This is a genomic window from Nonomuraea sp. NPDC050022 (genome assembly GCF_044460705.1).
Classification (GTDB): Bacteria; Actinomycetota; Actinomycetes; order Streptosporangiales; family Streptosporangiaceae; genus Nonomuraea.
In genome coordinates, this window is the sequence record NZ_JBITKE010000007.1 from 403,747 (window position 1) to 628,454 (window position 224,708).

Annotated in this window: 212 protein-coding genes, 1 pseudogene and 1 riboswitch (2 of these 214 only partly in view); of the genes and pseudogenes, 97 read left to right on the forward strand and 116 right to left on the reverse strand. The window is 70.8% G+C overall.

The annotated features are described in order from the left end of the window. The 3 genes from ACIBO2_RS30910 to ACIBO2_RS30920 form a co-directional block, all read right to left on the reverse strand. Window positions 1-491: the 5' portion of an ABC transporter substrate-binding protein gene (locus ACIBO2_RS30910; protein WP_358542890.1), read on the reverse strand. The gene continues 655 nt to the left of window position 1, outside the view; only the first 491 of its 1,146 coding nucleotides appear in the window; the start codon lies at window positions 489-491; its stop codon lies beyond the left edge, outside the window. A gap of 106 nt (window positions 492-597) precedes the next feature. Then, on the reverse strand, window positions 598-2,331 hold the full coding sequence (locus ACIBO2_RS30915; protein WP_397301363.1) for a thiamine pyrophosphate-binding protein: 1,734 nt from the start codon (window positions 2,329-2,331) through the stop codon (window positions 598-600). Further along, complete coding sequence (locus ACIBO2_RS30920; protein ID WP_358542895.1) at window positions 2,328-3,776, reverse strand: aldehyde dehydrogenase family protein; 1,449 nt, start codon at window positions 3,774-3,776, stop codon at window positions 2,328-2,330. Before ACIBO2_RS30920 ends, ACIBO2_RS30915 begins: the two co-directional genes overlap by 4 nt. A gap of 185 nt (window positions 3,777-3,961) precedes the next feature. Between ACIBO2_RS30920 and ACIBO2_RS30925 the strand changes: the two genes are divergently transcribed. The 3 genes from ACIBO2_RS30925 to ACIBO2_RS30935 are packed head-to-tail and all read left to right on the forward strand — an operon-like array spanning window position 3,962 to window position 6,732. Beyond that, window positions 3,962-4,735 carry an IclR family transcriptional regulator gene (locus ACIBO2_RS30925; protein ID WP_358542897.1) on the forward strand — a complete coding sequence of 258 codons (774 nt, stop codon included), beginning with the start codon at window positions 3,962-3,964 and terminating at the stop codon, window positions 4,733-4,735. Between the two features lie 31 nt (window positions 4,736-4,766). Next, window positions 4,767-5,921 carry a CaiB/BaiF CoA transferase family protein gene (locus ACIBO2_RS30930; RefSeq protein ID WP_397301367.1) on the forward strand — a complete coding sequence of 385 codons (1,155 nt, stop codon included), beginning with the start codon at window positions 4,767-4,769 and terminating at the stop codon, window positions 5,919-5,921. Beyond that, window positions 5,914-6,732, forward strand: coding sequence for a citryl-CoA lyase (locus ACIBO2_RS30935; protein ID WP_397301369.1), 819 nt, complete (start codon window positions 5,914-5,916; stop codon window positions 6,730-6,732). The genes ACIBO2_RS30930 and ACIBO2_RS30935 overlap by 8 nt, the downstream gene beginning before the upstream one ends. 9 nt (window positions 6,733-6,741) lie before the next feature. Here the strand turns inward: ACIBO2_RS30935 and ACIBO2_RS30940 are convergent, their stop codons facing one another. Beyond that, window positions 6,742-8,877, reverse strand: a complete 2,136-nt coding sequence (locus ACIBO2_RS30940; protein ID WP_397301372.1) for a PQQ-binding-like beta-propeller repeat protein — start codon at window positions 8,875-8,877, stop codon at window positions 6,742-6,744. Between the two features lie 172 nt (window positions 8,878-9,049). Here ACIBO2_RS30940 and ACIBO2_RS30945 point away from each other — a divergent pair, with 172 nt between their 5' ends. Continuing rightward, window positions 9,050-9,928, forward strand: coding sequence for a ThuA domain-containing protein (locus tag ACIBO2_RS30945; RefSeq protein ID WP_358542905.1), 879 nt, complete (start codon window positions 9,050-9,052; stop codon window positions 9,926-9,928). Window positions 9,929-9,961: 33 nt separating this feature from the next. Here ACIBO2_RS30945 and aroQ read toward each other — a convergent pair whose 3' ends face one another. From aroQ to ACIBO2_RS30975, 6 genes are all read right to left on the reverse strand, one after another. Beyond that, a complete protein-coding gene (aroQ, locus tag ACIBO2_RS30950) occupies window positions 9,962-10,414 on the reverse strand; it encodes a type II 3-dehydroquinate dehydratase (RefSeq protein ID WP_358542907.1) in 453 nt (150 codons plus the stop codon). A gap of 27 nt (window positions 10,415-10,441) precedes the next feature. Next, window positions 10,442-11,746, reverse strand: a complete 1,305-nt coding sequence (locus ACIBO2_RS30955) for an AAA family ATPase (protein ID WP_357953108.1) — start codon at window positions 11,744-11,746, stop codon at window positions 10,442-10,444. Continuing rightward, window positions 11,743-13,170 carry a hypothetical protein gene (locus ACIBO2_RS30960; protein ID WP_358542909.1) on the reverse strand — a complete coding sequence of 476 codons (1,428 nt, stop codon included), beginning with the start codon at window positions 13,168-13,170 and terminating at the stop codon, window positions 11,743-11,745. The genes ACIBO2_RS30955 and ACIBO2_RS30960 overlap by 4 nt, the downstream gene beginning before the upstream one ends. Continuing rightward, entirely contained in the window at window positions 13,167-14,267 is a 1,101-nt protein-coding gene (locus ACIBO2_RS30965) for a hypothetical protein (RefSeq protein ID WP_358542911.1), read from the reverse strand. The genes ACIBO2_RS30960 and ACIBO2_RS30965 overlap by 4 nt, the downstream gene beginning before the upstream one ends. Before the next feature lie 31 nt (window positions 14,268-14,298). After that, window positions 14,299-15,099 (reverse strand): hypothetical protein, encoded by an 801-nt coding sequence (locus ACIBO2_RS30970; protein WP_358542914.1) that lies wholly within the window; start codon window positions 15,097-15,099, stop codon window positions 14,299-14,301. Window positions 15,100-15,214: 115 nt separating this feature from the next. After that, complete coding sequence (locus ACIBO2_RS30975; RefSeq protein WP_358542916.1) at window positions 15,215-15,643, reverse strand: hypothetical protein; 429 nt, start codon at window positions 15,641-15,643, stop codon at window positions 15,215-15,217. Between the two features lie 137 nt (window positions 15,644-15,780). Here ACIBO2_RS30975 and ACIBO2_RS30980 point away from each other — a divergent pair, with 137 nt between their 5' ends. Continuing rightward, window positions 15,781-16,935 carry an RNA-guided endonuclease InsQ/TnpB family protein gene (locus ACIBO2_RS30980; RefSeq protein ID WP_397301379.1) on the forward strand — a complete coding sequence of 385 codons (1,155 nt, stop codon included), beginning with the start codon at window positions 15,781-15,783 and terminating at the stop codon, window positions 16,933-16,935. A 523-nt stretch (window positions 16,936-17,458) separates the two neighbouring features. On the opposite strand, the gene fmdA is transcribed toward ACIBO2_RS30980, so the two are convergent. The 4 genes from fmdA to ACIBO2_RS31000 all read right to left on the reverse strand — a co-directional run bounded on the left by fmdA (window position 17,459) and on the right by ACIBO2_RS31000 (window position 20,935). Continuing rightward, complete coding sequence (fmdA, locus tag ACIBO2_RS30985) at window positions 17,459-18,706, reverse strand: formamidase (protein ID WP_358542921.1); 1,248 nt, start codon at window positions 18,704-18,706, stop codon at window positions 17,459-17,461. 82 nt (window positions 18,707-18,788) lie between these two features. Further along, on the reverse strand, window positions 18,789-19,445 hold the full coding sequence (locus ACIBO2_RS30990) for an AmiS/UreI family transporter (protein WP_358542924.1): 657 nt from the start codon (window positions 19,443-19,445) through the stop codon (window positions 18,789-18,791). Between the two features lie 163 nt (window positions 19,446-19,608). Further along, window positions 19,609-19,944: an FmdB family zinc ribbon protein gene (locus ACIBO2_RS30995; protein WP_397301382.1), complete on the reverse strand. Its 336-nt coding sequence runs from the start codon at window positions 19,942-19,944 to the stop codon at window positions 19,609-19,611. Window positions 19,945-20,245: 301 nt separating this feature from the next. Then, window positions 20,246-20,935, reverse strand: a complete 690-nt coding sequence (locus ACIBO2_RS31000; RefSeq protein ID WP_358542928.1) for a class I SAM-dependent methyltransferase — start codon at window positions 20,933-20,935, stop codon at window positions 20,246-20,248. Window positions 20,936-20,998: 63 nt separating this feature from the next. Between ACIBO2_RS31000 and ACIBO2_RS31005 the strand changes: the two genes are divergently transcribed. Further along, window positions 20,999-21,451, forward strand: a complete 453-nt coding sequence (locus ACIBO2_RS31005) for a hypothetical protein (protein ID WP_358542930.1) — start codon at window positions 20,999-21,001, stop codon at window positions 21,449-21,451. After that, the gene (locus ACIBO2_RS31010; protein ID WP_358542932.1) at window positions 21,448-22,155 is read left to right on the forward strand and encodes a TetR/AcrR family transcriptional regulator; all 708 of its coding nucleotides are present in this window, start codon (window positions 21,448-21,450) and stop codon (window positions 22,153-22,155) included. The genes ACIBO2_RS31005 and ACIBO2_RS31010 overlap by 4 nt, the downstream gene beginning before the upstream one ends. Here ACIBO2_RS31010 and ACIBO2_RS31015 read toward each other — a convergent pair. From ACIBO2_RS31015 to ACIBO2_RS31030, 4 genes are read right to left on the reverse strand one after another with little or no spacing between them, the layout of a single operon-like run. Next, window positions 22,109-22,945, reverse strand: a complete 837-nt coding sequence (locus ACIBO2_RS31015) for an ABC transporter permease (RefSeq protein ID WP_397301385.1) — start codon at window positions 22,943-22,945, stop codon at window positions 22,109-22,111. The two genes, ACIBO2_RS31010 and ACIBO2_RS31015, sit on opposite strands and share 47 nt — an antisense overlap. Continuing rightward, window positions 22,942-23,661, reverse strand: a complete 720-nt coding sequence (locus ACIBO2_RS31020; RefSeq protein ID WP_358542936.1) for an ABC transporter ATP-binding protein — start codon at window positions 23,659-23,661, stop codon at window positions 22,942-22,944. The genes ACIBO2_RS31015 and ACIBO2_RS31020 overlap by 4 nt, the downstream gene beginning before the upstream one ends. Window positions 23,662-23,720: 59 nt before the next feature. After that, on the reverse strand, window positions 23,721-24,683 hold the full coding sequence (locus ACIBO2_RS31025; protein WP_358542939.1) for a phosphotransferase family protein: 963 nt from the start codon (window positions 24,681-24,683) through the stop codon (window positions 23,721-23,723). Beyond that, window positions 24,680-25,870, reverse strand: coding sequence for an acyl-CoA dehydrogenase family protein (locus tag ACIBO2_RS31030; protein ID WP_358542941.1), 1,191 nt, complete (start codon window positions 25,868-25,870; stop codon window positions 24,680-24,682). Before ACIBO2_RS31030 ends, ACIBO2_RS31025 begins: the two co-directional genes overlap by 4 nt. A gap of 52 nt (window positions 25,871-25,922) precedes the next feature. Here ACIBO2_RS31030 and ACIBO2_RS31035 point away from each other — a divergent pair, with 52 nt between their 5' ends. Further along, window positions 25,923-26,264: a DUF6285 domain-containing protein gene (locus ACIBO2_RS31035; protein ID WP_358542943.1), complete on the forward strand. Its 342-nt coding sequence runs from the start codon at window positions 25,923-25,925 to the stop codon at window positions 26,262-26,264. A gap of 66 nt (window positions 26,265-26,330) precedes the next feature. On the opposite strand, the gene mctP (ACIBO2_RS31040) is transcribed toward ACIBO2_RS31035, so the two are convergent. The 5 genes from mctP (ACIBO2_RS31040) to ACIBO2_RS31060 form a co-directional block, all read right to left on the reverse strand. Beyond that, the gene (gene mctP / locus ACIBO2_RS31040; protein WP_358542945.1) at window positions 26,331-27,941 is read right to left on the reverse strand and encodes a monocarboxylate uptake permease MctP; all 1,611 of its coding nucleotides are present in this window, start codon (window positions 27,939-27,941) and stop codon (window positions 26,331-26,333) included. Next, window positions 27,938-28,147 (reverse strand): DUF3311 domain-containing protein, encoded by a 210-nt coding sequence (locus ACIBO2_RS31045; protein ID WP_397301391.1) that lies wholly within the window; start codon window positions 28,145-28,147, stop codon window positions 27,938-27,940. The genes mctP (ACIBO2_RS31040) and ACIBO2_RS31045 overlap by 4 nt, the downstream gene beginning before the upstream one ends. Before the next feature lie 133 nt (window positions 28,148-28,280). Beyond that, window positions 28,281-29,891: a monocarboxylate uptake permease MctP gene (gene mctP, locus ACIBO2_RS31050; RefSeq protein ID WP_358542949.1), complete on the reverse strand. Its 1,611-nt coding sequence runs from the start codon at window positions 29,889-29,891 to the stop codon at window positions 28,281-28,283. Then, complete coding sequence (locus ACIBO2_RS31055; RefSeq protein ID WP_358542951.1) at window positions 29,888-30,094, reverse strand: DUF3311 domain-containing protein; 207 nt, start codon at window positions 30,092-30,094, stop codon at window positions 29,888-29,890. Before ACIBO2_RS31055 ends, mctP (ACIBO2_RS31050) begins: the two co-directional genes overlap by 4 nt. Before the next feature lie 131 nt (window positions 30,095-30,225). Next, on the reverse strand, window positions 30,226-30,774 hold the full coding sequence (locus ACIBO2_RS31060; protein ID WP_358542953.1) for a VOC family protein: 549 nt from the start codon (window positions 30,772-30,774) through the stop codon (window positions 30,226-30,228). Window positions 30,775-30,851: 77 nt separating this feature from the next. Between ACIBO2_RS31060 and ACIBO2_RS31065 the strand changes: the two genes are divergently transcribed. Continuing rightward, complete coding sequence (locus ACIBO2_RS31065) at window positions 30,852-31,742, forward strand: SDR family oxidoreductase (RefSeq protein WP_358542955.1); 891 nt, start codon at window positions 30,852-30,854, stop codon at window positions 31,740-31,742. Window positions 31,743-31,809: 67 nt separating this feature from the next. On the opposite strand, the gene ACIBO2_RS31070 is transcribed toward ACIBO2_RS31065, so the two are convergent. From ACIBO2_RS31070 to ACIBO2_RS31080, 3 genes are all read right to left on the reverse strand, one after another. After that, a complete protein-coding gene (locus ACIBO2_RS31070; RefSeq protein ID WP_358542957.1) occupies window positions 31,810-32,751 on the reverse strand; it encodes a WYL domain-containing protein in 942 nt (313 codons plus the stop codon). Next, entirely contained in the window at window positions 32,733-34,277 is a 1,545-nt protein-coding gene (locus ACIBO2_RS31075; protein ID WP_358542959.1) for a CocE/NonD family hydrolase, read from the reverse strand. Before ACIBO2_RS31075 ends, ACIBO2_RS31070 begins: the two co-directional genes overlap by 19 nt. 102 nt (window positions 34,278-34,379) lie before the next feature. Next, the gene (locus ACIBO2_RS31080) at window positions 34,380-35,828 is read right to left on the reverse strand and encodes a glycosyltransferase family 39 protein (protein ID WP_397301395.1); all 1,449 of its coding nucleotides are present in this window, start codon (window positions 35,826-35,828) and stop codon (window positions 34,380-34,382) included. 294 nt (window positions 35,829-36,122) lie between these two features. Between ACIBO2_RS31080 and ACIBO2_RS31085 the strand changes: the two genes are divergently transcribed. From ACIBO2_RS31085 to ACIBO2_RS31100, 4 genes are all read left to right on the forward strand, one after another. Then, window positions 36,123-38,252 carry an anthranilate synthase component I gene (locus ACIBO2_RS31085; protein WP_397301398.1) on the forward strand — a complete coding sequence of 710 codons (2,130 nt, stop codon included), beginning with the start codon at window positions 36,123-36,125 and terminating at the stop codon, window positions 38,250-38,252. Window positions 38,253-38,421: 169 nt separating this feature from the next. After that, window positions 38,422-39,570, forward strand: a complete 1,149-nt coding sequence (locus ACIBO2_RS31090) for an amidohydrolase family protein (protein ID WP_397301401.1) — start codon at window positions 38,422-38,424, stop codon at window positions 39,568-39,570. A 56-nt stretch (window positions 39,571-39,626) separates the two neighbouring features. Further along, on the forward strand, window positions 39,627-40,520 hold the full coding sequence (locus ACIBO2_RS31095; RefSeq protein ID WP_358542969.1) for an ATP-binding cassette domain-containing protein: 894 nt from the start codon (window positions 39,627-39,629) through the stop codon (window positions 40,518-40,520). After that, complete coding sequence (locus ACIBO2_RS31100) at window positions 40,520-41,299, forward strand: ABC transporter permease (RefSeq protein WP_358542972.1); 780 nt, start codon at window positions 40,520-40,522, stop codon at window positions 41,297-41,299. The genes ACIBO2_RS31095 and ACIBO2_RS31100 overlap by 1 nt, the downstream gene beginning before the upstream one ends. Here the strand turns inward: ACIBO2_RS31100 and ACIBO2_RS31105 are convergent. Beyond that, a complete protein-coding gene (locus ACIBO2_RS31105; protein ID WP_358542974.1) occupies window positions 41,296-41,784 on the reverse strand; it encodes a MarR family transcriptional regulator in 489 nt (162 codons plus the stop codon). The genes ACIBO2_RS31100 and ACIBO2_RS31105 overlap by 4 nt on opposite strands. 13 nt (window positions 41,785-41,797) lie before the next feature. After that, window positions 41,798-42,148 (reverse strand): DoxX family protein, encoded by a 351-nt coding sequence (locus ACIBO2_RS31110; protein WP_358542976.1) that lies wholly within the window; start codon window positions 42,146-42,148, stop codon window positions 41,798-41,800. 153 nt (window positions 42,149-42,301) lie between these two features. On the opposite strand from ACIBO2_RS31110, the gene thyX reads away from it, so the two are divergent. Beyond that, a complete protein-coding gene (gene thyX, locus ACIBO2_RS31115) occupies window positions 42,302-43,084 on the forward strand; it encodes an FAD-dependent thymidylate synthase (RefSeq protein ID WP_358542978.1) in 783 nt (260 codons plus the stop codon). Between the two features lie 50 nt (window positions 43,085-43,134). Here the strand turns inward: thyX and ACIBO2_RS31120 are convergent, their stop codons facing one another. Together ACIBO2_RS31120 and ACIBO2_RS31125 are read right to left on the reverse strand one after the other, a co-directional pair. Continuing rightward, on the reverse strand, window positions 43,135-43,443 hold the full coding sequence (locus ACIBO2_RS31120; protein WP_225292858.1) for a hypothetical protein: 309 nt from the start codon (window positions 43,441-43,443) through the stop codon (window positions 43,135-43,137). A 3-nt stretch (window positions 43,444-43,446) separates the two neighbouring features. Further along, entirely contained in the window at window positions 43,447-44,526 is a 1,080-nt protein-coding gene (locus ACIBO2_RS31125) for an exo-alpha-sialidase (protein WP_358542981.1), read from the reverse strand. A gap of 140 nt (window positions 44,527-44,666) precedes the next feature. Here ACIBO2_RS31125 and ACIBO2_RS31130 point away from each other — a divergent pair, with 140 nt between their 5' ends. Next, complete coding sequence (locus ACIBO2_RS31130) at window positions 44,667-45,485, forward strand: helix-turn-helix transcriptional regulator (RefSeq protein WP_358542983.1); 819 nt, start codon at window positions 44,667-44,669, stop codon at window positions 45,483-45,485. 273 nt (window positions 45,486-45,758) lie between these two features. On the opposite strand, the gene ACIBO2_RS31135 is transcribed toward ACIBO2_RS31130, so the two are convergent. Then, the gene (locus tag ACIBO2_RS31135) at window positions 45,759-46,877 is read right to left on the reverse strand and encodes a globin domain-containing protein (RefSeq protein WP_358542985.1); all 1,119 of its coding nucleotides are present in this window, start codon (window positions 46,875-46,877) and stop codon (window positions 45,759-45,761) included. Window positions 46,878-47,197: 320 nt separating this feature from the next. After that, window positions 47,198-47,692, reverse strand: a complete 495-nt coding sequence (locus tag ACIBO2_RS31140; RefSeq protein WP_358542988.1) for a CAP domain-containing protein — start codon at window positions 47,690-47,692, stop codon at window positions 47,198-47,200. Window positions 47,693-48,296: 604 nt separating this feature from the next. Here ACIBO2_RS31140 and ACIBO2_RS31145 point away from each other — a divergent pair. The 9 genes from ACIBO2_RS31145 (at window position 48,297) to ACIBO2_RS31185 (ending at window position 56,131) form a co-directional block, all read left to right on the forward strand. Then, window positions 48,297-49,841, forward strand: coding sequence for an ATP-binding protein (locus ACIBO2_RS31145; protein WP_358542991.1), 1,545 nt, complete (start codon window positions 48,297-48,299; stop codon window positions 49,839-49,841). A gap of 13 nt (window positions 49,842-49,854) precedes the next feature. Next, complete coding sequence (locus ACIBO2_RS31150; RefSeq protein WP_358542995.1) at window positions 49,855-50,271, forward strand: roadblock/LC7 domain-containing protein; 417 nt, start codon at window positions 49,855-49,857, stop codon at window positions 50,269-50,271. Next, window positions 50,268-50,624 carry a DUF742 domain-containing protein gene (locus ACIBO2_RS31155; protein WP_357953033.1) on the forward strand — a complete coding sequence of 119 codons (357 nt, stop codon included), beginning with the start codon at window positions 50,268-50,270 and terminating at the stop codon, window positions 50,622-50,624. Before ACIBO2_RS31150 ends, ACIBO2_RS31155 begins: the two co-directional genes overlap by 4 nt. Continuing rightward, entirely contained in the window at window positions 50,602-51,198 is a 597-nt protein-coding gene (locus ACIBO2_RS31160) for an ATP/GTP-binding protein (RefSeq protein ID WP_358542997.1), read from the forward strand. The genes ACIBO2_RS31155 and ACIBO2_RS31160 overlap by 23 nt, the downstream gene beginning before the upstream one ends. Further along, complete coding sequence (locus ACIBO2_RS31165; protein ID WP_358543000.1) at window positions 51,195-52,391, forward strand: cytochrome P450; 1,197 nt, start codon at window positions 51,195-51,197, stop codon at window positions 52,389-52,391. The genes ACIBO2_RS31160 and ACIBO2_RS31165 overlap by 4 nt, the downstream gene beginning before the upstream one ends. After that, complete coding sequence (locus ACIBO2_RS31170) at window positions 52,388-53,611, forward strand: cytochrome P450 (RefSeq protein ID WP_358543003.1); 1,224 nt, start codon at window positions 52,388-52,390, stop codon at window positions 53,609-53,611. The genes ACIBO2_RS31165 and ACIBO2_RS31170 overlap by 4 nt, the downstream gene beginning before the upstream one ends. Window positions 53,612-53,738: 127 nt before the next feature. Beyond that, the gene (locus ACIBO2_RS31175; protein WP_358543005.1) at window positions 53,739-54,425 is read left to right on the forward strand and encodes a gamma-glutamyl-gamma-aminobutyrate hydrolase family protein; all 687 of its coding nucleotides are present in this window, start codon (window positions 53,739-53,741) and stop codon (window positions 54,423-54,425) included. Between the two features lie 9 nt (window positions 54,426-54,434). Further along, the gene (locus ACIBO2_RS31180; protein ID WP_397301414.1) at window positions 54,435-55,343 is read left to right on the forward strand and encodes an alpha/beta hydrolase; all 909 of its coding nucleotides are present in this window, start codon (window positions 54,435-54,437) and stop codon (window positions 55,341-55,343) included. Next, window positions 55,340-56,131: an enoyl-CoA hydratase/isomerase family protein gene (locus ACIBO2_RS31185; protein WP_397301417.1), complete on the forward strand. Its 792-nt coding sequence runs from the start codon at window positions 55,340-55,342 to the stop codon at window positions 56,129-56,131. Before ACIBO2_RS31180 ends, ACIBO2_RS31185 begins: the two co-directional genes overlap by 4 nt. A gap of 190 nt (window positions 56,132-56,321) precedes the next feature. Here the strand turns inward: ACIBO2_RS31185 and ACIBO2_RS31190 are convergent, their stop codons facing one another. Together ACIBO2_RS31190 and ACIBO2_RS31195 are read right to left on the reverse strand one after the other, a co-directional pair. After that, window positions 56,322-57,503: an acyl-CoA dehydrogenase family protein gene (locus ACIBO2_RS31190; RefSeq protein ID WP_397301419.1), complete on the reverse strand. Its 1,182-nt coding sequence runs from the start codon at window positions 57,501-57,503 to the stop codon at window positions 56,322-56,324. 26 nt (window positions 57,504-57,529) lie between these two features. Beyond that, on the reverse strand, window positions 57,530-58,120 hold the full coding sequence (locus ACIBO2_RS31195; RefSeq protein ID WP_358543015.1) for a methyltransferase domain-containing protein: 591 nt from the start codon (window positions 58,118-58,120) through the stop codon (window positions 57,530-57,532). Between the two features lie 141 nt (window positions 58,121-58,261). On the opposite strand from ACIBO2_RS31195, the gene ACIBO2_RS31200 reads away from it, so the two are divergent. The 4 genes from ACIBO2_RS31200 (at window position 58,262) to ACIBO2_RS31215 (ending at window position 62,163) form a co-directional block, all read left to right on the forward strand. Further along, window positions 58,262-59,944 carry a histidine kinase gene (locus tag ACIBO2_RS31200; RefSeq protein WP_358543018.1) on the forward strand — a complete coding sequence of 561 codons (1,683 nt, stop codon included), beginning with the start codon at window positions 58,262-58,264 and terminating at the stop codon, window positions 59,942-59,944. Beyond that, window positions 59,941-60,663, forward strand: coding sequence for a response regulator transcription factor (locus ACIBO2_RS31205; protein ID WP_358543021.1), 723 nt, complete (start codon window positions 59,941-59,943; stop codon window positions 60,661-60,663). Before ACIBO2_RS31200 ends, ACIBO2_RS31205 begins: the two co-directional genes overlap by 4 nt. Before the next feature lie 133 nt (window positions 60,664-60,796). Beyond that, a complete protein-coding gene (locus ACIBO2_RS31210; protein ID WP_397301423.1) occupies window positions 60,797-61,384 on the forward strand; it encodes a phosphoribosylanthranilate isomerase in 588 nt (195 codons plus the stop codon). Next, complete coding sequence (locus ACIBO2_RS31215) at window positions 61,381-62,163, forward strand: GNAT family N-acetyltransferase (protein WP_397301425.1); 783 nt, start codon at window positions 61,381-61,383, stop codon at window positions 62,161-62,163. The genes ACIBO2_RS31210 and ACIBO2_RS31215 overlap by 4 nt, the downstream gene beginning before the upstream one ends. 101 nt (window positions 62,164-62,264) lie before the next feature. Here ACIBO2_RS31215 and ACIBO2_RS31220 read toward each other — a convergent pair whose 3' ends face one another. Beyond that, window positions 62,265-63,614 (reverse strand): MFS transporter, encoded by a 1,350-nt coding sequence (locus ACIBO2_RS31220; RefSeq protein ID WP_358543028.1) that lies wholly within the window; start codon window positions 63,612-63,614, stop codon window positions 62,265-62,267. Window positions 63,615-63,845: 231 nt separating this feature from the next. Here ACIBO2_RS31220 and ACIBO2_RS31225 point away from each other — a divergent pair, with 231 nt between their 5' ends. From ACIBO2_RS31225 to ACIBO2_RS31260, 8 genes are all read left to right on the forward strand, one after another. Continuing rightward, a complete protein-coding gene (locus tag ACIBO2_RS31225) occupies window positions 63,846-64,427 on the forward strand; it encodes a CDP-alcohol phosphatidyltransferase family protein (RefSeq protein ID WP_357953009.1) in 582 nt (193 codons plus the stop codon). A 4-nt stretch (window positions 64,428-64,431) separates the two neighbouring features. Further along, on the forward strand, window positions 64,432-66,936 hold the full coding sequence (locus ACIBO2_RS31230) for a mannose-1-phosphate guanyltransferase (protein WP_358543030.1): 2,505 nt from the start codon (window positions 64,432-64,434) through the stop codon (window positions 66,934-66,936). 293 nt (window positions 66,937-67,229) lie between these two features. Then, window positions 67,230-67,742 carry an FHA domain-containing protein gene (locus tag ACIBO2_RS31235; RefSeq protein ID WP_358543032.1) on the forward strand — a complete coding sequence of 171 codons (513 nt, stop codon included), beginning with the start codon at window positions 67,230-67,232 and terminating at the stop codon, window positions 67,740-67,742. A 58-nt stretch (window positions 67,743-67,800) separates the two neighbouring features. Continuing rightward, complete coding sequence (locus tag ACIBO2_RS31240; RefSeq protein WP_358543035.1) at window positions 67,801-68,463, forward strand: MerR family transcriptional regulator; 663 nt, start codon at window positions 67,801-67,803, stop codon at window positions 68,461-68,463. Between the two features lie 109 nt (window positions 68,464-68,572). After that, complete coding sequence (locus ACIBO2_RS31245; RefSeq protein WP_214634355.1) at window positions 68,573-69,043, forward strand: bifunctional nuclease family protein; 471 nt, start codon at window positions 68,573-68,575, stop codon at window positions 69,041-69,043. Between the two features lie 148 nt (window positions 69,044-69,191). Continuing rightward, window positions 69,192-69,812: a MerR family transcriptional regulator gene (locus ACIBO2_RS31250; protein WP_358543038.1), complete on the forward strand. Its 621-nt coding sequence runs from the start codon at window positions 69,192-69,194 to the stop codon at window positions 69,810-69,812. A 33-nt stretch (window positions 69,813-69,845) separates the two neighbouring features. After that, window positions 69,846-69,938: riboswitch (glycine riboswitch) on the forward strand. 156 nt (window positions 69,939-70,094) lie between these two features. Next, window positions 70,095-72,932 carry an aminomethyl-transferring glycine dehydrogenase gene (gene gcvP, locus ACIBO2_RS31255; RefSeq protein WP_397301431.1) on the forward strand — a complete coding sequence of 946 codons (2,838 nt, stop codon included), beginning with the start codon at window positions 70,095-70,097 and terminating at the stop codon, window positions 72,930-72,932. Window positions 72,933-73,226: 294 nt separating this feature from the next. Beyond that, window positions 73,227-74,027: a tetratricopeptide repeat protein gene (locus ACIBO2_RS31260; protein ID WP_358543044.1), complete on the forward strand. Its 801-nt coding sequence runs from the start codon at window positions 73,227-73,229 to the stop codon at window positions 74,025-74,027. Between the two features lie 163 nt (window positions 74,028-74,190). On the opposite strand, the gene ACIBO2_RS31265 is transcribed toward ACIBO2_RS31260, so the two are convergent. From ACIBO2_RS31265 to ACIBO2_RS31275, 3 genes are all read right to left on the reverse strand, one after another. Continuing rightward, on the reverse strand, window positions 74,191-75,081 hold the full coding sequence (locus ACIBO2_RS31265) for a helix-turn-helix transcriptional regulator (protein WP_397301434.1): 891 nt from the start codon (window positions 75,079-75,081) through the stop codon (window positions 74,191-74,193). Then, a complete protein-coding gene (locus ACIBO2_RS31270; RefSeq protein WP_397301437.1) occupies window positions 75,068-76,465 on the reverse strand; it encodes an IS200/IS605 family accessory protein TnpB-related protein in 1,398 nt (465 codons plus the stop codon). The genes ACIBO2_RS31265 and ACIBO2_RS31270 overlap by 14 nt, the downstream gene beginning before the upstream one ends. Window positions 76,466-77,038: 573 nt before the next feature. Then, the gene (locus ACIBO2_RS31275; protein ID WP_358549319.1) at window positions 77,039-77,392 is read right to left on the reverse strand and encodes a hypothetical protein; all 354 of its coding nucleotides are present in this window, start codon (window positions 77,390-77,392) and stop codon (window positions 77,039-77,041) included. Window positions 77,393-77,474: 82 nt separating this feature from the next. Between ACIBO2_RS31275 and ACIBO2_RS31280 the strand changes: the two genes are divergently transcribed. Continuing rightward, window positions 77,475-78,080 (forward strand): alpha/beta family hydrolase, encoded by a 606-nt coding sequence (locus ACIBO2_RS31280; protein ID WP_397301440.1) that lies wholly within the window; start codon window positions 77,475-77,477, stop codon window positions 78,078-78,080. Window positions 78,081-78,084: 4 nt separating this feature from the next. Here ACIBO2_RS31280 and ACIBO2_RS31285 read toward each other — a convergent pair whose 3' ends face one another. Both ACIBO2_RS31285 and ACIBO2_RS31290 read right to left on the reverse strand, forming a co-directional pair. Beyond that, complete coding sequence (locus tag ACIBO2_RS31285; RefSeq protein WP_214634349.1) at window positions 78,085-78,282, reverse strand: DUF5999 family protein; 198 nt, start codon at window positions 78,280-78,282, stop codon at window positions 78,085-78,087. A gap of 203 nt (window positions 78,283-78,485) precedes the next feature. Next, entirely contained in the window at window positions 78,486-79,046 is a 561-nt protein-coding gene (locus ACIBO2_RS31290; protein ID WP_357645222.1) for a TetR family transcriptional regulator, read from the reverse strand. Window positions 79,047-79,160: 114 nt separating this feature from the next. Here ACIBO2_RS31290 and ACIBO2_RS31295 point away from each other — a divergent pair, with 114 nt between their 5' ends. Next, entirely contained in the window at window positions 79,161-79,559 is a 399-nt protein-coding gene (locus ACIBO2_RS31295; RefSeq protein WP_357645221.1) for a hypothetical protein, read from the forward strand. Window positions 79,560-79,779: 220 nt separating this feature from the next. Here ACIBO2_RS31295 and ACIBO2_RS31300 read toward each other — a convergent pair whose 3' ends face one another. The 3 genes from ACIBO2_RS31300 to ACIBO2_RS31310 all read right to left on the reverse strand — a co-directional run bounded on the left by ACIBO2_RS31300 (window position 79,780) and on the right by ACIBO2_RS31310 (window position 82,797). Continuing rightward, entirely contained in the window at window positions 79,780-81,093 is a 1,314-nt protein-coding gene (locus ACIBO2_RS31300; protein WP_358549324.1) for an RNA polymerase sigma factor, read from the reverse strand. A 173-nt stretch (window positions 81,094-81,266) separates the two neighbouring features. Continuing rightward, on the reverse strand, window positions 81,267-81,614 hold the full coding sequence (locus ACIBO2_RS31305) for a hypothetical protein (RefSeq protein ID WP_358549327.1): 348 nt from the start codon (window positions 81,612-81,614) through the stop codon (window positions 81,267-81,269). Between the two features lie 46 nt (window positions 81,615-81,660). Next, on the reverse strand, window positions 81,661-82,797 hold the full coding sequence (locus ACIBO2_RS31310) for an AMP-binding protein (protein WP_358549330.1): 1,137 nt from the start codon (window positions 82,795-82,797) through the stop codon (window positions 81,661-81,663). Between the two features lie 99 nt (window positions 82,798-82,896). Here ACIBO2_RS31310 and ACIBO2_RS31315 point away from each other — a divergent pair, with 99 nt between their 5' ends. From ACIBO2_RS31315 to ACIBO2_RS31325, 3 genes are read left to right on the forward strand one after another with little or no spacing between them, the layout of a single operon-like run. Continuing rightward, the gene (locus tag ACIBO2_RS31315) at window positions 82,897-83,790 is read left to right on the forward strand and encodes an o-succinylbenzoate synthase (RefSeq protein WP_397301706.1); all 894 of its coding nucleotides are present in this window, start codon (window positions 82,897-82,899) and stop codon (window positions 83,788-83,790) included. Beyond that, window positions 83,787-85,445 carry a 2-succinyl-5-enolpyruvyl-6-hydroxy-3-cyclohexene-1-carboxylic-acid synthase gene (menD, locus tag ACIBO2_RS31320; RefSeq protein WP_358549335.1) on the forward strand — a complete coding sequence of 553 codons (1,659 nt, stop codon included), beginning with the start codon at window positions 83,787-83,789 and terminating at the stop codon, window positions 85,443-85,445. Before ACIBO2_RS31315 ends, menD begins: the two co-directional genes overlap by 4 nt. Window positions 85,446-85,500: 55 nt before the next feature. Next, the gene (locus ACIBO2_RS31325) at window positions 85,501-85,932 is read left to right on the forward strand and encodes an ANTAR domain-containing protein (RefSeq protein WP_397301447.1); all 432 of its coding nucleotides are present in this window, start codon (window positions 85,501-85,503) and stop codon (window positions 85,930-85,932) included. A 2-nt stretch (window positions 85,933-85,934) separates the two neighbouring features. Here ACIBO2_RS31325 and ACIBO2_RS31330 read toward each other — a convergent pair whose 3' ends face one another. From ACIBO2_RS31330 to ACIBO2_RS31355, 6 genes are all read right to left on the reverse strand, one after another. Next, on the reverse strand, window positions 85,935-86,270 hold the full coding sequence (locus ACIBO2_RS31330) for an STAS domain-containing protein (RefSeq protein WP_358549339.1): 336 nt from the start codon (window positions 86,268-86,270) through the stop codon (window positions 85,935-85,937). 689 nt (window positions 86,271-86,959) lie between these two features. Further along, window positions 86,960-87,760 carry an alpha/beta hydrolase gene (locus tag ACIBO2_RS31335; RefSeq protein WP_358549342.1) on the reverse strand — a complete coding sequence of 267 codons (801 nt, stop codon included), beginning with the start codon at window positions 87,758-87,760 and terminating at the stop codon, window positions 86,960-86,962. Window positions 87,761-87,785: 25 nt separating this feature from the next. Further along, window positions 87,786-88,550, reverse strand: a complete 765-nt coding sequence (locus ACIBO2_RS31340) for an alpha/beta fold hydrolase (protein WP_397301451.1) — start codon at window positions 88,548-88,550, stop codon at window positions 87,786-87,788. A gap of 103 nt (window positions 88,551-88,653) precedes the next feature. Continuing rightward, window positions 88,654-91,401: an AAA family ATPase gene (locus ACIBO2_RS31345; RefSeq protein WP_358549348.1), complete on the reverse strand. Its 2,748-nt coding sequence runs from the start codon at window positions 91,399-91,401 to the stop codon at window positions 88,654-88,656. A gap of 381 nt (window positions 91,402-91,782) precedes the next feature. Continuing rightward, entirely contained in the window at window positions 91,783-92,301 is a 519-nt protein-coding gene (locus ACIBO2_RS31350) for an alpha/beta fold hydrolase (RefSeq protein ID WP_397301454.1), read from the reverse strand. Between the two features lie 115 nt (window positions 92,302-92,416). Then, a complete protein-coding gene (locus tag ACIBO2_RS31355; protein ID WP_397301457.1) occupies window positions 92,417-94,714 on the reverse strand; it encodes a helix-turn-helix domain-containing protein in 2,298 nt (765 codons plus the stop codon). Window positions 94,715-95,049: 335 nt separating this feature from the next. On the opposite strand from ACIBO2_RS31355, the gene ACIBO2_RS31360 reads away from it, so the two are divergent. From ACIBO2_RS31360 to ACIBO2_RS31400, 9 genes are all read left to right on the forward strand, one after another. After that, complete coding sequence (locus ACIBO2_RS31360) at window positions 95,050-96,084, forward strand: alpha/beta hydrolase (RefSeq protein ID WP_358549357.1); 1,035 nt, start codon at window positions 95,050-95,052, stop codon at window positions 96,082-96,084. Window positions 96,085-96,098: 14 nt separating this feature from the next. Then, complete coding sequence (locus tag ACIBO2_RS31365) at window positions 96,099-96,572, forward strand: cupin domain-containing protein (protein ID WP_358549360.1); 474 nt, start codon at window positions 96,099-96,101, stop codon at window positions 96,570-96,572. Window positions 96,573-96,698: 126 nt separating this feature from the next. Then, window positions 96,699-97,559, forward strand: a complete 861-nt coding sequence (locus ACIBO2_RS31370) for an alpha/beta hydrolase (protein WP_358549363.1) — start codon at window positions 96,699-96,701, stop codon at window positions 97,557-97,559. A 94-nt stretch (window positions 97,560-97,653) separates the two neighbouring features. Beyond that, on the forward strand, window positions 97,654-98,721 hold the full coding sequence (locus tag ACIBO2_RS31375; RefSeq protein WP_397301461.1) for an MBL fold metallo-hydrolase: 1,068 nt from the start codon (window positions 97,654-97,656) through the stop codon (window positions 98,719-98,721). Window positions 98,722-98,867: 146 nt separating this feature from the next. After that, window positions 98,868-99,638, forward strand: coding sequence for an IclR family transcriptional regulator (locus tag ACIBO2_RS31380; RefSeq protein WP_358549368.1), 771 nt, complete (start codon window positions 98,868-98,870; stop codon window positions 99,636-99,638). 40 nt (window positions 99,639-99,678) lie between these two features. Then, on the forward strand, window positions 99,679-100,539 hold the full coding sequence (locus ACIBO2_RS31385; RefSeq protein ID WP_358549371.1) for a fumarylacetoacetate hydrolase family protein: 861 nt from the start codon (window positions 99,679-99,681) through the stop codon (window positions 100,537-100,539). Further along, window positions 100,539-101,546, forward strand: a complete 1,008-nt coding sequence (locus ACIBO2_RS31390; RefSeq protein WP_397301464.1) for a zinc-binding dehydrogenase — start codon at window positions 100,539-100,541, stop codon at window positions 101,544-101,546. Before ACIBO2_RS31385 ends, ACIBO2_RS31390 begins: the two co-directional genes overlap by 1 nt. Window positions 101,547-101,557: 11 nt before the next feature. Next, window positions 101,558-104,362, forward strand: coding sequence for an FAD-binding and (Fe-S)-binding domain-containing protein (locus ACIBO2_RS31395; RefSeq protein WP_358549376.1), 2,805 nt, complete (start codon window positions 101,558-101,560; stop codon window positions 104,360-104,362). A 45-nt stretch (window positions 104,363-104,407) separates the two neighbouring features. Continuing rightward, window positions 104,408-105,055 carry a DedA family protein gene (locus tag ACIBO2_RS31400; RefSeq protein WP_358549379.1) on the forward strand — a complete coding sequence of 216 codons (648 nt, stop codon included), beginning with the start codon at window positions 104,408-104,410 and terminating at the stop codon, window positions 105,053-105,055. On the opposite strand, the gene ACIBO2_RS31405 is transcribed toward ACIBO2_RS31400, so the two are convergent. Further along, window positions 104,999-105,739 carry a GntR family transcriptional regulator gene (locus ACIBO2_RS31405; RefSeq protein ID WP_357952934.1) on the reverse strand — a complete coding sequence of 247 codons (741 nt, stop codon included), beginning with the start codon at window positions 105,737-105,739 and terminating at the stop codon, window positions 104,999-105,001. The two genes, ACIBO2_RS31400 and ACIBO2_RS31405, sit on opposite strands and share 57 nt — an antisense overlap. A gap of 158 nt (window positions 105,740-105,897) precedes the next feature. Between ACIBO2_RS31405 and ACIBO2_RS31410 the strand changes: the two genes are divergently transcribed. Beyond that, entirely contained in the window at window positions 105,898-106,668 is a 771-nt protein-coding gene (locus ACIBO2_RS31410) for an inositol monophosphatase family protein (RefSeq protein WP_397301469.1), read from the forward strand. A 105-nt stretch (window positions 106,669-106,773) separates the two neighbouring features. Then, a complete protein-coding gene (locus ACIBO2_RS31415; RefSeq protein WP_358549385.1) occupies window positions 106,774-107,763 on the forward strand; it encodes a hypothetical protein in 990 nt (329 codons plus the stop codon). Here the strand turns inward: ACIBO2_RS31415 and ACIBO2_RS31420 are convergent. Next, window positions 107,756-108,487, reverse strand: coding sequence for a WYL domain-containing protein (locus tag ACIBO2_RS31420; RefSeq protein WP_358549388.1), 732 nt, complete (start codon window positions 108,485-108,487; stop codon window positions 107,756-107,758). The two genes, ACIBO2_RS31415 and ACIBO2_RS31420, sit on opposite strands and share 8 nt — an antisense overlap. 62 nt (window positions 108,488-108,549) lie before the next feature. Here ACIBO2_RS31420 and ACIBO2_RS31425 point away from each other — a divergent pair, with 62 nt between their 5' ends. Beyond that, window positions 108,550-109,446 carry an NAD(P)H-binding protein gene (locus ACIBO2_RS31425; RefSeq protein ID WP_397301472.1) on the forward strand — a complete coding sequence of 299 codons (897 nt, stop codon included), beginning with the start codon at window positions 108,550-108,552 and terminating at the stop codon, window positions 109,444-109,446. Window positions 109,447-109,545: 99 nt separating this feature from the next. Here the strand turns inward: ACIBO2_RS31425 and ACIBO2_RS31430 are convergent, their stop codons facing one another. After that, entirely contained in the window at window positions 109,546-110,199 is a 654-nt protein-coding gene (locus tag ACIBO2_RS31430; RefSeq protein WP_397301475.1) for a GntR family transcriptional regulator, read from the reverse strand. Window positions 110,200-110,267: 68 nt separating this feature from the next. Here ACIBO2_RS31430 and ACIBO2_RS31435 point away from each other — a divergent pair, with 68 nt between their 5' ends. The 4 genes from ACIBO2_RS31435 (at window position 110,268) to ACIBO2_RS31450 (ending at window position 114,034) form a co-directional block, all read left to right on the forward strand. Further along, window positions 110,268-111,455, forward strand: coding sequence for a CoA transferase (locus ACIBO2_RS31435; protein ID WP_358549397.1), 1,188 nt, complete (start codon window positions 110,268-110,270; stop codon window positions 111,453-111,455). Beyond that, window positions 111,452-112,279, forward strand: coding sequence for a CoA ester lyase (locus ACIBO2_RS31440; protein WP_358549399.1), 828 nt, complete (start codon window positions 111,452-111,454; stop codon window positions 112,277-112,279). Before ACIBO2_RS31435 ends, ACIBO2_RS31440 begins: the two co-directional genes overlap by 4 nt. 154 nt (window positions 112,280-112,433) lie before the next feature. Next, window positions 112,434-113,771, forward strand: coding sequence for a TRAP transporter large permease subunit (locus ACIBO2_RS31445; protein WP_358549402.1), 1,338 nt, complete (start codon window positions 112,434-112,436; stop codon window positions 113,769-113,771). A gap of 26 nt (window positions 113,772-113,797) precedes the next feature. Next, on the forward strand, window positions 113,798-114,034 hold the full coding sequence (locus ACIBO2_RS31450; protein WP_358549405.1) for a hypothetical protein: 237 nt from the start codon (window positions 113,798-113,800) through the stop codon (window positions 114,032-114,034). Between the two features lie 35 nt (window positions 114,035-114,069). Here ACIBO2_RS31450 and ACIBO2_RS31455 read toward each other — a convergent pair whose 3' ends face one another. After that, window positions 114,070-114,714 carry a TetR/AcrR family transcriptional regulator gene (locus tag ACIBO2_RS31455; RefSeq protein ID WP_358549407.1) on the reverse strand — a complete coding sequence of 215 codons (645 nt, stop codon included), beginning with the start codon at window positions 114,712-114,714 and terminating at the stop codon, window positions 114,070-114,072. 239 nt (window positions 114,715-114,953) lie between these two features. Here ACIBO2_RS31455 and ACIBO2_RS31460 point away from each other — a divergent pair, with 239 nt between their 5' ends. The 4 genes from ACIBO2_RS31460 (at window position 114,954) to ACIBO2_RS31475 (ending at window position 118,336) form a co-directional block, all read left to right on the forward strand. Beyond that, entirely contained in the window at window positions 114,954-115,937 is a 984-nt protein-coding gene (locus tag ACIBO2_RS31460; RefSeq protein ID WP_358549410.1) for a sugar ABC transporter substrate-binding protein, read from the forward strand. Next, window positions 115,934-116,968: an ABC transporter permease gene (locus tag ACIBO2_RS31465; RefSeq protein WP_358549412.1), complete on the forward strand. Its 1,035-nt coding sequence runs from the start codon at window positions 115,934-115,936 to the stop codon at window positions 116,966-116,968. The genes ACIBO2_RS31460 and ACIBO2_RS31465 overlap by 4 nt, the downstream gene beginning before the upstream one ends. Then, window positions 116,965-117,732, forward strand: a complete 768-nt coding sequence (locus tag ACIBO2_RS31470) for an ATP-binding cassette domain-containing protein (protein ID WP_358549415.1) — start codon at window positions 116,965-116,967, stop codon at window positions 117,730-117,732. Before ACIBO2_RS31465 ends, ACIBO2_RS31470 begins: the two co-directional genes overlap by 4 nt. A 133-nt stretch (window positions 117,733-117,865) precedes the next feature. Further along, complete coding sequence (locus ACIBO2_RS31475; protein WP_358549418.1) at window positions 117,866-118,336, forward strand: pyridoxamine 5'-phosphate oxidase family protein; 471 nt, start codon at window positions 117,866-117,868, stop codon at window positions 118,334-118,336. Window positions 118,337-118,363: 27 nt separating this feature from the next. Here the strand turns inward: ACIBO2_RS31475 and ACIBO2_RS31480 are convergent, their stop codons facing one another. The 3 genes from ACIBO2_RS31480 to ACIBO2_RS31490 all read right to left on the reverse strand — a co-directional run bounded on the left by ACIBO2_RS31480 (window position 118,364) and on the right by ACIBO2_RS31490 (window position 121,949). Next, complete coding sequence (locus tag ACIBO2_RS31480) at window positions 118,364-119,041, reverse strand: SDR family NAD(P)-dependent oxidoreductase (RefSeq protein WP_397301482.1); 678 nt, start codon at window positions 119,039-119,041, stop codon at window positions 118,364-118,366. Window positions 119,042-119,586: 545 nt separating this feature from the next. After that, window positions 119,587-120,792, reverse strand: coding sequence for an NAD(P)/FAD-dependent oxidoreductase (locus ACIBO2_RS31485; RefSeq protein WP_358549422.1), 1,206 nt, complete (start codon window positions 120,790-120,792; stop codon window positions 119,587-119,589). 161 nt (window positions 120,793-120,953) lie between these two features. Further along, on the reverse strand, window positions 120,954-121,949 hold the full coding sequence (locus ACIBO2_RS31490; RefSeq protein WP_397301485.1) for an Lrp/AsnC family transcriptional regulator: 996 nt from the start codon (window positions 121,947-121,949) through the stop codon (window positions 120,954-120,956). Window positions 121,950-122,439: 490 nt separating this feature from the next. Between ACIBO2_RS31490 and ACIBO2_RS31495 the strand changes: the two genes are divergently transcribed. The 5 genes from ACIBO2_RS31495 to ACIBO2_RS31515 all read left to right on the forward strand — a co-directional run bounded on the left by ACIBO2_RS31495 (window position 122,440) and on the right by ACIBO2_RS31515 (window position 127,598). Continuing rightward, on the forward strand, window positions 122,440-123,072 hold the full coding sequence (locus ACIBO2_RS31495) for a hypothetical protein (protein ID WP_397301488.1): 633 nt from the start codon (window positions 122,440-122,442) through the stop codon (window positions 123,070-123,072). A gap of 210 nt (window positions 123,073-123,282) precedes the next feature. Further along, window positions 123,283-124,806: an ABC transporter transmembrane domain-containing protein gene (locus ACIBO2_RS31500; protein ID WP_397301490.1), complete on the forward strand. Its 1,524-nt coding sequence runs from the start codon at window positions 123,283-123,285 to the stop codon at window positions 124,804-124,806. Continuing rightward, on the forward strand, window positions 124,803-126,530 hold the full coding sequence (locus ACIBO2_RS31505) for an ABC transporter ATP-binding protein (RefSeq protein WP_397301493.1): 1,728 nt from the start codon (window positions 124,803-124,805) through the stop codon (window positions 126,528-126,530). Before ACIBO2_RS31500 ends, ACIBO2_RS31505 begins: the two co-directional genes overlap by 4 nt. An 83-nt stretch (window positions 126,531-126,613) precedes the next feature. Beyond that, window positions 126,614-127,183, forward strand: a complete 570-nt coding sequence (locus tag ACIBO2_RS31510) for a TetR/AcrR family transcriptional regulator (RefSeq protein ID WP_358549435.1) — start codon at window positions 126,614-126,616, stop codon at window positions 127,181-127,183. Further along, a complete protein-coding gene (locus ACIBO2_RS31515) occupies window positions 127,176-127,598 on the forward strand; it encodes a thioesterase family protein (protein WP_358549437.1) in 423 nt (140 codons plus the stop codon). Before ACIBO2_RS31510 ends, ACIBO2_RS31515 begins: the two co-directional genes overlap by 8 nt. 23 nt (window positions 127,599-127,621) lie before the next feature. Here ACIBO2_RS31515 and ACIBO2_RS31520 read toward each other — a convergent pair whose 3' ends face one another. Further along, a complete protein-coding gene (locus tag ACIBO2_RS31520; RefSeq protein WP_397301496.1) occupies window positions 127,622-129,238 on the reverse strand; it encodes a GMC family oxidoreductase in 1,617 nt (538 codons plus the stop codon). A gap of 68 nt (window positions 129,239-129,306) precedes the next feature. Here ACIBO2_RS31520 and ACIBO2_RS31525 point away from each other — a divergent pair, with 68 nt between their 5' ends. Beyond that, window positions 129,307-129,972 carry a DJ-1/PfpI family protein gene (locus ACIBO2_RS31525; protein ID WP_397301498.1) on the forward strand — a complete coding sequence of 222 codons (666 nt, stop codon included), beginning with the start codon at window positions 129,307-129,309 and terminating at the stop codon, window positions 129,970-129,972. 91 nt (window positions 129,973-130,063) lie between these two features. On the opposite strand, the gene ACIBO2_RS31530 is transcribed toward ACIBO2_RS31525, so the two are convergent. The 19 genes from ACIBO2_RS31530 to ACIBO2_RS31620 form a co-directional block, all read right to left on the reverse strand. Further along, window positions 130,064-131,110, reverse strand: a complete 1,047-nt coding sequence (locus ACIBO2_RS31530) for an oligopeptide/dipeptide ABC transporter ATP-binding protein (protein ID WP_397301501.1) — start codon at window positions 131,108-131,110, stop codon at window positions 130,064-130,066. Further along, complete coding sequence (locus ACIBO2_RS31535; protein ID WP_397301503.1) at window positions 131,107-132,258, reverse strand: ABC transporter ATP-binding protein; 1,152 nt, start codon at window positions 132,256-132,258, stop codon at window positions 131,107-131,109. Before ACIBO2_RS31535 ends, ACIBO2_RS31530 begins: the two co-directional genes overlap by 4 nt. Then, window positions 132,162-133,013: an ABC transporter permease gene (locus ACIBO2_RS31540; RefSeq protein WP_358549450.1), complete on the reverse strand. Its 852-nt coding sequence runs from the start codon at window positions 133,011-133,013 to the stop codon at window positions 132,162-132,164. The genes ACIBO2_RS31535 and ACIBO2_RS31540 overlap by 97 nt, the downstream gene beginning before the upstream one ends. Continuing rightward, window positions 133,010-133,957, reverse strand: coding sequence for an ABC transporter permease (locus tag ACIBO2_RS31545; RefSeq protein ID WP_358549785.1), 948 nt, complete (start codon window positions 133,955-133,957; stop codon window positions 133,010-133,012). The genes ACIBO2_RS31540 and ACIBO2_RS31545 overlap by 4 nt, the downstream gene beginning before the upstream one ends. A 2-nt stretch (window positions 133,958-133,959) precedes the next feature. Then, complete coding sequence (locus ACIBO2_RS31550) at window positions 133,960-135,495, reverse strand: ABC transporter substrate-binding protein (protein ID WP_397301506.1); 1,536 nt, start codon at window positions 135,493-135,495, stop codon at window positions 133,960-133,962. A gap of 75 nt (window positions 135,496-135,570) precedes the next feature. Next, a complete protein-coding gene (locus ACIBO2_RS31555) occupies window positions 135,571-136,995 on the reverse strand; it encodes a gamma-aminobutyraldehyde dehydrogenase (protein ID WP_397301508.1) in 1,425 nt (474 codons plus the stop codon). Next, complete coding sequence (locus tag ACIBO2_RS31560) at window positions 136,992-138,536, reverse strand: class I adenylate-forming enzyme family protein (protein WP_358549458.1); 1,545 nt, start codon at window positions 138,534-138,536, stop codon at window positions 136,992-136,994. The genes ACIBO2_RS31555 and ACIBO2_RS31560 overlap by 4 nt, the downstream gene beginning before the upstream one ends. After that, window positions 138,533-139,423, reverse strand: coding sequence for an amidohydrolase family protein (locus tag ACIBO2_RS31565; protein ID WP_358549461.1), 891 nt, complete (start codon window positions 139,421-139,423; stop codon window positions 138,533-138,535). The genes ACIBO2_RS31560 and ACIBO2_RS31565 overlap by 4 nt, the downstream gene beginning before the upstream one ends. A gap of 34 nt (window positions 139,424-139,457) precedes the next feature. Continuing rightward, window positions 139,458-140,912, reverse strand: coding sequence for an amidase (locus ACIBO2_RS31570; protein WP_358549463.1), 1,455 nt, complete (start codon window positions 140,910-140,912; stop codon window positions 139,458-139,460). Continuing rightward, window positions 140,909-141,718 (reverse strand): ATP-binding cassette domain-containing protein, encoded by an 810-nt coding sequence (locus tag ACIBO2_RS31575; RefSeq protein WP_358549466.1) that lies wholly within the window; start codon window positions 141,716-141,718, stop codon window positions 140,909-140,911. Before ACIBO2_RS31575 ends, ACIBO2_RS31570 begins: the two co-directional genes overlap by 4 nt. Next, window positions 141,711-142,721 carry an ABC transporter ATP-binding protein gene (locus tag ACIBO2_RS31580; RefSeq protein ID WP_358549469.1) on the reverse strand — a complete coding sequence of 337 codons (1,011 nt, stop codon included), beginning with the start codon at window positions 142,719-142,721 and terminating at the stop codon, window positions 141,711-141,713. Before ACIBO2_RS31580 ends, ACIBO2_RS31575 begins: the two co-directional genes overlap by 8 nt. Continuing rightward, entirely contained in the window at window positions 142,718-143,608 is an 891-nt protein-coding gene (locus ACIBO2_RS31585) for an ABC transporter permease (protein ID WP_397301514.1), read from the reverse strand. The genes ACIBO2_RS31580 and ACIBO2_RS31585 overlap by 4 nt, the downstream gene beginning before the upstream one ends. Next, window positions 143,605-144,549 carry an ABC transporter permease gene (locus ACIBO2_RS31590; protein WP_397301516.1) on the reverse strand — a complete coding sequence of 315 codons (945 nt, stop codon included), beginning with the start codon at window positions 144,547-144,549 and terminating at the stop codon, window positions 143,605-143,607. Before ACIBO2_RS31590 ends, ACIBO2_RS31585 begins: the two co-directional genes overlap by 4 nt. 4 nt (window positions 144,550-144,553) lie before the next feature. Further along, entirely contained in the window at window positions 144,554-146,197 is a 1,644-nt protein-coding gene (locus tag ACIBO2_RS31595) for an ABC transporter substrate-binding protein (protein ID WP_397301519.1), read from the reverse strand. 82 nt (window positions 146,198-146,279) lie between these two features. Then, complete coding sequence (locus tag ACIBO2_RS31600; protein ID WP_397301522.1) at window positions 146,280-149,285, reverse strand: aminotransferase class III-fold pyridoxal phosphate-dependent enzyme; 3,006 nt, start codon at window positions 149,283-149,285, stop codon at window positions 146,280-146,282. A 99-nt stretch (window positions 149,286-149,384) separates the two neighbouring features. Further along, on the reverse strand, window positions 149,385-150,152 hold the full coding sequence (locus ACIBO2_RS31605) for a TetR/AcrR family transcriptional regulator (protein WP_358549484.1): 768 nt from the start codon (window positions 150,150-150,152) through the stop codon (window positions 149,385-149,387). A gap of 8 nt (window positions 150,153-150,160) precedes the next feature. Beyond that, window positions 150,161-151,270 (reverse strand): hypothetical protein, encoded by a 1,110-nt coding sequence (locus ACIBO2_RS31610; RefSeq protein WP_358549487.1) that lies wholly within the window; start codon window positions 151,268-151,270, stop codon window positions 150,161-150,163. A 158-nt stretch (window positions 151,271-151,428) separates the two neighbouring features. Then, a complete protein-coding gene (locus ACIBO2_RS31615) occupies window positions 151,429-152,982 on the reverse strand; it encodes an aldehyde dehydrogenase family protein (RefSeq protein ID WP_397301526.1) in 1,554 nt (517 codons plus the stop codon). A 39-nt stretch (window positions 152,983-153,021) separates the two neighbouring features. Beyond that, window positions 153,022-154,389 (reverse strand): 2-oxoadipate dioxygenase/decarboxylase family protein, encoded by a 1,368-nt coding sequence (locus tag ACIBO2_RS31620; protein ID WP_397301529.1) that lies wholly within the window; start codon window positions 154,387-154,389, stop codon window positions 153,022-153,024. A 139-nt stretch (window positions 154,390-154,528) separates the two neighbouring features. Here ACIBO2_RS31620 and ACIBO2_RS31625 point away from each other — a divergent pair, with 139 nt between their 5' ends. Continuing rightward, window positions 154,529-155,425, forward strand: coding sequence for a LysR family transcriptional regulator (locus ACIBO2_RS31625; RefSeq protein ID WP_397301532.1), 897 nt, complete (start codon window positions 154,529-154,531; stop codon window positions 155,423-155,425). Between the two features lie 266 nt (window positions 155,426-155,691). After that, on the forward strand, window positions 155,692-157,983 hold the full coding sequence (locus ACIBO2_RS31630; protein ID WP_397301535.1) for a HelD family protein: 2,292 nt from the start codon (window positions 155,692-155,694) through the stop codon (window positions 157,981-157,983). Window positions 157,984-158,061: 78 nt separating this feature from the next. On the opposite strand, the gene ACIBO2_RS31635 is transcribed toward ACIBO2_RS31630, so the two are convergent. Beyond that, entirely contained in the window at window positions 158,062-158,511 is a 450-nt protein-coding gene (locus ACIBO2_RS31635; protein WP_358549501.1) for a MarR family transcriptional regulator, read from the reverse strand. 97 nt (window positions 158,512-158,608) lie between these two features. On the opposite strand from ACIBO2_RS31635, the gene ACIBO2_RS31640 reads away from it, so the two are divergent. The 3 genes from ACIBO2_RS31640 (at window position 158,609) to ACIBO2_RS31650 (ending at window position 163,688) form a co-directional block, all read left to right on the forward strand. Further along, the gene (locus ACIBO2_RS31640) at window positions 158,609-161,845 is read left to right on the forward strand and encodes an efflux RND transporter permease subunit (RefSeq protein WP_358549504.1); all 3,237 of its coding nucleotides are present in this window, start codon (window positions 158,609-158,611) and stop codon (window positions 161,843-161,845) included. A 71-nt stretch (window positions 161,846-161,916) separates the two neighbouring features. Then, window positions 161,917-163,347, forward strand: coding sequence for an adenylosuccinate lyase (purB, locus tag ACIBO2_RS31645; protein WP_397301539.1), 1,431 nt, complete (start codon window positions 161,917-161,919; stop codon window positions 163,345-163,347). Continuing rightward, window positions 163,344-163,688 (forward strand): hypothetical protein, encoded by a 345-nt coding sequence (locus ACIBO2_RS31650; protein ID WP_358549510.1) that lies wholly within the window; start codon window positions 163,344-163,346, stop codon window positions 163,686-163,688. Before purB ends, ACIBO2_RS31650 begins: the two co-directional genes overlap by 4 nt. A 516-nt stretch (window positions 163,689-164,204) precedes the next feature. Here ACIBO2_RS31650 and ACIBO2_RS31655 read toward each other — a convergent pair. Both ACIBO2_RS31655 and ACIBO2_RS31660 read right to left on the reverse strand, forming a co-directional pair. Next, window positions 164,205-164,471: a protealysin inhibitor emfourin gene (locus ACIBO2_RS31655; protein WP_358549513.1), complete on the reverse strand. Its 267-nt coding sequence runs from the start codon at window positions 164,469-164,471 to the stop codon at window positions 164,205-164,207. A 116-nt stretch (window positions 164,472-164,587) separates the two neighbouring features. Then, window positions 164,588-165,661, reverse strand: a complete 1,074-nt coding sequence (locus ACIBO2_RS31660; protein WP_358549516.1) for a M4 family metallopeptidase — start codon at window positions 165,659-165,661, stop codon at window positions 164,588-164,590. 201 nt (window positions 165,662-165,862) lie between these two features. Here ACIBO2_RS31660 and ACIBO2_RS31665 point away from each other — a divergent pair, with 201 nt between their 5' ends. After that, the gene (locus ACIBO2_RS31665; RefSeq protein ID WP_397301543.1) at window positions 165,863-166,870 is read left to right on the forward strand and encodes a DUF4037 domain-containing protein; all 1,008 of its coding nucleotides are present in this window, start codon (window positions 165,863-165,865) and stop codon (window positions 166,868-166,870) included. Between the two features lie 15 nt (window positions 166,871-166,885). On the opposite strand, the gene ACIBO2_RS31670 is transcribed toward ACIBO2_RS31665, so the two are convergent. Together ACIBO2_RS31670 and ACIBO2_RS31675 are read right to left on the reverse strand one after the other, a co-directional pair. Further along, window positions 166,886-167,638 carry an ABC transporter permease gene (locus ACIBO2_RS31670; RefSeq protein WP_358549522.1) on the reverse strand — a complete coding sequence of 251 codons (753 nt, stop codon included), beginning with the start codon at window positions 167,636-167,638 and terminating at the stop codon, window positions 166,886-166,888. Window positions 167,639-167,677: 39 nt separating this feature from the next. Continuing rightward, window positions 167,678-168,457, reverse strand: a complete 780-nt coding sequence (locus tag ACIBO2_RS31675; RefSeq protein ID WP_358549525.1) for an ATP-binding cassette domain-containing protein — start codon at window positions 168,455-168,457, stop codon at window positions 167,678-167,680. Window positions 168,458-168,531: 74 nt separating this feature from the next. On the opposite strand from ACIBO2_RS31675, the gene ACIBO2_RS31680 reads away from it, so the two are divergent. From ACIBO2_RS31680 to ACIBO2_RS31705, 6 genes are all read left to right on the forward strand, one after another. Continuing rightward, the gene (locus tag ACIBO2_RS31680; RefSeq protein ID WP_358549528.1) at window positions 168,532-169,170 is read left to right on the forward strand and encodes a TetR/AcrR family transcriptional regulator; all 639 of its coding nucleotides are present in this window, start codon (window positions 168,532-168,534) and stop codon (window positions 169,168-169,170) included. 3 nt (window positions 169,171-169,173) lie between these two features. Beyond that, window positions 169,174-169,482: a DUF6204 family protein gene (locus ACIBO2_RS31685; protein ID WP_358549530.1), complete on the forward strand. Its 309-nt coding sequence runs from the start codon at window positions 169,174-169,176 to the stop codon at window positions 169,480-169,482. Between the two features lie 158 nt (window positions 169,483-169,640). Next, a complete protein-coding gene (locus ACIBO2_RS31690) occupies window positions 169,641-170,705 on the forward strand; it encodes a MerR family transcriptional regulator (protein ID WP_397301547.1) in 1,065 nt (354 codons plus the stop codon). Beyond that, window positions 170,702-171,214, forward strand: coding sequence for a GyrI-like domain-containing protein (locus tag ACIBO2_RS31695; RefSeq protein ID WP_358549535.1), 513 nt, complete (start codon window positions 170,702-170,704; stop codon window positions 171,212-171,214). The genes ACIBO2_RS31690 and ACIBO2_RS31695 overlap by 4 nt, the downstream gene beginning before the upstream one ends. Before the next feature lie 189 nt (window positions 171,215-171,403). Continuing rightward, window positions 171,404-172,276 (forward strand): 5'/3'-nucleotidase SurE, encoded by an 873-nt coding sequence (gene surE / locus ACIBO2_RS31700; protein WP_358549538.1) that lies wholly within the window; start codon window positions 171,404-171,406, stop codon window positions 172,274-172,276. A gap of 170 nt (window positions 172,277-172,446) precedes the next feature. Next, the gene (locus ACIBO2_RS31705; RefSeq protein WP_358549541.1) at window positions 172,447-172,575 is read left to right on the forward strand and encodes a hypothetical protein; all 129 of its coding nucleotides are present in this window, start codon (window positions 172,447-172,449) and stop codon (window positions 172,573-172,575) included. 10 nt (window positions 172,576-172,585) lie between these two features. Here the strand turns inward: ACIBO2_RS31705 and map are convergent, their stop codons facing one another. Continuing rightward, window positions 172,586-173,353, reverse strand: a complete 768-nt coding sequence (gene map, locus ACIBO2_RS31710) for a type I methionyl aminopeptidase (protein ID WP_358549544.1) — start codon at window positions 173,351-173,353, stop codon at window positions 172,586-172,588. Between the two features lie 64 nt (window positions 173,354-173,417). Between map and ACIBO2_RS31715 the strand changes: the two genes are divergently transcribed. After that, window positions 173,418-173,672 carry a helix-turn-helix transcriptional regulator gene (locus tag ACIBO2_RS31715; protein ID WP_357645069.1) on the forward strand — a complete coding sequence of 85 codons (255 nt, stop codon included), beginning with the start codon at window positions 173,418-173,420 and terminating at the stop codon, window positions 173,670-173,672. Window positions 173,673-173,747: 75 nt separating this feature from the next. Here the strand turns inward: ACIBO2_RS31715 and ACIBO2_RS31720 are convergent, their stop codons facing one another. The 6 genes from ACIBO2_RS31720 to ACIBO2_RS31745 form a co-directional block, all read right to left on the reverse strand. Further along, on the reverse strand, window positions 173,748-174,761 hold the full coding sequence (locus tag ACIBO2_RS31720) for a tyrosine-type recombinase/integrase (protein ID WP_358549546.1): 1,014 nt from the start codon (window positions 174,759-174,761) through the stop codon (window positions 173,748-173,750). 71 nt (window positions 174,762-174,832) lie between these two features. After that, window positions 174,833-176,362 (reverse strand): UDP-N-acetylglucosamine 1-carboxyvinyltransferase, encoded by a 1,530-nt coding sequence (locus ACIBO2_RS31725; protein WP_358549549.1) that lies wholly within the window; start codon window positions 176,360-176,362, stop codon window positions 174,833-174,835. A gap of 16 nt (window positions 176,363-176,378) precedes the next feature. Continuing rightward, the gene (locus ACIBO2_RS31730; RefSeq protein ID WP_397301554.1) at window positions 176,379-178,082 is read right to left on the reverse strand and encodes an enoyl-CoA hydratase-related protein; all 1,704 of its coding nucleotides are present in this window, start codon (window positions 178,080-178,082) and stop codon (window positions 176,379-176,381) included. A 510-nt stretch (window positions 178,083-178,592) separates the two neighbouring features. Beyond that, a complete protein-coding gene (locus tag ACIBO2_RS31735) occupies window positions 178,593-180,098 on the reverse strand; it encodes an FtsX-like permease family protein (RefSeq protein WP_397301556.1) in 1,506 nt (501 codons plus the stop codon). Between the two features lie 189 nt (window positions 180,099-180,287). Next, complete coding sequence (locus tag ACIBO2_RS31740) at window positions 180,288-180,542, reverse strand: hypothetical protein (RefSeq protein WP_358549557.1); 255 nt, start codon at window positions 180,540-180,542, stop codon at window positions 180,288-180,290. Window positions 180,543-181,396: 854 nt separating this feature from the next. Further along, the gene (locus tag ACIBO2_RS31745; RefSeq protein ID WP_358549560.1) at window positions 181,397-181,771 is read right to left on the reverse strand and encodes a nuclear transport factor 2 family protein; all 375 of its coding nucleotides are present in this window, start codon (window positions 181,769-181,771) and stop codon (window positions 181,397-181,399) included. 65 nt (window positions 181,772-181,836) lie between these two features. On the opposite strand from ACIBO2_RS31745, the gene ACIBO2_RS31750 reads away from it, so the two are divergent. The 5 genes and pseudogenes from ACIBO2_RS31750 to ACIBO2_RS31770 all read left to right on the forward strand — a co-directional run. Beyond that, window positions 181,837-182,769: an ATP-binding cassette domain-containing protein gene (locus tag ACIBO2_RS31750; protein ID WP_358549563.1), complete on the forward strand. Its 933-nt coding sequence runs from the start codon at window positions 181,837-181,839 to the stop codon at window positions 182,767-182,769. After that, on the forward strand, window positions 182,769-183,527 hold the full coding sequence (locus ACIBO2_RS31755) for an ABC transporter permease (RefSeq protein WP_397301561.1): 759 nt from the start codon (window positions 182,769-182,771) through the stop codon (window positions 183,525-183,527). Before ACIBO2_RS31750 ends, ACIBO2_RS31755 begins: the two co-directional genes overlap by 1 nt. Then, the gene (locus tag ACIBO2_RS31760) at window positions 183,527-184,363 is read left to right on the forward strand and encodes an ABC transporter permease (protein WP_397301564.1); all 837 of its coding nucleotides are present in this window, start codon (window positions 183,527-183,529) and stop codon (window positions 184,361-184,363) included. Before ACIBO2_RS31755 ends, ACIBO2_RS31760 begins: the two co-directional genes overlap by 1 nt. 789 nt (window positions 184,364-185,152) lie before the next feature. After that, on the forward strand, window positions 185,153-185,353 hold the full coding sequence (locus ACIBO2_RS31765; RefSeq protein ID WP_397301567.1) for a hypothetical protein: 201 nt from the start codon (window positions 185,153-185,155) through the stop codon (window positions 185,351-185,353). Between the two features lie 184 nt (window positions 185,354-185,537). Continuing rightward, a pseudogene (locus ACIBO2_RS31770) lies at window positions 185,538-186,074 on the forward strand (recombinase family protein); the annotation flags it as partial. Between the two features lie 238 nt (window positions 186,075-186,312). Here ACIBO2_RS31770 and ACIBO2_RS31775 read toward each other — a convergent pair. Together ACIBO2_RS31775 and ACIBO2_RS31780 are read right to left on the reverse strand one after the other, a co-directional pair. Continuing rightward, window positions 186,313-187,197: an NmrA/HSCARG family protein gene (locus ACIBO2_RS31775; RefSeq protein ID WP_397301570.1), complete on the reverse strand. Its 885-nt coding sequence runs from the start codon at window positions 187,195-187,197 to the stop codon at window positions 186,313-186,315. 65 nt (window positions 187,198-187,262) lie between these two features. After that, the gene (locus ACIBO2_RS31780) at window positions 187,263-188,009 is read right to left on the reverse strand and encodes an enoyl-CoA hydratase/isomerase family protein (protein ID WP_358549577.1); all 747 of its coding nucleotides are present in this window, start codon (window positions 188,007-188,009) and stop codon (window positions 187,263-187,265) included. A gap of 87 nt (window positions 188,010-188,096) precedes the next feature. On the opposite strand from ACIBO2_RS31780, the gene ACIBO2_RS31785 reads away from it, so the two are divergent. Then, entirely contained in the window at window positions 188,097-188,639 is a 543-nt protein-coding gene (locus tag ACIBO2_RS31785; protein WP_358549580.1) for a TetR/AcrR family transcriptional regulator, read from the forward strand. 147 nt (window positions 188,640-188,786) lie between these two features. Then, window positions 188,787-189,110 carry a hypothetical protein gene (locus tag ACIBO2_RS31790; protein ID WP_397301574.1) on the forward strand — a complete coding sequence of 108 codons (324 nt, stop codon included), beginning with the start codon at window positions 188,787-188,789 and terminating at the stop codon, window positions 189,108-189,110. A gap of 164 nt (window positions 189,111-189,274) precedes the next feature. Here ACIBO2_RS31790 and ACIBO2_RS31795 read toward each other — a convergent pair whose 3' ends face one another. The 3 genes from ACIBO2_RS31795 to ACIBO2_RS31805 form a co-directional block, all read right to left on the reverse strand. Further along, on the reverse strand, window positions 189,275-189,577 hold the full coding sequence (locus ACIBO2_RS31795; protein WP_358549586.1) for a DUF952 domain-containing protein: 303 nt from the start codon (window positions 189,575-189,577) through the stop codon (window positions 189,275-189,277). Then, window positions 189,565-190,119, reverse strand: coding sequence for a GNAT family protein (locus ACIBO2_RS31800; RefSeq protein WP_358549589.1), 555 nt, complete (start codon window positions 190,117-190,119; stop codon window positions 189,565-189,567). The genes ACIBO2_RS31795 and ACIBO2_RS31800 overlap by 13 nt, the downstream gene beginning before the upstream one ends. Before the next feature lie 119 nt (window positions 190,120-190,238). Then, complete coding sequence (locus ACIBO2_RS31805) at window positions 190,239-190,562, reverse strand: SMR family transporter (RefSeq protein WP_358549592.1); 324 nt, start codon at window positions 190,560-190,562, stop codon at window positions 190,239-190,241. A gap of 246 nt (window positions 190,563-190,808) precedes the next feature. Here ACIBO2_RS31805 and ACIBO2_RS31810 point away from each other — a divergent pair, with 246 nt between their 5' ends. Continuing rightward, window positions 190,809-191,714 carry a radical SAM protein gene (locus tag ACIBO2_RS31810; protein ID WP_397301583.1) on the forward strand — a complete coding sequence of 302 codons (906 nt, stop codon included), beginning with the start codon at window positions 190,809-190,811 and terminating at the stop codon, window positions 191,712-191,714. Window positions 191,715-191,784: 70 nt separating this feature from the next. Further along, window positions 191,785-192,996, forward strand: a complete 1,212-nt coding sequence (locus tag ACIBO2_RS31815; protein WP_397301586.1) for a cytochrome P450 — start codon at window positions 191,785-191,787, stop codon at window positions 192,994-192,996. Between the two features lie 21 nt (window positions 192,997-193,017). Here the strand turns inward: ACIBO2_RS31815 and ACIBO2_RS31820 are convergent, their stop codons facing one another. Further along, window positions 193,018-193,941, reverse strand: coding sequence for a TauD/TfdA family dioxygenase (locus tag ACIBO2_RS31820; RefSeq protein WP_397301589.1), 924 nt, complete (start codon window positions 193,939-193,941; stop codon window positions 193,018-193,020). A 250-nt stretch (window positions 193,942-194,191) separates the two neighbouring features. Here ACIBO2_RS31820 and ACIBO2_RS31825 point away from each other — a divergent pair, with 250 nt between their 5' ends. After that, window positions 194,192-194,800 carry a hypothetical protein gene (locus ACIBO2_RS31825; RefSeq protein ID WP_397301592.1) on the forward strand — a complete coding sequence of 203 codons (609 nt, stop codon included), beginning with the start codon at window positions 194,192-194,194 and terminating at the stop codon, window positions 194,798-194,800. A gap of 184 nt (window positions 194,801-194,984) precedes the next feature. Here ACIBO2_RS31825 and ACIBO2_RS31830 read toward each other — a convergent pair whose 3' ends face one another. From ACIBO2_RS31830 to ACIBO2_RS31850, 5 genes are all read right to left on the reverse strand, one after another. Next, window positions 194,985-196,166: an Ig-like domain-containing protein gene (locus ACIBO2_RS31830; RefSeq protein WP_358549607.1), complete on the reverse strand. Its 1,182-nt coding sequence runs from the start codon at window positions 196,164-196,166 to the stop codon at window positions 194,985-194,987. A gap of 165 nt (window positions 196,167-196,331) precedes the next feature. After that, window positions 196,332-198,512 (reverse strand): ATP-dependent RecD-like DNA helicase, encoded by a 2,181-nt coding sequence (locus ACIBO2_RS31835; protein WP_358549610.1) that lies wholly within the window; start codon window positions 198,510-198,512, stop codon window positions 196,332-196,334. A gap of 164 nt (window positions 198,513-198,676) precedes the next feature. Then, on the reverse strand, window positions 198,677-199,045 hold the full coding sequence (locus ACIBO2_RS31840) for a hypothetical protein (RefSeq protein ID WP_397301595.1): 369 nt from the start codon (window positions 199,043-199,045) through the stop codon (window positions 198,677-198,679). A 525-nt stretch (window positions 199,046-199,570) separates the two neighbouring features. Then, entirely contained in the window at window positions 199,571-200,002 is a 432-nt protein-coding gene (locus ACIBO2_RS31845) for a hypothetical protein (RefSeq protein WP_397301598.1), read from the reverse strand. 258 nt (window positions 200,003-200,260) lie between these two features. Continuing rightward, a complete protein-coding gene (locus ACIBO2_RS31850; protein ID WP_358549617.1) occupies window positions 200,261-200,467 on the reverse strand; it encodes a hypothetical protein in 207 nt (68 codons plus the stop codon). 247 nt (window positions 200,468-200,714) lie between these two features. On the opposite strand from ACIBO2_RS31850, the gene ACIBO2_RS31855 reads away from it, so the two are divergent. The 3 genes from ACIBO2_RS31855 (at window position 200,715) to ACIBO2_RS31865 (ending at window position 204,194) form a co-directional block, all read left to right on the forward strand. Then, window positions 200,715-201,077 carry a hypothetical protein gene (locus ACIBO2_RS31855; RefSeq protein WP_358549620.1) on the forward strand — a complete coding sequence of 121 codons (363 nt, stop codon included), beginning with the start codon at window positions 200,715-200,717 and terminating at the stop codon, window positions 201,075-201,077. A 150-nt stretch (window positions 201,078-201,227) separates the two neighbouring features. Continuing rightward, the gene (locus ACIBO2_RS31860) at window positions 201,228-202,775 is read left to right on the forward strand and encodes a hypothetical protein (RefSeq protein WP_397301601.1); all 1,548 of its coding nucleotides are present in this window, start codon (window positions 201,228-201,230) and stop codon (window positions 202,773-202,775) included. 18 nt (window positions 202,776-202,793) lie between these two features. Continuing rightward, window positions 202,794-204,194, forward strand: a complete 1,401-nt coding sequence (locus ACIBO2_RS31865) for a serine hydrolase domain-containing protein (RefSeq protein WP_397301604.1) — start codon at window positions 202,794-202,796, stop codon at window positions 204,192-204,194. 56 nt (window positions 204,195-204,250) lie between these two features. Here ACIBO2_RS31865 and ACIBO2_RS31870 read toward each other — a convergent pair whose 3' ends face one another. The 3 genes from ACIBO2_RS31870 to ACIBO2_RS31880 are packed head-to-tail and all read right to left on the reverse strand — an operon-like array spanning window position 204,251 to window position 205,067. Continuing rightward, on the reverse strand, window positions 204,251-204,391 hold the full coding sequence (locus tag ACIBO2_RS31870; RefSeq protein WP_358549791.1) for a hypothetical protein: 141 nt from the start codon (window positions 204,389-204,391) through the stop codon (window positions 204,251-204,253). Continuing rightward, entirely contained in the window at window positions 204,391-204,909 is a 519-nt protein-coding gene (locus tag ACIBO2_RS31875; protein ID WP_397301607.1) for a hypothetical protein, read from the reverse strand. The genes ACIBO2_RS31870 and ACIBO2_RS31875 overlap by 1 nt, the downstream gene beginning before the upstream one ends. Beyond that, window positions 204,906-205,067 carry a hypothetical protein gene (locus ACIBO2_RS31880; protein ID WP_397301610.1) on the reverse strand — a complete coding sequence of 54 codons (162 nt, stop codon included), beginning with the start codon at window positions 205,065-205,067 and terminating at the stop codon, window positions 204,906-204,908. Before ACIBO2_RS31880 ends, ACIBO2_RS31875 begins: the two co-directional genes overlap by 4 nt. A gap of 466 nt (window positions 205,068-205,533) precedes the next feature. Here ACIBO2_RS31880 and ACIBO2_RS31885 point away from each other — a divergent pair, with 466 nt between their 5' ends. Further along, window positions 205,534-206,022 (forward strand): tetratricopeptide repeat protein, encoded by a 489-nt coding sequence (locus ACIBO2_RS31885; protein WP_397301613.1) that lies wholly within the window; start codon window positions 205,534-205,536, stop codon window positions 206,020-206,022. 113 nt (window positions 206,023-206,135) lie between these two features. Here ACIBO2_RS31885 and ACIBO2_RS31890 read toward each other — a convergent pair whose 3' ends face one another. The 5 genes from ACIBO2_RS31890 to ACIBO2_RS31910 form a co-directional block, all read right to left on the reverse strand. Further along, window positions 206,136-206,945, reverse strand: a complete 810-nt coding sequence (locus ACIBO2_RS31890) for an ABC transporter permease (protein WP_358549635.1) — start codon at window positions 206,943-206,945, stop codon at window positions 206,136-206,138. Then, window positions 206,942-207,889 (reverse strand): ATP-binding cassette domain-containing protein, encoded by a 948-nt coding sequence (locus tag ACIBO2_RS31895; RefSeq protein WP_358549638.1) that lies wholly within the window; start codon window positions 207,887-207,889, stop codon window positions 206,942-206,944. The genes ACIBO2_RS31890 and ACIBO2_RS31895 overlap by 4 nt, the downstream gene beginning before the upstream one ends. Before the next feature lie 152 nt (window positions 207,890-208,041). Next, window positions 208,042-209,256, reverse strand: a complete 1,215-nt coding sequence (locus tag ACIBO2_RS31900) for a hypothetical protein (RefSeq protein ID WP_397301617.1) — start codon at window positions 209,254-209,256, stop codon at window positions 208,042-208,044. A 37-nt stretch (window positions 209,257-209,293) separates the two neighbouring features. Then, the gene (gene pstS, locus ACIBO2_RS31905) at window positions 209,294-210,364 is read right to left on the reverse strand and encodes a phosphate ABC transporter substrate-binding protein PstS (RefSeq protein WP_358549644.1); all 1,071 of its coding nucleotides are present in this window, start codon (window positions 210,362-210,364) and stop codon (window positions 209,294-209,296) included. Window positions 210,365-210,485: 121 nt separating this feature from the next. After that, on the reverse strand, window positions 210,486-211,685 hold the full coding sequence (locus tag ACIBO2_RS31910; RefSeq protein ID WP_358549648.1) for a cytochrome P450: 1,200 nt from the start codon (window positions 211,683-211,685) through the stop codon (window positions 210,486-210,488). Between the two features lie 165 nt (window positions 211,686-211,850). Here ACIBO2_RS31910 and ACIBO2_RS31915 point away from each other — a divergent pair, with 165 nt between their 5' ends. Continuing rightward, on the forward strand, window positions 211,851-212,795 hold the full coding sequence (locus ACIBO2_RS31915; RefSeq protein WP_358549651.1) for an ATP-binding cassette domain-containing protein: 945 nt from the start codon (window positions 211,851-211,853) through the stop codon (window positions 212,793-212,795). A gap of 34 nt (window positions 212,796-212,829) precedes the next feature. Here the strand turns inward: ACIBO2_RS31915 and ACIBO2_RS31920 are convergent, their stop codons facing one another. The 6 genes from ACIBO2_RS31920 to ACIBO2_RS31945 all read right to left on the reverse strand — a co-directional run bounded on the left by ACIBO2_RS31920 (window position 212,830) and on the right by ACIBO2_RS31945 (window position 220,991). Continuing rightward, on the reverse strand, window positions 212,830-215,979 hold the full coding sequence (locus ACIBO2_RS31920; protein WP_358549654.1) for a BTAD domain-containing putative transcriptional regulator: 3,150 nt from the start codon (window positions 215,977-215,979) through the stop codon (window positions 212,830-212,832). A 103-nt stretch (window positions 215,980-216,082) separates the two neighbouring features. Continuing rightward, window positions 216,083-217,276 carry a sensor histidine kinase gene (locus ACIBO2_RS31925; protein ID WP_358549657.1) on the reverse strand — a complete coding sequence of 398 codons (1,194 nt, stop codon included), beginning with the start codon at window positions 217,274-217,276 and terminating at the stop codon, window positions 216,083-216,085. Between the two features lie 64 nt (window positions 217,277-217,340). After that, the gene (locus ACIBO2_RS31930; RefSeq protein WP_358549660.1) at window positions 217,341-218,264 is read right to left on the reverse strand and encodes a sigma-70 family RNA polymerase sigma factor; all 924 of its coding nucleotides are present in this window, start codon (window positions 218,262-218,264) and stop codon (window positions 217,341-217,343) included. A 76-nt stretch (window positions 218,265-218,340) separates the two neighbouring features. Further along, complete coding sequence (locus ACIBO2_RS31935; RefSeq protein ID WP_397301624.1) at window positions 218,341-218,940, reverse strand: hypothetical protein; 600 nt, start codon at window positions 218,938-218,940, stop codon at window positions 218,341-218,343. Beyond that, a complete protein-coding gene (locus ACIBO2_RS31940) occupies window positions 218,937-220,328 on the reverse strand; it encodes a selenium-binding protein SBP56-related protein (RefSeq protein WP_358549663.1) in 1,392 nt (463 codons plus the stop codon). The genes ACIBO2_RS31935 and ACIBO2_RS31940 overlap by 4 nt, the downstream gene beginning before the upstream one ends. Window positions 220,329-220,412: 84 nt before the next feature. Continuing rightward, window positions 220,413-220,991, reverse strand: a complete 579-nt coding sequence (locus ACIBO2_RS31945; RefSeq protein WP_358549666.1) for a helix-turn-helix domain-containing protein — start codon at window positions 220,989-220,991, stop codon at window positions 220,413-220,415. Between the two features lie 69 nt (window positions 220,992-221,060). On the opposite strand from ACIBO2_RS31945, the gene ACIBO2_RS31950 reads away from it, so the two are divergent. Next, complete coding sequence (locus ACIBO2_RS31950) at window positions 221,061-221,888, forward strand: cupin domain-containing protein (protein ID WP_358549668.1); 828 nt, start codon at window positions 221,061-221,063, stop codon at window positions 221,886-221,888. Here ACIBO2_RS31950 and ACIBO2_RS31955 read toward each other — a convergent pair. The 3 genes from ACIBO2_RS31955 to ACIBO2_RS31965 form a co-directional block, all read right to left on the reverse strand. Further along, window positions 221,873-222,382, reverse strand: coding sequence for a hypothetical protein (locus tag ACIBO2_RS31955; RefSeq protein WP_397301629.1), 510 nt, complete (start codon window positions 222,380-222,382; stop codon window positions 221,873-221,875). The two genes, ACIBO2_RS31950 and ACIBO2_RS31955, sit on opposite strands and share 16 nt — an antisense overlap. Before the next feature lie 129 nt (window positions 222,383-222,511). Continuing rightward, entirely contained in the window at window positions 222,512-223,648 is a 1,137-nt protein-coding gene (locus ACIBO2_RS31960) for a hypothetical protein (RefSeq protein ID WP_397301632.1), read from the reverse strand. A 52-nt stretch (window positions 223,649-223,700) separates the two neighbouring features. Further along, window positions 223,701-224,369 carry an alpha/beta fold hydrolase gene (locus ACIBO2_RS31965; protein ID WP_358549674.1) on the reverse strand — a complete coding sequence of 223 codons (669 nt, stop codon included), beginning with the start codon at window positions 224,367-224,369 and terminating at the stop codon, window positions 223,701-223,703. A gap of 79 nt (window positions 224,370-224,448) precedes the next feature. On the opposite strand from ACIBO2_RS31965, the gene ACIBO2_RS31970 reads away from it, so the two are divergent. Next, window positions 224,449-224,708 carry the start of a TetR/AcrR family transcriptional regulator gene (locus ACIBO2_RS31970; protein ID WP_358549676.1) on the forward strand. The gene runs 355 nt beyond the window's last position, so only the first 260 of its 615 coding nucleotides appear in the window; the start codon lies at window positions 224,449-224,451; its stop codon lies beyond the right edge, outside the window.

The following is a 224,708-nucleotide window of genomic DNA, read 5'->3' on the forward strand; positions in this document are numbered from 1 at the left end:
TACTTCGCCAAGGTCTCGTCGTAGGTCACGCTGGTCGGCGCGTTGAGGAACAGGAACGGGCTCTTGAGCGCGGCGAGCTTGGGCGACTGTCCCGAGGTGATGTTGGGGATCCCGGCGTCCTTGAGGATGGGCGCCATGGCCAGGGTGACGGCGCTCTCGGCGGTGCCCAGCATGGCGACGTAGCCCTCACCGGCGATCTTCCTGGCCAGGTTCGTGCCGACCGTGGGGTCGCCCTGGTCGTCGAACAGGTCGAGCTGGATCTGCCGCCCGTTGACGCCGCCGGCCTTGTTGGCCTCGTCGACGGCCAGCTTGACGCCCTTGTTCTCCCATTTGCCGAGCGAGCTGAGCTGGCCGCTCTGGGCGTTGATGTTGGCGACCTTGATGGGTCCGGTGGCGTCGGCCTGCTTGCCGGACTGCTGTCCGGGGGCGGAGCAGGCGGTCAGGGTGACGATGAGCGATACGGCGGCGATGGGGAATCTCGCGGGAAACACGGTTCACCTCGTTTGGGGGAGTTCGACATGGCCGTGTAATGCACGAACTAGTACGTTAGTTATACGGCCGGGTGTGACCAGAGGAAATATCGAACGCGCAACGGTTTCAGGCGGGGAAGACGCCCTGGTAGATGTCCTTGATGTTCCAGTGGCCGGGGGCCGGGACCGGCTCGTTGACCATGGGCACGTCGATCACTGCGGGCCGCCGGTCCGCCACCGCCTTGCGCAGTGCCGTACGGAGATCGCCGGGCGCGGCGACCGTGTGCCCATCGGCGCCGCAGGCCCGCGCCAGGGCGGCGAAGTCCGGGCTGTAGGGCCGTCCGGCGGGATCGGTGAAGTCGCAGCCGTGGCTGCGGCCGAAGTGGGCGGACTGCAGGTCGGAGATCGTGCCGTGCGACCGGTTGTTCATCACCACGAAGATCACCGGTGCGCCCAGCTCGACGGCCAGTGGCACGGCGGGGAGCTGGGCGCCCATGCCGCCGTCGCCGATCAGCGCGACGACGGTTCTGTCCGGCTCGGCGAGCTGTGCGCCGACGACGGCGGCGGGGCCGAAGCCCATGGTGGACGCGCCGCCGGGGGTGATGAACCGGCCCTCGGGCGGCAGTTCGTAGCACTGCGCCACGCCGTTCTTGTTCCAGCCGACGTCGGTGACCAGGATCGTGTCCGGCGGGACCGAGTCGCGCAGGTCGGCCAGGATGCGCTCGGGCCGCAGGGGGAAGTCGTCGCTGCTCCCGCGTTCCCTGCTCGCGCCGAACAGCTCCGACCTGGCCGCGCGGATCCGCTCCCGCAGCGCGGGACGGCTTACCCCCGGGTGTGCCACGGCCGCCGCGGCGATGGCCCTGATCGCCAGAGCGGCATCGGCGACCGCGCCGATCTCCGCCGGGTAGTTGCGGCCGATCTCGGCCGGGTCGAGGTCGATCTGGAGCAGCCTGCCCTTGTCACCGAGCGTCCAGGTGAAGCGCGGGTCCCAGGAGCTCGAGTCGGTCTCGGCGAAGCGGGTGCCCAGCGCCAGCACCACGTCGGCCTCCCGGGCGTAGTCGTTGGTGAGCTCCAGCCCCCAGAACCCGGTCATGCCGAGGACCAGGGGGTGCGCGTCGGGCGCGGTCCCCTTGGCCATCAGCGAGTGGGCGATGGGGATGTCGAACTGCTCGGCCAGGCGGAGCAGCGCGTCGGCGGCCTCGCGCAGGCCGCCGCCCGCGTAGATCAACGGCCGCTCGGCCCCGGCGAGCGCGGCCGCGATCCGCTCGGCGACGTCCGCCGGCAGACCGGGCGGCTCGGCGCCGCTGATGGCCGGGTACGGTTCGGCGGGCCTGGAGAAGACGTCCATGGGCACGTTGACCAGCACCGCGCCCGGCCGGCCCGTCGTCGCCGTCCAGAAGGCGCGCTCCACGGCCCGGCCGAGGTCCTGGGCGCGGTGCACGTTCCACGCCCGCTTGACGAACGGCCTGAAGACGGCCGCCTGGTCGGCGTCGGCGTGCAGGTTGATCTCCTGGTGCGGGTGCCGCCCGTGGTAGTAGGAGGGGACGTCGCCGGAGATCACCACCATCGGCACCGAGTCGAGCGCCGCGGTCAGCACGCCGGTGGTGGCGTTGGTCAGGCCGGGGCCGACGTGGACGAGCAGCACGCCGGGTTTGCCCGACACGCGGGCGTAGCCGTCGGCGGCGTGCGCGGCGGCCTGCTCGTGCCGGGCGATGACGAACCGGATCCGGCTGTCGGCGAGCGCGTCCAGCACGGCGATGTTGGTGTGGCCGCAGGTGCCGAAGACGTGCGTGACGCCGAGGTCCTCCAACTGCCTGACAAGCGCGTGCGCGGAGGTGGCGGTCTCAGGGCGGGTGGTCACTGTTCTCCCCAGATGCTCAGGCCCCGCAGCAGGAGGGTCTTGGTCACGGTGAAGTCCTCGATCATCCAGCGCGGCGACTCGCGGCCGATGCCGGAGTCCTTGACGCCGCCGAAGGGGACGTGGTCGAGGCGGAAGTTCGACGACCCGTTGACCACCAGCCCGCCGACCTCCAGCTCCCGCCAGGCTTGGACGATCCGCCGCACGTCATGCGTGAACAGACCGGCCTGTAAGCCGTACCGGCTGCTGTTGCACGCCTCGATGACCTCGTCGAAGCCGTTGTAGGGCAGCACGGCGACGAGCGCGCCGAACACCTCCTCGCGCACCAGCCGGGCATCGGCGGGCGGCGCGGCGACCACGGTCGGCTCCATGACCGCCCCCGACCGGGCGCCGCCGGTCGTGATCGCGGCGCCCTGGCCGGCCGCCTCGCCGGCCCAGCGGACCACCCGCTCGGCGGCGTCCTCGTCCACCATCGAGCCGACGTCGGTCGCCGGGTCCAGCGGGTCGCCCACGACCAGGGACTTCACCTCGGCGGTCAGCGCGGCCACGAACTCCTCGAACCTGCCGCGCTGGACGTATACCCGCTGCACCGAGATGCAGCTCTGGCCCGAGTTGCTGTAGCCGGTGCGCGCGCAGACCCGCGCCGCCTCGGCCACGTCGGCGTCCTCGCACACGATCGTGGCGGCGTTGCCGCCGAGCTCCAGCAGCACCCGCTTGGGCCCGGCGGCGCGCGCGACGGCGGCGCCGGCGCTCACGCCGCCGGTGAAGCTGACCACGGCGATCTCGGGCGCGGCGCACAGCCGCGCGCCCACGTCGGCTCCGCCGTGCAGCACCTGTACGGCCTCGACCGGCATCCCGGCGTCGAGCAGGATCCGCACCAGCTCCGTCGAGACCGCGGGCGCCTGCGGCGGCGGTTTGACGATCGTGGTGTTGCCCGCGGCGAAGGAGGCCCCGAGCTTGTGCGCCAGCAGGTTCGCCGGGGCGTTGAACGGGGTGATCGCCAGCACGGGACCGGCGGGGGCGCGGCAGGTCAGCGCGGTGTTGCCCACGCCGCGCGCCCAGCCGGCCACCGGCAGCACCTCCCCGCCCAGCGCCCTGGCCTCGGCCGCCGAGACCGACAGCGTGTCGGCCACCCGCAGCACCTCGCCGCGCCCGTCCTTGACCGGCTTGCCGAGCTCGACGGCCAGCAGCCGGGCCAGCTCCTCGCCGCGGGCCGTGACCTCGGCCGCGGCGCGCTCCAGGATCGCGGCCCTGGTCGCCGGGGCCAGCCGCGCCACCGCCCCGGCGGCCGGCCCGGCGTAGGCCAGGGCCCGCGTGATGTCGTCGGGGGTCGCCGTACGGGCCCGGCTGACCGGCCGGCGCAGATAGGGGCCGGTCCGCTCGGCAGCCGGGCCGTCGGTCAGCCACGTCCCGGCGACCAGGCAGCCCGCTTGGTAGATCGCATCCATCTCTACTCCACTAGGTGGTGCATCAGAACCGCACTGTGGACTTGCTCAAAGTATGAGCACATCCCAGTCCGCGCAAGAGGAACCGCGTAGTGGAACGTCTGGACCGTATAATGGACCGAGTGTTAGCGTACGGACCGCATGAGAGGGTGAGCAGGAGTTCACCTTCGACCGACAAGTGAGGACCCGTGCCCGCGAACTTCCCGGCAGAATCCGGCGAGGCCGGTGGCGTGCGCAGCGTTCAGCGAGCGTTCGACATCCTGTCCCTGCTCGGCGAGGATCGGCGGATCCTGACGATCCGCGAGGTCGTCGACGAGACCGGCCTGGCGAAGACGACGGCGCTGCGCCTGCTGCAGACTCTTGAGCACATGGGCCTGCTGTGGGCCGCGCCCAAGGGCTACACCGCAGGGCCCGCCCTGTGGCGGTGGGCGCACCTGGCCCGTAGCGCGTGGGAGCTGCCGCCGGAGACCGTCAAGCTCATGCGCGACCTGGCGGCCCGGCAGCGGGAGACCGTCAACCTCTACGTCGCCAGGGACGTTCACCGGATCTGCATCGCCCAGCAGGAGAGCCCGCAGCCGCTGCGCCACGTGGTGCGGGTCGGCGACGAGCTGCCCATGTGGGCGGGCGCCTCCTCGAAGGTCCTGCTCAGGGACGCGCCGGCGCGCCTCCTGTCGCGGATCGCCCGCTCCTCCCCGTACGGCGAGGCGCACCTGGAGACGCTGCGGCAGTGGATCGACCAGGCGGCCGGCGACGGCCACGCGGTCAGCCACGGCGAGCGTGAACCCGGCCTGTCGGCCGTCGCCGTGCCCGTCACCGGCGCCACGAAAGCGATCGTGGCGGCGCTCACCCTCAGCGGACCGACCGTGCGCTTCACGGACGAGCGCGTGGCGGAGTTCGTCGCGGACCTGAGCGAGGTGGCGGGGCGGATGTCGGAGCGCGGGTTCGACCACCCACTGACTTGACATGGGGAGCCTCAGCGATGGGAGAGCGTGAATGCAGCAGTTGCCACTGGACGGGGTCAAGGTCGTCGATCTGACCAGCGTGCTCGCCGGACCCTATTGCAGCTACCAGCTGATGCTGTTCGGCGCCGAGGTCGTCAAGGTCGAGCTGCCCGGCAGCGGCGACCTGGCCAGGCGCCTCGGCCCTGACGACGAGCTCAACCGGGACCGGATCGGCGCCTCCTTCCTGGCCCAGAACGCGGGCAAGAAGTCGGTGGAGCTCGACCTGAAGAGCCCGGCGGGGCGGGTGGCCTTCGAGGCGATGGTCACCGGCGCCGACGTCCTGCTGGAGAACTTCCGGGCCGGGGTGCTGGCCAGGCTCGGCTACGACCGCGACCGGCTGCGTGAGCTCAACCCGCGGCTGATCTACTGCGCGATCTCCGGCTTCGGCCAGAGCGGCCCGATGAGCGGGGCCCCCGCCTACGACCAGATCATCCAGGGCCTGTCGGGCATGATGAGCGTCACCGGCACCCCCGACACCGTGCCGATGCGCGTCGGCTTCCCGGTCTGCGACACGATCGGCGGGCTGATGGCCGCCATGGCGATCTGCGCCGCGCTCGCCGGACGGCACCGCACCGGCCGCGGTAGCTTCCTCGACCTGTCCATGCTGGAGGCGTCGATCTCGGCAATGGGCTGGACTGTGTCCAACTACCTGGTCAGCGGCGTCGAGCCGGAGCCGATGGGTGACCAGAACGCCACCGCCGCGCCGTCCGGCACATTCGAGACGGCCGACGGGCCGCTCAACATCGCGGCCAACCAGCAGACGCAGTTCGAGACGCTCTGCCGCCTGATCGGCCGCCCCGAGCTGCCGGCCGACCCGCGCTTCGCCCTCCCCGAGGGGCGCAAGGCCCACCGGAAGGCACTGAACGCCGAGCTCAACGCCGCGCTGCGGGCCAGGACAGCGCTGGAGTGGGAGGAGCTGCTGTCCGGCAATGGCGTGCCCGCGGCCCGCATCCTCACCGTCCCGCAGGCGCTGGCACTCGACCAGCTGCGCCATCGCGGCTTCCTCACCGAGCTGAGCTTCCCCGACGGGACCGACCGCCGCCTGACCGTGACCGGCAACGGCGTGCTCGTGGACGACGAACCGCTGCGCCCCCCGGCCTCCCCACCGCGGCTCGGCGCGCACAACGAGGAGTACGCCCATGAGTGAGGCGGCCGACTGGTGGGGCACCGCAGTCTCCAGGATCGAACCGGACGTCATCGAGCTACGCGGCAGGCCGGTCCAGGAGCTGATCGGCCGGGTGGGGTTCGCGGAGATGGTCTGGCTCATGCTCCGCGGCGACCTGCCCGACCCGCGGCGGGCGGCGCTGCTGGAGGCCGCGCTCGTCTCCTCGGTCGACCACGGCCCGCACGCGCCGTCCATCGCCGTCGCGCGGATGGCGATCACCTGCGGCGTCGGGCTGAACAACGCCGTCGCCACCGGCGTCAACCTGCTGGGCGACGTCCACGGCGGGGCGGGGGAGCAGTGCGTGGAGCTGCTGGAGGAGGCGCTGGCCTGCGGCGACACCGCGGCCACGGTCGCCCGCTGGCGGGCCCGTGACAAATACCTGCCCGGATTCGGGCACCGCTTCCACTCCCGCGACCCGCGCCGTGACCCGCTGCTCGGCCTGGTGGAGCGGGCCGTGGCGGACGGGGTCGTGCCGGGCGGCCACCTGCGGGTGGCCAAGGAGGTCGAGGCGCTGATCAGCCCGGTCCCGATGAACATCGACGGCGCGACCGCCGTCGTCTACGCCGAGCTCGGCTTCCCCGCGCCGCTGGCCAGGGGGCTGTTCGTGCTCGGCCGCAGCGTCGGCATCCTGGCGCACGCCTGGGAGGAGTCGGGGCAGGGGCGGCGCAACAAGGGCCCCCTGCCCCCCTCGATCCGGCCGACGTATCTCAGTCCGCAGACTCCGGGTCCGCAGACTCCGGGTCCGCAGACTCCGGGTCCGCAGACTCCGGGTCCGCAGACTCCGGGTCGGTAGGCGAACAGGTCAGTAGACGACGATCTTCCCGGTGTTCTGCGGGAAGATCGCGTCGTTGTAGAAGTACTCGCCGGGCGTGGCGAACGTGTGCGTGAACGACTGCCCCGGCATCAGCACACCACTGTCGAACTCGTACTCGAAGAACGACACGGCGGCGTGCGCGAAGGCGTTGTCCGCCGGATTGACGAACGTGACGGTCGTCCCCTTGGGCACCCGCAGGTGCTGCGGCGACATGGCGTTCTGGGCGACGGTGTTCTCGGCCGGGCCCGGGCGCTGGTTCGCCGCGTCCCAGACGCGGCCCAGCGTGACCGTCGTGCCGGCGGCGACGGCGGCGGCCCTGATGTCGTTGCGCTTCTTGGGCGGGGCCGGGGCCGGAGCGGGTGCCACTTTGCCGCCGAGCTTGAACGCCCACAGGTGGTCACCACGCGGGATGTCCGGGTACGGCAGCCCGTTTCCGCCCGCCAGGACCGCGATGTACTGCTCGCCGTCGATCTCGTAGCTGATCGGGCTGGTGTGCACCCCGGCGCCGCACTGGAAGCTCCACAGGATCTTCCCGTCGGTGTCGTCCATCGCGTGCAGCACCCCGTCGGGGCCGCCCTGGAACATGACCCGCCCCGCCGTGGTGAGGATGCCGTTGCCGTGCGCGAGAGACCACTCCCTGTCGAGGGTCCACACCGGCTTGTTGGTACGGGGATCGACGGCCGCGATGCCCCCGGCGAAGTACTCGCCCAGCGGGCGCGAGGTGTTGACCCGGCCCTCCCTGCTGTTGGAGAAGCCGGAGTTGATCAGCCCATAGCCGACGTAGATCCAGCCCGTGTGGGGGTTGAACGACAGGTGCGCCCAGTCGGCGCCGCCGCCCGCGCCGGGGAAGATGATCGTCGCCCGGTCCCAGTGCGGCGTGTAGAGGCCGCCCCAGGCGTAGAACGGCACCGGCCTGGTCGCCTTGCCGAACTCCGGCGCCTGGGTGATGAACGGCGCGCCGCCGGGGAACGGCTGCGTCGGCGCGGTCTTCTGGCGTAAGTCCTGGGGCACGGGCCGCTCCGTGACTCCATGGACCGGCTCACCGGTGGCCCGGTCAAGGAAGTAGAACATCCCGGCCTTGCTGCCGTAGACGACGACCTTGCGCACGCCGCGGCCGACCCGTACGTCCACCAGCACCGGCGCCATGACGTTGTCCAGGTCCCAGATGTCGTGGTGCACCGACTGGAAGTGCCACTCGCGCTTGCCCGTCTTGGCGTCGATGGCCACGATCGAGTTGGCGAACAGGTTGTCGCCGCCCCTGCCCGAACCGTCCAGCCGGGGGTAGGAGCCGCCGAACGTCCAGTAGACCAGCCCGAGATCAGGGTCGATCGCGGGGTGGATCCACGGCACCGCGCCGCCGGTCTTCCAGGACTCGCCCTCCCAGGTGTCGTTGCCGAACTGGCCCTCGCCGGGGCACGCCCAGAACGTCCACGCCACCTCGCCGGTGGCCGCCTTCAGGGCGTAGGCGCGGCCACGGGCACCGCCGGTGCTGCCCTGCATGCCGACGTAGATCAGGCCGTCCCAGTAGACGACCGCGCCGGCCAGGGTGCCGGTCAGGCCGCCGCACTGCCCGTTCTGGGGGTCGCAGCCGCCGGTGTCGCCGCCGCCCTCGTCCTCGGTGATGAGCTGCCGCTGCCACACCACCTGGCCGGTGTCCTTGGCCAGGGCGTACACGATGTTGGCGCCGGAGGTGGAGAAGACCAGGCCCTCGCCGAGCGCGACCCCGCGCATGTTGGTCTGCTTGGTGCCGAGGTTCGTCTTCCACTTCAGCGCCCCCGTCCTGCCGTCCACGGCGAAGACGTTCTGCTGGGTCGTCTGGACGTACAGGATGCCGTTCTCCGCGACGCAGGTGCTCTGCTGGGGCGCGGCGATGCTGCCGCCTTCCAGGTTCAGGTGCCAGGCGCCGCCGAGGCGGTCCAGGTTGCGCGCGGTGATCTTCTTGAGCGGCGAGTGGTTGTGGTTGCCGAGGTTGCCGCAGACCTTGGGGAAGTCCTTGCCGACCGCGCCCAAGGCGGCGGACTGCGCCGGAACGTCCTGCTCAGGAACGGCGGCGTCCGGACGAGCGGGTACGGCGGCCAGTGTCGCGGCCGCGCCGAGGAGGAAGTTGCGTCGTTCCACTGGCACCACGCCTTCTTGCGGTCCACTAGATGGACCTATAGATCCGCTTAACGGACGCACAATAGGCCGGTGCAGCGGTGAAGACAAGACCTTGCCGGGCTTCGGTGCGCTGGCTACGCTGTGGAACGATCGATCCACCTGGTGGACTTCGGAGGTGCCCGTGAGACCCTCTACGCTCGTGACCGCCGCCCTTCTGCTGGCGGTCGCCCTGCCCGCCTCAGCCGCCTCCAACGATCCCGCGCAGGCCGGCGGCGTGTGCCGGGGCACCGACGCCCGCTGCTACCACGACTGGGGCAACTTCGACCCGGCCAAGGGCTACCGCCTGCTCGTCTACACGCGTACGGCCGGCCCGCGCCACGCCCACCTGGGCACCGTGCTCGGGCCGGGGCTCAACCCGCCGCTCAACGACGACAACGTGGCCGTGAAAGCCGTGCTCAAGCTGGGTCAGGACAACGGCTTCGCGGTCGACTACACCGAGGACGTCACCCAGCTCGCCTCGGCGCAGAGCCTGCTGAAGTACAACGCGGTGATGTTCCTGAGCACGACCAGGGACGCGCTCGACGACGCGGCGCAGACCGCGCTGCGCCAGTACGTCAGGGCGGGCGGCGGTTTCGTCGGCGTGCACAACGCCTTCGGCACCGAGTACAACTGGCCCTGGTACGAAGGGCTGCTCGGCGAGGCCAACTTCTACGACCACGGCCCCGTCCAGCCCGCCACCGTGCGTACGGTCGACCGGCGCGACGCCTCCACCGCGGGGCTGCCGCCCGCCTGGACGTTCAGCGACGAGTGGTACAACCTGGTCCCGGCCCCCACCCGCGTCCGCGTCCTGGCCCAGGTCGACGAGAGCACCATGCTGAAGGGCACCCGCGGCAACCTCGGCCATCCCGGGCACGGCAGGGACCACCCGGTCTCCTGGTGCCAGTACTACGACGGCGGCAGGTCGTGGGTCACCACGCTCGGCCACGAGGTGCAGGCGTGGACCGGCGACCAGCGCTTCCTCGGCCACCTGACCGGCGGCCTCCGGTCGGCGATGGGCATGGCGCCCTTCTGCCGCTGATCACTTCTGTCGCCGAACGCTTCTTGTCGCTGATCACTTCCGGGCGGTGTGGTGCAGGCCGCGCATGGCCAGCACGTAGCCGTGCACGCCGAACCCCACCACGATGCTCCGCGCGACCGGCGAGATGTAGGAGTGGTGCCGGAACGGCTCGCGCGCGTGCACGTTGGAGATGTGCAGCTCCACCACCGGCAGCTCCACGCCCTCGATGGCGTCGTGCAGGGCCACCGAGGTGTGCGTGTAGGCGCCGGGATTGAACACCGCGCCCACGCACTGCCCGGCCTTGACCTCCGCCCCGGCCTCGTGGATCCAGTCGATCAGCTGCCCCTCGTGGTTGGACTGCCGGAAGCGGAGGTCGAGGCCGAGCCCGGCGGCCTCCTCGCGGCACATCTCCTCGACGTCGGCCAGCGTCGTCGTGCCGTACACCTCCGGCTTGCGGGTGCCGAGCAGGTTGAGGTTGGGGCCGTTGAGAACGTACACGGATGTCACACATGCCTCACTTCGTGATCGTCGCCGCTACACCCGGTGGCGGGCCAGGTGCTCCAGGACCGACTGGTTGGCCTCCCAGCCGTCGGGGAACTTCACCGGCACGCCCAGCCGTACCGGCTCCGCCGACGGATGGGCGTCGAGCAGCTCGGCGATGCCCGCCCTGGCCACCACCACGCACGCGTGCCGGTGCCGCGAGGCCAGCACGCACAGCCGCCCCGACTCCAGGTGGAACGCGGTGGCGTCGCGGCGGCCCGACAGCGGGTGCAGCACGATCGTCACGTCGTACTCGCGGCCCTGCAGCCGGTTGGCGGTGTCGACCGTGATCTCCGGCGGCAGCCCCGCGGCCCTGATCGCCGCCACCTGGTCGCGGTGGGCCGCGCCGACCGCGATCCGGTCGGCGGTCACCGGCCGTTCGCCCTGTTCGGAGCCCGCCACCGCGCCGCGCTGCAGCAGCCGCTCGGCCAGCAGCGCCACCGCCTGCACGGCCTCGCCGTCGGTGCGCACGGTGTGGCGGTTGGGCAGCTCCAGCAGCGCCCAGCCGGAGCGGGCCGCCTCCTCCAGCGCCCGGTCGTGCACGGTTCCCATGCCGCCGGTGGCCAGCTCCAGCCGCCGCTCACCGGCCCCGGTGCCCGACCGGAACCCGGTGAACGGGTAGAACGCCTTCGACACCACCGGCGCGGCCGAGGCGGGCAGCCGCCACGACACCGGCAGCCGGTGCACCGGCAGGTCGGGATTGTGGCGCAGCAGCACCGAGACCGCGCTCTGCAGCGGGTCCCACGACAGGCCGGACCAGCGATCGCCGTCCACGATCGAGAACGGGTCGAGCTGGCCGGGATCGCCCACGAACAGCGCCCGCTCGAACAGCCCGGCGATGCGCAGCAGCTTGTCCGAGCGCATCTGGTATGCCTCGTCCACGATCGCCCACGGCCAGGTACGGCCGGAGATCCACGCCCACTTGTCCGACGTGGCGATCGTGATGTCGGGGTCGCCGAGATCCTGGATCCGCGTACCGACCGTGACACCGGTCAGCTCCAGCAGCCGCAGCGGCGGCACGTAGCCGCTCGCCGACAGACGGCCGACCGTCAGCCGCGGGTGCCGCTCCGAGATCCGGGTCACCAGGTCGTCGACCTGCTCGTTGGTCTGCGCGACGATCATCAGCGGCTCGCCGGTCTCGGCCAGGTGGGCGGCGGCCCGGACGACCAGCGTGGACTTGCCCGCCCCCGGCGGTGAGTCGACCACCACGCCGCGGTTCCTCGGCAGGTCGGCGAGCACGTTCCTGATGACCTGCTCGGGACTGATGGCCTGCTCCGGGCTGGCGTCCTCGCCGGTCACGACCACTCCTCGCGGGCGTCCTCGTCGGTGGGGCGGTATTCGCGCGGCGGGCCGCCGTGCGTCCACGGCGTGGCCTCCGCGTCGGGCAGGCTCGGCGCGCCCTGGAAGTCGTCGGTGAGCGAGGTGTAGCAGACCCGCTCTCCCACCTCGGGCACCGCGCCCGGAGTGGGCGTCTTGCCGCGGCCCATGCCCTTGGTGATCTTCAGGGTGACCAGGCCGTCGCTCGCCTCGACCAGCTGGGCGCCCTGGCCGCGCCGCTGCGGGGTGCCCAGCGTGGTGCCGGGTGCCAGGCGTACGGGATCGTCGGTCTTGACCACCACGAGCGGGCGCAGCTTGCGCGAGCGGCCCTCGCCCTCGAAGTTCTCCGGCTCGGTCTCCACGACCTCGCCCGCGAACGCCTCGCCGGTCAGCCGGTATTCGGCCATGACGAGCGGGTCGTCGTAGGCGCGCTGCACCTCGTAGGCGGCCTGGGCGCGCTCCATGCGCGCCAGCCGCGCGGCGGCGGCGATCGCGCCGTCATGCCGGGCCTGCGGCGGCGCGCCGTCCTCGATCTGCGCGGCCAGGCCGCTGAAGGAGGCGCGGTCCTGCTCCCACCGCTGCGCCACACTGTTGCCCTCGGGCAGGCCGGCGAGCAGATCGATCGCCTGCCACATGAGCCGCCAGGTGGGTTCGAGCTGGGAACGCAGGGCCTCGGTGACGCGTTCGGCCGAGCCCTTCTCGATCGCCGGCGCCAGCACCTCGGCGTCGAACCCCGGATCGGTGACCGGTCCCGCGGGCGGCCAGATCAGCGGATCCTCCGCGTCGTCACTGGGCCCGTCGGTGATCCAGGCGAGCAGCGCGGCCAGGTTCGCGTCCTCCAGGCCGCTCTGCCCGCTCGCCCAGTGCCTGCCCAGCTCGTCGGTCGCGGCGATGGTCAGCGACGACCCCGGATATCCGGCCCGCTCGGCGAACCAGGTCAGCCACCTGCCCAGCAGCGGCACCCCCGTGGGCACCGGGTAGGGCCCGTCGGCCCGGCGAAATCGGGTGGAGCGGCCGAGCAGCCGGGTGAACGCCACCCCCGCCTGGTTCGGCACGATCAACTGCGGCGCGTCGAGCGCCCGCTCGTACGGGTCGGCGTTCTTGCGCTCCACCGTCTCCGTCTCGCGCAGAAAGCCCTGGATGTACGGCAACAGCAGCCCGGCCAGCTCGGCGGCCCAGGCGAAGCGCAGATCACGGTTACGCGGCTGGGTGACCACCAGCAGGCGGGGCTCGGCCCGGTCGGTGCCGAGCATGGCGGCCAGCGGCGCGGCGGCCTCACCGGAGAGCTTGAGCGGGATGAACACCATCGGCCGCGCCGACAGATGGCAGTGCCGGACGGTCGCGATGGGCTGCGCGATGCCCTCGTCGAGGGCCCGCAGCCGGGCGAGCGAGGTGAGCAGGCTCACGTCAGGCACTCTCTGCGCAGGCGTTCGGCGTTGCGCAGGAGCCGGGCGATCTCCTCCTGGCCCGGCGCCGGGTCGCGGGTGCCGTCGGCCAGCCCGAGCGCCTCGCCGACGGAGGCCACGCCGCCCAGCTCGTCGCGTACGTTACGGCCGAGCAGGTCGGAAGCACCCTCCTGCCGGGCCTCGTCGCGGCAGAAGAAGCACAGGTCGCAGGTCGACAGGCAGTCGGGCGCGTAGCGGGCGTCGGAGCGGCGCAGCGCGTCGGCCAGCTCGGCGGCGGACCGGGTCGGCAGCCCGTCCTCACCCGGCTGGAGGTCGAACGTGACCTCGTCGGGCAGGACGTCGAGCAGCCGGTCGAGCCCCGTCATCCGGTCGAGCTGGCGTTCCAGCACGGCCAGCTGCTTGCGCACGTCCACCAGCGTCGCGACGGGCCGGTTGGCGAAGTTCTCCGGGCAGACCAGCACGACCTCGTGCGAGACCCGCAGCGGGTCGTGTCCCAGCTCGTCGAGCAGTCTGCGCAGTGCCAGCACGTACACCGCCGCCTGCCGGGCCGCCGCGGCCACCGCGGCCGGGTCCGCCTGCCCGTCGATCACCGCGAACGACTTGATCTCCACGATGTGGAAGCGCCCGCCGAGCTGGAAGGCCACCACGTCCGGCTCCAGGTAGGCGGCGTGCCCGGCGATCTCCAGGGCGAGCAGCGGATGGTCGTAGACCGTCCCCGCGTCGTGCCCTTCGGCCACCGCCCGGTCGAACAGCGCCCGGGTGTGGGCGTGGCGCAGGTGCGCGCCGACGTTCTCCACGTCGTGGTAGGCCACCTCGGCGATCGGCAGGCCGAGCTGCTCCCGCAGCATGCGCAGCAGCTCCGCGCAGCCGTCGGCCTTCACCAGCGCCTCGAACACGTTCCCGCGGGTGATTGCGAACGGCGACTGGCCGAACGGCGCGGGGAAGCCCAGATGCCGGGCCGCGGCGTCCTTGTCGATCCCGGCGCCGTCCATGAGCGCCCGGCGTGAGCAGCCGGGGTTCGCCGCGAGCGCGGCGATGGCGCGGGCGTCGTGCGGCTTCGGTGGCGTCGTGCCTCGCAGCGCGTCAAGCCGGTTCATCGGCTGCCTCTCGTCTCGCTGTTGCGCGCTCTCACCCAGTGATCCTTTTCTTCGCGACAGTGCTCAGCGTAGCGGCGCCGAACAGCCGCGCTGTGTCACCGAGCTGCGTCGCCGCACGTTCGGCCAGCTCAGCGCGGTCCTGCGTGTCGCGCTCGACGTGCACCGCGAGCTCTGCCCTGGCCGCTTCGATGACCCGATCGGGGTCGGGCGGCCCCAGATCGCCGTCGGCGGCGCCGGGGATGTTGCGCGCCATCCTGGTCAGCAGCCGCGCCCCTCCGGGCTCAATGAGGGCGTCGGTCACCTGCTCGGCCACCGCTATGGCGCAGGTGAGGAAGTCGACGCGGGGGCTGAGCGGGCCGACCATCCGGCGCGCCTGCGGCCACGTACTGGCCGCCAGCAGGCCACGGGCGGGGGAGAGGCGGTCGGTCAGGGCCGCGCACAGGTAGTACGGGCGGCCGTACGGGGAGGACTTGAACGAGCGTTCCTCGTCCCGGCGCAGGCTGGTGAGCTGATTGCTCCTCAGCGTGCCGCCGCAGAACGCCGCGCCCACGGCGACGATCAGCCGTGGCTGGGCACAGGCGCCCAGCAGGAGGAGACCCTGATGCACCTGCTCGCGCACGGTCACCAGCCGCGGCGCCGGGGGCTCGGGTTCGCTGTCTTTCTGATCATCCGCCGGGGCCGTGCTCACCAGGGCGTCCCAGGTGCGTTCGGCGCCGCGCAGCTCGGCGCGCAGGGTCCTGGCGGTGGCCGTGTCCTTGACCCGCATGGCTCTGCGCACACCGGCTCGGAGCTCGTCGATCCGCCTCTCGAGATCGTCCAGCCGGTCACTCATGGCGCGAGCGTAGCAAGAGTTCCAGTATTTCCCAGTATTTTCAGGACATCGAGACGTTCGCGTGATCTACATTGTAAAGGGCGCGGGCCTGGTTCCCCGCCAAACAGGGCTCACCTCACGCCGTACCGACGATGGCGCACGCACGGCACGGGGGACGTGCGCAGATGCACTGCATGATCGCGTCGAGAACGTCCTGGTCGTGATACAGGCACCGATCATTGCAGGTGTGGCGCGGAACGAACCCCGCCTGGATCTCGTCGGGCCACGGCTCTTCGCCTTCGCGGCAGCGGACGAACTGTTCGGGGTCCTCCGAGTGCAGGCCGTGCATGCGTTCCCGGGCCTGGGTCTCCAGGGTTCGCGTCTCCGCCACCATGGCCTTGAGTTCGGCGGCGAGGTCGGAGTACCTGTCATCGCCGGTTCGTACGTGCGCGGCCCGCAGCGCCATCACCGCATTGCCCAGGAATCGGCCGGCGTCCTGGAGGTCTGTGGTGTGGTGCAGTTGGATGCCGGTCACGCTGCGGACCCATACGGCGTCGTTGTTCATCTGAATGGTGGCGCGGAGACCCGGTCCTTCAGGGCCGGGAGAAAGCGCCACCCCTCCTCTCGAAAACAGTATGGAAAGAGTCGATCACGTTCGGTAATGTGTGCGGTGGGTGGGGCCGCTGTGACAGGAGGTGCGCGATGGCGATCCGCCGCTCCGCCACCAAACGCCACGGCCTGCCCACCATCGTGCAACTGCGGCTCATGCCCGCCCCGGCTCAGGCTGAGGCGCTGGCCGCAGCGGTGCTGTTGTGCAATCAGGCGGCGACCGTCGTCTCTCGGCTGGCGTGGCAGCATCGCGGCTTCGCGGTGGTGGAGTTGCAACGGCTGGCCTATTACGAGGTGCGCGGGCAGGTGGCCGGGCTGGGCGCGCAAGCGGCCGTGCGGGCGATCGCCCGGGTCGCCGGCGCCTACGCCAACCGGCGTTCCAGCAAGAAACGCGCTCACATCATCCGGCCGCAGGGCGCTGTCCCCTACGACGCCAGGCTGATGAGCTTCCATCGGGATGCCCGCACGGTGTCGCTGTGGACCCCCACTGGCCGCGTCACCGTCCCCTACGCGGGTCGGCCGGAAGACCTCAAAGCCGTGGACGTGCTGCCGGTGGGGGAGGCCGATCTGATCTGCCGGCGCGGCGTGTGGCTGCTGCACCTCACCCTCACCCTGCCCCGACCGGCAGTGCGTGAGCCGGTCGGCGGCTTCGTCGGGGTGGATCAAGGGGTGGCGAACCTGGCGGTCGCCTGCGACGGCGTGGTGCTGCCCGGCCCGGCTTTGCCGGGGCCGGTCGGCGGTAACGGCCATGTCCGCACGCTGCGGGAGCGGCGCCATCGCCAGCGCCGCCGGTTGCAGAAGAAGGGGACGTCTGCGGCGCGGCGGGTGCTGCGCCGTCTGTCGGGGCGTGAGCATCGGATGATGGCCGACCTCAACCACCAGATCAGCAAATATGTGGTGCGTGAAGCCGAACGCAGCGGTCGTGGTGTCGCCCTGGAGGATCTGCAGGGTATCCGCGGGCGGGTAAGGGCTCATCGGTTCCAGCGGCGCACCCTGCACGGCTGGGCGTTCGCCCAGCAGATCGACTTCACTCGCTACAAGGCCGCGCGAGCCGGGGTCGCCTTCGTGCTGGTCGACCCTGCGTACACCTCGCAGGCATGTCCGGAGTGCGGGCACATCAGCACGGCGAACAGGCCGGCGCGGGGCCGGTTCGTCTGCGAAAGGTGCGGCCTCGCTGGGCACGCCGACCACATCGCAGCCCGTAACATCGCCGCACGCGGCGCAGCGGGCTGGGCTGCCATCAACTAGCCACACGCTACCGGCCTCCCTTCACCCAGACGGGACCGCGAGAGCAAACCACCAGCTTCAAACGGTGGTAGTTGATTGATCAATCCTTCGGAGGCGCACACCCCCGTTTGGGAATTTCTCTATGTCGGAGGACATGTCAGAGGTTTGTGCGGCAACACCTGAGGATAACCATATATTTGCACACTGTTCGGGCTGAGTGCGCTGGGTTGACCGTTGGCGGAGCGATGAGGCGGTCGAACAGCCTGAGCGGAGGATTGCCGAAATGGCCTGGAGTCCCGGCACGGAAGGGGCATTGGCCAATCGGATCGCACTCTGCCGCAGTAAACGACTTATGGCGATAAATAGGGAAAAATATTACGCGACGATGGGCGCCAGCAGAGTGCCGTGATCGCGCGGTGGCCACCGCGCGATCCGTGTTCCTCCCCCACGATGGATCGATGCGCGGTGGCCATTCTCGTTCTCAGGCGCCGCTTGACCAGGAAGATCACTCCCAGGGCCCGTCGCACGCGTCATGCGGTGGCGGTCAGCTCGTCACGGCGCACTGTCCGCGCTCCTTCCTGACTGGTCCTTCGGCATTCGGGCGTACGTCGAAGTCGAAGATCGCGGTGGGCAGGTAGAGCGAGCAGCAGGCGTTGGGAATGTCGACGATCCCGCTGATTCGCCCTTCGATCGGAGCCGAGCCGAGGATCAGGTAGGCCTGTTCGCCGGTGTAGCCCCACCTCTTGAGATATTCGACGGCATTGAGACATGCCCTGCGGTAGGCCACCGTCGCGTCGAGGTAGTAGTTGGTGCCGGTGTCGTGGTCCACCGAGACCCCGATGAACGACATGAACTCGGAATAGCGCGGCTCGACGTTTCCCGGCAGGAAGACCGGGTTGGTGGAGACACCGTACTTCTCCATGCCGCCCTTGATGAGGTCGACGTGGAGGTCGATGAAACCGCCCATCTCGATCGCGCCGCAGAAGGTAATCTCGCCGTCGCCCTGGCTGAAGTGCAGGTCACCTCCGGAAAGTTTCGCATCCTTCACGTGGACCGGGTAGAAGACCCGGGCTCCGCGGGTGAAGTTCTTGATGTCTTGATTGCCGCCGTTCTCCCTTGCCGGCACGGTACGGGCGCCCTCCTCGGCGATCCGCCGCGCCGCCTCGCCGCTTGCCGTACCGGTGATGGCGTTGTCGGTCAGCGGTGGCAGGCCGAGCGGCGGGACCCGTTGCGGATCGGTGTCGATGAGCGCCTGCTCCCTGCGGTTCCAGGAGGCGAGCAACTCGGCTGACGGCGCGGTGCCGAACAGCCCTGGGTGGGTGATGCCGGTGAACCGGACACCTGGCAGGTGACGGGATGTGGCCGCCTGGCCGTGGAAGTCCCAGATCGCCTTGTACGCGTCGGGGAAGTAGTCGGTCAGGAATCCGCCGCCGTTCGCCTTGGCGAACACGCCGGTGTAACCCCATCCCTGGCCTGGTGCCTGCCCGATCTGCTGGGGTACCGCGCCGAGGTCGAGGATGTCGACGACCAGGAGATCGCCCGGCTCGGCTCCCTCCACCCCGATGGGCCCGCTCAGCACGTGCGCGACGGTCAGGTCGACGTCCCGCACGTCGTTCGCGGAATCGTTGTTGCCTATCTGGGCGTCGGTCCATTCCCGGCAGTCCATTCGGAACTCATCTCCGGGGCGGACCATCTCGACTACCGGAACATCCGGGTGCCATCGATTGTGTCCCGGGATTTTCTGGTCGCGCATGGACATCGATTGATCGACGCTGAATACGACTTTCGGCATGATGAATGCCTTTCTTGAATACGGATGCCGTCAGGCATGAAACGCATCGACCACCTCCTTACAGGCGTCGCGGGTCTTCTCGTCAGGTCCACCGGGGGCGATGCGTCCGGTCACCGGCGCCCATCGCATCGGCCGGTGCCGCCGCCGTGGGTTCACGTCCACGGGTCAACGGCCACAGCCCGATGAAGACCACCACGCCGAACACGGCGAGGATGAAGGCGATGAGGTTGGTGTTCCGCCAGTAGCCCGTCAGGATCATGAACGCGGGGATCGCCGCCGTGACCCACCCCTGGATCGCCGTCACCCAGCCCGTGTACCTGGTGATCTGCTCGTGTTTCAAACCCAGTAGCACGAAGAAGAGGAACCACAGGAAACCCCAGTAGAGCCAGATGACCCCGAACGCCGGATCGCCCAGGAGCCGGAAGTTCGCGTACGAGTATCCGAGCGCCATGATGGCCACGAACAGCGAGAAGTAGCCGACTCCCGTGGAGTCGAAACCGCCCAGCAGGTTGATCCCGACGTACAGGTAGGTGAAACCGAACAGGTAGATCCCGGACGCGCCGAGGACCTGGGCCGGGTTCCCGGGGTTGAGGATGATCAGCACGGTGGGCGTGATCACCTGCAGGGCGCCGACGAAGAGATTGAAGATGGCCGCCGCGCGTGGATCGATCTTCTTCAGCAGCATCATCCCGTTGATGAAGAGCACCGCGCCGACGTAGAGAAGTCCGACGGCTCCCATGAGCGACGCACCTCCTGGTGTTGTCGTGTGGCGGCATCACTCACGCCGGGCGGCCTGTCACCGCCTCCGGACCGGCGGAGCCGCGTGTGTGAACGGTTCACACGCACGCGCCGCGTTGTTGGTGTTGATCAAGATGTTTGTGTTGCTCAAGGCTTTCTGCTGCTCAAGGCCGAGGCAGGCGTGGCAGCGCCGGGTGCGGCGGCGGTTCGCGCCGCTTGGCAGGCACGCTCGTGATCACCTCGGGTGCTTCCTGGCTCTGCTCCTCGCGGGTGAGCGCGGCACTGACTACTGAAGGCACCCGGCCGAGGTAGGGCGAGGAGAAGACTCGACGGGATGGGCGGTGGCACGCGGGGCATTCACAGGCCGCCGCGGCGGTCCCGATCGGTAGACGCACCTCGAATCGTCCGCAGTCGGGGCAGCGATATTCATACGTCGCCATAGGCATTCCTCCGCAGAGATCCGACTCGATCTTCTCCGGCCTTCGGTACCGCAGAGCCATCGCCGGCCTGCGGCGATCTATTTCAGATAACCTCCGCCGCCAACCCCATGTCAAGGTCGTCGAACGCGGTGGCAATTTCCCGGAAAACCAGCCCTGCGCGGAAAAGGGAGTAAGAGTAGCGGAAGGGTTCCCGTGGAGGAGATAAACGTGGTCAGACTTTTAACGTCGGCGCGCGCATAATTGCCTGATCGGCTGGGAGAATTTGCCGGACATTGATGGATTGCACGATTTTGACCAACAACGAAGACACTGCCATCGACGGCCGCGGGCAGGTCGCGGCGCGTCCGGTGTCAACGCGCGGCTACGGGAGTCCGGGGACGGCGAGTGCCCAGCCGCGGTCCTCGGTGAGGAAGCGGTCCAGGCGGAGCCCGCACTCGGCCAGGGCCGCGCGCAGGTCGTCGTCCGTCAGCCGCCGGGACGTGAACGACTGGGTCCACACCCGATCCCGGTGCGTGTAGCGCATCGTCGCGTTGAACTGGTCCGGCCCGGTCGCCTCCAGGGCTACCAGCGTGACCGTCATGTCGCCGTCCGTCCTGCCCTGGCCGGGCCGCCGGGCGTCGTGCGTCTCGGGCGGCGTCCACTCGATCAGCACGGCTCCGCCGGGCGCCACGTGCCGGGCGCAGGCCGACAGCAACGCCCGCCGGCCGTCCTCGTCGGAGGTGTTCACCAGGTACGAACCCAGCATGACCGCGTCGAAGCGCCGCTCCAGCCGCAGATCCTCCACCCGGGCTCGTACAGTCCGCGCGCCTCGCACGTGGGCCAGCATCTCGGCCGACTCGTCCACGGCCACCACCTCGAAGCCGTGCTCCAGCAGGGCGTGCGTCACCCGGCCGACGCCCGCGCCCAGCTCCAGGACGGAGCCGCCCGGCGACACCACCCCCGCGAGCAGCTCCGCCTCGCCGCGGGGCTTCAGCAGGGTGTAGTACTCGACGGGGGAGCCGTCGGGAGTGATCGAGCCGGGGCCGGTGCCGGAGCGGGGGATGATCGTCATGCCTTCGAATCTAACTCCGGGCGAGCGCACATGGGATCCCGTTCTCGCGGGGACGAAGCTGCTGTGTCCCCTCAGGTGCGTCATCTGATCGGCGCGGTGGCCGGGTCGGCCGCGCTGCCCCTCGTCTACTACCTGACCGAGGCGGGCGCCAGGGCCCTGCGAGCGGCGTACGCCGCCTTCCGGCCCGCGCCCGCCGGGCTCGGCTACCTGGCGGCCGTGGCGGCCATCGTGGTGCTGCTCGCCGCCTGGTCGTGGCTGTCGCCGCTGGCCGCGCTGGCCTGCGGGCTGCCGCTGACCGCCGCCGCCGCGCTGTTCGCGTTAGACCTCGACGTCGCGATGGACCTGGCGGGCCGGCTGCCGAGCTTCGCGGTGCCCACCGGTCAGCCGGTGGGCACCCTGGCCGGTGAGCCGCCGGGCGCGCTGGCCGGGGTGACGGGCCTGTACGCCGTCATCGGCGTCCTGCTGGTGCTGTCGGCGCTGCTGCCGCGCAGACGGCGATCTATCCTGGGCGAATGAGCGGACGGGACCCGGATCGGCGCAAGGCGCTGCTGGACGCGGCGGACCGGGTCATCCTGCGCGAGGGCCCCGAGGCGTCCATGGCCGCGATCGCCGCCGAGGCCGGGATCACCAAGCCGATCCTCTACCGCCACTTCGGCGACAAGAGCGGCCTCTATGAGGCCCTGGCCGACCGCCACGTCCGCACGGTCATCGCCCAGCTGCGGCCTGGGTTCGCCGGGGCTGCGTCCGACCTGCGGCCGGGGTTCGCCGAATCAGCGTCCGACGTGCGGCCGGGATTTGCCGGGCCCGCGACCGATCTGCGACCGGGGTTCGCCGAAGCAGCCTCCGATCTGCGCGGCCGGGCCAGGACGACGATCACCGTCTACCTGGATCTGATCTCGGCCAACCGCAACCTCTACCGTTTCCTGTTCCACCGGGCCAGCGCCGAGGACACCCGGATGCGCTCCCACATGACCGCGCTCGTGCGCGGCCTGGGCGAGGAGCTGGGCGGGGTGCTGGCCGCCCAGCGGGTGGTGCCGGAGCCCGTACGCGCCCAGGTGCTCGGTCACGCGTTCGTCGGCATGGTGCAGACCACCGGCGACTGGTGGCTGGAGCATCCGGAGGTGGATCGGGCGGAGGTCGTCGAAGGACTGGTGGACGTGATCGTCGCGGCCGTCAGTCACCGAAGCGGGAGAGTCTCCCATGCCGCCGGGCGTAGTTGAGCGCCCATCCGAACACCCCCAGCGCGACGGCCAGATAGACGGCGTTGAGCCCTGCCGCCCACGCCATCCGGTCCCACGGCACCGCACCGCCCGACATGACCGTACGCATCCCCTCGAAGACGTGCGAGGCGGGCAGGAACCACGCCACGGTCCGCACCGGCGCGGGCAGCACCGACAGGGGATAGAAGATTCCGGCCAGCGGTTGTACGAAGAAGACCACCGACCAGGCGATGACCTGCGCGTTCTCGCCGAACCTGAGCACCGCCGAGATCCCGATCAGCCCGAGCGACCAGCCGAGCAGGAGCAGGATGCCCATGAACGGCACCAGCCCCACGCCCAGGCTCGTCACCCCGAACCCATAGAGCACCAGCGCGAGACCCGCCATCACGGCGACGGCGAAGACCACCTTGCCCAGCGAGAACAGCATCAGCCCGATCAGGTATTCGACGCTGGACAGCGGAGTGACCTGCACGTTGAGCAGGTTGCGCGACCAGACGTCCTCCAGGAAGGCCATCGAGATCTCGTTGCTGGCCTTCTGCAGCACCTGCCAGAGCAGCACCGCGCCGATCAGGAACGCCACCACGAAGGGCACCTGCTGCGTGCGCAGGAACAGCGTGAGGAACCCCCACAGCAGCAGCTCGACAGTGGGCCAGAACAGGATCTCGAACATCCGGACCGGGCTGCGCCGCAGCGCGGCGAAGTCACGCCGGATCACCCCGGAGATCCGGCTGCGCCGGGCGGCGAGGCCGAGCGGCGGCAGAGTGAGCGGGGGCGAGGTCAACGTCTTCATCCGCGGGCCACCTTCAGGAACACCTCTTCCAGGTCGTCGACCCCGTAGTGGCTGGCCAGCTCCTCGGCGCTGCCCGTGGCCACGATCCGCCCGTCGGACATGAAGTGGATCCGGTCGCACATCCGCTCGACCTCGCGCATGTTGTGCGAGGTGATCAGCATGGCGTTGCCGCTCTCCTCGGCCAGGCGCGACAGCAGGCCGCGGATCCGGTCGCCCGCGTCGGGGTCGAGGTTGGCGGTGGGCTCGTCCAGCACCAGCAGTTGGGGCGCGTTGAGCAGGGCCTTGGCCAGCTGCACCCGGGTGCGCTGGCCGGAGGACAGGTCCATCATCCGGCGCCCGCGCAGCGGCCCCAGCTCGAACAGCTCGATCATCTCGCCGACCCGTGCGGCCGGCCGCCGCAGCGCGTAGAGGCGGGCGAACGCGTCGAGCACCTCGTGCACCAGCAGCGGCCCTGGCAGGTCCACGTAGCTGGCGGCGAAGTTGACCCGGCTCAGCACCTCGGTCCGGTGCCGCGCGAGGTCCTGGCCGAACAGGTTGACGCTGCCCGCGTCGGGGGTGATCAGGCCGAGCAGCATATGGAGGGTCGTCGACTTGCCCGCGCCGTTGAGGCCGAGCAGCCCGATCACCTCTCCCTCGGCGACGGTGAGGCTCAGATCGCGGACCGCCGTCACGGACCCGAACCGCTTGACCAGATGAGTCGCCTCCAGGATGGTCACCCGACAAGAGTGCGGTCCGTACGCGATCAACGGCAACGGGTTTTCAGCGGAGCGGGTTCTCAGCCGAGCAGCCGCAGCAGGTCCCACTCGTTCTCGCACACCCGGCGCCCGATCGCGGCCAGCTCGACCGAACGCGCGCCGCCGCGCAGGTGGCGCATCGTCTGCATCACGCAGATGATGCCCCACTTGAGCACGCCGAACGTCTCCCACCAGCGCAGCGCGTCCCGGTCGACGGGCTGCCCGCCGGCCTTCTCGTACGCGCTCACCAGGTCGTCATAGCCGCCGAAACCGCCCACTGGCAGCGGCGAGCCGAACCGCCACGCCTTCACGCACAGCCAGCCGAGGTCCTCGACCGGGTCGCCCGCGTGGGCCAGCTCCCAGTCGAGCACCGCCCGGATCCCCTCGGGCCCGACGATCAGGTTGCCGTTGCGGAAGTCGCCGTGCACCACGGTCCGCCGCGCCGCCGCCGGCCGGGTCGCCGCCAGCCGCCGGAAGGCCAGCTCGAACACCGGATGCGGCTCACCGATCTGATCGAGCACGTTCCGCCACTGCCGCAGCGGATCCTCGGCCACGAGAACAGGCACGGGAACAGGGGGGAGCGCCGACAGCGGCATCCGGTGGATCGCCGCGAGCGCCTCGCCGCACTGGCCGGCCAGCCGCGGCCGGGCCCCCGCGTACGCCTCGTCACGCAGGATCCTGCGCGGGATCGTCTCGCCCGCCACCCGCGTCATGAGGATGTACGGCTCACCGGCCGCCACGATCCGCGGCACCGGCACCCCGGCCTCGTCGGCGGCCCGCATCAGCGTGGCCTCGCTCGCCAGGCTGCCACCGGCCTCCAGGGCGGCGCCGGGGGAGTCGAGGCGCAGGATCAGTTCGTGCCGTTCGTCCCCGTCGAGCACGTCGAGCGCCCACGTCTCACGCGAGGCCCCGCCGGGAAGCCGCGCGCTGAAGGGCACCGACGCGCCGGGCCCGAAGACCTCGCGGACGATCGAGGGGACGATCGAGTGGACCGGCTCCGTCATCGCAGCCCGAACTCCCAGTTCCCGCCCGCCGCGTAGGCGCCGAGTATCCGCCGTCCCACGGAGTCGATGTGCACCTCGTCGGGGCCGTCGTAGATCCGCCCGGCCCTGGCGTGCCGGTACATCCGGTCCAGCGGGGTGTCCGGAGTCAGCCCCGCCGCGCCGTACACCTGGATGGCCCGGTCGATCACGTTGTGCAGCATGCGCGAGCCCACCACCTTGATCGCGCCGATCTCGACCCGGGCTTCGGAGCCGGCGTCGATGGCCCGCGCGGCGTCGAGCGTGAGCAGCCGCGCGGCCTGGATCTCGGTGTAGGAGTCGAACACGTGCTGCCGCATGAGCTGCTTGGCGGCCAGCGGCTCGCCGAACGCGCTCCGCTCGCGCAGCCGGCGGCACATCAGGTCGAAGGCCCGCTGCGCCTGGCCGAGCCAGCGCATGCAGTGGAAGATCCGTCCGGGTCCCAGGCGCCGCTGCGCGATCACGAACCCGTCGCCGCGCTCCCCCAGGAGGTTCGAGGCGGGCACCCGGACGTTGTCGTAGCGGACCTCGCAGTGCGCGCCGTCCAGCCCCAGGACCGGCGTCTCGCGGATGATGTCGTAGCCCGGCGTGTCGGTCGGCACGAGGATCATGGAGAAGGACCGGTGCGGCGCCGCGCCGTCCTCCGTCCGGCACATCACGGTGGTGTACGCGGCCCGGGAGGCGCCGGTCGTGAACCACTTGTGCCCGTTGATCACCCATTCGTCCCCGTCGAGGACCGCGGCCGTCCTGAGCTGGGTCGGGTCGCTGCTCGACACGGACGGCTCGGTCATCGCGAAGCTCGGCGAGATGTCGCCGCGCACCAGCGGGTCGAGGTAGCGTTCCCGCTGCTCGGCCGAGGCGTGCTCGTGCAGCATCAGCGAGTCCTGCAGCGTGTACGTCCCCAGTGCGATCTGCCCGAACTCACTTCGCCCCTGCACCTCGTTGACGTAGACGTAGTCGAGGAAGGGCAGCCCGCCCCCGCCCAGCTCACGCGGGTGACCAAGGGCCCACAGACCCTCCTTCTTGGCCTCCGCCCGCAGCTCGTCGAGCGCCGCCCCGGCGGCCGGCCCGCCCTGGTGGAGCACGTTCTCGGCGGGCTCGACCCGCTCGGTCATGAAGGTGTGTACGGCATCGCGGATGGGGCGGACGCTGTCAGGGACGGCGAAGCTCATGACAGGATCTCAACCGATAATCGTTGCCCGGTCAACGGATAAGGAGTCCCTTATGGCGGCCCCGCACGACGTTCCCTCGGCGGCCCACCTGGTGGCGGCCGTGCGCGACTTCCTGGCCGACGACGTGCTGCCCGCGGTCGAGGGGCGGGTGCGATTCCACACGCGGGTGGCGATCAACGTGCTCGGCATGGTCGAGCGGGAGATCGAGCTCGGCCCCGGCCACGCGGAGGAGCACGGGCGGCGGCTGGCCGGGCTGGGCGTGGCCGACGACGCGGAGCTGGCGGCGGCGGTGCGTGAGGGCCGCTTCGACGACTCGGCCCTGGTCGAGGCGCTCAGGGATGCCGTACGGGCCAAGCTGGAAGTGGCCAACCCCGGATATCTCGGCGACGGCTAGCCGACCTTGACCGGCTGACGGCCGGTTCCCGGTTGGGAACCGACCGTCAACCGGCCGGGAAGGCGATCAGTGCGACGACGCCAGGTCCAGGTCCTTGACCTTGGGGTCGCCCTCGTCGGCGAAGTAGTCCTCGCGCGAGGTCGCGTCCGGCCCGTCGGCCACCTTCATGGCCCGGAACACCAGCGTGCCCAGAGCCGCCACGATCAGGTTCACGGCCAGCGCCAGGAAGCCCGCGTAGATCGTCATCTTGGTGTCGATCCCGAGGTTGGCCAGCCCGAACGCCGACCCGCCGAAGTGGGCCTTGCCGTTGGCCGGGTTCGGGATCATGTACAGCATCCAGATGCCCGCGCCCATCCCGGCGATCCAGCCGGCGATCAGGCCGCCCTTGTGGAACCAGCGGGTGTAGAGGCCCAGCCCCACCGACGGCAGCGTCTGCAGGATGATCACGCCGCCGATGAGCTGCAGGTCGATGGAGAACTGCGGGTCGAGCAGCAGGATGCACAGCACCGCGCCCACCTTGACCACCAGGGAGACCAGCTTGGAGACCTTGGCCTCCTGCGCGTCCGTGGCGTCCTTGCGCAGGTATTCGCGGTAGATGTTGCGGGTGAACAGGTTCGCCGCCGCGATCGACATGATTGCGGCGGGGACGAGCGCGCCGATGCCGATGGCCGCGTAGGCCACGCCCGCGAACCAGTCGGGGAACATCTGGTCGAACAGCGCCGGGATGATCGTGTTGTTGTCCACCTTGCCGCTGGCGCCCACGACCCCCTTGGTGCCCGCCGCGATCGCCATGAAGCCGAGCAGCGCGATCAGGCCGAGCAGGAAGCTGTAGGCGGGCAGCGCCGCCATGTTCCGCTTGATGACGCCGCGGTTCTTGGAGGCCAGCACGCCGGTGAGGCTGTGCGGGTAGAGGAAGAGCGCCAGCGCCGAGCCGAAGGCCAGCGTGATGTACTGGAGCTGGTTGTTGGCGTTGAGGGTGATCCCGTCGCCGGGCGCCGGGCTCGCGTCGAACTTGGCCTTGGCCGCGTCGAAGATCGACCCCCAGCCGCCCAGCTTGGCCGGGATGTAGATGACCGCCGCCAGGATCACGATGTAGATCAGCGTGTCCTTGACGAAGGCGATCAGCGCCGGCGCCCGCAGCCCCGACTGGTAGGTGTAGGCCGCCAGGATGGCGAAGGCGATGATGATCGGCAGGTGCCCGGTGATGCCCATCGTCTTCAGCACGGCCTCGATGCCGACGAGCTGCAGGGCGATGTACGGCATAGTCGCCACCAGGCCGGTGATCGCGATGATCAGCGCCAGCGTCGGCGACCCGAACCGGGCCCGGACGAAGTCGGCCGGGGTGACGAACCCGTGCACGTGCGAGACCGACCACATCCGGGCCAGCACCAGGAACACCAGCGGGTAGACCACTACCGTGTACGGCAGGGCGTAGAAGCCCAGCGCTCCGGCCCCGAACACCAGCGCGGGCACGGCCACGAAGGTGTAGGCGGTGTAGAGGTCGCCGCCGACCAGGAACCAGGTGATCCAGGAGCCGAAGTTCCGGCCGCCCAGCCCCCACTCGTGCAGGCTCTCGATGTTCTCGGGCCGCCGCCATTTGGCCGCCACGAAGCCCATGACGCTCACCGCGAGGAACAGAACCGCGAAGACGACCAGCTCGGTCACATTGGCGTTCACTTGGTCATCCTGTACACGATCGTGGTGCAGCCGACGCCGACGATGATGAAGGCGATCTGCAGCCAGTAGAACAGCGGGAAGCCGAGCAGCCGGGGCTCGTCGGCGTTGAACAGGAAGGTCAGCAGCGGCAGCACGATGGGCAGCACCAGCAGCCAGTTCCAAGGGCTGCGGTCACTGCGTGCCCGCTGGGGTTCCCCGGTTGTCATCGACCCCTCCGAAGCATGGATCAGGAGCCGGTCTACGCTCTTGACCGGCTCCTGACATCTCGTCAATGGGAGGAGATTAGCTTTTCCAGGGGATTAATCCCAATGTCGGCAGGGTTACGGTTTGGCCTAAATGTCACGTCGAGCCGGCCAGGTCGAGGTCCTTGATGCGCGGGTCCCCCTCGTCGGCCGTGTAGTGCTCGGGGGCGGTGCCGTCGGGGCCGTCGGCGACCTTGAGCGCCCGGAACAGCAGCGTGCCGAGCAGCGCCACGATCAGGTTGACGGCCAGCGCCAGGAAGCCCGCGTAGATCGTCATCTTGGTGTCGAGGCCCAGCTTGGACAGCGCGAACGCCGACCCGCCGAAGTGCTCGTGCTTGGTGGCCGGGTTGGCGACGTTGTAGAGCATGAGGATGCCGGATCCCATCCCGGCGACCCAGCCCGCGATCAGCCCGCCCTTGTGGAACCAGCGGGTGAACAGGCCGATGGCCACCGACGGCAGCGTCTGCAGGATGATCACGCCGCCGATGAGCTGCAGGTCGATGGAGAACTGCGGGTCGATGAACAGAATGAACAGCACCGCGCCGACCTTCACCACCAGCGAGGTGACCTTGCTGACCCCGGCCTCCTGGGCGTCGGTGGGATCGCGGTTGATGTACTCGCGGTAGATGTTGCGGGTGAACAGGTTGGCCGCCGCGATCGACATGATGGCCGCCGGGACGAGCGCGCCGATGCCGACGGCCGCGAACGCGACGCCCGCGAACCAGTCGGGGAACATCTGGTCGAACAGCTGCGGCACGACGGTGTTGACGTCGGTGCCGATCGGCTTGATCTTCGCCGAGATCGCCATGTACCCGAGCAGCGCGATGAGCGCCAGCAGCAGGCTGTAGGCGGGCAGCGCCGACATGTTCCGCTTGATCACGTCGCGGTTGCGCGAGGCCAGCACGCCGGTGACGCTGTGCGGGTAGAGGAACAGCGCCAGCGCCGAGCCCAGCGCCAGCGTGACGTACTGGAGCTGGTTGTTGGCGTTGAGCAGGGTCCCGTCGCCGGGCGCCGGGGTCGCGGCGAACTTGGCCGTGGCGTCGCCGAAGATCTGGCTCCAGCCGCCCAGCCGGGCCGGGATGTAGATGATCGCGACGAGGATCACCAGGTAGATGAGGATGTCCTTGACGAAGGCGATGAGCGCGGGCGCCCGCAGCCCCGACTGGTAGGTGTAGGCCGCCAGGATCACGAACGCGATGATCAGCGGCAGGTCGGTGAGGAACCCGCTGCCGGACACGCCCATCGTCTTCAGCACGGCCTCGATGCCGACCAACTGCAGCGCGATGTACGGCATGGTCGCCACGATCCCGGTGATGGCCACCAGCAGCGCCAGCGTCGGCGAGCCGAACCGTACCCGCACGAAGTCGGCCGGCGTGACCAGGCTGTGCACGTGCGACACCGACCACAGCCGGATCATGATGAGGAACACGATCGGGTAGGTGATCACCGTGTACGGCACCGCGAAGAACCCCGCGGCGCCCGCCCCGAACAGCAGCGCGGGCACGGCCACGAAGGTGTAGGCGGTGTAGAGGTCACCGCCGATGAGGAACCAGGTGATCCACGCCCCGAAGTTGCGCCCGCCCAGCCCCCACTCGTTGAGGCTGGCCAGGTCGGTGGGCCGGCGCCACCGGGCGGCGACGAAGCCCATGCCGCTGACCACCAGGAACAGGACGGTGAAGACGATGATCTCGGTCAGGTGCTCGCTCACCGCTGCCTCCGCTTGGTCATCTGGTAGACCAGCGTGGTCGTGATCACGCCGAGGGCGATGAAGGCGATCTGCAGCCAGTAGAACAGCGGGAAGCCCAGCAGCCGGGGCTCGTCGGAGTTGTACAGGAACGTCAGCAGGGGGATGGCGATGGGGAGGAGCAGCAGCCAGTTCCAGGGGCTGCGGTCACTCTTGTCATCGGGCAAGGCGGTCTCCTAGGGGAGATGCGGCTCTTGCCCTCGCAGACTAGTGAGGTGATTATTTCGGTCAGGTCACCGATCGACGAGTGGTCGGCTCCCCGCGACGAACGGTCGGTTCGACGATGAGGTCCGGCCGCTCAGACGGTCCGCTCGGCGGCGGTCCTCGGCTCGTGCCGTACGTCACCGGGCTGCCCGACCGGCCGGGTCCAGGCGGCGAACTCCACCAGCACTCCGTCGGGGTCCTTGAAGTAGATCGACCGGACGAACACGCCCTCGTGCATCTCCGGCGCCACCCCGAACTCGCTGTCGTCGTGGTTGAGCAGCACGCCCACGTCGATGCCCTTGGCCAGCAACCGTTCGCGGTATTCCTCGATCCGCTCGGGCGGCACGTCGAAGGCGATGTGGTTCATCGACCCGACGGCCGACAGCAGCTCGCCCCGATCGGGCAGGTGACGCGGCGCCGACACGCCGGGCACGCCCTCGGGCGCGTCGGGGAACCAGAAGAAGGCCAGCGCGTTGCCGCCGCCGCAGTCGAAGAAGAAGTGCTGCCCCCAGCCCATCGGCAGCTCGATCGTCTTGATCAGCGGCATGCCGAGCACGCCGGAGTAGAAGTCCACGGTCTGCTTCATGTCCGAGCAGACCAGGGCGACGTGGTTGACCCCGCGTAACTCGAATTCGCTGTTCATAGTAACTATCTACTTATCACAGGGGTCCCGTGGAAAACATGACAGGAGATGTCCTCTTTCCGGGTGAGCATGGCCCCATGATTGCTCTGGTGGCGGGCGCGACCCGCGGTACGGGACGAGGAATAGCGGTTCAGCTGGGCGCGGCCGGCGCGACCGTCTACTGCACCGGCAGATCGACGCGGGAGGGCCGCTCGGAGTTGAACCGGCCCGAGACCATCGAGGAGACGGCCGAGCTGGTCACGCGGGCGGGCGGCACCGGCATCGCGGTGCGGGTGGACCACCTGGACCCGGCGCAGGTCCAGGCGCTGGCCGAGCGGATCGAGCGTGCGCATGGGCGGCTCGACGTGCTGGTCAACGACGTGTGGGGCGGCGAGCCGCTGTACGAGTGGGACACGCCGGTGTGGAAGCACGATCTGGACAACGGGCTGCGCCTGCTCAGGCTGGCGATCGACACCCACCTGATCACCAGCCACCATCTGCTGCCGCTGCTGATCCGCCACCCGGGCGGACTGGTGGTCGAGGTGACCGACGGCACCACGGGCTACAACGACACCCACTACCGGGTCTCGCCGTACTACGACCTGGCCAAGGTGTCGGTGAACCGGCTGGCCTTCAGCCAGGCGCACGACCTGGAGCCGTACGGCGGCACGGCGGTGGCGCTCACCCCGGGGTTCCTGCGCTCGGAGGCCATGCTGGAGCTGTTCGGCGTCACCGAGGAGACCTGGCGCGAGGCGGCGCCCGACCCCGCGTGGGCGGTGTCGGAGACCCCGGCCTACGTGGGCCGCGCGGTCGCCGCCCTGGCCACCGACCCGGACAAGCGGCGCTGGTCGGGCCGGTCGGTCTCCAGCGGCGAGCTGGCCCAGGTGTACGGGTTCACGGACGTGGACGGCAGCAGGCCGGACGTGTGGCGCTTCATCACCGAGGTCCGGGAAGCCGGTAAGGAGGCCGACCCCGCGGACTACCGGTAGAGAGTCGCCCGCCGGTAAGGAGGCGGCCCCGGAGGACTACCGGTAGAGAGCCGCCCGCCGGTAAGGGCTACCGGTAGAGGGCCGCCAGCCGGGCCGACGCCCCGGCGACCAGGGCGCGCAGTTCCGGTGGTTCGAGCACCTCCGCCTCCGGCCCGAAGCGCAGCACCTGGCCGTAGGCCACCTGGACCGACTCCACCCCCAGCCGGACCGTCCCGTCGGGCTGGAGCGAGGCCAGTGCGTCGGGCAGGGCCGCCGGGTCGGCGATGTGGCGCAGCAGGCGCACGCCCGCCTCGCTCAGCCGCAGCGTGATCGTCTCGCGCAGCAGCGAGCGGGTGAACGCCGCCGACTGCCCCGCCCAGAAGGCCGCCAGGTCGAAGCCCGGGTCACGCTCGAAAACCCGGGCCAGCACGCCGATCTCCTCGAACCGGTCCACCCGGTAGATCAGGAACCGCTCCCCGCTCCTGGCCGCCAGATACCACGCGCCGGCCTTGAGCACGAGCCCGTACGGCTCCACCGTCCGCTCCGCGCCCTTGTAGACGGCCGTCACGGCGAGGTCCCGCCAGACGGCCCTGGCCAGCGGCGCGAGCGCGGCCGGGGGCGGGGAGTCGCCGGCGAACCAGCCGGGCGCGTCCAGGTGGAAGCGCTGCGCGGCCGTCGCGGGCGCGTCGCGTACGCCGGGTGACAGCGCCGCGGCGGCCTTCAGCCGGGCCGTCGCGGCCACCTCCTCCAGCCCCATCTCGCGCAGCGCCGCGGGCACCCCCGACAGGAACAGCGCCTCCGCCTCGGCCCGGTCGAGCCCGGTCAGCCGGGTACGGTAACCGTCCAGCAGCCGGTAGCCGCCGCCGCGCCCTCGATCGGCGTAGACCGGCACCCCCGACTCCGACAGCGCGAGCACGTCGCGGTGGATGGTCCGCTCGGACACCTCCAGCTCCCCGGCCAGCTCCGCGGCCGTCATCCCGCCGCGCCCCTGCAGCAGCAGGAGCAGCGACATCAACCGCGCGGCGCGCACAGCGGCAGGATCATGGCCGAGGGATGCTCGGGGGAGTGGAACACCTCGACGTCGGCGGGCACCATCTCCCCGCCCAGCCCGAGCGACTGGCCGGTGCCCGGATTGCGGGCGATCGTCGGGTAGGCCCCGGCGGCGACGTGCACCCGGATCCGGTGGTCGCGGGCGAACCGGTGCCCGACCGGCCACAGGTCCACCAGCACCCGCCGGATGTCATCGGCCGCCGAGTCGGGACCCAGCCGCCGCACACCCTCGCACACGTTGAGCGAGCGGCCGTCCGGATGCACGTCGCAGACGCGCACGACCACGTCCACGTACGGCGTGCTCGACCTGACGAACAGTTCGGCGCCGACCGGCCCGATCAGCTCCACGTCCGACTCCAGCGCGGCGGAGCTGTAGACGAGCACGTCGCGCCGTGCCTCCAGCCGCCGCTGGTCCCTCGGCCGGGAGTCGGCCAGCAGCACCGGGCCGCCGAGCACCGGCGTCGGATGATCCGGGTGGTAACGGAAGCGGTCGGGCTCGTCCTCCCGCGGAAGTTCGGTGCCGAGCCCGAAGCCGTGCTGCAGGTGCCAGCGCTCCGGCCGCATCTCAGGCACCGGCCAGTCGGGGTAGTCGCGCCACTCCTCGGCCCCCGTCACGTACAGCCGCACCGGATCGGGGCGCAGCCCGGACGGGTCGTCCAGCAGGTGCGTGCGGAACCAGGCCAGCGCGTCGGCCATGGCGGGCCGCCCGTGCCGGCGGTCCACGTGGTACCAGGGCCCGATCGTCAGGTAGGGCCGCCGCCCGGCCGCCCGCATCGCCTGGTAGTCCTTGAGCTGCCACGGCAGGAACACGTCGTACCAGCCGCCCAGCATGGTGACGGCCGCCTCCACCTCGCCGACCTGCGGGGAGAAGTCGCGCTTGTCCCAGTACGGCACCGCCGGGTCGGCATGGTGCTCCAGGAGGTTCTGGAAGAAGGGCAGTGGCCGCCCGGCCGAGACCTGGTCCAGCTCGGCCACCGGCCGCCCGGACAGGACCGCCCGGCGGGTGAGCCGGGGCGCCGTCAGCATCGCCGTACCTCCGAAGGGGCGGGACATAGCGTCGGTCAGCGTGGTCCAGCTCAGCGCGGACTCCAGCGCGAACGCCCCGCCCACGTAGGCGGCGTCCCTGAACTGCGAGGCGGTGATCTGCGTGGCCATGGCCTTCAGCTCCGGCCCGGCCTCGGCCGCGATGGCCCACTGCGCGTAGCCGAGATAGGAGGGGCCGAACATCGCGAACGACCCGCCGTACCACGGCTGGGCGCGCATCCAGGCGACGGTGGCCAGGCCGTCGTCGTGCTCGTCGCCGAGGGGGTCCAGGGTGCCGCCCGAGCCGAAACCGCCCCGGCAGCTCTGGATCACCACCTGGAAGCCGCGCCGGGCGAAGCCCCGGCCGCACATCCAGCCGAACAGGCCGCGCCGGCCGTAGGGGGAGCGGATCAAAATCACCGGCGCCCGGTCCCCTCTGACCGGCGCGTAATGGTCGGCCAGGAGGGTCACGCCGTCGGGCATCGGAATGGGAAGGTCACGCCGGACCCGCACACGTCGCATTACCTACCAGTAACAGATGTCCCCGGGGTCCGGTAGCCCGGGGGCACCCCAACGGCCGGGCGGTCAGTCGAAGTGCTGGTAGCGGGGCCAGGCCACGCTCCACGGCTGCTTGAGCCCCCGGCACAGGAAGATGCCCATGCCCTGCAGTTCGTTGTCGACGCCGACGCCGTTGTCGACGCGGTCCTTCTGCTCGCAGCTTTTGTACTGGAAGTCCATGCCGCGCGGGCCGATGTTCACCATGACCGCGACGGTGGCGTTCTCGGGCGGTGGACCGTACTCGTGGAGCTGGTTCTGGCCGCTGTAGACGCGCGGGATCCCGGCGCGCACGAGCGCGCCGTGCTCGCCGTAGCTGCCGGTCATGACGATGGCCCGTGCCTGGTCCTCCGGCGGCAGCGCGCGCAGCACGTTCTGGACCTTGGCCGCGAACTGGGGCCAGCCGATGGACTCGCGCACGACCTCGTCGATCGCCGGCACCGGGGTGGCGGCCAGACTGGCGACCGGGATGAGCGGCAACGCGATCACGGCCGAGACCAGGCCGTTGACCACGAGGGACCCGGTGGCCAGGCGTACCTTGCCCAGACCCGCCGCCTCCACGCTCACGCAGCCCGCCGCGAACAGCAGCAGGATCAGGCCGGCCGTGTAGTCGAAGCGCCCGCCGCTGATCAGCGTCGCCACGGCCGCGGCGGGATAGGCGACGGCCAGCGCCCGCACCCGCCGGTCGCGCCACAGGCGCACCCAGCCGAACGCGCCGATGATCGTCACGACCGGCCCGAACAGCGTGAGCTGCATGGGCACGAACAGCGCCCGCAACTCGCCACCCCGCTCCGAGCTCAGCGCCGCCGCCATCTTGAGCTGCGGCCAGTCGTGCGTGGCCTGATAGAGCAGGTTCGGTACGGCCAGCGCCGCCGCGATCAGCGCGCCACCCCACAGCCAGGGGCTGGCCAGGACCTGGCGCGGCCCCACGGCCACCAAGCCCACCGCGAGGCCCAGCAGCAGCATGACGATCAGGTGCTTGTTGTAGGTCGCCAGCCCGGCGATCACGCCGACGGCCGGCCACCACCGTGGCTGCTCGCGCATCAGCGCCTTGGTCATGAACAGGATGGCCGCCGCCCAGAACGGCAGGTCGAAGCTGAGCGTCAGCAGCGTGTGCCCGGCGATGAAGGTGTAGGCGCCGGTCGCCGTGCCGAGCGCGGCCAGGATCTGCGCGACGCCACGGCCGCCCAGTTCGCGGGTGATGAGCGTGACGAGCACGACGAGGACCGCCGCGGCCAGCGCGGGCAGCACCCTGATCCCGAAGAGCGTGTCGCCGAACACGGCGATCGACAGCTTGGCCGCCATCGGCGCGAACGCGGGCTGATCGACGTACCCCCAGGCGGGGTGCTCGGACAGCACACGGAAGTACATCTCATCGCGGTGATAGCCGTAGCTCCCGCTGAGCAGCAGCAGCACCGCGAACAACAAGATCGAGATCAACGTGACCGAGCGCCACGCTAGTAACGGGGGGCGTTCCATGATTGCTAAAGTTAGCCGTTCGTCAGAACTCCCGTCAGGAGTTGCGCACCCCTATTTGCCGGGCGTTTCGCCCATCTGGGGGCCACCCGGTGCGGGCGCGTTGCGTGATCATCGCGAGCCGGTTACGCTTGCCACATGCGAATCTCGTTGCAGCTTCAGTGGTGGCGCCGCTAGTAGGCGGCGCGTGATTCGCATTCCTCAACGGACGGCCGCCCCGGAAGGCGGCCTTTCTCGTGTCCGCCCCCGGGGCATCAGTGTCGGTGTTCGATCATCGGTTTTCGACAAGGGGCAGCAGTGGAGACGAGCGGATATACCACCGCCGGGGGCATCGGAGTCGAGCGCGAGGTACGCCAGGTGCCTGAGGAGGCGCTCGAAGAGATCGTGACGGCGCTCGGAGAGAGACGCGGCGGCGCCTTCTCCTCCGGGATGGACTACCCGGGCCGCTACAGCCGATGGGCCTTCGGCTACGTCGACCCCTGCCTGGAGCTGGTCGCCAGGGGCCGCCACATCTCCGCCAGGGCGCTCAACGCCCGCGGCAGGGTCGTGCTGCCCGCCGTGGTCTCCTGCCTGCTGGCCGCCGGCAAGCCCGTCGAGGAGCCGACCGCCGACCACGTCGAGGTCTACGTGCCCGAGTCGGGCGACCTGCTCACCGAGGAGATGCGCAGCCGCCGGCCCACGGTGTTCACCGCGATCCGCGAGGTCATTGCCGCCTTCCGGGGCGACGACCCGCACCTGGGCCTCTACGGCTCCTTCGGCTACGACCTGGCCTTCCAGTTCGAGCCGATCAGGCAGGAGCTCGTCCGCCCCGACGACCAGCGTGACCTGGTGCTGCACCTGCCCGACAGGCTCGTGGTGATCGACCGCCAGCGCGAGACCAGCGTCGAATACCGCTACGAGTTCACCGTCGACGGCGCCACCACCCGTGGCCTGGAGCGCACCGGCGAGTCCGTGCCCCTCACCGAGCCCGCCGAGGTGCCCGCCGACCCCAAGCGGGGCACATACGCCAAGGTCGTGGCCGCCGCCAAGGAGAAGTTCAAGCGCGGCGACCTGTTCGAGGTCGTGCCCGGCCAGGTCTTCCACGCCCCCTGCACCGACCCGTCGGCCTTCTTCCGCGGCCTGCGGCACAGCAACCCGGCCCCCTACGAGTTCATCATCAGCCTGGGCGAGGGCGAGCACCTCGTCGGCGCCTCGCCCGAGATGTACGTCCGGGTGAGCGGCGACCGCGTCGAGACCTGCCCCATCTCCGGCACGATCGCCCGCGGCAGCAACCCGATCGAGGACGCCGAGGCCATCCGCACCCTCCTGACCAGCGTCAAGGAGGAGTCGGAGCTGACCATGTGCACCGACGTCGACCGCAACGACAAGTCGCGCATCTGCGTGCCCGGCTCCGTCCGGGTCATCGGCCGCCGCCAGATCGAGCTCTACTCCCGGCTGATCCACACCGTCGACCACATCGAGGGCCGGCTGCGGCCGGAGTTCGACGCCCTCGACGCCTTCCTGACCCACATGTGGGCCGTCACGGTCACCGGCGCGCCCAAGACCTGGGCCATGCAGTTCATCGAGGACCACGAGGCCACCACCCGCAGGTGGTACGGCGGCGCCATCGGCTTCATCGGCTTCGACGGCTCCATGAACACCGGCCTGACCCTGCGCACCGCCCAGATCAAGAACGGCCTGGCGACCGTCAGGGCCGGCGCCACGCTGCTGTTCGACTCCGACCCCGAGGCCGAGGAGCGCGAGACCGAGCTCAAGGCCAGCGCCCTGCTCGGCGCCCTGGCCGCGGTCAACCAGCCGCACGCCAAGCCGGTCGTCCCGGTCCGCGAGCAGCCCGGCCAGGGCATGAAGGTGCTGCTCGTCGACCACGAGGACTCCTTCGTCAACACCCTGGCCGACTACTTCCGCCAGGAGGGCGCCGACGTCGTCACGCTGCGCCACGGCTTCCCCTCGGCCATGCTCGACGACATCGCGCCCGACCTCGTCGTCCTGTCGCCGGGCCCCGGCTGGCCGTCCGACTTCGGCATGTCGGCGCTCATCGATGAGATCTACGCCCGTGACCTGCCGGTCTTCGGTGTCTGCCTCGGCCTGCAGGCGATGGTCGAGCACGCGGGCGGCTCGCTGGAACTGCTCGACTACCCCGAGCACGGCAAGCGCGGCCAGGTCACCCGGCTGGGCGGCGGCGACGCGCTGCTCGACGGGCTGCCCGAGGAGTTCGTCGCGGCCCGCTACCACTCCCTGCACGCCAAGCGGGCCGGCGTGGTCGGCTTCACCCCGACCGCGCTGACGCCCGACGGCAACGTCATGGCGATCGAGGACACCGAGAAGCGCCGCTTCGCCGTGCAGTTCCACCCGGAGTCCATCCTCACCGCCGAGGGCGGCGCGGGCGCGCGCGTCATCGCCAACGTGCTCCGGCTCGCCCGCCGGTGAGGCCGGGTCCGAGGGCGGTTTCACACGTGCGGGCCGGAGCGTTCGCACGTGTGGACCGGAGCGTTCGCACGTGGGAACCGGAGCGCGCTTTCACACGTGAGGATCTAGCGCGTCTTTCGGGTAGGTAAAACCGCCGCGGGAGCGTGCGGAGGCCACCTAGAGTCTCCGCATGCTCCCCGTAGATCTTCCCGATACGGTGCGTGACGCCCTCCTCGCCCCGCTCGTCGACCACCACTGTCACGGGGTGCGCCGCGACGACCTGTCCAGAGCCCAGTTCGAGCTGCTGATCAACGAGGGCGGCTGCCCCGCGCCGCCGGGCACCACCCACTTCGACACGCCGATCGGCGCGGCCATCCGCCGCTGGTGCGCGCCCGTGCTCGGCCTGGAACCGCACGCGCCGCCCGCCGTCTACCTGGCGCGCCGGGCCGATCTCGGCGCCGACGAGGTCAACCGGCTGCTGCTGCGGGCCGCCGGCGTCGGGGCGCTCCTGGTCGACACCGGCATGGAGAGCGCAGAGCTGCTGACGGCCGCCGAGCTGGCCCGCCACGGCGACGCGAGCGCGAACGAGGTCGTCGGCATCGAGCAGATCGAGCAGGACGTCGTGGAGATGGCCGAGACGGCCCTCGACTACATGGACAGCCTGGCCGAGGAGCTCACCGCCAGGGCCGCCAGAGCCGTGGGCGTGGCGACGGTCATCGGCCATCGGTGCGGCCTCGACTTCGACCCGTCGAGGCCGAGCAGGGGCTCGGTCATCGCGGCGGCCAACCGCCGGCTGTCCGACCCCAAGGAGCCGCTGACCGACCCGATCCTGCTGCGCCACCTGTTGTGGACCGCGGTCGACGTGGCCAGGGACCGCGGCCTGCCTCTGCAGTTCCACACCGGATTCGGTGATCTGTCCTATCCCGGTGTGCATCGCGCCGACCCGGCGCGGATGACCACGTTCGTCAGAGCGCTGCAGCCGGCCGGCGTGCCGGTGGTGCTGCTGCACGGCTACCCGTTCCACCGCCAGGCCGCCTACCTGGCCGGCGTCTTCCCGCACGTCCACGTCGACGTCGGCCTCGCGCTGACCCACAGCGCCGCCGGGTCCGCGCGGATCATGGACGAGCTGCTGGAACTGGCGCCGTTCCACAAGCTGCTCTTCGGCTCCGGCTGCCACGGCGTGGCCGAGACCGGCCACCTGGGCACCCTCTACTTCCGCCGGGCCCTGGCCGCCGCGCTGAAGTCGCGGCTCGACGCGGGGGAGTGGAGCGCCGCCGACGCGGCCAGGGTGGCCCACATGATCGGCTCCGGCAATGCCCGTCGGGTATACCGGCTCTGAACTCCTCCTTGGGGAGGAGGTGCCATCAACTCCACATTCGTGATAATTAGCTCACGATGAGTGCGATCGAGATTCGAAACCTTTGCAAGGCGTTCGGACCGGTACGCGCGGTCGACGGGGTGTCGTTCACAGTGGAGCCGGGCACCATCACCGGCTACCTTGGCCCGAACGGGGCGGGCAAGACCACCACCCTGCGCAGCCTGCTCGGGCTGTGCACCGCCGATTCCGGCACGGCGCTGGTCAACGGCCAGCGCTACGTCGAGTTACCGCATCCCCTCAGCGAGGTGGGCGCGGTGCTCGAAGCCACCAACTTCCATCCGGGCCGTACGGCCCTCAACCATCTCCGGGTGCTCTGCGCGGCGGCTCGGCTGCCCCGCGAGCGCGCGACGGAGGCGCTGGACCAGGTCGGCCTCGCCGACGTGGCCGGCAAGCGGGTGCAGGTCTTCTCGCTCGGCATGCGGCAGCGGCTGGCGCTGGCCACCGCGCTGATCGGCCATCCCAAGGTGCTCATCCTCGACGAGCCCGCCAACGGGCTCGATCCGGCGGGCATCCAGTGGCTGCGCGGCTTCCTGCGCTACCTGTCCCACGACCAGGGCGCCGCCGTCCTGGTCTCCAGCCATGTGCTGGCCGAGGTCGAGCAGATCGTCGACAACGTGGTGATCATCGCCAAGGGCCGTCTCGTACGCCAGGGCAGCCTGGCCGAGCTGGTCTCCAACGGCGACGCGGCAGTCAGGGTGCGTACCACGGGGACCGCCGAGCTCGTCCCGGCCCTCGAAAGCGCCGGAGCCACGGTCGAACAGCAGGACGGGTTCCTGCGCGTACGCGGTCTCGGCGCCGAGGACATCGGCCGGATCGCGCTCGACGCGAAGGTCGTGCTGAGCGAGGTCACAACCGAACGCTCCGACCTGCAACAGGTCTTCCTGGAGCTGACGGGGGAGGGGCAGGGCTGATGACGCTGATCAGGGCGGAGCTGCTCAAGCTCCGGACCACCAGACTCTGGTGGGTGATGCTGGGCGTCACGGTCGCCTATGTGCTCCTGCAGCTCGGTCTCACGATCGGGTTCGCCGGCCAGACCGGCCAGAACGGCCAGCAGGTCTTCCCCAGCAGGGGAACCGTGCCCTTCCAGGAGCTCCTGTGGGGGCTCGGCTCGAGCGGCGCGTTGTTCCCGATGATCCTCGGGGTCGTCATGATGACCGCCGAATACCGCTACCAGACCATCACCACCACGTTCCTCGCCACGCCCCGGCGCGAGCGGGTGGTCGTGGCCAAGCTCGGGGCGGGGGTGGTCGTCGGGCTGGCCTTCGGGCTGATCGTGCTGGCGCTGACCGCCGTCGCGGTGGTCGTGTCGGTCCTGCTGTCCGGCGGTGATCTGGTCCTGTCGGCGAAGGTCCTGCGCATCGCCACGGGCGTGCTGCTCGTGCTCGTCCTCTACACGCTGTTCGGTGTCGGGCTGGGCGCGCTGATCAAGAACCAGCTCGGCGCGATCATCGTCGCGGTGGTGTGGGTGTTCATCGTCGAGGCCCTGGTCAACGCGATCCCGGTGTTGCAGCCGGTCGGCAAGTGGACGCCGGCCGGCGCGGGCAGCGCGGTGACCAACAGCGGCGTCGACCTCGGGCTGGGCACCGACTACCTGCTGCCGGCCTGGGCGGGCGCCCTGGTGCTGCTCGGGTACGCGGTGCTGTTCGCGGCGGTCGCCTCGGCCACGACGATCCGGCAGGACATCACCTAGCCGCACCCGATGGGGTCGTGGCCTTCTCTCCCGCGGTCGTCCGCCATGCAGGCGCCGAGCTTGGCTCCGACGCTCTGCATGGCGTCGGCCAGCGCGGCGACCTGCTCGGGCGACAGGTGGTCGAACAGCACCTCGCGCAGGGCCCGCGCGTGGTCGGGCGCGATCGCGGTGATGACCGCCCGCCCCTCAGGGGTGATCTCGGCGACACTTGCCCGGCCGTCGTTCTCGTCGGGCCGCAGCCGTACGTAGCCGCGCTCGACCAGCTTGCTGACCCGGTGGCTCAGGCGGCTGATCGAGACGTTGCCCAGGGTGGCCAGGTCGCTCAGCCGCAGCGGCCCGGCCGTCAGCGTGTTGAGCAGGCCGTATTCGATGTGCACCAGCCCGTACGCGCGGAAGGTGCGCTCCACCTGCGGAATGCCGACGAGCATCACCGCGAGCAGGCCCTGCCAGGCTCGCTGCTCGTCATGGCCGAGCCCTTCGACCAACGGACCCCCAGTGTCAGAATCGGCCGATCGCGACGATGACCGTCAGCGCCAGCAGTACCAGGTTAACCGCGAAGCTCTCCTTGCGCCGACGGTGCACCTGGGCGGCGACGATCATGGTGATCGCGAGGCCGACCGCCGCCAGGGGCGTGAGGATCGGGGCGATGCCGGTGGCCCAGGGCAGCACCAGGCCGATCGCGCCGAGGACCTCCACCACGCCGATGGCCCTGACCTGCGCCTGGCTGAAATCGTCCACCCATCCCATGCGCGCCTGGAGCTTCTCCTTGGGCTGCGTGGCCTTCATGAACCCTCCCAGGAGGAAGGCGGCGGCGAGCAGGGCCTGGAGGACCCAGAGGACGACGTTCATAAGTTGTCCCTTCAAGTATCGAGGGACTCGACTGTAGGGCGAAAAACTTGAAGCGACAAGTGTTCAGGCCGACCCCGTGCCGAGTCGCGCGCGGGTCCCGCGACCTGGTTTGCTGGGGCCATCACATCGCCTGACCCGAGCGGGGGCTCGCCCATGCGCACCGTCGAACCCGAGGTCTTCCTCGTCGCCCGTCCAGACCTCGACTACGACGAGCTCGCCCGCTACCTCGGCGAGGTCGGCGGCGAGAGCTGGCTGGAGCGGCTCGACCGTGGCGACCTCGACGCGCAGAACCTGGCCGAGTTCGCCGGGCGCCTGTGCTACCGCTCCTTCGAGCCCGGCCTCAACCCCAACGTCGTGCGCATCCGCGAGGACCAGGGCGACTACCTGCGCAACATCCTGGCCAGCGCCCACGGCTCGGTGCTCGAGCACCTCAACTTCAGCTTCGTGCTGCACAACGTCAGCCGCGTGCTCACCCACGAGCTCGTCAGGCACCGCCCCGGGGTGGCCATCTCGCAGGAGTCGCTGCGTTTCGTCCGCCTCGACGAGCTGCCGTTCTGGTTCCCCGAGTGGGCACAGTCCGACCCCGAGCTGATGAAGCGGGCCACGGTCCTGCTGGAGCAGATGGAGCAGTTCCAGGTCTGGATGGCCGGTCACTTCGGGCTCGACGAGGAGGGTGTGCCGTTCTCGGAGAAGAAGCACCGCACCTCGTTCATGCGCCGCTTCGCTCCGGAGGGGCTGGCCACCGGCCTGGTCTGGACGGCCAACGTACGCACGCTGCGGCACACGATCGAGGCGCGCACGGCGGTGGGGGCCGAGGAGGAGATCCGGCTGCTGTTCCAGCACATCGGCGCGCTCATGGTCAAGGAGGCGCCCGCCCTCTTCGGTGACTACGTCATCGAGGACGGGGCCTGGGTCCCGGGCTGGCGCAAGGTGTGAACCGAATCAGCGGGGTTCGGCAAGCCGGCTGACCTGACAAGCCGGCGTGATCAGGCCAGCGCGGGCATGACGTAGACCTCGGCGCCCGGCGGCAGCGCGCAGTCGAGGCTGCCGAGGCCGCGGGCGTTCTCGCCGCACACGATCATGTTGATGTGCCGGCGGATGCGCCCGTAGTCGTCGCGCAGGCGCTCCTCCAGCAGTGGATGCGTACGCCGCAGCATGTCCAGCGCGGAGCCGAGCGTCGGCGGGGTGTGCTGGTCGGCGGCGACGGCGAAGACCTTCACCTCGCTGTCGCCGCTCACCCAGCGGCGCAGCGAGTTGGGCAGGACGAAGACCACCATCATCACGTTCTTGGCCATGGGCTACAGCACCGCCGCACGCACGCTGAGCACGTCGGGCAGGTGCCGGACGACCGTCGACCAGGTGCCGCCGTCGTCCCGCGAGCAGTAGACCTCGCCGTCGCGGGTGCCGAAGAACACCCCCGCCTCGGAGGCGGTCATCGCGTCACGCAGCACGCTCGCGTACACCGGCCCCTCGGGCAGCCCGGCCTCCAGCGGCTGCCAGGTGCCGCCCGCGTCCTGGCTGCGGAAGACCCGGTAGCGGTGATCGACCGGGGTGCGGTCGATGTCGGCGGTCAGCGGCAGCACGTAGACCGTGTCGGGCCGGGTGGGATGCACCACGATCGGGAAACCGAAGTCGGACGGCAGCGACGAGCCGATGTCGTGCCAGGAGCCGCCGAAGTCGTCGCTGCGGTAGACGCCGAAGTGGTGCTGCAGGAAGAGCCGCTCGGGCTGGGACGGGTGCATGCCCACCTTGTGCACACACTGCCCGTATTCGGGATATTGCTGGCCCTCCGGCATGAACGGCGCGCGGATGCCCTGGTTGGCCGCCTCCCACGACAGGCCGCCGTCAGTGGTGCGATAGAAGCCGCCCGTCGACACCGCGACGCCCATGACCTGCGGGTCGGTGGGATGGCTGACGACCGTGTGCAGGCACAGCCCGCCGCCGCCCGGCTGCCAGTGCCGGCGGTGCGGGTGCTCCCACAGCCCCTCGGCCAGCTCGTAGGTGACGCCGCGATCCTCCGAGCGGAACAGCGCGCCCGGCTCCACCCCGGCCCAGACCACCTGGGGCTCGGCCGGAGACGGCATCAGCTGCCACACCCTGGTCAGGGTCGCGCCCGTCTTCTCGGGGAAGGCGATGGGGGGACGCTCGGCCTCCTGCCAGGTCTGGCCGAGGTCGTCGGAGTACATCACCGAGGGGCCGAAGTGGCCGTACTCGATGCCCGCCAGGATCCGCGGCGTGGCGGCGCGCGTGTCGATCGCCACCGAGGTCACGCCGACCGTGGAGAACTGGATCGGCGCCACCTCGAACGGGCCGCCGTCCGTCGAGCGGGCGAGGAACAGGCCCTTGCGGGTGCCGATCGCGAGCACTGCGTCGCTCATAACAAGCTCCCATCGCTCCCGTGTTCGCTTCCCGGCCATCGTGCCACGCCGTGACCAGCAGCGCCGAGGACTGGGCGATTTGCTGCGCGATTACGCGTGAGGTAATCGCCGCGCTTCCCTCCTGTCGGTAGCGTTGCCGTATGGGGTCGGTCAATGGCGCGTACGCGGTGGGGGATGAGTCGTTCGGGGAGCTGCTGCGGTCCTGGCGGCAGCGGCGGCGGGTGAGCCAGCTCGACCTGGCGATCCAGGCCGAGGTGTCGGCTCGTCACGTCAGCTTCCTGGAGACCGGGCGCGCCCGGCCCAGCCGGGAGATGGTGATGAAGCTGTCGGAGGAGCTGGAGGTGCCGCTGCGCCACCGCAACAGGCTGCTGGTCGCGGCCGGTTTCGCGCCGCTCTTCCCCGAACGTGAGGTACGCGCCCCGGAGATGCAGGCCGTCCGGCAGGCACTCGACAAGATCCTCGCCGGGCACGAGCCCTACCCCGCGTTCGTCGTGGACGCCGCCTGGAACCTGGTGGCGGCCAACTCGGCGGCCGCCCTGTTCATGGACGGGGTGCCCGCGGAGCTGCTCAAGGAGCCGGTCAACGTGATGCGGCTGTCGCTGCACCCCGAGGCGATGGGCGGCCGGTTGGTCAACCTGGCGGAGGTACGCGCCCACCTGCTGCACCAGCTGCGCAGGCAGGCGGAGGCGTCGGGCTCCGGGCAGCTGGCCGAGCTGCATGACGAGCTGGCCGCCTACACCTACCCCGGCGTGGATCTGAACGTGGCGCACGTGCCGGGTCCGGGCGACCTCCTGGTGCCGCTGCGGATCAGGCACGGCACGCGGATCCTGTCGATGTTCACCACGATCGCCACATTCGGCACGCCTCTGGACGTGACGGTCGCGGAGCTCGCCATAGAGACGTTCTGGCCCAACGACGACGAGACCGCCGCCGCGTTCCAGCGGCCCGCCGCCTCGTAGCGCCGTTACCAGGTTCGTTGCGCGACCGTCTCATTCGTGTGCGGGTCCGTCGTGGCTGGTGTCCTTGGAGAGGGATCCCCCCTTCGGGGGAGTGGAAGGTGACGGTCCGTTGTGGCCGGGGTTCCCAGGGGCGGCTGCCCCCTCCGGGGGAGTGGAAGGGGACGGTCCGTGGTGGCTGGGGTCCTCTGGAGGGGCCCCTCCGGGGGCGGAAGAAGACGGTCCGTCGTGGCAGAGGGGAGGACGGACACCCGGGGAACGGTCGTGGGCGCCGCGTCAGCGCTCTCCCTGCACGATGTCGCGGTGGATGCGGGACAGTGGCACGCCGTCGATCCGCAGGCGCCGGACCGTCTCGCTGACCATGCCGGACGGCCCGCACACGTACACCTCATGCTCGGCCCATGAGTGGAAGCGTTGCGTGACCTCCGGCAGCCGACCGCGCATCCCCTCGTAGCCGGCCTGGCCGGAGACCACCGGCAGTACCCGCAGCCAGGGGAACGTCGACTCCATCCGGATGAGGTCGGGCAGGTCGTACAGCTCCGCCGCCGTCCGTGCCCCGAACAGCAGGTGGATGTTGGGGCGGCGGCCCGAGGCGATGATGTGCTCGATGATCGCCTTGATCGGTGCCAGCCCGGTGCCGCCCGCCACGCACAGTACGTCGCGCGAGCTGCGCTCGCACAGCGTCATCGTGCCCATGGGCGGCCCCAGCATGATCGTGTCGCCGATGCGGGTGTCCCTGGCCAGCGTGGTGGACACCCAGCCGCAGGGGACCGCGCGCACGTGCAGCGTGATCGTGTTGTCCGGGCGCGGCGCGTTGGCGATGGAGAACGTGCGCCAGACGCGCGGCCACCGCGAGACCTGCACGTTGACGTACTGGCCCGCCGTGTACGGCAGGCGCTGCGTCGGCCGCAGCGTCAGGACGGCGATGTCCGGGGCGCGGAGCTCGTGGTCGATGACCTCGGCCAGCCACCACGCGGGCGAGACCCCGGAGTCGGACTCGGCCGACTCGATCATGAGGTTGGCGGCGGCGGTGTAGGCGGCCGCCCAGGCGGCCTCGATCTCCTCGTTCCAGATGTCGGCGGCGAACCGCTTGATGGTCGCGAGCAGGGCGTTGCCGACCGCGGTGTAGTGCTCCGCGATCACGCCGTACTTGCGGTGGTCCCGCCCGAGCTGGCCGAGGAAGGACGCCAGGCTGGCCGGGCTGTCCAGGCTCCACACGATGCGGGTCAGAGCGCCGAAGAGCCGGTCGCGCTGCAGGTCCATCGCCGGGGGGAACATGCCCCGCAGCTGCGGACTCTCGGCGAACAACCGGCCGTAGAAGTAGGCGGCGGCCTTGTCGGCCACCGGCTCCACGACGGAGAAACTCTCCTTTACCAGGCGCGGATTCAACGACATGAAATTAACCCCACCCTTTGGCCGGAATATTCTTCCGGTCGTGTCGTTACACCTCCCTGACGGCTCCGGGTAATGAGCGTGCGGCGGGCCCCGGCACGACTGCTCGCTCGAATTCGAGTCTTACACCACCTCCTGAGCGTCACAACCGTTTCGCCCCGATACAGTGCGGAGCAAAACTGTCCGTGACGATAACGTGATTTTCCGCGTTCAAGGTGGGGAAGATTTCGGTCATCAAAGTGAAAGTGTGTCTTATTCGCATATGTGACTGAGGTGATCAGGGTGAGGGGGAGCCGTCGGCGGCACGGCTCCCGGGCCGGAAGTCAGGCGGGACGTACGTTCTCCGCGAAGTGACCGGGCTTATTGCCGGGCGCCTCGAAAACGAAGACGATGTAGGTCTCGAAGAAGTCCGGGCCCCGTCCGGCCACACGTCCGGCGCCCATCCGCCGGCTCTCCCTCCATACCAGTTGGGTGAAGTGTCCGCAGTCGGCGACGTTTTCCGGGTCGGTGAAGTCGTAGCCTTTGATTTCCTCGTACCATTCGGCAACCGCTTTCCCTGCGTCGAGCGGCCGTTGTTTCGAGCCGGCGCCCCAGAAAAGGTTCTCTCCGGTGCCTTCCCGTAACCCGTCGTGCCCGGCCTCGGTGTCCGGGTATTCCGATCGCGACGCGGCGCGGGATCTGGCGTACTCGACCAGCTCCTGGTCCAGGACCAGCGGCGGGGCGTGGTGCTCGGCGCGGAGGGCATTGGCCTCGGCCAGCGCCTCGGCGAGGAAGGCGGCGCTCGTGGCGTCCGGCAGGGGGGCGCGGTAGCGGGCCACGCTCAGCACCTCGTTTGCGAGGGGCCGTAGGCGAATACGTCATTGTTCGCACGCACGATGAGTTTCCTTCCTGTGGTCCGGCTGTGTCCCCTGGATTGTGGGTGACGGGTTTTGCCTGGACAAGGGCCATAGGGGGCCCATATCTTATGACGATGACATTTCGGGTGGACCTTATCGGGCTTTTCCTGGCCGGATATGAAGACGCGATTCATTGACAAGATCGGCCGGGAATTGTCAGGCGCGCCGCCATGCCGAAGCCGGACATATCATGACAAAGCAGTATAAAATGCATCTTTGGTATATATCTGACAGGCGGTGGGGAATGGATTGACTCATTCAGTAGAGTCGGAATAATCGGATCTTGGCGGACGCGTCGCCACTGGGAGTGACGCAGAGGCAACGGACTGGAAGGGGAGATGCCGCTTGCTTAGGCAGAGGGGGTCTCCGTAGCCGCCTCCCGCTTGAGACCAGCGCATACTCCAGCCCGTTCGCGAAGGTGACCATGGCTCGTTCCCAACCCCCACAGCCCCAAGCTCCGGCCCGCCGGACGCCGTCACCTCAGCGGCCCGCTCCTCAGTCGCCGGCGCCGGCCACTCAGCCGCCGGTGACCCCGTCACCTCAGGCGCAGTGGCTCTGGCCGGCGGCGCTGGCCCTGCCGGTGGTCGCCGCGTGCTGCGCCTTCACCGCCCTGCTCCTCGACAGCCGCACCGGCGTCGTCTGGGCGTGCGTCGGCACCGCGGCGCTCTCGCTCCTCGCCCTGGCCGCCGTGGCGGCCCTGCGCCAGGGGCACCAGGAGGCCCTGCGGACGATGAGCCGCCGCGAGAGCGCCATGCACCAGCGCGAGGCCGAGTTCCAGCACCACCTCCAGCAGCGCAACACCCAGTGGAGCAAGCACGTCGCGGCCCGCTCCAAGGCCCTGCAGGAGGCGGTCAGGCACCTGGTGCACAAGCGGATCCCGGCCGTGATCGCCCAGGGCGAGGTGCCCCCGCCGTACCAGAGCCAGGGGCTCGATGAGGACGCGGCCGAGCTGCTGGAAGAGGTGCTCGACGCGGTCGGCGAGGCCGCCGAGCAGGACCGCGAGCGGCAGGAGTCGCTGCGGCTGGCCCTGCTGGCGCTGGCCCGGCGCGTGCAGACCTCCGCCCACCGCATCCAGGAGAACGTCTCGGTGATGGCCGAGCGCCACCCCCACAACCCGGACGTGCTCGAGACCAGCATGCAGGTCGACCACGCCGCCGCCCAGCAGGGCCGCCACGCGCAGAGCCTCGCCGTGCTGTGCGGCGAGTGGCCGGGACAGCAGTGGCCCAATCCGCTCGCGCTGGTCGACGTGGTGCGGGCCGCCTCCTCCAGGATCGTCGCCTACAAGCGGGTGGAGGTGTCGGGCGACCCGGACACCGCCGTCGCGGCCCACGTGGTCGAGCCGCTCATCCACCTGGTGGCCGAGCTGCTCGCCAACGCCACCCAGTCCTCGCCGCCGGCGACCACGGTGCTCGTGGCGGTGCGCAACGTGCAGCGCGGCGCCGTCATCGAGATCGACGACGGCGGCGTCGGCATGGACGACCACCAGCTGGAGCAGGCGCGCGAGATCGTCTCCGGCCGCCGCTCCGTCGACGTGGGCGAGGTGGGGGAGATCCCGCAGACCGGGCTCGCGGTCATCGGGCACTACGTACGCCGCCACGGGTTCCTGGCCGACCTGCTGCCCTCACCGTACGGAGGGGTGCGCGCGGTCGTCCTGGTGCCCGGCTCGATCGTGGAGACGCTGGAGCCGGCCGAGGCGCCGCCCCGAGCCCGGCCCGCGCGCCACGAGATCCGGCCGATCGACCCGGCCCAGGACCACCTCACCCAGGACCACCTCACCCAGGACCACCTCACCCAGGACCACCCCACGCTGGACGAGCCCGTGCCGAACCAGCCGATGCTGGATGCGCCCGCCCCCTTGGGCGAGCACATCGAGGGGGCGGGGGAGGACACGGGCGGCGGCGGCGCGCTGCCGCGCAGGCGCTCACGCCGTGGCGAGGCGGGCTCCGACGCCGAGCGGCTCGCCGCGGCGGGACCGGCCGCCGAGCCGGCCGCCACTCCGGAACAGGCGGGCGAGTGGATGGCCGCCTTCTTTGACCACAACCCCGACGCAGGGGAACACCACGAGCGATGACGAACGTTTAGTGATGACGAACGGGGTACCGATGCACCAAGATCAGGACTGGATGATCGCCGAGGTCGTCTGGGTCCCCGGAGTCCGCCACGTGGTCGTGCTCAGTTCCGACGGCCTGCTGAAGGCCCGCTCGGCCGGTACGGACAGGGACGTCGCCGACCGCCTGTCGGCCGCCTGCTCCGGACTGCAGTCGCTGGCCCAGAGCGTGGGGCGCGAGTTCGGCGGCGGCAACCGGGCCGTCAGGGAGCTGATGGTGGGCTTCGAGGGCGGCTTCCTGTTCGCCCGCGCCGCCGGATCCGGCTCCCATCTGGTGGTCATCACCGATCCGGTGGTCGACCCGCGGCTCATCGCGCAGCAGATGCAGGCCCAGGTCATCAAGATCGGCGAGAGGAACTTCAGTACTCCCGCACGCCGGGCCGCGCGGAAATGAGCGGCGAGTACCACGACAGCGCGGTACGGCCCTACGTCCTGACCCAGGGCCGGGCCCGCCCCACCCGCAACACCATCGGCCTCGACACCCTCCTCGTCGTGGCCGACGCCGGCAAGCCCCTGCCGCCCTCGGCCACCCGCCAGGCGCGCGACCTGCTGCGCATGTGCGGGCGGCTCCTGTCGCTGGCGGAGGCGGCGGCGCACCTCAAGCTGCCGCTGAGCGTGGCCGGGATCTTAGCCTCCGACCTGGTCGACTCCGGCCACCTGATAGCCCGCTCCCGTATCCCGGAGGCCGGGCGTCCCGACCTGACGACCCTCCAGGAGGTGCTCAATGGGCTCCGCCGGCTCAGCTGACCGCTACCTGCCCGACACCGTGCAGCAGGCGGTCAAGATCCTCGTGGTCGGCGACTTCGGTGTCGGCAAGACCACGATGATCGGCGCGGTCAGCGAGATCGAGCCGTTACGCACCGAGGAGACCATGACGCAGGCCAGCGTCGGCGTGGACGACCTGGCCGGGCTGGGGAGCAAGACCACGACCACCGTGGCCATGGACTTCGGCCGCATCACGCTCAGCCCGTACACCGCGCTCTACCTGTTCGGCACGCCCGGCCAGCGGCGCTTCTGGGACCTGTGGGCCGGCCTCGGCGAGGGCGCCGTGGGCGCGCTCGTCCTGGTCGACACGCGCCGCATCGAGGGCAGCTTCGAGGTGATCGACCAGCTCGAACTCCGTGGCGACCTGCCCTTCGCCGTCGCCGTCAACCACTTCCCCGACTCCGCCGACCACAGCGCGCAGGCGCTGCGGGAGGCCCTGGACCTGGAGCCCGGCACGCCCATCGTGAACTGCGACGCCAGGAGCCGCTCCTCCTCGGTGGACGCGCTGATCACCCTCGTCGAGCACGCGCTCGCCCTGCAGAAGGGCCCCTCATGATCCCCCTGTCCGCCACCACGACCTGCCCCGACCCGCGCGGCGTCTTCCGCGGGCTGCGCCGCGAATGGGGCGACGTCGCCTGGGTGGAGCTGGAGCCGGGCGTCGGCGCCTGGCTGGTGATGGGCTACCACGAGCTGCTGACCATCACCCGGCAGGAGAAGCTGTACTCGCGCGACGCCCGCAACTGGCGGCTGTTCCAGGAAGGCGTCGTGCCGCCCGACTCGGGGCTGGGGCCGATGATGTTCTGGCGGCCCAACGTGATCGGCGCCGACGGGGCCGAGCACCGCCGCCTGCGCCGCCCGATCGACGACGGGGTCGCCGCGATCGATCAGCGCCGCATGCGCCGCTCCGTCGAGTCCATGTGCCGCGAGCTCATCGAGGGCTTCGCCGACCGCGGCGGCGCCGACCTGGTGGGCGACTACGCGGCCATCGTCCCGATGCTGGCCATCGCCGGACTGTTCGGCCTCGACACCGGCCAGGGCCACGAGCTGCTGGCGGCGTTGCGCGCCCTGTTCGGCAGCGCCGAGGACTCCCAGGCAGGTAACAAGAAGTTCGAGGAGATACTCGGTGGCCTTCTGCGGGCCCGGAAGGAGACCCCGTCCGACGACCTGACCAGCCACTTCCTGGCCCACGCCGACCTGCGCGACGAGGCCGAGGTGCTGCAGTCGATGGTGGTGATGATCTCCGCCGGACAGGAGACGACGACCACGTGGATCGCGCAGACCTTCCGGCTCATGCTGACCGACCCGCGCTTCGCCGGCCGGGTGCGCGGCGGGCGCATGGGCGTCGACGACGCGCTGGACGAGGTGCTCTGGCGCGACCCGCCCATGACGAACATGCCCGCCCGGTACGCCCTGCGCGACACCGAGCTGGGCGGCCGGCGCATCGCCCGCGGTGACGCGCTCGTCCTGGGCCTGGGGGCGGCCAACGACGACCCGCGCGTTCACGGCGGCGCGACGGAGATCGAGCTGGGCAACCGCGCCCACCTGGCCTGGAGCGCCGGTCCGCACGTCTGCCCGGCGCCCGTCCCCGCCCGCCTCATCACCCGCACCGCGGTGGAGACGGCCCTGCACCTGCTGCCCGACGTGCGCCTGGCCGTGGACGCCGCGGAGCTGACCCCGCACCCGTCACCGTGGACCCGCTGCCCCGCCTCGCTGCCCGTCCACTTCCGCGCGCTTGGAGACCATTCATGATCCCTGTAGTCACCCTCGACCCCGCCGGGACCGACCACCACGGCGAGGCCGCCCGGCTGCGGGAGCTGGGCCCCGTCGTCCGCGTCGTCCTGCCGGGCGGCGTGGAGGCGTGGTCGATCACCCATCACGCGCTGCTGGCCGACCTGCTGACCGATCGCAGGGTCAGCAAGGACTGGCATAACTGGACGGCCGTCCGTGACGGCCGTATCACCGACGACTGGCCGCTCATCGGCATGGTCAAGGTCACCAACATGGTCACCGCCGACGGGCGGGAGCACCACCGGCTGCGTAAGTTCGTCACCCAGACGCTCACGCCGCGCCGCGTCCAGAGCATGCGGCCGCGCATCGCCGGGATCGTCGGCGGGCTGCTGGACGACCTGCCCTCGCACGCGGCCGCAGACGGGACCGTCGACCTGCGCAAGCACTTCGCCTACCCGGTGCCGATGCAGGTGATCTGCGAGCTCGTCGGGGTGCCGGAGGAGGAGCGCCCGGAGCTGCGGGAGCTGGTGGACAGCATCTTCCGTTCCACCACCGCCCCGGAAGAGGTGCTCAAGACCCAGCGCGACATCTACCTGCTGCTCGACCGGCTCGTCGCCGCGCGGCACGCCGAGCCGGGCGACGACCTGATCAGCGACCTGATCGCCGCCCAGCGCGACGACCCGGAGCGGCTCACCGACGAGGAGCTGGTCGGCACGATGTGGCTGATGCTCGCCGCCGGGCACGAGACCACGCTCAGCCTGATCGTCAACGGCGCCCGCGCCCTGCTCACCCACCCGGACCAGCGCGCGCTGGCGGTGGTCGGCGGCGAGGAGACCTGGTCGGCCGTGGTGGAGGAGACGCTGCGCTGGGACGCGCCCATCGGCAACTTCATGGCCCGTTACCCGCTGGAGGACATCGAGATCGCCGGCGTCACCATCCCCGCCGGAGAGGCCATCCTGGCTCCGTACAGCGCGGCGGGACGCGACGAGGCGCACCACGGTCAGGACGCCGCGCGCTTCGACATCACCCGCGAGCAGCGCAGGCACCTGGCCTTCGGCGGCGGTCCCCACCTGTGCCTGGGCGCCCCGCTGGCCCGCCTGGAGGCCACCGAGGCGCTGCCCGCCCTCTTCCGCCGCTATCCGGGCCTGTCGCTGGCCGTCCCGCCCGCGGCGCTGGTCCCCGTACCGTCCCTGTTCTCCAACTCCGCGGCGGAGCTGCCGGTCCTTCTCACCGTGCCGTAATCACCCCTTATGCAGCAGGGATCTTCAGGAGAGGTGACATAACCGAAATGGTGTACGCCATGATGGGCGTGCGGCCGTCGTCACCACCGGCGGCGGCACGTACTCCACCAGGCACCCTGGAGATCGCATGTCCCGACCGCTGATCGGCATCACCGCCTACTTCGAAGCCGCCCGCTGGGGCGACTGGGTGCGGGAGGCGGTGCTGTCGCCCCCGTCCTACGCCAAGGCCGTCGAGCGCGCCGGGGGCGCCCCCGTGGTGCTGCCGCCGCTGAACCTGTACGCGATCGACGACTACGTACGAGGGCTGCGGGGCTTGGTGCTGGCCGGCGGGATCGAGGTGGGCGGTAGCGCCTACGGCGAGGAGCAGGACGAGCGGGTGCCCGAGGCGCAGGGGCACCGTGACCGGTTCGAGCTGGCCCTGGCCCGCGCCGCCGTACAGGCCGACGTGCCGATCCTGGCCATCGACCGCGGCATGCACGTGCTGAACGTCGCCCAGGGCGGCACGCTGATCCCCTGGCTGCCCGAGGTGCTCGACAACGAGCGGCACGCCGAGCCGGGCACGCCGCACGTCATCCAGGTGAGCGTGTCGAGCAAGCTCGGCAAGGCGGTGGGCGACAAGGTCGAGGTGGTCGCGCCGCACACCCAGTCGGTACGCAGGCTGGGCAACGGGCTGCTGGCCGTGGCCTGGGCCGAGGACCAGATCGTCGAGGGCATCGAGCTGCAGGGCCACCGGTTCGGGGTCGGCGTGCAGTGGCACCCGGAGCGGGCCGAGGACGGACGGCTCTTCGACGCGCTCGTGGAGGCGGCCCGCTAGGCTTCGATCATGCCACTGCACCCCCAGGCGCAGGAGTTCGTCGAGCGCTACATGTCCGATCCCGGCCCGGCCGGGATGGACCTGGCCGAGATCCAGGAGGCCCGGAACCAGGACGGCCTCGCGCCCCAGCGCGGGCCGCTCACCCACCTGCCCTTCGTCCGCGACGAGAGCGCCGAGGACGTGCCCATCCGCGTCTACCGCGCCGACCGGGGCGACGGCGCGCTGCCCGTGGTGGTCTTCTTCCACGGCGGCGGCTGGGTGAGCGGGGGCATCAAGCGCAGTGACGCGCTCGGCCGCGACCTGGCCATCCGCACCGGCGCGGTGGTCGTCTCCGTCGACTACCGGCTGGCGCCCGAGCACCCGTTCCCGGCCGCGGCCGACGACGCCTGGACCGTGGTGCGCGACATCTTCACCCGCCCTGCCTTCTACCAGTGCGACGGCGGCGTCGCGGTGATGGGCGAGAGCTCCGGCGGCAACCTCGCCGCCGTGGCCGCCTGGCAGGCCCGCGACGCCGGGCTGCGCCTGGCCCACCAGGTGCTCATCTGTCCGGCGCTCGACGCGGCCATGGATTCCCCCAGTTACACCGAGTTCGCCACGGGCCTCGGCCTCGACGCCGAGGAATTCGCGTGGTTCCTGCGCACCTACGCCGGCCAGGCCGACCCGGCGGATCCACGGCTGTCCCCGCTGCGGCTGCCGTCCTTCGCCGGGCTGGCGCCCGCGACCGTGGTGACCGCCGAATACGACGTGCTCCGCGACGAAGGCGAGCGCTACGGCGCGCGGCTGGCCGAGGCCGGGGTGCCCGTCGAGACACGCAGGTTCGACGGGGCGATCCACGGCTTCTTCGGCCTGCCCGGCCTGTTCGACCAGGCCGTGGAGGCCCGCGACTACGTGGCTGAGCGGCTGCGGGAGGCTCTGTGACGTACGGGAGCGCGTACGAGAAGCTGAAGATCGACACGCCCGCCGACGGCGTGCTGCGGATCACGATCAGCGAGCCGCGCAGGCGCAACGCCGTCGACATGACCGGCCATCGCGAGCTGGCCGAGATCTGGCGCGACATCGACCGCGACGACTCCGTCAGGGCGGTGGTCGTCAGGGGAGAGGGCGAGGCGTTCTCCGCCGGCGGCGACCTGTCGATGATCGAGGAGATGACCCGCGACCACGCCACCCGGCTGCGGGTGTTCGCCGAGGCCCGCGACATCGTCTACAACGTGCTCAACTGCGCCAAGCCGATCGTCTCGGCCGTCCAGGGGCCCGCGGTGGGCGCCGGGCTGGCCGTCGCCCTGCTGGCCGACATCTCCGTCGCCGGGCGCACCGCCCGCATCATCGACGGCCACACCAGGCTGGGCGTCGCGGCGGGCGACCACGCCGCGATCATCTGGCCGCTGCTGTGCGGGCTGGCCAAGGCCAAATACCACCTGCTGCTGTGCGAGCCCGTCACCGGCGCGGAGGCCGAGCGGATGGGCCTGGTGAGCCTGTGCGTCGACGACGACCAGGTGCACGACAAGGCGATGGAGATCGCCGTGCGGCTCGCGGCCGGCTCCCAGGAGGCCATCCGCCTCACCAAATACTCCCTGAACAACTGGCTGCGCATGGCCGGGCCCACCTTCGACGCTTCGCTCGCCATGGAGTTCCTCGGCTTCAGCGGCCCCGACGTGGTGGAGGGCGTGCGGGCGGTGCGCGAGAAACGGTCACCGGAGTTCGGCTGACCTGCGGTTTCACCCGCGCGCCCAGGGTAGGCGTGACCCTTGGACGGTGTGGAAGGGCTGCTGCCGCACCAGTGCCGGATCGGGCTTGTCCGCCGAGGCCGAGAACGCCGCCCCGGGAGACGAAGCCGCGGCCCGCGCCGGTCGCTGGTGCGCGTGGCAGATCGGCCACACCGTCGACCTGTACGTCTGATCAGAAGCTGCGTGGCAGCCCGAGCACCTGGGTCGCGAGGTAGTTGAGCAGCAGCTCCTCCGTCACGGGCGCCACCTTCCCGATGCGGGCGTCCGTGAGCAGCCTGGCCACCGGATACTCCAGCGAGTACGCCATCCCGCCGTGCGTCTGGAACGCGGCGTCGGCCGCCTCCCACGCCGCCTGTGAGGCGGTGAGCTTGGCGATGTTGGCCTCGGTGCCGCACGGCAGGCGCCGGTCGAACGACCACGCCGCCTTGTAGATCATCAAGCGGGCCAGCTCGATCTTGGCCTTGACCTGGGCCAGCGGGAACGCGATCGCCTGGTTGGCGCCGATCGGCCGGCCGAACACCTCGCGCTCCTTGGCGTACTGCACCGCCACCCGCAACGCGACCTCGGCCCCGCCGAGCGCGGAGGCGGCGAGCAGGACGCGCTCGGGATTGAGGATGTCCCACAGCACCGCCGCGCCCTGGTCGATCTGCCCCACCACGCTGGAGGCGGGCACCCGGAGGTCGTCGATGAACACCATGTTCGACGGCGCCGTGTTGGCGCCGAGCTTCGGGATCGGCTGATAGGACAGCCGCCCGGCCGCCACCGCCTCCGGCACGTTCACCAGGAAGACCGTCAGCCCGTGCGTACGCGGCCTGGCCTCGGCCGCCGGGACGGTCCTGGTGACCAGCAGCATCCAGGTGGCCCGCTGCACGCCGGTGATCCAGATCTTCTGACCCTTGATCACGTAGTCGTCGCCGTCACGCCTGGCCGCCGTCGTGATCGCCAGCGAGTTGGAGCCGGCGTCCGGCTCCGTCAGCGCGAAACACGTTTCCACCTCACCCGTGGCCAGTCGGGGCAGCAGCTCCGCCCGCTGCTCGGCCGTGCCGTGCCTGGCCAGGGTGAGCGCGCCGAACCCGGGCGTCAGCACGTACGTGAACGCCGAGCCGCCGGCCGCCCCCGAGGCGGCCAGCGTCTCCGTCGCCACCGCCAGCTCCAGCAGCCCCTGGCCGCCCCCGCCGAACTCCTCGGGCACGGCCAGACCCAGCCACCCGCCCTTGGCCAGCTCCGCCCAGACCTCCTCCGGCCAGCGCTTGTCCGCCTCGCACCGCTGCCAGTAGTCAAGGTCATAACGTGAGCAGATGTCGCCGATGCCGCGCTGGACGGCCAGGGCGCTTTCGGGAAGGGTGAAATCCATCACGCCATCGTAGAAGTAAGTTCTGTTCAGGGTCGAGGCCGGCGGGCGTGGAACACGAACGCCGGAGGCGCGTTGCGCCACACCGTACGGCCCCGCACGACCTCCTCGAACCGCTCGGCCAGCAGCGCCCGGAAGCGGCGCGCCGAGCTCAGCGGGACGGCGTGGATGTAGGAGAAGGTGGTGAACGCCCCCGCCGGGCTCAGTGTCGCGGCCAGCGCGCCGAGCAGCCCGCGCTGCAGGTCCTCGGGGAAGGCCGCCCAGGGCAGCCCGCTGACCACCACATCCGCCTGCCGCAGGCCACGCTCGCTGAGCAGCCGGCGCAGGTCGGTCGCGTCGTCGTTCGCGACGTCCACGGTGGGGAACCGCTCGGCCAGCAACGCCGCCAGAGACTGGTTGACCTCCACGGCCAGGTGGTGGCCGCGCCCGCCCAGCCGGCGCTGGATCTCGGCGGTGAAGGGCCCCGTACCAGGGCCGAGTTCGACCACGGTCGGCTCGCCGCGTTCCGGCACCGGCGCGCAGACAGCCGCCGCGAGCCACCGTGAGCTGGGCGCGAGCGCCCCGATGGTGGCCGGAGCGCGCAGGAACTGGCCGAGGAACATTGCGGTGTCATTGGGCATACCACAAACGTAAGGGAGTTCTCGCCCCGATTTCGTCCCCCCAAGGGACGAAGCCGCGGCCACTTGGAGGAGACCGCCTCCTCCGCCGGGAGGAGCTGCGGTCAGACCGGCGAGTGTGCGGCACCCGGATACCGTTGGCGCATGCGATGGCGTGGAGTGCCGCTCGACCTTGTGCTCGCGGCCGCGGGGACCGCTCTCGACGTGTTGCTGTCGGCCAAGGGCGGCGGCTCCGCGCTGCTGCCGGGCAACGAGGTGATCCCGATGGCCGTGGGCGTGGGCGCGCCCATGGGCCTGGTCCGGCGCGCGCCCCTGGCGGTGAGCCTCTACCTGGCCGCCTTCCTCGTCTTCACCGACCAGGTGGGGTCGTTCACCTCCAACACCGCCCAGATGCTGCTCTGCGTCTCCGTCGGCCTGGTCGCCTACCGCTCGGGCCGACGGTCGACCTGCCTGGCGCTGGGCGTGGCCATCGCCGCGACCGCGGTCAACCTGGCCGACCCGGGCATCGCGTTCACCACGAACGCGTGGATGTACTCCGTGCTCGTCCCCGCCCTGCCCGTCCTCATCGGCGCCTACCTGCGCGGCCCCGCCGGGCGGCTGAAGGACGCCGACCTCACCCCGGACGTGCTGCTGGCCGGCGGCGGAGTGGCCTTCACGGTGCTGAGCACCTGGACCGACTGGCACAACGGCAGCCAGCCGGTCTGGGTCGTGGGACTGCTCGCGGTGCTGGGCGGGCTCTCCCTCGGCGTCGCGCGGCGCTTTCCCGGACTGGTGTTCATGTTCCAGAGCGTGCTGCTGATCGCCGCCGACCAGTATCTCAACGACACGGTCACCACCTGCCTGATCCTGACGCTGATCGCGCTGTGCGTGTTCGCGATGCGGATCGCCTCCTGGGCCTGGATCACGGTCACCTACGTGACCTGCACCATGCTCGCCTCGATCGCGATCGTCCAGGACTCGACCGAGGTCACCGCCTTCCGCGTCGCCGTCCTGATGGCCCTGGTGACCACACCCGTCGCGATCGGCCGCTACCTGGGCGTACGGCAGGCGGCCGCCGAGGCCGAAGGGCTGCGGCTGCGCGAGTCGGCGCGGCTGGCGGTCGCCCAGGTACGCGCCGACCAGCTCCTCGAGCGCGAGAACATCGCCCGCGAGGTGCACGACATCGTGGCCCACCACGTGGGCGCGATGGTCCTGCGCGCCGGCGCCGCCCGCTACGCCGCCCCCGAGGGGCCGGTCGCCGACGCGCTGGCCGACATCCGCGAGACCGGCCACCAGGCGCTTGAGGATCTGCGCGGGCTGCTCGACGTGCTGCGCGACCCCGGCCGCCGCCCTGACATGGCCGCCGACCCCGCGGCCCTCATACGCGAGTCCGCCGAGCGGATGACCGCCGCCGGCCTCCAGGTAGAGCTGGAGCTCGACCCCGCCACCGCGCACGCTCCCCTCGTGGCCCGCGCCTCCGCGGCCCGCATCGTCCAGGAAGGTCTCACGAACGTGCTCAAGCACGCCGGCCCCGGCACTCAGGTGAGTGTCGCCGTCACCTCCGCCGGCCAAGGGCTGACCGTACACATACGCAACGGCTCCCCGCCCACCACCATCGAACGCCTGCCCTCGTCCGGCCGCGGCCTGGCCGGCATGCGCGAGCGCGTCCGCGCGCTCGGCGGCACGCTGACCGCGGGCCTGGACCAGGACGGCGGCTGGCTGCTCACCGCGACCATGCCCACCGCCGCCCCGCACATCACTGAGCCGCACGCCACCGAGTACGTGATCGCGCGCACGGGGTGCGTCACCGAGCGCTTCACCGGCGGCCTCACGGGAGGTGGCGCGTGATCCGCGTGCTGGTCGCCGACGACCAGGCGCTGGTACGCGCGGGCGTGCGCATGCTCCTGCAGGTCACGGGCGACATGGAGGTCGTGGCCGAGGCCGTGGACGGCGCGGAGGCCGTACGCCTGGCCGACCTCCACCTGCCCGACGTGATCCTGATGGACCTGCGCATGCCCAGGGTCGATGGGCTGGAGGCGAGCAGGCGGATCCTGCTGGCGCGGCCGGCGGCCAGGATCGTCGTGCTCACCACGTTCGCCGAGGACTCCAACGTCTACGCCGCCCTGCGCGCGGGCGCCGTCGGCTTCCTGGTCAAGGACGACGAGCCAGAACGCATGGTCGACGCCGTACGCAGGGCCGCGACCGGCGAGCAGCTCCTGGCCCCCTCCGTGCTGCGCCGGGTGGTCGCCCGCTTCCTGGCCGCCGAGGAGGCGGCGAGCGTACCGGTCCCCGCCGGGCTCACCGACCGCGAGCTGGAGGTGCTGGCGCTGGTCGGCACCGGCCTGTCCAACGCGGAGATCGCCGAAGAGCTGGGCGTCGGCGTCACCACGGTCAAGTCCCACGTCGCCGCCGCCATGGACAAGCTGGGGCTGCGCAACCGGATCCAGGCCGCCGTCGTCGCCTACCGCACCGGCCTGGTGGACGCGGCGTTCCGCCCGGTACACCACCCCTTGCGCCAGCCCCTCCGCCACTCCCGCGGCGGCCCTCCGGGTGACCCCCTGAGCTGACCCGCGCGCTGGTCGAGGCCCTTGACCCGCGCGCTGTTCGGGGTTGCCGAGGTCCCAGTTGCCGCCGTCCGCTCGGGGTCGTTCGGGGTCGCCGGGGTCTCGGTCGCGGTCGTCCGCCGTTAGGGTCAACGGTGTGTACGTGAAGATCTGCGGGTTGAGCGAGCCCGAGCACGTGGCGGCCGCCGTCGAGGCGGGCGCCGACGCCATCGGCTTCGTGCTGACCCGAAGCCCTCGTCAGGTGACCCCCGAGCGGGCCGCCGAGCTGGCCGCGGTGGTCCCCGCCCACGTCCTCACGGTCGGCGTGTTCCGCGGCGAGACCCCTGAGGCCGTCCGCGCCGCCACGCTCGCCTCCGGGGTGCGCGGCGTCCAGCTGCACGGCCGGCATCCGCACGGCGACTTCACCGCGCTGAAGGATCTCGGCCACACCCTGGTCAGGGCCGTCGACGCCGAGGCCGACCTGCGCTGCGGCGCCTACGACGAGGACCTGCTCATCGTCGACGCGCCCCGCCCCGGCTCCGGCGAGCCCTGGGACTGGGCGGCGGTACGCGGTCGCCCCTCGGGGCGCTGGCTGCTCGCGGGCGGCCTCGACTCGTCCAACGTCGCCCAGGCCATCGCCGCCGCGGCGCCTTGGGGCGTGGACGTGTCCAGCGGGGTCGAGGTGGCGCCCGGGGTGAAGGACTCCGACCTCATCAGACGCTTCATCACGGCGGCTCGCCCATGACCGGCGGTTTCGGCGGTGCGGATGCCGGGTCTCAGGGTGACTTCGCCCGTAGCGTCGCCTTCACGCACGACTTCACCCGGCGGAAGGCCGGGCGGACCGTCGAGGTGCCCGGCGGATTCGCCGTCCTCAACGACCGCTACCCCGGCTCGTACGACGACAACAAGCTCGTCATCTGGTCCGGCGACGATCCCGGCGCGGCGCTGAAGGCGGCCGACCAGGTGCTCGCCGGGCACGCCCACCGGCTGGTCAATATCGACGTCGACCGCCTGGGCCGGGCGTACGCGCCCGCCTTCGAGGCCGCGGGCTACACGCACGAGACGAACCTGGTCATGGTCTTCCGCGGTGAGTTCCCGCACGACGCGGCACCCGTGGAGCACCTCGACCTGCCCGCGCTGCTGCCCACGCTCCGGGCCGGCTGGCGCGAGACCCTGCCCGAGGCCACCGCCGACGTGATCGACCAGCTCGCCAGGCGCGTGGAGGAGCGGCTACGCGGCGCCGACACGGTGGGCTTCCGCGGCGTACGGACCGAGGACGGCGAACTCGCCGCCCGAGCCGACATCTACCGGAACGGCGCCGTCACACAGATCGAGGACCTCTACACGGGGGACCGCCACCGGGGCCGGGGGCACGCCCGCACGTTGATGAGGGCGCTGCTCGCCGAGGCGGCCGGCAGCGAGCTGGTGTTCCTGCTGGCCGACGCCGCCGACTGGCCCAAGGACTTCTACGAACGGCTCGGCTTCGAGCAGGTAGGCCGCACCCACAGCTTCCTCCGCGCCTGACCGCCCGACCCCGGCCGATCATGCGGTACAACCCGGGGCGGTGCGGCTTGGCGCCGGAGATCAGTCGCAGGTCTTGGGTAGGCAGACGAGAGCCGGAGGGGTCAGACGAGGGTCTTGGGGCGGTGACGGGTGGTGAGGCCGAGGGTCAGGGTCAGGGCCGTCACGCCGAGGTAGGCCACTCCCGCCACCACCGCCGCCCCATGCAGCCCGCCGATGAAGCGGGGCCCGCCGGGAGCGCCCGCCATCGCGCCGAAGACCGCGACGCCTATCGCGCCGCCCGCCTGCCGGGCGGTGTTGTTGATCGCGCTCACCAGCCCCTCCCTGCCAGGCGGTGGGTCGCTCATGGCCAGGGCGACCACGCTCGGCGTCAGCAGCGCCGTGCCGAGTCCGATGACGGCCAGCGCCGGGAGCAGCACCAGGTACGACGTGGCCGGTCGTACCAGGAGCAGCAGCCCCATGCCCGCCGCCAGGACCACCAGCCCGGCGACCATGACGGGACGCGGCCCGTACCGGCCGGCCAGGCGCCCGAACGGGGCGGCCAGCAGCGCCAGCGGCACGAACAGCGGCAGCAGCGCCGCGCCCGCCGTCATCGGGGACAGCCGTAGCACGCCCTGGAGGTACAGGGTGATCAGCAGCATCATGCCGTTGATCCCGAAGTTCATGGTCGCCGAGCCGATCGTGCCGACCGCGATCGAGGGGCGCCGCAGCAGCCCCAGCGGCAGCATCGGCTCCTGCCGACGGCTCTCGATCACCACGAACGCGGCCAGCAGCGCCGCGGCGACCGCGAACAGCCGCCAGTCGGGCCCGTCACGCCCCGCCTGGATCACCGCGTACGTCAGGACCAGCAGCGTCCCCGCGCCTGTCACGGTGCCCGGCAGGTCGATCGGCCGGCGCTCGGGCTCGTCGGCCGGAGCGACCCGGAGGACGGCCACGAAGATGATCAGGATGATCGGCACATTGATGGCGAAGATCGACGGCCAGCCGAACGCCTGGATCAGCACCCCGCCGAGCAGCGGCCCGGCGGGCAGGGCCGCGCTGCCCACCGCGGCCCAGACCCCGATGGCCCTGGCCCGTTCCCGCTCGCCGGGGAAGGTCCGGGTGATGACCGCCAGCGTGCCCGGCAGGAGCAGCGCGGCGCCCACGCCCTGCACCGCCCGCGCCGCCACCAGGGCCCCGACGCCGGGCGCGAGCGCGCAGCCCGCCGACGCCACGCCGAACAGGGCGAACCCCGCCAGCACCACCCGCCGGTGTCCGAAGCGGTCGCCCAGCGTGCCGCCCGTCAGCAGCAGCCCGGCCAGCGCGATCTGGTAGCCGTCGACCACCCACTGCAGGTCGGCGAGCCCGGCGTGCCGGCCGGCCGCGATGGACGGCAGCGCCACGTTCACGATGGTCACGTCCAGCAGGACGACGAACAGACCCGCGCACATCACGATCAGGATGTTCCGCTTCATCCGCTACACCTGCGCGGTGAGGGCCGACGCTAACCTCTCGCGACGCGCCGATCCGTGTGGCGTCGCCCAGAGAGCCGCGGAGGAGCAGCCGAGAGAGCCGCGGGCAGTGCCGGCGGGAAAGTCGCCGGGAAGGTCGTCGGGAGTGCCGCCAGGTCGCCGGGAGTGCCGCCGGGAAGGACGAGCCGCTGCCTACCCCGCTGCGGGGAAAGCCGACGCAGTAGGGTCGGCAGCGTGAGCGAAACTTCCGCCGAGGATCGGATCTGGACGGTTCCGAACCTGCTGAGCTTCCTGCGCCTCCTCGGCGTCCCTGTCTTCCTCTGGCTGGTGTTGGGACCCAAGGCGGACGCCTGGGCGATCCTCGTGCTCGCGGTCGCCGGATTCACCGACTGGCTGGACGGCAAGATCGCTCGCGCCTTCAACCAGATGAGCAGGCTCGGCCGGATCATCGACCCGGCCGCCGACAAGCTCTATGTCTTCGCCACGATCCTGGCGCTGCTGGTGCGCGACGTCATTCCGTGGTGGCTGGTGGCGATCATCCTGGGTCGCGAACTCTTCGTCGCGTGTTTCTTTCCCGTACTTCGGAAGAGCGGGTACAAGGCACTTCAAGTGCATTTCCTGGGCAAGGCCGCCATGTTCAACCTGATGTACGCCTTCCCTCTGCTCTTCCTTGCCTCCCACACTGGGTGGTATGCCGATATAGCACGAATTGTCGGGTGGGCCTTTGCGCTCTGGGGAACGGGCCTGTACTGGTGGTCGGGGGTGCTGTATGGGGTACAGGTACGACGGCTCGTAACCGCGGCCAAGGAGGAGTGATCGGGTGAAGGCGGTCGTCATGGCGGGTGGAGAGGGCACTCGGCTGCGTCCGATGACGGCCAACCAGCCCAAACCCCTGCTGCCCGTGGTCAACCGCCCGATCATGGAGCACGTGCTGCGCCTGCTCAAACGGCACAGCATCACCGAGACCGTGGTCACCCTCCAGTTCCTGGCCGCGCTCGTGCGCAACTACTTCGGCGACGGCGACGAACTCGGCATGAGCCTGCAATACGCCACCGAGGACGTTCCGCTGGGCACGGCGGGCAGCGTGAAGAACGCCGCGGCCCGCCTGCGTGACGACCGATTCCTGGTGATCTCCGGCGACGCCCTGACCGATATCGATTTGTCGGATATGGTCCGTTTTCATCGTGAAAATTCGGCGCTTGTCACTATCGGGTTGAAACGGGTGCCCAACCCCCTCGAGTTCGGCATCGTGATCGTCGACGAGGGCAACCGGGTCCAGCGCTTCCTGGAGAAGCCCACCTGGGGGCAGGTCTTCTCCGACACCGTCAACACCGGCATCTACATCATGGAGCCCGAGGTCCTCGACGCGGTCGCCTCGGGAGAGCCCGTCGACTGGTCGGCTGACGTCTTCCCCACCCTGCTGGAGCGCGGCGCCCCCATCTTCGGCTACGTCGCCGAGGGCTACTGGGAGGACGTCGGCACCCACGAGAGCTACCTCAAGGCCCAGGCCGACGCCCTGTCCGGCCGGGTCGCCGTGGACATCGGCGGCTTCGAGGTCTCGCCGGGCGTCTGGGTGGCCGAGTCGGCCTCGGTCGACCCCGACGCGGTGCTCAAGGGCCCGCTGCTCGTCGGCGCGTACGCCAAGGTCGAGGCCGGCGCCGAGCTGCGCGAGTACACCGTGCTCGGCAACAACACGGTCGTGCGCGAAGGCGCCTTCCTGCACCGGGCGGTCGTCCACGACAACGTCTACCTGGGCCCCGGCAGCCACCTGCGCGGCTGCGTGATCGGCAAGAGCACCGACGTGATGGCCGGGGCCCGCATCGAGGAGAACGCCGTCATCGGTGACGAGTGCGTCATCGAGCCCGAGGCGTACGTCTCCAGCGGCGTCAAGGTCTACCCGTTCAAGACCATCGAGGCCGGCGCCGTCGTCAACACCAGCGTCATCTGGGAGTCGCGCGGCCAGCGCAGCCTGTTCGGCCCCCGCGGCGTCAGCGGCCTGGTCAACGTGGAGATCACCCCCGAGCTGTGCGTACGGCTGGCCAGCGCGTACGCCACCACCCTGAAGAAGGGCGAGCACGTCGTCACCTCGCGCGACTCCTCGCTGGCCGCCAGGGCGCTGAAGCGGGCCGTGATCGGCGCGCTCAACGCCAGCGCCATCAACGTCCTCGACCTGGAGGCCGCGCCGCTGCCGGTGGCCCGCTTCCACACGGCCAGGGAGTCGGCCGCGGGCGGCATCGCGCTGCGCACCACCGCCGGCGACCCGCAGAGCATCGACATCGTCATCATGGACGACCGCGGCGCCGACCTGCCCCCGGCCGCCCAGCGCAAGCTGGAGCGCGTCTTCTCCCGCCAGGAGTTCCGGCGCGCCTTCCCCGGCGAGATCGCCGAGCTGCGCTTTCCCGCCAGGGCGGTCGAGGACTACGCGTACGAACTGCTGCGCTGCGTAGACATGACCGGCATCAGGGACATGAAGGTCGTCGTCGACTGCGCCGGAGGGACCTCCGCGCTGGTCCTGCCCACGCTGCTGGGCCGCCTCGGCGTCGACGTGCTCACCGTGAACGCCCGCCTGGACGACATCTCGCCCACGGAGACGTTCGCCGAGCGCCGCAGGGACCTGCAGCGCCTGTCGGAGCTCGTGAGCTCCTCCAGGGCGGCCTTCGGGGTGCGGTTCGACCCCGTGGGGGAGCGCATCGCGCTGGTGGACGAGATGGGCCAGCTGATCGGCGAGGAGCGGGCCCTGCTCGTCGTGCTCGACCTGATCGCCGCCGAGCGCAGGACCGGCCGCGTGGCGCTGCCCGTCACCACCACCAGGGTCGCCGAGCAGGTCTGCCGCTTCCACGGCGTGCAGGTGCGCTGGACCTCCACGGCGGTCGACGCCCTCACCTCGGCCGCGGTGGACGAAGACATGATCTTCGCGGGCGACGGCAGGGGCGGCTTCGTGGTGCCCGAGTTCGGTCCGGCGATCGACGGGGTGGCGGCGTTCATGCGGCTGCTCGGCCTGGTCGCCCGCACCCGGCTCTCGCTCAGCCAGATCGACGCGCGCATCCCCGAGGCCAAGCTGCTCAAGCGTACGGTGCCGACCCCGTGGGCGGCCAAGGGCGCCGTCATGCGCTCGGTCATCGAGGCCGCCGAGGCCGAGCCGGACGGCTGCCGCGTCGACACCACCGACGGGGTGCGGGTGGCCGCCGAGGACGGGAGCTGGGTGCTGATCCTGCCCGCCGCCACCGAACCGGTCACCGATCTGTGGGCCGAGGCCGCCGACGTGGACACCGCGCAGTCGCTCCTGGAGCACTGGGCCCGCGTGGTCGAGGAGGCGGCCTCCTGAGCCTCGGAGCCGAAATCGATACGGCAATCCGCATGGAATCGTCACGCAGAGTGACACTGGCGGATCGGTGGCGGCGGAACGTACAAGATCGTAATGTTAGAACGCGCGGCGGCATGGACCTTGGGGCTCGGGCGGCGGTAACTTTGTCACCGTCCGAACCCGTCGTCCAGCGCCCCGCCTTGACCTTTGCCGCTGATCAGCGTAAGTTGCGGCATTCGCAAACTTGAAGAGCGAAGCGAGGCGCGCCCAGATCCCCGTTGCCGCGTCTTCGCGGTAGGAGGCCGAGCCGATCGATGCCGAGCGTCTACTGCACGCAGTGCGGGCACGCCAACCCCGAGGATGCCCGTTTCTGTTCCCGTTGTGGGTCACCGCTGACCAGAACCGAGGTCGCCGGGGACACCACATCGACGATCTCTGTCGCGGGAATCGAGGCGTACGAGGCTGAGACCGGTGACATGCTCCTCGCCGAGCGCGCGCTGGTGGAGCAACTGCCGCCTGGCACGGCGTTGCTCACGGTGACCAGGGGGCCCAACGCCGGGAGCCGTTTCCGCCTCGACAAGGACCTCACCACCACGGGGCGCCATCCCGAGAGTGACATCTTCCTGGACGACATCACGGTCTCCCGGCGGCATGTGGAGTTCTATCGCCTTCGCGGCGGCCAGTTCTCCGTGCGCGACGTGGGCAGCCTCAACGGCACCTACGTCAACCGGGAGCGCATCGAGGAGGTGCCGCTGCACTCCGGTGACGAGGTGCAGATCGGCAAGTTCCGCCTCGTCTTCCTGATGCGGACCGCCGCCGGCGCATGAGCGAGCCCAGCGAGCGACCGATAGTCACAGCGTTCATGCGGCTCACGGAGGAAGCCGCATGAGCGCGCAGGCGGCACGCTCGCACATGAGCATCGGGGAGGTGCTCGCCATGCTCCAGGGCGAGTTCCCCGATGTGTCGATCTCCAAGATCCGCTTCTTGGAGGGCGAGGGGCTCATCGAGCCGGAGCGCAGCCCGTCGGGCTACCGCAAGTTCACCCACCTGCACGTCGAGCAGCTCCGCTACATCCTCACCGAGCAGCGCGACCACTACCTGCCGCTGCGGGTGATCAAGGACAAGATGGCCGAGCACTTCGGCCGCCCGCGTGCCGTGAGCGAGCGGCCGGAGACGCGGGAGGTGCGGCTGAGCCGCGCCGAGCTGCTGGAGGCGGCCGGGCTCGACGAGGACACCCTGGCCGAGCTCGAGGACTACGGGCTGCTCTCGGCGACGGCCAGGCGCTACGACGAGGAGGCGCTCAACGTGGCGCGCAGCGTCGGCGCCCTGGCCCGGTTCGGCCTGCACGCCCGGCATCTGCGCGCGGTCAAGGCCGCGGCCGAGCGCGAGTGCGGTCTGGTGGAGCAGACGGTCGCGCCCATACTCAAACGCCGGGCCCCAGGGGCCATCGGAGAGGCCGACGAGGCCGCGAGGGAGCTGTCGGCGCTGCTGCTCGACCTGCACGCCGCTCTGGTGCGTACAGGCGTGCGAACCGTTCTAGGCCGATGACCGGACCAGCGGGACATACAAGGCCCCTCGGGTGTTACGTTGAAATGCAGAAGCGGACCGGCTCAATAGCTGTGCCGGGGTCGCCGACCAGTCGAATATGGAGCAGCCCGTGTTGCAGATGGAGGTCGTGGGCGTCCGCGTAGAGATGCCTACAAATCAGCCGATCGTCTTGCTCAAGGAGGCACACGGGGAGAGGTTCCTGCCGATTTGGATTGGGATGACCGAAGCCACGGCCATCGCTCTGGCCCAAGCGGAGGAGCCTCCAGCCCGGCCACTGACGCACGACCTGTTCAGGGACGTGCTGAGCGCTCTTGGCGTGGGCCTGCGCGCGGTCAACATCGTCGCCCTGCGTGACGGTATCTTCTTCGCCGACCTGGTGTTCTCCAACGGCGTCGAGGTGAGCGCGCGGCCCTCCGACTCGATCGCGCTCGCCTTGCGCACCGGAGCACGAATCTTCGCCAGTGAGGAGGTCGTCCAGGAAGCCGGGGTGATCATCCCCGACGACCAAGAGGACGAGGTGGAGAAGTTCAGGGAGTTCCTTGACACGATCACCCCCGAGGACTTTGGCCGGGCGGGGTAGGTATTTCAGTGCATTTACGCTTCACGACGCGCCGAGCGGGATCGTTGACTGCGCATGGTCACGGTCCTACGGTGCAAGTGAAACCCATGGCCGCGCTTTTACGAACCCCCAGATCAGGCCATGGGATGAGAGAAAGCCGGAGGTCCGCGTGGCGGTCAGCAGCGGCGAGGGAAAGACGGCCGGCCAGGAAGATCCGGTGCGGCGTGAGAGTGCGCGGCAGCGTGCCGGAGAGCAGGGCCTGCTCTTCGACGAGCAGCCCACGACACTGCCGAGTGACATCGGATACCGCGGCCCGACGGCGTGCGCGGCGGCCGGCATCACCTACCGGCAGCTCGACTACTGGGCGCGCACGGAGCTGGTCCAGCCGACGATAAGAGCCGCGCACGGCTCGGGCTCCCAACGGCTCTACAGCTTCCGCGACATCCTGGTGCTCAAGGTCGTCAAGCGGCTCCTCGACACCGGAGTCTCCCTCCAGCAGATCCGTACGGCCGTACAACACCTGCGTGACCGCGGGGTCGGCGACCTCGCGCAGATCACGCTCATGAGCGACGGCGTCAGCGTCTACGAGTGCACCTCGGCCGACGAGGTGATCGATCTGCTCCAGGGCGGTCAGGGCGTGTTCGGCATCGCGCTCGGCCGGGTCTGGCGCGAGGTCGAGGGCTCCCTCGCGGAGCTGCCGGGGGAAAGGGCGGCGGTCGAGGACAGCGTCCCGGCCGACCACCCCGCTGACGAGCTGGCCCAGCGGCGACGGTCGCGCCGCATAGGGTAGCAATCCGGTAGTAACCTTAGAGCGCAAGGCTGACGACCCCCTGCGGGAGAGTCCCGGGCTGGTCTCGGGGCGCCGAAGGAGCAACCCTCCCCGGAATCTCTCAGGCACCCGTACCGCTCGGGGTAGGCAACTCTGGAAAGCAGGCACGCCCGCCAGGCGCGCCTCACCGACGGTGCAAGCCCTCATGGGGGTGAAGCTCTCAGGTCGCCATGACAGAGGGGGAGATCCGGCACTCGCCCGCGCCCAGGCGCCGGTCTCCATAGCCCTCGGGAGGCACCTTCCATGACCGATCTGTCAGCTCCGCCGTTCTCGACCCGGCACATCGGCCCGTCCGAATCCGAGCAGCAGCGCATGCTCGAGGCCGTGGGTTTCGAGTCCGTGGCCGACCTGGTGGCGGTGGCCGTCCCCGAGTCCATCAGGATCAAGGACCGCCTCGCGCTGCCCGCCGCGGCCAGTGAGACCGAGGTCATCGCCGAACTGCGGGCCATCGCGGACCGCAACCGGGTGCTCACCTCGATGATCGGCCTGGGCTACCACGACACGATCACCCCGGCGGTGATCCGCCGCAACCTGCTGGAGAACCCGGGCTGGTACACCGCCTACACCCCCTACCAGCCGGAGATCTCGCAGGGCCGCCTGGAGGCGCTGCTCAACTTCCAGACCGTCGTCTCCGACCTGACCGGGCTCGACGTCGCCGGCGCCTCCCTGCTCGACGAGAGCACGGCCGCCGCCGAGGCGATGACACTGGCCAGGCGCGCGGGCAAGTCCAAGAGCGACGTGTTCGTCGTCGACGCCGACGCGTTGCCCCAGACCAAGGCGGTGCTGGCCACCCGCGCCGAGCCGCTGGGCATCACGCTGGTCGAGGACACGCTCGACGGCGAGCTGCCCGAGTGCTTCGGCGTACTCGTCCAATACCCGGGCGCCTCCGGCCGGCTGCGCGACTTCCGCGCCGTGGCCGAGCGGGCGCACGCCGCGGGCGCGCTGGTCGTCGCCGCCGCAGACCTGCTCGCGCTGACCCTGGTCACCGCGCCGGGCGAGCTCGGCGCCGACATCGCGATCGGCTCCTCGCAGCGCTTCGGCGTGCCGTTCGGCTTCGGCGGGCCGCACGCCGCCTACATGTCCGTACGCGAAGGACTGCAGCGGCAGATGCCCGGCCGCCTCGTGGGCGTCTCCGTCGACGCCGACGGCGCGCCCGCCTACCGGCTGGCCCTGCAGACCCGTGAGCAGCACATCAGGCGGGAGAAGGCCACCAGCAACATCTGCACCGCGCAGGTCCTGCTGGCCGTCATCGCCGGCATGTACGCCGTCTACCACGGACCCGAGGGGCTGCGCCGCATCGCCGGCCGCGTGCACCGGCACGCCGCCGCGCTGGCCGAGTGCCTGCGCCGCGGCGGCGTCGAGGTCGTACACCGGGAGTTCTTCGACACCGTGCTGGCCAGGGTGCCCGGCCGGGCCGCCGAGGTCGTCCGGCAGGCCGCCGAGCGCGGCGTCAACGTGTGGCAGGCCGACGCCGACCACGTCTCCGTCGCCTGCGACGAGAAGACCACCGCGGCCGACCTCGAGCAGGTCGCCGCCGCCTTCGGCGTCAGCGGGCCGGTGGCCGGCCTCCTCGCCGACGATGGGCTGGACACGCTGCCCGCCGCGCTGACGCGGGAGTCCGGCTACCTCACCCACCCCGTCTTCCACAGTCACCACTCCGAGACCGCGATGCTGCGCTACCTGCGCAGGCTCCAGGACAAGGACATCGCCCTCGACCGGTCCATGATCCCGCTCGGCTCCTGCACGATGAAGCTCAACGCCACCACCGAGATGGAGCCCATCACCTGGCCGGAGTTCGCCGGGATCCACCCCTTCGCGCCAGTCGGGCAGGCCGCGGGCTACCGCCACCTCATCGAGACCCTGGAGGAGTGGCTGGCCGAGGTGACCGGCTACGACGCGGTCTCCATCCAGCCGAACGCCGGGTCCCAGGGGGAGTTCGCCGGGCTGCTCGCGATCCGGGCCTACCACCACGACCACGGCGACGAGCACCGCGACATCTGCCTCATCCCCTCCTCCGCGCACGGCACGAACGCGGCCAGCGCCGTCATGGCCGGTATGCGCGTCGTGGTCGTGGCCTGCGACACCGAGGGCAACGTGGACCTGGCCGACCTCGACGCCAAGATCGACAAGCACCGCGACGCGCTGGCCGCGATCATGCTCACCTACCCCTCGACGCACGGTGTCTTCGAGGAGACGATCACCGAGGTCTGCGCCAAGGTGCACGACGCGGGCGGCCAGGTCTACGTCGACGGGGCCAACCTCAACGCCCTGGTCGGGCTGGCCAAGCCGGGTGAGTTCGGCGCCGACGTCTCCCACCTCAACCTGCACAAGACCTTCTGCATCCCGCACGGCGGCGGCGGCCCCGGCGTCGGCCCGGTCGCGGTCCGCGGCCACCTGGCCGCCTACCTGCCGGGCCACCCGCTGCGCCCCGGCTCACCGGTCGGCGCGGTCTCGGCGGCCCCGTACGGCTCGGCGGGCATCCTGCCGATCTCCTGGGCGTACGTCAGGATGATGGGCGGCGACGGCCTGGCCGCGGCCACCGAGCAGGCGATCCTGTCGGCCAACTACCTCGCCCGGCGGCTGGCCCCGCACTACCCGGTGCTCTACACCGGGCGCGGCGGCCTGGTGGCCCACGAGTGCATCGTCGACCTGCGGCAGATCACCAAGGAGACCGGCGTCACGGTCGACGACGTGGCCAAGCGGCTCATCGACTACGGCTTCCACGCCCCGACCATGTCCTTCCCGGTCGCCGGCACGCTGATGATCGAGCCGACCGAGAGCGAGGACCTGGCCGAACTCGACCGGTTCGTGGACGCGATGGTGGCCATCAGGGGCGAGATCGCGCGGGTCGCCTCGGGCGCCTACGACCGGGCCGACAACCCGCTGCGCAACGCCCCGCACACCGCCGAGGCCGTCGCGGCCGACGAGTGGGCCCATCCCTACAGCCGTACCGAGGCGGTCTACCCGCTGCCGTCGCTGCGGGAGGGCAAGTACTGGGTGCCGGTGCGGCGCATCGACCAGGCTTACGGCGACCGCAACCTGGTCTGCTCGTGCCCGCCGCTGGAGGCCTACGAGGACTGACCTGGCTTGTCGCGTCCGCGATAGCTCCGGGCGCTACGTCCGTAACTGAGCTGGCTGTCGCATTCGCGACTGATCCGGCTGTTGTGTCCGGGACTGACCCGCACGTCGCGTTCGCGGGACCGTGGCCCTCTCCACCGCGTAACCGTGGCCCTCTCCGTCCGCTGTGCTCGGACGGGGAGGGCTACGTCCGTTTTCCGGGATTTTTTCCCGCCACCCAGGCTGAACGTGGCCAGTGAGAAGACATGATCACCGGAACTCGTTAGGCTCTGTCCGACCGTCGCCTAAGGAGCTCTCTTGACGTTCTCAGAGCTGCAGGTCCCGCCTCTCGACACCGCTCGCCGCCTGGCCGAGCACGGTGACCTCGACGGCGCGGCGGCCATACTCAGCGAGCTGGCCGCCGACCCCGAGGAGCCCGACCGGGCGCAGGCCGCCGTGGGCCTGGCCGTGGTGCTCGACGAGCGGGGCGACCCGGAGGGAGCCCGAGCGGCCGCCCGGGTCGCGCTGGCCACCGGGCATCCGGAGTTCGCCGCTCAGGCGGCCTGTCACCTCGCGCAGGGCTTCGAGCGCGAGGGCCGCGCCGAGCAGGCCAGGGGGGCGTGGCAGGCGGTCCTGGGCGTCGGCACCGCCGCCTACCTCCCGCTGGCGCGTCTCGCCCTGGCCCGGCTGGCCGTGCTGGCCGGCGACTACGACGAGGCGGAGAACGAGCTGCGGGCCGCGCTGGCCGCCGCCGGGCCGGACGACGTGGGCGCGCACGCCGCGCAGCAACTGGCCGAGCTGCTGCTGGAGCGAGGCGAGCCGGGGGAGGCGGCCGAGGTGCTGCTGGAGGCGCTCGAGGTGGCCCCCCAGGACGAGGTGGCCCGGCTGCGGGTGCAGCTCGGCATCGCGCACCTGGAGCTCGCCTGCGCTGAGTTCGCGGGGGCGGTGGAGGACGGCGGTGACGCGCCGACGAGCGGGCTGGCCATCGAGCTGCTGGCCAGGACCCTGCCGCTGCGTGGCCGCGTCGACGACGCGGGCCGCGTCTGGACGTACGGGCTGGAGCACGAGGACGAGACGCTGGCCGCGGAGGTGCGCCTGCGCTACGACCGCGACACCTGACCGACCTCCCCGCCTCGCGAGCGGCTCCAGGACGCCCGCGACACCTGACCGACCTACCCGCCCCGCGAGCGCCTTCAGGACGCCCGCGCCCGCCTGCCGCTCCATCCGCCGGTGCTACGCGGTCGGTGAAGTCCCCCTCGCCGACCACCTCGCCACGGACCGGTCAGTCCGCCGCCAACGGCTCCGTGTGGGGCTGGGCTTCCTGAGTCGCCGCCCAGGAGGCGAGCAGGCGCAGGCCCTCTTCGGAGGGTGAGCCGGGTTCGGCGGTGTAGATGGTGAGGGTGAGACTGGGGTCGGCGACCATCTGCAAGCCCTCGAAGGCGAGGGTGAGCTTTCCGACGATGGCGTGGTCGAAGCGTTTGGTTCCGGTGCCGTGCCGGCGGACGTTGTGCGCGCCCCAGCGGGTGCGGAACTCATCGCTGCGGGTCGACAGTTCGCCGACGAGGTCGTGGAGCTCTTTGTCGTGGGGGTTGCGGCCGGCTTCGGTGCGCAGCATGGCCACGCACATGTCCGCGAAGGGACCCCAGTCCGGGTAGAAGCGGCGCGAGGCCGGGTCGAGGAACGCGAACCGGGCCAGGTTCTCCTGATTGGCCGGGGAGGCGTACAGGTCGGCGAAGAACGCGCGGGCGAACTGGTTGACGGCGAGCACGTCCATACGGCTGTTCTGCACGAAGGCGGGTCCGGCGGTGATCGCGTCCAGCGTCCACTGCAGGCTGCGATGGAGCGTCTGCGGCCGGGCGGCGCGGCGCCGGGGGCGGGTCAGGACGTCCGAGCCGTCGGCGGTCTGGGCCAGGTGCAGGAGGTGGGCGCGCTCGGCGTCGTCGAGCCGCAGGGCGCGGGCGAGGGCTTCGAGCACCGCCGCGGAGGCGCCGGCGAGGTTGCCTCGTTCGAGCTTGGCGTAGTACTCGGCGCTCAGGTCGGCCAGGGCCGCGACCTCACCGCGGCGCAGACCGGGGACGCGCCGCCGGGATCCGGCGATCAGGCCGGCCTGCTCCGGGGTGATCTTAGCTCGCCGCGAGGTGAGGAACTCGCGGACCTCGTCACGATTGTCCACACCTCGACCGTACGGCCTCGTGCGGGGGCGGTGCCGTCCGTCGCCGGATCGGGTACTGCTGGGCGCGTCGTGCGATGGCCACGGCGGCGGCGTCATGGCGGCTGGCCTTGCGAGTCCCGCTGGTCAGCGGGCGCTGCCAGTGCTGGGCTCCCCACCGGGAGGTGTAGGCGGGATCCACCGCGATGATCGCGATACCGGCGCCTTCGGCCATGGAAGTGAGCCGGGCTTTCAGCTTGCCGGTGGGCATGCCGGAGATGAGCCGCCGGAACCGCTTGTTGCGGCCGTGCTTTTCGCGGGTCTTCTCCGCGGCGAAGTCGAGGTCTTCCACCGCGATGGCGTGCACCCCGCACTCCCGGGCCCAGTGCAGCAGTCGGGTGATGGCGTGCCGGACCTGGGCGTCGCGGTGACTGGCGGCGCCGGACAGGTCGTAGCCGAAATGGCGCGGGTCGCCGATCGGATTGCCGTGCACGTCCAGCCGCCAGGCGGCGAGATGGTCGGCGTTGGTGTCTATCCCGATCACCCCGCCGGCGAGCGCCGCCTGGAGCGGGATGGTCGGGGTCGGTTGATGCTGCCAGGAGGCGGTCAGATACCAGCGGCCGCTGTCTCGCCGGTTGCGGGCCCCACCTGGGTGGATGTCCAGGTGGATGCGGCAGGCGACGGCCTGGTTGGCCTCGATGCGGTCGGCCCACTCCTGGCCGCGGTGCGCGAAACGCACCCGCGCCGACAGCACGTAGCGGCTATGGGCGGCGTTGGCCAGGTGAGCCAGCGGGGCCGGGAGTTTGATCGAAACTTGGCCGTCGGGGGTGAGGCGGATGGTCTCGTTGCCGTAGCGCTTGCCCGACTCGCCATCGACCTGCAGAAACCACCGCTCGGCCTGCCACCGCTCGCGCCACTGCGCTTCGCTGAGATGGGCGGCGGCCAGCTGATGGCGGGCGTTGAGCAGTCGCTTGCCACCCCGTACGATGTGCACCCGTCCGGCCTCGAAGTCGGCCCGCTCCCGCTCCAGCCGGTCGGACAGCACGTGCAGGCGACGCTTCTTGGCGTGCCACTCCCGCCTGCTGCGGTAACCGCCCGGCGCCTTCTTCGAACCCTTCGCGCCGATGGGCTGAGACAGCCGGTGCGCGATCGTTGCGATACCCGCCTCAAGCGAGCGGATGTGTGCCGCCTGGCAGCGGCGGGCCAACGCCCACTGATCATGGGAAGCCTTCGTGATCGCCCCCGCCCACCGCGACGACGACTCCGACGTCAGCTCCCGCTTACGGTCCGCCCATGCCTGAGCGGAATGCTCCAGCCCCGTACGACAACGCACCGCCAGATCCCGCGACGCCAGCACACCCAGATGCGCGCCCACCCGGCGCAACACCTGCTCATCTTGCGCGGTCAAGCCCTTGAGCCGATCACGGACAGCCACCCCGGACGGCCCGGCAGCCACGAACGGCGCAGCGATCGGCCGCAATGCCTCAGCCATCCCCGACCGCCCCCAGCACCATGCCAGCCAGCAAACTCATCGGCTGGCGACAACAGCAGCGGACGCACCACGCGAGCGGCGTCTCCACGCCATCACCCCACCGACCCATCCAGATCACCTGCCACCAACCCGCACTTTCACTGACAGTGACTGTTAGGCTACCAAGGTTTTGCCTGTCGAGGCGAACATTTGAGCGACACATCCGCCACTCACCGCCCACGCCGTTACAGGCGGGCCCCGCCGCCACGCGGGTTGGCGTCACAGGCATCGACGCCGACCACGATCGCGCCGACCAGACCCGCCCGGCCGCTACCGCGAGCACACCGTTACGTAACCACTGCGAGACCGCACAAAGGACTGACCCCGCGCAGGCCCCATTGACATGTCCACACGAAGATCGAAGCGCAACGAGAAGCCCCTAACGCACATCTATGAGCACTCAACGGCTAACAGGTGCAACCCTTCGGGGTCGGAGGCGGAGGAGCGGGGTCAGCCGCGGCGCATGATGGCGGCCGCTGCCGCGACGTTGATCAGGACGATGGCGAACCAGGCGATGGCCAAGCCGAGCCCGCCGCCGCGGGACGCCGCGATGGCCGTCAGCGGGATGCCGATGCCCATCGACCCCAGTGCGATCGGGATCATGGCCGACCCCGGGTTCTTGGACCTGGCCGGGACGGGACCGGCGCCGTGGGCCTGGAGCTCGGCGCGCACCCGGGCGGCGATCGTGGCGTCGAGCCGCTCCACGAACGACTCGACCAGGGCGGCTTCGTATTCGGGGCCGAGGTCGCGGCGGGCGTCGAGCGTCGCCTGCAGATCCTCGCGGATGGGGCGCATGTCTGGCATGAGGCTCATCATCGCGGCTGCGCGGCGCGCCGTCATCAACCCTGAGGGCCATGGTGAACTCATCCCCAGGTACGGTTCTGACATGCGGATCATGACCCCGCGCGGCCCGGCGCAGGTCGAGTTCGACGAGGTGGAGCGGCCCCGGCTGCTGCTGGTGCTGACGCACGGGTCGGCCGGGGGAGTGGACGCGCCCGATCTGCTGGCGGTGCGCGACGCGGCGCTGAACGTGGGGGCCGTGGTGGCCAGGGTGACGCAGCCGTTCCGGCTCGCCGGGGCGCGGGCGCCGGGCTCGGCCGTACGGCAGGACGAGGCCTGGGAGGTCGTCCTGGGCGAGCTGCGGGCGCGCCGGCCGGGGCTGCCGCTGGTGCAGGGCGGCCGGAGCAACGGGGCCAGGGTGGCCTGCCGTACGGCCGAGGTGGTCGGCGCGGTCGCGGTGGTGGCGCTGGCGTTCCCGCTGCACCCGCCGGGCAGGCCCGAGAAGTCGAGGGCCGGCGAGCTGCGCGAGGCGGGCGTGGACGTGCTGGTGGTCAACGGGGACCGGGATCCGTTCGGCGTGCCCGACGCTGCCGACGCGGCACGCCTGGTTGTGCTGCCGGGCGAGGGGCACGACCTGAAAAAGGACCCCGCCCGGGTGGGCGAGGTGGTCGCCGAGTGGATCGTCGGCTATGGGGTGCCGGTGAGCGGGTAGCGGCTCAGGCGGCGCCGACGAGCGGATCCGGGCGGTGCGGAGCGATGGCGGTGCCGCCAGGCAGGAGCTCCCCGGTGTCCTCGAAAAGGACGACGCCGTTGCAGAGAAGGCTCCACCCCTGCTCGGGGTGGCAGGCGAGGGTACGTGCGGCCTCGCGGTCGGGCGCCTCGGCTGCCGGACAGGCCGGGTCGTGCGGGCACATCGGCGTGCCTCCGATATCTCGTGAATGGCTCCCGCGGGTAGGAAAGGGGCGGGAACGCCTTGGGTGTTGTCTTTCTTTCAAGTGTGCGGCGTATGTCACACGTTCGGACATAGTCCGTTAGGACTGTTACAGGAGGATGCGAAAGTGTGACCTTCGACACAGCGTGCCTTATACAGGATAACGGTCCAAGCTCGACACGCCCACTAGCTTTGCAAGCCCTTCAGCAAGGCGTCGAGACCACGCTCGAAGTCGACGTCGGCGCGCTCGTCACGCCTGGTCCACTCATCGACCTCGGGGTCGGCCCAGCCTGACTGCTGGACCTCGACCGCCACGCTGCCGAACACGAAGGCCCGCAGCGCTCGTACGGCCTCAGGCGCGTCGTTCAGGCCCGCGTCGGCGAGTTGCTCCGTCTGCTCCCTGATGGCCAGCGCGGTGCCGCCCTTGGGCGGTTTGGTCAGCGCGAGCGCCAGGACGCCGGGATGTTCGCGCAGCAGCTCCCGACCGGCCCGGCACCACGCCCTGGCCGTGTCCTGCCAGGTGGGACCCTGCTCCACGTGGACGGCGGTGACGTGCTCGGCCAGCGCGTCCATCAGCGCTTCCTTGCCCCGGGGCAGATGATGGTAGATGGCCATGGCCTCCACCTGCAGGGCGTCGCCGAGCCTGCGCATCGTCAGGCGCCTGAGCCCTTGTGAGTCGGCGATGTGAAGGGCGGCGTCGATGATGCGCTCGCGGGAGAGGGGAACCGGCGGTCTCTTGGCGGGCATGGAGATCATCTTACTATGTAAAGGGCGCGGCGCGGGTCCGATTATGGAGCGTGTCGCGGTCGGGCGTACCCTGGTCGCGCTGATAGGAGCCGATTGGGATGAGGGGCAGAGTCGATGGCGTTTTTCCGGCCGCGGGTGAGCCGCGAGGCTGAGGTCCGCTACCACGCGGACGTGGAGATCTCCAAGAGCTACCCCGAGCTGCTCGACCGGGCCAGGCTGGCTGAGGGGACGCTGCGCGACCTGCGGGCCGCCGCCGCGGATGAGCTCGAGTTGCTGGCTGCCGGAGTGGCGTTCGACAAGGCGCTCAGCGAGGCGCTGCGGGCGGCCGAGAGCGGGCAGCGGGCCACGTTCGGGGTCAAGGCCTACGACGACCGCATCGCCCGCCGCAAGGCCAAGGCGACGCCCACGGGGGCCACGTGGACCGCCGAGGTCGATCGGCTGCGTACGCTGCGTGAGGACAACCGGCTGTGGGGGATCCCGCGCGTGCCACGCCCGGTGCCCGCCGTCCGCTAGCCGTCCGTCACTTCCCCGGGTTATTCGTCACGCGACCGTCTCGATCCCTGTGACGGTCTGTGCAGGGCTGGTGTCCTTTGGTGGGATACCCCCCTTCGGGGGGCGGTATAAGACGGTCCGTTGTGGCTGGGTCCCTCGGGAGTCGGGGGAGAGGGCGAAGGCGGTCCGCTGGAGACATGACGAAGCCCCGGCACGAGAAGTGCCGGGGCTTCGTCGCGGATCAGCTGGCCCAGTCGAGCAAGGGGCGGGTATTGCTCGGGTGGCGCAGCTTCGAAAGCGATTCCTTCTCGAGCTGCCGGATGCGCTCCCGGGTCAGGCCCAGGTGCTTGCCGATCTCGTCGAGTGTGTGCGGTTTGCCGTCGACCAGGCCGAAGCGCAGGGCCATGATCTTCGCCTCGCGCGGCGTGAGGTTGCCGAGCACGCCGCGCAGCTGGTCGCCTAGCAGCTGGCGGTCGACGATCTCCGACGCCTCGGGGGAGTCGACGTCCTCGATGAGGTCGCCGATCGTGGTCTCGCCGTCCTCGCCGATCGTCGCGTTGAGCGAGATGGGCTGGCGGCTGGTGCGCAGCAGCTCTTCGATCTGGTCGGGGGTCTTGTCGAGCTCGATCCCCAGCTCCTCGGGCGTGGGCTCGCGGCCCAGCCTCTGGTGCATGTCGCGCTCGATGCGCGACAGCTTGGAGAGCATCTCCAGCACGTGTACGGGCAGGCGGATCGTCCGGGCCGAGTCGGCGAAGCCGCGCTGTATGGCCTGCCTGATCCACCACATGGCGTAGGTGGAGAACTTGAAGCCCTTGGTGTAGTCGAACTTCTCCACGGCCCTGATCAGGCCCAGGTTGCCCTCCTGGACCACGTCGAGCAGGGACATGCCGCGGTCGGTGTACTTCTTGGCGACCGAGACGACGAGCCGGAGGTTGGCCTCCAGCATGTGGTCCTTGGCCGCCCTGCCGTCCTCGATGACCAGTTCGAGGTCGTCGCGGGCGGCGGCGGACAGGTCCGGGCCGGTCTCCAGCTTGTACTCGGCGTACAGGCCGGCCTCGATCCGGCGGGCCAGCTCGACCTCCTGCGCGGCGGTGAGCAGCGTACGGCGGCCGATCGACTTGAGATAGGTGTGGACCGAGTCGCCCATGACCGACTGGTTGTCGTCGAGGTCGATCGTCTCGGACTCCAGCTCGGCCTCGTCCGGGGCCGTGGCGTCCGGGCTCAGCGCGAGCTCGTCGGGGGCGTCCTCGTCCTGCGCGGCGGATTCCGTCTTTGGCTCCGCGGCCTTGGAGCGGGTAGACTTCGCTCGCTTGGTCGTGGTCTTGCGGGTGGCCTTGCGCGAGGGCGCACGCCCGAGGGACGGCTCGTCCTCGGCGGCCAGACTGACACCCGCCTCGGTGAGCTCGCGCAGGATCGACCGGCCGTCCGAGGGGCTGATGCCGGCTTCGGCGAACGCGTCACGCAGCTCCGCCAAGGAGAGGTGACCCTGAGCTCGCCCTCGGTCAATCAGCTGGTCGAGGGTCGTGGGTGGGGTCGCCACGGCGGTTCGGGGCATGAGGACACCTCCTCCATACGGAGTCGAATTCGATCAGACCAAGATTGTGGTGGGGCGGCTGCGGCCGCTCGGCGCACCAGTATCAATAACGCCGTTCAGCGCTATTTGTTCCCGGAGGGACAAAAAAGGGGGCGGACCGCCCTAAAGGTGACCCACCCCACACGCGAGGAGCGTCACTCCCCGGTGGTGAACTCGCCTGGCTTCACCTCGGGCATGGGCATGGGCTGGGCGTCCTCCATGCGCTTGTCCGTCCAATACTCGATGACCTTCTGCGGGTCCGGGTTGAGCTCCTTGGACACGACGGTGCCGTCACTCGGCGCGGGCGAGGCGGTCAGCTCCGAAAGCTGATCGTTCTGGACGGACGGCGGCTGGGCGGACGGTTCCTTCTCCACCACTGCTCTGGTCTCCCTGCCGACCCTTTCGAGCCTGCCCGCCGAGGCGGCCGCCGCGACTGAGACTCCGCCGACGAGGATCACACCGACGACCGCCGCGGATGCCCACATCTTGCGGGTCTGGTTCATGAAGGCTCCCTCCTTGCTCTCCTCCATAAGACGCGCCCGCAACTCATCAGGTTCCTGTCCTAAGGCTAACGAGATCCGTTTTACCATTCGCTAGCAGCGGCAAACGGGACATCAGTCGCAGTTGGCGCGGCGCGGCGTAGACGGGGAGCCGGTCGGCGGCGTAGGCGCGGAGCTGGTCCAGCGTGGGCGGGCCCGCGGGGTCGGCGGGCACCACGACGGCCACCACGATCTCGCCCCATTCGGGGTCCGGCCGGCCGATCACGGCCACGTCGGCCACCTCGGGGTGGGCGCCGAGCACCTCGGCCACCGAGGCGGCCACCACCTTCTCGCCGCCGGTGTTGATGACGTCGTCGGCCCTGCCCAGAACGCGCAGCCGGCCTCCGGTCAGCTCGCCCAGGTCGGAGGTGACGTACCAGTCGCCGTCGAAGGGGGCGGGCTCGCCGAAGCGGTAACCGGAGAACAGCACCGGCCCGGCGACGCGGATGCGCCCGTCGTCGCCGATTTTGAGATCTACATTGTAAAGGGGCCGGCCGTCGTACACGCAGCCGCCGCTCGTCTCGCTCATCCCGTACGTCGTGAACACCCGAGCGCCGAGCGCCCGAGCCTCGGCGACCAGGCCGGCCCGCGGGGCGGCGCCGCCGAGCACGATGGAGCGGAACACCGACAGGTCGGCGTTCAGTTCGACCAGCCGGTGAAGCTGGGTCGGCACCATCGACACGTGTTCGGCGCCCGAGGTGAGCACCTCGTGGGGGTCGAAGCGCGGGTGGATGATCGGCTCGCTCTCGCAGAGCAGGGCGCGGACCAGCACTTGCAAGCCGGACACGTGGGAGGGCGGCAGGCAGCACAGCCAGCGCTCGCCCTTGGCCGCCTCCAGGCGGCGCAGTGAGGAGGCCGCCGAGGTGCGCAGCGCGGTGGCCGACAGCATCACGCCCTTGGGCGCTCCCGTGCTGCCGCTGGTGGCGATCACCACCGCCACGTCGTCGGGCACGCCCTCGCCGTCGTCCTGGCGGGCGCCGTTGACGTGCGTCGGGCGCAGCGCGCCGGGGGCGCTCGCGGCGGGCAGGGGGAGGATCGCCGGGCCGTCGCCGGACAGGGCGGCGCGGATCGCCGCGAAGAGCTCAGGTCCCGGGGGTCCGACCACGGCGTGCAACGGCCGGTCCGGATGCGACGGCTTCCTCAACATGCTCGTAAGGTTAATGGCGACAGGTCGGTCAGCGGTGCAGGGAGGGTCGTGACGCGTTCTCCCGTGCAATTCCGGGCTCCCGTCGTCTTCCGGGTCGCGATGCGCACCCGTTTCCGTGGTCAGACCGTCAGGGAAGGCGTTCTGCTGCACGGTCCGGCCGGTTGGGGCGAGTTCTCGCCCTTTCCCGAGTACGGTCCGCGCGAGTGCGCCCGCTGGCTGGCGTGCGCCCGCGAGGCCGCCTTCGAGGGCTGGCCGGAGCCGGTGCGCGACAGCGTGCCGGTCAACGCGACCGTGCCCGCCGTGGCCGCCGAGCAGGCCTTCGAGCTCGTACGCGGGTCGGGCTGCGCCACGGCGAAGGTCAAGGTGGCCGAGCGGGGTCAGAGCTTCGCCGAGGACCTGGCCCGGGTGGAGGCGGTGCGTGACGCGCTCGGCCCGGCGGGCAGGCTGCGCGTCGACGCCAACGGCGCCTGGGAGGTCGGCGAGGCCGTACGCCACCTGAAGGAGCTCGACCGCTTCGACCTGGAATACGCCGAGCAGCCCTGTGCCACGCTCGAGGAGCTGGCGGCGGTGCGGCGGGCGGTCGACGTGCCGATCGCGGCCGATGAGTCGATCCGGCGCGCCGAGGACCCGCTGCGGGTCAGGGCCGCGGAGGCGGCCGACATCGCGGTGGTGAAGGCGCAGCCGCTCGGTGGGGTGCGCAACGCGTTGCGGGTGGTGGAGGCGTGCGGGCTGCCGGCGGTGGTGTCGAGCGCGGTGGAGACCTCGGTGGGGCTGGCGGCGGGGCTCGCGCTGGCCGCGGCGCTGCCGGAGTTGCCGTACGCGTGCGGGCTGGGCACGATGCCGCTGCTCACGGGTGATGTGGTGGACGATTCGCTGGTGCCCGTGGACGGGCGGCTGGCCGTGCGACGTCCTGCGGTGAATTTTCAGCTTTTGTCGGCATTTGAGATTGAATCTCCCTCGTGGCTTCGCCGGATGCAGGAGGCGTCACTGTGAACCCCGCTACCGCGCTGGCCACGGTCCTGGTCGACGAGCTGGTGCGCTGCGGCCTCACCGATGTCGTGCTCGCGCCCGGCTCGCGCTCGGCCCCCCTGGCGCTGGCGCTGCACGCCGAGTCGCGGGTGCGGCTGCACGTGCGCATCGACGAGCGCTCGGCCTCCTTCCTGGCGCTCGGGCTGGCCAGGCGCGCCGAGCGGCCGGTCGCGCTGATCTGCTCGTCCGGCACGGCCGCCGCCAACTTCCATCCGGCCGTCGTCGAGGCGAGCGAGTCGGGCGTCCCGCTGCTCGTGCTCACCGCCGACCGGCCGCCCGAGCTGCGCGGCACCGGCGCGAATCAGACGATCGACCAGATCAAGCTGTACGGCTCGGCGGTGCGCTGGTTCGCCGAGGTCGGCGTGCCCGAGGACCGGCCGGGGCAGGTGGCCTACTGGCGGTCGCTGGCCTGCAGGGCCTACCAGCGCGCCGCCGGGCCCGCCGCTCCGGGGCCGGTGCACCTGAACCTGGCCTTCAGGGAGCCGCTGATCCCCGACGGTGACACCTCGTGGTGTGAGTCGCTCGACGGCGACGCCAACGGTCCCTGGGTGCGCGCCCGCGTCGCGCCGCCGCCCATCGCCCTGCACATCCCGCCGACCAGGCGCGGCGTGCTGGTGGTCGGCGACGGCGCCGCGAACGTCCGCCGCTACGTCGCCGCGGCCGGCATGGCGGGCTGGCCGGTGGTGTCGGAGCCGAACGGCGGCGGACGCTACGGCGACCACGCCGTGTCCACCTATCACTATCTGCTCGGCACGCCGGAGTTCGCCGACGCCCACCGCCCCGACGTGGTGGTCACGCTCGGCCGTCCCGGGCTGTCGCGGCCGCTGCTGTCGTGGCTGCGGCGGGCCGGGGAGCACATCGTGGTGGCCACCGACCTCGATCGCTGGCCCGACCCGACCCGGTCGGCGACGCAGGTGGCGCAGGCGGTGGAGATCCCGGTCGCCTCGGGTGACGACACGTGGCTGCACGCCTGGCGGCAGGCCGACCAGGCGGCCAGGTCGGCCATCGACGAGGTGCTCGACGCCTCGGGCACCAGCGAGCCCCGGCTGGCCCGCGACCTGGTCGACGCGATGCCGAACGGGGCGCTGCTGTTCTGCGGCTCCTCGATGCCGATCCGCGACCTGGACCAGGCGATGCGCCCCCGGCGGGGGCTGCGGCTGCTGGCCAACCGGGGCGCGTCGGGCATCGACGGGCTGGTGTCGTCGGCCATGGGGGCGGCGCTGGCGCACAACGGGCCGTCGTACGCGCTCATGGGCGACCTGTCGTTCCTGCACGACCAGAACGGCCTCATCCTGGGCCCCCGGGAGCCGCGGCCGGACCTGTGCCTCGTGGTGGTGAACAACGACGGCGGCGGCATCTTCTCGTTGTTGCCGCAGGCTGCGGTGAGGGATCCGTTCGAGCGGGTCTTCGGTACGCCGCACGGCGTCGATCTCGGTTATGTGGCCGCTTCGACGGGCACCCCGTACCAGCTGGTGGAGGATCTGTCCGACCTGCCCAAGGCGCTGCGCGGCGAGGGGCCGCGCCTGGTGGAGGTGCGTACGGACCGGGAGGCGAACGCCGTGGTGCACGCCCGGCTGCGCGAGGCGGCTCATGCCGCGATCCGGGACTGCATGACCTGATCCGTCAGGTGGGTGATTCCCGGTGATTTGGCCGGTCTTCGCGTATCCTGCGGCTGTGGGATCCGAGTCTCCTACGGCGGTGGACACCGAGTCGGCTCATACGCGCGCCGCGGCGGCGGCGCCGACGGTATCGGGGCGCGGGGTCGCGGAGGCGTTCGTCGCTCTGGCCGACACGCTGGTCACCGGTTCCGACGCGGCCGATTTCATGGGTGTGCTCGCCGAACGCTGCGTGGAGCTGCTGGGTGTGGACGCCGCCGGGCTGCTGGTGACCGATCAGCGGGGGGAGTTGCGGCTGATGGCCGAGCAGTTGCAGGCCGCGCTCGACAGCCGCGTCGTCATCGAGCAGGCCAAGGGCGTGCTGGCCGAGCGGCACGGCTGGGCGATGGAGGAGGCGTTCGCGCGGTTGCGCGGGCACGCCCGCGATCGCAACCGGCGGCTGGCGGAGGTGGCTCAGGAGGTCGTGTCGTATGGGGGCGACCTCCTGTAGTTCTACAGGGGTTTGTGCGGGAAGTGGCGGTTGAGTCCGGTGATCAGGAGCAGCCGGTCGACCTGTGGGGGGATTCCGGACAGCAGCAACGGTATGGCGTTGCGCCGCGCGTGATCGTGGATGCTCACCAGAGCGCCCAGGCCGGCCGCGTCGATGAACGACAGCCCGCTGAGCTCCATGACGACCTCGTCGATCTTCCGGTGTCCGTTGCAGGTCTCCCTCAGGATGTCGAGCAGGTGGTCACGAAGTACCGAGGTGGTGGCGATGTCCAGCTCCCCGGAGATGTGCACGATAACTTTCGCCCCCTGACGGCTTGTCGTCAGGTGCAGTGGCTCCATGCGCTCGGCTCCCCTGTTGTGTTCCCACACTGGAACATCCGCCGACTGCGAGAGCCTTCTCCCCGTCAGGACCCTCGCGAGTCCGGGGACATGCCCGGCCGCCGACTTCGACACCTGACGTGGCGCGGGGTCCGGACGCCACGTGGAATCGCAAATGCGATTTGCACCAGATGTGTGGATTATCACTTTGTGTAACCGTGTGCTTCCAGAACGAAGTGTACAAGTCCTTTGGCGCTCGCAGGGTCAAGAGCTGTGATATCAGCCAGAAATGATGACCACGGTTCACCGACTGCTTCGACGGGCGCCTCTGAGGCTTGCTGCGGTCCTGGGGAAATTTCCACCATATTTGCCGACTTGCCCTGATGCTGGCCTGTTCTATGCCGTAGACGCGTCGGCGTCAGCGGCCTTCCCCGCGACGGGCGGTTACACCGCCTCGAACGCGGCCATCAAGAGGCTGCCGGACTTCCTGGCCCAGGAAGTCCGGCAGCCTTGATGGCCGACCAGATCGCGATCATCGGTGGGATTGATCATGGTTGGGATGTCTCGGCCGCTATGACGCGGGCGGCTGGCCATGGCCGCGGCGGCTGGCCTTGGGGGTGCTGGTGCTGCCGGGCGAGGGCCTTGACGGCGGCGCGGCCGCGCCGACATTGTTGACGGCGCTCAACGCCGCAGATCGTTTTTCGGCTCGTCTACAGGTCGTTTCTGGTGAGCCAGGTCAGGCAGGCGTCGGCCACTTCACGCCAGCCGTGGTCGATGGTCAGGGAGTGGCCCCGGTCGGGGAACTGCTGGATCTCGGTGATCGCGGTGGAGTCCCGGTACTGCTTGAGCGTCGCTTTGGTGACCGTCTCGGGGACGGTGTGGTCCTTGCCGCCGGCGATCAGCAGCAGCGGCCCCCGGGCGTCGTTGCCGGTGTCGACTTCGGCGGGCGAATGGGGGGAGAAGTTCGCGACGGCGGCCTCGAACAGCGGCTTGCCCGGCGCGGGGATGGTCCAGCGTTCGTACAGCTCAGCGGCTTCCTGAGCTGGGATGGCGTTGCCGAACGCGTAGGTGAACTGGTCGAGGGTGAGGGAGACGGCCCGGTGCTTGTTGGCCGGGTTCTTGAACACCGGCAAGGTCGAGCGCAGCGCCGACAACGGCAGCGGCAGCACCCCCTTGATCTGTGCGGCGTCGATCGCGATCGCCGCCCTGGCCAGGTCTTGCCCCAGCAGCTTCTCGGCGATCATGCCGCCGAAGGAGTGACCGATCAGGATCGGCTTGACGTCCAGAGCGTTGATGATCTCCGTGTAGTGGGCGACGACGTCGTCGATGCCGTGGTCGGCGATGCTGTCGGGGTCTTTTCTGGACAGTTCGACGCTTTCGCTGTCGCCAGGCCAGCCGGGGGCTGTCGCGTCGTAGCCGGCGGCCGTGAACAACTCGGTCCAGGAGGACCAGGACGTGGCGTGCAGCCACAGGCCGTGGATGAAGATGACGGGAATCGTCGGTGTGGTCATCGATTGCTCCTCAGGAACACGGCTGTCATGCCGGATGGGTGTGCTTGACGGCCTGGGTCGCGGTGACGGCGGTGCGGATATGGTCGGCCACGGCTGCCGGTCGCGACAGCGCGATCGCGTGTGAGGCGTCGACCTCGATGGTGTCGGCCCCGGCGCGCTGGGCCATGAAACGCTGTGCGGCGGGATGGATCGCCTGGTCGGCGGTCGCCACGACGTACCAGGACGGCAGGCTCTTCCAGCTCGCCGTGGGAGAACTCTCCTCGAACGCCACCGCCGCGATGGGGCGCTGCGCGACGGCCGCCACCGAGGTGAGGCGCTCGGGCAGGTCGGCGGCGAAGACCGCGGGGAACCGGTCCTCCCTGAGGTACAGCTCCACGGCCTCCGCTCCATCGCCGGTGCGGAAGACGGCCGGCCGCAGCGCCGGGCCCAGCAGGCTGTCGGGGAAGCGGCCCGTGATGTCCAGCACGCTCTCCCCTGACTCCAGAGCGAAAGCGGTCACGTAGACCAGCCCGACCACGTTGCCCGGCTGGGCCGCGGCCCGGGTGATGACCACACCGCCGTAGGAGTGACCCACCAGCAGGACCGGACCGTCGATCGCGGCGACGACGCCGGCAAGGTAGGCGGCGTCGGTGGCCGGTCCGCGCAGCGGATTGGCCACCGCGGTCACGGGGATCGCGGAAGCCTGGAGCTCGGCGATCACGCCCGCCCAGCTCGACGCGTCCGCGAAGGCGCCATGGACCAGCACGACGGTCGGCGTGCTGCCGTTCTTGAAGGAGTTGCCTGTGGTCATGGCCTCACCGTAGGAAGCCCTCGCGCGCCTCGCGAGCGTCACATGACTGCGTCACCGAGCGTCCCCGGGCGTAACCGAGCGTCACCCGGGCGAAGCGGTCAGGTCAGGCTGATACGCGCAGGGCTGTGCTCAACGCCGATCGCGAGGTGATCCCCAGCTTGGGAAAGATCCGGTAGAGGTGGGAGCTGACAGTTCGATGAGACAGATAGAGCTTCTCGCCGATCTCCCGGTTCGTCAGGCCATCGGCCGCCATCTGGGCGATCTGGAGTTCCTGCGCGGTCAGCACGTCGCGTGCTTCACTGCTGCGGCTGCGACTGCTCTCGCCGGAGGCCCGCAGCTCCTGGCGCGCTCGCTCACTCCAGGGGATGACTCCCAAGGCGTCGAACGTCTCGCGAGCCATACGTAAGGGCGCCCTCGACTCGGCCGTACGCCGCTGGCGCCGCAGCCATTCCCCGTACGCCAGCTGCGCCCGGGCCCGTACGAAGGGCCGGCGCCGCAGGTCGGCCCCGAGCGCGGCATCGAAGAAGGGCTCTGCCGCCGCCTCATCGGCCAGGACGGCCCGGGCGTAGCGCAGGTCGGCGTGCAAGGACGGCGACGGTGTGGTGAGCGCCACCGTCTCCAGTTCCTCGATGATGCCGGCGACCGCGCGGCCTTGACCGCAGTGCGCTGCGGCGTCTGCGAGTTCGGCGATGGAAAAGCAGCGTAGCGCCAGGTGGAAGGCCGGATCGGCGGGGTCGTGCATCCGTCGCAGATGGTCGAAGGCGTCGGCGTAACGTCCCTCGCCCAGGGCGGCGAGCCCACGCGCGAGCTGCACCGTGGCCAGCACTGGGCGGGCTCCGATGGGCAGGGCCACCTGCTCGGCCGCTACCGCGAGGCTCTCCACGCGATCCTGCTCGCCGCGTAGCGCGGCGAGCACCGCGCCCGAGGCCTGGGCGATGGCGTGCATCAGCGGCTGGGAAGTCTCGTGCGCCAGACGGGCGGCCTCCTCGGCCGCGGGGATGGCCACGCTCAGGTCGGCCAGCCGGGCCGCACTCCAGGCCTGTGCGCCGAGGGCTCGTGCCAGCAGGCTGAGCCGGCCCTGCGTGCGCAGGGCCGGCAGCGACGCGGCGCAGAATTCCGCCGACAGGTCGAACGCCCCCACCATCAATGCCGAGCTGCCGAGCAGGCTGGCCGCCAACCGGTCGCCGGTCGGGTGGGCGGCCAGATGGCGTAATCGCTCGATCACGACCTTGCCCCGCTCGATCGGAGCCGCGAACGCCAAGACCGTCAGCAGCCGCCCGTCCAGATCGTCGACGGGCAGGCTCTCGGCCACGGTGACGACGCGTTGCCGCGACTGCTCGTCAGCATGAGCCCAGAAACAGCGCAAGGACGCGCTGGACAGGAGTTTCAGCGCGAGATCGACGTCTCCCTGCGCCGCCATCGTCTCGGCGAGGTCGGCCAGAGAATGCGCTGCCGCGCTGTGGTCGCGGATGCCATCCTCGAAGCTCTCGCGGATCCACACGATACGGGCCCGTTGCTGGGCCGTCAGCCGTAGCCGCTCGCCTTCGCCCAGCAGTCGCACGACGATATCGCGCCGTCCCATCTCAGCCGCGTACTCGGCGGCCCGCACCAGCCGTTCACACCGGTAAGCGGGATTCTCGCTGAGCCTGACCGCGTGCTCCAGCGCCGCGACGGCCGACAACAGGTCGCCCCGACGTCGGCTGCTTTTGGCCGCGGTCTCCAGCTCGACGGCGATGCTCTCATCCGGCCTGGCGGTGGATGCCGCGCGGTGCCAGAGGCGACGATCCGGCCGGCCGGTGAGAACGTCGGCCAAGGCGCCGTGCGCCGCGTGCCTCTGGGAGATGCTCGCCCCCTGGTAGATCGCCGAGCGCATGAGCGGGTGCCGGAACGACACCCCGGTTTCGTGCACGTCGATCAGCCGTACGGTGACGGCGGGAGCCAGATCGTCTGCCGTGACCGGTACGCCGGTGATCAGCGCGGTGGCGTCGAGGGTCTCGGAAAGGGCGGTGCTGTCGTTGAGCGCGGCGACCAGCAGCATGGTCCGAAGGGTCGGGGGCAACCCCGACGTGCGGGCGGTGAAGGTCTGTTCCAGCCGGGTGGTCAGCGGGAGCCACCCCGGCGGCAGGGGCCCCTTCCTGTCCTGCGTTTGCGCGGCGATCGGCAGCTCGACCAGGGCCAACGGGTTTCCCGCGGCCTCCCGCAGCAACCGGGTGCGCACCGTCGGCGTCAGGTTGGGGCTGCAGGCGTCCAGCAAGGCGGTCGCGGCCGTGTCATCGAGCCGATCGAGCAGCAACTCGGGCAGCCCTGCCTCGTCAAGAGGGCTCCAGAAACCGTCGCGTATCGCGGCCAGCAGCACGATCGGTTCGGAGTCCAGCCGCCGCGCGACGAACGCGAGCACGTCGGCGCTGGCGCGGTCCAGCCAGTGAGCGTCCTCGACAAGGAGCAGGACGGGCGAGCGGGCGGCGGCCTCGCCCAGGAGGTTCAGCGCCGCCAAGGCGATGAGGAATGGGTCGGGCACCCGGGCGTCGGTCAACCCGAACGCCGCCCCCAGCGCGTCGCGCTGGGGGGCGGGCAGCTCCCCGATCTCGGTACGAAGCGGAAGCAGCACCTGATGCAGACCGGCGAAGGGCATGTGCGTCTCTGATTCCACACCGGTCGTCCGCAGGATCCGCATGCCCCGGGCGGCCGCGATTCTCGCCGTGTCCAGCAGCAACGCCGACTTCCCGATGCCCGCCTCGCCCCGCACCAGCAGCGCCCCACCGCTCTCGCGGACGCCGTCCACGAAATCGCCGAGACGCCGCTGTTCGGACTCCCGCCCGAAAAGCGCGCTCGCCGACCGGTCCGCTGACATATGAAGCCATGCTCGCTTGCGCTCGGTGTCCCGTCCAGCGAACTTGGCCTCCGGGCGGGGACTGACCGGTGAGCCGGCCTTGTCACGTCTGTCGACAGATCGCTCCTGGCCAGAGGGTGTGGCGTTCCCGCGGTCGGATGCCGCGCCTTCTTCGGGGATGGCGGTGATGAGGGGGCCGCCGAGGACGAGGACCAGGCCTTGGTCGGGAACGCGAGTCATGGGGATTCCGGCCTTTCACTGATGCGCTCAGTTCTGCGGGTGTGTTCTGGGCGGCTCGCATGCGGCGGCGCTGTTTGAACGCCTTCTGAGCAGCGCCTTGTCACTTCATGGAACTGTCCGGCCGGATGCGGCCGGTATCCGATCGCGCGAGGGCGGACGTCGTCAGGCGGCGGCCTCGCGGATGAGGCCGGCGACCGCGGCGGGCTGGGAGACGTGGACGGCGTGGCCGCCGATGACCTCGACGGCCTTCGCTCCGGCGCGCTCGGCCATCATGCGCTGGGCCGGCGGCGGAATCATCCGGTCCTCGGTCGCCACGAGGTACCAGCTGGGCTTGTGCCGCCACGCCGGTTCGGTGACCGACCCGTCGAGGGCGTCCACGCTCCACGCAAGCTGGGAGTCCGTCATGAACGCGGCGACGTACACCAGCGACGCGACGTTGGGGTGGGTGCCGGCCTCGCTGATGACGACCCCGCCGTAGGAGTGGCCGACCAGGACGGCCGGGCCGTCGAGGCCGTCCAGGACCCGGCGGGTCACCGCGGTGTCATCCTCCAGCGACAGTGTGGGGGTCTGCACGATGTGGACGCGGAGTCCGTCCCTGGTCAGCTCGTCGTAGACGCCCCGCCAGCCGGATCCGTCCACGAAGTCACCGTGGACGAGCACGATGTTCCTGACGGTGGTCATGCTCGCTCCTGAGCTGGATGGACCGGCCCGGCGCCGGTCCCGGTGCACTCCATCCAAGTCGCGCGCACCTGGCGCGGCCACGCAGAACAGGACGCAGAAGTAGCGCGGGGAACTGTCAGGGCGCGGCGTTCGCCAGGTCGCGGCAGCGGCTGCTCGCCTCGGCGTCGCCGATGGTCTCGTACACCTCGGCCGCCCGCGCGTAGGTCTGGCGGCTCTCGCCGGTCCGGTCCTCGTCGGCCAGCATGGCCGCCAGTGTCTCCAGGGAGTGTGCCTGCGGGACGGACAACTGAGCCTGCTCCATGAGGCTGATCGCCTCGGTGAGCTTGGTGATCGCTTCGGGCCGGTGGCCGAGCAGTCCCAGACATTCGCCGACGCGGGCAAGCGCGATCGGCCGGGTGAACGCCGCGACGCTCGGTGTTATCCCCGAGCGGTCGTCGTTCAGCAGTGCCAGCAAGTCGAGGTACTGCTCCAGCGCTTTGGTGTGGTGTCCGGCATCGCGCAGGCAGGTGCCGAGGGCGCCGAGGCAGTGGCAGTACCGATCGATGTCGCCGTTGGCCTTGTGGATCTCGGCTGCCTGGGTTTCCGACGCGATGGCCTCATCGAGCCGCCCGAGCCGTCGAAGCGCGCCGGCCGCGTGGTGGTGGGCCAGGGCGATCTGCGTGGTGGCACCGCTGCGGGTTGCCAGGTCTATCGCCTGGGCTGTGTAGCGCAGCGTGGTCTTCAGGTCCTCTCGCGGCACCAGATGGACCCAGGCCAGCATGTTCAGCTGCGCGGCCTGCCGGGCCGGATCGCCCAGGACGGCGGCGGCCTCGGCACCGAGGGTGAAGACCTCGTACCAGTGCGGCGCGTGCATCCATCGGTCGGAGAACCAGTCCATGGACTCGGCGCAGTCGAGGACGGCGGCGAAGCGGCCGATGCTCGCCGCCTGACGTAACGCGCCCAGCCAGTTGTCCGCGTTCACGCGCAGCCAGTGGTCGGCCTTCTCGGGGGAGGACAGGTCGGTGAGGTCGGGGTCGGTCCGGTCGGGACGGCCGTACGTGGGCTCGAACCACCGCCCGGCGGTGGTGGCCGTCCGCAGCAGCCACGACGTCATCGTCACGGTGAGCGCGTCGTGCTCGGCCGCGGGTTCCTCCTCCCGAAGCCGGTCGCGGGCGAACAGCCGGACCAGGTCGTGGAAGCGGTAGCGTCCCGACGTGCTGTCCTGCAGCAGGCCGAGGTCGACGAGTTCGTCGAGGGCGTCCCATGCCCCCTCGATCGACGTGCCGCCCACCACGGCGGCGAGAGCGGCCTCGAAGCTGTGACCCGGCACCAGGGCGAGCCGGCGGAAGACTCGCCGCGTTGAGGGGGCCAGCTGCTCGTAGGACAACCCGAACGCGGTGGCGATCTTGAGGTCGCCGGCGCTGAGCTGGTCCAGGCGGCGCTCCTCGTTCGTCAGCCGGGCGGCGAGGTCGGCGGCGTTCCAGCCGGGCCGGCTGACCAGCCGGTTTCCGGTGATCCGGAGCGCGAGGGGCAGACCGCCGCAGAGCCGCGCGAGCTGCCCGACGGCCGATCCTTCGTCCGAGGCGCCGCGGTCTTTCAGGATTCCGGTCAGCAGTTCGGTGGCCTCCAGCAGGGGCAAGGGCCCGAGGCCGAGTCTGCGTACTCCTTCCAGACCGGCCAGCAGGCGGCGGCTGGTCACCAGGGCCTTGCCCGCGCCGCCGCCCGGCAGCAGCGGCCGGACCTGCTCCTCGGAGGCGGCGTTGTCGAGCACGATCAGTATGAGCCGGTCACGCAGCAGGGACCGGTATAAGGACGCACGTCCGGCGACGTCGCCCGGGATCTGCTGATCCGCGATGCCGAGTGCGCGCAGCAGCATGCCCAGGGCCTCGTCGACGGGCAGCGGCCGCGCGGACATGCCGAACAGGTCGAGGAAGAACACTCCGTGGGGGAAGTCCGGCCGCAGGGCGTGGGCGGCGCGGACGGCCAGCGTGGTCTTGCCCAGCCCGGCAGAGCCGGTGATGAGCCGCACGCCCGCGGCGCCCGGCGCGTCCCCGGCGCGTAAGAGGTCGCCGGTCCAGGCCAGTTCCGCGACTCGGCCGGTGAAGTCGTCGACGGAGCGCGGCAGCTCGCACAGCCCGGTCGGGCGGGCCCAGTGATCGCGCAGGCGGCCCTCGCGCGCCAGCTCGACGAGCTGTTTGCGGTCGGCGTCCGTCAGGCCGAGGGCGTCGGCCAGCGCCGTGACGGTCCGATGCTGGGGGCCCTTGCTGCGCCCGCGTTCCATGTCCGACAGCGTCCGGTCACTGACCCCCGAGGCCTCGGCGAGTTGCTCCAACGTCAGACGTGCCGCGTGCCGATGGCGACGCAGCACCTCCGCGAAGCTGGGTGGGGCGGTGATCGAGTGCTCCTTCTCCGCGTTCTGATGGAGATCACCCAAAGCTTACGGGGAAGACCGGTGACAGCGGCATTGGTCGCCCTGCGCGGAATCGGCGGCACGAGACGCTCGCATCAAGCCCGCGCTGAGCGATGTACACGGTCCGGGACAGTCACCTAGCGCTCGGTGACGCAGTCAGGTGACGCTCGCGCGGCAAGCGAGGCGGTTTTTACGGTTTGCCCCATGAACACCCAGCGCTCCTTGAGCAGTGATGCCGAGCTCCCGGCAAACCGCCGACGACGCCCCGGTCCAGCGTGGAGAGATCGGCGAGCCGGACCGCGCGGTCGGCGCGTCCAGCGGCCTACGGCCATCGCTCGCCTCGAACAGGGGAACGTCTTGTGAAAAGGACCCACTCCATCCTGGACCCGAAGCTCCGCCGCGGCGCCGTCATCCCGATCGCGGTGATCGGCATGCTCGCCTACCTCGCCCCTGCCGCCTCCGCCCAGGCCGCCCCGGTGCCCATCACAGCCATTGCCTCCAAGGCGCCGTCGGAGACCGGCGATGAGCCGCGTGTTCCGGCGGGTTTCCGGGAGCGGAGAGTTCAGGTCGGCGACGTCGCGATCAACTACGTACGCGGTGGGAACGGGCCGACGCTGGTCCTGCTGCACGGATATCCGCAAACCTGGTACACCTGGCGCGAAGTCCTGCCCGAACTCGCCAAGCACTACACCGTCATCGCGCCGGACCTCCGCGGAGCAGGCAAAAGCGACGCACCCGCCGGTGGCTACGACAAGAAGACCCTCGCCGCCGACGTGCACAGGTTGTTGACCACGCTCGGCCTCGAGCGGCGCATCAGGCTCGTGGGGCACGACATCGGCACGATGGTCGCCTACGCCTACGCCGCCGCCCACCCCGGCGACGTCACCAAGCTGGTGCTCAGCGAGGCGCCCATCCCCGACACGACCCTCTACACCTTCCCCTCCCTCACTGCGAAGGGACCGGGCTTTTGGAACTTCGGCTACTTCAGTGTCGCCAACGGCCTGCCCGAGCGCATGGTGAACGGCAGGGAAGAGCAGTGGGTGGAGCGTTTCGTCGACTCCCTCGAAGTCAAGAAGAACGGGGTCAGCGACAAACAGGTCCGCGAGTACGCCCGCCACCTGCGCGACGATGCCCACCTGCGGGCGAGTTTCGAATGGTTTCGCGCCCTTCCCAAGGACGTCGCCGACAACAGCGCCTATGGCCGGAAGAAGCTCACCATGCCCGTGCTCGCCATCGGCGCCCGCGGCAGCCTCGGTGACTTCGTCCCCACCCAAGTCCGCCGGTACGCCAGCGATGTGACCGGGATCGTCATCGAGGACTCCGGTCACTGGATCTTCGAGGAACAGCCCGAACAGCTCACCCGCACACTCCTGCGCTTCCTCAAGAAGAACTGACCCAGGAGCACACCATGAACAAGAGACGTCCACCCCACACCGGTGACACGCAGAACCCCTTCTGGTTCCTCGGCGGCCGGGTCCAGATCCTGGTGCCGGGTACGGCGACCGGCGGCACCTTGAGCCTGATGGAGTTCACCGACCCCAAGGGCCACGCGCCACCCCTGCACGTGCACGAGGCAGAGGACGAGATCTGGATCGTGCTCGATGGTGAGATCACCTTCTTCGTCGGGGACGACCGCCACGACCTGCACGCCGGTGCCGTCGCGCACGGCCCTCGCGGCGTCCCGCACAGCTACCTGGTCCGCTCACCGGACGCCCGCATGGTCGTCGCCTTCGGCCCCGCCGGCATCGAGAAGTGGTTCGCCGCCAACGGCTCGCCCATCTCCGACGTCAACGACGCGCCGGCCGCCTTCGACATCGAAGCCATCGTCGCCTCGGCCGAGGCGTACCGCCTGCGCGTGGCCGGTCCTCCACCTGCGGCCTAGGCGCACCGCTCCACCACGCCGCGCCACCCCTGTGCCCCGGCCCTGCCCGACGGGCGGACAACGGCTGGAGCCTCGCGCTGCCTCAGCGCCTCGCTTGAGAACCCCACCCCACCAAGGAGATCCGCCATGTCCGCGTACGCGTCCCCACAGACCTCTCCGCTCTCCCGGCCGAGAAGCGGGATCCTGCTGTCCGTGACGCTGGCCGTCCTGGCCATCCTGGTCACGGTTCTCTGCTCATCGGCCACCGCCTCCACCGCGGCGAGCCGGCAGACGGCCAAACCCACCGTGGTGCTGGTCCACGGCGCGTTCGCCGACGCCTCGAGCTGGAACAAGGTCGTCGCCCGGCTCCAAAGGGCCGGCTACCCGGTGATCGCCCCCGCCAACCCCCTGCGTGACCTGGCAGGTGATTCGGCCTACCTGTCGAGCGTCGTCTCCACCATCGACGGACCGGTCATCCTGGTCGGCCACTCCTACGGCGGAGCGGTCATCTCCAACGCCGCCACCGGCCACCCCAATGTCAAGGCCCTGGTCTTCATCGCCGCGTTCGCACCCGAGGAGGCCGAGTCGGCGCTCGACCTGACCGGTGAGTTCCCCGGCAGCCAACTGCCCACCAGCCTGATCACCCGCCAGTACCCGCTGCCCGGCGGCGGCACCGGCACCGACGCCTATGTGGATCCGGCCAAGTTCCACGCCGCCTTCGCCGCCGATCTACCCGCCCGCGACACCGAGCTGATGGCCGCCACCCAGCGTCCGGCCGCCCTGGCCGCGCTCGGCTCCCCGAGCGGACCGCCCGCCTGGAAGACCATCCCCTCCTGGTACCTGGTCGCCGGCGCCGACCAGGCCATCCCGCCCGCGGCCCAGCGGTTCATGGCCCAGCGCGCCGGCGCGCACACCAGCGAAGTCAGGCAGGCCTCACACGTGGTCATGATCTCCCGGCCTGACGCCACCACCGCCCTCATCACGGCGGCGGCCCGCGCCACCGGCTGATCCCACACGACGACGAGCCGTCCGGCACCGCGACAGGCGAGATTCCCCGCGCCTGTCGCGGTGCGGCCACACCTTACGAAGGGAGACGACCCGCATGATCCACTCCACCGCCCACTCGAGCAGGCGAACCTTCCTCGCCCGAGCGACCGTCGCATCGGCGCTGCCCCTGGCCGCCGGCCTGCTCCGGGCCGGCGAGGCGCCGGCATCCGGCGCCCTGCCCGACTACGCGCCCATCCCCGAGGCGGCGAAGGGCCCGAAACTCAATGAGAAGGGCTACTTCGTCGGCCGGATCGACGGCGACCTGTACTGGGTCACCGACTCCTCCTATCAGGCCATGTTCCTGACCACGCGCCAGGGCGTCGTCCTGGTCGATGCGCCCCCCACCATCGGGCACAATCTGCTGCGCGCCATCGAGGAGGTCACCCGGGCCAACGGCCGCCCCCGGAAGGTGACCCACCTCATCTACTCCCACTCGCACGCCGACCACATCGGAGCCGCCTCGATCCTCGACAAGGACGTCATCCGCATCGGACATACCGAGACCGCGAGACTCCTGCGCCGCGACGCGGACCCGAACCGGCCGGCGCCCACGCTCACCTTCGACGATCACCATGTCCTGCTGGTCGGCGGCGAGCGTCTCGAACTGGCCCACCACGGCCCCAACCACTCACCCGACAACATTTTCATCTACGCCCCCAAGCAGGAGACCCTGATGGTGGTAGACGTGCTCTATCCCGGCTGGGTGCCGTTCAAGAACCTGGCCGTCTCCCAGGACATCCCCGGCTGGCTGCGGGCCCACGACATCGCCATGAGATATCCGTGGCGCACCCTCGTCGGCGGCCACCTCGGCCGCCTCGGCATCCGCGCCGACGGCCACCTGCAACAGCGATATCTGGCCGACCTGCGGACCAGCGTCCGTGACACGGTCTCCAGCCTCGACCCGGCGCCGTTCTTCGGCAAGTACGGTCCGGCGGGCAACGCGTGGGCGGTCTTCGCCGGCTACCTGGACGCGGTCGCCCAGCAGGCCGCCGCCCCGGTCATCGCCGACTACCTCGGGACGCTGGCCGCCGCCGACGTGTTCACCAAGGACAACGCCTTCGGCCTGCTGGAGTCCATGCGCATCGATACCGGCCTGCTCGGGCCCTTCGGCATCCATCCGTGACCAGCACACCCGACGCCGGCCAACGGCTTCGGAGCGGACGCGACCCGAGCGGGGCTGCTGATGCCGCCGGGCTGGTCATGCTCGCCGTCGAAGCCGATTAAGAGAGAACTTCCTGCTTTTGGAATGATGGTCTAACATTCGGAATTATGTCCGAGCCTGTGGATGAGCCCAAGCTCGTCGGGTCCGATCGGGTGCTGGCGGTGCTGGCCGAGCTGGCCCGCCACCCCGACGGGATCGGCCTGGAGGAGATGGCCCGCGCGGTGGCCAGTCCCAAGCCGACCGCGCATCGCGCCCTGGCCGCGTTGCGCCGCGCCGGGTTCGCCGCCCAGAACGGCCACGGCCAGTACGTGCTGGGGGATGAGTTCCTGCGGATGGCCTTCGCCCACCACGAGGCCCGGCCCGACCACGTCCGGGTCATCCCGATCCTCAAGGCGCTGTGCGAGCGGTACGGCGAGACGGCTCACTACGCGGTGCTGGACGGCGCCTCGGTCATCTACCGCTCCAAGCTGGACCCGGCCGCCGGCGCGGTGCGGCTGACCTCGGTCGTCGGCGGACGCAACCCGGCCCACTGCACCGGTGTCGGCAAGATGCTGCTCTCCTGCACCCTGCCGGACGCGGACGCGGTACGCGCGTGGGTGGGCGGCCGGACGCTGGAGCGGCCGACCGAGCGCTCGCTCGGCACGGTCGAGGAGCTGCACACCGAGCTGGTACGTGTCCGTGAGCAGGGCTACGCCGTCGACGACCAGGAGAACGAGCCGGGCGTCAACTGCCTGGCGGTCCCGGCGTACCTGAACTCACCCGCCGTGCCCAGCGGCGCGATCAGCGTCAGCGGCCTGGCCTACCGCACGCCGCTGGACAAGCTCGTCGCCGACCTGCCCGCCATCCGCGCCATCGTGTCCGGCAAGGACCTCTCGTGAGGCCCGCCACCGCCCTGATGAAGATTCACGGAGACTGATCTTGTACCTCATGCGCATCGGCGCCCCCGGCGCCGAAAAGCCCGTCGTCCGCGTGGACGACACCCACTACGTCGACGTCTCTGACCTGACGCCAGACTTCGACGAGCGCTTCTTCGGCGCCGGCGGCACGGCCCTGCTGGCCGGGCCGGTCGCCGAACGTATCGCGGCCGGCCAGGTGGCGGAGTTCGCCGGCGAGCGGGTCGGCGCGCCGATCGCCCGGCCGCACCAGATCCTGTGCATCGGCCTCAACTACAGCGACCACGCCGCCGAGACCGGCCAGGCCGTCCCGGATGAGCCGATCCTGTTCACCAAGTCGCCCAACACGCTCGTCGGCCCCTACGACGAGGTGCGCATCCCGCGCGGCTCGACGAAGACCGACTGGGAGGTGGAGCTGGGCATCGTCATCGGCCGCCGTACCTCCTACCTGGACTCGGTCGAGCAGGCCCGCGACGTCATCGCCGGCTACTGCGTGGTCAACGACGTCAGTGAGCGCGCCTTCCAGATGGAGCGCGGCGGGCAGTGGAGCAAGGGCAAGTCCGCCGAGACGTTCAACCCCGCCGGTCCCTGGCTGGTCACGCCCGACGAGATCGCCGACGTCACCGATCTCGGCATGCGGCTGGACGTCAACGGCGTGCGCCGCCAGACGGGCACCACCAAGACGATGATCTTCGATCCGTACGTCATCGTGCACCACCTGAGCCAGTTCATGGTGCTGGAACCCGGCGACCTGATCAACACCGGCACCCCGCCCGGCGTCGGCATGGGCCACGAGCCCCAGATCTGGCTCCAGCCCGGCGACGTGATGGAGCTCGCCATCGACGGGCTCGGCAGCCAGCGCCAGCGGGTCGCAGGGCCCCGCTAGTGCGCGCCCTCGTCCTGACCGGCCCGGGCAAGGCCGAGGTGCGGGAGGTCGAGCCGCCGATCGCCGCCCCCGGCGAGGTGGTCGTGGACGTCGAGCGGGTGGGCGTGTGCGGCACCGACGTGGAGCTGTTCACCGGCGAGATGAGCTATCTGCGTACCGGCCGGTCCTGGTACCCGCTGCGCCCCGGTCACGAGTGGACCGGGGTGGTCAGCGCGGTCGGCCAGGGCGTGGACCACGGCTGGCTGGGCCGCCGGGTCACCGGCGACACCATGCTCGGCTGCGGCCGCTGCGACCGCTGCCAGGCCGGTAACCACCACGTCTGCGCCGACATGGTGGAGATCGGCATCAGCCGCGGCCGCCCCGGAGCGCTGGCCGAGCAGCTCGCCGTGCCGGCCACGGCCCTGCACGCGCTGCCCGACATGATGGACGCCACGCTCGGCGCGCTGGTCGAGCCGGGCGCCAACGCGCTCAGGGCCTTCCGCGCCGCCGGGCTGCGGCCGGGGGAGCGGCTGCTGGTCCTCGGCACGGGCGCGATCGGCCTGCTCGTGGCCTTGTTCGCCCGCGCGGAAGGCGTAGAAGTGCACCTGATGGGGCTGCACACCCCCGATGTCGCGCGGGCCCTCGGCCTCACCGGCGTCTGGACCCGGCAGACGCTGCCCGAGCTGCCGTGGCATGCCGTGGTCGACGCCTCCAACGCCCCGCGGCTGCCCGCCCTGGCGCTCGACCTCGTCGAGCCCGCGCGACGCGTCGTCTACATCGGCCTGGCCGGGACACCGAGTACCCTCGACACCCGCGACCTGCTGCTGCGGGACGTCACCGCCGTCGGCATACTCGGCGGCTCGGCCGGGCTGGCGGGCGCCATCGCCGCCTACGCCGACGGTTCGCCGGCCCCCCGCCCGCTGGTGGCCGCCACGGTCGGCCTGGCCGCGACGGCCGACGTCCTGGCCGGGCACCGGCCCGACGACGCCGGGCCGGGGCCGAAGATCCACATCGATCCGCGACTGTGAGGCAAGCACGCGTGAGCAGCACGATGCCCGTCCCCGATGCCGCCCTACTGTCGGCGGTGGAGGCAGCCGTCCCCGGGATCGCCCGCACCAGGGCCAGCGACCGGCTCGGCATGGCGCACGACGCCTCGCACTACCTGCTCACCCCGCAGGCGGTCCTGGTGCCCGAGAGCGCGGAGCAGGTGGCGGCGCTGCTGCGTACGGGCCTGCCGCTCACCTTCCGTTCCGGCGGCACCAGCCTGAGCGGGCAGGGGGTCAGCGAGCACCTCCTCGTGGACACCCGGCGGCATTTCCGCGGCATCGAGGTGCTGGACGGCGGGGCGCGGGTGCGGGTGCAGCCGGGCGCGGTGCTGCGGCAGGTCAACGCCCGCCTCGCGCCGTACGGCCGCAAGCTCGGCCCGGACCCGGCGAGTGAGTCGGCGTGCACGATCGGCGGCGTCGTGGCCAACAACTCCAGCGGCATGACCTGCGGCACGCACGCCAACACCTACCAGACCCTGGAGTCGATGACGCTGGTACTGCCCAGCGGCACCGTCATCGACACCGGCGCCCCCGACGCCGACGAGCGGCTGCGCGCCCTGGAGCCCGCGCTGGCCGACGGCCTGGAACGGCTGCGCGAGCGCGTGCGCGGCAACCCCGACTCGGTGGGCCGCGTCACCGCCCAGTTCTCGCTGAAGAACACCATGGGCTACGGCCTCAACAGCTTCCTCGACCACTCCTCGCCCGTGCAGATCCTGGCCCACCTGGCCATCGGCAGCGAAGGCACCCTGGGCTTCGTCGCCGAGGCGGTGCTGCGCACGGTCCCCGCCCACCCGCTGGCCGCCACCGGCCTGCTCGTCTTCCCCACCCTGCGCCAGGCCATGGCCGCGATGCCCGATCTGGTCGCCGCCACGCCCGCCGCCGTCGAACTGCTGGACGCCGAATCCCTGCGCGTGGCCCAGACCGACCCCAAGGCCGACGAGGTGCTGCGCACGCTCGCCGTCGCCGAGCACGCCGCCCTGCTGATCGAATGGCAGGAAGCCGACCCGGACCTCCTGGCCGAACGTGAACGGACGGCCGAGGAGCTGTTCCCGAAGCTGCCACTGTCCGCCCCGGCACGGCTGAGCAGGCAGGCGGGCGGCCGGGCCGCGTTGTGGCATATCCGCAAAGGCTTGTACGCCTCCGTCGCCGGCGCCCGCCCCAGCGGCACCACCGCCCTGCTGGAGGACGTCGCCGTTCCGGTGCCCGCCCTGGCCGACCTGTGCGACGAGCTGATCGCCCTGTTCTCCGAGCACCGCTACGAGCGCAGCGTCATCTTCGGCCACGCCAAGGACGGCAACCTGCACTTCATGCTCAACGAGCGCTTCGACACCGACCTGGAGCGCTACGCCGACTTCACCGAGGACATGGTGCGGGCCGTCCTGGCCCGGGGCGGCACCCTCAAGGCCGAGCACGGCACCGGCCGCGTCATGGCCCCGTTCGTACGCCGCCAATACGGTGATGAGCTGTATGAGGTGATGCGCGAGGTCAAGCGCCTGTGCGACCCGGCCGGCGCGCTCAACCCCGGCGTCGTCCTGACCGACCGGGACGACGCGCACCTGCGGGACCTCAAGGCCGTCGTCACCGTCGAGCCCGAGGTGGACCGGTGCGTGGAGTGCGGCTACTGCGAGCCGGTCTGCCCCAGCCGCGACCTGACGACCACCCCGCGCCAGCGCATCGTGCTGCGCCGCGAGCTGGCCGCCGCCCACGCCGCGGGCGACCACGAGCTCGCCCGCCAACTGGAGGAGGAGTACGGCTACGACGCCCTGGACACCTGCGCCGTGGACGGCATGTGCGCCACCGCCTGCCCCGTTTTGATCAACACCGGCGACCTGACCAAGCGCCTGCGCGGCGAGCGTCACGGCCGCCTGGCCCAGAAGGGCTGGAAGGCCGCCGCCAAGCACTGGAGCGGGGTGACCGGCGCGCTCGACCTGGCGCTGGACACGGCGAAGGCGGTCCCGCCCCTTCTGCCGGAGGCGGCCGGTCGTGCCGCTCGCGCCGTCACCGGCTCCGAGGCCGTTCCAGAGTGGACCCGCGACCTGCCGCGGGGCGGGAAGCGCCGCCGGCCGGATCCGGTGGAGAACGCGGACGCGGTGTACATCCCGTCCTGCCTGAACACCTTGTTCGCCCCCGCCGACGGCGGCCCCGGCGTGATGTCGGCGTTCACCCGCCTGGCCGCGCGGGCGGGCGTGCGGCTGCACATTCCGGCGGGGATCGGCGGCCTGTGCTGCGGCACTCCCTGGTCGTCCAAGGGCTACACCGACGGCCATGACCTCATGGCCCGCCGCGTGCGCGACACCCTGCTCGAAGCCACTGGGCTCAAAGCCTCCGGCCAGGGCCGGATCCCGGTCGTCAGCGACGCCGCCTCCTGCACCGAGGGCTTCCACCGCCTGACCGACTCGCTGGGACAGGACCTCCAGGTGCTCGACGCGGTCGCCTTCACCGCCGAGCACCTCCTGCCCCGCCTGACCGTGCACCGCCGCCGCCCGTCCCTGGCCCTGCACCCGACCTGCTCCTCCACCCGCCTCGGCCTGGACGCCGCCATCACCCGCATCGCCGAAGCGGTCGCCGAGCGGGTGGTCGTCCCTGACGGATGGCAGTGCTGTGCCTTCGCCGGCGACCGCGGCCTGCTCCACCCGGAGCTCACCGCCTCGGCCACCCACGCAGAAGCCGCCGCCGTACGGGTCGGCGACTTCGCCGCGCACGCCTCGGTCAACCGCACCTGCGAACTCGGCCTGACCCGCGCCACCGGTGAGCCGTACCACCATCTGCTCGAACTCCTCGACCAGGCCACCGCCTGAAGATGAACGTCCGCCTATGGCGGCCCGCCGGGCTAGGGTTGCTGCGTGCACATCGACGAACTGCTGCAGGCCATCCCGCCCGCGTGGCTGTGTGCCCTGGTCGGCCTGGTGATCGGGATCGAGAGCCTCGGCATCCCGCTGCCCGGCGAGATCGTGCTGGTCAGCGCCGCGCTCTTGTCCGCCAAGGGCGTCGTCAGCCCCGTGTGGGTGGGCGTCTGCGCGAGCGCGGGGGCGATCGTCGGCGACTCCATCGGCTACGCCATCGGCCGCAAGGGCGGCAGGCCGCTGTTCGAGCGGCTCGGACGGCGCTTCCCCAAGCACTTCGGGCCGGGCCACATCGGCAAGGCCGAGCACTACTTCGACCGGTTCGGGGTGTGGGCCGTGTTCGTCGGGCGCTTCATCGCGCTGCTGCGCATCCTGGCCGGGCCGCTGGCGGGGGCGTTGCGCATGCCGTACTGGCGCTTCCTGATCGCCAACGTGCTCGGCGGGATCGTCTGGGCGGGCGGCACCACCGCGGTGATCTTCTATCTCGGCATGGTCGCCGAGAAGTGGCTGAAGGGCTTCTCGTGGGTGGGGCTCGTGGCGGCGGTGCTGTGCGGCATCGCCACCACCTGGTACGTCAAGCGGCGCGCGGCCTCAGCGCTCGATGAGGGTGACCTCAAGGGAGTAGAGCGAGGCCCGGTAGACATGTGAGCCGTGCTCGACGGCCCTGCCCTGGTCGTCGTAGGTGGTGCGGAGCATGGTCAGGAGCGGGGCGCCGCGCCGCTCGTCCAGCAGTTTGGCCTCGGCCTGGTTGGCCGCGCGGGCGCCGATGCGCTGGTTGGCCACCCGCATCCGCACGCCCGCGCCGCGCAGCAGCTCGTACAGGCCGCGGCCCTCCAGGTCGGCCGCCGTCAGCTGGGCCAGGCCCAGCGGCAGCCAGTTGTGCAGCACGGCCAGCGGCTCGCCGGCGGCGAAGCGGAGCCGTTCGAGGTAGAGCACGTCGGCGCCGGGCTCGACGCCCAGGACGGCGGCGATCTCCTCGCTCACCGGCCGGGGCTCCAAGGCGAGGACCTGGGTCGCCGGCTCCTGGCCCGAGCGGCGCAGGTCGTCGTAGAGGCTGGTGAGCTCGACCGAGCGCTTGACCTGCCCGTGCACCACCTGGGTGCCGACGCCGCGCTTGCGGACCAGCAGGCCCTTGTCCACCAGATATTGGATGGCCTGGCGGATCGTGGGCCTCGACAGGCCCAGCTTGTCGGCGAGCAGGATCTCGTTGTCCAGCCGGGAGCCGGGCGCCAGGTCGCCTCGCCGGATCGCCTCGGCGATCTGCTCGGCCACCTGGAAGTAGAGCGGCACGGGGCTGGAGCGGTCCAGGTCGATCGCCAGGTTCGCGGTCATGCTGATCAGATTAACCCAGGTCAGAATGTCCTGACAAATCTCGCGCGTAGGCAGTAGGTCATGACAATCTGCTGTCTTGACATAATAGGGGATGTACGTCGAATGCGCGGAATTGGGCATGACCGTGCTGATGAGCGTGAAGTGCCCCCGGAGGAGACATGGACGCGACACAGTTGCTCGACACCGCCTCGGAGGCGGCCAGGGCGGTCGGGCCGAGGCTGCGCAAGGCCTTCAGATCGAGACCGCCGGTCGCCACCAAGCGCGACTTCCACGACCCGGTCACCGAGCATGACCGGGCGGCGGAGGAGACGATCCGCGCCGTCATCACCGCCCGCTGGCCCGGCAGCGCGATCGTGGGGGAGGAGGGCGGCGTCACCGGCTCGGGCGAGCTGCGCTGGTATGTCGACCCGATCGACGGCACCGCCAACTTCGCCGCCGGCCTGCCGTTCTTCTGCGTCTCCATCGCCGCCGCGCTGGCGGGTGAGCTGGTGGCGGGCGTCGTGTACGACCCGGTGCGTGAGGACGAGTTCACCGCCTCCACGCTGGGCGCCTGGTGCAACGGCACCCCGATCCGCAGCAAGGGGGCCACCCGTGACAGGGAGGCGATGCTGCTGTCCAGCTACCCCACGCCGCTGGACCTGGAGCTCGACGGGGAGCGGGCGCTGCGCCGCTACGGCCGCTTCCTGGAGTCCTTCTCCGCCGTACGCCGGCCGGGCAGCGCCGCGCTCAAGCTCGCGCACGTCGCCGCCGGGTGGGCCGACGTCGCGTACGGCACCCGCTCCCACCCGTGGGACGTGGCGGCGGGCGCTCTGCTGGTCCGGCAGGCGGGCGGCGTCTACGTCGGCGACCCGCTGGAGGCAGGCGACTATCTGGCGCATGTGGGCGGCTTCGACCTGCGCGGCTCCGCCCTCGCCGAGGTGGCGCCCTGAGCGGCCCGTAGATCCGCGTTGACGAGTCCGCGGGATTCCTGGACACCGGTGCACAAGATCCGGTAGGGATGAACGGCTTCTGGTCCCTCTTGATCGGAATTCCGAGTGTCCAAGTCGCCGCTGTCCACCGCCGTACCCCGTGGGCACCGCGTTTACCGCGCGCTGGCGGCGTTCGCGGTCGTGGTGCTCCTGTTGGCCACGCACGGCAGGGACCAGGGGCCGGAGCGGATCACCTCGGCCACGTCGAAGGTGTGCCGGCCGTGGAAGATGTCCGTGTTCATGAACAAGCAGCCCACACCCGCGGAGCGGAAGCCCGCGTTCGTCTGCGCGGTCAGGCAGCGCTTGGCCTTCAACGGGCGCTACGCCACCGTGCCCGATGAGAGCCTCGTCAAGATCGGCCGGCACCTGTGTCAGGTGTCGCTGCGTCATGACCAACGCGAGATGCAGACCGTCATGGAGAGGCGTGGCTTCGTGGTGGACACGGAGGCGAACTCGAAGACGCTGGGATATCTGTGCCCAGAACTCAATCGGCGCCAGACGGCCGAGGAGGAGGCGGTCCGGAAACGCGAACAGGACGTCATCGCGACCGCCCGGCGGCGATGCGACTCCCTACCCCGGCATCGGCCACCGGCACACCCCTCGCTGCAGGCCAGGGCCATGCTGTGGGTGGATCCCTCCGGCACGCTCGATGTCCTGGAGGGCGACCTGGACACCGACTTTCCCTCCTCCTTCGACAAGGCGTCCGCCAACGAGCTGGTCGGGGCCACGCCCGGCGATCTCACCATTCTCACCGCCGACGAGGAGACGCACGTCTGCGCCACCGTCGAGGTGTACGACGAGCGCCCCCGGGTCGAGGTCGAGCGATGGGAGAAGGTCGTCGAGGTCGGGTACGTGAGCCCCGAGGGGGAGATGGTGATCATCGACGGTGAGGAACAGGAGCTGCCCAACCTCGCCCTCCACGGCGCCGGCCGCTACCGGGTGCGGGTGCACACGCGGGGGGCGAAGGCGGCCCGGGCAAAGGATGGGGACGCCCGGCAGGAGTTCCTGATCGTCGTCTATCCGGGGACGTCCGCACGGACTCAGGTGCTCAAGTGACCCCCTTGGGTCGACGGCCGAAGTCCGTGGCGAGCCAGGTCGCGAGGTCGTCGGCCGGCCGGCCGTGGTCGCCGGACCCCGGTTCCCCCGCCTCCGGCTCCCGCACGCGGTCGAGGCGGAACACCCGCCAGCCGCCGGCGTCGAGGTCGTGGGCGAGAACGTACCAGCGTCCGCGGGTGTAGAGGCACCGCACCGCCTCCACCCGCCGCCGGCTGGCGCTTCCGTGCCGGTCGCGGTAGCCGAACCGCAGCACGAGGTCCTGATCGGCAGCCTGGAGCAGCGCCGCCAGGGTCGAGGGTTCCACGCCCCCGCGCTCGCCGTCGACGTTCTCGCTGCCCGCGGCGGCGGTGTCCAGGACGGCGCGCGGCCGGCGCGGGAGCACCTGCGACAGCTTGGCCAGCGCCCGGTGCGCGGCGTCCCCGGCGAGGGTCCCCTCGGCCATGCGCAGGGCCGCCACCAGAGCCACGACCTCGTCGTCCTGGAAGACCAGCGGCGGCATCCGGTGCCCCGGGCGCAGCGCGTAGTGGCCACCCGGCCCGGGCCGGCCCTCGACGGCGTAGCCGAGCCTCTGCAGGCGGGCCACGTCGCGACGCACGGTGCGGGTGCTGACCTCGAGCCGTCCGGCCAGATCGGAAGCCGACCAGCTCGGCCGGGCGGCCAGCAACTCCAGCAGCAGGAGGGTCCGTCCGGCGGGATCGCCATCGGCGGGGGCGAAATCGGTCATGACTCCAGTGTCGCCACAATCACGGACAGGATCCGGCCACATCTATCCATACGGTGGATGTCATGGAGATCGCAATCACAGCACCGTCCGGCAACGTCGGCCGCTTCCTGGTCGGTCACCTGGTCCGCGCCGGCATCCGTCCGCGGCTGCTGAGCCGCCACCCCGCGAGGCCCCGCGCGACCTGGGGCGACCTCGTCGACGCCCGCGAGGTCGACCTGCGGGACGCCGCGGCCGTCACCGAGGCGACGCGCGGCGTCGACGCGCTGTTCCTGGTCGTGCCGCCCGGTGAGGCCGACGACCCCGTCGCGGCGTACACCGAGGTCGGCGAGGTCGTCGCCGCCGCGGTCGCCGAGAACCGTGTCCCCCGCACCGTCCTGCAGAGCAGCGTCGGAGCGGAGTTGCGCGAGGGCGCCGGTGAGATCGACGGGCTGGCCCTTGTCGAGGAGGCGCTGGACCGGGTCGTCGCCAAGCACGCCGATCTGGCCGTCACCCACCTGCGGTGCGGCTACTTCTTCAGCAACCTGCTGTTCGAGCTCGACAGCATCCGCTCGGGCACCGTGGCCGTGCTCCTGCCCACCGGCCAGCCGTTCTCCTGGGTCGCGCCGGCCGACATCGCCGCGGTGGCCGCGTCCCTGCTGCTGCGCGCCGACTGGTCGGGACGCCGGGTGCAGGCCGTGCACGGACCACAGGACCTGTCCTGGGACGACGTCGTGGCCGTGGTCGGCGACGTCCTGGGCCGCACGGTCACCGCCCACCGCGTCGCCGACGACGACATGCGCGCCACGCTGGCCGGCGCCGGCATGTCTGCGGCGCAGGTCGAGGCCATCATGGGCATGTCGACCGGACTGCGCGAGGGATTCGTCCCCGAGCAGCCGAGGACCCCCGTGACCACGACCGACACGACGCTCGGAGCATGGGCCTGGGCCGAACTCCGTCCCACCCTCGACGCGACCGGGTGAGGCGTGCACGACCTGTGACGACCACCGCCTGGTGACAGAATCTCCGCACGCCGGTTCGTCGAGGGCTACGCCTTCTCGGGGGTGTCCGGCTGGGGGCGGTCAGTGGCCCTTGCGGTAGTCGCCGGCCAGGCGTACGTGCTCGATCATGATGTGCTCGGCCGCGGCGCCGTCGGCGGCGGCCAGCGCGGCCAGGATGCCCTCGTGCGCGTCGAGCTGCAGCTTGACCTGCTCGTCGTCGAGCCACAGCGACGCCCCGGCGGGCACGGGGAAGCTGTCGCGGACCGCCCTGGCGTGCTGGCCGAGGAAGGCCGGGCCGCCGATGTCGGCGATGCGCAGGTGGAAGTGCCGGCTCTGCTCGCCCAGCCGCTCGTGCCGGCCCTCTTCGGCGTCGCGGACCATCGAGGCGTGCAGCTCGCGCAGCGCGGCCAGGTCGGCGGCGGTGATCCGGGTGGCGGCCAGCCGGGCGCCCAGGCCCTCGACGACCGCCCGCAGGCCGTAGTACTCCTCCACCGCGTCGTCGCCCAGGTCGACCACGGTCGCGCCGTGGTGGGCCTCGTAGCTGATCAGCCGGTCCTTCTCCAGCCTGCGCAGCGCCTCGCGGACCGGCGTGACCGAGACGCCGAGCCTGCGGGCCACCGCTCCGGCGCGCAGGGCGGTGCCACCGGGGATCCTGGCCGTGCGGATCTCCTCGAGCAGCACGTTGTAGACGTATTCGGCCTTGCTCATGGGAGGACGCGGCTCGCTGGTCGGCATGACCATCAGTGTCCCGCAATCTGAGAAGCGTATTGACCTATGACATATTTCTTATAAGTTACATCGTTATGACGAGCCTCGCCGACCTGCGGGTCATCGACGCCGCGACGTTGTTCGCCGGGCCATCCACCGCGATGATGCTCGGCGACTTCGGCGCCGACGTGATCAAGATCGAGCATCCCCGCCGCGGCGACCCCTCGCGCGGGCACGGCGCCTCGGTCGACGGGGTGGGCCTGTGGTGGAAGACGCTGTCGCGCAACAAGCGCGCCGCCGCCGTCGACCTGTCGCGCGCCGAGGGACAGGAGATCCTGCGCCGCCTGGTCGAACGCTCCGATGTCCTGGTCGAGAACTTCCGCCCCGGCACCCTGGAACGCTGGGGCCTGGCCCCCGCCGACCTCATGGACATCAACCCCCGCCTGATCGTGGCGCGGATGACCGGCTTCGGGCAGTTCGGCCCGATGTCGAGCCAGCCGGGGTTCGGCACGCTGGCCGAGGCGATGAGCGGGTTCGCGGCCATGACCGGCCAGCCGGACGGCCCGCCCACCCTGCCGCCCCTGGCCCTGGCCGACGGCATCGCCGGGCTGGCCATGTCGTACGCGATCATGGTCGCCCTGCGCGCCCGCGAGCAGACCGGGCGCGGCCAGGTCGTCGACATGGCCATCATCGAGCCGATCCTGGGCATCCTGGGCCCGCAGATGAGCGCGTACAAGGCGCTCGGCGTCGTGCCCCAGCGCACCGGCAACCGCTCCAGCAGCAACGCGCCGCGCAACACCTACCGCACCCGCGACGGCCGCTGGCTGGCCATCTCCACCAGCGCCCAGCCCATCGCCGAACGCGTGGTCACCCTGGTCGGCCGACCCGACCTGGTCGAGCAGCCCTGGTTCGCCAGCGGCCAGGGCCGGGTCCAGCACGTCGACGAACTCGACGAGGCCGTCGCCTCCTGGATCGCCGAACGCGACGCCGACGAGGTCATCGCCCGCTTCAAGGAGGCCCAGGCGGCGGTCGCCCCCATCTACGACGTCTCCGACATCGCCAAGGACCCGCAGTACGCCGCCCTCGACACCTTCATCGAGGTGCCGGACGAGGAACTGGGCACGGTCACCATGCAGAACGTGCTGTTCCGCCTGTCCGACACACCCGGCGCGATCTCCTGGCCGGGACGGCCCCTCGGCCAGGACACCGACCAGGTGCTCGGCGAGCTCGCCTACGGGGCCGAGGAGATCGCCCGGCTGCGCGAGGACGGGGTGATCGCGTGAGCACCCCCGTCACCTGGCTGTACGTCCCCGGCGACCGGCCCGAGCGGTTCGACAAGGCCGCCGCCTCCGGGGCGGACGTGGTCATCATCGACCTGGAGGACGCGGTCGCGCCCGCCCGCAAGGACGAGGCCAGGGCCAACGCCGCCGCCTACCTGGCGAGCCGAGGCCGTAGCGGATCCGTCGAGATGCACGTCAGGATCAACGACCTGGCGGGCGGGCGCGGGCGCGACGACCTCGACGCGCTGGCCGGCCTGCCGGGGCTCGACGCGGTCCGGCTGCCCAAGGTCGAGTCGGCCGCCGTCCTGGACGGGCTGGGCGTCAGGGCGTACGCGCTGCTGGAGTCCGCGGCCGGGATCGTCGCCGCGCACACCATCGCCGCCCACCCGGCCGTGGCGGGCATCGCGCTCGGCGAGCAGGACCTGGCCGCCGAGCTGTCGATCACCGACGAGAGCGCCATGAACCACCTGCGGCTCCAGACGGTCATCGCCGCCGCGGCCGCCGGACTGCCGCCCGTGCCGATGTCGGTCTACCCCGACGTCAAGGACGAGGCCGGTCTGGCGGCCTCCTGCCGGGCGGGCCGCGCGCTGGGCCTGTTCGGCAGGACCGCGATCCATCCCCGCCAGATCCCGGTGATCAGGCGGGCGTTCGCTCCCACACGGGAGGAGACGGAGCGGGCCGCCGAGATCGTCCAGGCGGCCGAGCAGGCCGAGCGGGCCGGGGCGGGCGCTGTCGCGCTGCCCGACGGCCGCTTCGTCGACGCGCCGATCGTCGCCAAAGCCCGCCGTACGTTAGACCTCGCCGAGCGGCTCGCGCCCGAGGACTGACCTTTCACAGCGGCCGGTTCCGCGCGTTCGCGGCGGCTGGTTTCCGCCCTCGAAGGCCGATCTTTCGCCGCGGCCGGCTTTTCCGCGCCCGAGCGCCGACTCCACAAGCCGCAGCTCCCTTTTCGCCACCACCCCCAACGGAGGCCATTTCGCCATGGGCATCGCCGTCTGGGCGCTCGTCGCCTATATCGCCATCATCGTCGTCTGGAACGGCGTCCTGAAACGCAACATCGGTGAGGCCATGCTCATCGGTTTCCTCGGGGTGTGCCTGTTCGGCGGTACCGGCTTCCTCAGCCTGGCCTGGGCGGGCATCTCCGACGCGCTGGCCGAGGAGGTCGTCTTCGCCGCCCTGGCCTTCGTGTTCATGGGCTACCTGCTCACCAAACTGGGGCTGATCCAGGAGCAGGTGACCGTCCTCAACTCGATCTTCGGGCGGCTGCGCGGCGGTGCCGGGTACGTCTCCACCTCCGCCGCGGCGCTGCTCGGCGGGCCCGCCGGGTCCGGGTCCGGCATCGCCGCCTCGGTGGGGTCGGTGACGATCCCCTGGATGACCAGGTCCAACTGGCGGCCCGACCTGGCCGCCGCGCTGGTAGCGGGCAACGCCGGGCTGGGCATCTCGATCCCGCCGAGCTCGTCGATGTTCCTGCTGCTCGGCTCGGCCGCCGTGGCGCCCGTGCTGACGGCCGACCAGCTGTTCGTACCCGCGCTCGTCGGCGGGCTGTGGACCGTGCTCTACCGCTTCGTCGTCGTGTTCGTCTGGGTACGGCGCCACCGGATCGAGGCCACCGACGCCGCCGACCTGATCCCGTTGCGGGCCGCCCTGCGCGCCGGGTGGACGTCGCTGCTGGTGTACGCGGGCATCGCCGTACCGGTGGTCATGACCCTCGACTTCGGTATCAAGTGGATGGAGTCGCGCGTCGGCGAGGCCGCGGACGACATCAGCATCGTCGTCTGGATCCCCGTCCTGACCATCCTGGCCACGCTGGCCGTGGCCTGGAAGCGGCTGCCGCGCACCGGGCGGGCCTGGAACGAGCTGCTGGGCGACATGGCCCCGCGCTACGCCGTGATCGGCGCGACGCTGTTCTTCGCCTTCGCGGCCGCGGCCAGCCTGGGCGAGCTCGGCCTGGTCGACCAGCTCACCGCCATCATGAAGGGGCTGAACGCGCCGGTCGCCGTCATCGCCACGCTGGTCGGGCTGCTGATCGTGATCATCGCGGCGCCGCTGACCGGGAGCGCGACGATCGCCGCCGTCGGCGGGGTGGCCTTCAGCGCCCTGACGGCGGCCGGGGTCTCGCCCGTGGCCGCGGCCACCGCCATCATGATCTTCGCCTCCACCGAGGGCGCCTCTCCGCCCGGCGCGGCCCCCATCTACATCGCCAGCGGCATCGCCGGGGTGGACCCGGCCAGGACCTTCGGACGGCTCATCATCTGGTTCGTCATCCCGATCCTGGCCCTCGGCGTGCTGGTGGCGACCGGCGTGCTGCCGATCTGATCCGATCTCCCCGAAAGGAATCCGCAATGGACACCCTCAAGCGCGTGACGATGGCGCTGTTCAAGATCGGGCTCGTCGCCTTCCTCGTCCTCGGCGTCGTGGTGGTGCTGATCCAGGCCGTCGGCCTGGTCGCCGGCACCCCGGGGCTGGTCTCCGGCGCCGTGTCGAGCCTCGGCATGGCGATGACCGTGGCGGCCGGGGTCACCGGGCTGTTCGGCTTCGTGATGTCGTACCTGTTCCACTGGAAGGCGGGGGAGGACTGAGGCTTCCGGTGGACGCGGGAAGAACGGAGGCGGGATCAGGGCGAGCCGGGCGTCCAGCGGGCGCGCAGTTCGGCGTCCTGCGGCGGCGGGCCGGGCAGCGGCCGATGGGCCGGCGGCCGCCGCAGCGAGTCGAGCAGCAGCGCCAGGTAGCGGTGCCGCAGCTGCTCGGTGCGCTCGTGCTCGCCCAGCTTGACCGAGGCCAGCTGCTCGAACAGCAGCGCCACGTCCGACACCGTGACGTCCTGCCGCAGCACACCGGCGGTGGACGCCTTGCCGTGCACCTGGGTCGCCAGGTCACTGGCCCGTACGGCGGCCTGGTACAGCTCCTCCGTCGGCTGGAACGTCCCGGCCAGCGCGATCGTCAGGGAGTGGGTGTCGGCCTCGACGATCTCCCGCATGTACGTGGCGAAGGCGTCCCAGGGGTCGCCCTGGTCGGCCAGCGCCTTCTCCGAGGCGGCGATGTACACCATCAGCCCGTCGAAGCAGAGCTTCTGCAACAGGGCCTCTTTGCTGGGATAGCGGCGATAGAGTGCGCTGATCCCGACGCCCGCCCGCTCGGCCACGGCGGCGATCGGGGCGCCCGGGTCGGCGGTGAACACCGCCCGTGCCGCCTGGAGGATCAACGCGTCGTTGCGGGCGGCCTGCGCCTTGCGGCCGCTCATCGGTGCTGAGGTCGTCATCCTCTCAGCATACGGGAACGTACGATTCCGTTCTACTCTCTGGGGTTCGGCCAGGTAGGCGGCGTAGAATCGAGGGTGATCGCGGCTCCTTGTCGCTCGTCCTTCCTGGAATGCGTGGCGACCATCATGTCCTGACATCAGGACGAAACCATGATTGTCACCATTGGTCCGCATGTCTATACAAGCAGATGACATTGGGGTAGAACCAGGGACGAGCCCGTTGGTCTTGGAGGTGTCGGATGAGACGAATCCCGATCGTGGTGGCGTTGCTGGGCGCTCTGGCGTTGAGCGGCTGTTCCTCTGCGCCGCAACCCGCCGCGCAGAGCAGCGCACCCGCCGCAGGATCCGCGCCCGCCGCGGCGAGCGGTGGCACCTTCGCCGTCATCACCCACGCCGGACCCGGAGACTCCTTCTGGGACGTGGTCAAGAACGGCGCCGAGGCCGCCGGCAAGCAGTACGCCGCGAAGGTCACCTACCAGGGCGACGGCGACCCGGCCAAGCAGTCGCAGCTCATCGACCAGGCGGTTTCGGAGAAGGTCGACGGCGTCGTGGTGTCCATGGCCAACCCCGACGCCCTCAAGGAGGCCATCGGCAAGGCCGTCGCCGCCAAGATCCCCGTCGTGACGATCAACTCTGGCGCCGACTCCTCCAAGGCGTTCGGCGCCATCACCCACGTCGGGCAGTCCGAGGAGGTGGCCGGGCGCGGCGCGGGCGAACAGCTCAAGGCGGCCGGCGTCACCAAGCTGCTGTGCGTCATCCACGAGGCCGGCAACGTCGGCCTCGACCAGCGGTGCAAGGGCGCCGAGGCCACGCTGGGCGGCACGGTCGAGCGGCTGCAGGTCGACGTGAGCAACCTGGCGGACGTGACCTCCAAGGTCACCGCCAAGCTGCAGTCCGACAAGCAGCTCAACGGTGTGCTCACGCTCAACCCGGCGGTCGCCATCGCCGCCCGCGACGCCATCAAGGACGCCGGGACGCAGACCAAGCTGGGCACGTTCGACCTGTCGGGCGACGTGGTCGCCGCGATCAAGGACGGCGAGATCCTGTTCGCCGTGGACCAGCAGCAGTACCTGCAGGGCTACCTGCCGATCGTCTTCCTCTACCTGTACAAGAACAACCTCAACACCGTCGGCGGCGGCCTGCCCGTCAACACCGGCCCCGGCTTCGTGACCAAGGACAACGCCGAGCAGGTGGCCAAACTGGCAGAAGCGGGCACCAGGTGACCACTGTTCCCGCCGATGAACGGATCGGCAGCGTCGGCCTGGCCCGCCGGCTGCTGATCCGCCCGGAACTGGGGGCGGTCGTCGGCCTGGTCGCGGTGTTCGCCTTCTTCGCCGCCCAGTCACCGGTGTTCCGCTCGCCGGCGGGCATCGCGAACTGGCTCGACCCGGCCGCGACGCTCGGCATCATGGCCGTCGCCATCGCGCTGCTGATGATCGGCGGCGAGTTCGACCTGTCGGCCGGCGTGCTGACCGGCACGACCGGGCTCATCCTGGTCACGCTCGCCACCCGCTACGGCTTCGACGTGTGGACGGCCATGCTCGTCGGACTGGTCGTCGCGCTGCTCATCGGGCTGGCCAACGGGCTGGTGGTCACCAGGACGCGGCTGCCCAGCTTCATCGTGACGCTGGGCACGTTCCTCATGCTGCAGGGCATCAACCTGGGCGTCACCAAGGCCCTGACCGGCACCGTACAGGTCAGCGGACTGCGCAGGGCGGCGGGCTACGAGAGCGCCCGGACGATCTTCGCGGGCACCATCGACATCGGCGGCACCTCCTTTCGCGTGGCGATCCTGTGGTGGGTGCTGGTCACCGCCGCGGCGACCTGGGTGCTCATGCGTTCCAGGGCGGGCAACTGGATCTTCGCGGTCGGCGGCAACGAGCAGGCCGCCCGCGCGGTCGGCGTGCCCGCCGCCCGTACCAAGATCGCACTGTTCATGACCACCGCGGTCGCCGCCTGGCTCGTCGGCTCGATCCTGGCCCTGCGCTACACCTCCGTGCAGGCCAACATCGGCATCGGGCAGGAGTTCATCTACATCATCGCCGCCGTGATCGGCGGGTGCCTGCTCACGGGCGGGTACGGCTCGGCGATCGGCGCCGCCATCGGCGCGGTCATCTTCGGCATGGCCGACAAGGGCATCGTCTTCCTGGGCTGGGACGCCGACTGGTTCAAGTTCTTCCTCGGCGCCATGCTCCTGCTGGCCACGCTGGCCAACCGCCTGGTCCGGCGCTACGCCGAGGAGGTGAAACATTGATCATCCAGACGCGCGACATCGGCAAGACCTTCGGCTCGGTTCTGGCGCTGCGCGAGGTGTCGATGAGCGTCGAGGCGGGCCAGGTCACCTGCGTCCTCGGCGACAACGGCGCCGGCAAGTCGACGCTCATCAAGATCCTCGCCGGGGTGCACCAGCACGACACCGGCTCCTTCCTCGTGGACGGCGCCGAGGTGCGCTTCGGCAGCCCGCGCGAGGCGCTGGACCGCGGCATCGCCACCGTCTACCAGGACCTGGCGATGATCCCCCTCATGTCGGTCTGGCGGAACTTCTTCCTCGGCTCCGAACCCCGCAAGGGCCTGGCCTTCGACGTCGCCACGGCCCGGCGGGTGGCCCGCGAGGAGCTGCGGGCCATGGGCATCGACATCCGCGACGTCGACCAGCCCGTCGGCACGCTGTCGGGCGGCGAGCGGCAGTCGGTGGCGATCGCCAGGGCCGTCCACTTCGGCGCCCGGGTGCTCATCCTCGACGAGCCGACCTCGGCGCTGGGCGTCAAGCAGGCGGGCGTCGTCCTGCGCTACATCGCCAGGGCCCGCGACCGGGGCCTCGGCGTGGTCTTCATCACGCACAACCCGCACCACGCCTATCCGGTGGGGGACCGGTTCCTGCTGCTCAACCGAGGGACGAGCCTGGGGGAGTACGGCAAGGGGGACATCACGCGGGAGGAGCTGACGGGGCTGATGGCGGGGGGAGCGGAGCTGGAACAGCTGTCGCACGAACTGTCCCAGGAGCCGGACGGGGACTGAGCGCGGGAACGTGCTGCCGAGCCGTCAGAACATCGTCTTGACCGCGACGTCTTGACCGCGACCGTTGGCATGGACGCGGTGGGCCCGTACCTCCCGGCCGGGTTCTGTCGGTGCCATCGTTCATGATGCTCACATGACGTCGTGGAAAGAGTTCGAGATCCAGGCCCCCGAGCTGGCGGCGGTCGCTCGGGGGTTGATGGAGCGTCACAAGCACAAGGTGCTGGCCACGCTCCGTAAGGACGGCTCTCCCAGGGTGAGCGGCACCGAGTCGCGCCTGGACGGCGGTGAGCTGTGGATGGGGTCCATGCCCGGTGCGGTCAAGGCGCTCGACCTGCGGCGAGATTCGCGCATGGCCATCCACGTCACCTCGCCCGACCCTGATGAGGCGGATCCGTCGTCATGGGCCGGCGACGTGAAACTGGCCGGCCGGGCGGTGGAGGTCACCGACCCGAAGGTGCTGGCCGAGGCGGGCCTGCCCAGCACCGACTCGCACCTGTTCAGGATCGACCTGTCTGAGGTGGTGTGGACTCGGGTCGAAGGCGACGAACTGGTCATCGACACCTGGCACGAAGGCGCGGAGGTGCGACATATCCGCCGCAAGTAATCTACAAAGTAAAGGCGCTCGGCTGATTCAATGCACGAAAAAGCCACCGTCAACAAACAGCATCTGGCCGGTGACAAACGCGGAGGCGTCACCGGCCAGAAACACCGCGGCACCGGCGAAATCGTCTGGCACGCCGTTACGGGCGACCATGTGGCGCGCGGCGAGCGCCTCGACGCGGCCGGGGATGGCCTGAGCCGGCTCGGTCAGCGGCGTCAGCACGAATCCGGGGATGATCGTGTTGACGCATACGCCCTGGCTTGACCAGGCTTCGGCCTGCGACCGCGTGAGGCCGCCGATCCCGGCCTTGGCCGCACCATACACACCGCTGTTGCCGAAGGCGCTGACGGTCTGCTGGGAGCCCACATTGATGATCCGCCCCCAGCCCCGCTCGGCCATGCTCGGCCCGAAGTGCTGGCCGAACAGGTAGGGGGCGGTCAGGTTGACCGCGATGGTCTGCTCATAGTCGTCGTCGGTGAGCTCGGCCATGGGCTTGCGGATGTTGTTGGCGGCATCGTTGACCAGAATGTCGATCTGGCCGGCGCCGGCGCAGACCCGCTCCACGGCCGCGCGGTCGCCGAGGTCGGCGCTGATGCGGGAGGCGGTCACGCCGTGCTGCCGCAGCTGGTGTACGGCCTTGTCGAGCTCGGCCTCCCGGCGAGCCACGATCACCACTTCGGCCCCGGCGCGGCCGATCGCCTCGGCCATGGCATAACCGATTCCTGAACTGCCGCCGGTCACCAGGGCTCGCCGACCGTCCAGGGAGAAAAGATTACGAAGATAGTCAGACACGAAGGGTCAAGCTAGCATCCGGCGCACGGCTGTCCCCGACGGGGCAGGGCCGGAGGGCATGGGGTTGTTGATCTTACGACCGGGGAGTCTTCCAGGAGATTGTCGGGGTGCGGGCCGGCCAGGTCGGCGCCAGTGTCCGTCCAACGTCCACCTCGTTCGCAGACAGGCCGATGGTGCCGGACGCCGGTCAACGCCCGCGGCGCCTGCCAGTTCACGAGGCGCAAGGGCAACGCCGACACCCTGACCAAGGAGACCGACTCAGCCTGCTGCTCCCCACCCACCACATCGGGCGACGAACCGGTCACCGCCCCCGATGGGAGGAAGCGGTGGACCGGGCCTTTCGCCGCTTACCGGCGGATTGCCCTGCTGCCAGGGCCGGCGGGTTGCCGGCTCTCAGGCGTCCGAGTCAGCACCAACGGGGCCTCCGCACCGGGTCTTCGTAGGGGCGGTGGCTCGGGGGTTCATGCGGTGGGGAGCGGGTTCTGGCCGAGGAAGCGGTGGCCGTTGTCGGCGGAGGCGCGTACTGCGGCGAACCCGTAGCCGGTCATCGCGGTTTCGTATTCGCGCAGTGCCGCGACCAGCGGGCGTCCGTGTGCCGCCTCGTTCAGTGCGTCCGCCAGCGTGGCCGCGTCGCGCAGCGCGGTGTTGGCGCCCACCCCACCGGCCGGGCTCATCGCGTGGATGGCGTCACCGAGCAGGGTGACGGCGCTGGTGGGCCATGGCTCGATGGGGACGCTGGTACGCAGGACGGCGGGGAAGATGCTGGCCGGATCCCACTCCCGCACGATGCGCTGGACGCGGGGATGCCAGCCGTCGATCAGCTCCAGCACCATCGCGCGGAGTTCGGCGCCGGTCATCCGGTGGAGTTCGTCGTCGGTGCGGGGTAGGTGCTCGCGGCGGATTCCGAAGCTGACGGTCATGTAGTCCCGTACGTCCATGTAGTCCCGTACGTCGTGGAGCTGGACGTCGGGGGCGTGCCGGGCGACGGCCTGGTCCATCGGCTCCGGGAACTCCACTGGAGCCACGCCGACGAAGGCGCTGCCGGGGCCGACGATCGCGGTGAAGACGTTGAACATGTCGTCGCTGAACAGGGTTCTGGTCTGGGCGGTCAAGGGGATCCTGCCGTAGAGCTGGCGCAGGCCGGTGTCGATGACGCGGGCGTGGGGGAGGCGCTGGCGGCGGATGACGGAGTTCACGCCGTCGGCGGCTACCAGTACGTCGCCGGTCGCGGTGCTGCCGTCGGCGAAGTGGGCGGTTATGTGGCTGTCGTCGGTGGGGGTGGTTTGGAAGCCGGTGCAGGTCTTGCCGTAGGTGACGACGTCTTCCAGTCCGGACAGCAGTATCTGACGCAGGGTCAGCCGGTCGGCCGCCAGGGGCGCGGGTCCGGCGTCCGCCTCTGCCGTCCATCGCGGAAGGAGTTGTTCGTCGAGGAATACCGAGCGGGGGCCGGGCGTCCCCGTCGTGGCCAGGAAGAGTCGCCAAAGTCGTGGCGGGAGGGCGCGTTCGAGGGCGTGCCGGCCGTCGGCGTTGATGTGGAGGCGGTAGCCCTGGTGGCGGAAGACCGGCGTGGTGTCCCGCTCGTGTACGGAAACGCTGATGCCGAGTCGGCGCAGTCGTTGGGCCAGGCACAGGCCGCCGAGTCCGGCGCCGATGACGATCACATGCATGGTGGTGATTCCCTTCTGGTCGTCGGCAACTGTCGGCGTCGGACGGGGGCGAAGGCGATCCAGGTGCTGCGACGCGGCGGTTTCCGGCATGAGGGGCAGGCGGTCAGCCGGAATCCGGCGAACGGTCTCAGGTCGGGCCGCTCCTGAACACCGGGCCCCTCCTAGTGGAAGCCGGGCAGGATGGCGCCTGCTCGCTTGACGGTCCGGATCAGGGGCGCCGTCTCCACATGCCGTACGGCCTTCAAGGATCCGATGCGCTCGGTCAGATACCGATACAGGTCGCGGGAGTTGCGGCAGGTGACGCCGGCGAAGAGGTTGGCCGGACCCGTGGTGGCGGCGGCGACCGTGACCTCCGGGTGCTGGGCCAGGGCTTCGCCCACGGCGGCGAGCTTGGCGGGCTTCACGGACATCCACAGCCATGCTTCGGCGTGGAAGCCGAGGGGTTCGGGTGGGATGTCGACGTCGAAGTAGAGGATCCCGGTTTGCCGCAAGTGTGCCATGCGCCGTCGTACGGTCGACTCCGACCAGCCGGTGATCGCGGCCAGGTCGGTATGGGTGGTCCGCCCGTCCTTCGACAGGGTCTCCAGCAGTGCGTGGTCCGCCTCGTCGAGCTGGAGGGTTTCGTCGATGGGGGAGGCGGTTTCCTCATGCGCGACCGGATCGACGAGGAGTTCGGCTGCTTGCTCGGTGGACAGCGCTCGCAGGCCCGCCCAGCCTGCCGGGCCGCCCGCGAACCGGTGCAGCATGCGGTGCGCGGTGACGCCCACCACTTGCCGGCTGCGGGGAAGTTTCTCCAGCAGGAAGGCGTCGCGTTCGGCCGGCGTCCGGGCCAGTGTGCCGCAGGCGATCTCGGTACCGCCGGAGAGCAGACTCACCCAAGCGGTGTCACTGCGGCGTGCCAGGGCGGTGGCGACCGCGCTCGCGGCGTCTGGTGTGCAGCGCAGCCGAATCGCCCAAGAGACATGATCGAGCCGGAGCCCGTCGACCACGCCGACGACGCGGAGTATCCCGGCCGAACGCAACCGCCGGTATCGGCGGGCGATGGTGTTCTCGGAGACGCCGAGCACTTCGCCGATCTTGCTGAAGGGCGCTCGGCCGTCGATCTGGAGCGCGTGTGCCAGGCAGCGGTCCAGGGGGTCCAGGGTGACGGTTTCCATCTGGGTACGGTATTCCGGCGCCGGTTGACGGCATGATGATCGCCGCGCGGGTGGTGGGATCGACGGCCGGAGCCCGAGAGACGGCTCGCTCTGCCTGAGTGGCTCGTCGCCCCGTCCGAGCGACAAGCCGCGCTGCCTGAGCGGCATGTCATGCCGCTGTCGCCGCCGGGACGGCAGCTCGGCGGGCGGCGCGGGATGACGTCCCGCGGAGTGGTGTAGCTCCACATTCGCTCGGCTCTGTTCGCCCACGTAGGAAACGCACAACGAGATCGTTGATCCACCACTGGATGGGACACCACCTCGCGCGCCGCCGTCGACGCGTGATCGTCCTGCTATATTCGCGGCCAGTTGTGAGGTCGTGTCCCGTACCCGAGAGATCCGGCTGGAGCGATTGCGGGGGCCGTCCACGGGCGGTGGCGTCAAAGGTGAGCAGCGCTTCCGGCTGGCGACGCGGGTTGTCATGGCGCCTTTATGGCGTCATAGTGATGTCATGGATCTCGCGCCGTACGTCGACAATCTGCGCCGCGAACTCGCGGTCGCCGCCGAGGCGGGTGGCGATGACGCGCGCGCCCTCGCCGAGCGTCTCACCTTGCCGTTGGAGTCGGCGACGCGGCTTGTTCTGCTGGAGGCGTTGTCCGCCGCCGCCGATGAGATCACCCGGGAGCTCGCACCGGGCTCGGTCGACGTACGGTTGCGCGGGCGCGACCCCTCCTTCGTCGTGACGCCGCCGCCTACGGACCGCCCGTTCGAGGACGGGGGCGAGGGCGGTTTTGACGCGTTGCCCGGTGTGGCGGGTGGTCGGCGGCGGACGGCTTCGGGCGGCGCGGGCGCTCCAGGGGAATCGGGCGTTCCAGGAGCCCGGAGGGCTTCGGAGGCTGGGGCGCCGGCCGGTGTGGGGGTGCCGCAGGAGAGTGAGGACGGCGGCACGTCACGGATCTCGCTGCGTGTCCCCGAGCACCTCAAGCCGCGCATCGAGGAGGCGGCCGGTCGCGAAGGACTCTCCGTCAACGCCTGGCTCGTCCGGGCGGTCACGGCCGCACTCGAACCCGATGGTGGAGGGCGCCGTTCCGGATGGCGCGAGGAGCCGAAGGGCGGCCGACGCTACACCGGCTGGGTGCGCTAGCGCCACTCGCTACACCCGGCTGGGCCACCCGCCGCCGCTGACCGACCACTCCGCCGCCTGGCTGGAGGTGACCTCCCGCTCCGGCGTCACCACTGTGTTCGTTCACCGGAGCGCCAGGTCAGCGTTCGGAGCCGGGGCCGGTCACCTGGGTCGGCCGCTTCGAGTAACCCCTTCGGGGCAAAGGTAAAGCCATGGTCTAGCGTGATCGCCATGAGGGCGGCGGCTTGGTATCTGTGCCGGCTGGCCTGGGCGCAGAAGGGCCGGGTCGCGCTGGGCGCGATGCTGGGCACCCTGTGGATGGTAGGCCTCACGCTCCCGCCGTACCTGCTGTCCAGGGCGATCGACGACAACCTGGCGCCCGGCTGGGTGCTGGCGCTGCTCGGCGCCGGCCTGGTCAACGCCTGGCTGGCGATGATGCGGCACCGCACGATGACCAAGATCCGGATGGACGCCAACTTCCGCACGGTGCGCGCCCTGGTGGAGCAGATCAACACTCTGGGCGCGGACCTGAACAAGCGCACCTCGGCAGGCGAGGTCGTCACGATCGGCATCGGCGACGTCGTCACGATCGCCGCGTCGTTGACGGTGACAGGTCCCGGGGTGGGCGCGGTGATCAGCTACGGGGTGGTGGCGGCGCTGTTGCTGCGGGTCTCCGTGGTGCTGGCCGTGGTGGTGCTGCTCGGCGTGCCGGTGCTGGCGCTCGTGCTCGGGCCGCTGCTCGGGCGGCTGATGAAGGTGCAGAACGGCTACCGTGAGAGCCAGGGCAGGCTGACCACCCGGCTGGTGGACCTGATCGAGGGGCTGCGGGTGCTCAACGCGTTCGGCGGCAAGGGCGCCTACGCCGAGCGTTACCTCGCCGACTCGGCGCGCCTGCGTGAGCAGGGTTACCGGGTGGCGTCGCTGACGAGCTGGATCGGCGCGCTGGGCGCTGGGCTGCCCGCGCTGTTCCTGGCCGCGGTGACCTGGCTGGGTGCCAGGCTGGCCGCGGAAGGCACGATCACGGTGGGCGAGCTGGTTGGCGTCTACGGATATATCGCCATGCTGGTGGTTCCGGTGTCCTTCTTCATTGAGGGCAGCTTCCAGATCAGCCACGGCCTGGTCTCGGCCCGGCAGGTCGTCGGCTTCCTCGCGCTGCGGCCCGGTGACCGGCCCCGCTCCCTCGGGCTGGAGGTCACGCCGGGAGGCTTTGTGGGGCTGGTCAGCGCCCGCCCCGAGGAGAGCGTGGCGCTGCTGGAGAGCCTCGGCGGGTTCGACGGCACCTCGTTGATCGCCGACCACGACGCCGCGCTGTTCGCCGGCACGCTGCGCGAGGTCCTGCAGGGTCGCGGCGTGGCCGACGAGGAGACCATTCGTCGCGCGGTCACCGCCGCCGCCGCGCAGGATGTGGTCGCCGGGCTGCGCCATGGGCTGGAGTCCATGATCGAGCCCGGTGGCCGCAACCTGTCGGGCGGCCAGCGCCAGCGGGTACGCCTGGCCAGGGCGCTGGTGGCCGATCCCGAGGTGCTGCTGGCGGTGGAGCCCACCTCGGGGCTGGACGCGCACACCGAATCCCTGCTCGCGCGGCGTCTTCGTAGGGCGCGCGCCGGCCGTACGACGGTCGTCGCCACCACCTCGCCGCTGCTGCTGGGCCAGGCGGATCAGGTCGTCCTGATCGAGGACGGCCAGGTGACCGCGACGGGCACCCACCGCGACCTGCTGGAATCCAGTGAGGTGTACCGGACGGTGGTGTCATGATCGGCGACCTGCCCGTCGCCGATCGTAAGCACGTCCGGCAGGCGGCCCTGCGCCTGATCCGCCGCGACGTCCCCGGTTTCACCGCCACCCTCCTGCTCAACGGCCTGGCGGCGGCCGCGGCCCTGGTCAGCCCGTGGCTGCTGGGTCGCATCATCGACACCATCTCCGCCGGCGGCACGATCGACCTGCTTGCCGCGATGGCCGTGGGCGGGGCGCTACTGCAGCTCATCCTGTCCCGATACGCCGAGAAGATCGGCACTTGCTTCAGCGAGCGTACCCAGGAACACATCCGCCAGGAGTTCCTCGATCGCGTGCTCGCCCTGCCGGCCGCCACGGTCGAGCACATCCGCACCGGAGACCTGACCGCCCGCGGTACCACGGACGTCGGCGTGGTCGGGCGCACCCTGCGCGACGCCGCCCCCGCCGTACTGATCTCCGCCCTGCAGGCGCTCTTCCTCGTCGCGGCCGTCTTCCTGGTCGACCCGCTGCTGGGAGCCTGTGGTCTGCTCGCGCTCGCCGGCATCGCCGCCGCCTCCCGCTGGTATCTGCGCCGCGCTCGCGCCGCCTACCTGGAGGAGGGCGCCGCCCGCTCGGAACTGGCCGAACACCTGGCCGCCAACGCCGCCGGCGCCCGTACCATCCAAGCCCTCGGCCTCCAGGACCGGCGCACCCGCGCCGCTGAGCGGGTGATCGAGCGCGGCCGGGTCGCCCAGCTCAGAACCCTCTTCCTGCGCGGTGTCCTCTGGCCGTCGGTGGAGGTCTCGGCGCTCCTCCCGCCGGTCCTGGTCCTGCTGCTCGGCGGGGTGCTGCTGGACGGCGGCCGGGTCACCCTCGGCGCCGTGGTCTCGTGCGTGCTTTACCTTCGCCAGCTCCAGCAGCCCATCGAAACCATCCTCATCTGGATGGAACAGCTGCAAAGCAGCGGCGCCTCCTTCGCCCGGATCGAAGGCCTCCAGAGCGCGGCGACGCAGACCGCTGTGGCCGCTGCGGAACCCAGGGACGGCCACATCGTGGCGACCGGTGTGCACTTCGCCTACGAATCCACCGACGACGTCGTCACCGGAGTGGACCTGACCGTATGGCCCGGCGAGCGCCTGGCCATCGTCGGCCCTTCGGGAGCCGGCAAGTCCACGCTCGGCAAGCTGCTGGCCGGCATCGACCGCCCCCGCCTGGGCATGGTCGCCGTCGGCTCGGTCCCCGTCGCCGACCTGCCTCCCGCCCAGCTCCGCGAGCATGTCGTGCTGGTCACCCAGGAGCAGCATCTGTTCCTCGGCACCGTCCGCGACAATCTCCGCCTGGCCGATCCCACGGCCGACGACGACCAGCTGGAGAAGGCCCTGGCGGCGGTCGGCGCCGACTGGGTCGCCTCGCTGGACGACGAACTCGGTTCGCACACGGTCGGTTCCGAACTCGGCCCCGACCGTGTGCAGCAGCTCGCCCTGGCCCGGGTCATCCTGGCCGACCCGCACACGGTCATCCTCGACGAGGCCACCGCCATGCTCGACCCGCGTACGGCCCGGCGCGCCGAACGGTCGCTGGCGGCGGTGCTGGAGGGACGTACGGTGATCGCGATCGCGCACCGGCTGCATACGGCGCGGGATGCGGATCGGGTGGTGGTGATGGAGGGCGGGCGCGTGGTGGAGGTCGGCGCGCATGATGAGCTGGTTGCGGCCGGTGGGGTTTATGAGGCGTTATGGAGGTCCTGGCACGGCTCACGCCCTTAGGGGAACCACTGATCGGCCGTCCACGGACGGTCGTGTCGGCGCAGGCGGTTGTCCAGGGTTTACAGACCTGTCAGTATGGCGTGGTGGAGAAGTACAGCCCGGGTGGGCGGCGGTTGCTGGAGGTGGCGACCGAGGTCTTCTACGCCGAGGGGATCCGGGCCACCGGCGTCGACGCTCTGGTGGAGCGGGCCGGGGTGTCCAAGCCGACCCTGTACGCCCAGTTCGGGTCGAAGGAGAACCTGGTGGCCGCCGTGCTGGAGTGGCGGCGGGCCGTACGGCAGGCGGAGCTGACCGAGTTCCTTCTCGACGGCGGCGGGTCGGCCGAGGAGCGGCTGCTGGCGGTCTTCGACTGGCTGGCGCGGGGGCATGGCAGCGAGGGGTTTCGCGGGTGCCCGTTCACCAACGCCGCGGTGGAGCTGCCCGATCCGGACCATCCGGCGCGCAAGGTGATCTCCGCGTACAAGGGGTGGTTGCGGCAGCGGTTGACCGAGCTGGCCGAGCAGGCCGGGCTGGCCGACCCTGACGGGCTGGGTTATGCGTTTTTGCTGCTCATCGACGGGGCCAATGCCCGGGTCGTGGTGGATGGGGATCGGTCGGCGATGCTGCGGGCCAAGGCCGCGGCCGCCCGGATGATCGGTGGAGTACATGGCTGAAGGGCTGGTCGCGGGGCTGGAGCACGAGTTCGCGTTCCTGGTGCCGGAGAGCAAGATCGTGGCGGGGCTGTATCCGGAGTCGGCGGAGTTCGGGGTGATGCCGCCGGTGTTCGCCACCGGGTTCCTGGTGGGGCTGCTGGAGTGGACGTGTGTACGGGCGGTCCTGCCGTACCTGGACTGGCCGCGTGAGCAGACGGTCGGCACGCGCGTCGACATCACCCACCAGGCGCCCACGCCGGCGGGGATGACGGTGACCTGCCGGGTGCGGCTGGTGTCGGTGGAGGGGCGGCGGCTGCGGTTCGAGGTGGCGGCCGGTGACGGGGTGGACGTCATCGGTGAGGGTACGCACGAGCGGGTGATCATCGACGCCGAGCGGTTCACGGCGCGTGCCCTGGCCAAGGGCAAGCCCTCCTGAGCCGGGCCGGCCCCGGCAGAGTCTCAGAGCAGGGCGCGGACAAGGTGTTCGGCGAGGGCGAGGACCGGGAGGTTGGTCGTGGCCCGGGGGATCACCGGGATGATCGAGGCGTCGATGACCCAGAGGTTGTCGCTGCCGTACAGCCGCCCGGTGGCGTCGACGACGGCTCCCGCGGCCGGGTCCGTGCCGATCGCGCAGGTGCCCACGGGGTGCCAGTAATGAGCGGCGGCGGCGCGCATCGCTGCCTCTGGCGGGCCCGTGAGCTTGCCGCGGGACGGACCTGCGGGGTCGTCGCGGGACGGATCCGCAGCGGGGCCGTCGCGCGGATCCTCGGCGAACTCCTCCAGCCAGGCCGCGGTGAACTCGTCGAGAGGCTGCCCCAGGGCAGGGGCCAGCGCCGGTGAGGTGGCCATGCGTCGGCACAGGTCGATGCCGTACCGCAGCACCTCAAGGTCGCTCCCGCCGGGGTCCGTCAGGTACGCGTGGTCGATGAGGGGTCTGGCGGCGGGGTCGGGTGAGGTCAGCCGCAGCGTGCCCCGGGATCGCGGCGTGAGACACGCGGCGGGCAGCACGCAGGTCCAGCCTCCGGGCTCTTTGCCGGTCCACGGGAGGAGATGCAGGTCGTAGGGTGCGCGGCCGCCGGCCGACAGGGCCTTTCCGATGACCTGCTCGTCCGGGACCGGCCGCCCGCGTTCGTAGTCGGCGAGCCGTCGTACCAGTTCCTCGCTCGCGGCGAAGCGCAGCTCCAGGGTGGGGTGGTCGTGCAGGTTGCGGCCGACGCCGGGCAGGTCGAGGCGGGGTGCCACGCCGAGCGCCGTCAGCTCGTCGGCCGGTCCGATGCCGCTGCGCAGCAGTACCTCGGGGCTGCCGTAGGCGCCGCCGCACAGGATGAAGCGGCCGGCCTCCACGGTCAGGCGCTCCTGCCCGCGCCGCACGTGTGCGCGGTGGACCACCGAGCCGTGCAGTTCGAGGCGGTCGACCAGCGCGTGGTCCAGCACGCGCAGCCGCCGATCGCTCCGCCCCGGCTCCGGGCGGTCGCGTACGGGGTCCAGGTAGGCGAAGGCGCTGTTCCAGCGGACGCCGTCAGGGTTGTTGACCGGTGAAGGTCCGCAGCCGGCGCCGCCGAAGAGGTCGTCCAGGTCATCCGTGCGCGGTACGCCACAAAGGATCATGGCCTCCATCGCCGCCGCCTGGAACGGGGTGAGGTCGTCGCCTGTGTCCCGGCGGACGCGCAGTCTGGCAGCCGCCTGGCGCATCACCTCGGTGAGCGACGCGTCGGTCCAGGACGGGCCCCATGTCCGGTAGTCGGCGGCGTGGCCGACGGTCTGGGAGCAGCCGTTGTGGGAGGAGCAGCCGCCGATGACGCGGGCTCGGTCGAGCGGCAGGTCGTGCCCGGGAGCGGCGCCGGGGCCCCGGTATCCCCAGTCGTGCGTTTGCGGCAGCGTGGAGCTGTTGAGCAGTTCGTGCGGCCACCGTCCGGCGGCGTGCGGCCCGTAGTCGGGTCCGGCCTCCACGACCACCACGGACAGGGAGGTGTTCTCGATCAGGCGCCCGGCGACGAGCGCGCCGGCGGTGCCGCCGCCGAGGACGGCGATGTCCGCGCGAACGCGCTGGTCTCTGTCGCTTCCAACGCTTACCATGGAGCGAGTTTAATCGATCGGTCGATAAAATCAATCGTGCCGGACGTGACGAGAGCAGGGAAGAGAACGTGGACGTGGCCATCCTCATCTATGAAGGTTTCACCTCCCTCGACGCCACAGGGCCGTTCGAGGTGCTGCGGCGCCTGCCCGATCCGCGGGTGCGCTTCGTGTCGGGCACGCCGGGGATGTGCGCCGCCGATCAGCCGGGCTTCGGGCTGGTGGCCGACCCGCTGGAGAGCATGGAGCGGCCGGACATCGTCGTGGTCGCCGGTGGCAGCACCACTCAGGGGCTGCTGGCCGAGGAGATGATCCTGAGCTGGCTGCGCCGGGCGCATGAGACGAGCACCTGGACGACGTCGGTGTGCACCGGCTCGCTGCTGCTCGGGGCCGCCGGCCTGCTCCAGGGACGTCAGGCCACCTCCCACTGGTACGAGCTGGAGAGCCTGCGCTGCTTCGGCGCCGAACCGGTGTCGCGGCGGGTCGTGGAGGACGGGAAGATCATGACGGCCGCGGGCGTGTCCTCCGGCATCGATATGGCGCTGCTGCTCTGTGACCGGCTGGCGGGGCCGGCCTACGCCCAGGCCGTACAGCTGGGGATCGAGTACGACCCCCAGCCCCCGCACGACGCGGGCTCGGTGGGCAAGGCCCCGGCCGATGTGGTCCGGTTCATGCTCGACAACATGGAGCGGCACTACGGCCCGTCCTGGGATCGGCGAAGCGCCCGGAGTGCGTAGCGTCACTCCCGATGGAGCGCCGCTACGGCCTGTTCTGGGTCCGGCGATCCGCTCAGAGCCCGTAGCGTCGCTCCTGGGATCGGTGAACCGCTCAGTACTCGTGGCGCCAGGCGAAGTGGCACCAGACCCGCTGCCCGTCCCGCCGCTCCTCGGACGGCTCCGACGTGCCGCACACCGCCGCCGCCCGCGGGCAGCGCGGGTGGAACCGGCAGCCGGGCGGGACGTGCAGGGGGCTCGGCGGCTCGCCCGCGATCCCCCTTAGCTCCCCGAGCTCCCCGAGCTCCCCGAGCCCTCCGAGCCCTCCGAGGTCCCCGAGGTCCTCAACCCTTCCGGGCCCTCCATGCGCCGGAGCCGTGGCGCCGGAGCGGCGCCGGTCGCGGGAGGGGACCGCGTCGAGCAGCACGCGGGTGTACGGATGCCCCGGCCGGGCGAAGACCCGCGCGACGGGCCCCTCCTCCACGATGGATCCCAGGTACATGACGGCGACCCGATCGCACAGCCCCCGTACGGTCGCCAGGTCGTGCGAGATGAACAGCACCGACAGGCCGAGCCGCTCGCGCAGGTCGCTCAGCAGGTTGAGCACGGCGCCGGCCACCGAGGCGTCGAGCGCGGCCACGGCCTCGTCGGCGACCAGCACCTCCGGCTCGACGGCCAGGGCACGCGCGATCGCGACGCGCTGGCGCTGACCACCGGACAGCTCACGCGGGAGCGCGTGTGCCTGCCGCTGGCCCAGCCCGACCATCTCCAGCAGCTCGCGCGCCCGGTGCGCGATCTTCTCGGCGGGGACGGTGCGGCGCAGCGGTTCGGCGAGCGTCTGCGCGACCGTGCGGCGGGGGTCGAGTGAGGAGCCCGGATCCTGGTAGATCATCTGTATCCGGCGGCGCATGCCCGGCGGGCGTCGCCCGGGTACGGGCACACCGTCCAGCAGCACGCCTCCAGCCGTCGGCGGGGTCAGGCCGACGATCGCGCGGGCGAGGGTGGACTTGCCGCATCCGCTCTCGCCCACCAGCCCCAGGATCTCGCCCCGCCCCAGCTCCAGGTCCACCCCGTCGACCGCGCGCAGGCGGCGCCGCCGCAGGAACCCGGCACGCACCGGGTGCTCCACGACCAGGCTGTGGACTTGGATCAACGCGCTCATGTGGCCTCCGGCTCGTGGTCGCAGGACGAGGGGTCGCGGGAGGAGGGGTCGCGGGAGGAGGGGATGCGGGAGGAGGGGATGCGGGAGGAGCCGGTGCAGGAGGAGCGGATGCAAGACGAGCGGTGCTCGATGGCGAGCGCGTCGATGCCGGGGACGACGCCCGAGCAGGCCGCGACCTGGTGGGCGCAGCGATCCCGGAAGCGGCAGGCCGGGCTGTAGTCGGCCGGGGCGGGCGGCGCGCCCGCGATCGGGCGGAAGCGGCCGATGGGCCCCTCAAGCGTGGGGACGGCCTCGATCAGGGCCCGGGTGTAGGGGTGGCGGGGCCGGTCGAGTACGTCGGCCACGGGTCCGGCCTCGATGATCTGCCCGGCGTACATGACCGCGACCACGTCCGCGATCTGCCGGATCACCGCGATGTCATGGCTGACGAAGACCATGCCGAGTCCCCGTTCGGCGCGTGCCGCGTCGAGCAGCCGCAGGATCTCGGCCTGCAGTGTGACGTCCAGCGCTGTGGTCGGTTCGTCGCACAGCAGCACCCGGGGGTCGGTGGCGAGGGCCAGCGCGATGGCGACGCGCTGACGCGTGCCGCCGCTGAGCTCGTGCGGGTAGGCGTGGAAGCGCAGGCCGGGGTCGGGTACGCCGACCGCGGCCAGCAGTTGCACGGCCCGCCTCCTGGCGGCGGCACGCGAGGCGCCGGTGCGGCGGCGGACGATGTCGGCGACGAAGGCTCCGACGCGCATGGTGGGATCGAGCGAGGCGTGGGAGTCCTGGAAGACCATCGCCAGTCCGCGTCCCGCCGCCTGGCCTGCGGGGACGGCGGTGGGGGCGGCATCGGCCTGGTGGCTCAGGCGTATCTCACCCCCTGACAGTTCGACGCCCGCGGGCAGCAGTCCCATCGTGGCGCGCAGGGTGAGCGACTTGCCGCACCCCGACTCGCCGACGATGCCGAGGCACTGCCCGGCCGCGACCGCGAAACAGACGCCGTCGAGTAGGGCGCCGCCCCCTTGGGGGGCGACGCGCAGCCCGTCGACTTCGAGCAGCGGGTACGACGTTATCCGGCCTCCCCTCGATCGCCCAGCCGGTCGCCGAGGGCCGCGATGCTCGATCCGATGACCACGATCGTCAGGCCCGGGAAGGCCGCCAGCCACCAGTGGCTGCGCAGGAACACCTGAGCCTCCGCGACCATGGCGCCGAGCTCGGGTGTGCCCGCTTTGACGCCGAGCCCGAAGAACGACAGGACCGCGATGCCCTGCAGCGCCATCCCCATGTCGGTGGCCAGGTAGACCAGCGACTGGCGCAGCGCGTTCGGCAGCACGTGCCGAAACAGCACCGCGGTGTGGGAGAGGCCGAGCAGGTAGCCGGCCGAGACGTAGTCGCGTTCGCGTACGCGGCGGACCTCGGTGCGGATGAGCCGCGCGTACACGACCCAGCCCAGCACGCTGAAGGCCACCAGCAGTGAGGAGGTGCCCGGCCCCAGCACGAACACGAAGGCGATCAGCAGCACGTACACCGGCAGCGCCTGGAAGATGTCGGCCGCCCAGCGCAGCGCGGCGTCCAGGAGGCCGCCACGGTAGCCGGCCACCGCGCCGATCAGTGTGCCCAGGAGCATCGGCAGGCCCGCGGCGAACACCATCAGCAGCAGGTCGGTACGCAGGGCGAACAGCAGGCGCGACAGCACGTCCCGGCCGAGCGCGTCGGTGCCGAGCAGATGGGCGGCGCTCGGCGGCCGGAGCTGGTCGAGCGTCAGCTGGGCCGGGTCGGCCGGTGCCAGGACCGGTGCCAGGAGGGCGGCCAGGACCGTGAGCGCGGTCAGGGCGACGGCCGCCGACCGCGTCCAGCCGAACGCGCGGCGGGCCCGCGACGCCACGGTGCTGTCCAGGAGTGGCGGGGGAGTGGTGGTCATCGCCATGTCGTCCTCGGATCGAGCAGGGCCACCGCCAGGTCGGCGAGCAGGTTGATGCCGATGATGGCCGCGCCGAAGATCAGCGTGAGGGCCTGGACGACGGGGAAGTCGCGCTGGCTCGCGGCGTTGACCATCTCCGCCCCCAGCCCCGGCAGGCCGAAGGTCTGCTCGACGATGACCGCGCCGAACAGCAGCGCGGCCGCCTGGACGGCCAGCAGGGTGACGGCCGGTGGCAGGGCGTTGCGCAGCAGGTGGCGCCGTACCAGCGGCCATCCGGACAGGCCCAGCGACCGGGCGGTGGTGACGTGGTCGGCGGCCAGCACCTGGCGCAGGCTCGCGGCGCCGCTGCGGGCCAGCAGCGGCATCGCCGCCAGCCCGATCGTCAGGCAGGGCAGGATCATCGAACGCAGCCGCTCGCCGGTGCTCTCTCCGAAGCCGCCGACGGGCAGCCAGCCGGTCCGCAGCGCCAGCACCGAGGCCAGCATCAGCCCGACCCAGAAGGGCGGGCAGTTCAGGATGACCGTGAGCGAGCGCGCGCACAGCCGTGCCGCCGCCGAGCGCGGGCGCAGCGCCATCACCAGCGCGGCGGGCGCCGCCAGCAGCGTGCTCACGACCAGGCCGCCGGCCAGCAGCCACGCCGTCACGGCGGTCCGCTCGCCCACGATGGTGGAGATGGGGATCCCGGTACGGTTGGACCGGCCCAGGTCCCCGTTCGCCAGGTGTGTCAGGTAGGTCCAGAACTGGCCCAGGATCGACTGGTCGAGTCCGAGGTCGTGGCGTACCCGCTCCACCTGTTCCGCGCCGGCCCGGGGTCCGGCGATGACGCGCGCGGGATCGCCGGGCATCAGCTGCTGGAGCAGGACGACGATGAGCAGCAGGGCGATCAGCACCGGCAGCACCTGCACCAGCCTGCCCGTCACGAAGCGCGAGCGTCCGGCCGGCATGCTCACGCCGCCCAGAGCAGGTCGGCCGGATAGGACAGGAAGGGCGTGACCTTGAGCCCCTTCACCTTGGGGGAGACGGCGAAGAGGCGGTCGGGGAAGGCGGTCGGGATGTAGGGCAGGTTGTCATGGATCCAGGTCTCGGCCACGCGTACGGCCTCGGCCCGTTCCTGGTCGGTCCGCGCGACCTCCAGGCGGGTGAAGGCGTCGGAGATGGTCTTCATCGGCAGGCCGGAGTACAGCCCGCCCGTGGCCACGATGAGGCCGAAGATGTCGCCGACGGTCGGTGAGACGCTGCCGACCTCGCCCAGCGACAGGTCGTAGGCGCCCTTGGCCTGCCGGTCGACGAGCACCTGCACCTCGAGTTTCTGCAGGTCGACCTCGATGCCGGCGGCGCGCAGCAGGGCGGCGGCGGTCTCGCCGGCGCGGGTGGAGAAGGGTGTGGTGGCGTCGACGACCAGCTCCACCTTCGTTCCTGGCCGGTAGGAGGATTGGGCCAGCTCCCGCTTGGCCTTGTCCAGGCCGCTCTCGTAGGTGCAGCCGCAGCCGACCGAGCCCTGGACGCGCGGTGGCAGCCCGCCGGTGGCCGGTGCGGCCAGGCCGCCGAAGACGGCCTGGATGTAGCGGGTGCGGTCGATCGCCAGGCTGACCGCGCGCCGGAAGTGCAGGTCGTTGCCGGGTTGGCGGGCGGCGTTGACGAAGATGCCGTGGATGGTGGCCGAGGGGTGGACGACGACCTGCTCCTCGCGGGGGATCTGCGCGGCCAGGTCGAGCGGCACGGCCTCGATGGCGTCGGCCTGGCGGCTCTGGTAGCGCAGCATCTGCTGGTTGGGGTCGGCGACGACGTCGTAGGTGAGGCGGTCCAGGTACGGGCGGGCGGGGTCGTGGTAGCGCGGGTTGCGTTGGAGGATGAGCTGCTGGCCCGGCCGGTAGGAGGTCACGACGAAGGGGCCGGCGCCGATCGGCTTGGTGAAGAAGTCCTTGCGGTTCATGCCGCCGAAGTCCTTGGGCACGATGACCGAGGAGCCGTTGCTGAGCCAGGTGAGGGTGAAGGTGCTGGCCTTGCTCATCTTGATGACCAGGGTGCGCGGGTCGGGGGTGGCGGTGCCGGTGATGGCCGCGTACAGGGTGCCGAGGGACAGTCCTTTGCGCCACAGCTCGACGGAGAACGCGGCGTCCTGCGAGGTCAGCGGCCGGCCGTCGCTGAAGGTCAGGCCGGGGCGCAGTGTGAAGGTGATGGTCTTGGCCTTGGTGTCGAGCTTCCAGCTTTCGGCCAGGCCGGGTTCGATCGACGTGCCGTCGGGCGCGTAGCGGACCAGGCCCTCCATCACCTGCGGCAGGGTCTGGAACGTGGCCAGCTGGATGGCCTTGTCGGGATCGAAGCCGTCGATGTCGGCGGCGCGCAGGATCGTGAGGCTGCCGCCGCGTTTGGGCATCCCGGCGTCGCGGGAGGCGCCCTTTTCAGTAGGTTCGTTACCGCAGGCCGCGGCCAGCAGGGCCATCACCAGCAGGACGCATCCCACCGCTTTCCTTCGCATCATGGGCACTCACCATTTCGAACGATCGATAGATTAGGTGGGGGAGGTACGGCACTCCTGAGGTCGAGGGGCCGGCGCTCAGCGCAGGCTGGCCATCACGTGCTTGACCAGGGTGTAGTCCTCCAGCGAGTACGCCGACAGGTCCTTGCCGTGACCTGACTGCTTGAAGCCGCCGTGCGGCATCTCCGAGGCGAGCGGTACGTGGTCGTTGATCCACACGCAGCCGAAGCGCAGCGCCTTCGACACGCGCAGCGCCCGCCCGATGTCGCGCGTCCAGACCGAGGAGGCCAGGCCGTACGGCGTGCCGTTGGCCAGCCTGATCGCCTCCTCCTCCGCGCCGAAACGCTGGACGGTGATGACCGGGCCGAAGATCTCCCGCTGCACCAGCTCGTCGTCCTGCCGCAGCCCGGCCACGACCGTCGGCTCGAAGAAGAACCCGGGCCGCTCGGCCGCCCGCCCCCCGGTGACGACCTCGGCGTGGCCGGGCCGCCGCTCCAGGAAACCGGCCACCCGCTCGCGCTGGCGCAGGCTGTTGACCGGGCCGAGGGTCGTCCGCGGATCACTCATGTCGCCCATCACCCGTTGCCCGGCCTTGGCGGCCAGGCCGGCGACGAGGTCGTCGTACACGCGGGGGGCGGCCAGCACCCGGGTGGCCGCCGTGCAGTCCTGCCCCGCGTTGTAGAACCCGGCGCCGGAGATGATCTCCAGTGCCGCCTCCAGGTCGGCGTCGTCGAACACCACGACCGGCGCTTTGCCGCCGAGTTCGAGATGGGTGCGCTTGAGGGTGCGGGCCGCGTGCTCGGCCACCCATCTGCCGGTCTCGACCGACCCGGTGAGGGAGACGAGCTCGACGTCCGGGTGTTCGACCAGCGCCGCGCCGGGCTCGTTGCCGCCGGCCACGACGTTGAGGACGCCGGGCGGGAAGATGCCGGCGGCCAGTTCGGCGAGCTTGAGCGTGGTCAGCGGGGTCGTCGGCGCGGGCTTGAGCACGCTTGTGCAGCCCGCGGCCAGAGCGGGGCCGATCTTCCACACGGCCATCATCATCGGGTAGTTCCACGGCGTGATCTGGCCGACCACGCCCACGGGCTCGCGGCGGATCATCGAGGTGTAGCCGGCCACGTACTCGCCGGCCGCCTTGCCCTCCAGGCAGCGGGCGGCGCCGGCGAAGAAGCGCAGGTTGTCGGCCATGGCGCCGATCTCATCGCTCGCGACCACGTGCAGGGGTTTGCCGGCGTTCGCGGACTCCAGCCCGGCCAGTTCCGCGGCGTGCTCCTCGATCGCGTCCGCCAGCTTGAGCAGCGCGAGCGCGCGTTGTCCCGGGGTGGTCTCGGCCCAGCCGGGAAAGGCCGCCTTGGCCGCCGCCACCGCCCGGTCGACGTCCTCGGGCCCGGATCGGGGGGCCTGCGCGATCGTCTCGCCCGTCGCCGGATCGAGCACGGGCATCGTCGCGGCGGCGAGCGGTTCGGTGAACTCGCCGTCGATGAAGTTCCGCAGAACGGTCATGTCTCGCTCTCCAAACCGGCGCGCCGCCGCAGCTCCACTTTGTCGATCTTGCCGATGGGCAGCTTCGGCAGCTCGGCCGCCAGCCGGAACACCTTCGGCACCTTGTAGTTGGCCAGCCGCGCCCGCGCGTACTCGCGCAGCTCACCCGCCGTCACCGGCCCGGCCGCCACGACGAACGCGTGCCCGACCTCGCCCCAGCGCTCGTCGGGCACCCCGACCACGGCGGCCAGCGCGACGGCCGGATGCTCCTCGATCGCGGCCTCGATCTCGCGCGGGTAGACGTTGTAGCCGCCCGACTTGAACATCTCCTTGAGCCTTCCGACCAGGCGGATGTGGCCGCCCGGTTCCTGTACGGCCAGGTCGCCGGTGTGCAGCCAGCCCTCATCGTCGATCGCCGCCCTGGTCGCCTCCGGAGCGCGCCAGTAGCCGCGAGTGATGAAGTCGCCCCGGATGAGCAACTCGCCCGCCGCGCCGTCGCCGTCGGGAGCGCGCAGGGTGACCTCGTAGTGCGGATCCACCCGGCCCACGCTCCAGGCCAGCACCTCCAGCGGGTCGTCCGGGCCGGTGTAGGTCACCGAACCGGTCGACTCGGTGAGGCTGTAGCTGGTGGCCAGGTGCGCGCCCGTCTTGGCCAGCGTCCGCAGCAGGCTGTGGGGCGCGGCGGCCCCGCCCCACACGATGTACTCCAGCGAGCCGAGGTCGCACTGCGACCACTCCGGCGTCCCCACCATCGCCAGCAGCTGCGTCGGAATGCAGTACAGGTGCGTCAGGCGCTCGCTCTCCACCAGGCGCAGGGCGCCGGCCGGATCGAAGCGCGGCATGTACACCACCGTGCCGCCGGCGGTGAGGATGGAGGTGCTGATGTCGCCGAGACCGCCGATGTGGTTGAGCGGCAGGTCGCACAGCTTGCGGGGCGCCTGGCCGTACCACCGTCCGGCCTGCACCACGCCGCAGTGGGCCAGCCCCCGGTGCGGGACGAGCGCGCCCTTGGGCCTGCCGGTGCTGCCCGAGGTGTAGATCATCGCCGCCGGGTCCAGCGGCCGGACCTGCTCGCGGGCGCTGGCCAGGTGCTCTCCCGGCTGCGCGGCGTCGAGGAAGTCCTCGTAGGACAGTGACAGCCCGTCCACCGCGCGGCCGCTGGTCACCACGCGCATCGGCGCCAGGCAGCGCAGCGCGTTCAGCGTCTCGGGCTGGGTGGCGTCGTCGAGCATGCCGAACAGCAGCGCCGGCTCGCTGTCGGCGACCACGTGGGACAGCTCGGCGAGGGTGTACTTGGGGTTCAGCCCCACCCAGATGCCGCCGATGCTCGCCGTGGCCAGGAAGACCACGAAGCATTCCGGCCGCGGGTGGCCGAGCAGCGCCACCCGGTCGCCGTGCCGCACGCCGGCGGCCAGCAGCGCGGCCGCGCACCGGTCGACGTCCGCGCGCAGCCGCTCATACGTCCAGCGGCCGCTGTGGCCGACGAGCGCCTCCCGGGCCGGACGATGGGTGGCCCAGTGGGTGACGTAGTCGGTGATGCGCGCCAGCTGCGGGAGGCTCATACCGGCACCGTCTCATGGGCCGGCGACAGCAGCCGCCTGGCGTTGCCGTGCAGCAGCGCGTCCAGCGTCTCGGTCCGCAGGCCGAGGCCATGCCACTCGCGCAGCGCCCGCAGGTGCGGGAAGACCGGCCAGTCGGTGGCGAAGAGCACCTGGTCGCGCAGGACCCGGTCCATGAAGCGCAGCATCGTCTCCCAGCCCGATCCCGGCACGCCGAGATACTTGGGGGCCAGGCCGCCGAAGTCGACGAGCACGTTGGGGTGACGCCGCGCCACGGCCACGATCTCCGGCACCCACGGCCACGCCCCGTGGCAGGCGATGAGCGTCGCCTCGGGGAAGTCGCAGGCCACCTGGTCCAGGCGGATGGGGCGTTCGGCCTCGATCGGGTGGCGGCGCGAGTAGTTGACGCCCGTGTGAATGGCGATCGCCAGCCCCAGCTCGATGGCCTTGGCGTAGAGCGGGTACAGCTGCCGGTCGTCGATCGCGTGGCCGAAGAAGGACGGCTGCACGTTGATCCCGGAAAGTCCCAGCGCGGCCACCCGCTCGACCTGGCGTACGGCGCGCATGATCGACAATGGGTCCAGCGTCACCGTCCCGAAGCCGGAGAAGCGGTCGGGCCGCAGCCGTACCTGCTCGGCCACCTCCTCGTTGAGGGCGTCGGCGTAGTCGCCGTGCTCGTACTCCGCGTGCAGCACGGCGTGCCCGACCCCGGCCTCGTCCAATTCGGCGAGCAGGTCGTCCATGCCCTTGTGCCAGCCGTCGCCGATGTCCAGGACCGCCTCGTACTGGGTGTAGACCTCGCCGCCGGCCGACAGCGGGGGGCGGGCGGCGCTGGGCACCCGTACGCGGAAGTCGATGATCGTCGAAGTCGGCGGGCCGGTCAGATCCATGTGGTGTTCCTCCTGAGGGGTGCGGCGGGGTCGTTCACCGGGACAGGCCGGCGGGCCTGCGGTGTCGCCATGGGTGGGCGCGTTCGAGCTGGCCGGCCAGGGCCAGGACGGTGCCGTCGCGCCATCGGCCGCCGATGAGCTGGACGCCGAGCGGCAGGCCGTCGCTCTGCTCCACCAGCGGGATGGAGATGGCGGGCAGGCCCAGCATGTTCGACAGGGCCGTCAGGGAGGCGGTCTCCTCCGCGCGCCGCAGCGGCAGCCACGGGTCGGCGTCCTGCCCCTGCCACAGGGCGCCCTCGCTCGGCGCCAGGACGGGGTTGGTCGGGGTCAGGACGACGTCGACGGCCTGCCACGCCCGGTACATCTGCGCCGAGCGCAGCTGCAGTTCGAGCATGGTCGTCACGTACGTCAGCGAGTCGGTCTCGCGGGCGGCCCGGCGAAGGGTGCGGTTCAGCGGCTCGACGGCGGACTCGTCCACGACCGCGCAGTCGGCCGAGCCCGTGGCGTACAGGATCTCGAAACGGGGCTGGAACCAGTCGGGGTCGAGCCCGGGAATGCTCTGCTCGACCACCTCGTGGCCGAGGTCGGCCAGCAGGTCGGCGGCCCGGCGGGCCAGCGCGGCGGCCGAGGGATGGACCTCGGCGGGGAAGGCGGGCTGCAGGTTGAGCCCGACGCGCAGCCGCCGCGGGTCACGCCCGGCCTGGCGCCGGTAGGGCTCCTCAGCCGGGGGAGCGCTGTACCAGGTGGATTGGGGGGCTGCCGCGAAGAGGTCCAGGATCGCCGCGGTGTCCAGCACGGTGCGGGTGAGCACCCCCTCGGTGGCGAAGCCCTCCATGTAGTGGGCGTCGGAGGGGACGCGGCCGCGGCTCGGCTTGAGCCCGACGAGCCCGCAGTAGCTGGCCGGCTCGCGGATGGAGCCCGCCCCGTCGGATCCGTGCGCCACGGGCAGCAGCCCGGCCGCCACGGCCGCGGCCGCGCCGCCGCTGGAACCGCCCGGGCTGCGCGTCAGATCCCAGGGGCTGCGGGTGACGCCGTGACGCGTCGACTCGGTGACCGACACGGTGCCGAACTCGGGCGAGGTCGTCGCGCCGACGAACACGAACCCCGCCTCCCGCAATGCCCTGACCGCCGGCGCGTCGGCGGCCATCACGCGGTGCTCGACGCCGTTGGAGGCGCTGCACAGCGGCCAGCCGCGTACCGGATGCAGGTCCTTGATCGCGATGGGGACGCCCAGGAACGGCGGCAGCGGCCCGCCCGCCGCCACCCGCGCGTCGGCCGCGTCGGCGGCCTGGCGGGCCCGCTCGTGGTCGAGGTGGCAGAAGGCGTTCAGCGCGGGATCGAGCGCGTCGATGCGCGCCAGGTAGCCTTCCAGCACCTGCCGCGCGCCGATCTGACCGGCCGCGATGCCTTCGGCCAGTTCGGTGGCGCTCGGCCAGCCATCTGGCCCGGTGCCGACCGGTTCCCCGAGCGCTGGGGTGGTTGCGGTCATCGTGTCTCCTTCGCTTCTTGAACGATGCGGCGGGCAGGGCGCCAGCCGGGGCCGGGGACGCTCGCGCGCAGCAGCCGCGTGTACGGATGCTCGGGCGCGTCGAGCACCTGGCCGGTGGGTCCGCGTTCGACGATCGAGCCGTGCCGCATGACGATGACCTCGTCGCTGACCTGGCGGACCACGGCGAGGTCGTGGCTGATGAACAGGTAGGCCACGCCGGTGCGCTCGCGTACCTGCGACAGCACGTTGAGAACCTGGGCCTGGATGGAGACATCCAGCGCGGCGACGGACTCATCCAGGATGAGGACGCGCGGTTCGGCGGCGAGCGCCCTGGCGATGGCCACCCGCTGGCGCTGCCCGCCCGACAGCCTGGCCGGCCGCGCCGCCATCTGGCGTTCGTCGAGTCCGACGAGGTCGGCCAGCTCCGCCACCCTGGCGCGCCGCCGCCCGCGATCCAGAGCGGTGTGCAGCCGCAGGACCTCCTCCACCGCGGCGGCGGGGCTCTGGCGCGGGTCGAGGCTGGCGTAGGGGTCTTGGAAGACGATCTGGACCTCGCCGCCGCGCCGGCGGCGTTCGCGCGCCGAGCGGGCCGGCTGGGAGCGGTCGCGGCCGCAGGCGGTGACGCGCCCGGCCGTCGGCCGTTCCAGGCCCACGATCATGCGGGCCACGGTGGTCTTGCCCGATCCCGACTCGCCGACGACGGCCAGCGCGCCGGCGGGCGGCAGCGAGAAGCTCACCTCCCCTACGGCGACGGCCTGCCCGAACACCTTGCGTAGCCCTTCGACCCGCAAGATCGCCTCACTCATGCGGCACCGCCCGCTCCTGGCGCAGCTCCTCGGCCCGCAGGCAGGCCACCTGCCCGCCCTCCAGGGGCCGCAGGTCCGGCCGGGTGTCGTGGCAGCGCTGCCGTACGTGCGCGCACCGGGTGGCGAACGGGCAGCCGTGCGGCGCCTCGAAGGCCGACAGCGGTCGGCCCGGGGTGGTCACCAGGCGCTCGGCCCGCCGCTCCAGGCTGGGGCGGGCGGCGCTCAGCGCCGCGGTGTAGGGGTGCAGCGGGTGCTGGTGCAGCAGCGCCGAGGCGCGCACCTCCATGACGCGGCCCGCGTACATCACCGCGGTCCGGTCGCAGACGGCCGCCGCGAGTTCGAGGTCGTGGGTGATGAACAGCATGGCCAGCCCGCGCTCGCGGCGCAGCTCGTCGAGGATGGCCATCACCTCGGCCTGGGTGGTGACGTCGAGCGCGGTGGTGGGCTCGTCGGCCAGCAGCAGGAGCGGCTCGGTGAGCAGCGCCGCCGCGATCATGACGCGTTGCAGCAGCCCGCCCGACAGTTCGTGCGGGTACTGCCGCAGCCGTCGCCGGCCGCCGGCCACGCCCACCTCCTCCAGCACGCCCACGGCGCGCTCTTCGGCGGCCCGCCGGGGGGTGCGCCCATGGGCGCGCAGGGCCTCGGTGAGGAAGTCGCCGACCGTGCGCACCGGGTTGATGTGCGCGCGCGGATCCTGGAAGACCATGGGCACGCGGCGGCGCAGCTCGCGCAGCGCGGGCCCGCGCAGTGCCGCGACGTCGGCCCCGCCGAAACGGATGCTGCCCTCGGCGTGCGCGCCCGCGGGCAGCAGGCGCACGATCGAGCGGGCCGTCATGGACTTGCCCGAGCCCGATTCGCCGACCAGGCCGACCGCTTCGCCCGCGCCGACGCTCAGCGACACCTGGCTGAGGACCGTCCTCGGGAGGCCTTGCAGCGGCAGCGTCACGGTCAGGCCCTTGATGTCGAGCAGGTCGCTCATGCGGCGGTTGATCGGGTCGCTCATGCGGTGCCTCCCCGGCCGGGCCGCCACCAGCGCGACGGCCCGAAGGCCGCGCCCTGCCCGGAGTCGTCGGACAGCCGTTCGCCGAGCACGTTGAACGCCACGACCAGGACGACGATGCAGCCGCCCGCCAGCGACGACTCGGCGAGATAGCCCTGAAGGACGCCCGGCTGCCCGCCGGCGACCATGACGCCCCAGTCCGCGGCGGGCGGCCGCACCCCGAGGCCGAAGTAGGACACGATGGCCAGATCAACCATCGCGTACCCGAAGAACAGCGTGGCCTGGGCGGCGATGAGCGGCATGAGGTTGGGCACGAGGTGGCGCAGGCAGATCGCCACCGACCCGGCCCCCTGCACCTCCAGCGCCTGGACATAGGGTTTGCGGCGCTCGGCCAGAGCGGCGCTGCGCAGCAGCCGCGCGATGTAGGGGACGTAGGCCACGGAAAGGGCGAGTACCGCCGCGCTCAGGCCGGGACCGAAGACGGCCGCCACCAGCATCGCGAGCAGAACCCCCGGGAAGGCGAACACCACATCCAGGGCCGCCGACACCACGGAGTCCAGCCAGCCGCCGAACCAGGCGGCCGCGATGGCGATGAGCGTGCCCGCCGTCATGCTCAGCGCGACGACCCACAGCGGGCCCAGCAGCGAGGTCCGCGCGCCGGTCAGCAGGCGCGCCAGCAGATCGCGGCCCTGCCCGTCGAAGCCGAGCGGGTGCCCGGGCCCGGGTGGCGCGTAGGCGTTGGCCAAGTCGCTGGCGTCCGGGTCGGCCGAGGTCAGCGCCGGTCCGAGCACGGCCAGCACGACCGCCGCGACGATCACGACCGCGGCCGTCGTGCCGAGCACCCCCAGGCCGCCGCGGCGGCCCCTGCCCAGCAGCGCCAGCGCCGTCATGCTCGCCCGCCCAGCTTGATCCGGGGGTCCAGGAGCGCCGCCCCGACGTCGACCAGGGCGTTGACCAGGACGAAGGCGGTGACCAGTACGAGCGAGATGCCCTGCACGACGGCGAAGTCCTTGGACAGGGCGGCGCTGACGAGGTAGGCGCCCAGCCCGTTGAGGCTGAAGGCGCGTTCCACCACGGCCGCCAGCGCGATCATCGAGGCGACCGTCATGCCGGCCAGCGTGCTGATCGGGACGGCGGCGTTGCGCAGGGCGTGGCGGCGCACGAGCGCCGGGTAGGGCAGTCCCCGGCTGATCGCCGTCTGGACGTGTTCGCGGCCCATCTCCTGGCGCACGGTGGTGCGGGTGACCCGCGCGACGGCCGCGGTGGCGGACGCCGCCAGGGCCAGGGCCGGAAGGGTGAGATGCCGGATCCCCTCCCACAGCCCCGCGCCGTTGCCGAGGGCCGGCAGCCACCGCAGCCGTACCGCGAAGACGCCGATGAGGACGATCGCCGCCACGAAGGGCGGGACGGCCACCACCAGCGCGCTCGACATCACCACGATCGCGTCCACGACTCCCGGCCGAAGGGCCGCCAGCAGCCCGAGCGCCACCCCGCCGACCAGCACGATCAGGGCCGCGTAAAGGATCAGGGCGATGGTCGTGCCGGAGCGGGAGGAGATGAGGTCCGACACGTCCTGGCGCAGGATGATCGACACGCCGAGGTCGCCGCGCACGGCGTTGCCCAGCCAGGTGACGTACTGCACGAGGAACGGCTCGTTCAGGTGGTAGCGCTGCACGAGGACGGCCACGCTCTCCGGCGGCAGCGACCGGCCGCCCGAGAGGGTGGCCAGCGGGTTGCCCGGCGCCAGCGACAGCCCGGCGAAGACCACGAAGCTCGACACCAGCAGGGTCGCGGCCAGCATGAGCGCCCGTCGCATGAGGTAGGCGGCCATGTGCCTAGCCCACCGCCCCGAGCTTGCTCGCCCACGGGGCGAACAGGTGCTGGGAGGAGACCGTGGCGCCGGTGAGTTTGGCGTTCAGGACCAGGACGGTGTCCGGGGCGGCGATCGGGATCCAGGGCAGGTCCTTGGTCACGATCGCCTGCGCGCCTGCGGTGGCCTCGGCCCGCTGCCGCGCGTCGGCGCTGCCACGGGCCCGTCGCAGCAGGCTCGCCGCCTCGGGGTTGCGGTAGCGGCCGTAGTCCTGCGGGCCGCCCGGCAGGGACAGTGTCGCGTAGAGGGCTCCGGGATCGGCCCAGTTGGGATAGTTGGTGGTGAAGAAGCCGTCGATGTCGGCGCGGGCCTTCGGATCGAGGAAGAACCCGCTGTAGGCGTCGGTGGACACCGCCTTCAACTCGGCCTTGAGGCCGATCTTCTCGGCCGCCGACTTGACCAGGTTGGCCTCGGTGGCCAGCTTGTTGAGCTCGTTGCTCATGCCGAACCGCACGGTCTTACCGCTCGCGCCGGCCTCCTGGATGAGCCTGCGGGCGCCGTCGAGGTCCACGCCGGGAGCGGGCAGCGCGTCCCAGGCGGCCTGGAAGACCTCGCGCTGGGCTCCCCAGGTGCCCGGGGTGGCGAGGGCGCGAGCCGGCTGGGCGCTGCCCTTGTACAGGGTGCGGATGTAGGACTCGCGGTCGATGGCCAGCGACAGGGCGCGGCGCACGCGCGGGTCGGCGAGCGGGCCCCGGCCCATGTCGGCGACGATGAGCGCGTCGATGAGGTAGGACGGGCCGTGGTAGACCTTGACGGTGCCGCTGGCGCGGATCTGTTCCATCGTCGACAGCGGCAGTTCGAGGTAGGCGCCGTCCACTTCCCCGGTGAGCAGCGCCGCCGTCAGCGTGGTCTCGTCGGGGATGCCCTTGAAGTCGATCCGCCGCACCAGCGGCGACTCGGCGCGGTTCCAGTAGCCGTCGTTGCGCACCACCGACAGGACGTCGCCGGTGTGCCACTGGCCGAGCTTGAAGGAGCCGGTGCACATGGCGCCGCCCTTCACCGTGCCGTAGTCCTTGCCCTTGGCCTGGACGTAGCGTTTGGAGACCACCATGCCCGGCATGTACGACAGGACGTCGCGCAGCCAGTAGTCCGGCTGCCTCAGCTTCAGGGTGACCTCCAGCGGGCCGCTGGCCTCGACCGAGGCCACCCGGTCCAGGACGGGCACCCAGTAGCCGCCGCCCTTGGGGTCGCGGTTGCGCTCGATGCTGAAGGCGACGTCGTCCGCGGTCATGGGGGAGCCGTCCCAGAACCGCACGCCTTCGCGCAGCGTCAGGACGGCGGTCTTCGGGTCGGGGAAGTCCAGTCGCGTGGCCAGGCCCGGCTCCACCGAGCCGTCCGGGCTCTGGCGGAACAGCGACTCGCACATGAGGCTCGTCACGGTGATCTCGGGATAGTCGCCCGCGGTGATCGGGTCGATCGAGGTGGTGCCGCGATACAGCGCCCAGGTGACGCTGTCGACCTGCCCGACCCCGGCCGGGGTGATCGTGACGAGGTCCTTTCGCGGTGTGCCGCCCGGGGCCGGCGTCGAGGCGGCGCCGTTGTCGCGGTAGCAGCCGGCCGCCAGTATCGCCAGCGCCACCGCGGTGGCCGCGACGGTCTTTGTCCGCACGCGTTGCATCTGAACCACCCATCGTCAAGCTAAGTAGTCGAACGATCGCTCAAATAAATGCCTACGTCAAGGCATGACTTCTCTAAAGGGATGCTTCGACCTCGCCCAGCGCCTCGCCGAGGACGTCGAGGAACATCTCGCAGTCCGCCCCGCTCAGCACCAGGGGCGGCTTGATCTTGAGCACGTTGCCGTCCGGTCCGTCCGTCGAGACCAGCACCCCGCGCGCCTTCACCGCCTCCTTGACCGCGCTCGCCTGCGCGCCGGCCGGCCGCCGATCGTCCAGGCTCAGCTCCACGCCGAGGAACAGCCCCTCGCCCCGCACGTCCCCGATCAGCCGATGCCGCTCCTGCAGCCGGCGCAACCCGCCGAGCAGCTGCTCGCCGCGCCGGCGCGCGCGGGCCTGCAGCCCCTCCTCACCTACGACGTCGAGCACGGCCAGCCCGATCTCGGCCGAGACCGGGTTGCCGCCGAAGGTGTTGAAGTACTCCATCCCGGTCTCGAACGAGCGCGCGATCTCCGGCGTCGTCACCACGGCGGCGAGCGGATGACCGTTGCCCAGGGGTTTGCCGAGCGTGACGATGTCGGGCACGACGCCCTGTAACTCGAACCCCCAGAAGGTCCGGCCCACCCGTCCCAGCCCCACCTGCACCTCGTCGGCCACGCACACCCCGCCGGCCCGCCGCACATGCTCGAACGCGCCGCGCAGGTAGCCGTCGGGGTAGACGATCTGACCGCCGCAACTCTGCAGCGACTCGGCGAAGAACGCGGCCGGCCGGCGCCCGGCCGCCGCCAGCCCGGCCAGCCGCTCGGCGACCGAAGCGGCGTAGCGCGGGCCGAGATCGCCCTCGCGTCCGGCGCGCAGCCGGCCCCGGTAGGGATCGGGCAGTTCGCAGACGTGGGTGGTGTCCGGCCGGCCGCGCCCGCCAGGTCGGTTGAACTTGTACGGGCTCAGGGCGATCTGCGAGCTGAGATGGCCGTGGTAGGCGTGGTCGAGGACCAGGACGTCCTCGGCGCCCGTATGCGCCGTGGCCAGCCGCAGCGCCAGGTCGTTGGCCTCGGAGCCGGAGTTGACGAAGAAGCAGACCCGCAACGGGTCCGGCAGCAGCTCCACCAGGCGGCGGGCGTACTCCACGACGGATTCATGCAGATACCGGGTGTTGGTGTTGAGCCGGGCCGCCTGCCGACGGCCCGCGGCCACCACCCGGGGATGGCAGTGCCCCACATGGCAGACGTTGTTGACCAGGTCCAGCCACGGCCGGCCGGAGGCGTCGAAGAGATAGGCGCCCTCACCCCGCACGATGTGCAGCGGCTCGCGATAGGACAGGCTCATCGCCCGGCTGAGGTTCGTCCGCCGGCGCGCCGCGATGGCGGCCGTCTGCCGCCGTGGCCGCGCCGCGCCGCCCGCCCGGCCGTGGAGCAGGCCGGGGTCGATGCTGACGGCGGTCCACAGGTCCGCCTCGTCGGCGGGCGCGGTGTCCGGGATGCCGGCTCCCATGCCGAGCAGGTGGGTCAGCAGCTGCACGCGTAGCGGCGCCGCCTGGCCGGTGCTCCCCAGGCGCGCGCCCGGTCTCGTTTCGCCGCCGGGAGTCAGGTGCGTGATCGAGTCCGGGTCCAGGTGCCGGTAGAGGGTCCAGAACGGTACGCCGCCGCCGGTGCGGTGTTCGAGCACGACGACCCCGGTGCCGGGCCGCACGCTGTGCACGAGCGAGGGGAGGGGGCACCGCACCGTGACGCCCTCGCCGGCGGGCAGCTCGCCGCCCAGATTGATCTCCGGACGCTTTCCGGGCGGCGTCGTGGACCGCTCGCCGTAGCGAGCCGATGCGGCGGCGTCTTCTGGGATGACGTCCTCTGGCGCGGTGTCCTCTGGCGCGGTGTCCTCGTCCAGCAGGGGCACCGGGCGGGCGGCGCCGGACTCGAAGTGCTGGCGTACGGCGCGGGCCAGCGGGTTGGGCGCGAACCCGACCGCCTCGCGCAGCCGGAAATGGGCCAGATCCGGGCTGGTCCCGGCCAGCCGCCGCAGCACCTGTGTCACGCCGTGCCGGCTGACCAGCAAGTACGCGTTGGCCGGGTCGCCGGCGTGCTGGTGGGCCGACAGGCACACGCTCATCGCCAGCCGGGTGCGCATCAGGTCGAACAGCACCTCCAGCTCGGCCGGCCGCAGCGGCGACACCTCGTCGTACCCGCTCACCAAAGGCAGCACCGCCCGCAGCGGATCGGCGTGCCCCTGCATCGCGTACGCCCCTGCCACCGCCAGCCCGCAGATGCGCGGGTTCCACGCCACGTCACCGAAGTCGATCAGCGCGGCCACCTCGCCGGCGTCGTCCACCAGGATGTTGAGCTCGTTGGCGTCGTTGTGGATCACCTGGTGGGGCAGTGCCGCGACGCGCGGCGCGACATGCGCGCCGTAGCGGTCGAACACCTCGCTCACCAGCGGCCGCAGCTCGCCGTCCAGCAGCGGCGCGTGGCCGGCGACCGCGGGGGCGGCGGTCAGGTTCCACACCAGCTCGCGCCGCATCCCGGGGTGGGTGAAGCCGGCCAGCGCCTGGTCGACGGCGGCCACATGACGGCCCAGGTCGCGCAGGCGCCGCGCCGTCGGCTCGACCTGCGTCCAGGGGCGGCCGGCCAGCCAGGTGAGCACCCTGGCCGTACGCGGGCCGTCGGCCCACGAGGCGGCGGCCGAGCGGCGTCCGTCCAGGCTCGCCACCACGCGCGGGGCCGGTGGCGCGCCGGCCTGTCCGGCCAGGTGCAGCAGCACGGCGTCCTGCAGGGCGAGCTCGGCGGGGTCGGTGTCCGGCGCGTGCAGCTTGAGGACGTAGCGCTCGCCGCCGGCGGTGCTGACCTGGAAGTTGCGGTCCTTCTCTCCTGGCAGCGGCGTCAGCCTGCCCTCCAGACCGTAGAGATCGCGGGCGAGAGCGGCGGCCTGCTCCAGCTCGCCGTCCGAACGCGGGTCCGGTTCGCTCGCCGAGCTCGGGTCCGGCGCGCCGCTCGAACGCGGGTCCAGCTTCTCGCCCGACCTCGGGTCCGGTGCGCCGTCCGAACGCGGGGACGACGTGGCCCGCCGCCCGTCCTCATGGTGCGTACGCGTCACGTCGCTCTCCCCCTCAAGGCTGGTATGTTGTCGAACGATCGCTCAAATTAGTGGCGATGTCAAGACACTGGCGGGCCCGCGCGCTCGCGGGCCCGCAGGTCACGCTCCGCTCGGCTTGCGGCGCGGCTCGATCGCCAGCTCGACCCGTTCGAGCAGCAGCTCGGAATCGGGGATGGTCAGATCGCGCACCTCAAGCGGCCGCCCGTCGCGGTTGGCGCCCATCAGCGCGAGCCCCATGTCGGCGAACCGCTCACACAGCTGCGCGATGTCCAGCTCCCCGCCGGGGCGGTACCAGTGCGCGATCCCGGTCGCCATCTGCAGCAACGCCAGCCGCGCGACATTGCCGCGATCCTTGAACACGCCGGCCCGGACGCCGGCCTCCAGGGTGTCGGCCCACACCTTCTCGTAGGCGTCACGCAGCCGCAGGATGTCGCGCCGGGCCTGCCCGGTCAGCGCCTGGAACTCATGGTCGGCCACCTTGGCGGCGCGCGGATTACGCGCGTGGAAGGCGACGTGCACGGCGATGAGCGCGACCAGCCGCTCGGCGGGGTCGTCGATGTCGCGGACCGTCTCCTCGCTGCCGGCCGCCAGCACCTCCATGACCCGGCGCGTGACCGCCTCCAGCAGCTCGTCCTTGGAGGAGGCGTAGTAGTACATCGCCGACACGGCCACCTCCGCGGCCACGGAGATGTCGCGGATGCCCGTGCCGTGGAAGCCTCGCTCGGAGAACAGCCAGCAGGCGGTGCGTAGCAGCCGCAGCTCCGTGCGGGCCGACTGAGCCCGCCGCGCGGACGTCGCCTTCATCCGGCCGCCCTTCGTCTGGCGGCTGCCGGCCGTCTGGTTGCCCGTCTGGTTGGTGGTGGCCATGGCGCCGACTATCCCATAGCCAGGACGGTCGCGGGGTTGGCGACGGTCACCATCATGATCTCGCTCTCGCGCATCCCCATGCGGCGCATCAGCGGGATGGCGCTGTCGAGGATGTGGGTGTAGCCGGGGCCGCCGTAGCGGCGCAGATAGACCTTCTGGCAGATGTCCTGCGCGATCAGCAGGCGCTGGCCGTAGCCGGCCTCGATCAGCCGCCGCAGCCATTCGATCCGGGTACGGTCGTTGGGCCGGCGCGCGTCGGGATTGAAGGCGTAGTAGCTGGACTCCTGGCCGAACAGGTCGAGCTCCAGATAGCAGCCCGTGCCCGCGAGCTCCAGCAGGTCATCGGGGCGCCACAGCGTACGGTCGAGATGGGACATGATCACGCGGGCCGGATCGCCGCCCGCCTCGACGACCGCGCGCATGGCCCGCAGCGGCGCCTCGGGATGGCGTCCGGGATGGATCTGCAGCGGCGCCCCGGTCGACACCTGCGCTTGGCAGGCGGCGCGCAGCACCTTGTCCTCGGCAGGATGCACCGGCCAGCTCAGGCCGATCTCACCGATGAGCCCGGCGCGGACTCCGGTGTCGCCCACGCCGTCGCGCACGTCCGCGACGATCTCCGCGCTGATCGCCGCCACCGAGGCGTCGGCCAGCCCCGCCGGATGGTAGTCGCGGCAGTAGTAGCCGCTGCCCATCACGATGTGCACCCCGCTGGCACGAGAGACCCGGGCCAGCCCGAGCGGGTCGCGGCCGAGCCCCACCGAGGAGGAGTCCACCACCGCGCCGCCGCCGGCCGCGCGGTAGAGGGTCAGCTCCTCGGTGGCGTCCTGCTCGGAGTGCAGCCGCAGGTTGTCCACGTTGAGGACCGTACGCCGGATCCAGTCGTAGTTGTCCAGCCGGACGGGCTCGGTGACCCGGGCGCGCACCGACGCCGGGAGCTCCTTGCCGATGCCGCTCCCGCCGCCGTCTCCGGCCACAGGCTGCAGACCCCAGGGCTGGATGATGGCCGACATGTCGCTCAGGACGTGTTCGTGTGGCTGGGTGTGCCCGAGCGCCGAGGGGTCGACGTCCCCGAGCACGGTACGCACACGACGAGCCGGTAGTGCCGGAAGCTCCGCCATGCGCGTTATTCTATCGATCGTTTGTACAAACAATCAACGCGGCAGGCCGCCACACTGGTCTGGGTCGCACTTCGGTCCGGATCGCTGCCCTGGGCCGCTGGGCTGGGCCGGTGAGTCGCAGGGCCGCTGGGCCGCTGGTCTGGGTCGTGGTGCGGGCGTTAGAGGAAGCTCACGTTCTGGGCGAGGGTCAGCTGGTCGGAGTAGTTGACGGTGCCGGTCGCGCGGCGCATGTAGGCGCGCCAGGAGTCCGAGCCGGACTCGCGCCCGCCGCCGGTCTCCTTCTCGCCGCCGAAGGCTCCGCCGATCTCCGCGCCTGAGGTGCCGATGTTGACGTTGACGATGCCGCAGTCGGAGCCGTCGGCGGCCAGGAACCGCTCGGCCTCCCGCAGGTCCCGGGTGAAGATGCTGGAGGACAGCCCCTGAGGCACGTCGTTGTTCAGGGCGATGGCCTGGCTCAGTGTCCGGTAGGTCTGCACGTACAGGATGGGCGCGAAGGTCTCCTCCCGGACGATGCCCGACTGCGCGCCGCTGCCCGGCTGTGCGTCGATGTCGATGCGGACGATGGCGGGCTCGGCGTAGTAGGCGGCGGGGGCGGCCTCGGCGAGCCGGCGCCCGCCGCCGGTCAGGATCTGGCCGCCCTCGGACCGCGCGGCGCTCAGCGCCCGCCGCATCGCCTCGTGCGCCTGAGCGGAGATGAGCGGCCCGACCAGGGTGGTGTCATCGAACGGGTCGCCGATGGGCAGCTTCGCGTAGGCGGCGGTGAGCCGGTCGATCAGCTCGCCGGCGATGTCGGTGTGCGCGATGAGCCGGCGCAGGGTGGTGCAGCGCTGCCCGGCGGTGCCGGCCGCGGCGAACACGATGGCGGAGGCGGCCAGGTCGAGGTCGGCCGACGGGGTGACCACGGCGGCGTTGTTGCCGCCCAGCTCCAGCAGCGAACGCCCGAAGCGGGCGGCGACCCGCGGCCCGACCTGGCGTCCCATGCGGACCGAGCCGGTGGCGCTGACCAGCGCCACCCGCCGGTCGTCGGCCAGCCGCTCCCCGATGGCGCGCTCGCCGAGCAGCAGCCGGTGCACGTCACGGGGCATGCCGCTCTCGGCCGCCGCCACGGCCAGCAGCCGGTCGCAGGCCAGAGAGGTGAGCGGCGTCAGCTCCGACGGCTTCCACACGACGGTGTCGCCGCAGACCAGCGCTATGGCGGTGTTCCACGCCCACACGGCGGCCGGGAAGTTGAACGCGGAGATCACGCCGACGACGCCCAGCGGGTGCCAGGTCTCCGACAGCCGGTGGCCGGGCCGTTCGGAGGCGATGGTGCGCCCGTACAGCTGGCGCGACAAGCCGACCGCGAACTCGCAGATGTCGATCATCTCCTGGACCTCGCCGAGCGCCTCCGAGCGGATCTTGCCCGCTTCGATGGTGACGAGGTCGGCCAGGTCGTCGCGGTGCTCGCGCAGGAGCTCGGCGAGCCGGCGTACCACCTGGCCGCGGCGGGGGGCGGGCACCGTACGCCATGCCAGGAACGCCTCGTGCGCGGCCCCGATCGCCTCGTCGGCGTCGGCGGGCGTCGCGGCGGTGAGGCCGAGCAGGGTCTCGCCGGTGATCGGCGTACGGGCGTGCAGGTCGTCGCCCTCCTTCAGGGTGACCTCCAGGCGGGCCAGGATGTCGAGGGCGCGCCGGCGCAGGACGCCGGTGGCGGGCAGGGTGGTCGTGGTCATGAACGGCTCTCCGTCGCAGTACGAGGTCGGGCTCGGGGGTCAGGTGATCTCGGGCAGGCCGAGAGCGCGGGCGGCGTCCTCCAGCGAACGCCGCTGCCGGCTCTCGTACAGGGTGAACGGGTCCAGCACCTCGGCCCCGATGGCGCCGGCCAGCCAGTCGCTGTCGTAGTCGGCGGCGGCGCGGCTGTCGTCCCTCAGGCCCTGCCCGGTGAGGTTGGACTGGAAGATCCCGGCCGCCGAGCGGGGCAGGAAGTCCTCGTAGACGATGGGCTCGGCGCGTACCCAGCCGTGGTCGATCAGGTCGGCGAGCCCGCTGCCAGGCCGCCGCCCGTCACGCGGGCGATCCGGCACCGTCCGATAGGTGAAATACGCCAGCCGCTCGATCGCCAGATCCCGCTCCGTCGCGGGAAACTCCCGCTCCCAGAGGGCTGCGCGGTCGGCGGTGTGGGCGTCGGCTCTGACTTGCAGGTCGTCGTAGCGTTCGCGGCCGGTGCGGGTCAGCGCGATTCCGCGCGCCTCCACCTCGCCGAAGCGCACCCGCAGCGATCCCGTGGTGAGGCCGCCGTCAGGCCGGCGCAGCGCGCGCGGCTCGGCCAGGGCGCGAAAGGAGGTCTGGCGCAGCAGTACGTCCGGACCGGACCAGCGCGGCGGTCCCTGGATCTGGTCGATCATGGTGATGCCGCGCTCGGTCATCCGCGCGTACAGCTCGTCGATGTCGAGTACGCGCGGCGTCAGGTGGTTGATGTGGGTGCTGGTCACGCCGCCGATGTCGGCCGCGACCGCCGAGACCCGTTCCAGGGTCTCGTACCAGGCCTGGTCGATCGGCTCCCGGCCCAGCGCGAACGCCTGGACGGCCAGGTGCGTGAAGCGTTCGGCCTGCTCGCGCGGCAGTTCGCGCTCGCGTCCGGCCCGATCGGCCAGCTCCAGCAGCTCCGGCGGGAACAGCCGCCGCGCGGCCAGGAACCGCTCCAGCCGCTGACGCAGATCCGGGTCGAAGAAGCGGGGATCGGCCGGGGTGAGCATCGAGGTGAAGACCCGGAAGGGATCGCCGGCCAGCTCGTCGGCCGCGATGGGACGAAAGGCGGTCGAGACCACGGGCACGGCGCTGGCGGCGGCCTCCCGCAGGTCATAGAACCCGACCGGGCGCATCCCCAGCGCCCCGAAGATCCGCGCGACCTGCCGCAACTCGGCCGGGGTGCCGACGCGGATGGCGCCGTGCCGTTCGGCGGTCACGCGCTCGATGGAGCCCAGCCGCTCGGCGCCGGCTCCCGCCCGCCGCAGCACGCCGTCGTTGACCTTCTGGGAGACCTCCACCAGCGTCCGGTAGGCGGGCACCTCCTGCCCGTACATCTCCGACAGGCGCCGCGCGAACGCCGCGCGCAGCCGCCCTTGAGAGACCATGACCATGCGTTATCTCCTCCAGGTACGGATGGCTTTGTCCACGATGGAGGCGATCCCGGGTGAATCCAAGCCCCAGCAGACCGATAGATTTCCCGCCAAAGCCCAAGCACTGCTTAGGGTGCTCTACTGGCGGCGCGGAGTCGGCATGATCAAACCCCTGCATCTGCTCACCCTGCGAGAGGTGTGCCGGACCGGATCGTTCGCGCTGGCGGCGCGCGAGCTCGGCTACACGGCCTCGGCGGTGTCGCAGCAGATCGCGGCGCTGGAGAAGGACACCGGGCTGGAGCTGTTCGAGCGCGAGGCGCGCGGCGTGCGCACCACCGCGGCGGCGCACCGGCTGGTCGAGCTGAGCCAGCGGGTGCTGGCCACGCTGGAGGATTTCGGCTACGAGGTGCGCGAACTGGCCGCCGGCACCACTGGCCGGCTGCGGCTGGGCAGCTTCCCCACCGCCAGCGTACGGCTGGTGCCGCCCACCCTGTCGGCCTTCACCCGCCGCTACCCCCGCGCGGAGATCCTCCTGGAGGAGGGCGAGCCCGAGGAGCTGATCCCGCGGGTGATCGACGGCGCCCTGGACCTGGCGCTGGTCTATGAGTACGGCCTCACCCCGCGGCAGTGGCCCGACGGCCTGGCCGCCCACCACCTGCTGCGCGAGGACCTGCTCCTGCTACGGCCCCGCGGTCATGCCCTGGGCGCCGAGCTGTCCGAGCTGGCCCAGGAGCGCTGGATCACCAGCCGCGAAGGCACCGGCGGCGCCCTGTCCCTGGCCCGGCTGTGCGCGGCGGCCGGGTTCGTGCCCGCGGTCACCTTCCGCAGCAACAACTACGACGTGGTCCGCCACCTGGTGGCCGCCCGGCTGGGGGTGGCGGTGGTGCCCGCTCTGGGCCATGTTCGCGACGATCGCGTCGTGGCGACGCGACTGGACCTGCCCGCCGCCCACCGCACCGTGGTCGCCCTGCACCGGGAGGCCAACGGCAACCCCCTGCTCGCCGACGCCCTGCAGACCCTGCGGCAGGCGGCCGGGCCGCACTTGAACCAAGACTGAGGCACGAGCGGCTACCAGCGGATGAGCGCGGTCAGCTCCTGTGCGAACGCGGCATCGGCGATGAGCGGGCACTATCCCTGCGGCCCGCTCAGGAGGGCGGCCAGCATGGCGATCTCGCGCTGCCTTGGCGTCAGGCCCGGGACGTTGAGGTCCATCAGCGCGAGCGGGCGGGCGGTTGCGGGAAGGCGGGAGGGGCGGTACGCTCACTTACTTGGCACTTCGAGCCAAAGCTATATACAAGCCTCCCGTTAGGAGTATACCAGCGAATGGCTAATCGTCAAGATGCTCTCGCGGAAGCCCTTGACGTCGAGCAGGGGACCGTGTCCATGCTCTACGGCAGACTCGACGCGGCGCGTGAGCGGGCGCGGACGGTGCTGCGTGAGGTGTACGGCCGAGGCGGCGCGCTGGGGACCCGCCAGGCCAGGCTCGAGCGCGAGGTGAGCGCCTCGGAGCAGGCGCGGCGGCTGGCGCAGCTGGACGGGGTCGAGCGCGGGCTGTGCTTCGGCCGGATCGACGACAGCGGCGGCGAGACCACCTACATCGGCCGGATCGGGCTGCGCGATGAGGAGCACGAGTCGGTGCTGATCGACTGGCGCGCCCCGGCGGCCCGTCCGTTCTACGTGGCCACGGCCAGCGATCCCGGCGCCCTGCTGCGCCGCCGTCACCTGCACACCCGCGAGCGCACGGTGGTGGGCCTGGATGACGAGGTGTTCGACCTGGAGCGGATGAGCGAGGGCGAGCGCCGCACCCTGGTCGGCGAGGCGGCCCTGCTGGCGGCGCTGCGCCGGGGCCGCACGGGACGCATGGGTGACGTGGTGGCCACCATCCAGACCGAGCAGGACCGGGTGATCCGCGCCTCCCTGCAGGGGGCGCTGGTGGTGCAGGGCGGTCCCGGCACCGGCAAGACGGTCGCGGCGCTGCATCGCGCCGCCTACCTCCTCTACACCCACCGCGACACGCTGGAGCGGCGGGGGGTGCTGGTGGTGGGGCCCAACCCGATGTTCCTGCGCTACATCGGCCAGGTGCTGCCGGCCCTGGGCGAGACGCAGGTGGTGATGTCGACGGTGGGGGAGTTGTTCCCCGGGGTGCGCGCGGTCGACGTCGACGAGCCGCAGGCGGCGGTGGTCAAGGGCGACACGCGGATGGCCGAGGTGGTGGCGGCGGCGGTGCGTGAGCGGCAGCGGCTGCCCGAGGGCGATCTGGAGGTGCTGCTGGACGGCCGGGTGCTGCGGGTGCCGCGCGCGGTGTGCGTGGCGTTGCGCGAGCGGGCGCGGGCGGTGCGGTTGCCGCACAACATGGCGCGCAAGCTGTTCGTCACCGAAGTGCTGAAGGAGCTGGCGCGGGCCGAGGCGCGGGCGGTGGAGGAGGCGCTGCGGCTGGCGGAGATGGAGTTCGAGGATCCGGAGCTGGCCGAGCCGCTGGATCTGGAGCGCGATCTGGACGAGGTCGATCTCGCGCTGGCTTCCGCGCGGCTGTGGCAGGAGCCTGCGATATACCAGGCGGTGGAGGGGTTGTGGCCGGAGCTGACGCCGCAGCGCCTGATCGGGGAGCTGCTGGCCTCCCCGGAGACGCTGTGGCAGGTCTCGCCTCCGGGGCTGGAGTGGCGGGCGCTGGTCCGGCCGGCGGACTCGCCATGGACGGTCGGCGACGTTCCGCTGCTGGATGAGGCGGCCGAGCTGCTGGGCGAGGACGACTCGGCCGACCGGTCGGCCTCGCGGCAGGCCGAGGGCGAGTGGGAGGAGCAGGAGCGCTACGCCCAGGAAGTGCTGGTGACCACCGGTCTGCTGGAGGAAGGCATCTTCGACCGGGCCGACGTCCTGGCCGATCGCCACGCCGACACCGGCCTGGACCTGAGCACCGCCGAGCGGGCCGCGGCCGACCGCCAGTGGGCCTACGGTCATGTGATCGTGGACGAGGCGCAGGAGTTGTCGGCGATGGCGTGGCGGATGGTCATGCGCCGGGTTCCGGCCCGCTCGCTGACGGTGGTGGGCGACATCGCCCAGACGGGTTCGGCGGCGGGCGCGCGCTCGTGGGGCGAGGTGCTGGATCCTTATCTGCGTGGCCGCTGGCGGGAGGAGCGGCTGCTGGTCAACTACCGGACGCCGGCGGAGATCATGCGGGTCGCGGCCGACGTCCTGCGTGTGGTCGATCCGTCCCAGAGTGTGCCGGAGTCGGTCAGGGACGGCGAGGCCGAGCCCCGCGCGGTCCGTACGGGCCTGGCCGGGCTGCCCGCGCTGGTGGCCGAGGAGCTGGCGCTGATCGGTGAGGGCCGCCTGGCCGTCCTCACCCCGGACGCCGCTCATGCGCGGGTGGCGGCGCTGCTGCCGGGCGGCGGCGACCTGGAGGCGCCGGTGGTGGTGCTGACGGTGACCCAGTGCAAGGGGCTGGAGTTCGACGCCGTCATCGTGGTGGAGCCGGCGGCCATCATGGCGCAGTCGCCGATGGGCGGCCAGGACCTCTACGTGGCGGTGACCAGGGCCACCCGCCGCCTGACGATCACCCACGAGAACGACCTGCCGCCGGTCTTGTCCCACATGTCCAAAAAATCTACATTGTAAAGGCGTTCGGGTGAGGCAAAAACCCAAACACATAATCGAATAAATGCCCTCATTTAGGCCCAGGGGGCTTACGGAGGGTTACGGGTAGAGCTGGTCGGCGACCTCGCGGACGCGGGTGGTCACCTGCAGCAGGCAGCGCAGGGTCTCGGTGTCGAGGTGGTCCATGATGCGCCGGTAGTGCTCCAGGCCGACGTCGTTGATCTCGGCCAGGAGTTCGGCGCCCGCGTCCGTCAGCTCGACCCGGCGCACGCGCCGATCGTGGGGGTCCTCGCGCCGGCTGACCAGCCCATGGCTGACCAGCCGGTCGACGATGCCGGTCACGGTGCCCAGGCCGACGCCGAGGTCGTGGGCGAGCTCCTGCCCGGAGGCCGAGCCGGTGTGGGACAGCAGCATGACGACCTTGAGTTGCCGCATGGTGAGGTTGGAGGTGAATAAGGCGGACTGGGTCTGGCTGAGGGCCCGCCCGAGGCCGCGCTGGGTCTCGGTGATCCGGCGGATCAGGTCTTCGCGTTCGTTGTCCACACTCACCTCTCGCTTCCTGAGAAGGTTATCAGGAAAGCCAAGGCAGCTTAAATATTCGTACAAGGCGAAGTGTTAGTCTGGGGCGAAATCTGAAGGGACGCTCATGACCGCATTCGCCCGGTTGAGTCTTGCCAACCGCAGCCTCGTGATCTTACTGTCGATCGTGATCACCGCGTTCGGCGCGTTCACGATCCCGCAGCTCAAGCAGCAGTTGCTGCCGTCGCTGTCGTTCCCCGGCGCGTTCGTGATCGCCTCCTATCCCGGGGCTTCGCCCGAGATCGTGGAAGACCAGGTGACCAAGCCGCTGGAGGACTCCTTCCAGGGGATTGACGGCATGGAGCAGATGACCTCCACCTCCAAGGAGGGCATGACCCAGGTCCAGGTGGCCTTCGCCTTCGGCACCGACATCGAGGCGTCGATCAGCAAGATGCAGCAGGCGGTCAGCCGGGTGCAGCCGCAGTTGCCCGCCGGTGTGGAACCCCAGGTGGTCGCGGGTAACACCGATGACATTCCGGTGCTGGTGCTGGCGGTGGGCGACGGCGGCGATGAGCGGGCGATGGCCGACAAGCTGCGCCAGATCATGGTGCCGGAGCTGCAGGCCGTGCAGGGGGTACGGGAGGCGACGGTCACCGGCACCCGTGACGAGGTCGTCACGATCAAGCCGGACCTGAAGAAGATGGCGCTGGCCGGGGTGTCGGCGGCGCAGATCCCGGACGTGCTCAAGGCCAACGGGACGCCGATCCCGGCGGGCACGCTCAACTCCGGCACCTCCTCACTCACGGTGCAGGTGGGCGAGCGCGTCGATTCGATCGACAAGCTGAAGGACCTGTACCTGACTCCGGCCCAGCCGCAGGCCACCCCGGCCCAGGCCCAGCCGCAGGCGCAGGCGCAGCAGGGCCGGCCGGGCGGGCAGCAGCAGCCGGGCGGCCGACCGGCGCAGACGACCGCGCTCGCCCAGCCCAAGCCGCTCAAGCCGGTGAAGCTGGGTTCGGTGGCCGACATCACCCGCGGCCTGGCCGAGGCGACGACGATCACCCGTACCGACGGCCGGACCAGCCTGGGCGTGTCGGTGACGATGATGCCCGACGGCAACGCGGTGTCGATCTCCAACGCCATCCGCGAGAAGCTGCCCGACCTGGGCCGCTCGCTGGGCGACTCGTCGGAGACCGCCGTGGAGGTGGTCTTCGACCAGGCCCCTTACGTTCAGGAGTCGATCGAGAGCCTGACCACCGAGGGCCTGCTGGGCCTGGCGTTCGCGGTGCTGGTCATCTTGGTGTTCCTGCTGTCGGTGCGCTCGACGCTGGTGACGGCGGTCTCGATCCCGCTGTCGGTGGTGATCGCGCTGATCGCGTTGTGGGCGGGCGACTATTCGCTGAACATGCTGACCCTCGGCGCGCTGACGATCGCGGTCGGCCGGGTGGTCGACGACTCGATCGTGGTGCTGGAGAACATCAAGCGCCACCTCGGCTACGGCGAGGCGAAACTGTCGGCGATCTTGTCGGCGGTACGCGAGGTGTCGGGTGCGGTGACGGCCTCGACGCTGACGACGGTGGCGGTGTTCGCGCCGATCGCGGTGGTCGGCGGCATGGTGGGTGAGCTGTTCGGCCCGTTCGCGGTCACGGTGGCGGTGGCGTTGCTGGCCTCGCTGGTGGTGTCGCTGACGGTGGTGCCGGTGATGGCGTACTGGTTCCTCAAGGCGCCGGTGCTGACGCCGGAGGAGGCGCGGGCGCAGCGGGAGGCGGCCGAGGCCAAGGAGCTGCGCAGCCCGCTGCAGCGCGCCTATCTGCCGGTGCTGCGCTTCGCGACGCGCTTCAAGCTGGTGACGATCCTGATCGGCCTGGCGGTGATGGTCGGCACGCTGGGACTGGCGGGCAGGCTGCAGACCAACTTCCTGGACTCGGCCGGCCAGAACACGATCTCGGTGTCGCAGAAGATGCCCGTGGGCACGGACCTGGCCACCACGGACGCGGCCGCCAAGAAGGTGGAGGGCCTCCTGGCCGGCCTGGACGGCGTGGAGACCTACCAGGTGAACGTCGGCGGCGGCAACGCGATGCGCGGCGGCGCCGGTGGCGGCGCGGATCGCGCGTCCTACTCGCTGACACTGAAGGACGGCGCCGACACCCCGGCGGTGGAGCAGGCGCTGCGCGACAAGCTGAGCGGCCTGTCGGGCATCGGTGAGGTGACGGTCGGCGGATCGGGCGGCGGCGGCTTCTCCTCCGACTCCATCGACGTGATCGTGCAGGCGGCCGACGCCGAGACGCTGCGGACCGCGGCCGACGCCGTCAAGACGGCGATGGGCCAGGTCTCGGGCCTGCGTGATGTGTCGTCGAACCTGGAGGCCAGCGCCCCGCGCGTCGAGGTACGGGTCGACAAGGAGAAGGCGGCCGCCAAGGGGCTGTCGGAGGCGCAGATCGGCCAGTCGGTGGCGCAGGCCTTCCGCGGCGCGCCGCTGGGCCAGCTGACGCTGGACGGGCGGGCCAGTGACCTGGTGCTGCGCGTGGGTGAGGCGCCCGAGGACGTCAAGGAGATCGAGAAGCTGAAGCTGGCCACGGCGACGGGCCTGGTGAAGCTGTCGTCGGTGGCGGATGTCGAGCGGGTGGCCGGGCCGACGCAGGTGACCCGGATCGACGGTGAGCGCTCGGCGACGGTGTCGGCCAAGGCGACGGGTTCGGACCTGGGCAGCGTGACGCAGGCGCTGACGACCAAGCTGAACGGCGTGACGCTCGCCTCGGGCGCCTCCTACGAGATCGGCGGCGCGTCGGCGGACCAGCAGGACGCGTTCGCGGATCTGGGGCTGGCGATGCTGGCGGCCATCGCGATCGTGTTCATGATCATGGTGGCGACGTTCCGCAGCTTCGTGCAGCCGCTGATCTTGCTGGTGTCGATTCCGTTCGCCGCGACGGGCGCGGTCGGGCTGCTGGTGGCCACCGACACGGCCATGGGCGTGCCGGCGCTGATCGGCATGCTGATGCTGATCGGGATCGTGGTGACCAACGCGATCGTGCTGATCGACCTGATCAACCAGTACCGCGCTCAGGGGCTGGGGATCGTGGAGGCGGTGATCGAGGGCGGCCGGCGCAGGCTGCGGCCGATCCTGATGACGGCGGTGGCCACGATCTGCGCGCTGACGCCGATGGCGCTGGGTGTGACGGGGCAGGGCGGGTTCATCTCCCAGCCGCTGGCGGTCGTGGTCATTGGCGGCCTGATCACCTCGACCCTGCTGACGCTCGTGCTGGTTCCGACCCTCTACACGATGGTGGAGCGGGCCAAGGAGCGGCTGCGCCGCAAGCCGGCCGAGCCGAAGAAGGAAGAGGCGAAGGTTTTGGCTGCGACCCCGTAAAGCAAGAGGGGTGCTCCGCCCGTACGGCCTGGTGCCGTGCGGGCGGAGCTGTGTGAATAGACTTGTCCGACGTGACTTCCAAGCCGCGTATCCCCGATGTCCTGGCCGCTCGTTATGCCTCCCCGGAGCTGGCCCGGTTGTGGTCCCCCGAGTACAAGGTCGTCGCCGAGCGGCGGCTGTGGCTGGCGGTGCTGCGGGCGCAGGCGGAGCTCGGGGTCACCGTCCCGGACAGTGCGGTCGCCGACTACGAGAAAGTGGTCGAGCAGGTCGATCTGGCCTCCATCGCCGCGCGGGAGCGGGTGACGCGCCACGACGTGAAGGCGCGCATCGAGGAGTTCAACGCGCTGGCCGGGCACGAGCAGGTGCACAAGGGCATGACCTCGCGCGACCTGACCGAGAACGTCGAGCAGCTGCAGATACGCGACAGCCTCCTGCTGGTACGTGACCGGGTGGTGGCGTTGCTGGCCCGGCTGGCGCGGCTGGCCGAGGAGCATGAGGCGACGGTGGTGGCGGGCCGTTCGCACAACGTGGCGGCGCAGGCCACCACGCTGGGCAAGCGGTTCGCCTCGGCGGCCGATGAGCTGCTGGTGGCCTTCGGCCGGCTGCAGGAGCTGATCGCCCGCTACCCGCTGCGGGGCATCAAGGGGCCGGTGGGCACCGCCCAGGACATGCTGGACCTGCTGGACGGCGACCGCGCGAAGCTGGCGGAGCTGGAGGGGCGGGTGGCCGCGCACCTGGGGTTCGAGCGGCGTTTCACCAGCGTGGGCCAGGTGTACCCGCGCTCGCTGGACTTCGAGGTCGTCTCGGCCCTGGTACAGCTGGCGGCCTCGCCGTCGTCGCTGGCCAAGACGATCCGGCTGATGGCCGGGCACGAGCTGGTGACGGAGGGGTTCAAGGAGGGGCAGGTCGGCTCGTCGGCGATGCCGCACAAGATGAACACCCGCTCCTGCGAACGGGTGAACGGCCTGACGGTGGTGCTGCGCGGTTACGCCTCGATGGTGGCCGAGCTGGCCGGCGATCAGTGGAACGAGGGCGATGTGTCGTGCTCGGTGGTACGCCGGGTGGCGCTGCCGGACGCCTTCTTCGCCTTCGACGGGCTGGTGGAGACGATGCTGACGGTCCTGGACGAGTTCGGCGCCTTCCCTGCGGTGATCTCGGCGGAGCTGGACCGCTACCTGCCGTTCCTGGCCACGACGAAGATGCTCATGGCGGCGGTCCGCGCCGGGGTGGGCCGGGAGCGGGCACACGAGCTGATCAAGGAGCACGCGGTGGCTTCGGCGCTGGCGATGCGCTCGCGCGGCGCGGCCAACGAGCTGCTGGACCGGCTGGCGGCCGATGAGCGTTTCCCGCTGGAGCGTGAGGCTTTGGCGGCGCTGCTGGCCGACCGGGTGTCGTTCACCGGGGCGGCGGCCGAGCAGGTGGCGGCGGTGTCGCGGTCGGTGGGCGAGATCGTGGCGGCCCATCCGGAGGCGGCGGCCTACCAGCCGGGCTCGATTCTGTGATCGTTGAGCTGTCGCGGCTGGATGAGGTGCGCTCGGCGTGCGGGGACGACGACCTGCTGATGTGGGCGGCGCAGGGGTTGTCGGATGGCGTGCGGGTGTGGGCGGCGGGTGACGGGGTGGTGGCGGCCTCGCCGGGCCTGTCGCGCCGGGACCGGCTGGCGGTGTGGGGCGGCGCGGCATGCGCGACGCGGCTGGTACGGCACGCGCTGGGCGAGATGGGGCCCTCCTATCGGCCGGTGGGAGGCCGCCCTGATGGCAGAGGTGACGGCGAGGCTGGCCGTGCTGGAGGTGGCGGGCACGTTCTGGTGGATGAGCGTCTTCGGTTCCCTGTGTTTACCTAGGTAAAGCGGACATCGGCGTAGTCTCGTCGCGCCCGACCGGGGCCGGGAAGTGATCTGGTGGAAGCCGATGCCGCGTCCGTCCGGCGAGCCGGGTGGACCGTGGTTGAGAACCGCGTTGTCGGGGCCTGACTGCGCGCTCCTGGAGGAAGTGCGCCTCTTGGGCCGCCGCCCCGCCGGACGCTGTCCCGTTGGTGCGGACACCAACGGGGGCGGGGACCGAGCGCCAGTCAGGCACCCGGATGTGACAGGAAATTACCTCACGATTACCATCCGTCGCAACCAAGCGAGCCAGAGAAATCCAACCAAGCGAGCCAGAGAAATCCAATGGGTTTCGGGCGAGATGGCTGCGGCGCGGGGCCGGGCGGCGCTGATGGTGGATGATGACAACCGGGCGGCGATCGGGGTGTACGAGCGGATCGGCTATCGGCGCCGCGCGCTCATGGCCTCGCAGGTGGTGTAGAGCGGGCCTACCGAGAGGGGCCGCTGCCGTTACGGGGATAGCGGGTTTGTGCGCCTTTATGGGCGGGCGTGGCGGAGCAGTTCGGTGAGCAGGGGGCGCAGGGCGGCGGGCACCTCGGACTCGGTCAGCTCGGTCACCTGGTCACCGGTGGGCCGGTGGACCGTCAGCCGGTAGCGGGGCTGGGAGGAGCCGGACGGCTCGGCGGCCGCGCCGGAGCCGAGGCTCCGCAGCAGGTCGTCGACGGACTTCTCCAGGTCGGTGTCGAGGGTGGCGGTGCGGCGCAGGCCGGTGAAGCCGCCGCTGGTTTCGAGCGTGACACGCATGGGCGTCCTTCCGGCTGGCTGTTCACCCCACGGTACGGGGCTGCGCACGGATCCGGGACGGGGCTTGCCGCGCAACCCCCGCGGCAAGCCTTGTCGCCGGACCCGTGCGCAAGGGGTTACCAGAATCCCTGCTGCCTGGCGGCGCCGCGGACGGTCTGGGGCGACTGGCGGGGGACCAGCCCGGCGCGGGCCAGGATGCGGGCCTGGGCGACGGCGACGGCGGCGGCGTCGGCGAACTTGGCGTTGGGCCACAGGTTCTGCAGCGTCTGGTACATGATCACGGTCGCGGCGTCGAGGCCGAGGTCCTGGCTGATGAGGTAGAACCAGCGGTTGGTGATGCCGGACATGATGTGCGGGTCGGCGGGTTCGAAGTAGCCGGACATGTCGCGAGGTTGCGGGTCGCGGCCCATCAGGGGGTTGTCGAAGGCGGTGCCGGGTTCGGCCATGTTGCGCAGCGCCTCGCCGTACAGGTCGTCGGCCATGATCTCATCACCGATGAGCCAGTTGTGGGTGTGGGCGTCCTGGCCGCCCGCGTAGGCGTCGATGGCGGTGCCGAGCATGTCGCTGAAGGACTCGTTCAGGGCGCCGCTCTGGTCGTTGGTGTAGTTGAGGTTGGCGCTGAACTGGGTGACGCCGTGGGTGAGCTCGTGGGCGCACACGTCCATGCTGGCGGTCAGGTCCTTGAAGACCTGGCCGCTGCCGTTGCCGAACACCATGCGCAGGCCGGAGTCGTCCCAGAAGGCGTTGTCGAAGGCGAGGCCGAAGTTGACGTTGGCGACGAGGTTGAGCCCGGCGTTGTCGATGGACTCGCGGCCGAGCCGGTCCTTGTAGTAGGCGCGTACCGCGCCGAGCTGGTCGTAGGCGTCGTTGGCGTTCTGGGCGGCGACGGCGGGGTCTCCTTCACCGCGGATGAAGGTGACGTCGAAGGTCCACTGGTTGAGGTCGTCGTAGACGAGACGTCCGCCGGTGCCGGGTTTGGGGACGGTCAGCCCAGGCGGGACGCTTTCGGGTTCGGCGGTCAGGCGCTGCTGGGCCAGGGGGAGGGCTTCGGTGCTGCGCCGGCCGCGGCGGAACTGCGCGGAGACGACGGCCGAGCGCTGGGCGGGTGAGGGTTCGGCGCTCTGCTGTGCCTGGACCTTGGCGATGTGGTCGAGGACGTGGGGCGGGACGAAGGAGCAGCGATATGCCATGGCTGAGCCCTTTTGGCGGGAACGGATTCTGACGTTTCCACGTAAGCGGGGCCGGGTGCGGGGCGCATCGGTGGCGGTCTCAGGGCTATCCCTAGGCGGCGTTCGGGCCGGGATTGGGGGTGGCCGGAAAATCGGATGAGGTTCGGCAGGCCGTCAGGCACAGTTGACAGTGTGATGTCCGATTTTGTTCCTGGTATCGAGTTGTCCCGAGACTTTTATGCCGAGGTGGTGGCGCCGCTGGTGGAGCGGGTGCCGCACAGCGCCGCGTTGATCGGGCCGGGCTCGGAGGTGCTGGCCTTCGACACGGGCCGCTCCGCCGATCACGACTGGGGCCCGCGGGTGCTGGTGTTCGTGGAGCCGGAGCGGGTGGCGCAGGTGGAGGCGCAGGTGCTGGCCGGGCTGCCCGAACGGTTTCGGGGGCTGGAGACGGTCTTCGACTACCACGGTGCCCGGCGGCCGGGCGTGGTGGTCGCCGATCTGGAGGCGTGGCTGGTGGAGCGGCTGGGGTTCGACCCGCGGCGGGGGGTGTCGCTGCTGGACTGGCTGTCGGTGCCGTGGCAGAGCCTGGCGGAGGTGACGCTGGGGGAGGTCTTCCATGACGGGCTGGGCGGCCTGGAGGAGGCCCGGGCGGCGCTGCGCTGGTATCCGGGCGATGTGTGGCGGTACGTACTGGCTTGCCAGTGGCGGCGCATCGCCCAGGAGGAGCCGTTCCCCAGCCGGTCGGGAGAGGTGGGGGATGAGCTCGGCTCAGCCGTCGTGGGGGCACGGCTGAGCCGGGAGGTGATGCGGCTGGCGCTGCTGCTGCGCCGCCGCTACCCGCCCTACGCCAAATGGCTGGGCAGCGCCCTGGCGCGGATGCCCGGCTCGACGGAGCTGGGGGAGTCGCTGGGACTGGCGGTGGCCGCCCGGTCATGGCGGGAGCGCGAGGACGGGCTGGCCGCCGCCTACGGGCGGCTGGCGGCGCTGCAGAACCGGGTGGCGCTGGCCGAGCCGCAGGATGAGCGGGTACGGGACTTCCACGACCGGCCCTTCCGCGTCATCGGCGGCGACCGGTTCGTCCAGGCGCTGCTGGGATCGGTGTCGGACCCGGTGATCAGGGGGTTGCCGGTGGTGGGGTGCGTGGACCAGCTGTCGGACTCGGTGGACCTGCTGCTGGAGCCGCGCCGCGCCCGCGCGGTGACGGCGGCGGCTCTCGGCCTGAGCGCCTGAGCGCCTGAGCGCCGCTCAGGCCCGCGTACGGCCGAACAGGCGGGCGCCGCCGAACACGCACACGGCCGCCAGGGCCACGGTGACGGCGGCGCCGGTCAGGACGGTGGCGTTGGCGTAGTGGCCCTGGAAGACCTGCCGTACCGCGTCGACGGTGTAGCGCAGGGGCACCACCCGGGAGGCGGCGTCGAGCCAGCCCGGCGCCAGGCTCATCGGCAGCAGCAGGCCCGACAGCAGCATGAGCGGCATGCCGGCGGTGTTGGCGATGGCCGCGAACTCCGGCGGCGTGGCGACGTTCATGGCCAGCCCGTAGGACAGGGCCGACAGGGCGGCGGCCAGGACGGCCACGAACAGCAGGCCCAGCACGATCCCGGCCAGCGGGGCGCGCAGCCCGAAGACCAGGCCGAGCCCGATGAGCAGGATCGACTGGACCAGCAGCTGCACGACGTCGCGCAGCGTGCGGCCCAGCAGCAGGGCCAGCGGGTGGACGGGGGTGACGCGCATGCGGTCGATGACGCCGAGATTGCGGTCCATCAGCAGGCCGAGCCCGACGAACGAGCCGCCGAGCAGGGCGAGCTGCACCAGCACGCCGGGCACCAGCGCCTGCCAGGACGATCCGCCCACGCCGAGGTCGAGCCTGGTCAGCAGCGGGCCGAACAGCGCCAGGAACAGCAGCGGCTGCAGCATGCCGAACCACAGGCTGGTCGTGGAGCGCAGCGTGGCGCGCAGGTAGCGGCCGAAGATGATGCCGGTGTCGGTGAGAAGGGTCATGGGATCTGTGTTCCTGTGGGTCTAGATGGACAGAAGGATCTAGATGGACAGAGGTTCGCCGGCGGTCGTGCGGCCGGTGATGGCCAGGAAGGCCTCCTGCAGGCTGGCGGCCGGATCGCCGGTGTGGCGGGACTTGAGCTCGGCGGGGGTGCCTTCGGCGACGACCGCTCCGGCGTCCACGACGACGATGCGGTCGGCGAGCGCGTCGGCCTCGTCGAGGTAGTGGGTGGTCAGGAAGACCGTGGTGCCGTGCTCGGCGCGGATGCGGCGCACCAGCTCCCACAGCTCGGCGCGGCTGCCGGGGTCCAGGCCGGTGCTCGGCTCGTCGAGGAAGAGCACCTGCGGCCGGTTGACCAGGCCGAGCGCGATCTCCAGCCGGCGGCGCTGGCCACCGGACAGGGCGGCGCTCGGCCGCTCCATCAGCTCCTCCAGAGCCAGGTCGCGGGCCAGTTCCTCGGCCCGCTCGCCGGCCTGGCTTCTGCTCAGGCGGTGCAGCCGGCCCTGGGTGATGAGCTCCTCGCGTACACCGCAGCCGGGGTCGAGGCCGCCGGACTGGGCGACGTAGCCGATGCGGCGGCGTACCCCGGCGGGGTCGGCGAGCAGGTCGTGCCCGGCCACCTCGGCGTGGCCGCCGCTGGGCGGCAGGAGGGTGGTGAGCATGCGGACGGTGGTGGTCTTTCCGGCGCCGTTCGGGCCCAGAAAGCCGAGGATCTCGCCGCGCCGCACGGTCAGGTCGATGCCGCGTACGGCGTGGACGGGACCTTTGGCCAGGGTGAAGGTACGCGTCAGGCCCCGGACGTGGATGGCTGGTTCAGGCATGCCGCCGATGGAACCACACTCCACTCCAAAATTGCAATCGACTTAAAGTTTGGAGTTGAGTTAAGCTATTCGGCATGACCGAGGGCTTGCGGGAACGCAAGAAGCAGCAGACACGCCACCGCATCCGCGACGTGGCCACCGCCCTGTTCGTCGAACGCGGCTTCGACCACGTCACCATCGCCGAAGTCGCCGCGGCGGCCGAGGTGTCCGTCAACACCGTCTACAACTACTTCCAGACCAAGGAGGACCTCGTCCTGCCGCCCGAGGAGGCCTCACCCCAGCGCCTGGCCGACATCGTGCGCCACCGCCCCGCCGGCCAGGCCGCCGTCCCCGCCGTCCTGGAACACCTGCGCCAGGAGGTACGGCGGCGCGAACGCAAGCTCGGCCTGACCGACGGCTTCGGCCGCGTCTTCGACATGATGCGCGCCGCCCCCACCCTCACCGCCCGCCTGGGCGACCTCGGCCGGCAGATGACCGACGAACTGGCCGCCGTCCTGGCCGAAGAGAGCGGCGCCGCGCCCGGCGACCCGCTGCCCGCCATGGTGGCCTGGCACATCGGCGGCTTCCACGCGCTGGTCTACGCCGAGATCGGCAAACGGACCGCGGCAGGGCAGGACCCCGACGCCATCGCCGCGGCCGTGCTGGAACTCATCGACATCTACGAGGACCTGCTCGGAGAGCGTCTTCGAACCTACGCCACACGTAAGGACTGACCAATGTTCAGAGTGACGATCCGCGGCACCTTCGAGGGCCTGGACGAGGCCACGCGTGAGGCCGTACGAGCCGCGGCAGGCGCCGCCTTCACCGAGGCCGGGACCTTCACCCACGACCAGAGCGTGTCAGCCTTCACCTTCCGCTGCCAGATCCCCGCGGGCCCCGACGACGGCGAGCACGAGGCCACCGCGGCCGCGATGGCCGCCCTGGACGCCCACGGACACCCCTACCGCCTGCTGCGCGTCGCGGTCACGGACATGCGCGACATCAAGATCCGCCGCAAGGGCCGCCCGAGAGCGAGCTCGGGCTGAGCCCCGCCACCGGCCGCCCGGCATCCCGGGTACGACCCGCCGCGTTCACGTGAGGGCGTCGGCGGCGCGGATCTCGGCGGCTTTGCGAGCCCTCACGTAACGTCAGGCGCAAGCCCGGGCTGGACTCTCCCACAGCCGGAGGCCCCATGCTGGGGGACGTGGACGACGACCTCCTGCCGATCGGACAGTTCGCCCGGCTCACCCGCCTGAGCGTCAAGCAGCTGCGGCACTACGACGAGATCGGGCTACTACGGCCCGCCTGCGTGGACACCGCCACCGGCTACCGCTACTACCGCGCCGCCCAGGCCCGCACGGCGATGTCGATCGGGCTGCTGCGCTCCCTCGACGTGCCGCTGCCCGTCGTCGGCCAGGTCCTGGCCGGCACCGAAGGCGCCCTGGAGTCCGTACACGACTCACTGGAGGCCGAACTGGCCCGGCGGCGGCGCACATTGGCCTCCCTGGAACGCGTGATAGCCGACGGCCTGCCCGCCACCCAGGTCCGCATCGTCACCGAACCGGCCCACCGCGTCGCGCTCGTGCGCGAACGCGCCACCGGCCCGGCCGACATCGCCCGCGCCACCACCGCCGCGATGTCACGCCTGACAGCAGGCCTGCCGCACGGGCCGGCGACCCGATCCGACACAGGCACTGCCACGGACACCGACACTGACGCGGGGAATGCCACGGGAAGCTTCGCCGGCACCGACCCGGCACACTCCGGCGCGACGCCCTCTACGACGCCCTCCGCGATGCCCTCCGCGATGTCCGGCACGATGTCCGGCACGGCGCCCTCCGCGAACTCTTCCCCGGCGCTCTCCGTTACCCCCTCCGCGGCCCCCGGCAGCCGTCCAACTACCGCTGACACGCACCCAGCGCTGCCCGGTGGGGGAGCGGCCGTCGGTGGCCCGCGTTTGATCGGCCTGTTCCCCGTCGACCTGACCGACGACTTCGACGTGAGCGCCGCGCTCGTCCTGGCAGACGGCTGGCACGCCGGCGGGGGAGCACAGGTGGACGTGCTGCCCGGCGGTACCTTCGCCGCCGCCACCCACCTCGGCCCCTACGACCAGATCTCCCTGACCGCCCACGCCGTCCTGGCCTGGTGCGCCGAACGCCGCCACCCCATCCGCGGCCCGATCCGCGAGGTGTACGTGTCCGACCCGGCCCACACCCCGCCCGACCAGCTGATCACCCACCTGATGATCCCTTTGGAGGACGAGTCATGAGCGCCGAACTGATCACCCAAGGCCCCGTCACCTGCCTGAACGTCACCGGCCTCGGCGAGCCAGGAGGAGCCGAACACCTGTCCGCGATCGGCGCCCTGCACGCCGTCGCCGGCGCGATGGGCGGCCCCGCCGGGCCGCTGGAGGGCCTGTGGTGGGCGGAGGACGAGCGCCCGGGACTGCAGGTGCCGCGCGAGCAGTGGCGCTGGCACCTGCTACTGCCCCTGCCCGCCACCCCCGAGCCCGGACGCCTGGAACAGGCCCGCGAGTCCGTACGCGCGAGCGGCGCGGCCGTCGACCGCGTACGGGTGGCCGTCTTCACCGAGGGACAGTGCGTACAGATGCTGCACCACGGCCCCTACAGCGAGGAGCCCGTGACCCTGAAGGTGATGGAGGAGTACATGGACGAGCACGGCCTGGTCGCCAACGGGCCGCACCACGAGGTGTACCTGACGGCGTTCGACGACCCCGACCCGCGCACGCTGCTGCGCCAGCCCGTCCGCCCGGCATGAACCGCCTCACCCGTTAATCAGGGGTTCATCTGGGGTCGCACGATCTTCCCCCGCCGCCGCGCCGGCTCCTACATTCCGAAGCGTCACCCCATCCCGAGCGTCACCGCGGACACCGGCCCAGCGAGGTCAGGCCGGTCGCCACCGCGGCCGCGTCGGGCGCGAAGGTAAGAGCCGGCAAGGAGACAGACCGTGTTCAAGCGCATCGCCCTCATCCCCGTGCTGTTACTGGCCTTCCTGGGAGTGGCGAACCCCGCCCCGGCCCAGGCGCACGAGCAGCGCCACCTGCGCATCCTGCTCACCAACGACGACGGCTACACCTCCTCCTACCTGCAAGGACTGCGCCAGAAGCTGATCGAGGCGGGCCACGAGGTGACGGTCGTCGCCCCCGACAGCGACGTCAGCATCACCGGCACGGCGATCAACGCCAAATTCGGCACCACGCTGCAGGCCACCCAGAAGGAACCCGGCGTCTGGGCCGTCGGGGGCAGCCCCAGCGACGCGGTCGCGTTCGGGACGCGCGTCGTGTTCGCCGGCAACCCGCCCGACCTGGTGGTCTCGGGCCCCAACCCGGGTGAGAACGTCGCCGCGACAGCCAACTACTCCGGCACCGTCGCCGCGACGATCACCGCCATCACCGGCGGCATCCCCGCCGTGGCGGTCAGCGTCGCCAGGAGCGGCGGCTCCTTCCCCAGCGCCGACCAGTCGATCGCCTTCGCCGTCAAACTCGTCGACCGGCTGGCGGCGACCTCACGCGGCGCCGTCCTGCCCGCCCGCACCGCGCTGAACGTCAACTACCCCGTCACCCCCAACGGCAAGGTCACCGTCGCCAAGCTGGGAACCTCACTGCCGTTCTCCACCGACTACACCCTCGACTCCACCGCGTGCGCCACCTGCTACCGCATCCTGCCCCTGCCGGCCACCGCCCCCGACCCGGTGACCGACGCCGACCGCACCCTGCTGGCCGCCGGCAACGTCACCATCACCCCGCTGGACGGCAACTGGGAAGCGGGACCGGCCACCGCCACCATCATCCGCCTCCGCCTCAACGCCCTGACCCCCTGAGCCCGGAGCACCCCCCGGAACACTGTGGGCCCGTGAGCACAGGAGACCACCACGGGCCCACAACCCGACCCCACCCCACGGCTATACGACACGGCACCACATGGCACCACACGGTTCCAAATCTGCGGTGCGCACGAACGGAGCGGTGAGCGGGACGGGGCCGCACAAGGGTGAGCACAACGTACGTCCCGAACGCGACCGCGTTGCTGGGGCTGCCCGCGCTCGCCGAGCGGGCGGCCTGGTCTGGGCTGCTCACGATGGCCCAGACGCCGGGCTCCTTATGGCTGCGCGGCTCATGAACCGCGGCTCCTAAACAGCGGTGAGGATGACAGGCCCGTCGTCGGTGATGGCCACCGTGTGCTCACTGTGGGAGGCGCGTGAGCCGTCAACGGTCCGCAACGCCCACCCGTCGGCGGCCGTGAGGTAGCGGCCGTCGCCGCCCCCGGTGAACATCGGCTCGATCGCCAGCACCAAACCCGTCCGCAGCACCAGCCCACGCCCCGGCCGCCCCTGGTTGGCCACGTGCGGGTCCTCGTGCATCTTCCGGCCGATCCCGTGCCCGCCGAAGTCGATCGGCACGCCATAGCCGCCCGCCACCGCGACCGAGGAGATGGCGTGCCCGATGTCGCCCATCCGGTTGCCCGGCCGCATCGCGGCGATGCCCGCCCGCAGCGCCTCCTGCGTGGCCTCGATGAGCGCCACATCACGGGCGCGCGGCAGCCCCACCACGAAGCTGACCGCCGAGTCGCCTGCCCACCCGTCGAGGTAGGCGCCGCAGTCGATGCTGACCAGGTCGCCGTCCTTGAGCCGGTAGCGGTCCGGGATGCCGTGCACGATCACGTCGTTGATCGACGCGCAGATGACCGCCGGGTAGGGCGTCGGCGCGAAGTGCGGCTGATAGCCCAGGAACGCGGGCGTGGCACCGGCCTCGGCGATGATGGTGGCCGCCAGTTCGTCCAGCTCGTCGACCCGCACCCCCACCGCCGCATGCTTGACGATCGCCTGCAGTGCCCGCGCCACCACGCGGCCCGCTTCGCGCATCGCGTCGATCTCGGCCAGTGTCTTGATCTCTACCATGTCGATAACTATACCGGTATTTTTATCCCACTGGTATGCGTATCCCGGCTGTAGACTCGGGTTCATGGTCCGACCCTCGCTGACCCCCGAAGAGCGACGGCGCGGCGAGCAGCTCGGCCTGCTGCTCCGCGACGTGCGCGGCGACCGCAGCATCGTCGAAGTCGCCGCCGCGGCCGGCATGTCCGCCGAAACCCTCCGCAAGATCGAGACCGGCCGCATCCCCACCCCGGCCTTCTTCACCATCGCCGCCCTGGCCGACGTCCTCGGCGTCTCCCTCGACCACCTCGCCCTGCGGCTCACCCCCGCCACACCCGCCTGAGCGAGACGAAACCGGGCCCGCCCAACCGCTCTCCCCGCCCAAGAGCCCACTCGAGCCAGGCGGAAGCGGGCCCGCTCACCGATCCGGGGGGTCGGCCCGCTTCAACAGCGGATGCGCCCGCATCGCCCCCTCCAGCTCACCCGGCAACTCATCGCGGTAACGCCCCAGCGTCGACAGATCACTGTGCCCCAGCACCCGCCGCACCGCGTCCATGTCCACCGCGTCCGCCAGCAGATGCGTCGCCGTCGTATGCCGCAACCCATGCGGCGTCACCGACCGCCGCTGCTCGGCCGCCACCCGCCGCTGCACCCGATCGATCACCCCCTGCACATCACCACGCGCCAGCCGCCGCCCCCGCCACGACAACAACAACGCCTTGTCCGGCAACGCCGCCCGCTCCCGCGCCAGATAAGCCTCCAACGCCAGCGCCACATCGCGGGGGAGCGGCACATCCCGCGTGCGGCCCCCCTTGCCGAAGATCCGCCAATAACGCACCCCGTCATTGGTGTAGAAATCCTCGACATTGGCCCGCACCAGCTCCGACACCCGCGGCCCCAGCGTCGACAACAACAACACGATCAACGCATCACGCAACTCCGTCCGCTGATCACGCCGCCCCGCCGCCGGCGCCTCACCCGCCGACCGCGCCGCCCCGATCAACCCCTGCGCCTGCTCCCGCGTCAACGCCCGCCGCTCGGGCCGCAACCCGCCCCGCTCCCTGGCCGTCACCGTCGACGACGCCATCGGATTGATCTGCACCCAGCCCGCCAGCGACGCGTACTTGAACAACGCCGAGATCGAACGCCGAAACCGCGCCTGCGACGACGGACTCTGCCCCCCGCCACCCGCCGGGCGCCGGCCATCCGGCTTACGCGCGAACGCCAGCAAGATCGCGTCGACGTCCTCACCCGACAGGTCGTCCAGCACCGTCGACTCCCCGGCCAGCGCCACCAGCGTCGCCACATCACGCGCATACAGCTCCGCCGTCGCCTGCGACAACGCCCCCGTCAACGTCTTGGCCCGCACCAGCTCCACATAGCGGTCGGCCGCCTCCACCACCGTCAGCCGATCGAGCTCAGCAGGCCGCACCGTCCCCCCTCACCCCAAGATCCACCGAAGATCCACACAGGCAGACGGTAGCGGGCCCCACCGACAGAAAATCAGATGTCGCGGAAGGTCTCGATCCGCGCCCCCAGCGCGTTCAGCCGCTCGGCCAGATCCTCATACCCCCGGTTGATGACGTACACATTGCGCAGCACCGACGTGCCCTCACCCGCCATCATCGCCAGCAGCACCACCACCGCCGGCCGCAGCGCCGGCGGGCACATCATCTCCGCGCTGCGCCAGCGCGTCGGCCCCTCCACCAGCACCCGATGCGGATCCAGCAACTTCACCGACGCCCCCAGACGCGTCAGCTCCGTCAGATAGATCGCCCGGTTGTCGTAAACCCAGTCATGGATCAGCGTCGAACCCTGCGCCGTCGCCGCGATCGCCGCGAAGAACGGCACATTGTCGATGTTCAGCCCCGGGAACGGCATCGGGTGGATCTTGTCGATGGGGGAGACCAGCTTGGACGGCCGCACCGTCAGATCCACCAGCCGCGTCCGCCCGTTGGCCGCCGGATACTCGGCACCCCGATCGTGATCGAGGCCCATCTCCTCCAGAACCGCCAGCTCGATCTCCAGGAACTCCACCGGCACCCGGCAGATCGTCAGCTCCGACTGCGTCACCACCGCCGCCGCCAGCAGGCTCATCGCCTCCACCGGGTCCTCAGAGGGGGAGTAGTCCACATCCCGCTCGATCGAGGCCACCCCGTGAACCGTCAGCGTCGTCGTGCCCACGCCCTCCACCCGCACACCCAGCTCCTCCAGGAAGAAGCACAGGTCCTGCACCATGTAGTTGGAGGAGGCGTTGCGGATCACCGTCACACCGTCGTGGCGCGCCGCCGCCAGCAGCGCGTTCTCCGTCACGGTGTCACCCCGCTCGGTCAGCACGATCGCCCGCGACGGCGACACCCCCCGATCCACCCGCGCGTGGTAGAAACCGCCCGTCGCCGTGATGTCCAGCCCGAAGTGCCGCAACGCCGACATGTGCGGCTGCACCGTACGCGTCCCCAGGTCGCAGCCGCCCGCGTACGGAATCTGGAACTGGTCCGTACGATGCATCAACGGCCCCAGGAACATGATCACACTCCTGGTACGCCGCGCCGCCTCGGTGTCCATCGACTCCAGCTCCAGCCGGGCCGGAGGCACGATCTCCAGGTCACTGCCCTCGTTGATCCACCGCGCCCGCACCCCGATCGAGGCGAGCACCTCCAGGATCCGGTAGACCTCCTCGATCCGCGCCACCTTACGCAGAATCGTCCGCCCCGAGGTCAGCAGCGACGCGCACAGCAGCGCCACACACGCGTTCTTGGAGGTCTTGACATCGATGCTGCCCGACAGACGCCGCCCGCCCACGACCCGCAGATGCATCGGCCCGGCATAGCCCAGCGACACGATCTCACTGTCGAGCGCCTCACCGATCCGCGCGATCATCTCAAGACTGATGTTCTGGTTACCGCGCTCGATCCGGTTCACCGCGCTCTGACTCGTCGCCAAAGCGTCCGCCAGCTGCAGCTGTGTCCACCCACGGTGCTGGCGCGCGTCACGAATCAACCGGCCGATCCGCACGAGATAATCATCAGTCATAACACGACAACATATCTCACATATGAGATGTGGCCGCACCCGACCCCGCCGACGCGCCGGACAACTCCCGATGCACCGCCAGATGCTCCGGCGTCGCCACCACCTTACGCTTACGCACGAACGCCTGACGCGCCTGCCGGAACCCATTGCGGTCATCGAACATGTCCCGGCTCATCTCCGCCAGCTCCTCCACCCGATAGGCCTCCAACGGCTTACGCCGCTCATCGGCCTCCCGCACCTCCCGCCTGATCCCCAGCAACCGCTCATAATCATCGCCGGCCGCCAACCGCTCGGCGTACTCCAGCACCGACCGCTCGAACTCCAGCCGCGACCCCACCATCATCCGATCGGCCAGCCCCAGCTCCACCGCCTGCGCCGCACCCACCGGCAACGCCTCACCCGTCAGCCGCCCCGCCACCGACGCACCCACCCGCCGAGGCAGCACGTACGTCCAGAACTCCGACCCGAACAACCCCATCGTCCGATAGTGCGGATTCAACACCACACCCTCACGAATCAGCACCCGATCCGCGCCCAGCCCCATCATCACGCCACCCGCACCAGCGTTACCGCCCACAGACGTCACCACCAGCTGCCCCGTACAGGCGATCACCTCACGACACACCTGGTTGATCGCGTTGATGTTCATCCACGCCTCCAGCTCCGGATGACGCGCCGCCTCGATCACATTCAGATGAATGCCATTGGAAAACACCTCACCACCCCGCAGCACCACCACCCGCGTATCCTGCGCCGCCGCGTACCGCAACGCCGACGCCAGCCGCCGGCACTGCTCGGTCGACATCGCGCCGTTGTAGAAGTCGAAACTCACCACCCCCACCGCGTCACTACGGTCATAGGTCACCTCGCTGTAACCCGGCCGCTCCTCAAGCCCCGCCACCCGATCACCCAGCACCAACGCCGCCGGCAGCTTGATCGCCCCCGGCTCCTCCGCCCGCAGATGCCCCACCCACACCGTGCCGTCACCGGTGTGCACCAGCACCGCGCCCTCACGCCGCGCCACCACCGACCCCGGCGTCCCCACCACCACCGGGCCCCGATACACATCGAACACCCGCATCATCCGCCCCTCCAGCAACACCCGCCCACCCGGCGCCCCATCGGCCGAACGCACCCGCCGCAACACCGCGTCGGTCGGCTCCGACCAGGAGAACTCCCGGTCGCCATGCCGCATCGCCGGCCGCAACCGCCCCCGCACCAGCGGCGAACGATAATCCAGCGGCACCGGCGCGAACCCCGCGTCCATCGCCTTGGCCGCCACCTCCACCACCAACTCCACCGCCGCGTCGGCCACCGGCCCGTTGTAGAGGGCGGACTTGCGCGGCGGCTCGGCCGGCATCGCGAACGTCCGGAACCCCCAGATCGGCCCCGCGTCCATCTCCTCCACCGCCTGCAGCGCCGTCACACCCCACTCCGGCTCGGCGTCGGCGATCGCCCAGTCCAGCGAGGACGGGCCCCGGTCGCCAGGCGGCCCGGGGTGAATGATGATCGTGCGATGGTTCTGCCACAGCGGCGCCGGGATCTTCTCCTTCAGGAACGGGCAGATGATCAGGTCGGGTTTGGCCAGCTGGGCCGCCTCCAGCATCACCTGCTCCGAGACGGCCAGCTCGACGGTGACGTCGTGACCGGCCCGGCGCAGTTCCAGCCAGGCGCGCTGGGTCAGGCCGTTGAAGGAGGAGCAGAGCAGCAGAATACGCAACGGAGAACTTCTTTCATGCGGGTCGTTCGAGGGGTACGGGGGCTCGCCGTGTGCGGGCCCAGGGGAGAGGGGCCGGCTCAGCCGGGCACACCTGGGCGCGGGTGACCCCACCGGTCCCAGATGTTTACGGCAGTCCCATATGGCCCGTACATGCCCTCGATGCTGACACGAACCTGCAAGTGCTGATGACACATCTCGGCAAAAATCCGCCCGGACCAGCCCCAAATGACCAGATTTGTCGGAATCGAATGTGGGGGAGAGGTCCCAAAACGACCCCGAAACCCCCTTCCACGTCCCGACAACCGGGCCCGCCACGCGACCGAAACCCCGACCCGGACCGCTTGACACTTGCGGCGCCTCACCGTGATTGCGCCCCCTCCGGTCCGGCTTTCTGTCCTGTCGCAAAAGGGGCCCAACTTCACCGGCCACCGTGACCCGGCGCCCGATCTCAACGAGAACAACGGCGCCGCCACCATGGCGGTGATCGGGCTGGGCAAGGACCGCCCAGTTTCAGGGCCGAGACGCCGCAGGAGCCGGGACGTGCGACTGCTCGCGGGCCAGGAGCACACCGAGGACGGCGGCAAGGACAGGAAGGCCGGCGATGACCGCGACGATCGCCGGCCAAGGAGTCTCGAACGGCACCCGAACCGGCTCCTCCCACGTGGTACGCACCGTCAGAGGCCACAGCAGCAACATCCCGGCGGGACAGCCGGCGACCGCGCCCAGAACCGTTCCGCACAGGGCGCTCAGACCAGCGCGAAAGGCACAGAACCACCGGAAGGCCGCGCCCGATCCATTACCGGCCCGCCTCAGGACCCGAGCCTGACGCGCATTCGCGGCCCTTCCGAAGCCGGCGGTCAGCGCGCACACGAGGGCGACAAGGAGGGCCACCGCGACGACGATCAGCCACCCGGTCGAAGCCTCGAAGCCTCGTTCGACGTAAGCCTTGGCGACCGCGTCGTCCAGCCGGTCATCTAGACGCTTCTGCTCCTGCACCGTGACCCGCCGCAGGGTGGGGTCGACGATCAGCTCCTCCGGCTGGAGCTGGTATCCGAGGTCCCGGACGATCTTCGACGGGACGAAGATCGTCTCCATGCGCGGATCGGCGGCCCTGGCGCCGACCGCCGGGACGGTCCTGGTCGTCGTTGTCTTGTCGTTCTCGTTGATCTCGTAGGACAGCTCGACCGAGTCGACCTTCACCTCGGCTGACGTGATCACCACGACCGTGCCCTCGTCGTACGGCGTCGACTGATCACCCGTCAGATACCGCAGCAGCTTCTCGTCACCGATGGCCTGATTCCCATAGACAGCTTCCTCCGTTATTTCGACGTTCTCCGCCCTCACGGCGAAGAACCGAGACTCGGCCGAAGGGCGCTCAATCTGGGCAATCGGCACCCCGGGCAAATCGCGCTCGATCACCGCTCGCACGGTCGCCGCGTCCGCCGCCGAGAAAGGCCCCGCGAACAAGAGGTTCGGCTGGACCAATAAGGTGCCCGGCCTGGCTCTGGGGGAGTATTCGGCCCTGCTCAGCGTCGTTTGGCCGACCGCGATGACCATCAGCGCGATACCGAAAGCACTCGCCATCATCGCCAGCGTGATCGCGAGCACCGCGCGAACGCGACGATCGGCCAGGTCGCGGGCCGCCAGGCGGAAGGGCAGCGGCAGCCGTTCCGCATAGGGACCGGCAATCTCCAGTAGCCACGAAGGCAGCGGGCCGAGACCGGCGACAAGCAGTCCCGCGCCGATGAGGGTGATCAGCAGTATTCCGAAGGATTCGAGGGCGCCGTAACGCGAATCCTCATGCCCCAACCACGCACCAAGTCCCATCAACAACAAACTGGCGAACGACACGAACAATCCCACGACGACGAATCGCCGGCTTATGGACTCGTGGCGGTTGGGCGGGGCGGAGAGCAGCGCGGCAGGGATGGCCCCGGCTGCGGCCATCAGGGGAAGGCCGACGAACAGGATGAGGACCACTGCCGAGACTACGTAGAACGCAAGATCGAAGGACATGGCGGAATGGTAGTGAGCGTCAACGGCGACGCATACGCGCCATTGACGCCGCGGCATTTCACGCGCCCGCCACACTGGCCCCGCACACCGGGAAGCCGGCTTGATTCCCTGGGTGGCTATCGAAATGGAACTGTACGCGATACCGGACAGAATCCCGCTTCTGTCCGGTATCGCATATTTTCGGGTGATTTAGAGGCGGTTGACGAAGCGGGCGGCGGCGCGCTGGCTCATGCCGGTCTCGCCGCGTACGAGGAAGACGGCTTCCTGGAGCTGGCCGTGAGCCTTCATCTCGCGCGCCTGGTCGACGAGGTCGGGGCTGGGGGTGGGGCGGTTGCGGGGGTTCCTGGTCAGCCGGACGGCCAGGATGATCAGGTAGATGGCCAGGGCGGTGACGACGGCGGTGAGCGCGACGAGACCCGCGGTGGAGATCGCCAGGCTGTGCATCTCTCGATCGTAACGCCGCTCGTGCCGGAGATCAGCGGCGAGAAGACGCCCGGATGACGAGGAAGGCGATGATCGCGATCACGATCACGGCGAAGACGAGTAACTCCAGGGGCCCTATGTTCATATTGATCAGCGTAGGTGGCGAAAAGATGCCGTGTGCGGACCCTCTCCGTTTGCTTGATAATGAACATTATGTCAAGTAGGCCGCTTCGAGAGGGGCTCTGACTCGGGGTGGAGCCCCATGTGCGCTTAGTGACGTTGGTCACCCTGCCCGCCGGTCCGCCGAGTGGTGAACGTCGGGGCCTGGCCAGGGGGTGTTACGGGAGGTGACGGCCGCCTCCGGTGGGCCGGCGCGGTTCTTGATCATTACGGTGCGTGAGGCCGGAATGCTCTGACCGACGGGTTGACCTTCGGTTGATTCACTGTCCTGGCTGGCCGGATCGCCTTAGGGTGGGAAATCTGCTATCGCGCCGCGAGAGGAGCAGCACGTGGGGAATCAGTCGGTGTTATGTCCAGTGTGTCAGGGAGTTCTGCCCGCTACGGGCCGGGAGTCCTACACGACACTGCGGGGTCGTCTTATTGTGACCAACGGTTACTGCGGAGGTGGTTGCGCCGAGCGGCGGGCCGAGATGGAGCGGACGCAGCAGATGACGCGTCCTTCGGCCCCGGTTGTGCCGGCCGCTCCCCCGGTGGCTCCCGCGCCTTCCTTGGCTCCTGTCGCCGGTCCGGCGCGGGCGCGGGTGGCGGGCTGATCGTTTGTGTAGCCGGTGCCCGGGTTCTGCGCGGGTGCCGGGTGGGTCTCCGGGCCTGAGTAGTTGTAGTGGGTTTGTGGGCTGGCCGTTCTGTGCGTGTGGTCATACGTGGCCTTGTGTTGTGTGCCAGTAGTCGCGGGTCTGTACGGCGAGGCCGTCGGAGTCGAAGCGGGCGATGACGCAGCCCGCGAGGGTGATGGGTGTGCCTTCGTCGATGGCGTGGACGCGGAATTCGATGACCGCTTGGTCGCCGTCCACGATGGGGGTGGCGAAGGTGACGTGCGGTGCGGTTTCGGTGCTGAAGGACCAGCGGATGTAGTCCGCTATGGCGCCTCTCCCCCGGTGTGGTGGCCGGAAGGGCATGGAGGTGTGGACCGCGTCGTGGTGGTAGAGGGTGGCGATGTGGTCGGTGTCGTGGTGGGTCCAGCCGTGTTGCCAGGTGTCGGCGAAGCGCTGGGCGGCTGCTCGGGTGTTCATGGGTCTCAGTGTGGCGGCGTTTAACCGCTCGATTCTGTCGGTGGCGTTGGTTATGGTCTGAGCTCGTGTCTGGTGAGCAGTCGCTGGTCCGCGCGCGTGGGCTGGTGAAGCGGTTCGGGGATTTCGTCGCGGTCGACGGGATCGATATCGACGTGGCGCCTGGTGAGGCGTTTGGTTTCCTGGGTCCCAATGGGGCGGGTAAGTCGTCGACGATGCGGATGATCAGTTGCGTGTCGATGCCGTCGGCGGGTGAGTTGCGGATCTTCGGGCTGGATCCGGTGCGGGAGGGGCCGCGGATTCGGGGGCGGCTGGGTGTCTGCCCGCAGCTGGATAACTTGGATCCTGATCTGACGGTTCGCGAGAATTTGACGACGTACGCCCGTTATTTCGGGTTGTCGCGGGCGGAGGCGCGGGCGCGGGCGGAGGAGCTGCTGGAGTTCGCGCAGCTGAGTGATCGGGCCTCGAGCCGGGTGGAGCCGCTGTCGGGCGGGATGAAGCGGCGGTTGACGATCGCGCGGGCGATGGTCAACGAGCCGGATCTGGTGCTGCTGGACGAGCCGACGACGGGGCTGGATCCGCAGGCGCGTCATCTGCTGTGGGAGCGGTTGTTCCGGTTGAAGCAGCGGGGTGTGACGCTGGTGCTGACCACGCACTACATGGATGAGGCCGAGCAGTTGTGCGATCGGCTGGTGGTGATGGACGGCGGGCGGATCGTGGCCGAGGGGTCGCCGCGTTCGCTGATCGAGGCCCATTCCTCGCCTGAGGTGGTGGAGGTGCGCTTCGGCGGGCAGGAGCTGGCGGATTTCGTGGCGCCGCTGGCCGGGATCGGTGATCGGGTGGATGTGCTGCCGGATCGGATCTTGGTCTACGCCAAGGACGGTGACGCGGCGGTGTCGGAGGTGCATCGGCGTGGGCTGGTGCCCTCCAGTGTGCTGGTGCGCCGTTCGTCGCTGGAGGATGTGTTCCTGCATCTGACGGGCCGGACGTTGGTGGAGTGATGGCGCATCCGACGGTGGCGGTGCTGGAGCGGCATCTGACGCTGTACAAGCGGTTGTGGCGGGCGTCGTTGTTCTCGTCGTTCGTGTTGCCGGTGCTGTTCCTGGCCAGTATCGGGCTGGGGGTGGGCGGTTACGTCGGTGAGGTGGGCGGCGTGCCGTACGTGGAGTGGATCGTGCCGGGGGTGCTGGCGTCGACGGCGTTTCAGATGGCGGTCGGCGAGTGTACGTATGCGGTGTTCGGGGAGTTCCGGTGGAATCGCGGGGCGCATGCGATGTTCGCGACGCGGGTGTCGGTGTGGGACATGGTCGGTGGCTGGCTGCTGTACATCGTGTTCAGGGTTGAGATCGCGGTGGTGGCGTTCCTGCTGGTGGTGGGGGCGTTCGGGGCGTTGTCCTCGCCGTGGGTGGTGTTGACGCCGCTGGTGGCGGCGTTGCTGGCGGTGGCCGTGGCGGCGCCGGTGACGGCGTTCTCGGCGACGATTGATCATGACAGTTATTTCGCGTTGCTGTTTCGGTTCGTGATGTTGCCCTCGACGTTGTTCGCGGGGGTGTTCTTCCCGGTGGAGCAGTTGCCGGCGCTGGTGCGGCCGGTGGCTTATGCGTCGCCGTTGTGGCATGGGGTGGAGCTGGCGCGGGCGGCGACGTCGGGGGCCGCTCCCCCGTGGCCGCTGTGGGCGCATGCCGGGTGTTTGGTGGCGTTCGCGGTGGGCGGGCTGTGGTGGGCGGGTTACGCGTTCCGTAAGCGACTTCAGGACTGATGATGGTGACGTTGGCGGTGGCCCGGCGGCTGGTGTCCGGCCGGGTTTGGGCGGGGCGTGTTTCGGCGGGCCGGGTGGGTGCGGTGGTGGGCCGCAATGTGGGCGCGCTGCGTTCGGGTGCTTCGTACTGGCTGGTGCTGGTGTCGGGGTTCTTCGAGCCGCTGCTGTATCTGCTGTCGATCGGTGTGGGTGTGGGTGCGCTGGTGGGGCGGATTCCGCTGGGTGATGGCCGGGTGGTGTCCTACGCGGCGTTCGTGGCGCCGGCGATGCTGGCGGTCTCGGCGATGAATGGGGCGTTGTCGGAGACGACGTTCAACTTCTTCTTCAAGATGCGTTATACGAAGACGTTCGAGGCGGTTTTGGCGACGCCGGTGCGGCCGATCGAGGTGGCGTTGGGTGAGTTGACCTGGGCGATGGTGCGCAGTTCTGTTTACACGGCGTTGTTCCTGGTGGTGATGGTGGTGCTGGGGCTGGCCGAGCCGGTGTGGGCGTTGGCGGCGTTTCCGGCGACGATGCTGGTGGGGGTGTCGTTCGGCGCGCTGGGGATGGCGGTGTCGACGGTGCTGCGTGGCTGGCAGGATTTCGATCTGATGACGGCGGCGCAGTTCTCGTTGTTCCTGTTTTCCGGCACCTTCTCCCCTGTGGCGGATTATCCGGGGGTGTTGGAGGTGGTGGTGCGGGTGACGCCGCTGTATCACGCGGTGGAGTTGGTGCGGGGTCTGGCCTCGGGTGTGCCGCAGTGGGGGTTGCTGGGGCATGCGGGTTATCTGGTGGTGATGGCGGTGGCGGGGTTGTGGTTCGCGGCGGGGCGGATTCAGCGGGTGTTGTGTGCGTAGCCGGCCGGCCGGCCGTGCCGAGGTGCGGGCGGGGGCGCCGGGGAGCAGGTCTTCTGCGTGCTGATCGCGTTGGTCGACGAGTCGCTGCTGCTCGCCGCGGATTTAACGCCCCGCGAGCCCCGATGCCGGACCCGTTAGCATGCGCTGAAGAACTCCCGCTGCGCCTGGGCCACGACGAGCGGGGCTCCGTCGTCTTCCGGCCCTGAATGCCCGGTTCCCGGCAGGGTGATGCGTCGCGCGTGCGGGAGTACCTCGGCCAGCTTGCGAAGGGTGATGTCGAAGTACGCCGCGCTTTTCGCGCCGCCGAGGAGGTGAGCCGCCCATCGACAGCGGGGGTTCGTACAGGGCGACGCGGTCGAGGGCGGGCGTGACCAGGGCTGTGCGCAGGACGACGAGCGCGCCTGAGCTCAGGCCGAAGATCTGGGATGCGCCGGTCGCCGCGATGAGCGCCTGTAGATCTTCGACCTCTCTCATGAGGCTGAAGGCGGTTCCGTGGGGCCGCTCAGCCCGCGTCCGCGCCGGTCGGGCACGTAGACGGTGTGGTCGCTCGACAGAGCGGTGGCGAGCTTGGTGAGGTGCGCCATCTGAGGCCTGACGCTCGACGACCTCGACCTGGCCAACCGGCGAATAGCCCTCGCCGGCCGCCACCAGCGACTCGGCGACCTCAGCCATCGAGCTCTACGCCACTGGCTCCGTCACCGCCGCGCCACCTGGCCGCACACCAGCAATCCGCACGTCCTCATCAGCGACAAGACCGCCCACGGCACAAGCCCGATCAGCCAACAATTCGTGACGCTGCGGATGAACCACACCGGATGCAGCGTCGACCGGATACGCAAGGACCGCATCCTCCATGAAACTCTCGTAGAAGGAGCGGACCCGCTTCACCTGTCGTTGGTCTTCGGGATCTCTCACAGCACCGCCGCCAGATACTCCGCCGTCGCCGAGCACCTGCTCGCCGACGAGCTCGATCAGGCACCCCAGCCGTGATCCCCTTGGCCCATGACACCGGGACTCCCACGAACTCCCCGCATTTTCAGATCTCACCAACCGAACTCGCGTGTGTTCCTGATGAAGGTCCTTCAGTCTGGCTGAACTCACGGCGGACGTGCCGGTAAGAAACGTGTCATGAGCCCCAAACGAGCGCGACTCCGACGCCGGTCGTGTTAGCACCCGGGATCAGAACCCCGACAGCCAGCGCGACGCGTTGATGGCTGCCGGGTGTGACCGGATCTTCATCGATAAGGCGTCCGGGAAACTCGACCGGCGGCCCGAGCTGGACAAGGCCCTGGACTACCTGCGGCCGTGTGACACCTTCGTTATCACGCGTCTGTCGCGAGCAGCTCGTTCCCTACGCCACTTGCTGGATCTGGCGGCCGATTTGCGCGGGCGCGAGGTCGATCTGTTGGTGCTCAAGCAGGGTATCGACGCCTCCACCCCGACCGGGCGGCTGCAGTTCCACATGTTCGGCGCGTTCGATGAGTTTCTTCGCGAGCTCATCGTCGAGGGCACGCTCGAAGGCCTCGCCTCCGCGCGAGCTCGTGGCCGAGTCGGTGGCCGGCCGCGGGCACTGGACGCCGACGGAGTCGAGATGGCCCGGGCGCTGTATGAGGTGAAGGGCTGGGACGGAAAACGCAAGTACACCGTCCAGCAGATCGCGGACCGGCTCGGCATCGGCCGCGCAACCATCTACCGAAACCTCCACGTCTGAGCCCTGGAAGGGCGTCAGACGGCAGCAACGGCGAAACCCCACCCTCGGGCGGCTGAGACGGGACCGCGATGTTCCGGCCGGTCGCAGGACTGGCCAGCAGCTCGTGGATATCGTCCCAGTCCTACAACTTCCCGACCTGTACATCCGGCATAGCAACTACCCGCTCTGACTGGACCCGGTCAGCGACGCGCAGGCGGGGCGACGCCAGGTTCCGCGTGGTTGTGCGGCCTTGCGGCCGTCAGGCGCGGGCCGTCGTGAAGGCAGCGGCGCTCTCGCGGTCGAGCCAGGTGGCGAAGTCCATCAGGCCCGGGTGCTCCTTGCGTAGCGCGTCGATGTCGGCGTGCCAGCCGCCGCCGTGGTTGGCGAAGTCGTAGCCGGCCACGGCGTCGGCGTCGCGGCCGGCCAGTGCCTCGCGCGGGATATGCCGGTAGGCGATGGGCTGCCGCAGCGCCCGCTCCATGGCTCGGGCGATCTGCGGCATGGTCAGCTCGTCGCCGGCCAGTTCGATCGTCCGGCCAGCGTATTCGGCCGGACGGGTGAAGGCCAGCGTGGCGAACGCGCCGATGTCGGTGGCCGCGATGAGCTGGACCGGCACGTCCGGCAGGACGACGTCGGCCAGGACGCCGTCGCGCACGCCCGTCTGCGGATGAACCTGGTTCTCCATGAAACGGACTGGCCGCAGCGCGGTCATGGGCAGGCCCAGGTCGCGGGCGTACCGCTCCAGGGTGTCCTTGGTCTGCCAGCGCGCGATGCCGTGCGAGGCGTCGGCCGCGCCGACGGAGGCGTACACGAAGCTGCGGACGCCGGCCGCCGCAGCGGCATCGGCGACGTTGCGGCCATAGCGGAGCTCGTCGTCGATGGTGAAGCCGGGCGGCGTGCCGGGGTAGCCGAGGGTGGGCTGGACGCTGAAGACGCCGTCGACGCCGCGGGTGGCCGCGTCGAGCGAGGCGCTGTCGCCCATGTCGCCGCGGACCAACTCGGCGCCGGCGGCGGCAAGCGCCCGCGCGGCAGGGGTGCCGGGGTCGCGGACGAGAGCGCGGACCCGCTGCCCGGCGGCCAGCAGGCCGCGGGCCGTGGCGCTGCCCTGGGTGCCGGTGGCGCCGGTCACGAGAACGGTGATCATGTTTCCTCCGATGGCGGGGGTCGAGAACAGGTCAGGTGTCGGGCAGGTGGTGGGTCGAAATGGGGTCAGGTGTTGAGCAGGTGGTGGGTACGGCCGAAGGCCAGATCGTCGACCAGGCGGCGCTGCCAGGGGCGCTGGATGATGGCGTGGGTGAGCCGGCGGGTGGCGCGCGGCGCGGCCATGATCTCGGCGGCCAGCTCCCAGGCGCGCGGCTGCAGTCGCTCGTCTGGCACGACCTCGTTGACCAAGCCCAGCTCCAGCGCCTCGGCGGCGCCGACGCCTGCGCCGGTGTAGAGCATCCGCGCGGTCCGCTTGAGGCCGAGCAGTTCCTGGTAGACCAGGTGCTGGCCATCGCCGGGTACGGCGCCGGAGCGGAAGTGGGTGTCGTCGAACACGGTGCCGGGGGTGCACAGCGTCAGGTCGCAGGCAAGGGCCAGCTCCTGGTGGTAGCCGGGCCCGTTGAGCGCGCCGATCGTCGGCACGTCCACGGAGAAGACGAGGCTGCGTAGCAGCGCGATGCCGTCGCGGTAGAGGTCGTAGCGGTCCTCGCCCCGCTGCGCCGGCGGCCGCTCGCGCAGGGCGGGGTCGAGCCCGCCGGTCCACGCGCCGCCAGTGCCGGTGAGGATCAGCACCTCGTTGTCCAGGTCTGCGCCCGCTTCGTGCAGCACCTCGCCCCACGCGTGGTGCAGCGCGAGTGACATGACAGCCGGGCCGCCGCCGGTGTGCGTGCGCAGCAGGAGCACTCCGTCCCGGCGCTCCATCGCGAAATGCTCGGCGTGCCGGGCGGCGTACTTCGGTGGTTGGGAGTTCATGACACCTCCTAACCGGGGAGTCTCCCCGGTTTCTGTTCGGGTACGATACGGGGATAGTCCCCACTTAGGCAAACCCGGGAGGCGACGATGCGGGCCGACGCCCGGCGCAACTACGACCGGCTGGTGGCCTGTGCTCGGGCCGCCTTCGCCGAGCTAGGGGCCAATGCGCCGCTGGACGACATCGCACAGCGGGCGGGAGTCGGCAACGCCACGCTCTACCGGCACTTCCCCACCCGGCAGGCGCTGCTGGAGGCGGTCTTCCGCGACCACATCGACGCCCTGTGCCGCCGGGCCGGAGACCTGATGTCCGCGCCGTCGCCGGGCGCGGCGCTAAAAGAGTGGCTGGGCGCAGTGATCGCGCAGGGCAGTACGGAGCGCGGGCTGGCCGCATCGCTGCTGGCAGCGCTCGGTGAGGACGGCTCGTCGTGCCGCGCGGCGGTGTTCGGGGCGGCGCGGGCGCTGCTGGCGCGGGCACAGGAAGCGGGCGACGTCCGGACGGGCGTACCGGTCGAGCAGCTGTTCAAGCTGGTGAACGCCATCGCACTGGTCACCGAGACGGAACCGGACGCGGCGGGGCAGGCGGCCGCTCTGCTCGACCTGATCTTCCACGGTCTGACTCCGCGCCCGTGAGCGACGGGCGCGGAGTCAGAGCGTTGAGGAGCGCGCGAGTCCGGCGGGGTTAGCGGCAGGGCGAACAAGAGCGAGAATTCCAGCACCTTGGGCGCCACGTCGGCGAACATCCCGGGCGGCAGTTCGATCGCCCGGGCTGCCGCCAGCTTGCGAATCTCGGTCATCATCGACTCCAGGCTCACGTTGCCCGGCGCGGACTTGATGAACGCCAGCACGTCGTCCTCCTCGTCGTCCTCCTCGTCGTCCTCCTCGGCAGCCGTCTCGCTGGCGGGCTCCTGGCGGTCGCCGGCCGCCTCGGCTCTCGCGCGGCTGGCATCATCAATGCCGACCAGTGCGCAGATGCGCTGGGTGGTCTCGAAGCTCAACCGGGAGCAGATGCGCACCGACCAGGTGACCTCCGCCTTGTGCAGCGCCGAGGCCACGATCCGGGAGATCCGGCCAGGCGACGGTTTCGGCTGGGCGCTGCGCTGAGGGTCAACTTCCTGACCTGACGATGGCCGCGATGGTGCGGGGAGCGGTCCGCGCTCGTCTCCGGGGCCACGGCAGGGGCAGCCACGCCGTGGTGCAGGCGGGCAGGGCGCTTGGTGTACGGCCGATCGCGGTCGTCTCGTCGGCGAGCTCTGAGCGCCGAATGGTCAGGCGTAGGGGTGTACGGCGGTGACCGAGGTGAGCGGGAGTGGGCCGTACAGGTGGGGGAAGCCGTTTTCGAGGCGGATGTCGAGTCCGGCGGGGTCGATCTGCAGGATGAGCAGCGGCTGGGTGACGTGGCCGTAGAAGGCGGTGTGTACGCCGTGGAGCTGGTCGAGGTCGCGGCTGCAGTGGATGAAGCCCTCTTGGTCGAGGGTGCGGCCGAGGGTGGAGATGCGGTACTCCCCCGCCGGCTGGGCGTCGGCCCAGTCGGCGGCCAGGGCGAGGTGGAGGATGTCTATGGTGTCCATTCGGAGTCGAGCATGGCATAGATGACCTCGGAGGACCATTCGCCTTTGACGTGCTCGTTGTCGATGAGGTGGGCTTCGCGGCGCAGGCCGAGTTTTTCCAGGACGCGGCCGGAGGCGGTGTTGCGGGCGTCGAGGCGGCCGACGATGCGGTGCAGGCCGAGTCCTTCGAAGCCGAGGCGGAGCAGTTCGCGGCCGACTTCGGGGGCGTAGCCGCGGCGGTGGTGGTCGGGGTGCAGGATGTAGCCGATCTCGCCTTGGCGGTGTTGTTCGCTGGTCCAGATCAGGACGCCGTTGCCGATGAGCTGGCCGGTGTCGCGCAGGGTGATGGCGATGTCGATGGCGTCTCCTTCGTTGAGGAGGGCGACGCGGGTGATCTTCTTTTCGAGGAAGGTGCGTACGGTCTCGAGGTCGCGGGGTTCCCAGTAGAGGTAGCGGGCGACGTCGGGCCGGGATTCGTAGGCGTGCAGCGCGTGGAGGTCGTCAGGGGTGAAGGGGCGCAGCAGGAGGCGGTCGGTGAGGATCGGGTAGTGGGGTTTGAGCACGGGGGCAGTGTAGATAATCCGTCTTTGGGGGCGCGAGGCGTTTTCGCCGGGGCAGGCAGGCGGGCGGGCGGACAACTGGGCGGGCGGTGGCGGGCGAGGGGCGTTCAGTGTGCCAGGGGTCAGTGGGCGCCGGCGAGGTTGAGGACGATGACGCCGCCGATGATGAGCAGGATGCCGCCGATCTTGAGCGGGGTGAGGGTCTCCCCCAGGAAGGCGGCGCCGATGAGGGCGATGGCGGCGGTGCCGGTGCCGGACCAGACGGCGTAGGCGGTGCCGACTTCGAGCTGCATTTTCAGGGCGCGGGCGAGCAGGACGAAGGAGATGAGGTAGCCGATGGCGACGATGGCGGCCCAGCCGAGGTGGGACAGGCCGTTGCTGAGTTTGAGCGCGGTGGTCGCGATGACCTCGGCGGCGATGGCGATCGCGAGCAACAACCAGGCCATGGTGAATCCCTCCCCGTGAGCGGCATTGAGATGGCCTCGGTGTGATCGTGGGTAGTGCTGGAGCCACTGCCGGTCACCGCCGGGGCCATGAAGACGAGTGTGCTGACCGGGGCGGCGTGTGTCGAACCCCCGATCGGTGGGTGGCCGGTGAGGCGGAAGCGCTTGAAAAGGGAGTCGAATGCGTGTTCCACTGGGGCCGTGGGTTGGGACGCGCTTTCGCTTGTTGAGGCCGCAGATGATCGTCCGATGATCGAGCGGCGGGCGGTGTTGCGTGACGGCTTCTATGAGACGCAGGCCCGCACGATGATCGAGCGGGTGCCGCGGAGTGCGGGGATCGCTCAGCGGTGGGCCGTCTCCCCCTATCGTGGCTGTGCCCATGCCTGCCGTGGCTGTGGTGCCCGTGCGGGTCATCGGCGGCTGGGGTTGGACGCGGGGCGGGATTTCGACACGCGGATCGTGGTCAAGCCCAATGCGGTGACGCGGTTGCGGGCGGAGCTGGCGCGGTGGGGTGGTGAGGCGCTGGCGGTGGGGGTCAGTGGTGACTGTTACCAGCAGGCGGAGGCGACTTATCGGCTGATGCCGGGCATCGTGGAGGCGCTGGGTGAGGCGGCGGTGCCGTTCACCGTCTACACCAAGAGTCCGCTGGTGTTGCGGGATGCCGCGGTGCTGGCGCGGGCGGGGGCGCAGGTGGCGGTCTCGATCGCGTTCGTCGACGAGCGGATCCGGCGTGGGGTGGAGCCGGGCGCGGTGGGTGCGCAGGCGCGGCTGGAGTTGGTGTCGGCGCTGGTGGAGGCGGGGGTGTCGTGCCGGGTGCTGATGGCTCCGGTGCTGCCGTTGCTCAGTGATGGGGCCGATCAGTTGTCGGCGACCGTGCGCCGGATCGCGGCCACGGGGGCCAGGGTGGTGGAGCCGGTGGTGTTGCGGCTGCCGCCGGGGACGCGGCAGTGGTATCTGGAGTGGCTGGGTGAGGCGCATCCGCATCTGGTGGAGCGTTATGAGGAGTTGTACGACGGGGCGGGGTTGCCGGCGGCCGATTACGAGGAGCGGATCACGGGGCAGATCGGGCAGTTGTGCCGGGTCTACGGTATGCGGTCGGGGCCGCCGGAGCCGCCGGAGCGTGAGCCGCGGTTCCCGCAACTGGCGCTGGTCTGACTACTGTCAAGGTTTAAGGCTGTCGCCTTAGAATCTTGGGTGTCCTATCAGCGAGCAGAAGGGCGCCGCCATGACCGCCGAACCCGTCTCCCGTTACCCCTTCGACCGGACCGAGGCCCTGCAGCCGCCGCGCGAGTGGGCCGAGCTGCAGAGCGGGTGCCCCGTGGCGCACGTACAGCTGCCCAGCGGCGACAGCGCCGAGCTGGTGACCCGCTACGACGATGTGCGCACGCTGCTGACCGACCCGCGCTTCAGCCGCGGCGGCGCCGACGCCGCGCGGGTGTCCACGACCGCCGACGGCGGGATCTTCGCCCGCGGCATGGCGAGCGGGAGCATGATCGCCGGGGCCGGGCATCGGCGATGGCGGCGGCTGCTGACCCCCTCGTTCACCATCCGCAAGATCGAGGCGTGGCGCCCGCGGGTGCAGCGGATGGCCGATGAGCTGGTGGACGGCATGCTGGCCGGCGGGTCTGCGGCGAACCTGTCGCGCGAGCTGGGCCTGCCGCTGCCGGTGCGGGTCATCTGCGCTCTGGTGGGGGCGCCGAGTGAGGATCAGGACAAGTTCGCGTACTGGTCTCAGGTGATGCTGACGCTGACCCGCTACGAGCAGTCGGAGGTGGAGAAGGCGTATGAGGAGTTCGGCGCGTATGTGTCGGACCTGGTGGCTGACAAGCGTGCGGCGCCGGGCGATGACATGCTCAGCGAGCTGACGCAGATCTCCGACAGCCAGGACGGGCGGCTCAGCCATGAGGAGCTGATCGCGACCGTGCAGGCGCTGCTGCTGGCCGGGCATGAGACGACCTCGAACATGATCGCCATCATGGTGGCGATGCTGCTGTCGGAGCCGGGGCGTTACGCGGCGGTGGTGGAGGACCCGGAGCTGATCCCGGGCACGGTCGAGGAGGTCCTGCGGCTGGACAGCACGCTCAGCGTGGTGGGCATGCCGCGGGTGGCGACCGAGGAGGCCGACTTCGGCGGGGTGCGGGTCAGCGCGGGTACGACGCTGATCCCGTGCCGGCCCGCGGCCAACCGGGATCCGCGTAAGTTCGCCGATCCCGACCTCTTCGACGCGCGCCGTGACAACGCGGGCCAGCATCTGGCGTTCGGCGCGGGGCCGCACTTCTGCCTGGGGCAGCCGCTGGCCCGGATGGAGCTTCAGGTCGTGCTCGGCACGCTGGCCAGGCGGCTGCCCGGGCTGGGTCTGCGGGATGCTCCCGGTGATCTGCGGTTGCGTACGGGGTTGTTGTCCGGGGGGCTGCAGGACGTGTGGGTCACCTGGTGAGGAGCGGCCTGCTTCGGCCTCTCAGCCGGTGGTGAACCACAGGCGGATGAGGTGGCGGCGCTGCGGTTCGGGGTGGTCTTCGTAGGCGGTGCGGCCGTGCAGGACGACGTGGTTGTTGAGGAACTGCATGTCGCCCTCCCGCAGGTCCATGGTGAGCACGAAGCGGGGGTCGTCGGTCAGCCGGTCGAGCAGGTCCATCGCTTCGCGCTGGGCCGGGGTGAAGGGCGGCACGCAGGCGCCGCGCTGGGCCGAGCGCAGGTAGTCGGGCCCGTAGGCGAACGACACCCTGCCGTCCTGGCCCAGGGTGCACAGTGGTTTGGTGTAGAAGCTGTCGGGGCCCTCGCCGGTGCGCCGGTCGTGCCACCACGGCTGGTAGAGCACCTCGGCCAGGTCGGGGCGGGTCCGGACGACCTCGTTGTGCACCGCTACGGAGCTGACGATGACGCTGAGGCCGCCTGACTTGGCCGGCCGCACGCACAGCAGGGCGACGACGTCGGTGGGGTCGCTGTGGTAGCCGAGCCGCCCGTTGTGCTGGTAGCTGCGGGTGCGTGGCTGGGAGGGGTCGGCGCCGGTGTCTCGTACGTGCACCAGCGGGACCGGGCCGGGTCCTTGTGAGACGATCGGGCCGATGTGGCAGCCGAGGCCGAGTCCGGCGATCTCGCGCTGCCGCTCGCTCATCTGGCCGACGGGTATCCCTTGGAGCAGGGCGAACCCGTGACCGTCCACGATCTCCTGACGCACTCGCCGCAGGAGTGGTCCGAGCGTCGGCAGCGGGAAGCCGTCCGGGGTGATCTCCTGCGGCGCCGGGCCGGCCGCCTCCACCGCCCGTACGGCGCCGAGCACCTCGTGCCGATGCTCCTCGTTGAGCGCGACCCTCCATGGGTCGCTGTCGCGGATCTCCGCCGCCAGCCATTGGCCGGGTCCCAGTACTTGTGCGATCGCCATGGTGGCCACCTCTTCGCTCGTCGTGGGTCTTGGACTCACCCTGTCGTCCTTGCTGTTGCGTGGCACCCCCTCATCGCCCACGGCGCAATCGCTTCACCCACAGCGGAAGGACACCGCGAACGGGGCTTGCCCAGCGCCCGCGCGGCGTAGGTGGCGGGTGAGTCGTCCGGACTGAGCGTGGACGCCACTGCCCCGGCGCGGCCTTGCGCGAGCAGCGGTGGGAGGCTGCCGAGTCGGCGGTGGCGGCCCCTTGGTCATTCGTTCGGCTTTGATGTACGAGGGCAAGCAGCACCTGCAGTTCTTCGCCGGTATCGACGCCGAGACCGTGGGCGCGCGCAATATCTGCATGCACCTGCAGACCATCCCTGCCTCGGGCAGCTGCCGGGCTCATAAACACGACCATCACGAGACCGCGATCTATGTCATCAAGGGCGCTGTAGGCGCCTGGTATGGCGAGAACCCGGAGCGCTACCTGCAAGCCCGCCAAGGGGAGTTCATCTACCGAGATGATCGTGTAGGCCCGCGCGTGCGCGCCCTCTGGGCGCGAGCTGCAGTGATCGGAACTGATTGCGACATCTCAATCACATACGGTAAGATTTCCGTGATCGAACGGGCAAGCGACAACCAAGCTGACCGTGAGATCACTTCCTGGATTCATCGGTACGACGAGGCCGCCGGACGGGCGGTGACAGGACGTGGAGACTTGCCGATAGGCGGGTCGATGAAGCGTCAAGCATCCCGTTCCACAGCTCGTGCTGCTTACGCGGCATGGACTGCTGCGAAAGCAGCACGGGAATCCCCGCCCCTTCAGGACGAGGAGCACGTCAAATCCCCGCCAGTACGCCGCACATGCCCGTGAACCTCAGTAACAGCCAGCCCGCCGAGGTCGTCCTAGCCCGCACCAATCCGCGTGAGCAGGAGAGCACGATTCTTCTCCCCGATCTGGGGAGCCGACGGGCCCCTCTCGGCGGCCTCGAGGCCGGCTGAGCTGTCGAGCAACTGCGCTTGGTGCCGGCTCAAGGGAGCGCCGCCGATTGCGGGGCCTACAGGGCGCTGCCCTTCTTCCACTTGGAGAAGGGCAGCTGCCAGAAGCCCCAGCCGTTGTTCCATTCCAGGTCGCGGGTGGTGCCCTTGATGTCGACGACGTCGCCGCGCTGGAAGTGGTTGTAGAACCACAGGGCCTGGTCGGGGCGGGAGTTGATGCAGCCGTGGCTGACGTTGGAGCGGCCCTGGGCCCAGACGTTGTCCTTGGCGTGGACGTACTCGCCGGAGTTGGAGATCCGCACGGCGTGGTTGATCATGACGTCGTAGTAGCCGGGGTCGCCCTTCTTGCGGCCGGGCGAGATCATGCGGACCGGGTTGCCGCGCTCCATGGTCAGGTGGACGCCGGAGGTGGTGGTGTACTCGCGGGTGGTGGCCATGCCGGCGCTGATGCGCATCGTCTGCACGCGCTTGCCGTCGCGGTAGACGTACATCATGTGCTTCTTGGTGTCGACCTTGCTGATCACGCGGGCGCCGATCTTCAAGGTGGTGGCGGAGTCCTTGACGCCGTACATGCCCTTGCCGCCCTTGACGCCGGTGAGGCGGGCGTTGAAGGTGACCTTCTGGTGGGCGGGCCAGTACTTGGCGGTGCGGTAGATGACGGTGGTGTCGTTGATCCAGCGCCAGGCGCCGTCGACGGGCTTTTGCGCCTCGACCTCCAGGGCGCGTTCGACGGTGGCCTTCTCGCTGACAGGCTGGTTGAAGGTGACGATGATCGGCGCCCCCACGCCGACCGTCTCCCCCTTGGCGCTGGGTGTGACGTCGATGACCTGCAGTTCGCGCTCGGGCTTGAGCGTCTTGAACGTGCTGGCGGCGCTGGTGACGCCGGCCTTGGCGCTGACGTTGTAGGAGCTGGAGGGCAGCAGGGTGCCCTTGGAGACCCATTTGGTCTTGTCGGCGTTGAAGGTGCCCTCGACGCTCTTGCCGCCGCCTTCGGCCGTGACCTCTTCCAGGGTGCCGCCGGCGGCGGTCACGACGATCTTCTTGTCGGGGCTGATCTTCGAGCTGCCTTCGGCGGGTGAGATCTTGATCGTCGGCGCTTCCGGGGTGGCGGAGGTGGTCGCCTTGGCCGCGTCGGCGTTGCCCGGAGCGGGGGGAGCGCTCGAGCAGGACGCGGTCAGTGCCGCGGCCGCGAGCAGGGCCATGCCCGTGACGGGCGTCCTCCAACCGGGCTTGACGTTCAAGTCAGTCCTCTCCCCCATAACAGCAAACTCAATGTCAAAGACCTTAATGCTCCTGCATGTAAGACGCGGAGGAGTTTGGGATAGTTCGGTAACATTTAAATCACTTGTTGCTGGGAACCCCAGGTCAGCCGGGCGCAACAGGAGTAATGAGGCGAAACCCTCAGCTCAGTGCTGGGCCAGGCGGTGGGTCAGGCTGGTGTGGCGCCGCCCGGCCCCCTTGGTCCGTACGGCCTGCGCCAGCGCGCGCCGGGACCCGACGATGACGACCAGCCGCTTGGCGCGGGTGATCGCGGTGTAGAGCAGGTTGCGCTGCAGCATCATCCAGGCGCTGGTGGCCAGGGGGATGACCACGGCGGGGTACTCGCTGCCCTGGGAGCGGTGGATGGAGACGGCGTAGGCGTGGGCCAGCTCGTCCAGCTCGTCGAAGGCGTAGTCGACCTGCTCGTCCTCATCGGTGGCGACGATCAGCTTCTGCTCGTCGGGGCGGATGTCGACGACGATGCCGACGGTGCCGTTGAACACCCCGGCCGCGCCTTTTTCGTAGTTGTTGCGCAGCTGGGTGACCTTGTCGCCGACGCGGAAGACGCGCCCGCCGTAGCGGCGTTCTGGCAGGTCCTCGCGCGAGGGGGTCAGGGCCTCCTGCAGCGCGATGTTGAGCGCGCCGGCTCCGGCGGCGCCGCGGTGCATGGGGGCCAGCACCTGTACGTCGCGGCGGGCGTTGAGGCCGAACTTGCGCGGGATGCGCCGGGCCACCACGTCGACCGTCAGCGCCGCGATCTCCTCCGGCTCCTCGCACGGGAACAGGAAGAAGTCCGTCATGCCCTCCAGCTTGGGGTGCAGGCCGGTGTTGACGCGGTGGGCGTTGACCACCACGCCGGACTCCTGCGCCTGGCGGAAGATCTGCGTCAGCCGTACGCGGGGGATGTCCTGGGCGGCCAGCAGGTCCTTCAGCACCTCACCCGCGCCGACCGAGGGCAGCTGGTCCACATCCCCCACGAACAACAGGTGCGTGCCGGGCGCGACCGCCTTGACGAGCTTGTTGGCCAGCAACAGGTCGAGCATGGAGGCCTCGTCGACGACGACCAGGTCGGCGTCCAGGGGGTTGTCGCGGTCGAAGGTGGCATCCCCGCCGGGCCGCAGCTGCAGCAGGCGGTGAACGGTGGTCGCCTCATGGCCGGTCAGCTCGGCGAGCCTTTTCGCGGCCCGGCCCGTGGGCGCGGCCAGGATCACCTTGGCCCGTTTGGCGCGGGCCAGCGTCACGATGGAGCGCACGGTGAAGCTCTTGCCGCAGCCCGGCCCGCCGGTCAGCACCGCGACCTTCTCCGTCAGCGCCAGCCGTACGGCCTGGCGCTGCTCGGCGGCCAGGTCGGCGCCGGTCTGGCCGCGCAGCCACTGCTCGGCCCGCTCCCAGTCGACGCCGGCGAAGGCGGCCAGCCGGTCATGGCCGCCGCGTAGCAACGACAGCAGCGCCGAGGCCAGCGACAGCTCGGCCCGGTGGAAGGGCACCAGGTAGACCGCCGGCACGATGTTGTCGCCGGCCGGGATCTGCTCGCGTACCACGCCTTCCTCGGCGACCAGCTCTTCCAGGCAGCCGGCGACCAGGTCGGCGGGCACCTCCAGGATCTTGACGGCGTCGCCGACGAGGTTGGGGGCGGGCAGGTAGCAGTGGCCGTCGTCGGCCGCCTGGGACAGCGTGTAGCGCAGCCCGGCCTTGACGCGCTCGGGGCTGTCGTGCGGGATGCCGACCGCCTGGGCGATGGTGTCGGCGGTCTTGAAGCCGATGCCCCACACGTCGTCGGCCAGCTGGTACGGGCGGCTCTTGACGACGGAGATGGAGCTCTCGCCGTACTGCTTGAAGATGCGCACGGCGATCGAGGTGGACACGCCGACACCCTGCAGGAAGATCATCACCTCTTTGATGATCTTCTGTTCCTCCCAGGCGGCGGCGATCAGCTTGGTCCGCTTGGGGCCCAGGCCCGGCACCTCGACCAGCCGCTCGGGGGCCTGCTCGATCACCTCGAGGGTGTCGGTGCCGAAGTGGTCGACGATCCGCTCTGCCATCTTCGGGCCGATGCCCTTGATCAGGCCGGAGCCCAGGTAGCGGCGGATGCCCTGGATGGTGGCCGGCAGCACGGTGGTGTAGGACCACACCTCGAACTGCTTGCCGTACTTGGGGTGGGAGGTCCAGCGGCCGCTCAGCCGCAGTGACTCCCCCACCTGCGCGCCCAGCAGCGGTCCCACCACGGTCAGCAGTTCGGCGCCCGAGCGTTCGGTGGCCACCCGCGCGATCGAGTAGCCGGTCTCCTCGTTGGGGCCGTAGGTGAAGCGTTCAAGTACTGCGTTCAAACTGGTGCCAACATTTTTGGCGTCCACGTCCGGACTTCCTTCGGGCCTCCCCACATCGACGAGACTAGGGCAGATCTTCATCACCGCGACACCCGGCCGCTGTCACCTGCCGGAAGGGGGTCAACCTCACCGTGAGATCGGGGCGGGTGGAGGGCCTGATCGGTTCAGCCGGCGGTGAAGCCGTCTGTCGCGGTGCGGCAGAAGTCGCGGAAGCAGGTCAGCCACACAACTGTCGCGGAATAGTTGCGGTCGAGGTCGTCGCGGTGGAATTCGAACGAGTCGGGTTCCGTGGTGTTCGATCCGTCGAGCAGGACCCGTCCGCCGGCGGGGATGTGCGCCAGGTAGGTCTCCAAGAAGATGGCGATCCGCTGGGCCTGCTCGCCGGTCAGTTCCACGTCGATGTTGTCATGCAGCAGCTCGGTCGTGTCGGCGTCCAGAGTGCCGGACTTCTCTAGCAGCTCCAGAGTCGGCCGCCAGTTCCACGCGTTGACGTCCAAAGACTCGCCGTTCGGGGTTTCGAGCGTCCAGGACATCCGCTCATCCTATTGATCAGCAGCGCTTTCTCGAACCGCTCGAACGTCCGGATCAGAACTGTGTCACGTCGTCGGGGACGCCCGAGCCGCTGAGCCGGCGATCTTTCATCGGCACGTGACCACGTCCTCCGTCTCCGAACCCGACCCGTCATGCATCGCGCGGTCAAAAGCGCTGGCGTCAGCGGGATCACGCGAGATGCTGGCCCTCCACTTGCCGGCTCGTAGCGTTCCTTGCCGTCCGCAGGCGCGACGAGGGTCCTGTCGTGATAGGGCGGGTGAGGGACACGACCGCGCCTGACGTGCCCGGGCTGGGCGCGGCCGAGCGGAGGAAGTCCCCGGGCAAGACGGTTCTGAAATGCCTCGCCCCACTGCTCCCCCGCCCGGTCGGGCTCGAACGCGGCCGGCTCGAACAGCGCGCCGCGGGTAAGCTTGCCGAGCGATGGCCTTCATGATCCTCGTGCCCGTGCGGGCATAGGGGCCGCGCGTCGCGACGCCTATGCCCAGGGATCCTATGCGCGACTTGAACTAGGGAGCCGCGTCTCCGGCCTTTTCCCCCTTGCAGGTGCTGGAGAATATCTTTCCGGTCTTGAGGTTGACGCACCTCGTGCAGGAGGTGCCGGTCTCGTCGAGGTCTCCCTTGCAGAGAATTCCCTCTTGCTTCGGTTTCTCCGGCGCCTTTCCTGGCGAGCCCGTGTTTCCTGAAGATCCCGAGCTCTTGTCCTCGCAGTAACTACGCGTGTATCCGCCCTTCTTCGACTTGCACCACAGGCACTTCTTGTGCTTTCCCTCCAGCCATTTGCACGGCTTGCCGGAGCTTGTCGAAGTGCAGTGGGTGAGCGAGGTGGATGCGGCGTGGCCGCCGAGAGCGCGGGTCTTGTCAGGCTGGGCCAATGCGGCCGCGGAAGGGACGATGGCGGTCGCCACCAGGGCCCCGGTAACGAATATTTCTTTGAGCACGAGACCACCCCCATTGTGTGTCTCTCGCTTGCCCTCCCATCGTGACATGGCGCGCTCGGCAATAGTCAAGACGTGCGCCAAGATTTATCGAGCGGCGGCCGGGCCCTTTTTCCGGAACATGAAACATTTGATGTGTATTTCTTGCGGGAGCGCTGGGGATGTCGGACGACGGCCGGTGACCTCGATGCCGATATTATTTATTCCGCTGCTATCGCCGTTGGCGGTGGCTTGACCGTCGATGCGCGTCTGGGCCGCCTTCTATAAGGCGACGCGCCGGAAGACGACGACCGCCTGGTAGCCGATGCCGTGCTCGGGGTCGCACTCGGCTTCCGCGCTGATGACGTCCAGTTCGGAGTCGGGGCCGAAGAAGTCCAGGGCCCGGGCTCTGGCCTTCTGGCGGATCTCGTCCGGGGTCGCTCCGCTGACGGTGACGCGCAGCGTGAGCGGGAACTGTGTGTCACTCATGGGCGGCCTTCTTTCGCAGAGGAGTGATCACTTTTGAGCGTAACATCAGGCCATCGCCGACATGCAGGCATATGGCTGCATGTATGTGGGTTCGTGTCTCGAACATGATTGCCCATCGACACTCACGGTAGTGGTATGGATACTCTTCGTGTAGGCCCTGGCTCCCCGGATCACCCCACTTCGAGCGCGGGTTCGTGCTGCCCGCCCGCCGCGGCGGGGTGATCCGGGGAACAACTCAAGGAGAGCGATGCACAAGAAGTCCCTCGCCCTGGCCGTCCTCCTCACCGGTGCGTGCGTGGCCACAGCCACCGTCGTCACCGCGGCCAACGCCACCACCGCACCCGCGGTCCAGGCCCACCACGCCTCCGCGCTGCCGCCCGGATACCAGCTGGTGACGCTGCCGAACGCGAACGTGCCCAACTTCCAGCGCCGTACCCTCTACTGCCCCGGCGCCAAGAAGGTCCTGGGCGGCGGCGGCGAGGCCCGCGGCAACGGGGCGATCCTCGTCGGCTCCTTCCCCACCGATGACGGGCGCGGCTGGATCGTCCTCGGCCGCCAGATCGGCTACAGCGACGTCGGCATCAGCGTCTTCGCCATCTGCGCCGACTGACCTACCGCAGCATCCGGCCCTGGTCGCTCGCCGACCGGGGCCGTTCTCATGCCCGCCCGTGCGTACGTATGCGGGGGGCGCCTTCCACCGGGCGCCCGTGAGAACATCTGGGCCTTCCAGCCGCGCCCGCCGCCCTGTAGGAAGCCATGCATGAGCGACGATGTACGCCTCACCCTCGAAGCGGTCCCCCGCGCCGGGCTGAGCGCCGGGCAACTGCGCCAGGCCGTGGCCGCCCACCCCGGCGTCCTGTCCGCGCTGGAGGTCGCCGACGCCGATCGGCTGATCATCGGCCAGGCTCCGGCGCTCGGCCACGAGCCGGGCCAGGACGCCCCCTTCCGCGCCACCGTCTTCGACCCGGTGGGCAACCGCGCCGTCGAGCTGCGCGGCACCCTGGACCGGCCGGAAAGCGCCGAGGTCCGGCCCAGCGCCCACCGGCCGCCGCCCAGCCACGAGGAACTGCTCGCGGCCGCCGACGTGCTGCGCGCCGACCCGCACTTCCCGGCGGGCGACAACGTGATCGTCTACCGGCCCATGCCGCCCCTGGCCGACCTGGACAACCCCGACGGCACCACCGTGCGCCGCCCCAGCCTGGGCATCTACACCCCCGGCGAGCCCACCGGGGTACGCCACCGCATCGTCGCCGTCGACACCGCCGCCCGCACCGTCGACTGGACGCCGGCGGGCATCGACGTGCGCATGCACCACGACTGCGAGCACACCGTGCCCGAAGGCCTCACCCCCCTGGCCGACCACGGCGGTCCCGACCAGGTGCGGGTACGCCTCCTGCGGGGGGCCCGCGAGCTGTGGAACCTGCTGGTCGTGCGGCCGCGCGCCTCGGCCCCGCAGAACCCCGGCGCCGGATCGGGCGTGGAGTTGCGCGAGGTGCGCTACCGGGGCCGGTTGGTGCTGCGCCAGGCGCACGTACCCGTCCTGAACGTCGAGTACGAACAAGGCACCACCTTCCGCGACGACGCCTCCTCCGAGACCCGCTTCTCGGCCACCGGCACCGATCCGGTCGGCTGGGGCTGGCGGCTGTGCGACAGCCCGCCGCGTACCATCCTGGAACGGCCCGACACCGACTCCGGCGGCTTCCAGGGCGTGGCCTTCCACCACGACGGCGACGAGCTGCGCATCGTCAGCGAGCTGCAGGCCGGCTGGTACCGCTACGCCAGCGACTGGCGGCTCGGCGACGACGGCACCATCAGGCCCCGCTTCGGCTTCGCCGCCACCGCCAACCCGATGACCTGCATGGTGCACCGCCACCACGCCTACTGGCGCTTCGACTTCGACATCGAAGGCTCGGCCAATGACGTCGTCGAGCAGATCGACCAGGGGCCGATCAGTCCCGAGCCGGTGCCGATCGTCCGCGAGACCACTCGCCGCCGCGCCCCCGGCCGCTACTGGCAGGTACGCGAGAAGTCCTCAGGGCGCGGCTACCAGATCCACCCCGGGCCCTTCGACGACACCGCCGACGCCTACGGGGTCTCCGACCTGTGGTTCCTGCGCCACCACGCGGCCGAGCTCGACGACGGCAACCCCGGCCCGCGCGACCGGGCCGCCATCGGGCGCTTCCTCAACAGCGAGAGCATCGACGCCACCAACGTCGTCGTCTGGTACGCCGGCCACTACTACCACGACCAGGCCCACCCGCAGCCGCACCAGGGCGAGCTGATCGGGCCGGAACTGCTGCCCATCTGAGCACTAGGCTTGGCGCCCATGAGTCAGGTGGGTGAGACGACGGCGCGGGCGCTGCTGCGCAGGCTGGCCGTCGAACAGGCCGAGTGCAGGGTGCCGTCGCTGACGGCCGCGATCGTACGGGAGGGGAGGCTGGCCTGGTTCGGCGCTCGCGGCTTCACCGGCCCCGGCGCCGGGGCGGCCCCCACCGCCGACACCCAATACCGGCTCGGCTCGATCACCAAGAGCATGGTGGCCGTCGTGGTCATGCGGCTGCGTGACGAAGGCCGCCTCGACCTGCTCGACCCCCTGGCCAAACACCTGCCCGGCACCTCGTTCGGCGAGGTGAGCTTGGGCGAGGTGAGCTTGGGCGAGGTGAGCTTGGGGGGAATGAGCTTGGGCGAAATGAGCATCGCCCAGCTGCTCTCCCACACCGCCGGCCTGACCGCCGAACCGCCCACCGCCTGGTGGGAACGCACCCCCGGCCTGCCGGCCGGCGACCTGCTCGCCCTACTCGGGCCGCAGCACGTCAAGCACCGGCCCGGCCGCCGCTTCCACTACTCCAACATCGGCTACGGCCTGCTCGGCGAGCTGGTCGCCCGGCTGCGCGGCATGCCCTGGCTGCGCGCCGTACAGCAGGAGGTCCTGCAGCCGCTCGGCCTGTCGGCCACCACCGAGCGGCCGCGCGCCCCGCACGCCACCGGCTACGCCGTCCACCCGTGGGCCGAGGTGGTGCTGGCCGAACCCGAACACGACCACGCCGCCATGGGGCCCGCCGGTCAGCTGTGGTCCACGACCGCCGACCTGGCCCGCTGGGCGGCGTTCGTGGCCGGGGACACCGGCGGCGTCCTGTCCCCCGCCACGCTGGCCGAGATGCGCGAGCCCGCCACCGTCGACGACGGCGACGCCTGGACCTCCGGCTACGGGCTCGGCCTGCAGCTGACCCGGCACGCCGGACGCCGCCTGGCCGGTCACACCGGGTCCATGCCCGGCTTCCTGGCCACCGTGTGGGCCGACCCGGCCGACCAGGTGGGGGTGCTGTTCCTGGCCAACACCACCAGCGGCCTCAGCTACAGCCTGCCCACCGACCTGCTGGACATCCTCGACGAACACGAGCCTCGCCTGCCCGAGCAGTGGCGGCCCGCCGCCGCCGACCCCGCCCTGCTGGCGCTGACCGGGTTGTGGCACTGGGGTCCCAAGCCGTACGCGCTGCGGCTGCTGCCCGACGGCGGCCTGGCGCTGACGCCGGTGGGCGGGGCCGGCCGGGCTTCCCGGTTCGTGCCGCAGGACGACGGGACCTGGCTGGGGCTGGATGGCTACTACGCCGGTGAGACGCTGCGGGTCGGCGCCGATCACCTCGACCTCAACACCTTCATCTTCACCCGCGAGCCGTACGAGCCGCAGGCGCCCGTCCCGGGCGGCGTGACGGACTGGCACGCCTGACCGTTGTCGGCGCGGCACGCAGGCGGCCAGGCGCCGCCGTCGTCAACTCAGTCTCCTCACCCGGCGAGCGAGGAGGCGATGAAGCGCCGCGCCGACGCCGCCGTCGCATCCGGGTCGTCCCAGGTGTCGCGCCAAACGGCCAGCGTGCTGGACAGTCCAGGGGAGACCACCCGCGAAGAGAAGCTCTCGAAGGTCATCACCCCGTCGTAGCCGATCTCGCGCAGGGCACCGAAGACGGCGGCGAAGTCGACCGTCCCGGTGCCCAGGGCAACGCGATCGAGGACAGGTACTTGGACACTCTCGGGGCCAGGAGGTTGATGGCCACGCCGGCGACGATGTGATCCACGCCGAGGGTGACCGTCGTGAGCGCGTGCAGGAGGCCGCCGAGCGCGCCGCAGGCGGCGCCCAGGACGAGACCGGCGACGGCCCCCCACCGCAGGGCTCCAAAGGCCGCGCCCCAGGTGCCGAGGATCATCATTGCCTCAAGACCGATGTTGACCACGCCCGCGCGCTCAGCCCACACCCCGCCCAGGGCGGCCAGGGCCACTGGCGAGGTCAGCGCGAGGGCCGCCGACACAGTGCCGCCGGATAGCAGTCCGGTTCCCTCCGGCAGGGTCAGCACCGTGGTCAGCAGCCCACCGGCCAGGGCGAGCAGTGGCCACAGCCGTCCCGCGGGAAGCAGGGCAAGGGCGCGCGGGCCCGCCAGGCAGATCATGTCGCCGCCTTTCCGCCGGCGGGCCGGGCCGCGGGCGTCACAGCCGCCGTGGCCGGCGGCGCGGCCGGGCTGGGCGTGTCCTGCCGTTCGCGGCGGGCGCGCCATCGGGCGCTCAACTCGTAGGCGATGAGCACCGCCAGGACGATCAGACCTTCCATGCGCCACCCGGCATCGCACTGACCAGGCCCGCCCGAGCGTTCGGCGGCCACCCGCGCGATCGAGCGAATCCACTCAAGGCACAGCGGACAGCGAGTTGGGCGGGCTGTCGGCGGCGCTCGGGGAGCTGGCGGCACGTCATCCTCTGCGCGAGCGGCTGCACGCCACCCGCCTCAAGGCGCTGCACGCCGCCGGGCCGAGGCGCTGGCCGCCTAGGAGGACTTCCGGCGCGCTCTGGCCGAGGAGCTGGGCGCCGATTCGGGGGCGGGATGCTCCTGACGGTCAGGGCCGCCATGAAGGAGAACGACGGCGACATGCGCGGCTCGCGCCAGGACCTCATCGCCGCCGCCGCGCAGCTGCGGGCGGTGGGTGAGCGGTGGGGGCCGTCGATGGCGCTGATGTCGCTGGGCGAGGCGCACGCGAGACTTCGACGACGCGCTCGCCTCGATCCTGGAGGCCACGGAGTTGGTGCGGCAGCTCAACCCCGACCTCGACCCCGGGCATCAGGTGTGGCAGGCCACCATCGGCATGCGCAAGGGACAGGTGGAGCAGGCGCGTGCCCAACTGCGCGAGATGACCGAGCAGCCGCACCGCGACCACTCGCCGCGCAACGCCGCGTTCGCCCACTGCGGGCTCGGTGACCTGGCGCGGCTGGAGGGCGATCTGGCGACGGCCGCGCGCGAGTACGAGCGGTCGGCCGCCACGCTGGAGTACGCCTCGGCGATCGCGCCGCAGTTCCGGGCGCTGGTGATGATCGGCCGGGCGCATCTGGCGCTGGCGGTGGGCGATCCGGCGGCGACCGGGCAGTTGCGTGGCGCGCCCGACGCGTTCAACCCCGAGGTGGCCCCCTGTCCGCGCGGCTGCGCGCCGAGTTCGGCGACGGCTACGACGCCGCCTACGCGGCGGGCCGGAGCCTGGACCGGCCCGCCGCGCTCAGCCTGGTACACGCCCCCGTAGCGGCCGGGGGCATCGAAGCGGCCCGCTCAGCGCGGCGGGCAGCGGCCGGGGACGCGGGTGCACGTTCCGGCCGCGCCCACATAGCGGCCGGGGACGGCCGGACAGCGGGTGGCTCAAGCGCGGCGGCGGTAGGCCGCGACGGCCAGGGGCGCGAAGATCGCCAGGAACACCAGCCCCGACGCGAGCGTCCAGACCACCGAGGCGGCAGCCGGGCCGCCGAGCATCAGCGCCCGCGAGGCCTCCATGGCGTGGTTGACCGGGTTCACCTCCAGCCAGGCCCGCAACCAGCCGGGCAGCGTGTCCTTGGGGGTGATCATGCTGGTGCCGAACGTCAGCGGGAACAGCACCAGGAACGAGGTGCCCTGCACCCCGCCGGGCTCGCGCATCAGTACGCCCAGCAGCACGAACGCCCAGCTCAGGCAGAAGGAGAAGAAGACCGTCAGCAGGCAGGCGGCCAGCGTCGCCACCAGCCCGGTGTGGATTCTGAACCCCAGCGCGGCCCCGGCGCCCATCAGCACCACGATCGCCACCACATAGCGGATCAGGTCGCCCAGGACCGAGCCGATCAGCGGCGCCGAGCGGGCGATCGGCAGGCTGCGGAAGCGGTCGAAGACGCCCTTCTTGATGTCGGTGTTGAGGCTGACGCCGGTGGCCATCCCGCCGAACATGACCGTCTGCACCATGATCGCGGGCAGCAGGAACTGCAGGTAGTCCTCGGTCGAGCCGGACACGGCGCCGCCGAGCAGGAACACGTAGACGATGAGGAAGACGATCGGCTGCAGGGTGACGTCGATGAGCTGTTCGGGGGTGCGCAGGGTCTTGACGACGCTGCGCCCGGCCAGCGCGAGGCTGTGGCGGACCAGGCCGAAAGGGCGCGGGTCCAGGCGGGCGGGGGCGGCGGTGCGTTCGGCGGTGAGGGTCATGCCGCGTCCTCCTTGCCGGCGTGGTGACCGGTCAGAGTGAAGAAGACCTCGTCCAGGCTCGGCAGGCGCAGCGACAGTTCGGTGACCGCGATGCCGGCGGCGTCGAGGCGGGCCACGATCTCGGTGAAGGCGGCGTCGCCCTCGACGGGCACGGTGCTCACGTCGCGGCCGGGTGATTCGGCGGGGCGGCCGGCGACGGCCGAGATGATCTCGGCGCTCTCGCGCAGCCTGGTGTGGTCGGCGGGCCGCACCAGCACGGTCTGGCCACCGACGACACGTTTGAGCTCGGCCGGGGTGCCGTGCGCGATGACCTTGCCGTGGTCGATGACGGAGATGTCGTCGGCCAGGGCGTCGGCCTCCTCCAGGTATTGGGTGGTCAGCAGGACGGTGACGCCGTCGGTGACCAGGCGGCGGATGATGTTCCAGACGTCCTCGCGCTTGGCGGGGTCCAGGCCGGTCGTCGGCTCGTCCAGGAAGATCACGTCAGGCCGGCCGACCAGACTGGCGGCCAGGTCCAGGCGGCGGCGCATGCCGCCGGAGTAGGTGGCGGCGCGGCGGTCGGCGGCCTCGGCCAGGCCGAAGTCGCTCAGCAGCTGGGCGGCCCTGGCTTTGGCGTCGGGGCCGCGCAGGTCGAGCAGCCGGCCGATGAGCACCAGGTTCTCGGTGCCGGTCAGGTCCTCATCCACCGAGGCGTACTGGCCGGTCAGGCCGATCATGCGGCGTACGCGGGCGGGGTGGCGCACGACGTCGACGCCGCTGACGCGGGCGTGGCCGGCGTCAGGGCGCAGCAGGGTGGCCAGGATCCGTACAGCGGTGGTCTTGCCGGCGCCGTTGGGGCCCAGCACGCCCAGGACGGTGCCCCGGCGGGCCGATAGGTTGATGCCGGCCAGGGCGGTGGTCGTGCCGAAGCGTTTGACCAGCCCTTCGGCTTCGAATGCGTTCATGACCGCCATCGTGGGCGGCGGCGCTGGCAGAGCTCGCACAGATCGCTGTCACGCCGGCCCGCGCCTCTGCCAGGTCGAGCACGGGTGAGCTGCGCCCTGCCAGGTCACCCTGCCAGGTCGAGCACAGGTGCCCCCGCGTGCCGCCGCCGCGCTCAGCCGTAGGACGGCTCGGCGTGCCGTAGCTCGCGCAGGCCGGGCAGCGCGATGGCGCCCAGCCGGGCGCCGGTGCGCGGGTCCAGCCGCAGCACCCGCTCTCCCGCCCCGGCCAGCAGCTCGCCGTTCAGCCGGGCCAGCCCCCGTGCCGGGCCCGGCAGGTCCCAGACGCCTGCGGGGGCCAGCGTCTCGCCGTCGGCCGACAGCAGCCGCGTGCCCGCCGCCAGGTGGACGCGGCCGTCCCCGGCCACCGCGTACGCCTCGCCGTCGCCCAGCCGGCCCAGCAGGGCGCCGCGCTTGATCGTCAGGTCGTCGGTGGAGGCGAGCACGATGCGGCCGGTGGAGGCGTCGAAGACGTACAGTCGCCGGGCCTGGGTGTCCAGCGCCATCGCGTGCGCCAGTGGCGGGCCGAGGCCGAACGGTTCGGGCAGGTCCAGGCAGTAGGCCCGGCGCTGGTCCAGGCTGAGCACGTGGACGAAGGCGTGCGCGCCGGGGCTCAGGTCGTGGCCGGCGATCAGGTCGCGGGTGTGCAGGTGTTCGTCCTGGTGGGTGTAGAGGGTGTAGAGGGTGGCCAGGTCCGGGTCGTGTACGGCCTGGCGGCCCTTGCCGCGCATCTCCTCCTCCTTCGACAGCGGCACGGGCTGCTTGGCGCGGGTCAGCAGCGGTGTCATCCGGCCGGTGGCCAGGTTGTACATGCGTACGCGGTAGCGGTCGGGGTGTTCGGGCGGCAGGTGGTCCAGGACGTACATGACCTGGCCGTCGCCGGAGAAGGCCTCCGGTTCGATGTTGCCCTCCAGCCGCAGCGTCCGGTTGCCGCCGGCGCCGGTCAGGGTGAGGGTGGTACGGCTGCGGGGGCCGGGTTCGGGGCCGAGGGCGACGAGGCGGCCGGAGACGGCCTTGATGCGCCGGCCCGGGGCGCCGGCCAGGTCGCGCTGCTCGAGGAGGTGGCCCGTGGTGGCGTCGTAGGTGCGCAGCCGGTCGTGGGCGATCTGGTAGAGGCGCAGCCAGCGGGGGCCGGGCACCGCGCCGGGGTAGGTGGCCGTCACCGCGCCGGTGGGAAGCTCGACCAGGGACAGCCCGGCGGCGGTCTCGGCGAGCAGCCTGCCGCGTGGGCCGGGGGGTGCCGCGTTGGGGGGCGGCTGGGTGGTGGCGCAGGCCGATACGGCGGCCGCCGCGCCGAGCGCCAGGGCTTGGCGTCTGGTGATGGTGCTCACGTCTTTCCTACACCGGTGAGCGGCAGGGGGTTCCCGTTCAGGTGGTGACGCCGAGCTGAGCACGTACCTTGGCCAGGAGGTCGTGCGGGAGCGGGGCGTAGCCGTACAGGGACAGGTAGGACTGGCCTGCGTCGCCGGCGGTGTAGTCCAGGAAGGTCCGCACCAGCGGGTCTGAGCGGTGGGAGCAGATGATCTCGTAGGTGACCAGGATGATGGGGTAGGTGTCCTTGTTCTTGGTCAGGTAGTCGAACTTGACGATCAGGTCGCCGCTGTGGCCGGTGATCCGGGCGCCTTGCAGGGCTTTGGTGGCGCTCTGGGGCGAGAGGGCGACGAACTGGCCGGCGGCGTTGCCTATCTTGGCCGTGCGCAGGGCGGCGTCGCTGGCGTAGGCGTACTCCACGTAGCCGATGGAGCCCTCGGTGCGTTGGATGGCCTCGGTGATGCCGGCCGAGCCGGTGACGCCTTGCCCGGTGACGGCGAACTTCCTGGACGGCTCGTACGGCCAGCGGCCCGCCTCCTTGAGATAGGCGGTGAAGTTGTAGGTCGTGCCCGAGTCGTCGGAGCGGTGGAAGAGCCGGATGCCGGTGCGTGGCAGGTCCGCGCCGCGGTTGTCGGCGGCGATCTGCGCGGCGTCCCATCGGGTGATGCGGCCGCTGAAGATGCCGGTCAGGGTGGTGGGCGAGAGCTTCAGTTCCGGCGCGGACGGCAGGTTGTAGGCCAGGGCGATGGGGCCCACCACCATGGGCAGGTGTATCGCGCGGCTGCGGCAGCGTCTGTCGGCCAGTTGTTGTTCGGCGGGGTGCATCGCGACGTCGGAGCCGGCGAACGCGGTGACGCCGGTGATGAAGTCGCGGATGCCCGCGCCCGAGCCGTTGGCGTTGTAGTCCACCCGCAGGTCGGGGTGCAGCCCTTGGAAGTCGGCCCGCCAGGCGTCCATCGCGCCTTTCTGCGCGCTTGAGCCGGAGCCGGAGATCGAGGCGGTGATCGGGAGACTGGGGGGCGCTTCGTCGCGGGTCAACAGCGCGGTTCCGGTCAAGCCGACGGCAGAAGCGGCCAAGGTCAGGGCGACGAACAGCGCCGCCCTGATGATCCCGGTCAGCTTTTCCATCTCATCAAAATATGAAGTGGTCGCGGTCTTCTAGTTCATCACGCGTCCAACTCCTTGCCACAAAACAGTCATTCCCACCAGATTTGGGCAACGTTCTGGATCGAACCGCTGACGAGGGCAGTCACGCGTCCCAGGTGACCGGCAGGCTCTTGACCCCGTAGATGTCGGCGGTCTCCGGGCGCAGGGCGACCTGTTCGGCCGCTACCGCCAGGCGCAGCGTGGGGAAGCGGTTGACCAGCGCGGGGAAGGCGGCCCGCATCTCGACACGGGCCAGCTGCTGGCCCAGGCACTGGTGGATGCCGTGACCGAAGCCCAGATGCCCGCCGTCCTGCCTGCGCAGGTCGAGGGTGTGGGGATCGGCGAAGCGCTCAGGGTCGCGGTTGGCGGTGTTGATCGACAGGATGACCGCCGTACCGGCCTTGATGGTCTGGCCGCCCAGCTCGACGTCCTCCAGCGCCGTCCTGAAGAACGTCTTGGCCACACTCAGATACCGCATCAGCTCCTCCACCGCCTTGTCGGCGAGTGTGGGGTCGGCGCGCAGCGCGGCCAGCTGCTCCGGGTTCCGCAGCAGGGCGAAGGTGCCCAGCGCCAGCATGTTGGCGGTGGTGTCGAGCCCGGCCGCCAGCAGGATCAGGGCGACACCCTTCAGCTCCTCATCGGTCAGATCGCTGTCGGTCAGGTCGCTGAGCACGTCGTCGGTGGGGTTGGCGCGCTTGGCCACCACGAGTTCGGCGAGATAGGTCTGGACCGCGGTGTAGGCCGCCATCAGCTCCTCGTCGCCGGTCTCCCCGTCCATGAACTTGTCGACGTTGCCCTGGAAGGCGCCCCGATCCTCATACGGCACCCCCAGCAGCTCGCAGATCACGATCGCGGGGATGGGCTTGGCGAAGGCGGTCACCAGGTCCGCGGACGGCCCGGCCTTCTCCATGGCGTCCAGGCACTCGGCGGTGATCTGCTCCACGCGCTCGGTCAGTTGCCGCATCCGCCGCACGGTGAACTTGCCCACCAGCGGCTTCCTGTACCGGCTGTGCTGGGGCTCGTCCATGAGCAGGAACTCGCCGGGTGGCGCCGGAGGGACTTCGATGTCGCCGTAGTCGACCCACGGGTGGTGGCGCATGAGCTCTCTGCGCGAGCTGAACCGCGGATCGGCCAAGACCGACCGGACCAGGTCGAAGCCGGTGATCAGCCAGCCCTGATGACCGTCGGCGAAGGGGATGCGGCTGATCGGGCTCTGCTCGCGGGCCTGGAGGAGCTCCTTGGGCGGGTCGAAGGGGCGGCCGGGCTGACGTTCGGTCGGCATCGCGGTAACGGTGTGTTCCATGACGTCCACTCTCGCCGACCGCTCTGATATGAGACCGTCGCCGACCTGACACGGCCGCTGACACCGCATGGCCGCGACGGCCGGTGAACGGCGCGGGGTTCGTGTCAGCGGCCACGTCAGGACGGCGACGGCCCGATATCAGAGCGGTCGGCCAGGTTGGACCCCATGAACGGTTCAGCCATTGTGGCCTCGGGGCTGCGCAAGGCATACCAAGACAAGACCGTGCTCGACGGCATCGACCTGGATGTCCGGACCGGCACGATCTTCGCCCTGCTCGGGCCCGACGGCGCCGGCAAGACCACGACGGTGAACGTGCTGACCACGCTGCTGGCCCCCGACGCCGGGAAGGTGGTCGTCGCCGGGCACGACGTGGCCACGCAGACCAAGGCGGTGCGCGCGGCGATCGGGGTCACCGGGCAGTTCGCCTCGGTGGACGACCTGCTCACCGGCGAGGAGAACCTGCTGATGACGGCCGATCTCCTGCACCTGCCCAAGGCGCAGGGCGAACGCGTCGCCGGCCGGCTGCTGGCGAGGTTCGATCTGGTCGAGGCGGCGGGCAAGCTGGCGGTGTCCTACTCCGGCGGCATGCGCCGCAAACTGGACCTGGCCATGACGCTGGTCGGCGACCCGCAGATCATCTTCCTGGACGAGCCCACCACGGGACTCGATCCGCGCGGCCGCCGCACCATGTGGGACATCATCCGGGAACTGGCCGCGGAGGGCAGGACCATCTTCCTCACCACCCGGTATCTGGAGGAGGCCGGCCAGCTCGCCGACCGTGTCGCCGTACTCGATCAGGGCCGGCTGGTCGCCGAGGGCAGCGCCGATGAGCTCAAGCGCCGCGTCCCCGGCAGCCATGTCCGGCTGCGGTTCACCGCCCGGTACGAACTCGACGCCGCGGCGCGGGTCCTGCACGAGTCCACCAGGGACGACGAAGAGCTGACCTTGCGTGTTCCCGGCGACGGCGGGGTGCGGTCCTTGCGCGCGCTGATCGATCGGCTCGACGCCCATGGTCTGGAAGTCGAGGAATTGTCGGTGCACACACCGGACCTGGATGACGTCTTCCTCGCCCTTACCGCTCACGCGAACAAGGAGGCCGGCGCGCGATGAAGGCCATGTCGGCTTGCCTGGGCTCGTACGACGTTCACGAGGCGAGCGTGATCTCGGCCAGCTCACGCCAGTCCCGCTGCTGCCCGGCACGGACCGCCTCGGCGAACACGGTTTCGCCGAGGTGATCGCGCGCGTCCGCGGCGATCCTGGCGGCGTCCGGCTGTGAACGGTCCGGCGTGCCGCGCACGCCGTCGCTCGCCCCGAGCAGTCGTACGGCCTGCTCGTGCTCTCCCTGGCGCAGCGCGAGGTCCGCGATCCCGATCAGCACAAGGGAGATCGTGGGGGGATGGGTGTGCTCGACGGTCGTGGCCGCGCGCAACGCCTCGGCCCGGTAGGCGCGGGCCTTGCCGAGATCCTCGGTGAGGTAGCCGTACAGGTCCATGGTGTGAACACGGACGGAGTCGGCCATGTCCGCCTCGCCCAGCACCGCCCGCACCGTGGCCAGGTGCTCGCGCGAGTGGTCCGGCTCGCCGCGCAAGCGCGCCAGCTGCGCCTGCGCGAGCGCCAGCTCGACGAGCGCGTCCGGCCAGACGATCCCATCGGCGATCCGCCGCGCCTCGGCCATGGCGGCGGCGCTTGATCGCTCATCGCCGAGCAGCCAGTGCAGCTGAGCCTGCCGCGCCCGCAGGCCGACCACGTCCTCGCTCGCGCCCACCTCCATCAGCGCCCGCGCCGCCTCTTCGTAGTGCTCGCAGGCGCGGGCGAACTCGCCGCGCATGGCCAGCCGGTCGGCCAGGAAGGTCAGCGCGAGCGAGATCCCCATCCGGTCGCCCAGCGTACGGAACTCGGCGAGGGCGGTCTCGGCGTCGAGGTCCACGTCGGTCTCGTCGCCGCCGATCGTGAGCCGCAGCCGGCCACGGGTGAGCCTGGCCTGCGCGCGCACCCACGGATCGGCGGCGGCGACGAGCGGCTCGAAGGCGGGCATGAGCTCCGCCGGGCCCCGCAGCATCCGCTCCAGCAGCTCGACGAACCCCAGCAGCGGATGGCTGGACCCGCTGCGCTGAGCGAACCGGTGCGCCTGCTCGATCCACTCCCGCGCCTGATACTGATCGCCGGTGACCCCGGCGGTCACGAAGATCGTCACATTGAGGTACGCCAGCGCCCGCACCTCATCGGACACCTCACCGGGCAGCGAGGCCGCCGCGATGCTCAGCTCGGCGCCCTCGGCCCGGTGCCCGCTGAGGTACCAGTACCAGCCCGCGGCCGCGACCAGCCGCATCGCCTCCTGAGCCCATCCCTCGGCGATCGCGCCGCGCAGGGCCGTGCCGATGTTGTCGTGCTCGGCCCCGAGCCTGGCCAGCCACTCCACCTGCTCGGCCCGGCGCAGGCGCGGCTCGGCCGTCTCGGCCAGCTCGGTGAAGTACGCCAGGTGCGCCCGGCGCGCCGGCTCGCTCTGCCCGGCTTCGGCCAGCCGCTGCGCCGCGTACTCCCTGATGGTGTTGAGCATCCGGTAGCGCGGCATGCCCTGGCCGTCGGCGAGCAGCAGCGACTTGTCGATCAACGCGGTCAGCACGTCGAACACCTGCTCCCCGGCGGACGTCTCCTGCCCGCACACCTGTTCGGCCGCTTCCAGGCTCACCCCGCCGGAGAACACCGACAGCCGCCGCAGCACCTCACGTTCGGTCTCGGTCAGCAGGTCCCAGCTCCAGTCCACGACCGCGCGCAGCGTCTTGTGCCGGGCGAGCACCGTACGGCTGCCGCTGGTCAGCAGCCGGAACCGGTCGTCGAGCCGGCGGGCCAGCTGATCGACGGACATGGTGCGCAGCCGGGCCGCGGCCAGTTCGATCGCCAGCGGCATCCCGTCCAGCGCCCGGCAGATCCGCACCATGGCCGCCAAAGTGTCGGTGTCGGAGCCGATGTCCTTGCGCACCAGATCGGCGCGGTCGCGCAGCAGCCGCACCGCGGGCGAGGACCCGGCCTCGGCGGGATCGGCTCCGCCGGCGGGCAGCGCGAGCGGCTCGACCTGCCACAGCACCTCCCCGGTGATGCCGAGCGGTTCCCTGCTGGTGGCCACGATCCGCAATCTGCGGCACTCCCCCAGCAGCCGGTCGGCGAACGCCGCGGCCGCCTCGATCACGTGCTCGCAGTTGTCCAGGATGAGCAAGATCGCGCGCTCGCGGACCGCGGCGATGAGCCGGTCCATCGGCTCCCCGCCCCGCGAGCCGCCGAGCAATGCCTGGTCACGCAGGCCGATCGCGGTCAGGGCGGCCTGCGCCAGATCGCCGCCTTCCCCGACGGAGGCCAGTTCGACCAGCCACGCCCCATCCGGCAGGTCGGCGAGCATCGTCCGCGCGGTCTCGGTGGCCAGCCTCGTCTTGCCGGAGCCGCCCGCCCCCGTCAAGGTGACCAGCCGGTGCTTGGCGGCCAGAGCGGCGACCGCGGACACATCATTCTTCTTGCCGACGAAACTCGTCAGCTCGGCGCGCAGGTTCGTCTTGTGGTTGTCCGCCCGCTCGCCCAGCTCGCCACGCAGCAGCGCGGTGTGCAGCGCGGAGAGCTTGGCCGACGGATCGACGCCCAGCTCCTCGGCGAGCCGCTCGCGGGTGCGCTGGTAGACCGTCAACGCCTCGCTCCCCCGCCCCGCCTCGGCGAGCGCTCGCATCAACGCCGCCACGAACCCCTCCCGCAGCGGGTACGCGGCGACCAGCTCGGTCAGCTCCGAGACCAGCTCCGAGCCACGGCCGAGGCGAATATCGGCATCCACCCGATCGCCGAGCGCGGCGACGTGGAGTTCGTCCAGGCGCGCGACCGCGGCGTCGAAGGTGTCGCTGCCCTGCAGCGCGAGGTCGGCCATGGCCGTGCCGCGCCACAAGGCCAAGGCCGAGCGCAGCAGATCCGCCCGCGCCGCGGGCTCGGCGGCACGGGCCTGGCCGACCAGCTGCTCGAACCTGGATACGTCCACGGCATCAGGAGCCACGGCCAGCCGGTATCCGCCGGAATCGGCCTCGATCACCCCGTCCGGCAACACCCTGCGTAGCCTGGACACCAGTGCCTGCAAGGCGTTCACCTCGTCGGCGGGCGGCTGTTCGCCCCAGATCCAGTCCACCAGCCTCGCCCGCGTGACGATCCGGCCGGGTTCGAGGGCGAGCGCGGCCAGCAGTGCGCGCAGCCGAATCCCCGGAACCTCCACCACGGCCCCATCGCGGTTTCGGACCTCGAACGGTCCCAGCAATTCGACTCTCACAGCGGCAATTGTGCCGAACTGTGAGCCCGTCTTGCGCCATCTGTCCGTCTGGGCCCTCCGGCCGCACCCCCTGGACGCCGGCTGGGCCTTGCGGCCGCACCCCCTAAACGCCGGGCGGGAGGGTGGCGGTGAGCTCGAAGCCGCCGCCCGGGTGGGGGCCCGCCTCGACGCTGCCGCCTGCCTGGCTTAGCCGTTCGACCAGCCCGCGCAGCCCGCTGCCGCTCTCGGCCGGCTGCGGGCCGGGACTCTCTGTGGGTCGCGGGCCGTCGGTGCCGCTCTCGGTGGGTCCGTCGGGGCTGCTGCCGCTCTTGGTGGGCCGCGGCCGGTCGGGGCCGTTGTCGCGGATCGTCAGGGTCAGGCCGGTCAGGTCGATCTCGGCCTCGGTGGCGCCGCTGTGCCTGATGATGTTGGTGACGCCCTCGCGTACCACCCAGCCCAGCAGCGCCTCGGCCTGCGCGGCCGGTGGCGGCCCGGTGCGGCGGACGCGGGCGCGCACGCCGGCCGCGGCCAGGGCGTCGCGGGCGCGGGCGAGTTCGTCGGCCAGGCTGCCCGCCCGGTAGCCGGTGACCGCCTCGCGTACCTCGGTCAGTGCCTGCCGGCCGACGGCCTCGATGTCGGCGGCCTGGCGTTCGGCCTGGCCGGGGTCGCGGCGGGCCAGTCGTCGTACGGCCTCGGCCTTGACCACGATGACCGACAAGGTGTGCCCGAGCAGGTCGTGCAGGTCGCGGGAGAAGCGCAGCCGCTCCTCGGCGACGGCCGCCTCGGCCAGGCGCCGCCGGGTCTGGTTCAGCTCGCCGATGACCGTGTGCAGGTGCAGGATGACGGCCACGACCAGGCCCGCGCTGAAGGTCCCCCACGAGAAGGCCAGGATCGACTCCAGGCTGCCGCCGCCGGCCCCCACCACCAGCGCCGTGCCGAAGGGCAGCGCCGCCGTGGCGAGTCGCACCGCCCGGCCGCGCAGGGTGATGCCGCACGCCACGCCGAGCAGCGGGAACAGGTAGTACCAGCCGCCGCCCAGCACGATCGACAGCCCGAAGACCACGGCCGAAAGCCCCGCCAGCGCGAGCCGGGCGGGCACCGTACGGCGCCGGAAGGCCATGATCACTGTCAGCGCGTACAGGGCGGACATGGCGGCCAGGCCCGCCCATGACAGCCAGCCCGGCCGCAGCGAGCCGTCGACGGTCTCCCAGATCGCGCCCGCGGCCAGCAGGACGAAGGGCAGGAACGCCCCTATGCCGGGCGCGTCGGGCGCTTCGTCCGGCGTGCCGTCGGGGTTCGAGGGCGGGGTTCGGGCCATCAGGCCAACGTTATCCGCGCCCGAGAGCCGCGACGAGCCGACCCGAGGCGTGAAGCACGCTGGGTCAGCCCGTCGCCGACATCGGGTCGAGCCGGGCCAGCCGGTCGGCGTCGGTGATGATGACGACCTCGGCGATCAGGCCGCCGCTGACGGTGAAGGCGACCAGCGAGACCACCTGGCCGCCGACCGTGGCGACGGATCCGGCGGCCCCGTTGACCAGCACCGGATGTCCCACCGAGCCGACCGGGCGGAACATGATCGCCTGCTTGGCCACCACAGCCGCCCCGCGCGCCACCAGCACGCCCCCCGCGGCGCCGCGGTCGGAGCGGACCACGACATCCGGGTCGAGCACCCGTACCAGCGCCTCGAAGTCTCCATCGCGCGCGGCGGCCAGGAAGGCGTCGACGGCCTGGCGCTGACGGCCCAGATCCGGATCGGGCACCGGGGCCGTGCCCCGCACGCGGCGGCGGGCGCGGCTGGCCAGCTGCCTGGCCGCCGCCGGGGTACGCCCCACGATCGTCGCGATCTCCTCGAACGGCACCGCGAACATGTCGTGCAGCACGAACGCCAGCCGCTCCGCCGGCTCGAGCGACTCCAGCACCACCAGCAACGCCAATCCGACCGAGTCGGCCACCAGCGCCTCGTGCTCGGGATCGACGCCCTCGGCGGGGCTGACGACCGGGTCGGGCAGGCGCTCTTCCAGGGAGTCCTCGCGCCGCCGCTCGCGCGAGCTCAACATGGTCAGGCACACCCGGGCCACGACCGTGGTCAGCCACCCGCCGAGATTGTTCACCTCGCTGGTGTCGCTGCGGCTGAGCCGTATCCACCCCTCCTGTACGGCGTCCTCGGCCTCGCTCAGCGACCCGAGCATCCGGTAGGCCACGGCCCGCAGATGGGAGCGGTGCTCCTCGAACCGGCCGGCCAGGAACTCCGCGTCGCTCGTCGTCCCAATATTCGTCGTCCCAATATTCGTCGTCCCAATATTCATCGTCACATTCCTTCGTCAAAGCAAGTCATAGCACTGACCAACCCGACGCCACCGATGTGACAACTCCCGCCGAGGTTTATGCCTGGACCAGAGTGATCACTCCCGCGCTCACGAGGGCGAGCGCCCACATGCGGTCCAGATTGAACCAGGCACGCCGCAGCACCGTGAGCCCGGCCACCTCGTACACCACCACGGCGATGACACCCGCCACCACGAACATCGCCAGCGTGTGCAGCGCGGCCACCGCCAGGCCGCCCGACAGGGCGTGCCCCTCATGGCCGGGGGCGTGCAGGCCGGTGAAGACGGGCAGCAGCATCAGGCCGGCGCCGTGGGCCGAGGACATCAGGAACGACCAGCCGGCCAGCTGCCACAGCGACAGCCGCATCCCCACCCAGCGGAAGTGCCGCTTGGACAGCAGCCGCCACAGGCCGAACCCGACCAGCACCACCCCGCCGCCGATCGACAGCACCCTGCCGGTGACCAGCGAGCCGGTGAGGCCGACGACGATCGCGACCACGGCGACCGAGCCCAGGTGGCCCAGCGCGATGACCGGCAGCGACTGCAGCAGCAGGTCCCTGCTGCGCTCCTGCAGGCCGCGGGCCACGGCGAAGAGCCAGCCCATGGCCGGGTTCAGGCCGTGGAAGGCGCCCAGCAGGAGCACGGTGGCGATCGTCACGGGTAGCAGTAGGAGTCGGAGGAGGCGTCGCCGCCCTGCAGGCGTACCTGGTGGGGGCGCAGGCCGCGGAAGGCCTCATCGTGCGGGAAGAAGCGGGTGTCGAAGGTGAAGGAGTCGGTGTCGATCTTGGCCATCCAGGCGCCGACGCCCTCGGGGTAGAACTGGTCGTCCCAGGCTCCGTACAGGGAGTTGGTGAGGTAGAGGCGGCGGCCGTCGCGGCTGATCTCGACCATCTGCGGCCCGCCGCGCAGCGGCAGTGACGGCTGGGCGGGGTGGGGTGCCTGCCGGGCGATGCCGCCGATCCTGAGCGAGCCCAGCTCGGCGGGGTTGGCCGGGTCCGACACGTCGTACTGCTTGATCTCGCCGGTGCCCCAGCAGGAGACGTACAGGCGCTGGTCGTCGACCGACAGGTCGATGTCGGTGACCAGGGGCGGCACGGCGCCGAAGGGCTGCAGGACGGGTGGCAGCAGGTCGGCGCTCGCGGGCTCGGCGGGGATGGTGATCACCTTGCGGGCCTGCCAGCGGCCGTCCTCGTGGAACCAGAGCCAGATCGAGGCCGACAGGTCCGCGGTGCTGGTGACGACGCTGGCGAAGCCGTAGGTGCGGGTGGGGTCGTGCGCCGGGCGCAGCTCCAGGACCATCTGGTGTTCATCGCCCAGGTCGACCTCCTGGACGTGCTTGCGCTTGCGCAGGTCCCAGAAGTGCAGCTTGTGGCCGTACTTGCGGCCGAGCAGCAGCTCTCCCACCACGCCGTTCTCGATCATCGACGGGGTGCCCCACTCGGAGCTGATCAGCACGTCGTGGTTGATGTGCCACCAGAAGTCGTAGGCGAGGTACTGCGGCCCTCTGTCGACCTCCCAGCGTTCGAGCACTTCGAACGTGGTGTGGTCGAGCAGCGCGATCCCGCCGGGCCCGTCGTTGCCGTCGGCGCCGCCGAGCGCGGACAGGTAGATCCCGCCGGGCCCGCAGTGCACGGTGTGGGGCCGGGAGTAGCCGGCCCGTTTGGCCAGTTCGTCGGCCTCGATGACCTTGACCAGTTCCGGGCTGAGGTGGTCCTTGGTGTCGAAGACGTGGATGCGCGAGGAGCGCAGTCCGGGCACGATGAGGTAGCGGCGTTCGACATGCGGGTGCGGGGCGCTGGGGCACAGGGCGGTGCTGCAGGCGTTCCAGCCGAAGTGGTGCAGCTCGTCGCCGGTGTTGGGCAGCTCGCTCCAGCCCACCACCTGGCCGTAGTGCGGCGAGTCGGCGTCGGTGTCGAGTACGGCCAGCGCGTCCGGCCTGGTCGCCGACCGGTCGAAGGCGACGACATAGGCCAGTTTCTCGGCGGGTGCACCGGCCGCGTCCCTGGGCGAAGGATAGAACGTGGGGTCCGGGGTCCAGAGGCTCATCCCTTCACGTATTCACCAATTCCCTACAAGGTCAACAGGGTATTGGGCATGTTTTCGGAATGATCGCGCAAGGTGTTGTCCCGATCAGGGTCGATCGCGGGCCGGGCCTCGCAGGCCGTCGAGGGCGATGTCGATGAAGCGCCGCCAGTCGCCCACGGCGTTGCGGCTGATCGCCGAGACCGCTCCGGCGATCATGTAGAGGTCGCCGAGCTTGGCGTCGGCGCGGAGCGTGCCGTCGGCCCGGCCGCGCTCGAGCAGCGCCTCGCCGAGGGCCAGGAGGTCTTCGCCCACCTGCCCGCGCGGCTCGGTGGAGCCCAGCGCCGCCTCGATCGCGCTGGAGACCCCCCGGCCCTCGTCGTGCACCTGCCCGATGCGGGTCAGGAAGCAGGTCAGGGCCTGCCGAGTGTCGGGATTGGGCAGGCATTCGGTACGGGCGTAGGCCAGGATCTCGGCGAACCGCTGCTCCGTCACCGCCTCGATCAAGGCCTGGCGGGTCGGGAAATGCCGGTAGACGGTGCCGATGCCGACTCCGGCCGCCTTGGCCACCTCCGCCATCTGCACCTCGTCCCCGCGTTCGGCGAACAGCTCGCAGGCCACCTCCAGCACGCGAGCGCGGTTGCGCTCGGCGTCGGTGCGGGGCTTGCGGGCGGTGTGCTTTGACATCCCTGGCGGTCCTCTGTCTAGACTTGAAGCGGAATCGGATTCCGAATCCTCCTCCGGAAAGGATACCTCATGTCCAAAGATCGCTTCATCCTCCTGAGCCCCGGAGAGTCACGCCTGCCGTTACCGCCGGGGACGACGCTCAAGGCCGGAGCCGCCGACACCGAGGGCCGGTTCACCCTCATGGAGAACCACAGACACAACGACCTCCCCTCGCATGTCCACGACACCTTCGACGAGTTCGTCTACGTGCTCGACGGGGAGCTGGGCATCGACTTCGACGGCTGGACGCACCGCCTCACCGCGGGCATGTGCGCCCTGCTGCCGCGCGGCGTCACCCATGCCATGCGCACCCTGTCCGAGGCTCCGGTCCACGCGCTGCGGCTGTCGACGCCGGGCGGCCTGGAAGGCAACGTCCAGGACGTGGCCGAGGACAGCGGCGACAAGGACCGCTTCTACGTCCTGGGGCACGGCCAAGCCCGGCCGGGGCGCGTCAAAGTGCCGCCCGCCTTCGCCGCCAAGGCTCGCGCCACCGACACCGGCGGCACGCTGTCACTGCTGGAAATGGCCGTGGCTCAGGACATTCCCCGCCATGTCCACCACGAGGCCGACGAGGGGATCTACATACTCGACGGAGAGCTCGTCGTCGAGTTCGACGACCGGACGGACAAGGTGGGCAAGGGGCAGTTCGTCCTGCTGCCCCACGGGGTCCCGCACGCGCTGCGCCGCGGGTCCACCCCTCCTCCGCGGGTCATCCAGATCTCCTCGCCGGGTGGCTGGGAGTGCTTCGTCGAGGACCTGATCGAGGCCAGGCCGTACGTCAGCGCGGGCGGCAGGCTCGACCCGGCCAAGCTCAACTCCATCGCCGCCAAGTACGACATCACCTACGAAGTGCCGTAACCCACGCGAAGCGGCAGCGGCCACACCCGGGGTGCCGAGCGGATGCCCCAGAGCGCGACGGCGATGTAGAGGACCTGCTCGGGAATGCGCAGCCACAACGGGGACGCCTCGCCGCCGTCGAACGGCACGTCGGCCAGCGCGGCGTAGATGTTGGCCGGCAGCAGGAGCGCGAAGAGCGCGATCAGCCCGATCCCGGCCGACCAGCGCGTCCTGGTGATGATCAGCCCTACCGCGCCCATGAGCTCCAGCACGCCGGTCAGGTAGACCACCGCGTCGGCGAAGGGCACGAAGGGGGGCACCATGCGTACGAGATCGGCGTGGGTGGGCATCACCGTGACGCTTTCCGGGACGAAGTGCGCGCTGGCCGTCATGAAGAGCATGACGGCCAGCGCATGCGCCGCACTGACCGGCCACGAGGCGAACCGGCCGACCCCGAAGGCCCCCAGTGCGCGGAAGCCCAGCAGGGCCACCACCAGAACGATGCTCGTCTCCATTACGTCCCCCAATTGGGTAGTTGCGCTATCTAGTTATTGGATAGCACAACTATCCTATGAAGGGAATGACTGTCAAGCGGCCGGGCGCCTTGTGCGCGGGGCCGCTTGTTTTGGCTCGCTCGCTTTGGCTTAGTTCGGCCAGTCGCCGATGAGCGCCCTTATCTCCTCGGCCACCTCTTGCGCCGACCGGCCGTCCGTGTCGATGCGCAGGTCACCCGCTCCGGCGCGGTCGAGCGCCACGGCCTCGCGTGCCGCCCGTTCGGCGACGCGGCGCAGGGCTTCGGGGTCCAGTCCCTTCAGCTCATCGCCCGGTATCGCCGGCCCGCCTCCCCGGCCGCGCCGCGTGACGCGCTCGGCCAGCGTCGCGGGCCCGGCGTGCAGACGGCACACCGTCAGCGCCGCTCCGGGAAGCAACTCGGCGTAGTCGCGGACGGTGTCGTCCCGGTCGTCGTGCCCGGAGACGATCAGGCACCTGGCCTCGGCCGCACGGTATCCGGCCAAGAGGGCCGCGAGATTGCGCGCCTTGAGGCGATGGCCGTCCGGGTCGTCGTCCGTGGCGGGACGTAACACGCCGATCTGCTTCAGATCCACATAAGCGGCTCGTACGCCGGTCCGGACGATCTGCGAGAAGACCTCATAGCCGACAGTCGACTTCCCCACCGCGGTGGCGCCGGACAACCACAGCACCGGAACCGGATCGACGGCGAGCGGTGCGGCCGGTCGGGAAACATGGCCGACGGGTGGGCCGGGACGCGGCCATCCACCGGCTCGCTCGCGGACCATCCGGGCCGCCTCGGGCACGGTCAGCCCGCCGGTATCCAGGCACAGGTCGGCGAAGTCGCTGCCCTCCAGCGACTCCGCCTCGGCGACGGCCTCGGCCACCAGGTCGGGACGCCATCCCCGCCCGAGAAACCGCTCCTTGAGCTCATCGGTGCTCACGCGCAGCCGGCACACGGTGAAGGCGGCGTCCGGGAGACGCTCCGTGTACTCGCCGATCTCCTCAGCGGTGTCGACGAAACCCGACAGGACCACGCACCGCGCTCCCTGATCCCGGAAGTTGGGCCACATCGCGGCCAGGCTCCGGGCCCGGATCCGATGGGTGCCGAGCTCCGGCAGGGGGTAGCACAGGCTGATCTGGTCGGCGTCGACGAACGCCGCCCGGACGCCGCCCCGGCTCAGCTGGGCGAACACCTCCCAGCCGAGCGAGGACTTCCCGACACCTGACGGCCCGCACAGCCACAGCAACGGCAGAAGATCGCTTCCCACCCGCGCGACAGTAGTTGACCGTCCGCGCGATCGGCGATCACATTTCGCCCGCTCAGGACGGGCATCGCCCGTCAAGGGCGCTGAGGACGGCGTCGATGAACACCGGTGACGCCGGTTCGTCGGCATGCGCCACGCCGGCGAACTCGGCCCGGCACCAGACACCGGCGATGACGTCGTTGCGCGTCTCGTCGAGCGAACTCGTCAGCAACGTGTACTTGACCGGATCCGGCGTCGGGTCGCCGCTGTTGAGCTGGGCGATGAAGCTGCTGGTGGGGCACATCTGCCCGCCCTGACCGGCCGGCAGCAGGCAGGCGGGCCAGTAGCCGAGCTGCCCGGTGCCCATCGAGACGTAGCTGAGCGTCTTGGCGGCGCCGCCGAGGGATTTGAGGTAGTAGCGCGCGGACAGCCCTCCCATGCTGTGCCCGACGAGGCTGACCTTGCCGCCGCCGTGTTCGCCGCGTGCCTGCTCCACGAGGCCGGCGATGGCCTGGGCGTTGGCGAGGTTCTCCTCGCCGGGCAGGTCGATCGCGTACGTCGGGTAGCCGGCTTGCTCCAGCGCCGTGCGCATCTGGGCGAACTCGGTCGGCGAGCCGTTCCAGCCGTGAACCAGGATGACCGGCTCCCGCTGCGCGCCCTGGGCCGGCGAACCGGGGCAGAGCCCGCCCAGCAGGGCGACCGCGATGATCAGTAAGGGCCGGATGCGGTGGGGTCTGGGCGGCATCGTCGCACCTCGCTACTCGTACCGAAGGGGGGTTCACTTACCTAGTGCTCGGTAAGTGAGTTGCGTTAGGTTTAACACCGTGACCCCGAGCAGGCAAGGACCCGGCAGGCAGGAACGCGCTCGCCTGCGGCGGGAAGAGATCATCACGGCGGCCGGCGAGATGTTCGCCCGCGGCGGTTTCCGCGGCACCTCGCTCGCCGACGTCGCGGCCCGGGCCGGCATCACCGAGCCCGGTCTGCTGCACCACTTCGGCAGCAAGGCGGGCCTGCTGCTGGCGGTGATCGAGCGGCGCGACCTGGACAGTGAGGCGTTCGCCCTGGAACTGCTCGGGATGGAGCC

Coding starts and splice junctions, on each gene's coding strand:
- ACIBO2_RS30920 (WP_358542895.1), bottom strand. CDS start 3,776: ATGGATGCGATCTACCAAGCGGGCTGCCTGGTCGCCGGGACGTGGCTG.
- ACIBO2_RS30930 (WP_397301367.1), top strand. CDS start 4,767: ATGCAGCAGTTGCCACTGGACGGGGTCAAGGTCGTCGATCTGACCAGC.
- ACIBO2_RS30935 (WP_397301369.1), top strand. CDS start 5,914: ATGAGTGAGGCGGCCGACTGGTGGGGCACCGCAGTCTCCAGGATCGAA.
- ACIBO2_RS30965 (WP_358542911.1), bottom strand. CDS start 14,267: ATGAACCGGCTTGACGCGCTGCGAGGCACGACGCCACCGAAGCCGCAC.
- ACIBO2_RS30970 (WP_358542914.1), bottom strand. CDS start 15,099: ATGAGTGACCGGCTGGACGATCTCGAGAGGCGGATCGACGAGCTCCGA.
- ACIBO2_RS30975 (WP_358542916.1), bottom strand. CDS start 15,643: ATGAACAACGACGCCGTATGGGTCCGCAGCGTGACCGGCATCCAACTG.
- ACIBO2_RS30980 (WP_397301379.1), top strand. CDS start 15,781: ATGGCGATCCGCCGCTCCGCCACCAAACGCCACGGCCTGCCCACCATC.
- fmdA (WP_358542921.1), bottom strand. CDS start 18,706: ATGCCGAAAGTCGTATTCAGCGTCGATCAATCGATGTCCATGCGCGAC.
- ACIBO2_RS30990 (WP_358542924.1), bottom strand. CDS start 19,445: ATGGGAGCCGTCGGACTTCTCTACGTCGGCGCGGTGCTCTTCATCAAC.
- ACIBO2_RS30995 (WP_397301382.1), bottom strand. CDS start 19,944: ATGGCTCTGCGGTACCGAAGGCCGGAGAAGATCGAGTCGGATCTCTGC.
- ACIBO2_RS31000 (WP_358542928.1), bottom strand. CDS start 20,935: ATGACGATCATCCCCCGCTCCGGCACCGGCCCCGGCTCGATCACTCCC.
- ACIBO2_RS31010 (WP_358542932.1), top strand. CDS start 21,448: ATGAGCGGACGGGACCCGGATCGGCGCAAGGCGCTGCTGGACGCGGCG.
- ACIBO2_RS31015 (WP_397301385.1), bottom strand. CDS start 22,945: ATGAAGACGTTGACCTCGCCCCCGCTCACTCTGCCGCCGCTCGGCCTC.
- ACIBO2_RS31025 (WP_358542939.1), bottom strand. CDS start 24,683: ATGACGGAGCCGGTCCACTCGATCGTCCCCTCGATCGTCCGCGAGGTC.
- ACIBO2_RS31030 (WP_358542941.1), bottom strand. CDS start 25,870: ATGAGCTTCGCCGTCCCTGACAGCGTCCGCCCCATCCGCGATGCCGTA.
- ACIBO2_RS31035 (WP_358542943.1), top strand. CDS start 25,923: ATGGCGGCCCCGCACGACGTTCCCTCGGCGGCCCACCTGGTGGCGGCC.
- ACIBO2_RS31045 (WP_397301391.1), bottom strand. CDS start 28,147: ATGACAACCGGGGAACCCCAGCGGGCACGCAGTGACCGCAGCCCTTGG.
- ACIBO2_RS31060 (WP_358542953.1), bottom strand. CDS start 30,774: ATGAACAGCGAATTCGAGTTACGCGGGGTCAACCACGTCGCCCTGGTC.
- ACIBO2_RS31065 (WP_358542955.1), top strand. CDS start 30,852: ATGATTGCTCTGGTGGCGGGCGCGACCCGCGGTACGGGACGAGGAATA.
- ACIBO2_RS31075 (WP_358542959.1), bottom strand. CDS start 34,277: ATGCCCGACGGCGTGACCCTCCTGGCCGACCATTACGCGCCGGTCAGA.
- ACIBO2_RS31080 (WP_397301395.1), bottom strand. CDS start 35,828: ATGGAACGCCCCCCGTTACTAGCGTGGCGCTCGGTCACGTTGATCTCG.
- ACIBO2_RS31090 (WP_397301401.1), top strand. CDS start 38,422: ATGCTCCCCGTAGATCTTCCCGATACGGTGCGTGACGCCCTCCTCGCC.
- ACIBO2_RS31095 (WP_358542969.1), top strand. CDS start 39,627: ATGAGTGCGATCGAGATTCGAAACCTTTGCAAGGCGTTCGGACCGGTA.
- ACIBO2_RS31100 (WP_358542972.1), top strand. CDS start 40,520: ATGACGCTGATCAGGGCGGAGCTGCTCAAGCTCCGGACCACCAGACTC.
- ACIBO2_RS31110 (WP_358542976.1), bottom strand. CDS start 42,148: ATGAACGTCGTCCTCTGGGTCCTCCAGGCCCTGCTCGCCGCCGCCTTC.
- thyX (WP_358542978.1), top strand. CDS start 42,302: ATGCGCACCGTCGAACCCGAGGTCTTCCTCGTCGCCCGTCCAGACCTC.
- ACIBO2_RS31120 (WP_225292858.1), bottom strand. CDS start 43,443: ATGGCCAAGAACGTGATGATGGTGGTCTTCGTCCTGCCCAACTCGCTG.
- ACIBO2_RS31125 (WP_358542981.1), bottom strand. CDS start 44,526: ATGAGCGACGCAGTGCTCGCGATCGGCACCCGCAAGGGCCTGTTCCTC.
- ACIBO2_RS31130 (WP_358542983.1), top strand. CDS start 44,667: ATGGGGTCGGTCAATGGCGCGTACGCGGTGGGGGATGAGTCGTTCGGG.
- ACIBO2_RS31135 (WP_358542985.1), bottom strand. CDS start 46,877: ATGTCGTTGAATCCGCGCCTGGTAAAGGAGAGTTTCTCCGTCGTGGAG.
- ACIBO2_RS31150 (WP_358542995.1), top strand. CDS start 49,855: ATGACGAACGGGGTACCGATGCACCAAGATCAGGACTGGATGATCGCC.
- ACIBO2_RS31155 (WP_357953033.1), top strand. CDS start 50,268: ATGAGCGGCGAGTACCACGACAGCGCGGTACGGCCCTACGTCCTGACC.
- ACIBO2_RS31160 (WP_358542997.1), top strand. CDS start 50,602: ATGGGCTCCGCCGGCTCAGCTGACCGCTACCTGCCCGACACCGTGCAG.
- ACIBO2_RS31165 (WP_358543000.1), top strand. CDS start 51,195: ATGATCCCCCTGTCCGCCACCACGACCTGCCCCGACCCGCGCGGCGTC.
- ACIBO2_RS31170 (WP_358543003.1), top strand. CDS start 52,388: ATGATCCCTGTAGTCACCCTCGACCCCGCCGGGACCGACCACCACGGC.
- ACIBO2_RS31175 (WP_358543005.1), top strand. CDS start 53,739: ATGTCCCGACCGCTGATCGGCATCACCGCCTACTTCGAAGCCGCCCGC.
- ACIBO2_RS31180 (WP_397301414.1), top strand. CDS start 54,435: ATGCCACTGCACCCCCAGGCGCAGGAGTTCGTCGAGCGCTACATGTCC.
- ACIBO2_RS31190 (WP_397301419.1), bottom strand. CDS start 57,503: ATGGATTTCACCCTTCCCGAAAGCGCCCTGGCCGTCCAGCGCGGCATC.
- ACIBO2_RS31195 (WP_358543015.1), bottom strand. CDS start 58,120: ATGCCCAATGACACCGCAATGTTCCTCGGCCAGTTCCTGCGCGCTCCG.
- ACIBO2_RS31200 (WP_358543018.1), top strand. CDS start 58,262: ATGCGATGGCGTGGAGTGCCGCTCGACCTTGTGCTCGCGGCCGCGGGG.
- ACIBO2_RS31215 (WP_397301425.1), top strand. CDS start 61,381: ATGACCGGCGGTTTCGGCGGTGCGGATGCCGGGTCTCAGGGTGACTTC.
- ACIBO2_RS31220 (WP_358543028.1), bottom strand. CDS start 63,614: ATGAAGCGGAACATCCTGATCGTGATGTGCGCGGGTCTGTTCGTCGTC.
- ACIBO2_RS31235 (WP_358543032.1), top strand. CDS start 67,230: ATGCCGAGCGTCTACTGCACGCAGTGCGGGCACGCCAACCCCGAGGAT.
- ACIBO2_RS31240 (WP_358543035.1), top strand. CDS start 67,801: ATGAGCGCGCAGGCGGCACGCTCGCACATGAGCATCGGGGAGGTGCTC.
- gcvP (WP_397301431.1), top strand. CDS start 70,095: ATGACCGATCTGTCAGCTCCGCCGTTCTCGACCCGGCACATCGGCCCG.
- ACIBO2_RS31275 (WP_358549319.1), bottom strand. CDS start 77,392: ATGCCAGACATGCGCCCCATCCGCGAGGATCTGCAGGCGACGCTCGAC.
- ACIBO2_RS31280 (WP_397301440.1), top strand. CDS start 77,475: ATGCGGATCATGACCCCGCGCGGCCCGGCGCAGGTCGAGTTCGACGAG.
- ACIBO2_RS31285 (WP_214634349.1), bottom strand. CDS start 78,282: ATGTGCCCGCACGACCCGGCCTGTCCGGCAGCCGAGGCGCCCGACCGC.
- ACIBO2_RS31290 (WP_357645222.1), bottom strand. CDS start 79,046: ATGCCCGCCAAGAGACCGCCGGTTCCCCTCTCCCGCGAGCGCATCATC.
- ACIBO2_RS31295 (WP_357645221.1), top strand. CDS start 79,161: ATGGCGTTTTTCCGGCCGCGGGTGAGCCGCGAGGCTGAGGTCCGCTAC.
- ACIBO2_RS31300 (WP_358549324.1), bottom strand. CDS start 81,093: ATGCCCCGAACCGCCGTGGCGACCCCACCCACGACCCTCGACCAGCTG.
- ACIBO2_RS31305 (WP_358549327.1), bottom strand. CDS start 81,614: ATGAACCAGACCCGCAAGATGTGGGCATCCGCGGCGGTCGTCGGTGTG.
- ACIBO2_RS31310 (WP_358549330.1), bottom strand. CDS start 82,797: ATGTTGAGGAAGCCGTCGCATCCGGACCGGCCGTTGCACGCCGTGGTC.
- ACIBO2_RS31315 (WP_397301706.1), top strand. CDS start 82,897: ATGCGCACCCGTTTCCGTGGTCAGACCGTCAGGGAAGGCGTTCTGCTG.
- ACIBO2_RS31330 (WP_358549339.1), bottom strand. CDS start 86,270: ATGGAGCCACTGCACCTGACGACAAGCCGTCAGGGGGCGAAAGTTATC.
- ACIBO2_RS31335 (WP_358549342.1), bottom strand. CDS start 87,760: ATGACCACACCGACGATTCCCGTCATCTTCATCCACGGCCTGTGGCTG.
- ACIBO2_RS31340 (WP_397301451.1), bottom strand. CDS start 88,550: ATGACCACAGGCAACTCCTTCAAGAACGGCAGCACGCCGACCGTCGTG.
- ACIBO2_RS31345 (WP_358549348.1), bottom strand. CDS start 91,401: ATGTCAGCGGACCGGTCGGCGAGCGCGCTTTTCGGGCGGGAGTCCGAA.
- ACIBO2_RS31350 (WP_397301454.1), bottom strand. CDS start 92,301: ATGACCACCGTCAGGAACATCGTGCTCGTCCACGGTGACTTCGTGGAC.
- ACIBO2_RS31365 (WP_358549360.1), top strand. CDS start 96,099: ATGAACAAGAGACGTCCACCCCACACCGGTGACACGCAGAACCCCTTC.
- ACIBO2_RS31370 (WP_358549363.1), top strand. CDS start 96,699: ATGTCCGCGTACGCGTCCCCACAGACCTCTCCGCTCTCCCGGCCGAGA.
- ACIBO2_RS31375 (WP_397301461.1), top strand. CDS start 97,654: ATGATCCACTCCACCGCCCACTCGAGCAGGCGAACCTTCCTCGCCCGA.
- ACIBO2_RS31380 (WP_358549368.1), top strand. CDS start 98,868: ATGTCCGAGCCTGTGGATGAGCCCAAGCTCGTCGGGTCCGATCGGGTG.
- ACIBO2_RS31405 (WP_357952934.1), bottom strand. CDS start 105,739: ATGACCGCGAACCTGGCGATCGACCTGGACCGCTCCAGCCCCGTGCCG.
- ACIBO2_RS31410 (WP_397301469.1), top strand. CDS start 105,898: ATGGACGCGACACAGTTGCTCGACACCGCCTCGGAGGCGGCCAGGGCG.
- ACIBO2_RS31420 (WP_358549388.1), bottom strand. CDS start 108,487: ATGACCGATTTCGCCCCCGCCGATGGCGATCCCGCCGGACGGACCCTC.
- ACIBO2_RS31425 (WP_397301472.1), top strand. CDS start 108,550: ATGGAGATCGCAATCACAGCACCGTCCGGCAACGTCGGCCGCTTCCTG.
- ACIBO2_RS31430 (WP_397301475.1), bottom strand. CDS start 110,199: ATGCCGACCAGCGAGCCGCGTCCTCCCATGAGCAAGGCCGAATACGTC.
- ACIBO2_RS31435 (WP_358549397.1), top strand. CDS start 110,268: ATGACGAGCCTCGCCGACCTGCGGGTCATCGACGCCGCGACGTTGTTC.
- ACIBO2_RS31445 (WP_358549402.1), top strand. CDS start 112,434: ATGGGCATCGCCGTCTGGGCGCTCGTCGCCTATATCGCCATCATCGTC.
- ACIBO2_RS31450 (WP_358549405.1), top strand. CDS start 113,798: ATGGACACCCTCAAGCGCGTGACGATGGCGCTGTTCAAGATCGGGCTC.
- ACIBO2_RS31455 (WP_358549407.1), bottom strand. CDS start 114,714: ATGACGACCTCAGCACCGATGAGCGGCCGCAAGGCGCAGGCCGCCCGC.
- ACIBO2_RS31460 (WP_358549410.1), top strand. CDS start 114,954: ATGAGACGAATCCCGATCGTGGTGGCGTTGCTGGGCGCTCTGGCGTTG.
- ACIBO2_RS31475 (WP_358549418.1), top strand. CDS start 117,866: ATGACGTCGTGGAAAGAGTTCGAGATCCAGGCCCCCGAGCTGGCGGCG.
- ACIBO2_RS31480 (WP_397301482.1), bottom strand. CDS start 119,041: ATGGCCGAGGCGATCGGCCGCGCCGGGGCCGAAGTGGTGATCGTGGCT.
- ACIBO2_RS31485 (WP_358549422.1), bottom strand. CDS start 120,792: ATGCATGTGATCGTCATCGGCGCCGGACTCGGCGGCCTGTGCCTGGCC.
- ACIBO2_RS31490 (WP_397301485.1), bottom strand. CDS start 121,949: ATGGAAACCGTCACCCTGGACCCCCTGGACCGCTGCCTGGCACACGCG.
- ACIBO2_RS31495 (WP_397301488.1), top strand. CDS start 122,440: ATGGATCTCGCGCCGTACGTCGACAATCTGCGCCGCGAACTCGCGGTC.
- ACIBO2_RS31500 (WP_397301490.1), top strand. CDS start 123,283: ATGAGGGCGGCGGCTTGGTATCTGTGCCGGCTGGCCTGGGCGCAGAAG.
- ACIBO2_RS31505 (WP_397301493.1), top strand. CDS start 124,803: ATGATCGGCGACCTGCCCGTCGCCGATCGTAAGCACGTCCGGCAGGCG.
- ACIBO2_RS31515 (WP_358549437.1), top strand. CDS start 127,176: ATGGCTGAAGGGCTGGTCGCGGGGCTGGAGCACGAGTTCGCGTTCCTG.
- ACIBO2_RS31520 (WP_397301496.1), bottom strand. CDS start 129,238: ATGGTAAGCGTTGGAAGCGACAGAGACCAGCGCGTTCGCGCGGACATC.
- ACIBO2_RS31530 (WP_397301501.1), bottom strand. CDS start 131,110: ATGAGCGCGTTGATCCAAGTCCACAGCCTGGTCGTGGAGCACCCGGTG.
- ACIBO2_RS31540 (WP_358549450.1), bottom strand. CDS start 133,013: ATGACCACCACTCCCCCGCCACTCCTGGACAGCACCGTGGCGTCGCGG.
- ACIBO2_RS31545 (WP_358549785.1), bottom strand. CDS start 133,957: ATGCCGGCCGGACGCTCGCGCTTCGTGACGGGCAGGCTGGTGCAGGTG.
- ACIBO2_RS31550 (WP_397301506.1), bottom strand. CDS start 135,495: ATGATGCGAAGGAAAGCGGTGGGATGCGTCCTGCTGGTGATGGCCCTG.
- ACIBO2_RS31555 (WP_397301508.1), bottom strand. CDS start 136,995: ATGACCGTTCTGCGGAACTTCATCGACGGCGAGTTCACCGAACCGCTC.
- ACIBO2_RS31560 (WP_358549458.1), bottom strand. CDS start 138,536: ATGAGCCTCCCGCAGCTGGCGCGCATCACCGACTACGTCACCCACTGG.
- ACIBO2_RS31565 (WP_358549461.1), bottom strand. CDS start 139,423: ATGGATCTGACCGGCCCGCCGACTTCGACGATCATCGACTTCCGCGTA.
- ACIBO2_RS31570 (WP_358549463.1), bottom strand. CDS start 140,912: ATGACCGCAACCACCCCAGCGCTCGGGGAACCGGTCGGCACCGGGCCA.
- ACIBO2_RS31575 (WP_358549466.1), bottom strand. CDS start 141,718: ATGAGTGAGGCGATCTTGCGGGTCGAAGGGCTACGCAAGGTGTTCGGG.
- ACIBO2_RS31580 (WP_358549469.1), bottom strand. CDS start 142,721: ATGAGCGACCCGATCAACCGCCGCATGAGCGACCTGCTCGACATCAAG.
- ACIBO2_RS31585 (WP_397301514.1), bottom strand. CDS start 143,608: ATGACGGCGCTGGCGCTGCTGGGCAGGGGCCGCCGCGGCGGCCTGGGG.
- ACIBO2_RS31590 (WP_397301516.1), bottom strand. CDS start 144,549: ATGGCCGCCTACCTCATGCGACGGGCGCTCATGCTGGCCGCGACCCTG.
- ACIBO2_RS31605 (WP_358549484.1), bottom strand. CDS start 150,152: ATGGCCACCACCAACCAGACGGGCAACCAGACGGCCGGCAGCCGCCAG.
- ACIBO2_RS31610 (WP_358549487.1), bottom strand. CDS start 151,270: ATGGCGGAGCTTCCGGCACTACCGGCTCGTCGTGTGCGTACCGTGCTC.
- ACIBO2_RS31615 (WP_397301526.1), bottom strand. CDS start 152,982: ATGACCACGACCACCCTGCCCGCCACCGGCGTCCTGCGCCGGCGCGCC.
- ACIBO2_RS31620 (WP_397301529.1), bottom strand. CDS start 154,389: ATGGTCATGGTCTCTCAAGGGCGGCTGCGCGCGGCGTTCGCGCGGCGC.
- ACIBO2_RS31625 (WP_397301532.1), top strand. CDS start 154,529: ATGATCAAACCCCTGCATCTGCTCACCCTGCGAGAGGTGTGCCGGACC.
- ACIBO2_RS31630 (WP_397301535.1), top strand. CDS start 155,692: ATGGCTAATCGTCAAGATGCTCTCGCGGAAGCCCTTGACGTCGAGCAG.
- ACIBO2_RS31640 (WP_358549504.1), top strand. CDS start 158,609: ATGACCGCATTCGCCCGGTTGAGTCTTGCCAACCGCAGCCTCGTGATC.
- ACIBO2_RS31655 (WP_358549513.1), bottom strand. CDS start 164,471: ATGCGTGTCACGCTCGAAACCAGCGGCGGCTTCACCGGCCTGCGCCGC.
- ACIBO2_RS31660 (WP_358549516.1), bottom strand. CDS start 165,661: ATGGCATATCGCTGCTCCTTCGTCCCGCCCCACGTCCTCGACCACATC.
- ACIBO2_RS31670 (WP_358549522.1), bottom strand. CDS start 167,638: ATGACCCTTCTCACCGACACCGGCATCATCTTCGGCCGCTACCTGCGC.
- ACIBO2_RS31675 (WP_358549525.1), bottom strand. CDS start 168,457: ATGCCTGAACCAGCCATCCACGTCCGGGGCCTGACGCGTACCTTCACC.
- ACIBO2_RS31680 (WP_358549528.1), top strand. CDS start 168,532: ATGACCGAGGGCTTGCGGGAACGCAAGAAGCAGCAGACACGCCACCGC.
- ACIBO2_RS31685 (WP_358549530.1), top strand. CDS start 169,174: ATGTTCAGAGTGACGATCCGCGGCACCTTCGAGGGCCTGGACGAGGCC.
- ACIBO2_RS31695 (WP_358549535.1), top strand. CDS start 170,702: ATGAGCGCCGAACTGATCACCCAAGGCCCCGTCACCTGCCTGAACGTC.
- map (WP_358549544.1), bottom strand. CDS start 173,353: ATGGTAGAGATCAAGACACTGGCCGAGATCGACGCGATGCGCGAAGCG.
- ACIBO2_RS31715 (WP_357645069.1), top strand. CDS start 173,418: ATGGTCCGACCCTCGCTGACCCCCGAAGAGCGACGGCGCGGCGAGCAG.
- ACIBO2_RS31725 (WP_358549549.1), bottom strand. CDS start 176,362: ATGACTGATGATTATCTCGTGCGGATCGGCCGGTTGATTCGTGACGCG.
- ACIBO2_RS31735 (WP_397301556.1), bottom strand. CDS start 180,098: ATGTCCTTCGATCTTGCGTTCTACGTAGTCTCGGCAGTGGTCCTCATC.
- ACIBO2_RS31740 (WP_358549557.1), bottom strand. CDS start 180,542: ATGCACAGCCTGGCGATCTCCACCGCGGGTCTCGTCGCGCTCACCGCC.
- ACIBO2_RS31745 (WP_358549560.1), bottom strand. CDS start 181,771: ATGAACACCCGAGCAGCCGCCCAGCGCTTCGCCGACACCTGGCAACAC.
- ACIBO2_RS31755 (WP_397301561.1), top strand. CDS start 182,769: ATGGCGCATCCGACGGTGGCGGTGCTGGAGCGGCATCTGACGCTGTAC.
- ACIBO2_RS31760 (WP_397301564.1), top strand. CDS start 183,527: ATGATGGTGACGTTGGCGGTGGCCCGGCGGCTGGTGTCCGGCCGGGTT.
- ACIBO2_RS31775 (WP_397301570.1), bottom strand. CDS start 187,197: ATGATCACCGTTCTCGTGACCGGCGCCACCGGCACCCAGGGCAGCGCC.
- ACIBO2_RS31780 (WP_358549577.1), bottom strand. CDS start 188,009: ATGAACTCCCAACCACCGAAGTACGCCGCCCGGCACGCCGAGCATTTC.
- ACIBO2_RS31785 (WP_358549580.1), top strand. CDS start 188,097: ATGCGGGCCGACGCCCGGCGCAACTACGACCGGCTGGTGGCCTGTGCT.
- ACIBO2_RS31795 (WP_358549586.1), bottom strand. CDS start 189,577: ATGGACACCATAGACATCCTCCACCTCGCCCTGGCCGCCGACTGGGCC.
- ACIBO2_RS31805 (WP_358549592.1), bottom strand. CDS start 190,562: ATGGCCTGGTTGTTGCTCGCGATCGCCATCGCCGCCGAGGTCATCGCG.
- ACIBO2_RS31810 (WP_397301583.1), top strand. CDS start 190,809: ATGATCGAGCGGCGGGCGGTGTTGCGTGACGGCTTCTATGAGACGCAG.
- ACIBO2_RS31815 (WP_397301586.1), top strand. CDS start 191,785: ATGACCGCCGAACCCGTCTCCCGTTACCCCTTCGACCGGACCGAGGCC.
- ACIBO2_RS31820 (WP_397301589.1), bottom strand. CDS start 193,941: ATGGCGATCGCACAAGTACTGGGACCCGGCCAATGGCTGGCGGCGGAG.
- ACIBO2_RS31840 (WP_397301595.1), bottom strand. CDS start 199,045: ATGTCCTGGACGCTCGAAACCCCGAACGGCGAGTCTTTGGACGTCAAC.
- ACIBO2_RS31850 (WP_358549617.1), bottom strand. CDS start 200,467: ATGAGTGACACACAGTTCCCGCTCACGCTGCGCGTCACCGTCAGCGGA.
- ACIBO2_RS31855 (WP_358549620.1), top strand. CDS start 200,715: ATGCACAAGAAGTCCCTCGCCCTGGCCGTCCTCCTCACCGGTGCGTGC.
- ACIBO2_RS31860 (WP_397301601.1), top strand. CDS start 201,228: ATGAGCGACGATGTACGCCTCACCCTCGAAGCGGTCCCCCGCGCCGGG.
- ACIBO2_RS31865 (WP_397301604.1), top strand. CDS start 202,794: ATGAGTCAGGTGGGTGAGACGACGGCGCGGGCGCTGCTGCGCAGGCTG.
- ACIBO2_RS31870 (WP_358549791.1), bottom strand. CDS start 204,391: ATGACCTTCGAGAGCTTCTCTTCGCGGGTGGTCTCCCCTGGACTGTCC.
- ACIBO2_RS31875 (WP_397301607.1), bottom strand. CDS start 204,909: ATGATCTGCCTGGCGGGCCCGCGCGCCCTTGCCCTGCTTCCCGCGGGA.
- ACIBO2_RS31880 (WP_397301610.1), bottom strand. CDS start 205,067: ATGGAAGGTCTGATCGTCCTGGCGGTGCTCATCGCCTACGAGTTGAGC.
- ACIBO2_RS31890 (WP_358549635.1), bottom strand. CDS start 206,945: ATGACCCTCACCGCCGAACGCACCGCCGCCCCCGCCCGCCTGGACCCG.
- ACIBO2_RS31895 (WP_358549638.1), bottom strand. CDS start 207,889: ATGAACGCATTCGAAGCCGAAGGGCTGGTCAAACGCTTCGGCACGACC.
- pstS (WP_358549644.1), bottom strand. CDS start 210,364: ATGGAAAAGCTGACCGGGATCATCAGGGCGGCGCTGTTCGTCGCCCTG.
- ACIBO2_RS31910 (WP_358549648.1), bottom strand. CDS start 211,685: ATGGAACACACCGTTACCGCGATGCCGACCGAACGTCAGCCCGGCCGC.
- ACIBO2_RS31915 (WP_358549651.1), top strand. CDS start 211,851: ATGAACGGTTCAGCCATTGTGGCCTCGGGGCTGCGCAAGGCATACCAA.
- ACIBO2_RS31925 (WP_358549657.1), bottom strand. CDS start 217,276: ATGGCCCGAACCCCGCCCTCGAACCCCGACGGCACGCCGGACGAAGCG.
- ACIBO2_RS31930 (WP_358549660.1), bottom strand. CDS start 218,264: ATGAATATTGGGACGACGAATATTGGGACGACGAATATTGGGACGACG.
- ACIBO2_RS31940 (WP_358549663.1), bottom strand. CDS start 220,328: ATGAGCCTCTGGACCCCGGACCCCACGTTCTATCCTTCGCCCAGGGAC.
- ACIBO2_RS31945 (WP_358549666.1), bottom strand. CDS start 220,991: ATGTCAAAGCACACCGCCCGCAAGCCCCGCACCGACGCCGAGCGCAAC.
- ACIBO2_RS31950 (WP_358549668.1), top strand. CDS start 221,061: ATGTCCAAAGATCGCTTCATCCTCCTGAGCCCCGGAGAGTCACGCCTG.
- ACIBO2_RS31955 (WP_397301629.1), bottom strand. CDS start 222,382: ATGGAGACGAGCATCGTTCTGGTGGTGGCCCTGCTGGGCTTCCGCGCA.
- ACIBO2_RS31965 (WP_358549674.1), bottom strand. CDS start 224,369: ATGCCGCCCAGACCCCACCGCATCCGGCCCTTACTGATCATCGCGGTC.